This is a genomic window from Hymenobacter radiodurans (assembly GCF_004355185.1).
Lineage (GTDB): Bacteria > Bacteroidota > Bacteroidia > Cytophagales > Hymenobacteraceae > Hymenobacter > Hymenobacter radiodurans.
Genome location: NZ_CP037922.1, coordinates 514,421 through 745,106 on the forward strand (window position 1 = coordinate 514,421; position 230,686 = coordinate 745,106).

A 230,686-nucleotide genomic window follows, 5' to 3' on the forward strand; every position below is an offset into this window, starting at 1 on the left:
CCTTCGATACGGTATGCAGCGCCGCGGCGCGGCGCACAACGACCCGCGTAAGCTGCCGGCGAAGCCAGCCGATAGAATGAGCCCGAAATGGCAAATACAGCGTCCAATGTTCCGTAATGATGTAAGGAATTCCGTAGCGCCACCGCCACCAAATGGCTGCTAATCCCGTGCGCAGAAGTACATGCACGTGCACTAAGTCAGGATTTGCCCCCCAGCGCTTCACCACATGTTGGTAGCCTTGCGCCACGCACCAGTAGTAGAGCAGCAGCTTCAATAGCTTATCTACGATAGGCAACCCACTGGGCCGCGCCCGGTAATAGTAGCGTAGCACCGGCACAGCCGCGTTTAGTTCTTCCTCGCGCTCAATCCAGGCTGTTAACGGACCGCTGGCTACCGTTGCGAATATGACCACTACGTTCGCGTGGGGCGCAATAGCTGCTACGTGGCGCGCTACGAAGTCACCATCTTGGTCATCGTAGCGGTTGGGGTACCACTTAGGCAGCATGAGTACGCGCGGCTTCATGGTGACTAAGCTAAGGACTATTTATCGGCCTACTAATGCATAAAAAAAGAAGCTCCTACCGGAGCTTCTTTTTCACGGATAATTTACCAAATAATGATAAAGGATAAGCTTAGTAATCGGTATTCTGAGGATCAAAATTTGTCCAGCCAGCTAGCCAGTTATCAGATGAGGCACCGGAGCCCGAGAACGCGCCGATGTAATCCACTTTGGTGAAAAAAGCATCCGAAACCTTAGCATCCGTAAAGTTGGCAGGGGCAGCTGGTGCCGTGGCCGGGCTCACCGTCACGATTGGGGAGGCGGTGCGGGGCAGGAAGCTAGGCGCAGTCAGATTGAAAGGATTCAACAGCTGCACATTGTCGGCGGTGGTGTAGCGCCGGTTGCCGTTAGCTTTCAACCACGTAAGCGGACCAACAGCTGAACCCCAGGCGGCTGAGTCGGAGCTCATGGCATTGTTGGGCGTCAGATTGCTCGGGCCACCCGCTGGGCCAACATAAATAATGTCGCGCTGTCCCCGCACGGAGTTGGAGTTGGTAAGCGAACCAGCTACCAAGTTGTTCTTGAACACTAGCTCATTAGCCGCGATGCGGGCCGCCGTTACACCATTGTCAATCAGCACCCCGGTTGGATAACCGATAATAACCGAATTTAGAATACTGGTAGAAGTGTTGCGGCGTAAATGGGCACCAGCTGTGTATTGGTTGCTGATGTTCCCTATTCCGTTAGGGTTTAGGAGAGGACCAACGGCCGTAATGTTAGAGAAGACTGGTGCAGTCCGGGGCAGGTTATTGGAAGAATTTCCGTCGTTATCCGACTCGAAGGCTTTTGAACCCGATTGGTCGGCCTGCAGTGGGTCGCGCAGGGATACCCCAAACTGCACTTTGCCTGAGTAGCCAAAGTCGGTATCGAAGTCGTCATCAAAGGCGCGGTGCGACACCAGATACTTCGCGTTCACGGTGCCCCCAAACCATTCAAAGGAGTCATCGCCATTGTAGCTGATTTGGATATGGTCGATGGTGGTGCCACTACCCACGCCGGCCAAAGTAAGACCGTTCACTTCGTTATTGGGCGAGAAGGCGATGCCGCTGAACTCGATGCGCACATACTGTAGCGTACCGGAGTTGTCGGCAGCATTGGTACCGCCGTAACGGGTAGTAGGGCCGCCTTCAATAATAGGGCGGTCAACGGGGTTTACGGGCGCGTTGCCAGCAATGATAAGTCCACCCCAGTCGCCGTAGTTACGGGAGCCTTTGGGTTGGTTTGAGGTAAAGACGATTGGCTTAGCGGCTGTTCCTTTCGCTTCAATTTTGGCCCCCGGCTCAATTATTAAAGCGCCTTTGGTGTCCTTGTCGCCTTTGATGATGGTGCCAGGCTCAATGGTAAGAGTGGCGCCGCTACGCACATATACGAATCCTTTGAGTAGATATTTATTCGTCGCTGTCCAGGTGGTGTTGGTAGTGATTTCGCCCTGCACATCCACCGATTGGCCAGTGGGCGGGGTGACGGGAGGCGTGGTGCCGCCGGTGCCGCCCGTGGGGGCGGATTTGGAGCTGGTGTTGTGTTTTCCTTCTCGCAGGCTGCCAGAGTCAGCATCAGTGCTGCCGAGCAGGCCAGCGGGGTGATGCGTAATAGCTTTTTCTTACTCATACAAAAGGTGAATTGTTGGCTGATGGGAGTTAGATAAAGCGTTTTGGAGACTAGGGGAGGGGTGTGCGGGGCGCTTTGCCATCGAGGTTGAAGCGCAGGCCAACGGTATAGTAAGTGCCGCGGCGGTAGCTGCTCAGGGAAGGATCGGCGTCTACCTCATACTTCTTGTCGCGGTTGAAATCCTGGAGCAGGTTCACGCGCTGATTGAACACGTCCTGAATACCAGCGTTAAGAGACCAGTTTTTGGAGATGGCTTTCGTGAGCGTGAGGTCCACGGTGTGGCGCGGCATCTCCACAACATCGGGGTACTGGTCGCTGCCAGCAAACAGGATGCGGGGGCCAAATACGTTATAGAGGGCGGCTAGCTGCCAGGTATTATCCGTGGTTTGGTAATACAGACCCGTATTCACTACATAAGGCGACTGGCCTTGCAACGCCCGTTTGCGGTCCCAGGCAACTACGTCGGGGCCTAGTTTTACTTCGCTTTTGATTAGCGACGCATTGAATACGGCCGTCAGATTGGTGAAGGCATTAGTGCTGAAAGCCTCATCCAAGAAGTTCAGGTTCTTCTTGATGTCTAGTTCCAAGCCGTAGGCATAAGCACTTGGCGCATTAGCGAAGGAGTAGGCTAGGTTGGACGTAGCAACTACAATGTTCTCAATCGGATTGCGGAAGTTCTTATAAAAGGCCCCCACGTGAATCAGCTCCCCATCGGAAGGGTAAAATTCATAGCGCAGGTCCACGTTGTCGATGGTGGCAACTTTCAGGGGGCTTTCTGGGCTCAAATACAGCGACCCGTAGTTGAGGACGTTGAAATCGAAATCGTAGTAGAAAAACGGTGCCGACTCGCGAAACTCCGGCCGGTTCAGGCTACGACCGTAAGAAGTGCGCACCAGGCTGGTTTCTGAGAAATTATAGCTCAGATTGGCCGAAGGCAGCAGGAAATTGGTGGTGTAGTTCTGATTAACTGGTTGCCCATTCAAACCAGTCTGAATTTTCTGCACGTTGCGTTCAAACCGTGCTCCGGTCAGCAACTTAATCTTTGGCGTCACCGGCACATTCACCGATAAGTAGCCGGCCTCCAGCTCATTGCTGGCTCCGTACTGATAGGTAGAGTTGATGTCTTCATCCAAACGGAAACCGCCTGATGCGATGTTCTGGGGGGCAAATATGTTACCGATGTGCTGGTTGCGGATTGTCTGATCGGTGGCGGTGCTGTTGAGCGAATAGCCAAAAGCCCGCGCCTCAAAGTTCCGGTCGCGATATTCCAGATACGTACCTGCGCCTATCTCCACTTCCCGCTCACCCAGCAGTAGCTTGTGCTTGCCGTTGACGTTAATGGTATAGATGTCCTCGTTCAGCTTCTGGAACAGACGACCTGCATTGTTCACGTCTACCTGACCAGCGGCCGGCGTCAGCACCGTTTCGGTGGGCGTTTTTGACTCTGTGTTTCCCGCCGGCTGGACAGAGTAAGCTACCCGACGCAAATCGGGCTCGTTGCGGCTGGAGTAACCGTAGCCACCTACCCATTCGAGGCTGGTCTTTTCGTCGTTGAAGCTATGCGTGCCTGCCAGTTGGCCCGTGTAAGTGGTGCGGCCCTGATAGCCCATCGCGTAGCTTTTGCGTACCTGCGTGCCCTCGTTATCGTAGCCGTCGCGGGTAGTGAGCTGGTTGCGACCAAACTGATTGAAGAGGTTGCGAAACTCCAGCTTGTCCCCATTCTCGAGCATGAGGCTGAAGTTCTGCACTGCTCCCAAGCGGACGTTATTGGTCGATTGATCATCGCGCAAACGGTCCGTGCGTTCACCGCTGGCATCATACACATTGCGGTCGATGCTGTAGTTCGTGAACGTATTAGAGTAGTTGAGCGAGGAAATGCTACCGATTTCTAAGCCACCTATATTAATCTGATCCAGGTAGGAGGCGTTGAAGCGCACATCCGGCATCGCCCGGGTTTTGAAGATCGGGAAGGTGTTGTCCAGTTGCTTCGCGTAGAAATCACGCTCGTACTGCTGGTAGGCCGAACCAAGTACCGGAAAGCCCCCCGGTAGCTCTCGCTGCCAAGCACCAAAGCCTAGCCAGTCGGTATTGCTGCCCTTGTCGGTATAAAAGGTGTTACCAGTGGTGCCATTGCGGTAGCCGCCGGAGTAGTTCACCGTCAGCAGACGCTCATTAAGTACCGGCTTGCGCAAGTATACTTTCACCAAGCCGCCCGCGAAATCACCGGGTAACTCCGGCGACGGGTCTTTAAATACTAGCACCCGGTCGAGCAACGCACTCGGTACAATGTCGAAGGAAAATGATTTCTTGTCCGTTTCGGAGCTGGGGGCGGTTACATCATTCAGCCAAACTGAGTTATATCGCTCACTCAGACCTCGTACCTGAATAAAACGATTATCTACGATGGTCACGCCCGGAATTCGGCGCACCACCTCAGCGGCGTCACGGTCTTGGGTTTTTACAATTTGCTCCGAGGATATGCCGCTTACTACCTGCGTGGCCTCTCGGATTTCAGATATAACGGATACCTCTGTATTGGTGCGCCGCACGCCCCGCACAACTACTTCTCCGAGCTGTTTGGTGTCCTCTTCTAAGGTCGAGTTTACCGTCGCTGTTTCACCCGCTTTCACTACCACCTGCGGTATTTCGCGGTTTTTGTAGGAAACAGAAGTAATAATGACTGTGTAGGTGCCAGCGGGCACGTTCGAGAGAATGAAGCTGCCGTCTACATTCGTTTGCTCGGCTAGCGTCGTGCCTGCCAGCCGGACTGTTCCGCCGATAACTCCTTCCTGGGTTGTGGCGTCCTTTATGGTGCCTTTAAGGATACCGTTTTGGGCAAACCCTACTGTTAGGGTAAAAACGGTGAAGAACAGGGCTATAAAAGCCTTTTTTGAGCAGATGTTTCCCATATCGGCCACAAAAGTACCGGGGGGCTATTAGCTCAATATTTCCTGCATGTTATATAATCGTTAACCACGTCTGCTACTAGCCACTGGGTCGTTCCCATATCTCATCATCATCCTTAATCTGAAGCAAGTCTCTGAGATAAGGTTTCTGAACTAGATGGTACCAGATAGAAAATCAGGAAGTTAGTAACGGGTTGGTGCTGCCAATAGCTAGCTGGGCATCAATAGTGCGTTCTTTACATTTGTGCTCATTCATTCTTTTCTCCCGATTCTCCATCTATGCTTCAATCCATGACTGGTTACGGTATCGCGCGCCGCGAAACTGACCACTACTCGGCTACCGTTGAAATCAAATCGCTCAACTCTAAAACCCTGGACCTGAGCCTTCGTCTGCCGCGCTTTCTGCAGGACCGAGAATTAGAGATTCGCAATCTGGTGACCAAAAGTCTGGTGCGGGGAAAGGTGAATCTGAACTTTGACTTTGCGCGCCCTACCGCTGTGCGTAGCACTTCAATGGTTAGTCGACCGGCCTTGATGGCGGCATTTGAAGAGTTGAAAGCTGCGGCGCAGGACTTAGGCGTTCATGCTGGTGAGGAGACGTTTTTGGCCGCTTTGCGTTTCCCCGGAGTAATATTGTCGGCTAGTGAAATGCAGGCTGAGCCGGAAGAGGAAGTCGCTTGGGAAGAGTTATTGCCCTTAGTGCACGAGGCATTGGAGCATCTCAACCAGTTTCGCCACAATGAGGGACAAGCGCTGACTATCGAAATTGTTAGTTACGTCGATCGTATCCGTATCCTGCTCGCCGACATAGACCGGCACGATCCTACACGCATCGAAAACGTGCGTCAGCGCTTACAAGCGCATCTTGGTGAGCTAACCAAGCATGAGCAGTTCAATGCCATCCGCTTCGAGCAGGAGATACTCCATTATATAGAGAAGCTTGATATTGCCGAGGAGAAAGTCCGCCTCATTAGTCACTTACATTACTTTACTGAAACCGTCTACTTGCCCGAGCATAGCGGCAAAAAGTTGGCATTCATTGCCCAGGAAATGGGCCGCGAGATAAATACCATCGGCTCCAAAGCAAATGACTCAACCGTCCAGCATTTGGTGGTTAGTATGAAGGAAGAGCTTGAAAAGATTAAGGAACAGATCAACAATATTCTTTAAGAGATTTAGAGCTATTAAGAAGTTTGAATGCAAGTAATTGTATTTTTACGATATTTATTAGTATATAAATTTATTAATAATTAAATGAATCGTAATAGATGATTTGTGACGAAGTTAAAAAAGTTGTTAATGGTCAAATCTTTGTTTAAAGCGCAATTTCGAAGATTATCTACTTGAATAAGTTCTAATAACAGGGCTTTAATAATTATTTTTCCATGATTGGCTTGCTTCTTCATAAATGGTTCGTAAATTGTGTTATCCAAACAGAGTTACTTCTGATTTCACGGATAAGTGCTCTATTTTGAGTTTCACATTTTTTCGGTTCAAGGCTATGAAAAAAGTCTTACTATTACCTGTTCTGTGCCTCTTCCTGCTTCTGACGGCAGCACGGCCAGCCGCTGAAGTTGAGCTAATCAAGAAGCGTGTATTAAGTGAGCGAGTTGAGATCCTTATTCCAAAAGGATTTGAGGTAATGAGCGAGCAGCAGATGGAGTTCAACTACGCAAAGTCGCAGAGCCGGCCGAGCATGATCTTCACTAACAGCAAGGAAGCTAGCCTAGCCTTCAACTACACCGATAATGCCGCCGATCAGGATATGATCGAGATGTATGCGGCTACATTCTATAAAACCTATACGAAGCAGTTCAAGGACGCTAAGTGGTTTGAGAATGGCGTAAAGGAAATCAACGGCCGTAAGGTTGGCTACATGGAGCTGATGAAGCCCGAGCTAGGCCATGAGGTTTACACCCTGATTTTCTTCACTGACGTGGAAGACAAACTGCTCATGTGCACTTTCACCTGCGCCGACCGTCAGAAGCCAGAGTGGGAAGCAGTGGCCAAGCAAATCATGGCTTCTGTAAAAACCAACTAGTACGCCTTTCGGCTTACGTATAAAGAACGCCGCCGCTCGGCTGGACTTGCACAATGTGAGTCTAGTCGAGCGGCTGCGTTCTTTGTTTTAACAATAGCTAGATAGATCGTTCGGCTTCGAATGGAGCATCAGCTCTAGCAGCATGAGCATAATACCAAGCTGCTGAAGCTTTCATTGGTTGTTCTTGAGTATACTTTGCGTTATTCCGCAGTAGCACCCAGGCTATTCAAGAACGCGCTTACTAAACCAAAAACCCCAGTAAAAGCAGAGAGGGGCAGCGTCTCAGCACGATCTTCCACATCATGGTACGCTTTAATCCCGCCTCGGGTGTACAGAAAGAAGGCAGGTACACCACGCTCTGAAAAAGGGAAATGATCGGAGTTGGCTGCGCGGCCTCGGGCAGCAATGTCCGAAATGAAATGATGCTTTTCGTTGAGGCGCGTTAATGATTGGTAAGCAACAGGCAGCAGACGGCCATTCACTACAGTTAGGCCCTCATCACCAGTGCCCAGTAAGTCCAGGTTGACCAGAAATTTGATATGCGGGAGTGGCACCAAAGGATGCTCTACAAAGTAGCGCGAGCCAACAAGTCCGGCTTCTTCTGCCCCAAACGCAATAAATACGACGGAATATGCGGGCCGATTAGCCGATTGCGTGTAATATGCGGCTAGTTCCAACAGCATAGCTGTACCACTAGCATTGTCATTCGCACCCGGAAAGTAGGCCTGCTTACCCATACGCCCCAGATGGTCGTAGTGAGCAGTAACAACGAGAAACGAGTCGGGCTGGACGCGCCCAGGTATATAGCCCACAAGGTTTTGACTACGGTAGTCGCGCTGAAGGTGAGCATCTACCTGAATCGTAGCCTGGGGGGCTTTTTTGGGCCAACGGTCAGCCAGAACAAGCAGGCGAGGCTGTGGTTCCTGTGATGCGGCCAGGGAGGCCGTAAGCTTGGAAATCAATGTCACGCGGGCAGCGGCTTGGTTTAGGTGTTGGGTGAAAGCGTCAGGGAGAGTACGCAGGCGGTCTGCATCGCGCTGGCGCAGAACTACAATTTTGCCCCCCAGATTCTGTTCCAACCAACGTTGCCCGGCGGTTTCATGGGTGAAGATAAGTGTATCTAAAATCAGAATAGGCCCCGAAATGCGGCCTCCACCGGAGGTAGGCTCAGCAATAAAGTCGACACCGGGGCGTAGATTTTGCCCCCCAGCCTGAAGCCGTAATGCTCCGGGAAAGGTATTGACATCAAGAGGGAATTGTTGGGTAAAATCAGGCGCTAATGGCTGAAGCTTGAGCTGCCGGAAACGCTGGCGCAGGTAGTGGGCCGCTTTCTGATCTCCTTGCCGCACGTACCCTCTACCCTGCATATCCGGCCCCGTAAGACTGCGGATAGTCTGGCGGACACGTTCCATGTCCTGTGCCAAACCCGAGGCAGAATCATACAACCAGAGAAACGCTAGAAGTCCTATGTGCCGCGCACGCACCATAAACAGAGAGGTATTTCGTCGTCGGTTAGCCAACATAAGGAGCGTTTAAATACTGCTGAGTTAGCGCTGATGCCCCGTATCCTGTCTAATGTAAAGGAAAGTAGCAGGGCATTTATTTCATCCAACGGCCAGCAAAGTGCGCGAAAAAGCCCCCCAGTAGGGCCCCGATACTGTCGCTGAGCAAATCTGACCATTCACCGTGCCGACCAAGGTTCATGCTGGACTGCAGAATCTCAATCAGACCGCCAAAGAGCGTGCTTCCCATAATAACTATGGGCATAGCCATAGACTGTAGCTTTGGAAAGCGACTCTGCCGCCGGATGGAGAAAAAGCTGAGCAACGCCAACACCGCAAATACAAAAGCATGGGCAGCCGTGTCGAAAGAGAGTAGCTCCCAACGTGGCGTGACCGGCATATCCTTGCTCGGAGTGAGAGTCAGAAGTAAAATGAACGCCGCCCACGTCCCCGGTAAGGCCACATAGGCCCGGCGCGGAGATGCAGGCGGCGCTGAAGTAGACACTGCCAATGCAATAATAAATTAAGCGCCTACAAGCTCGCCGTATGCTTCAGATGTCAGCAACGCTTCTACTTCGGCGGGGTTAGCAACGGAGATCTTGATAATCCAGCCTTCACCGTAAGGGTCAGAATTAACGGTTTCGGGACTGCCGTCGAGCTGGCTGTTTACTTCCAGTACGGTACCCGAAATAGGGCTAAACAGGTCAGAAACGGTTTTTACGGCCTCTACTGTTCCAAATACTTCATTCTGCGCTACCTCTTTATCAAGGGTGTCTATGTCCACGTACACAATGTCGCCAAGCTCTTTTTGGGCGTGGTCGGTAATGCCGATATAGGCTACGTCGCCTTCTATACGCACCCACTCGTGCTCTTTGGTGTACTTCAGATTTTCGGGAAGATTCATAAGGAACAAAATTGAAGAGGTGGAGACGGCAAAAGTAAGAGTTAAATGGTCAAATGACCAGAATGGTTTTAGTGCTAATCTGCTCTATCCATTCAGGCCGTTCAAAATCCAACTCTCGGTAGACTATTGACCCAGGCTGTAGCGCAATTGTATGCCACCCTCGGTAGACGACGTTTTGAAGGCATTCTCCACGCGTGGATCGGAGATGTTGCGCGTAAAAAAGAATTGCAGATTCAGGCGCTGATTGAGCACATAGTCGATAGTTGGGCGTAGCTGGACCTGCCGGTTGCCATTTGTAGTCAAGCTAACGGGCCGTCCTAAGCTGGCCGTTTGAGTAGGATTGCCGGGGTCAACGACATCTAGAATAGTGCGCTGAATGGTTGTGTTTTCACGAATGGAAAGATCGAGGCGCGCGGTCAACTCATTGTTGAGTACGCGCTGATTGTTGCCCGAGCCGAAGGGAAGCTTAAGCCCATTCGTAACGTAGCCAAAACCGATTACCAGCTCCTGCGTGTGCAGTTCCGTGATTTGCGCGTTGGTGGTATTTAAGCCAATGTCACGCTCGGTACGGTATTCTACCCGGCCCGTAACCTTCTCCAGCGTCTGGAAATCAACACCAATCAGGGGGCTTAAGCGCTCGGCAATAGTTACCTGCCCAATGACGTAATACGGAATAAACTGCCCCAGCCTGTTGATTTCCGTTGATAAATCTTCAGGGTCAAGCCTGTTTTCGTATTGGCTGGCAGTACCGTAGCTACCTACGCTATAAATGGAGCTATACGCGTGCCGCAGAGTGATGGAGCGGAAATAACGCTTCACGAAAGCCAGCTCAGCCAGACCATTATAGTCGATACGCCAGTTAGGAATCGGTATTTTGAGGAAAGGAGTGAACTTTCCGTCGTTCGTATTGCTCGATGACTTACCCCGATACGCATCCAGGAAAGCGGGTAAAAGCACATCTTGTGAATTATAGCCGTACGTGCCAACGTTAGTGTTAGCCGCTGTTAGCCGCTCCTGGATTGGCCCCCGGTTTTGTACAAAGCGGTTAAAGGCTTTAGAAATGGTGCCATTAGCCGTCCGGTCGCCGAAGAAGGTTTGAATCGAAACAATGGATGTGCTGAAAGAGCCCGTACCCAAGCGCCGCAGACGCGCCAAATCGCCTGTGAAGTTGCCGTTAGTGTCCTGAATGGGCAGAAGCGACACTGAATCGACAGCTAAGCGATAGAATACATCTTCATTTCGCACTCTCTGCCAACGGGCATCCAAGCGAATATTGAAATCGCGGAAAGGCTCCAGCGCAGTCTGTACGGTAATGTTATCAGTTCGTAGCGAGCTGAGCGGCGTATTCAACAAGTCGCTACGCTGAGTATACCAGCCACGACTAGCAGCACGATCATACAACTCGTCTAGGTCGTACTGGCGACCAAGCAGAAACGGTACACCGGGCGCATCGAAGTCACTGTTCAACCCGAAAAACTTGGTTCGGGGCAGGTAGCCGGGCAGTAAGGTTCCGTTGCTGAGCGTATACGTGAAGTTGATAGAGCGAGCAGTCATCAGGGAGCGCAACACTGCTTTCAGGAAGCGCAGCTCAGGCCCTTTGGCCGAATCTGCGGGAGCAGGAACGGCTCCATTGGCGGGCTGGGGGGCTTTTTGGGTAGCGGCGCGGGCCGTTGGTGGCTGCGCGTTATTAATAATATTGAGGAAGCGCACTTTGTTGTAGAGCTTCACCAAATCGATGCGGCCGTTGGCGCTAAAGGCACCATTATTTTGAATGGTATTGCCCAGGTTAAGCGGTATGGTTGTGGTATCGGCGAAGTTGGATGGATTTACCGGAGCCCGCAAAGCAGTAGAGGCTGCCTGCCATGTATAGTTGGCTTCATAGCGCGTATCGGCGGTCAGCCAGTCGGTGAGCGGGAACTTGTCCAGCGGCAGCCGATAGGTAAGGGCTATGGTTTGGTTGAAGTTGGTGGTACGGCCTCCTCTCTCAAATAAGTTGCGGCGCAGCAGTTCCCGGTTACGCTCAGCTTCGGGACTGTCGCCGAGCGTTTGGCCAGGTCCTTCGTCAATCACGCCACGGTTGGTGGCGGTGTAGTCTAGAATGAGGCTTTTGGTCAAGTCCCACTTCAAATCATAGATTCTATTGAAGAAGAAGCTCTTCAGGAATACACCCGGAATCCCCTCCGTTGTCGGCACCTGCCCAGGGATAAGCGTACGTTGGAGGAAACGCTCATTATACCGCCTGTCCAGGTCGGCGCGGAAGGCAAAACGGCTAGGAGTTGGCGTGAAGTTCAACTCCTGGAAAATCTTCAGATACGGTGAATCCAGCGCTTTTACATTAGCCAGCGGCGTGTAGCTGCGGGGTGTTGTCTGATAGATGTAGGCCAGAGCCCCATTATACGTGCGCGTGAAGTCGCGGTCCGTTACGATGTCGGTGTGGCGGCGCTCCGTAAGCGAATAGCTCAGGGCTAGGTTCTCGATATCGTAGGGACGCACCTTGCGCTCCGTGTTGGTTCGCTCTTTCCGCACGTTCAGCACGCTGATGCTGCGGCTACTGGTTTGGTCTACTACTTCTTTTCGGTATGCCGAGCGTTCCGTCTCGTTATCAAACTTTTGCAACGACTGGGTTAGCTCCGTGTCTGGGTCGAGCGGGTCGTACTTCGGTACGCGGCTTTCCGTGCCAGCCTGAAGCAATACCGGTACGCGCAGGGCAAGCTTTTCGGGGAAGAACTTCTCCGCTGCTATTGTCGCGTTCAAATCGCCACGGCTGATGTTGTCCAAAGAGCGTTGGCTGGGCCGGTCTTGCAGGCCGCCAAAGCCCACCGAGGTGAAGCTGCCCGTAGCTGTAATATTAGCTAGGTCGGCCAACTTGGTATTGAAGCGCGCCGTGGCGGCGTAGCCTGATTCGCGGTCGAAGTCAAACACTCGGAATTCATCGGCCCACAAGCACAGCGACTTCGGAGCGTTGTCGTCGGTAGGGTTAAGAAGACCAATCATTGCTCCCTGCACCGCGCTGAAATCGGGGTTACCTACAATCGTAATCTGAGCCTCAACCCCATTTTGGCCAATGACCGTCTTCACGAACGGCACATTAAACGCCACGCCGGCCGCATTACGCTCCGCTTTGGCATCGATGAACTGTTGCAAAGAAATCTGCACCTCATTTTCTAAAGGCCAGATATCACGCTGACCTGTAAGACCGGGGCGCGATAATTTCAACGGTACCGAATACTCGTAATAGTTCTGAGTGTAGTCGGTGCCGATGCGAATGAATCCGCGGACCTGACCATCCTGAATGCTCTGGTCTTGGCTTTCAGCGTGCAGAAACAAGCGCAACTGCTTATAGCGCAGCATGTTGATGCTGATGTTCTTATAGGCAGCTTTGCCGTAGCCATCGCGCAGACCTTCCACGCACAGGCGCAATGACTGCTCGTTCTGCTGACGATTCACGGTGCTGGAGCCGTATTCGCGGTCGCGCTCAATGCCGGGGGGCAAAACATAAGGAATCTGGTCGGCACCCGCGGCCAGGCCGTTCTCTTCTAAGCTTACCGTGGAAATATCGAAGGCATCAGCGTCGGTATCGGTGTTGATATTTGGGCGGCCAGGCTCAGCAATCGTCGTCAGGAAACGGCGCCACTGGTTTGCTACAAATTGGAGCTGCACTAAGCGCAGCACGGCCGGCTGCTGCCACTGGGTCATATACATCCGCACGAAGCGGATGGATTTGAACCCGAAAGGCTGCCCATTCTGCGTGCCTCGTACCGCCGAATACTGACGCACCGGCACCCGAAACTGGTACCACGATACATCGTTCCCATTCACCTGCTTGGTGATTTTGTCGATGATATAGTTCTGGCCTACTGCCAACTGGCCCGGCTGCAGTCGAATACGATACTCGTAGTAGCGTTCCTGATCTGAAATAGCATTGTCGCGGTTGAGGTCTTCTTTGTCGGGAAAGGCAGTCGAACTTTGCTGCGCGTCGCCGTTCGAGTTACCTTCCATGCCATTGAAATTCTTGTAGCGACCCAGAATCTTCACGTCGCGACCCTCCGAATTGTAATAGCCATCGAGATGGTGACGGAACCGGTCGGCGGAAGGGTCAGCGAACTGAGAATACACCCCCTGAAAGAAGGCTTTCTCGTCCGTATCATTCAAGCCATCAAGCCCAACATCTTGGAGCTCACGCCCGCCTGGAGCCGAGCTGAACGCGTCGGTGATAAACTGCTGGCGTGTTACGCGGCCCCAAGTGCCCTGCTGCGCATCGGCATTCGTAATGCTGGCGCCATCAGGCAGGCCGTTCTCAAACTCGTGCCGCCCATCCTTGAGCACGTCTTCCGACACCGAACCCAGGTTCAGGTACAGATCACCACCTGTAGTATTGTTCTGGGGGCATTTTCGGAGTCATTAATTTGTCCGTTGGGCCCGGCAATGAATGGGTCCATCAGCCAAAACTCCAGATACTCTACGTTAGCATTATCGAAGTCCGTATCGAAGGTGATTTCGCGGCTGATACCACCATACCGCGCAGCATTAGCCGTTGGGGCTTGGTTGGCAAACTTGCGCTCATCCGTCGTTGATACTTCCGGTGTGTAGTTGTACTGGCCCCGCTCGCCCGGATAATACGCCATATCAAAGCTAAACTCGAAGCTGTTGCCGGTGGCACCTAAGTCGCGGTTGGGGAAAATCTCGCTACGCTCAATACCACGCGTATAGTGGTTGCTCAGGCTTGGGTCGTTGCTGGAAATGTTCTGCGGCTTGCTTTGCCCACTCGTGTAGTAGGTCTGATCGATGGTATACCAAGCCAGCTTTGCCCGGCGATAAGCCGACGAAAGACCGTCCGGATTTGCCCCCTGCAAGGGTAAAGGGGTAGATGCCAGGCGCCAGGCTGTAGTACCATTCAGGCCCCCAGCGAATAGGGTGTACGCGCCGTTTCGAAGTCATCGATGTAGGAAACGCCGTTCTCACCGCGGCCCAGCTGCGAGCGGCCTGGTACCAAGCGGGCAAACTCCCCACTAAAGGCTACCGACGAAGGCTCCTTCGTAGCAATCAGCGGCAGCATATCCAAGTACTTGGTCAGTACCCGGGAATCACGGCGAATGTTCACGTCGAGGCCGTAAATAGTGTTGTTGCCTGGCTCGTCGCCAATGCTAACGCGGTTGATGCCAGGTGCTTGGTTCTCGCGCAAGTGCAGTACCGTGGCGCCAAAATTTATGTCTTGGTTCAGCCGGTAATCAAAGCGCGCTCCTACCAACCGGCGCGGCTGAATCTGCACGACGGCGTCTTTTTCAAATTCTACCCGCAATTCGTTGGCGGAGTTGAGGTAGCTAGGATTGAGAATTTTAACCTTCGCCTGATCGTAGAAAACCTGATAGTCGCGCCCTTCTTCCAGCAACGTGCTACCCGAGCGCACCCGCACCGAACCCGGCGCCACCCGAATACCAGGCAACGCAATTTCGTCGGTGGCCGTGGCTTGGAAGCGTCCTTTAAGGAAGAATTTATCCTTCACCTGTACCTGTTGGGCATCACTCTGCGTCTGCGTATACAGCTCACTGTACACGTACTTGTCAACTAAAGCAGTTTCGGTAGCTGTGAACTGGGTTTGTAAATAACTGCCGAAGGGCTCTACTACCGGGAAGATTATCTTGCCTTGTTCCGGGTCGATGGTAATGCCAGGAAAAAAGTCAAAGTTGCCGTCAGGGTTGCGGTCGTTGTTTGGGTTTACGTTATCCAAGTTCAACACCTCAATCAGGGGCCGATTGGCAATCCGCTCGCCTTCCTTTAGCGAAATCAAGTCGACACCCGTTTGGTCATCCTTATAGACAACCTGAAGCTGAAAGTTGTCGCGGTTGAGCTGGCTAGCGTTAAGAGGATAGATGTTTTTCATCATCAAATCCCAGGTAGGCAGGTTGCCGCTGGCCAAGTTTGGGTTACTCGGATTCGCTGCCGGATCGGCCAGGCCCACGCCGGGATTGGTGGCCTTCAGCATTTTCAGGAAGATAACCTCGTCCTGGCGTACGTTGGCGTAGTCTTCTACGAGCTCGCCTACTTTGTACACCTCGCCGTTGTAGAGGTATTCATACGACACCCCCAGCACCTGCTCAGGCAACAAGGCAGTATTCAGGCTTAAATAACCAAGCTGAGCATTGAACGTGTACTCGCGTGGGTCCAGCTTACGAGCCCGCACCCGCTCAAAGTCCACGGTTTTCACCAGGTTCTGGCCAACCAGGAAATTATCAACGGTTAGCTCACCGCGGGCTTGGGCTCCGCCATCCGCTAGCGTGTTAAACTCAGTGTTAGCGTTATTAGTAGCTACTACGCGCGGGCTAGGATTTTGGAACTGTCTGCGATATACGCGCGTCGGCTCTGCCAAGTCCATTAGCGTCACCACGTTGCGCAGGTTATCCGTCGTGCGGTTATCGTTGGTCACGTACACCTCCAGGCGTCGGATTTCTATACCTGACTGTACCGTAGGTAGGTTGCGCAGGGCTGCATCGTAGCGTTCACGAAAGAAATGCGACAGAAAAAAGTGCCGGTCGCGCTCGTATTGGCTGGCCTTGAGCTCGAATAGGCGGCTCTGGGCGCCATTTTGAACCCGTACCTCATCGGCAGTGCCGCGCAGAGTACTCGCTACCGCCGTTATGCCTAGCTTACCAAACTGTAGCTGGGTTTTGATACCGAACAAATTTTGCCCCCCTTGCACTAGGGAGTTGTTTAAGGGCAAGCTTACGTTGCCCAACTCCACCTTGCGAATGATATCGGTTTCATAGCCCGTATAGTCGAGCTTCATGTTATTCTCGAAGTCGAAGGCCGCTTTGGTGTCGTAGTTGAAGGTGAGGCGCAGCTTCTCTCCGATCTGACCCGTCACATTGAGGTTCAGGTTCTGATCGTACTCGAAGTCACCCACACGCTGCTGGCGCAGAGTAAGCAAGGGGTTACGGTTGCGATTGAAGCGCGCGCCTGCCCGCAAAGTCACTGCACCTTGAGGCTTGATATCCACGTAGCTACCACCAAAAATGCGGTCAGCAATGGGGCCCAAATAAATGCGCGGAATAAGGCGGCGCGAGCCCGTTACGCTTTCGCCATCCAAGCCCGCCGAGCGCGTGCGGAAATAGTCGCGCACCACACGCTGCTGCTGATAGCGCGAGTATTCCTCAAAACTCACTCGTGTTGGGTCGCGAAAATCAATATCTGACCCAATGCTCTCCCGAATATCATAGTTCTGGAGGCTGTCATCGGGCGTCACCTCCACATTCACGTTCGAAGGCAAATCCAGCAGCAGCGGCGACCGGCGGCGCTGGGGCGAAAGAGGGGAGCCAATCCGATCCTGGGGGGCAATTTTGGGCCGTCGGCTAGAGCGGTATATACTCGTATCGGGTAGAACGGTGCGAGGAGTATCGGGCACTATGGCCAAAGCCGACGGACTAGCCGCTGGTAGCCAATTCCAAAGCTGGCGCAGGGCAAACGGGTGGGCTCCGGTAGGTTCAGCCTGCGATAACCAAGTCAGCAATGAAGCGACAACGACTATAGAGGCGGCGAGGGACTTCTTACCGTGGGTCAAGGGAGACTAAAAAAGACGGGCGGGCGAGCAGCCGGAGAGTAAACTTAATTCGACTTCAAGGCAAATTTAATCAATTCCTCCACGCTCAGGTCATTACCGTGACGGTGCTGGATGGTCTCCAGCGTTTTTTCCGCCGCCGACCGGGCAAATCCCAACGTGACTAGAGCGGCTAACGCTTCGCTACGATTGGTATTGTGTGCTCGTGCCAGGGGTACCGTATCGATGCCCGCTTTAGCCAATAATTCGTCCTTGCGGAGTTTGTCTTTCAGCTCCAGCACCACTCGCTGGGCCGTTTTTGGCCCTACTCCCTTGATACTTTGAATAGACCGTACATCCTCCTGAATGATGGCCTGCCGAATAGCACCCACGCCCATACTCGACACCATCACGATACCTGTGCCCGGCCCAATACCCGACACCGAAATCAAGAGCATAAACAGCACTTTTTCGTTTGGGTCGAGGAAGCCATATAGGGCTTGTATATCCTCCTTAATGTGCTGGTAGGTATAAATTTTCGCTTTCTCTCCTTCAGCTGGCAGCTTAGAATAAGTGGCTAGTGAAATCCTGACTTCATAGCCCACGCCGCTAACATCCATAATGGCCAGAGCGGGGTCTTTATAGGCAAGGGTACCGTCAAGGTATGCAATCATAAAAAAGGATTGAAGTTAGAACCTGTGTGTGCAACAATGCATTGCCACAACACACAGACGCTGGATTTACGTCCCCTAAAAAGCAAAATATTTTAGCTATAACCCAACGCCATTAGTAACGCATGGGTGGGATAGTTGACTAATATATCTGAATCGGGGCGATATACCTTATAGAGGCTTATTATATGTCTGGGCGTCCACTACGGCTATAGCAGTCATGTTCACAATTTCGCGAACCGAGGCGCCTAACTGTAGCACGTGCACTGGCTTGCGCATGCCCATCAGTACTGGCCCTATCACTTCAGCACCACCAATTTCCTGTAGTACTTTGTAGGCAATGTTACCCGACACTACGTTGGGGAAAATGAGGGTATTAGCCCCTTGCTCTGCCAATTCTGAAAAAGGGTAATGCTCACGCAACAGTTGGGGGTTCAACGCTGTGTTTGCCTGCATTTCCCCATCCAGAATCAGGTCAGGGTAGCGCTTTTTAGCGAGTTCGGTGGCCAAGCGAGCCTTATCGGGCAAAGTGCCGCGATTAGAGCCGAAGTTGGAGTAGCTGAGCACCGCAATGCGCGGCTCAGTATCGAAAAAGCGTACACCCCGCGCCGTCAGGCCAATGATATCGACCATCTCTTCAGCCGTGGGGTCGATGTTTACGGTGGTATCAGCGAAGAAGAACGGGCCTTTGCGGTGCTGGATAATGTACATACCCGCCACACGCTGCACGCCATCTTCTACCCCAATCACCTGCAAAGCTGGGGTAATAGACTGACCATAATCTTTAGTTAAACCAGTGATAAAGGCGTCAGCCTGCCCGGTTTCGAGCATCATGGCACCGTAATAATTTCGCTCACGCAGCAAGCGGCGCCCTTCGTAGAGCGTAATGCCGCGCCGCTTTCGCTTCTGAAAAAGCAGCTCAGCAAACTCAGCCCTTTGATCATTCTCTTCCAGAATATCAATAATCTGGCAACCTTCCAGATCGAGGCTATTCGCGCGGGCTATTTCGTCAATTTTTTTGCGATTGCCGAGCAGAATAGGGAAAGCGATACCCTCATCGTGCAAAATCTGAGCGGCTTTGAGCACTTTGTATGTGTCGGCCTCCGCAAATACTACGCGCTTCGGGTTGGAGCGGGCGGCACTAGTGATGCGGTTCATGAGCTTCTGGTTCACGCCCAAACGAGCGCGCAGATCATCCTCATAGGCATGCCAGTCGGTAATAGACTGGCGCGCCGAGCCGCTTTCCATGGCAGCCCGCGCCACAGCCGGCGAGATGGTCGTAATCAGACGAGGATCAAGGGGTTTTGGAATCAGATAAGTTCGCCCAAAAGCCAGCGTATTGTCACCATAGGCTTTGTTTACCATGTCGGGTACAGGCTCCTTAGCAAGGTGCGCCAGTGCCTGAACGGCCGCCAGCTTCATGGCTTCGTTTATCTCGGTAGCGCGCACGTCCAGCGCCCCCCGGAAGATGTAGGGGAAGCCTAGCACATTGTTCACCTGATTTGGATGGTCGGAGCGACCGGTGGCCATAATCAGATCGGGCCGGGTGGCCATGGCTACTTCGTACTCAATCTCAGGGTTTGGGTTAGCCAACGCAAACACAATGGGATTATCGGCCATGCGTAGCAGCAGTTCGGGCGGCAGCACATTAGCCGCCGACAAACCCAGAAAGACATCGGCGCCTTCCAAGGCTTCGGCCAGCGAAGTAATGGCACGCTGGGTAGCAAACTGCATCTGCAGGTCGGCCAGATCAGTGCGCTCTGCGTTGATAACGCCTTTGATATCAAATACAACTACGTTCTCGACCTTGAGCCCGAGCGCTAAATATAAACGCAGACACGAGATAGCCGCTGCCCCAGCACCACTGACAACCAGCTTAATCTTCTCAATTTTTTTGTCCACGACTTCCAGCGCATTGAGCAGCGCTGCCGACGAAATAATGGCTGTGCCATGTTGGTCGTCGTGCATGAGCGGGATGTTCATCTTCTCCCGCAACTCTGTCTCAATTCGGAAGCACTCCGGCGCCTTTATATCCTCCAGATTGATGCCGCCGAATGTGGGCTCCAAGGATTTTACGATGCGAATAAACTCGTCAGGGTCGGTAGCGTCAATCTCAATATCGAAGCAGTCGATGCCCGCAAATTTTTTAAACAGTACGCCTTTTCCTTCCATCACAGGCTTGGATGCGTCGGGCCCAATGTTACCCAAACCTAGCACCGCCGTACCATTGGAAATTACGCCTACCAAGTTGCCTTTGGCAGTGTATTTATAAACCTCCTCTTTGTTGGCGGCAATGGCTAAGCAAGGCTCCGCTACGCCGGGCGAATAGGCTAAAGCCAGATCAAGCTGTGTACTGAGGGGCTTGGTGGGCACCACTTCAATCTTGCCCGCTGGGGTACGGGAATGGTAGTCGAGGGCTTCCTGTTTGTTGATTTTCAGCATTACCAAAGAGGGTCGGGTGAGAGGTGCCGGGCGGGGCAACGAATAAGCAAGTTGGGGCGAATTTGCCCCGAATCAAAGTTGAGGCAAGACAACTATATTCAAAAAAGCCCCCAGCGCTAAGTCTGGGGGGCTTTTTTGAATAGTATAATAGGCGCTTACCGGGCTACAATCAGTTGTTGGCCGGGCTTCACCGCGTCTGACTTCAGGTTGTTGAGCTTACGCAACTGGTCTACCGTTACGCCTTCGTAACGACGCGAGATGTTGTAGAGCGTATCGCCGGGCTGCACCAGGTGCACCTTCTTGATGGCGGCGCGCGTGGGCGACGCTTTGGGGCTGGGCTTAGCTGAAGCGACGCGCGGAGCTTTCTCATCGGCGGGCTGGGGGGCTTTTTGGGCTAGGGCTTCCGTGTTGGCTGGCATATAGAAAACCAACTTCTGGCCCGGTGATAAGCCTACTGACTTCAATTGATTCCAAGCCATGAGCTGCGCCACGCTTACTCCTTTGGTACGAGCCAGCTTCTCCAGAAAGTCACCTTTGCGCACGATGTACTCGGTGGGCAGGCTATCCTGCGCTGCTTCGGTAGTGGCAGCAAATGTGGTGCCGCTGGCTACTACACCCGAATCAACTTTAGCTGTAGTCGCTACCGGCTTCAACGCAACAGCCTTGCTGGTGGGAGTAGCTACATTCTGCTCCACTATAGCTATAATAGCTGGTTCCTCTTCTTCCTCAACTGCTTCAGCTATTGAAGCTTGAGCAGGCTTCGCTGACGCGGTTTTAGCTACTGTGGGGGGCGTTTTTACACCTATTAACGGCAGCTTTTCGGGCAACATCAACCGATTAGCTGCTACCATCTTTTTGCTTGGCGCGCCCTTTTCGGCAGTTGGTACAAGAACAACTAATTGTTGCTTTGGCACCAGCGCTTTACCCCGCTGTAAGCTGTTCCAGCGAGCTAGTTGAGCAGTCGTCACATCATAACGGGCTGCTATGGCTCGTACCGTCTCGCCGCGCTTTACCGTATGACGCACTTTGCGGTGACTTGGCTCGGCTGGTGCCGGTTTGTTGATTGCTGCTACAGCAGTAGAGCTGAATCCAAATCCCTGGAAGTCAGGCAAGCGGGGCGCCAGGGGGGAGGGGGGAGGTACCGATACTTTGCAAAAATCCAGGAATAGGTTTCGGTCCTGCGCAGCCAATTCCTGCCGCACCCGCACGGGTACTTTTAGGGAATAGTTGCGAAGCGTTTCGGGGATGTAGGGTTTGCGTAACTCAGGGTTGTAGCGCGAAACAGCTGCCGAATCAAGCCCGAACTGAGCCGAAAACTTGCGCAAATCCAGCGAACGGCCAGAAATGAGCAACGTATCCATTGGCTCAGGATACTGATACCGCAATGAGTCCGAGTGCAACCTATGCTCCCGTGCGTATTGCAGGGTATAGAAGGTAGCCGTAAACGTCGGTACGTAGTTGCGGGTCTCTTTAGGCAGATACGAGTAGATAGCCCAGAAATCGCGCTTGCCCCCCGACTTAGCAATAGCCCGGCGGATGTTGCCAGAGCCATAATTGTAGGCGGCTAATACAAGCTCCCAGTCGCCAAACATACGGTATAAGTCGCGCAGGTATTTGCAGGCCGCTTCCGTCGATTTTTCGGGGTCCATGCGCTCATCCACGTACTCATTGCGGGCAAGCCGAAGGTCGCTGGCCGTAGGACCCATGAATTGCCACAAACCTAGAGCTCCTACCCGCGACTTAGCTTGCGGCAGCAACGCTGACTCTACCACGGCCAGATATTTCAGATCCTGCGGCAGGTTGTACTTCGCTAGATACTTCTCAAACAGTGGGAAATACAGGTTCTGACGCTCCAGAATGCGCTGGGTATACGTCCGGTTGCGCACCGTAAAATAGTCTACAAAACTCATGACTGAGTTGTTGAACGTATGCGGCACGTCAGTTTCCAGACAGGCAATACGGTCCGCAACGAGGTCACGAACAGCGGGGGGCTTTTGTAGCCAGCGAAGCCGAGCTGTATCGGGTAATATGGGTTCGATGAGCACTAGCGTGTCGGGCAGCAGCTCAATAGACACGCGAGTCGTATCATCATTGGTGCGCTGAACGTCCGGTTTCGGATTAGCGAGCTTTTGGGCCGCCGCTGGGCGGGCAACAGCTAGGGTCAGCAGAAATAGAACGGTAGTGCGCAGCAACGATTTTTTCATCAGGGCAAAACAGGCGTAAGCGATTCCGTTACAGATTTGGCGAAGGCCAGTAGATGTTCCTCGCGGAAAGCTCCGCTCAGAATTTGCAGCCCAATGGGCAACCCCGCCGCGTCGTGTCCGGCTGGTACCGATACGGCTGGCACGCCGGCCAGCGAAGCCTGTACCGTGAAAATGTCAGCTAGGTACATAGCTAGCGTATCCTGCTCGTTCTCCCCAATCCGGAACGCCGTGGTCGGCGTAGTCGGAAGCACCAGAAAATCATACTGGCGTAACAGTTCGTCCGTTTTCTCTTTGATCAAACGTCGAACCCGTTGCGCTTTCGTATAATAGGCATCATAATAATCAGCCGATAATACGAAGGTGCCCAGCAAGATACGGCGTTGTACCTCAGGGCCAAAGCCTTGCGACCTGGTTTTTTTATACAACGACTCCAAATCCGTTGCATCAGAAGCCCGATATCCAAATTTTACACCATCGTAGCGGCTCAGGTTGGAGCTGGCTTCGGCAGTAGTTAGGATGTAGTAAGACGGAACGATATAGTCGAGGTAAGGAAAGTCTACCGCTTCCACTACATGTCCTTGGCCACGCAATACATCTAAAGCAGCTTCCGTAGCCGCCTTTATCTCTGGATTTAATCCAGGGCTTTCCAAGCAATCACGAATGTAGCCAATACGTACGTGAGGGGCCGCTTCCAGCAATTCACTGTACACTGGTACAGGCTTCTGACTGACGGTGCTATCGAAGTTATCGGGGCCTGCCATTACTTCCAGCAGCAAAGCCGCGTCGTCGACGGAGTGCGTTAGCGTGCCAATTTGATCAAATGAAGATGCGTAAGCAACTAGCCCGTAGCGGGAAATGCGAGAGTAAGTGGGTTTAAACCCTACTATTCCGCAGAAAGCAGCGGGCTGCCGTACGGAGCCACCAGTATCGGAACCAATGGAAGCTAAGCACATATCGGCTTGCACAGCCACGGCGGAGCCACCAGAAGAGCCGCCAGGCACCCGATCCGGATCAATAGCGTTGCGAGCGGGGCCGAAATAAGATGACTCGTTGGAGGCGCCCATGGCAAACTCATCGCAGTTTTGCCGACCAATAATGATGGCATCTGCGTCTAGCAGCCGCTGCACGGCCGTACCCGTGTAAAGCGACTTGAATCCGTCGAGGATATGGCTGCTAGATTGAAGCGCGTGGTCTTTGTAGGCCAGCACGTCTTTCAAGCCGATAACCATACCCGCCAGTTTTCCGGCAGTACCGGCGGCCAGCTTGGCATCTACAGCGTCGGCCTGAGCCAGCGCCTCATCCGTGAACACTTCTAAGAAAGCATTCAAGTGGCTTTCTTTCTGAATGTTATCCAGATAATACTCCACGAGCTGACGACAGGTGGTAGTGCCTGCCGTCAGCTCGTCGCGAACTTCGGTAAGTGAATGAAAACGTCTCAAGGGATACGGGCAATCAATTGGTTGACTGGTCGAGGCGAGGCCGCTCGGGAGCAGGCTGGGGGGCAATTCCGCCGTCCATAGGCGGTGCTACACTGGTTTCGGAAACAGGCTCCGTCGATGACATTGACGTAATCGTAGGGTGCTCAGTAGTAGGCTGTTGAGGTGCTACGTCGTAGCTAGGAGCAGTATAGGCTGTAGACTGCTGATATGGCTGTGGTTGATTCTGCTTTGGCAGACCCGCATTTTCAATCTCGCTGCGGATTTCGCTAGACGCGTCCTTAAACTCACGAATGCCTTTGCCCAGGCCACGCGCCAGCTCCGGAATCTTATTCGCTCCGAAGAAGATCAGGATAACAACCAGGATCAGCATGATCTCGCCGCCGCCGAGGTCGCCTAAGAAGAGGAAAAGAGGAGTACTCATGGCTACAGCTTATAGTCGTGGGTTGGTAGGATCATTCGGATTCACCGGCCGGTCCCGAAACTCAGGCTTATCTTCTTTTGTGGCATCCTTAAACTCGCGGATACCTTTGCCTAGACCTTTGGCCAACTCCGGAATCTTGCGGGCACCAAAGAGTAAAATGATAGCGAATAAAATCAGCAATATCTCGGTCGTACCGAAGTTGCCAATCAAAAAAAGTGAACCAAATGTCATAATGGAGAGGCGCTCAGGCCGTTTGAAGGAACAAACCAAGTATACGCAAGTCGATATGCGACAGGATTGGTAAAGGTACCGGTTAATTTTAAAAATCGCAGCCGATAGGCGCTTTAGCTGAGTGCGAGGTGGGGGGCTTTTTTAGTAAACCTAAATCCAATACCTGTGTTTCTGCCGTAGTAAAACGTTAACTGCCGTAAGCATTAAAATTGTTTAACGTGCAAAAGTCTGATTTCATCGGTTCAAATCTAAGTTTCATAGCCTAACTATGATTACTTTGTAATAGCTAAACGCCTTTGAAATCAGAGTAGTAGTGTCATTTTTCCCTATGCCCATTCTGTATGTCTGCTAAGCCAGCCTCACCCATCAGAGCTTCTTCTCTTCCCTTTGCCGCCTTGGGTAAAGAAAGTGAGGCCGTGCGGCTGGAAGTACTGCGCAATTATCAGATTCTGGATACGCCCCCCGAACAGGTCTTCGATGATCTGGCTCAATTGGCGGGCTTCATCTGCGGAACACCTATTTCATTAGTCTCACTAATAGATGCTGATCGTCAGTGGTTTAAGGCTCGAGTGGGTTGGAGTGAAAGTGAAAGCACAAAGCGGGAAATAGCGTTTTGTCAGCACACGATATTGGGAGAAGACGTATTTGAAATTGAGGATACCACTAAGGACCCTATGTTCTGCGATAATCCTCTGGTAACGGCTTCTCCCAGTATTCGTTTCTACGCGGGTGCTCCGCTAATTACGCCCGAAGGGGTTCCCCTAGGTACTATTTGCGCCCTCGATACCGTACCCCATCGCCTCACCGATGCCCAGCGCAATGCCTTGCGCATTGTGGCCCGTGAAGTCGTATCGCACCTAGAACTGCGTCGGGCGCGCCAGCAGCTAGAGCAGGAGCAACGCAAACTGGATGGCCTTCTGCGCATGGCCAACGATGCAGCGGAGTCCTTGTATATGGGTAGCAAGGCCGAGATTTTTATTAAGCAGGATAATAAGCTCCTGCGGGTAGAAACAGCCGATATCCGCTATGTAGAAGCCCTTGGCGACTACGTAAATATCTATGTGGCCAAGGAGCGCTATACCGTATACAGCACGATGAAGGAGCTGGAAGCAAAGCTGCCGTCCCGCGATTTCGTGCGCGTACATCGCAAATATATTGTTCGCCTTGACTGCATTGTGGCTATTGAAGCTGATTCTGCCCTCATTGCTGGCGCCCGCAACTGGCACTCTGATAGCGGAAGCAATACCTTGGCAATTCCCATCGGCAACTCTTATAAGCCAATTCTGATGAGCCGGCTTAATCTGGTGTAGCCTGAAAATAGAAGAGTATACCTGCTGCTTGCCTAACAGTTATACCTTAAAACATAATATTCACCGAGCAAATAGGGAGGTTCGGCGAATAGAATTTTTATACAATTGAAAAGGGCTTACCTTTCGCCTTGTTATCGGAGTGTTTGACTTGAATATAGGGCTGGAAGAGATTTCTTGACTTACTATTAAGGTCCGATTTTTCGATAGCTAAGTTTGTTTTCATAGCTCAGAAAGGCACCGTGCACTGCACGGTGTTTTTTTATGCCTGGTTAGTTGCTGAATTAGAGGTGGGCTTGGCTTCTAAGTAATACCATGGGTGTTTCTTTCCTAAATCCAAAACGCGGCTAGTATAAGCAGTAGTCAATGCATTAGAAGGAATAGGTAAAGCTGATTCTGGTAAACGCGGGATTGTCCGTAGGTTTGCGACCGGTCAAATTTGCCCCCAGCTATGCCTACTACATCACCTGCCCTGCGTCCCGGCGACCGCGTCGCTATTGTGTGCCCTGCCCGTAAAGTTACCCATCAGGAGTTGGAAGCAGCTATCGCCATTCTGACTGCGTGGGGGCTGGAAGTGATACTAGGAGCTAGCGTAACTGCGCAGCACCATCAGTTTGCCGGCTCCGACGAAGTACGTCGCCAGGATATGCAGCAGCAACTCGACGACCCAAGCATTCGTGCCATTTTATGCGCCCGTGGTGGCTACGGTACTACGCGCATCATCGATCAACTCGATTTTTCGCGCTTCACGGATAACCCCAAATGGATTGCGGGCTTCAGCGACATCACAACACTGAACTGCCACTTGCTGGCGCTGGGCCACGAGAGTATTCACGGCGTAATGCCGTTGCTCTTTGATCAGGCCGGTGGCGAAGAGGCACTGGAAAGTCTGCGGCGCGCCTTATTTGGTGAGCCCATTAGCTATTTTGCCCCCCAACATCCTTTTAATCGTTTAGGCAGTGCTAGGGGCGAGTTGATTGGCGGCAATCTGAGCTTGCTCCAAACCATCACTGGCACTGCTTCCGACTGCTCGTTGGCCGGCCGGATTCTGTTTATTGAAGACATCGATGAGTATCTGTATAACATCGACCGTATGATGGTGCACCTCGACCGGACCGGCAAATTGGCTGGCTTAGCAGGCTTGCTCGTAGGGCATTTCACCGATTCAAACGACAACATTATTCCCTTTGGCCAAACACCCTACGAAATCATCCAAACCTATGCGGCTAAGTATGATTTTCCGGTCGCTTATGGTTTTCCGGTAGGTCATGAGCCCCTGAACATGGCCTTGATTTGTGGCCGCAACTCGCACATGGTAGTAGATGCGGCCGGCGTGCGCTTAAACTATGTATATATGCCGCAGTTATAAGTAGTTAGAGGCGCAAATACCTTAGCTTCAGTGCCACTCGGCTGTAGCTAAAGCAGTCGCCTAGCTGTTCATTAGGCTGCGTTATTGTACCTGCAATTGCAATAAAACCCATGCATCGTTTTCTAAACTTTGCTCCCTCGCGGCCGGTAGTACTGCAGCCTTTTCAAGCGGGATGGGCGCATGAGTTTGCTGCGCTAGCCCAACGTCTCCGTACCGCGGTAGGGCCGGGCCTAGTGAAGATTAATCATATTGGTTCTACCGCTGTGCCTGGCCTATGCGCCAAAGATGTGCTCGATGTGCAACTCCAGGTATCTAGCATAGCAGATGCGGTCAGCCTTACACAACAACTTCGCGCTGTGGGGTTTCAGAAAGGGGAGAGCCTGATTTATGACATGTTTCATGGATTGCCGGCACATTCCCCCGAACTCCACAAATTCTATATGCGCGAACCTTTGGGTGAGCGGCGCATGCACCTGCATATTCGGGAGGCGGGACGGTTTAACGCGCGCTACGCGCTTCTCTTTCGTGACTATCTGCGGGCCCAATCCTCAGCTCGGGACGAATACGGTGAATTTAAACTTCGGGCGGCAGCGTTATTTCCTCATAGTATCGAGGGATACCTGTTCTTGAAAGAGCCGGTTTTCCATCTCCTCTACTATGCGGCCGAATTATGGGCTGAAAACGTCCGGTGGAAGCCTGCGGACGAAGACAACTAGGTGGCCAACTACAAATAGTTGATCTGCAGCATATTGATTGACAGTATGTAAAAAGCCCCATCTGTAAGTGGGGCTTTTTCTTTTTTAGCTTTCTACGACCGCTATTCAGCGTATATCGTCTGCAACACTGTTTGTCCTACGGCCTTAAGCGTCCGCCGGTCGATGATGCTCATGTTATCCTGCGTGGTGTGATGGTAGGCCGGGAAATAATCGTCGCCAATGGGCAAATGGTCGATAATATCGATGGTGCGTACGCCCGCCTGATTGGTGTACACATGGTCGTCGGTGATACCGGGGCTATCCTGAAAAAGGAAAAAATCGGAGTAGCCGAGGCGAGCGGCTGTATTCCATACCTTATCTACCACGTCGCGGGCTGCCTCACGGGAGAGTTGTTCACGACTAAACTTGGCGTTTTGAGCCCCTACCATATCCAGCAGAACGCCATAATTTGGCTTGTAGCCAGTTGGCAATAGGTTTTTTGACCAATACTGCGAGCCTAAGCACCACGTATCGGTGCCTTGAGCGGCCAGCTTGTTCTGGAGCTTACTCTGCGTAGCGGTGTCGTAGCCATAGTCCTCAGCATCGAAGAGAATAAAATCGACTCCGACAGCCGGAGCCGTGCTATCTGACTGCTGACTCAGCACGCGGGCCATTTCCAGGGCTACCGCCACGCCGCTGGCTCCGTCACTGGCTCCATCCAGCGGGGCATTCGGATTTTTTTTGTCTTTATCAGCAAAGGGGCGCGTATCCCAGTGGGCGAAAACTGCGACGCGGCGGGCAGCCTGGGGGGCAAATTGGGCAACGATATTGCGGGCGCGCAACATGGTGCCATCCCAGGCCATTGCCTCAAATGGCTGCTCACGTACTGTCAACCCCATTTGCTTGAACTCCGCCACCAACCAATCGCCACAAGCCACGTGGGCTGGCGAATTGGGTACTCGGGGGCCAAAAGCTACCTGCTTGGCCGTAAAAGCAAAAGCCGAATCGGCATTGAAGGCGGGGGCGGCGCGCATAGCGGGCTCTTCTGGAGTGGTGGCAGTTTCCTGTCGGGTTCTGTCGGGGCAGCCGGTGAGCACCAACAGCGCAACTACAGCAACAGGAGCAAGGCGAAAGAGCTTCATAAGGGGCACAATATCAGCAAGATTAGCTTGGCGCGCAGTCTATTAGTCGAGAGGCAGACAGTAGGCAGCGCTGACCTCTGTTTACTGGTAAATAATAATTAAAGAAACGTTGGGGGCTTTTTATTGCCTTCCAACGTTTCCAGTAGCAGCATCAGGTATACCGTTAGTCTTCGCTGTAGGCCCAGTCGACACCAGTTTTCATGTCTTTAATGACAATGCCTTGCTGCTTAAGTGCCGCCCGAATCTGGTCTATCTTATCGTAGGCTTTGGTGGCTTTGGCTTCTTGGTAAAAATCCAGAGTCAAGTTTAGAAGCTGTTCGGCATTGGCGCGCGGCTCATCCTGCAGGCCCAAAATCTCGCTTACCAAAGTGCGGTAAGCAGTAGTTGCTTCTTCCAGCGCCGCTTCGCTTACCGTAGCTAATGTTGGCAGATTAGCAAAGAACCCATTGAGCTTGCGCAGCAGATTGAACAAGCTGGCGATAGCGCGCGCCGTATTCAAATCATCATTGAGCCCCACGAAGCAATCGGCGACGAGCTTACGCAGTTCGGCGTCGGCTTTCTCGGTGTCTTGTTGGCGCTCCGTTCCTTCGGGCAGGTTCAGCTTTTCCAGAAGGCGCAGCCCATTCATGAGCTTGCGGTAGCCTTTGCGAGCCGCCTGCATTGCCTCGTCCGATACATCGACGGGGCTACGGTAGTGTGCCTGCAACAGGAAGAAGCGAACCACCATAGGCGAGTAGGCCTGCGTAAGCGTAGCCGTGGGCCCCTTGAACATGCTGCCGAGCAGCACGAAGTTGCCTAGGCTTTTGCTCATCTTGGTACCGTTCACGGTTATCAGATTGTGATGTACCCAAAAGCGCGACTCGTCGGTGTGCGTGTGGCTGCCCTGGCTCTGCGCTATCTCGCACTCGTGGTGCGGGAACATCAGATCCAGACCGCCACCGTGAATGTCAGAAAGCTGGCCGAGGTACTTGCGGCTCATCGCCGAGCATTCGAGGTGCCAGCCGGGAAATCCTTCGCCCCAGGGTGAAGGCCAGCGCATAATGTGCTCAGGCGACGCTTTTTTCCAGAGCGCAAAATCTAGAGGGCTCCGCTTCTCGTCCTGCCCGGCCAGCGTGTCGCGGGTACCGGCCAGCTGGTCGTCGATGCTACGATTGGAGAGCTTGCCGTAGCGGTCCTGCTCAGCATTATAGCGGGGCACATCGAAGTACACACTGCCGTTCACTTCATAGGCGAAACCATTGGCAATAATTTCCTCTACCATGCTGATCTGCTCCGTGATGTGGCCGCTGGCTTGGGGCTCAATATCGGGTGGTAAGCAACCCAGCGCTAGCATATTTTGGCGGTAGAGATTCACGAAGTGCTGGGCAATCTGCATGGGCTCTTGCCGCTGAGCGCGGGCGGCCTTTTCCATCTTGTCCTCGCCCTCATCGGCGTCACTTTCGAGGTGGCCTACATCGGTGATGTTGCGCACGTAGCGCACAGTGTAGCCAAGGTGGCGGAGGTAACGCGTGAGCACATCAAAAACTACGGGGCCGCGGGCGTTGCCCAAATGGGCCTCACTATATACGGTAGGACCGCATAAGTACACGCCAACGAAAGGCGACCGTACAGGTTCGAATGCCTCTTTGCGGCGGCTGAGGGTGTTGTAGAGGGAAAGCGGGTGGTGCATGCGGTAAAAGTAAGTACTTACAGCGTGGTAAGCTTAAGGGATAGCAACTGGTACGTGGTTTAATGGTTATCGATCAACCAGAAACAAAAGCTGCATTTCTAGCCTTAGAGACTACTTTATTGGTACAAAATTCTTCCAGCTAGTATATAAAGTTCAATAGGTAGTTTAAACCTGAAGCAGATAGTAATAAAATAATGGCCTGTGATTGGTTCTTGTTAAGCCTAAAAAAAGCCCCCCACACCATTATAGACATCATAAAGACCATTCTGCCTGGACGCAAAACAATCTTCTCCGAGCCATCGGTCGCTTTACTTCAGCCGGTATGTGCCCGAGGTAGGAAAGTGGTCGGAGTATGGAATTTCGTAATGCACCTGAAATTCTTCTACTAGCCAGCGCGGGCCAGCAAACTGGTGGTCGATGCGCACGAAGGGCAGGCGGCCATTATAAGTAGAGCCCACGCCCGTACCGACGGTAGTCCAAGCGTTTTGAAAATGGTCGGCGAGTTGATCGTAGGTGTAACTGTATGGAAGATCGTTCAAGTCGGCGCAGAGCAGAATAGGGTAGCGGCACCGTTCAAAACGTCGCATGAGTGTATCGATCTGCACACTGCGCGCAATGAGACCACGCTTGTAGCGGCGCAGCAGTCCGCGGCCTTCCCGCTTCAGGCCTTCTCGGCTCGAATAGCTATCGACAATGGCTTTTTCCTCCATGCTCATGCTCTGGAGATGAAAGTTGTACACCCGAATCGTGTCGCCAGCGGGCAGCCGGACGTCGGCAAACATGGCGTGATTCTGCGTGAGCTTGCCGAAGGAAATGGTGCCTCGCTTTACAATCGGAAAGCGCGAAAAGATGGCCAGACCAAACTCCGCCCCAATGCTATTGGTCAATGTTTTGGATACAAAAGCCCCCCGGCCGGCTTGCTGCCCAATTTTATCTACCGAACGGAATACCTGGCCGTCCTCCCGCGAACCGCGGGGCTCGTTGTAAAACTCCTGCAGACACAGCACATCGGCGGAGTTATCGGCCAGCCACTGAATCATCTTTTTAGAAGAGGCCAGATCAGGGTCGCGGAGCTGCGGGTATACGTTGAAGATGCGCACGTTAGCACTCAGCAGCCGCAACTGCCGATCAGCTTTGCCGGTAGGTGCTTGGGCCGTATGCAGCGGATGCAGCGCCATGCCTCGTTGAAAATGCGGCCAGGTTAGCAAGGCGGCCAGCAGGGGCAGCGCCGCCACGCGCCAGTCGCGCAGAAACCAGTAAACGACAGCAAGCAGATTTAGCGCCAGCGCCACGGGTAAGGTAAGAGCTCCAAACGACGCTGGCCAGAACGTATGAGCCGGAATCTGCACGCACCCAATAGCTACCAAAAGCCATAGCAATACCAGCAGAGTGCACTTGAAAGCGAAGGAGCGACGCACGAATAGTTAACCCTTAATGACGGAGCCCCCAAAGGTAGCGCATGCACCGGGAAAGCCGCTGACACGCTTCCGATATTAAGCGACGCACCGGGGGGCAAATTTCCGCTTCTGACCAGACTTGAACTAGCTGAACCAGCCTCAATAAATCGTAGCTTGCGCTATCCTTATTTAGCTGACAATATGCTGTATTCTACTGTTCGCTTACTTCTATCTACCGTTCTGCTTGCAGCTTCTGTCGTAGTGCCAGTGCAGGCCAAGCCTGCCGCATCGGCCCCAACTACCAAATCATTAGAGTTTGTGGAAAATCGGGGTCAGTGGGATGCCCGCGCGCACTATATGGCCGAGCTCCCTGGCGGGCGACTGTTCCTCGAAAAAACAGGTTTCACCTACGCCTTCGCTGATCCTCAGGCCTTACGCCACCACCAGGAGCACACAACCTCTGGCAGCGGACCCGTCTCGGAAAAACTGCGGGCCCACGCCTACCGCGTCACCTTTGAAGGCGGCAGTTCAGGCACCGTTCTTACTCCCGATGAGCCAACGGCAGGGTTTCGAAATTACTTTCTGGGTAATGATGCCAAGCATTGGGCCGCCAAGGTGCGGGGGTTTCGGCAGGTTAACTATGCCAATGTGTATCCGCGCATCAGCGCCAAAGTGTACGAGAATGCGGGGGGCAATTTGGAGTACGATTTTACCGTGCAGCCAGGCGGCAAGCCATCCAACATTCGCCTGCGCTATACTGGCGCCGAGCGTCTGAGCCTGGAGAACGGTCAGCTAGTAGTGCAAACTAGTGTGGGCATCGTTACGGAGCAAATGCCGAAAGCTTGGCAGGAAATAAATGGGCAGCGGGTACCGGTGACGTGTGCCTTTGTGCTGGAGAAAAACGTAGTCAGCTTCCGATTGGGCACTTATGACTCCCGCCAACCTCTCATCATCGACCCCACGGTCATTTTTTCCTCCTTCACCGGCTCCACTGCTGATAACTGGGGCTACACAGCTACTTATGACGCGCAAGGCAACATGTACTCCGGCGGTATCGTGTTCGGGCTGGGCTATCCGGCGTCTCCGGGAGCCTTTAGCCAAAGCTTTGGGGGCGGAGTTGATGTCGCTATTATCAAATACAACACAAGTGCGCGCGGCAGTGCCGCCCGCTTGTATGCCACGTACCTGGGGGGCAATTTGATTGACGCTCCGCATAGCCTGGTGGTGAACAGTCAGAACGAGCTGATTATTCTGGGCTCCACGGGTTCCAGCAACTTCCCCGTTTCCCGTACCACGTTCGACGATTCCTTCAACGGCGGGCCCCGGGTTGATCCACAGGCCGGCGGACCAGGAATGAATTATGATGCGGGAGCCGACATATTTTTGGCCAAGCTCAATAGCACCGGCAGCACGCTGGTAGCTTCCACTTTTATCGGCGGAAGCGGCACAGACGGTATTATTCAAGGTAATACAGGACTGACCCAAAACTATGGCGACGAATTTCGGGGTGATGTAATTACCGATACGGAAGGAAACGTGTACATCGCCTCTACCACTACGAGCACGAACTTTCCCGCCCGCAATAGTTTTCGCAATGCTCCCTTGGGGGCAATTCTGATGCGGTTGTCTTGAAGCTGTCCGCCGATTTTCGCACGGTGGTTTGGGCAAGCTACTTGGGAGGTTCCGGAGCCGATGGCGCCTATTCTATCCAGATAGACGACGACCGTAACGTATATGTAAGCGGCGGCACCACCAGTACAAACTTAGCGGGTACTAGCGGTCGATATCAGCCCCAGCTGCGCGGTGGTGTCGATGGGTTTGTGGCGCGCATCAGCAGCGATGGCTTGGCTTTAACGCACGCTACCTACGTGGGCACTCCCGAAACGGACCAAACGTACTTCCTGCAATTAGACGCTGTTGCCAACATCTATATATTAGGTCAGACGCGGGGTAGTTTTCCCCGCACGCCTGGTTTGTACGGTGTCGATAACGGCCGTCAGTTTGTGCAGAAGCTTGACAATACGCTCACCACGAGTTTGTATTCGACCACCTTTGGCAGCGGTCGTGCCGCCCCCGACTTATCGCTGACAGCTTTCTTGGTTGATGATTGCGAGCGTATCTACGTGAGTGGTTGGGGAGGTAGTACTAATTCCAACGGCGGTAATACGCAAGGCTTGCCTACTACCGCCGATGCCTCGCAGCGCACCACCGACGGCTCCGACTTCTACATCGTCCAGTTTACGCCCGGTATGAAGGCCATAGAATACGCCACTTTTTTTGGTCAGAATGGCGGCCGGGGCGAACACGTCGACGGCGGCACTTCTCGCTTTGATAAGCGTGGCGCCATCTACCAAGCCGTCTGCGGGGGCTGCGGAGGCAGTTCTGGCTTTCCCGTGCCACCGGGGGCCAATTATTATAGCACCACCAATAATGCAGGCAACTGCAATAACGCCGCGTTCAAAATTGACTTTGCGGCCCAGGTTGTAAATCCGGGGCCCAATCGTACGGTGTGCTACAACGCCGGGCCGCAACGCTTGGGCGGCACTCCAACTGGTGGCATCTGGAGCGGCCCCGGCGTAACAGCCATTGCTGGCGGAGGCTATCAGTTTACTCCCAGTGCTTCCTTAGTGGGCCGCAATACACTAACTTATACCGTGAACACAACGGGGGTATGCTTAAGCACTAAGCTGCTGCGCATGACGGTAACCCCCGAAGCGGTTATCACATTTGCCCCCCCGGCCATCGTGTGTAGCAATACTACTGCTGTGCCGCTCACCGCTACACCCGCCGGTGGCACCTTCAGCGGGCGCGGCGTCACGGGCAGTACGTTCAACCCAAGCGCGGCCGGTGTAGGCACCCATGTTCTAACTTACACGCTGGCCGATACGCTCGGCTGCGGCACCCTATCCCGCACCATTGTAGTGGATGCCCAGCCCACCGTATCTGCTGGCCGTGATACCACGCTTTGCTCTGATCAGACAAGGGCGTTCCGTCTTTTGCGCGCCTCACCAGCCGGGGGCGTCTGGAGTGGTACCGGGGTGACGGCCGATGGAATGTTCACCCCACCTAACACTAATAATCTGGGGGGCATTTTTAGCATCGACTATACTGTAACTGTAGGGGTTTGCAAAATCGTCTCTACTCGTAAAGTAATCATCGCGCCCACTTCATCCACCAACGTAAGTCTGAATACGCCTGAGTGCCAGGCGGCCCCCGAGTACACAGGCTTAGCACCCTTCACAATGCAATTTTCGCCCATATTGGCCGGTGGTAGCTTCAGCTGGGATTTCGGCGACGGTACGACTTCTAATGAGGAATCGCCTAGCCATGTATATGAAAACCCCGGTACGTACCCCGTTCAGCTTACGGCCCGGTACGCGGGGTGCACTGTCGTCACGCAGTTTGCGGCCGTACGAGTAGGGAAGGTGCAAATGCCGAATATTTTTACGCCCAACAACGACAACCTAAACGATACATTTGCCCCCCGCATTAGCTGCAAGAACGCCCACCTGACGGTATTTACCCGCTGGGGTAGCAAAGTGTACGAAGCGGACAATTATCAGAATGACTGGGGCGGCGACAAGCTACCTGATGGTGTGTACTATTATCTGCTGCGCGACACGGAAGGCAAATCAGCGAAAGGCTGGGTAGAGATAAAACGCTAGGCTACTACCGCTCAAATCATGTCATCGACGCAGCCTTGCATTCAGCCGAATATTGTACTATCTTTGCACCAGCAATGAAGTTAAAAAGAGGGGACGAGTCGTCCCCTCTTTCTTTTGTCACCTAGTTCAGTCTTTATGCACTTTGACCGTACCCAACTGCTCGAAATGCTCCAGGAAAGCTTATCTGGCCCGGAGTTATTCGTAGTGGGCCTTACTGTGTCCGACTCTGCCGTTCGCCCCAAGATTACGGCTATCCTAGACAGTGAGCAGGGTATGGGTATTGAAGAATACGCTCGTGTAAGTCGCCGCTTGGCTCACCGTATCGACGAGGCATATGGCGAAGAAGCCAGTTATACTCTGGAAGTTACCTCCCCCGGGGCCGACCAGCCGCTAGCTGATTCTCGCCAGTACACCCGCCACGTGGGCCGCAAGTTGCAGCTAAAACTCACGGATGGCACTGAGAAGATCGGTGCTCTCGAAGCGACTGAGACAGAAGGCATCCAACTGGCTGAGGAAATAAAAGAAAAGAGTAAAACGAAGACGCTGCCCACCGCATTTATCCCCTTCTCAACTATCGCGGAGGCTAGGGTCGTGATTTCATTTAAATAGGAATGCAGGTTTTCTTGAATGAAGCCTCTCACCCGGCTTTATTCAACTTCTGGGGGGCAAATTTCCAGCCCTAGCAACTGCTGCTTAACCGGTAATATCTGCTTAAATTGTAACTGCTGCTTGCTTTTCGCATCTGCGCAATCTCTTTAAATCTGCAAAATCTGTGATTTATGAACAGCAACGTGCTAATTGAATCGTTCGCCGAGTTCGCCCGCTCCAAGAACATCGACCGTCCCACAATGATGAGCATTCTGGAGGACGTGTTTCGCACGATGATCCGGAAAAAGTACACGACTGACGAGAACTTCGACGTAATTTTAAACGTGGACCAAGGTGACTTGGAAATTTGGCGTAACCGCGAAATCGTGGACGACAATTCTGAGGATATCTGGGATTTCGATAAAATTCCGTTGACCGAAGCCCAGAAAATCGAAGCCGACTTTGAAGTAGGCGAGCAAGTAGCCGAAGAGGTAAAGCTCGAGGACTTTGGTCGCCGTGCGGTGCTCATGGCGCGTCAAACGTTGATTCAACGAGTGAAAGATTTAGAGCGCGACCATCTCTACCAGCAATACAAAGACCAGGTAGGCGAAATCGTGACCGGCGAAGTATATCAGGTTTGGAGCCGTGAGGCGCTTATCTTAGATAAAGAAGAAAACGAACTGGTACTGCCCAAGTCGGAGCAAATCCCGAAAGACCGTTACCGCAAGGGTGACAACGTACGTGCTGTAGTGCACCGCGTTGAAATTATTAATGGTACACCCAAAATCATCTTGTCGCGGGCTGCACCAGCCTTTTTGGAGCGTTTGTTTGAGCAGGAAGTGCCCGAGATTTATGATGGTCTAATCACCATCAAGAATATTGTGCGCGAACCCGGTGAGCGGGCGAAAGTTGCTGTAGAAAGCTACGACGACCGTATTGACCCGGTAGGTGCTTGCGTAGGTATGAAAGGTGCTCGTATTCATGCTGTTGTGCGTGAGTTAGAGAACGAGAATATTGACGTTATCAACTACACAGATAACTTAGAGCTATATATTCAGCGGGCATTATCGCCTGCTAAGATTGGCTCGATGAAAATCAATGAACAAACTGGTAGGGTTTCCGTGTTCTTAAAGCCCGACCAAGTGAGTTTGGCCATTGGCCGCGGCGGTGCCAACATCAAATTGGCCAGCCGTTTGGTAGGAATGGAAATTGATGTGTTCCGCGAAGCCGGTGACTACGACGAGGATATCGCCCTCGACGAGTTCCAGGACGAAGTAGAGCCTTGGATACTGGCTGAATTGAAAAAAATCGGCCTTGACACGGGCCGCGCCGTACTAGCCGTCAGCAAGGAAGATATCGTGCGCCGCACGGAACTGGAAGAGGAAACTGTCGAAGACCTCTTCCGCATCATCAAGCAAGAATTCGACGACAACGAAGAACAGGAAGAACAAGCAAATTCCGGCGACGCGCAATGAGTGCGCGGCGGCCGGTCCGGCAAGGGCGTTGAATTGTGCCAAGCGGCGCTATTCAACGCCGTTCGGCAAGATTTAATGTAGTACCTTTGCACCTCAATACGAGTATCGTTCGCGAGCACAGAATGGCGGAAGTAGCAACTAAACGGCTGAATCAGGCGGCCAAAGACCTGAACGTTGGATTGTCCACTATCGTGGATTTTCTGGCGGGGAAAGGGCACCAGATCGAGAATAAGCCAACGACCAAGCTAACGGCCGAGCAGGTTTCCCTGCTCGACAAGGCTTTTGAGTCGTCGGCTCAGGATAAGATCGAAGCGGCCAAGCTCAGCCAGGCCAAGCGCCAGAGCGAGATGGAGGCTTCTGCCCATGCCCGCCCCGAACCCGTGGCTCCTAAGGCCAATGGTACCTCTGCTGCGCCCGCCCCAGTCGAGGCACCTGTAAAGCCAGCCGAAGAAACCCGGCCAACCGCGCCGGCTCCTGCACCTGTGGTTGCAGAAGCCGCGCCTGCCCCGACTCCGGTTGCGACTCCCGCTCCAGCGCCGTTAGTCGACGCCCCAAAGGTGCCTGGCTTGAAGGTGTTAGGAAAAATAGAGCTAGATGCCAAAGGACGGCCTGTGCCTCCGCGGCCAGCCGATGCTCCTACGCCTCCAACTCCTGCTCCTGCTGAGGCAGTAGTTGCGCCGGCCCCGGCTGTAGTTGCTACACCGGTTCCAACTCCAGCGCCAGAACCAACGCCCGCACCTGCGGCACCAAAAGAAGTTGTTGCGCCTGCACCTGAACCAGTTCCTGTAGCCGAAGTAAAACCTGCGCCATCTCCAGCACCAGCTACGCCAGTCGAAGCTCCAGTTGCTGCAGTACCAATGGCTGCGACTCCGGTACCTGTTACTCCAGATGAGCCAGTGGTACCCACTGTTGAAGACAGTACAATCGTAGCTAAAGCCGATCAGCTGAAAGGTCTGACAGTTCTAGGCAAGATTGAATTGCCTATGGATGCTTCACGCCGTGGTGGTCGGGGCGCCCGTCCTGTTGCGTCGTCAGATGTCCGCAAGAGTGGTATAAATCAAGATAATAAGAAAAAGCGCCAGCGCATTGCTATGCCCGGCTCACCTGCTACTCCTGGCCAAGGAGGTCAGGGCGGTCAAGGTGGACAGCAAGGCGGTGGTTACCAAGGTACCCGTCCGAATACGCCAGGCCAGCCGCGCCCAGCTGGTGGCCAAGGACAGGGTGGTCCTCGTCCCGGTGGTCCCGGTCCGCGTCCAGGTCAGCCAGGACAAAATCAAAATGCCCCCCGGCCTGCTCCCGTTGCTAATAACCCTGAGCAGAACGACAAGCAGATTCAGGAGCAGATCAAGGCTACGCTGGCGAAGCTCAGCGGTGGCCGTGGTGGCAACCAGAATAACCGCGCGAAGTATCGCCGTGATAAGCGTGCAGGGGTTGCGGAAGACCGCGAAGCCCAACGCGCTCAGAACGAGCTGGATGCTAAAACGCTGAAAGTAACCGAGTTTATTTCGGCTAATGACCTTGCGTCCCTCATGGACGTGTCGGTAAACGAAGTAATCAAAGTATGCCTGAGCATGGGCATGTTCGTTTCCATTAACCAGCGTCTCGACGCGGAAGCCATTACCGTCATTGCTGATGAGTTCGGCTATGATGTGGAATTCCTGTCGGCTGAGGAAGAGGAAACGGATGTTACCGTTGAAGACAACGAAGAGGACTTAGTACCTCGTGCGCCGATTGTTACCATCATGGGTCACGTTGACCACGGTAAGACGTCGCTGCTGGACTATATCCGAAATGCAACTGTAGCCAAAGGCGAAGCAGGTGGTATTACTCAGCACATTGGTGCTTATGATGTAATGACTGCCTCTAATAAGCGTGTTACCTTCTTGGATACACCGGGTCACGAAGCCTTTACGGCCATGCGTGCCCGTGGCGCCAAGATCACGGACATTGCCATTATCGTAATTGCGGCCGACGATTCCGTGATGCCACAAACACGAGAGGCTATCAACCACGCGCAAGCTGCTGGGGTGCCGATCGTTATTGCAATGAACAAGATTGACAAGCCAGGCGCTAACTCCGAGAAAATTCGGGAGGAGCTATCGGCCATGAATATCTTGGTGGAAGAGTGGGGTGGAAAATACCAGTCACAGGAAGTATCAGCTAAGTCGGGTCTCGGCGTAGAAGATTTGCTGGAGAAGGTATTGCTGGAAGCCGAACTATTGGAGCTGAAAGCCAATCCTGACCGCAATGCAGTTGGTACTGTGATTGAAGCTATGCTGGACAAAGGCCGTGGCTACGTAACCACAGTGCTGGTGCAAACTGGTACGCTGCACGTAGGCGACGTTGTGTTGGCTGGCCCGCACTACGGGCGCGTAAAGGCTATGACCGATCACCGCGGTAAGAAAATGAAGTCGGCTGGTCCGGCCACGCCGGTGCAGGTACTCGGTCTGACCGGTGCTCCGCAGGCTGGTGATAAGATTCAGGTGATGGAGACCGAGCGCGAAGCTCGTGAACTTGCTACCCAGCGTCAGCAGCTCTCGCGTGAGCAGAGCATGCGCACCAAGAAGCACATTACCCTCGACGAGATTGGTCGCCGTTTGGCTATCGGTTCGTTTAAGGAGCTGAACGTAATTGTAAAAGGTGACGTGGACGGTTCGGTAGAAGCACTGTCGGATTCGCTGTTGAAGCTCTCTACTCCTGAGGTGAAGGTGAATATCCTTGCTAAAGGTGTGGGAGCCATTTCCGAATCGGATGTACTATTGGCTTCAGCCTCCGACGCCATCATCATTGGCTTCCAGGTTCGTCCTTCGCAAAGTGCCCGCAAATTGGCCGAGCAAGAGCAGATCGATATCCGTCTCTACTCGATTATCTACAATGCTATCAATGAGGTGAAAGATGCCATGGAAGGCATGTTGGCCCCATCGGTGCAGGAGATAGTGGTAGCCAACGCCGAGGTTCGTCAGGTATTCAACATTACCAAAGTCGGCTCTATTGCCGGCTGTATGGTGACGGAGGGTACCTTCACTCGCAGAACCCGAGTACGCGTCGTACGCGACGGTATCGTGGTATATGCAGGTGAAATTCAGGACCTCAAGCGTTACAAAGACGATGTGTCGGAAGTGCGCCAAGGTTATGAGTGCGGTATTTCGGTGAAGAACTTCAATGATCTGCGTGAAGGCGACAACATCGAAGGATTTGAGGAAAAAGAAGTAAAGCGGACGCTGTAAAAAATAGCGGACAGAATATAGGTCAACAAAAAGCCCCCCAACATACCGTTGGGGGCTTTTTGCGTTTAGCCAAAAGCCTCAACGCTCGTCGCAGAATCACGTAGCTTTGCGGCAGATTACTTTACTTATCGGCTGGCGCCACTCTGCCAACTGCCCTTCCTACTCTATGAGAGCTTTTTCGCTTCTACTGTGCCTTATGCTCTGGCTGAGCTTGACATCCCTAACCTTTGCCCAAACCGCTAGGCGGCCCTCAACTAAGCCAGCAACCAATAAACCGGCTTCAAAGCCAGTGCCATCAACTGCGGAAACCTCCGCTGATGACGAAATTCCGCCCCTTGATACTCGCTTCCCGGAGTTATTTACCCCCGAGAGTACGCCCACCTTTCGCAAAGGCTATTCTATTGTAAACTTGGGACTTGGGCTGCTGAGTCCGAATAATGGCTATGATTTATTTGGTAGCCTAAAGAGTTCACCGGCAATCACGCTGTCTTATGAGCGGGGAGTGGTAGAGGGCATCGGGCCGGGCACTATTGGTCTGGGGGGCATTATTGGCTACAAAGGCTACCGCTACGACTTTCCCAACACCGACGCAGACGCCACCTGGACCGACATCGTCTTAATGGGGCGTGGTACTTATCACTACAATTTCACCACCAACCCTCAACTTGATACGTATGGCGGGATTAGCTTAGGCGTACGAGCTAACTTCTATAAAAACGAGGTTTCCCCTGATCGTGACCGGTACACTGGCGACGGCTTGCACTTGGCATATGGACTATTTGCTGGAGCGCGCTACTATCTTACCGAGCGGTTTGGGGCTTTTGGAGAAGTAGGCTACGATATGTCTTACCTGAAGCTGGGGCTCACTTATCGATTTCAGTAAGTCAATATCAATAAGTCGATAAAAAAGCCCCCCAGATTTACTCTGGGGGGCTTTTTTATATTAGATCAAAGCTAAAAAGGCTAGAAAAACAGGAATCCCTTGCGCTTCTTATGTTTTAGCGGCTTGCCTTTGGGGTCGATACCGGGCGCGGCCCGCGACAGGCCGCGCTTTTGCTTGGCCGTTCCAATGCGCTTGTCTTTGAATTTCTTGACCGTGAAGCCACCCGTACCTTTGTCATACTGACGAGCCGGACCAGTGCCGCGGCCGAAGCTGGTGTTAGCTGTGCTGCCTCCGGAGCGGGCCTCCAAAATCTCCAGTTGCTGATCACGCTTCGCGTCATCGGGATTCATATTCATGCGGCGCTGCATGCGCGCTACGTCAGCTGACTCGTCCTTCGATTTCTGCTTACGAGGCTTTGCTCCGGCCTCCTGATCGGGTGCCGGGGGAGTAACCTGAGCGTAAGCAGGCGCAATGAGCAGACCGGAAAGTGCCAGCACTGCGCCAGCCAGGAAGTTTTTCATGCAAAAAGGTAAGAGAAGAATAGCTACTAAACGACCGATGGGCAACTTTCGTACCCGACCCGGCAACGGGGGCTGTGTAAAGTTAGTTTCAAACGCCAGAAACTTGTAAGCGAAGCTACTAACCTGATTTTCTTTGCATTAGTTGAGTTTCTCCAAGCAGCAAAAGTTGCCGTACAAAACTGTGGTACGAAAAAGCCCCCAGCATAAGATTGTCTCTGCACTGGGGGGCTTTTTCGTACCACGATGAGTAGTCTGGATTAGGAACGACGCAAGGAGTCGCGAATTTCCATGAGCAGCGCTTGATCTTTTGTTGGGCCAGGTTCTACGGCTACCACCTCCGTGGGCTGACGGAACCGATTCGCAACGCGCACAATCAAGAAAACGCAGAAGGCAATAATGAAGAAGTAAATGACTGCGTTCAAAAACAATCCAAAGTTCAGCGTCGCGGCACCTGCTTCCTTCGCGGCTTCAATGGTAGCGTACGACTTGCCATCAAGCGCTACAAACCAGTTTTTGAAGTCGACGCCGCCCGTAGCCAACCCCAGTATAGGCATGAGAATGTCTTCCGTTAAAGAAGTGACAATTTTGCCGAAAGCCGCGCCGATAATGACGCCTACAGCCAGGTCGAGTACATTTCCTTTGGCTATAAATTCCTTGAATTCAGAAATTACGCTCATAGATGAATAGTTAAGTGAGAAAAATTTGAATAAATATATAAGTATTTACTTAAATCAGCTCGACAGTTCCTGTCAGCAGACATAATAGTGTCCGATACCAGAAAATAGGCCCCCAGCGGTTTTGCTTTATCTTTGCGGCCTTTCCGTTTTGCCCCGCTTCACCACCATGACTACTTTCGACAACCTACTTCTCGACCTCGATGTCGCCTCGGGTATTCTGACCATTACCCTAAACAGGCCCACCAAACTCAACGCTTTGAATAGTGCCACCATCAGCGATATTCATGGCGCGATGCAGCAGGCTCTTGATGATGAGCAGGTGCGCGGAATCATTCTGACGGGTAGTGGCGAAAAGGCATTTGTGGCAGGCGCTGATATTGCTGAGTTGGCGGGGCTAAATGAGATTAGTGGTCGTCGCTTCGCTGAGCAGGGGCAAGATGCTTTTGCTCTGATTGAGGACAGTACGAAGCCCGTTATTGCCGCCGTCAATGGCTTTGCTTTGGGTGGCGGTGCTGAGCTAGCTATGGCCTGCCACCTGCGGGTTGCGAGCGAGAATGCTCGTTTTGGCCAGCCTGAGGTGAACCTAGGCTTAATTCCGGGCTACGGCGGCACGCAACGCCTTGCCCAGTTGGTAGGTAAAGGAAAGGCCCTGGAAATGATGCTCACCGGCGACCCTATTAAAGCTGATGAAGCCCTGCGCTTTGGTTTGGTAAATCATGTGGTGCCGCAGGCCGAGCTATTGACTTTTTGCCAGCAACTACTCACGCGTATCCTCAGCAAAGCTCCTTTAGCGGTAGGCTTGGTCATCGACTGCGTGAATGCTTTTTACGACTCCGAGCGCCACGGCTATCAGACAGAGGCCAACTCCTTCAGCCGGTGCTGCGGCTCCGACGACTTCCGTGAGGGCACTAGCGCTTTCCTCGATAAGCGCCCAGCCGCTTTTACGGGAAATTAAGTTAAGCTAGCATGAGCGTCGCCAAAAAGCTGGCCAGCCAAACGGCTGTGTACGGCCTGAGCAGCATATTGGGGCGGGCGCTTACGTTCGCTCTGGTGCCGCTGTACACCGCTCGATTTGTACCCGGTGAGTACGGTATTGTTACGGATCTGTATGCCTATGTGGCTTTCCTGAATATCGTATTCACCTACGGTATGGAAACGGCGTATTTCCGTTTCGCCAATCGTCCGGGCACCGACCGCCGCCACTTGTATAGCCAAGTGATGAGCATGCTACTTGTTAGTAGCCTGTTGCTCAGCGGATTTCTGGTGCTACTATCAGGGCCGTTAGCCGACGCGCTCCGCTACCCCGACCGCGCCACTTATATCGTGTGGCTTGCCTTGGTGCTGGGCCTCGATGCAATTGTGGCTGTGCCATTTGCCCGTCTGCGGCTGGAAAACAAAGCCAAAAAATTTGCTGCCATTCGCTTCACTAATACCTTGGTGAATGTGGGCTTGTCGCTGTTTTTTATCGTTCTCTGCCGCGATGTGTACGAAGGGCGCATGCTTCCTGAGCTACGACCTTTGGTGGAGCGCATTTACAATCCTGAGCTGGGAGTAGGGTATATCTTTTTAATCAACTTGATAGCCAACGCCTTGTACGTTCCCCTGCTCTGGCGTGAGCTGCTAGACTTCCGCTTCCGCCTGAATCTGGCGCCGTTGCGGCCCATGCTGCAATATGCCTACCCGCTTATGCTGATGGGTTTGGCTGGTATGGTAAACGAGGTAATTGACCGAATTCTGCTCAAATACTGGCTCCCCGAAGGCTTTTATCCTGGCCAAAGCAACCTGACCGCCGTGGGGATTTATGGCGCTTGCTATAAGCTGGCCATCTTTATGTCATTGGTTATTCAAGCTTTCCGATACGCAGCCGAGCCTTTCTTTTTTTCTCAGGCTGCGGATAAGAATTCACCGGCTACGTTTGCTGTTGTTCTAAAGTGGTTTACGCTCTGCTGCGCCGTTATTTTCGTGGTTATCAGCGTCTTTATCGAAGACTTTGGCTTATTACTGCGCAGTCCTGAGTACCGAACGGGCTTAGCAGTAGTGCCAGTTTTGCTGCTGGCGAACTTGTTTCTGGGAGTGTATTATAACTTATCCGTCTGGTTTAAGCTCACCGATAGAACCTACTTCGGTACCTATATCAGCGTTGGTGGGGCCATACTCACTGTTGTGCTCAACCTGCTCCTCATTCCGATACTGGGTTATATGGGCAGTGCCCTTGCCACGCTGGCTTGCTACTTTATGATGGCCGCTATCTGCTGGTGGCTGGGCAACCGCTACTTTCCGATTCCTTATCCGGTGCTCCGTATCAGCGTGTGGCTACTAGTGGCTGTTGGGTTGGTTGCCGCTACGTGGTTTATCAACATTGAAAACTACTGGCTACGACACGCTTTTCATTTGTTGGTGTGCCTAAGCTTTGTGGGGGGCATTTTCTTAGTAGAGCGCGCCGACCTGACGCGTAGTAAGCCCCGACCCCAGGTTAAGCAGGCGTAGCGCAACATCCAGAAATCAGAAAAAGCCCCCCAGGCGCAACCCTGACTCTCAGACTTCACTTTTAATAGCGAGCACCTTATATTCGTTTGCCTGTCACTTATTCCCTAGTAATCATTCAATCTGCCGTTCGGTCTATATTTGTCGCATGCTGATTCCTGTTATTAATCGCTCTACGCACCCGCTACCAGCCTATCAGACTGCTCATGCTGCGGGTATGGACGTGCGCGCTTATCTCTCAGAACCCATTACCCTGCGCCCCTTGCAGCGTGCGCTCATTCCAACGGGGCTTTTCATGGAAATTCCGGTGGGCTACGAGGTGCAGGTGCGGCCCCGCAGTGGCCTGGCGTTCAAACACGGTATTGGCATCGTCAATAGTCCAGGTACCATCGATGCTGACTACCGCGGTGAGCTGAAAGTGTTGCTGGTTAACCTCTCAGATGAGGAGTTTGTGGTACAAGACGGCGAACGCATTGCGCAATTAGTGGTAGCCCGCCACGAAACTGCCATTTGGCAGGAAGCCGATACGCTAAGCGAAACCACGCGCGGAACAGGTGGCTACGGTAGCACTGGCGTCCATTAGAACGAACGGCACGAACGTTAACAACCTATAGAAGCAACCCAACTACAGTATTTCAGTTAGTATACATTCCGATCAACTCAAACCAGCAACCACAAACTCCCTACTTCATGAAAATCATCGTCCCGATGGCCGGCATGGGCAAGCGCATGCGCCCCCACACTCTCACCGTTCCGAAGCCTCTCATTCCGATTGCAGGCAAGCCCATCGTACAGCGCCTCGTGGAGGACATAGCGAAAGTGTGTGGGGAGCAAGTTGACGAGGTGGCATTTATCATCGGGCGCTTTGGTGAGACGGTTGAGAAAAGTCTGGTTAAAATCGCTGAGTCAGTGGGGGCCAAAGGGTCTATTTATTATCAGGATGAGCCGCTGGGCACCGCTCACGCCATTCTGTGCGCCAAAGATTCACTCAGCGGACCATTGGTGGTGGCTTTTGCCGACACGCTATTTAAGGCTGACTTTACCCTCGATAGCTCCGCTGCGGGCACCATCTGGGTGCAGCGCGTCGATGATCCCAAGCCTTTCGGCGTGGTAAAACTGGACGATCAGGGGCAGATCACGGACTTCGTAGAAAAGCCCACTGAGTTTGTATCAGACCTAGCCATTATTGGCATCTACTACTTCCAAGACGGCGACTATCTGCGCGATGAGCTACAGTATTTGCTCGACAATGATATCAAGGACAAAGGGGAATATCAATTAACCAATGCCCTCGAAAATATGAAGAACAAGGGCACCACGTTTGTGCCTGGCCGCGTAACTGAGTGGCTCGATTGCGGCAATAAGGACGCCACGGTGTTTACCAACCAGCGCTATCTGGAGTATCTGCAGGAGCGCGGCGAAAACTTAGTATCTGCATCAGCTACACTCACCAATTCTATTGTCATTCCGCCAGTGTATATTGGTGAGAATGTGAAAATTACTGATTCAGTGGTTGGCCCGCATGTATCGTTGGGCAACAATTCGAATGTGCGTCAGGCCGTTGTTTCTAACTCAATAGTGCAGGAATCGGCCACAGTATTGAACACCAATGTGACCAATTCTATGATTGGTAATCACGCTACCGTCACCGGTGTACCCCATGATTTGAGCCTTGGCGACTATAACACACTGCGTGTGTGACATTTTTCGCCTCTCGGACGTTAGCAGTAGCGCGGACTCATATTCCGCTGATTTGTTTAGTGCGAAGCCTGCTTCGTTTTAGTACCTTCTGAACAGCGGATTGTCAGTCCGCGCTCCTGCGTCCATGAGTCGTATTTCTGCCTTTGTTTTTCTGCTGATCAGCCTACTGTTTGCCGTTCCGGCGTGGGCGCAGCAATCTGCGCCTGCCAAAGCGGATGCGCCTAGTAAAAAGTCTGAAAAACCGGATAAGCCACGCAAGCTTAGTCGGCGAGAGAAAAAAGAGCTTAGCCGCCGTGCCGAAGTAGAGGCCGCCCAGCTCCGGGTAGGCGCTAACTTGTCGGACCGCGACCGGGATATGAGTGAGTCTTACTTCGTGGACGGAGTGAAGTATGTGCTGCTGGAAGACTACAACAAAGCGCTGGAGCGCCTGCTGAAAGCGTATGCGCTCAACCCCACCAACGCGGCTATTAATTATAAAATAGCCGAAACCAACCTGCTGAGCGGGAACCTGAAAGACGCGACCAACTTTGCGCAGGCCGCCGTCAAATATGCCCCCAGAATGCCTATTACTACTTGTTGCTGGCGCAGGTTTATACTTCGCAGAAGCAGTTCGACAAGGCTACACAGGTTTATACCAGCCTAATTAAGGAAGTACCAGATTCCGACTACTACCTGTTCAATCTGGCTGACTTGTATATGGCGCAGGGCAAGTTGAATGAGGCGCTGGCTACCTTTGAGCAAGCGGAGAAGAAATTTGGCCCCCTGGACGAGGTTTCTTTCAAAAAGCAGCAGATTTATCTCAAGCAGAACAATCTGGAAAAAGCTCTCCAGGAAGGGGAGGCTCTGATAAAAGCCAACCCGGAGGAAGTGCGCTACGTGTTAGCACAGGCGGAGATGTATGCTTCCAATAACCGGATGCCCGATGCCATTCGGTTAAGTGAGCAGGCTCTGAGGCAGGACCCCGATAATCCGCAGGCCCGCATGATTCTGGCCGATATATACCGCATACAAGGCAACGCAGTGGAATCGGCCAAGCAGATCAAATTGGCCTTTGCCAGTCCAGCGCTGGACATTGATGATAAGGTGCGCATCCTGGTCGATTATATCAAGCAGCTACCCAACCCAGCAATTGAACAAACAGCCCTTGATTTGGCGGTTATTACTACCAAAGTTCACCCCAAGGAGGCCAAAGCGTTTTCAGTAGCTGGCGATTTACAGACCATTACGGGCCATAAGGCCGCTGGGCGGGAGGCTTATTTGCAGGCCATCCAACTCGATGATTCCAAGTTTCTGCTCTGGCAGCAAGTCGTGCTGATTGATGCAGAGCTAAACCAAACGGATTCATTGTTGCGTCACACCGAGCGTGCCCTAGAATTGTTTCCCAACCAAGCCGCTATGTGGTTTTACAATGGGGTAGCTCATATTTTGGACAAGAAGCCCGTAAAAGGCGTGAAGTCGCTGGAATACGGCCGGAAACTAGCTACCGACAACCCTGAGCTGCTGTCGCAATTTGACACGCAGCTGGGCGATGCTTACCACGAGCTGAAGGAATACGCCAAGTCGGATGCCGCGTATGAGGCAGCATTGAGCTTTGATGCTAACAATGCGCAGGCGCTGAACAATTACAGCTATTATTTATCGTTGAGAGGCGAAAAGCTGGACAAGGCGAAGGAAATGTCAGGCAAACTAGTCAAGCAGTTTCCCGATAACGACACCTATCTGGATACCTACGCCTGGGTATTATACAAACTCAAAGACTATCAAGGGGCCAAGCAAGCGCTAGAAAAAGCCCTAAAATCGACCACCGATGCCACTGTGATCGAGCATTATGGTGATGTGTTATTTCAACTGGGCGAAAAAGACAAGGCCGTGACTCAGTGGCAACGTGCCCAGAAGGCCGGCGGCGCATCAGCGTTCATCGTCCGCAAGATCAAAGACCAAAAATTGTATGAGTAACCGCTTTTTGCTGCTTTTTCTAGTCGCTACTATTACGCTGGGAAGCTGCGCCCGCAAGGCAGTTCCCACCAAAACCGTCATACCACCGACTAGCAATGCAGTTCGGGCCAATAACGTAGAGTTTCGATATCTCTCGGCCAAAGGCAAAGCGCAGATTGAGCAGAATGGTAATAAGCTCCCCAATGCGAACCTGACGCTACGGATCCGTCGCGACAGTGTTATTTGGATATCAGTATCGGTAGCAGGCTTTGAGGGCGTGCGCGCTTCCATTACTCAAGACTCAGTGCGGGTACTTAATAAATTGCAGCGAGAATATTACGTCGGTGATTTTGCCTACTTGAGTCGTCAGCTTAATGTACCGGTTTCCTTTGCACAGGTGCAGGCTTTGCTGCTTGGCAACTACCTTCCTGCCACCAATGGAACTGAGCCCACAATAACGACGGAGGGAGCTATGCAGCGCATACAATACAACCAAGCCAGCTTATTTATTGAGCAGCTTATTGGAATGAGCTTGGGTAAACTCCAAAAGCTTAGCGTGCGTGATGAAGCCAGCAAAAATAATCTGTTGGTTGACTACTCTGACTTTCGTGCGCTAACCCCTACTAATCAGAGTTTTGCTCATAGTACGGTGCTTCAGGTGCAGCAGGCCAACGGTCAGAACAAGTCATCGGCTGCTATTAATTACCGCAACGTGGACGTGGACACCGAGCGGCTAGATTTCCCGTTCTCGGTACCTTCGGGCTATGTACGCAAAAAGTAAGCGCTGGCTATGCTGGTGGCTGATCGTATTAATGGTAGCGCAAGTAGCTCCATCAGTGGCTCAGCAGCGCAGTAAAAGCACGGCTACGCGCAAAGCCCCTGCCCGGAAAAGCACCACCAAGTCGAAAGCACAGCTGGAGCGCGAGCGCCTAGCTAACCTGCGCCGGATTCGGGAAGCCAGCCGCATTCTGAGTCAGACCCAGAAGCAGAAGGAAGCTTCTCTGGGCCAGCTGAACGCACTCAAAGAAAAGCTGGACGTACAGAAGGGCGTTATCCGCAATATTTCCTCGGAGCTGAAATACATTGAGTCGGATGTGCGGCAGACGGAAACCCAGGTGCAGCAAACGCAGCAAAGCCTGGAGCAGCTGAAGAGCGAATATGCTCGGCTAATTTATGCGTCTTCCAAAACGGCGAATAGCTATAACCGCCTGATGTTTTTGTTTGCGGCCGAGTCGTTCAATCAGCTCATGCTGCGCATGCGCTATGTTCGGCAATACTCGGAGGTGCGGAAGACCCAAGCGGCTCAGATTACGAGCGTGCAGCAGCGCCTCAATCGCCAACTGACGGGCCTGACGGAGAAGAAGCAGGAAAAGAGCAGCTTACTTACTACGCAGTTGGCGGAGAATCGTAACCTCAGTACTCTGAAGGTGCAACAGGACCAAGTGGTTACGAAGCTAAGTCGCCAAGAGGAAAACCTGCGCCAAGAGCTAGCCAATCGTCAGGAAGCCGTTAGAAAGCTTGATAACCTGATTGCGCAACGCGTGCGCGAAGAAATAGCCCGCGCCGCCCGGGTAGCGGCGGCCAAAGCAGCCGCCAAAGCGGCAGCCGAGCGTGCCGCCGCCGGTAGCAGCAGCCCTGGTAGCACAGCTCGTACGAGCCCGGCAGCCGAAGCCGCCGCTACCCGTGTCGACCGCATTACGCTCACGCCTGAGATTGCCAGCATTTCCTCTTCATTTGCCGAGAACAGGGGGCGCATGCTGTGGCCTGTAGCACGCGGATTTATCTCTCAACACTTCGGGCGCCACGCGCATCCAGTGCTCAAAAACGTAATTGTGGAGAACCGTGGCGTCGATATTCAGACGAGCGCCGGAGAAGCAGTGCGCGCTGTTTCGGCCGGTAAAGTGCTTACTGTTACTAGTATAGCAGGGATGAATAACATCGTAATGGTGCAGCACGGCGAATACTTCACGGTGTATGCCAAGCTACGCAGCGTAACGGTAAGTGAGGGTGACCAAGTGCAGGCCAAGCAGTCAATTGGTACCGTGTACACCAATTCGGAGGGCACATCAGAACTACAGTTTCAGGTGTGGCGCAACAGCTCCAACCTGAACCCCGAAAGCTGGCTGGGACAAAAGTAGAACCGGAAAGCGGGTGGTTAGCTGCTGGCTCAGTCGCCGTGTGTTGGTGTTTTTGCCCCCAGTAGCTAGTAAATGCCCCAGGCGCATTACTGCACAACCGTCTGCACGTAGAAGCGTTCGAGTAAGTGAGTGATTTGGGCGGTTTCGATCAGAAAGCCATCGTGGCCGTAACCAGAATCCATTTCGGCATAAACAGCACCAGGTATGTAGCGGGCTAGAAGCTGCTGCTCCGTGAGCGGAAATAACACATCCGATGTAATGCCGATGACCAGCGTACGAGCCCGTATTCGGCCCAGCGCGGCAGCCACCCCTCCGCGACTGCGGCCCACATTGTGCGAGTCCATGGCTCTGGACAGCGCCACGTAGGTATAGGCATTGAAGCGCGCCACCAGCTTGTCGCCTTGATACTGTTGATAGGAACTGGCCCGAAAATCAGTAATTTTATCTTCTTCGGGCTCGTGCTGCGTATTACCGTAGGCCTCGTAGCTGCGGTAGCTAAGAAGGGCCACAGCACGAGCCGCTTTTAAGCCAAACTGCCCCCCAGTCGGTGTAGCCGAGTGATAGGTAGGGTCGGCGAAGATGGCCAGGCGCTGCGCCTCATTGAAAGCAATACCCCAGGGCGAGTGCTGCGCATTGGTAGCCAGCACAACCAAATGCTCAAACACGGTGGGTTGCTGAATAGCCCACTCCAAGGCCTGCTGCCCACCCAATGAACCGCCAATCAGCGTGTGAATCTGACCTATGCCCAGATGCTGGCGCAACGCTTCGTGCCCCGCTACCATATCACGCACTGTAAGCAGTGGAAAAGTATGGTATGGTGGTTCCCCCGACTCGGTTGGCGTAAGCGGGCCGGTGGATCCGTAACAAGAGCCCACGATGTTAGCGCATACAATGAAGTGATTTGCCGGATCGAAGTGGCAATTATGACCAAATAAACCCGGCCACCAGCTAAGCACATCGGCGTTGGCCGTAAGCGCATGACACGCCCATACCACATTGTCGCGGGCGGCATTGAGCGTACCGTAGGTCTGGTAGGCTATCTGCACCCGAAGCAAAGTCGCACCACTTTCGAGCTGAAGCGGCGCTGGAAGAATAAAGGTCTGATAATCAGTCATGCGAGGCTAGCGAATTCAGAGCCTGGAGGGAATCATTGAGGCTGCCACTACAGCAGTTAGACTCGTGACAAATAGTAAAGCGGATTTTCAATAGCTCCCAAACCGAGTGAGGCTGCCCAATAAGTAAGCTGATTCGGGAGCTATTGAAGGATGGGCAAGGCGGTATCTTTCTTCCATTTCTGCCTTGTCACCCCGCCAAACCGTAGGACTTGTAAACGGAGCACTAGCCGCTGCAACGGCCTTGCTCAATATCTTCTGCTTGCAACAGCTAGACTTCCAGTACTACGGGATGCTCGATGGCTGGCTCCGGGATTGTATCACCTTCGGTTTGCTGACGCTGGGGGGCTTTTTCCGCTACCGCGTCGAAGGCATTTTGCAAGTCAGCTTTGATGTCTTCTATATGCTCCAGTCCAAGCGAAATGCGCAGCAAGGTGGGCGTCACGCCGGCTGCTATTTGCTCCTGATCAGAAAGCTGCTGGTGCGTAGTGGCGGCGGGCTGAATAATCAACGTTTTCGCATCGCCCACATTAGCCAAATGGCTCACCAGCTTTAGGTTGTCGATGAAGTGCGTGGCCGTATCCTTGGTGCCTTTAATGCTGAAAGTCAGAACGCCACCCGCGCCGCGCTTCAGATATTTCTGGGCTAGAGCGTTATAGCGGCTGCTTTTCAAACCCGGATAGTTTACGGCTTCTACCTGCTGATGCTGCTCTAGCCATTCGGCCAGCTTTTGCGCATTTTCCACCGTCCGATCTACGCGCAACGACAGAGTTTCAAGACCTTGCAGCAGCAGGAAAGAGTTGAAAGGACTGATGGCCGGACCAAAATCGCGCAGGCCTTCTACCCGCGCCCGAATGATAAAGGCGATGTTGCCAAATGGGCCGCCTTTGCCGAACACATCATTGAAAACCAGGCCGTGATAGCCTTCCGAGGGCTCCGTAAACTGCGGAAACTTGCCATTGCCGAAGTCATACTTACCGCCGTCGACAATCACGCCGCCTATGCTGGTGCCGTGGCCGCCAATCCATTTCGTGGCCGATTCTACTACGATGTGCGCGCCGTGCTCTAGGGGGCGAAACAGGTAGCCGCCCGCGCCAAACGTGTTATCGACAATAAGCGGCAGATCGTGTTTGTCAGCAATGGCCGCAATACGCTCAAAATCGGGAATACTGAAGCTGGGGTTGCCAATCGTTTCGAGATACAGCGCCTTAGTCTTGTCGTCGATCAGGGCCTCGAAGCTTTCAGGCGTGTCGCCATCGGCAAAGCGGGCTTCGATACCTAAGCGCTTGAAAGCGACCTTAAATTGGTTGTAAGTGCCACCGTAGAGGTGCTGGGTACTTACAAAGTTGTCGCCGGCCTGCAAAATGTTGTTCAGGGCCAGAAATTGGGCTGCTTGCCCCGAGCTGGTTGCCAATGCGGCCACACCACCTTCCAGCGCCGCTACGCGTTGCTCAAATACATCGGTGGTAGGGTTCATGAGGCGCGTATAAATGTTGCCGAACTCCTTGAGGGCAAACAAATTGGCACCATGCTCCGCGTTCTTAAACACGTAAGAAGTAGTCTGATGGATAGGAACGGCGCGCGAACCAGTAGTAGGATCGGGTTGCTGACCAGCGTGCAATTGCAGGGTTTCGAAGTGCAGGTTTTGTGTGGACATCTTAGTGCTGATTAGAGTTAGAGTGAAGTAGAAAGAGATGACAGAGCGCAGATAATCAGGCATATGGAACCGCAGGAAGGTGGAGCGCTGAACGTGATCCACAGCCGAAGCAGACGAAGCCAGACTAAGACCTAACGTGGTGGGGTAGAATGCCCACGGCGCAACACGGCCTTTAGGAATGATGGAAAGGGGAGGGGGCTAAACCGGAAACTGGATTAGCAGCAGCACGCGCAACAACAGCACATTCGCGTAGCCTCACAACTGCTAATGGCAGGGGCCAAAACGCGGAAACCCGCCAACCAACCAATGCGCAACGATGCGACCGGGGCAGACGGGTGAAGCAAAATGGAAAAAGCAGTGTTTTTCATGGCACTCAGCTTATATCTCCCGCGGGCAACATAGCCGAACGGGCAGGAATTGGCACCTTTCAAAACAATGAAGGTTGCCAGCGGGTCAGGGAGCCTGTTCTCTCGCCGCTTCTGTATAAAATCTGAAAAACTGTCTCGTCGATAACGAGAAGTACCGGACTGGTAACTGCAAATGTACAGTTCGAAATGAGAACGCCAAATGCACAGCAATATTTTTTACTCCGTGCTAACTCGCTGGCTAACAAATAAAAAAGCCCCCAGCAACTTGCTGGGGGCTTTTTTATTTGTTAGCTTTAGCTCAGGGTGTGCTTACGCTTGGGGTAAGGTCAATACCTGACCTACTTCGATATGATCGGGGTTTGAACCGATGGTTGACTTGTTGGCGTCATAAATCTGATGCCACTTGGCGGCATCACCGTAGTGCTTCTTCGCAATTTTAGAAAGTGAATCGCCGCTAACTACAGTGTATTGCGTGCCTTGGGCAGCAGTAGGAGCAGCGGGCTGGTTGGCGTTGCCAAAGAAGTCTGTATTAGCCTTCTGGTTGGGATTGGCAGCCGGCTGAGCAGGCTTTTCGTCGCCTTTATTGGTTAAGAAATCGAACATTCCCATAGTCGTGGTTGATTAAGGAGAAAGGAAGGCGCATGTGCTTGATAGCTATGCTGTCACGTCGTCTTACGCCCCTAGTGCAAATAAGTTGCAGCCGTCAAAAAAGCTCCACTGTTGCTAACTCTTTCCGGCGCGGCGCGTAAGAAGCGCAACATTGCTTTGCTGGAATATTGTACCAGATAAAGCCGCTCCTTTCCATTTTTAGTTAACCCTAAGGTCACTCCCTATGAAAACCATTGCACTTCCTTTCCGCTACTTGGCCAGCCTCATTATGCTGTTGACGCTGTTCACGGCTGCTTGTAGCCAGAAAGACAAAGTTGGCGAAACCAACATGCTGTATGGCACGGAAAGCAAAGTCTGGAAAACGGACAAAGAAACCACTGCCAGCGGCGACAAGGTGGCCCAAACTGATGCTGATAAGGATACCGAACTACGTTTCTACGCCAACGGTAACTTTAACATGACGTCGCCCCAGCAATCGTTGCAAGGCAAGTACACCTTCGACCAGCCCGGCAAAAAAATCACTCTTACCCCCGACGGTGGCACCACATCCATGACTTTCGACGTGGTGAACTTGACGGATGACAAAATCACGTTGCGCGGCGTAAACGGCGAGCAAATGATGCTTGAGTCTGAATAATTGAATTCGCTTTATTACAAAAAAGCCCCCAGCAATGCACTGGGGGCTTTTTTGTGTTCTATGAGTTCATGATTTCCTTCACCCGGTTTCGGCCGAAAACCCGCGCTATCCAGCGGGGCAGGAAAATGGCCCCCAGCACCAGATAGAGATAATAGGTAACAATACGATACAGCAGGACCACAAAATTGGTCATCGTAGGTGTACCGATAAACTTGCCGAAAAAAGTAGGGAAAGCACCTTCCGCAATACCTGCTCCGCCCGGTGTAATGGCTACCAGCAGCACCACCTTATAGATGAGGTTGCGGCTGAAAATCAGCCCAAATTCTCCCCAGCTTAAGTCAACAAAGGCGGCAATAATACAGCCGATTACCAAGTAGCGAGCCGTCCAGACGAAGGCAGTGGAAAGGGCTGCTTCTACCCAGTACCGGATGGCGTTGCCGCGGAGCTGCGCTGAGGCCCATACCATCTCGTTGCCATGTTGATACGCTTTGGCCCGCCAGCGCCGCAAGCCTTTCAGGGAGAATAAACGTACCAATAACCGTTTCACTGACTGCGGATTAATGAAAAGTGCATACAGCATGACCGCCGAGTACAGCGTAACCAGCAGATAGCTAAGTACAAAGGCTATTTGCAGCGTAGTTACAAATCCTCCTTGAAGCGCCTCGTGTGGGTACAAAGCATCGCCTGCTAGCCACACTACTAGCGGCACCGTTACAACATAATACACGTTGTCGAGCAGCGCCGTAACCATTACGTACGCAAGCGATTTGCCCAGCGAAATACCTTCTTTGTTCAGCAGAAACGGCGCTACGGAAGTGCCTCCTACGGCAGAGGGGAGCACGCAAGAGGCAAATTCCCAGATCATAATCACATCTAGGCTCTGGCGCCAACTTAGTACCTTCTCCGAGATATGCCGAATGCGGTAAATGTAGCCCCAGTCGCGGGCCACCAGCACGGCCACCATCACCAATAGCCAGTGTAGCTTGGCATTCGCTAAGGGCGCCAAATCGCCAGGCTGGTAACTGCGCCAGAACATGAAGCCCACGACGCTCAAGCCAATAAGGACCGGCAGAACGATGCGAGAAGGCTTTAGCTTATCAAGAAGTTGCTTTTCCTGACTGTCCTGGGTGAGCGGCATGGGCAAAAGACGGGTGGTGGGGTAAAAGTAGGCAATAATGAGAGTGACCCCTACCAAATACGAGTTAAGTATTGCCTCGAACGATGGGAACTCGTCTATGTCGGAATAGGTGGAAGCCAGGGGACCTTCTTGCAACCTATATCAACAACCGACCCTAACGAAAAGTCGTACCTTTGTCTGATAACTTCGGCAGGAAACGTGGACGGTTCCAACCTTTTATATTGCTAGTAGGTTATTGCGCTATATTTTACTTCTTCCCCTCCAAAAAATGATTGTTGAACCCGGTGAACTGCTGGCGGCCATTGACTCGCCTGATGACCTTAAGAAGCTCAGCGAGGACCAACTAGTCCAAGTAAGCCAGGAACTGCGCCAGTTCATTATTGACTCGGTTTCGATCTATGGGGGGCATTTTGGTGCCTCGTTGGGCGTTGTTGAGCTAACAGTAGCTCTGCATTACGTCTTCAATACCCCCTACGACCAGCTAGTGTGGGATGTGGGCCACCAGGCATACGGCCACAAAATTTTGACTGGCCGGCGGAATCAGTTCCCTACCAATCGTCGCTACGGCGGCATGTCGGGTTTCCCTAAGCGGAAGGAAAGCGAGTATGATGCTTTTGGCGTAGGCCATAGCAGCACCAGCATCGGTGCTGCTTTGGGTATGGCAGTGGCTTCTGAATACAAGAATGAAAAGGATCGTCAGCACATTGCCGTCATCGGTGATGGTGCTATGACGGCCGGTATGGCGTTTGAAGCCCTCAATCATGCCGGCGTAGCCAAGTCCAACCTGTTGGTTATTCTTAATGATAACTGCATGAGCATCGACCCTAATGTGGGCGCGCTCAAAGAGTATCTGACCGATATCACCACTTCCCGCACATATAACAAAGTACGCGACGAACTTTGGAACGTGCTTGGTAAGCTCAGCAAGTTTGGTCCCAATCCTCAACAAATTGCCCGCAAAGTAGAGCAGGCTATGAAGGCAACGCTGCTTAAGCAAAGTAATTTGTTTGAGGCGCTTAACTTCCGCTACTTTGGCCCCGTCGATGGTCATGATGTGCAGCATTTGACCACTATTCTGCGCGACCTGAAAAGCATTCCAGGTCCCAAAATTCTGCATTGTGTAACGGTTAAAGGTAAAGGCTACGCACTGGCTGAAAAAGACCAGACGCTGTGGCATGCTCCCGGCCTGTTTGATAAAATCACGGGTGAAATTCATAAGAAAACCTACGATACCCCTCAGCCGCCCAAATACCAGGATGTATTCGGCCACACTATCGTAGAGTTGGCTGAGCAGAATGATAAAGTGATGGGCGTAACGCCCGCCATGCCTTCTGGCTGCTCTCTGAATATTATGATGAAGGCCATGCCTGACCGTGCCTTCGACGTAGGTATAGCTGAGCAGCACGCCGTCACATTTTCTGCGGGCCTCGCCACACAGGGGTTGGTACCCTTCTGTAATATCTACTCGTCTTTCATGCAGCGGGCCTACGATCAGGTAGTACACGACGTGGCTTTGCAGAATCTAAACGTGGTGTTTTGCCTCGACCGCGCTGGCTTTGCTGGTGCTGATGGCCCTACGCACCACGGGTGCTACGATATTGCTTATATGCGTTGCGTTCCTAACATGGTAGTTTCAGCACCCATGAACGAGCAGGAGCTGCGGAACCTGATGTATACCGCCCAGCAACCTGATATGGGGCCCTTTAGCATTCGCTACCCTCGGGGTGAGGGTGTGATGCCTAATTGGCGTACACCATTCAAGAAGATCACCGTTGGGACAGGTCGTGTAGTGCGCGAAGGACAGGGAGTTGCTATTCTCAGCTTCGGCCACATCGGCAACTACGCAGTGAAAGCCACTACCGCTCTGGCCGCTGAGGGCATCTCCGCTGGCCACTATGATATGCGCTTTGCTAAACCATTAGACGAAGAAATGCTTGCCGACATATTCAGCCGCTACCAAGCTATTGTGACGGTAGAGGATGGCTGTCTGCAAGGTGGCTTCGGGGCTGCTGTACTAGAGTTTATGGCTGATCATGGTCACAGTGTTCCCGTGAAGCGCCTTGGTATTCCTGACCGCGTGGTAGAACATGGGTCGCAGGACGAGTTGTATAAAGAGTGCGGATTCGACGCGGTGGGTATCGCTGATGCTGTGCGGGAGTTAACTAGTAAGGCAATGGCTAAAGCTTCTGCTGAACGATTAGCTGTTTAAATTAAGAATAGCAGAGAAGTCCCAATTTTTGATAAAAGGACGCCATAGAGGCAGTAGCATGCTAGCTGCTGCCTCTATGGCGTCCTTTGTTGGTATTAGGTATATTATACTTATTCCATTCGTCAAAGTAGTATATTATTTTTTGTTTTATATATTAATAATTTCTAATATATTTGATTTTATTGCACATAAACAACTTATAGTGAGTGATATACTATTGTTGCATATACGGTGAACCAAGATGTTTTGCAAAAGGTCGCAATCAAGCTATGTTAACAATACAACCTTTGAATTATAATAAAATAATACATAGTAGTATATTGTTTTTATCCCTATTAATTATAAATTTGCCAAGGTGAAATATTGTTTGGTTTGCTGCCCTACGGTTCTTCACTTTTTAATTTCCTTTATTCTGTTCTCTCTTACCTAACCCTTTTGCATTTTGAAACATTATCTACTCCTCTTTCTCAGCTTGTTATTGACTGCCTTTGCCAGTGGTAACAGTTTTGCTCAATGTACTTACACTAGCCTTGCTGATGGAAACTTCTTTCTGCAAGACGGCACAACTTTCAATGCAGCCCTTTTTTCCCGAACTGGGAACTGCAACGCACAAGATAATATCAGCAACAGTATAATTTTAATCAATCATAATATAACTCTTAACGGTAATCTTTCTATCACCGGTGCTATCACAATTGCTACTACGGGATCATTGAGACAGGATAATACCAGCAGAATATTGACAATTAGGGGAAATGGAAATGGCAGCGATATTAAGCTTACTTTGTTAGCCCCTGCTGCGCCACTCCGTACATCACCCCAACTTACCGTGGGAGTATTAGACTTAAGAGCTGCGACAGTTAATGTCGGCGTAAATTCAACATTGCGCGTAAACTGTACCTTATATACTGGAAATCAGGTAACTATCAATTTGGGAAATAACTCTCTACTTAATGTGCTTGGTGACATTGATGTAGCGACTGGCAACCCTGGTATTGTGGGGCCAGTATCTGGCACTCCTGCTGGTCTACGGGTGGCAGGCAAACTCAAAAACAATAATGGTGGAGCATCTTCTCTCTTTAGCACTACGGATAATATAACTACCTGTGTTCAACGGGTAACAGTGCCATGCTCAACTTCCAGCGCACCCGACCAAACACCGCAGGATGATGCTGCAATTTCTAATGATCCATCATGTATCTCAGTACTTCCAGTCACGCTTACTCGCTTTGTAGGGCAGTGGGCGGCGGGTGGCGCTGCTGTGAATTTGAAATGGACGACGGCCACGGAAATTGATAACGATTTCTTCTCGGTAGAGCGCTCGGCTGATGGTATTACATTTGAGAAAATAGATCAGGTGAAGGGTGCAGGCAATTCTTCTATGCTTCGAAATTATGCTTATACCGATGCAAGTCCTTTAATGGCCTCCTCTTATTATCGTCTCCGGCAGGTAGACTACGATGGCAAAGCCACTTATTCACCTATCATTTCCCTTGGTACTCCTCAGCGCTCAACTGATTGGCTGGTCACTACTTCTTCACCTCGCCGCTTTATCATCCAGAGTCAGTTGGACGCAAATAGCCGCTTTTCTGTGCTGGATGTGACTGGTAAGCCTATGTTTTCGCAGGCTATTTCCTCAGACAATGCCAATGTTGTAATTCCTTCCCTACCGACTGGCGTTTACCTTTTCCGTCTCACAACGCAACAAGGGCGGTTCACAATTCGGCAGGTAGTTACTGCTGGTAACTAATAGGATAGCCAATTTCGTAAATAGCTGCCTCTGGTAAGCTTTATAGCGAAACAATGAAATACCAGCAAAAAGGCCAGGACCGTATACGGTCCTGGCCTTTTTGCTGGTATTTCATTGTTCATCAACTTGATAGTCTTTTACGTCTCATTTAATTGATCAGTAACTATGAATACGTCAGATAAAAAGCTCGTTCTTATCTACCTACACGGTTTTGCCGAAAACCATACCATCTGGACTGAATTCATTCAAAATTGCCCCCCAGAATACAAAGTAATTACCCCTGACTTCCCCGGCTACGGTACCGCCGATTCGTCTCGGACTACTGACTACTCCATGGAGGCGCTGGCGGAGTTTGTGAAAGGTGAACTGGATGAAGCTGATGCACAACGAGCCATTTTAATTGGGCACTCGATGGGTGGGTACGTGGCGCTGGCGTTTGCCGAGAAGTACCCAGCGCGGGTCGCGGGCCTATGTCTGTTTCATTCCTCCGCGCAGGCCGATACGGACGAAAAAAAGGCTAACCGCGACAAAAATATCAGTTTTGTAGAGCGCCACGGCGTAGTCAAATTTATGGAAACATTCATCCGGCCGCTCTTTGCCGATGCCAATGAGGAAACGATGATGCCCTACCGGCGCCAGCTGGAAGAAATAGGTGCTGCCACCTCACAGGCTAGTATAATTGGGGGTATGCGAGCCATACGCGACCGACCCGACCGTACGGAGGTGTTGCGCAAAGCCACATTTCCAGTGCTATTTATAGTTGGTAAGGAAGATGCGGCCGTGCCGTTAGCTACGTCTTTGGAGCAGGTAGCACTGCCGCCTGAGAGTACAGCCCTATTTCTAGAGCGAGTAGGTCACGTTGGGTTCTTTGAGCGGCCACAATCGACCCGACGGGCAGTGCTAGACTTCGTAGGGGGCATTTTTGGAACGTATTAGGATCAATCAGCAAACTAGCAGGGCTTTTTTCTAGGCAAAGAAATGCCTATTAATCAGGTATCATTTTATCACGCAGGCTACTTGGTGCTTCCTCTAGCCACATGATGTGCAAATTAGCTTTGTCGGTAGGGTTGTAGCCTTGTGTACTAGGGACTAGTACGCCTTGCATATCTTTTCAGAAATGCGGCACATAGCATAAAAAAGCATTAACTGCTTAATAATCCCATTTTCATCATTGCCTCCGCAATCTGGACCGCATTGGTAGCAGCGCCTTTACGCAGGTTATCTGCTACCACCCACATATTAAGCGTGCGCGGCTGCGACTCATCGCGGCGCAGGCGGCCAACTAGTACGGCATCCTTACCATGAGCGTCTTTTGGCATTGGATATTGGTTTTGAGCTACGTCGTCAACCACTTCCACGCCATCTGTTTCGCGCAGGATGCGATACACGTCGGAAAGGTCAAATTCCCGCTCAAACTCTACGTTTACTGCCTCTGAGTGGCCACCCATCACCGGAATGCGTACGGCAGTAGCGGTTACCTGAATAGTATCGTCGCCGAGAATCTTCTTGGTTTCGCGTACCATTTTCATCTCCTCTTTGGTGTAGCCGTTGTCCTCAAACACATCGATGTGAGGTAGCACATTCAGATCGATGGGGTGGGGGTAGGCAGGATTGGAAGCGGCCTGGCCGGCGCGCTCTTCCATGAGCTGATCCACGGCTTTTTTGCCGGTGCCGGTTACGCTTTGGTAGGTGCTTACCACAATGCGCTTGATCTGGAAAGCTTCGTGCAATTGGTGCAGAGCCAACACCATCTGAATAGTAGAGCAGTTGGGATTAGCGATAATTTTATCGGCTGAAGTAAGCTCTTTGGCGTTAATTTCGGGGACGACCAACTTCTTGGTAAGGTCCATGCGCCAGGCGGAAGAGTTGTCAATAACGACAGTGCCCACTTCGGCAAAGCGTGGAGCTTGCTCCTTGGAAACGCCACCGCCAGCCGAAAAAATAGCCACTGCGGGACGGGCGGCAATGGCCGCATCCATACTCACTACCTTATATCTTTTGCCCTGAAACTCGATCTCCTGGCCTACCGACTTTTCGGAAGCTACGGGGAGTAACTCAGTGACGGGGAAGTTGCGCTCGGCCAGCACTTTCAACATTTCGCCTCCGACTAAGCCGGTGGCACCAACTACGGCGATTTTCATAAAAAATGGGTTTCTACATCTTGGCCGTACCTACGGCTTTTACACAAATATAAGCCCTTGGCAATTTGGACATCACGGTATCTTTCTTGCATAGGCGCCGCGCACCACAGGGCAAACTATAGACGGCTTATCAGACCATTGCCTAACCAGCGCCCCACTTATTTATTAGGCACCTATACCGCCGACCATAGTAAGCATGAAAGCATTCCTACTCAGTTTATTCCTTTTTATCCTAACAAACTCCGCCAACGCTCAGCTTACCGAGTCATTCACTGATGGCGATTTTGCCCAAAATCCTACTTGGACCGGCGACGAAGGTAGCTTTCAGGTAAATGCTCAACAGCTGCAAAGCAACGGCCCGGCCACTACTGGCACCACGCTTCAGCTCGCAACGGCCAGCACAGCGGCTAGAGGGGTTACGTGGGAATTCTATGCGAATCTGCGTCTAGCTACTTCGGGGGGCAATTTGGCCGATGTATGGCTCATGGCTGATCAGGCAAATTTGAAAACGACTGGTACCAAAGGGTATTTCGTGCGGCTGGGCGGCACACCGGATGAGATTAGCCTGTTTCGGCAGGACGCGACGGGTAGCCCAGTGTATGTTATCAATGGGCAGGATGGTACGCTTAAGTCCAGCACAAACAACACAGCACGCGTGCGTGTGACGCGCTCCCCACAAAACCTGTGGACATTGGAATACGACCTGACTGGGGGGCAAAATTTTACCTTAAGCGGCACGGCAACCGATGCTACCCACCAACGGAGCGCATATTTTGGTCTGCGAATTACCTACTCCTCCGCAAACAGCCGCAACTTCTACTTCGACGATTTTCGCGTCACCGATACAGTGCCACCAGCCCTGCTCAGTGCTGCGCCCACTAGCCCCAACCAGCTTGATGCGTTATTTAGCGAGGCTTTAAATGCCAGTCCCAGTGCAGCCAGCTACCGCCTTTTTACCGGACCTGCCGTGCTTGCGGCTCAGCTTGATGGAGCCAATCCGGCGCTCGTACACTTGACGCTGGGGGGCAATTTACCGTTGGGCACTAACACGCTGGAGGCCCGCAATGTGACCGATGCCAACGGTATAGTGGCCGCCGGGCCACTCACGGCTACTTTCGTAAATCAGGGGTTTGCGGTGCTTCCTGTGCCCAATCAGGTACTCATCACCGAAATAATGGCCGATGAAACACCCGTTGTAGGCCTGCCAGCGTCGGAGTACGTAGAAATTCATAACCCCACGACGGGCACGGTGCTGGACCTGGCGGGTTTGCGGCTGCTGAAGCCGGGCAGCACTACGGCCGCCGTCTTTCCAACCGGGGCCGTGCTGCTGCCGGGCGAGTACGCCGTCGTATGCGGCAGCACGCGTACTAGTCAGTTTACTGCTTTCGGTAAAGTGTTCGGGCTGACAAATTTTCCCAGCCTTTCGAATGCGGGCGACCAGCTTGTGCTGCGTGCCCGCAATGGCCAAACCTTATTTGAAATTACGTATTCGGATACTTGGTATAAGGATCTGCGCAAAAAAGAAGGCGGCTGGTCCCTGGAAATGGTAGATCCGGCAAACCCCTGTGCTGGCGGCGGTAACTGGACTGCCAGCACCGATGATAAGGGTGGCACGCCGGGCCGCGCCAATGCTGTGCAGGCAACTAACCCCGACCGCACGCCGCCCACCTTATTGCGGTCTGTGGCTCTGAATTCTACGACAGTACGCCTGTTTTTCGGGGAGAAGCTAGATAGTCTCACTAGCACGAACGTCGGGCGCTATGCCATAACACCGGCTGTGCCTATCGTGCGGGCAACGCCGCAGGGGCCCGAATTTCGGACCGTTGATTTGCTGCTTGCTACCAATTTGCCCCCCAATCAACCTTTGACCGTAGCCGTTCAGCAAGCTACTGATTGCGCTGGCAACAGCTCAGGACCCATCACCTCTGCTACTTTTGCCTTGCCGGTTACAGCCCAGGTGGGTGAGGTGGTGATTAATGAAATCCTCTTTAATCCGCGCACTGGCGGGGTCGATTTTGTGGAGCTGCTGAATCGTTCAGCCAATTATCTGGACGTGCAGGGCTGGCAGTTGGGCGTGGAGCAGCCAACGGGAAGTAGCGCAAACCCCATCAGTGCAGGACCTTATGGCTTGGCTCCTGGCCAGCTCGTGGTGCTTACTACTCGCCCCGATATTGTGCAGAACGATTATCCAACCCACGACCCAGCTGCATTCCTGGCGATGCCTAATTTTCCCAGCCTGCCCGACGACGCGGCAACTGTAATTGTGTTGGACGCGAAAGGCCAGACGATAGAGCGCTTCAGCTACAGCGAAACCCAGCATTTGCCCTTGCTCAGCGACCGTAACGGCGTATCACTGGAGCGCGTTCGGGTGGCGGAAACCAGCGTGGGGGGAAATTTTCATTCGGCGGCCAGCGCTGTTGGATACGCCACGCCCGGTCGGCCCAACTCGCAATATCAGGCCGATCCTACCGGGGCGAAGCTGTTCCAGATTGCGCCCGAAATCTTTACGCCTGACGAAGATGGCCAGCAGGACTTTACGACGCTCACCTACCGCTTCGAGTACCCCGGCTATGCTGCTTCCATCACCGTCTATGATGCCCAAGGCCGCCTGACGCGTCGGCTAGCGCGCAACGAAACGCTGCCTACCAGTGGGTATCTGCAGTGGGACGGCCTCACCGATCAGGGCCGGAAAGCTGCTATCGGACCGTATGTGCTGCTGATCGAGTTATATCGGGTGGCTGGCGGGGAAACGCATGTTTATAAGCGCAACGTGGTGTTGGGTGGCCGGCTCTAGCTAAGCGGAGTTTACCCTGTAAACAGCCTTTGTGGTCATTACTACTGCTGCGAGAGAGCGGCAGAATCCGATAAGCTTGGTGCCGTGTTTTTGCTGTAAGGCGTGGCCTTTGGTTTATATTCTGACCGTAATACCCACGAAAAATTCGTGGTCCGTGTTATGGGTGAGAGGTAATAGGGCACCCATATCAAGCTGGAGATTTTCTCCGATTTTCAGTTCTGGGCCCAAGTTGAAGGTGGCTTGCCACTCGTTTTTACGGGTATTCCAGCGGCCTACTACTTCGCCATATGCCCCCAAGGCATCACTAAAGCTGTGCTCCGTGGTGATGCTGGGCACGAACTGAAAATAATGCTGCTTGTCTTCACGGTCGTAAGCGCGGTCACCTTCCAGTTGAGTAGTGAGCTCCCAATTTTCGGCCAAATGGTAGTTGACTGGCACCACAATGCCCATTTCTGAGCCGCCAGCGCCTTCACTTCCCCCCGTAGGCAGGCGTACAAACCCCGTAACGGCCATCGCAACACGAGTTTCATCATCGTCGCCGATGAGGTTTCGCTTCAGTCGTAAGGTTACGTCACCGAACCCGCTGCGGCGTTGCTGCGGCTCATTGTGAGGCCATTCCTTTTCTATCGTATACGACTCTAGGGCAACTTGAAAATCGGTTTGGTCAGTGATACCAAGCTTGAATACGAGCGGCGCTATCTGCCACGTCCGATGGCGCTCTCCCTGCGTGCGGCCATTGAGAAGTCTCAAAAAGTCGCCTTCCACCTGAAAATGACCAGGATCGATGGTGAAAGGGCTTTCCGTAATGCCCGGCCGATCGGGGTGGAGCTCGCGCATAGAGTCGCGGGGCACGGGCCGAAATAGGGAGTAGCCATCCATCTTAGTGCCTTTCTCGGGCTTTTGGGCAAAGGCCGAAGTCAGGGGCAATAAGGCTAGCACTAGCCAGTAGAGTTTAATCATCAGTAGTAGATTAAGGCTCCAACCTGGAGCCGGCCTCATTACGCAGAAGTGGATCAGAAGATATTGTGCAGCTAATTTTTACTGCCGAATCAGCTTGGCTGGCTCTTATCTGCAGCTCATTTTGGGCGGCCGAACACGGTGTATCGCAGCCCCAGAAAGCCCCTGATGCCTTGGTTGGAGGCGTACACATAGCTCGGGTCAAACGTCAGCGCGTTCGGATTGTCGGCGGTAGCTATAGGCTGGCCCGCGGCGTCGAACTGTACTTGCTTGTCGAAAGGGTCAAAGGCGCGGGCAATAGCTGCGGAAGTAGGGCGGAAGTTGAGCAGGTTTTTTACGCCCCCATATATTTCCAGCTTGTCGCCCAGCCGCTTGGTTACCTGTATGTTCTGAATGCTGAACGTAGGCGACGAGGCCGGCCGCGGATCCTGAGATCCCAGCAAAGGCAAACGCATAGGCCCGTACACATTGCCAGTGTAATCTACACTCAGGCCAGCTTCCACGAAGCGGTAGCTCAGCGCAAACGTACCTGATATCCGCTCCGTAAGTAGCTGTCGTTGCTTCTGTTTCGTGCCTTCACCGCTCACCTGATAGACATCTAGTGCCGTGACTCCTAGAATAGCCGTCAGCGGAAAGCCAAACGTCAGATCAGCGTTCAGCGTGAGCCCCCGCGACACGGCGTGCCCGCGCAGGTTATCATAAATCAGCAGCGTCGGGTCAGAAGTATAATCGGGCGTAATCTTATTGGTGAAATAGGTGTAGAAAGCGCTGGCATCGAAGCTCAACAAGCTTTGCCCGATCGGCAGTAGACGCTGGTAGTTCAGATTGGCGTTGTAGCTGCGCTCGGGCCGCAAAGAATTGCGAATGATAACAGTGCGGGCGCCGGTGAGAGCAGCGTGGTCTTCCGTAAACACGTTCACCACCCGGTAGCCATTGCCCATACTTAGGCGAAACGTCTGGTGATCATCGGGCGAAAACTTGTAGTTGAGGCGGGGGGTGAAAATGCTGCCGTGATACGAGTTGTAATCATAGCGCAGACCCAGCAGCAAGGAGTGCTTGGAATTGAAGCGCACCTCATCCTGCACAAAGACCCCCGGCAACCAGGTGCGTTGGGGGGCATTTTTGGGTGCCAGCGAGTCGCCGGTGGCCGTGGCGGGCGTATTGTCGTCGAAGTGCGTGAGGCGCAGCGCCGAGCCCAGCAGCAATTGATGCCGACCAGCCGTATGGGCGGCGGTAAGTTGGCCAAAGGCAATATTCTGCTGCGCCTTATACACCGTAGTACCATACACCGAGTTCTGATTATGCGTATTCAGCGACGTGCTCAGCATCACCTGCGGCCCCCGAATGGGTAGCTGATACGCACTGATTACCTCCGCCCGACTCGTATAAATAGACTCGGCGTACAGACTGTCGCCACCCCGGAACTCCGGCGACCATTGCATTTGTCCGCCCCAGCGGTCCTCATATAAATAGCGCGCTGCCAGCGAAGCCACGCGCTTTTCGGGGCGAGCCAGTGTGAGCTTATCGAATACCGAGATGCGCTTGGCTAAGGCAATGTCGGTGAAGCCGTCGCCATTGGCGTCGCGGGGTGAGTCATACACAAAGCCATTGGCGCCCAGCAATGAAGTCACTTTACCTACCCGCGTCTTCAAGGCCAGATCGACATTATGCTCACCCCAACCCGTGCTAAAGGCATCGGCCGATACCTGGGGGGCTTTTTCCGGGTCGCGGGTGATGATATTGATGATGCCGCCCACCGCTTCGGAACCGTAGAGGGTTGAGGCTGGTCCTTTTACTACTTCAATGCGTTCCACGAGGCTGTTCGGAATGCCAGTTAGGCCATACACCGTACTTAGGCCGCTCACGATGGGCATGCCGTCCAGAAGCACCATGGTGTAGGGGCCTTCCAAACCATTGATATGAATATCGCCGGTGTTGCAGATGTTGCAGTTGAGCTGGGGCCGCACCCCATTTACCGTTTGCAAAGCCTCAAACACCGATGGCGTAGGGTTCTTCTTGAAGTAAGTAGGGTTGTAGACCTCCACCGGCACTGCCGATTCCAGCCGCGTTACGGGATGCAGCGTGCCCGACACAACTACCTCGCCCAACTCCTGCCCACCGCTGACTTGCAAAGTCACGTTAAGATGAGCGGTCTGGCCAGTTGTGACAGTTACGGCCCGCTCAGTGGCCTTGTAACCGATGGCACTAATCGCTAGGCGGTGGCTGCCGGGGGGCAAATTGTCGAGAGCAAAAACCCCATCCTCCATCGCCGTCGCACCCTGGGTAGTGCCCTTCACACCAATGCTGGCAAAGGGCACTGGCTTACCTTCTGCCTGTATGCGGCCGTGCACCTTGCCCGACTGCGCTACTACTTCAAGAGAAAGTAGGCAACTGAAAATCAGTAGGGAGAAGTGTTTCATGACTAAAGCGAAAAAGGAATTTAGATGGACTATTTATTTTTATTTAGATTAGTCTAAATCTGTAAACCGAAAAAAGCGCAGTTGCTTCTAGAGCAACTGCGCTTAAGGTTAACCCACAAACATCTCGAACAGTAGGTAAGCGTTCAGCGTGATGATAATAGCCGAAACCGTCCAGGCGAGGATTTTAATCAATGGGGAGTTCGTAAATACGCCCATCTTGAGCTTACTGCCCGTAAACAGTACCAAGGGCACTACTGCGAAGCTAAGTTGCAGTGAAAGAATAACTTGGCTAAGAACCAGCAGCTCGCCCGTGCCTTTCTCTCCATAAAGCACCGTAACGATAAAGGCAGGAATTACGGCAATGGCGCGGGTGATGAGACGACGCAACCAAGGCTTCAAACGGATGTGCAGAAAGCCTTCCATCACGATTTGCCCCGCCAGCGTACCCGTCAGGGTTGAGTTTTGCCCGGATGCTAGCAACGCTACAGCAAACAACACACTGGCCGCGCCCGCGCCCAGCACCGGCGCCAACAGCTTATGCGCATCGTTGATATCGGCCACGTTGAAATAGCCATTGCGATGGAACGCGGCCGCCGCCGTTACCAGAATAGCCGCATTTACGAAAAACGCGAGAAAGAGAGCCACCGTAGAGTCGATAGTGGCGAATTTAATGGCCATGCGCTTGCCCTGCTCCGTCTGCTCGATGGCACGGGTTTGCACAATGCTGGAGTGCAAATACAGGTTGTGAGGCATTACCGTAGCCCCCAGAATACCAATGGCGATGTAGAGCATGCCAGGGTCCGTCACGACTTTCGTCTGGGGTACCAAGCCAGCAGCAATACCCAGCCAATCGGGGTTAGAAGCAATAATTTCGTACAGAAAGCAGCCAAAAATCACCACGATGAGGCCCGCTACGATGCTCTCGATGATGCGGAAGCCTTTATTCTGGAAATAAAGCACCACCAACACATCCAGAATAGTAAGCACCACGCCCCACGGCAGCGGTAAGCCAAACAGCAGATTCAACGCAATGGCTGATCCGATGACCTCCGCTAAGTCGCAGGCGGCGATGGCAACTTCGCAGAGCACCCACAGCACCATCGCTACAGGCTTGGAGTAGTGGTCGCGGCAGGCCTGCGCCAGGTCGCGGCCCGTCACGATGCCCAGCTTAGCCGCCAAGTGCTGGAGCAGCATGGCAAACAGGTTGGAAATCAGGATAACCGATAGCAGCGTGTAGCCATAGCGGGCGCCGCCGGCAATATCGGTGGCCCAGTTGCCGGGGTCCATGTAGCCCACTGCCACCATGAGGCCGGGCCCCCAGAAGGCAAACAGCTTACGCCAGAAAGACGCATCGTGCGCGGGTACTTTAATGCTCGCATACACCTCCTGCAAAGAAGGGGCATGACGCGCCTGCCGCCAGCCCGGATGCTCGGAAACAGGCGGCGTGGGGGCTTTTCTATAAAATCCTTAACCGGTTGAGACACTGTATTGGTAGAAGAGTTATGCACAAAGTACGGTATTTTTAGACTAATCTAAATTTATTTTTCAATTTACCTTAACTACTGATTTTCTGTTAAAATGTTTCGTACACCGGCGAAGTAGATTTTTTAATGGATTTTTGCCCCCCGCTTTTGTGTTCAACCCCCTATGACGCTTTCTGAATCTAAGCTACGCCTTGGCATCCTGTCCCTTGTGGTAAGTGCCGTGCTGGTAGCTGTGAAGTTCTACGCCTATATGCTCACGGCCTCACAGGCCGTACTCACTGACGCCCTGGAATCCATTATCAATGTGTTTACTAGTGGGTTTGCGCTGTATAGTCTGTATTTATCAGGCTTGCCCAAAGATGAAAATCACCCTTATGGCCACGGCAAAGTAGAGTACCTATCAGTAGGGTTTGAGGGTGCTCTTATCTTGATTGCGGGCGTTTATATTTTCTACAGCGCCACGCTGGCCTTCCTAGAGCCCCATGCTATTGCCCGGCCCGACTTAGGTATGGCTTTGCTAGGCATTACGGCGCTGATAAATCTGGCCGTAGGCTTTCTGCTGATTCGGTCTGGCCGTAAGCTGAAATCGGTGGCCTTGGTGGGCGATGGGCAGCACCTGTACCTCGATGCGGTGAGTACGCTTGTCTCCTGCGTAGCCTTGCTGCTGGTGGCTGCTACGGGCAACGTATTGTTTGATGCGGGCGCGGCGCTGCTGCTGGGGGCTTTATTGTGGTAAATGGCCTGCGCATGGTGCGCCGCTCGGTGGGCGGCCTCATGGATGAGTCGGATGTGGTAATCGTGCGGGAAGTAATTGGCGAGCTACAGCAGTTTCGCCGCCCCGCCTGGATTGATGTGCACAACCTGCGCGTGTTGCGCTACGGCGCCAACCTCCACATCGACTGCCACATGACGATGCCGTATTACTTCAGCCTCGATGAAATTCATAACGAGCTAAACGATATCGAAGCCCTCATTCGCCAGCGCTTCGATGTAGATGTGGAGATGTTCGTACACGCCGACCCCTGCACCGCTACGGCGTGCGCTCACTGCCATATGTCGGAGTGCCCAGTGCGCCAGCACCCATTTAGCCAGGAAATCGGCTGGACGCTAACCAACGCCGTGAAGAACGAGCGGCACCAATTGGTAGTAGAGCAATAGCGCTACTCAATTACCAAGCGCCGCGCGTATTGCTCTGTTGCGTTACGCACCTGCACCACATACACGCCCGCTCGTAAGCCGGCCAGATTCAAACTTAACTCAGCTTGCTGGGGGGCAAATTTGGCCGTGCGCACCACGCGCCCCAGCGCATCATGAATGGTGGCGGAAGTAGCTGATGTGGGCGTAGCTGGCAGGCGCACCGCTACCGTCTGACGCGCCGGATTCGGCCAAAGGCCCAGCGCCGCGTTGCGCGCTTCAGACTTGGTACTGAGCACAAATCCCCGGTTTTCCAGGGTCACAATCTGATCGTTGCCGCTGCCGTTGCTGGTCGCCACATACACGCGGCCCGCTGGCGAGACGCACAACGCCCGCAGACGCCCATATCTATTAGCCAGAAAGTCTGGCGGCGTACTGGTCGCTATAGCGTCGCCAGTAGCGGTGAGCGGAAGCTGAACCAGCTTAGAAGCCTTCAGGGTAGCCATGAGCAGGCTTCCGCGCCACTCCGGAATGGCGGGCGAATCATAATAAGCCAACCCAGCCACAGCTAGAGTAGGGGTCCAAGTAAAAAGGGGCTCACGAACATTATTGGCGGCGCAAAAGGTAGTTTCGCTGCCGTCACATTTGCCCGGTACGTTGGGCCAGCCATAATTGCGGCCCGGCTCTATCAGGTTGATTTCATCATCAGAGTTTTCTCCATGCTCCGAGCTGTAGACACGTCCTGATGGCAAACGCACCAAGCCCTGCGCGTTGCGGTGGCCTAACGAATACACCCGGCTGCCTGGCGTAGGATTATCGGCGGGAATGCTGCCGTCTAGGTTCATGCGCAGAATCTTGCCGTTGAGTGAAGCCGGGTTCTGCGAGTCAGAGCGAAGCTGGGCATCGCCAGTGGTCATGAGCAACGTGCGGTCGGGGAGAATGAGCAGACGCGAGCCGCTGTGAGTAGTAGTGGAAGTGATGTTGCCTAGGAGCACCAGTGGGGCACTGAGCGAAGTGGTAGCCGCGTTGTAGGTATAGCGCACTACCTTTTCCTTTAGCCCATTATCATTGTAGTTATAGACGATATAGAGGTAAGGCGAAGTAGTAGCAAAATCGGGGTGAAGCACCATACCCAGCAGGCCGCTTTCGCCGGTGGGCGCCACATCTGGCACGCTCAGTAAGGGTGAAATCTGCCCTGTAGTTGGGTTTACGCGACTGATGCGTCCGCCTCGCTCCGTCATCCAGATGAAGTCATCCGGTCCCCAAATTATCTCCCACGGGATATCAAGGCCAGTCGCCAATGGAGTAGCCGAAACAGTAGTATTGCCGACAGTAAAGGTGGTGGTCTGGGCAGATACAGCAGTAGGTAGCAGACTGCTGACCAGCAACAATGAAGCGGCGAGGGTTTTCATAATATGAATAAATAAACAGCTGAAGCTGAAGGCAGTAGAGAAACTAACGAATGAATAACACATTCGGATTAGCTTCATCCTCATCGGTGAGTAATTATTTTTATTCTCCCGTACTTTCCAGTCTGCTTTTCCGCCTATCTACTCTTCTTTCACATGACGAAAAAACTACTGCCGCTGTTGGCGATTGGTGCCATCAGCTTCGGCGCGGGCGCTATGTTGCCCCGCCCCGCCGCCGATTTGCCCCCCATCACGGTACCCATGCTGCAGGCGGCGCAGGGCTTGTTAGGCCTAAATTTCACCGCTGCCCAACTCGACTCCACCCGCCGCGACCTCGAAGACAACCGCAAAGATTACGAGCAGATTCGCCAGGTGAAGCTGCCCAATAGCGTGGCGCCCACGCTCGTCTTCGACCCCGTGCCGCTTCGCCTGCGCCAAGCCATGCTACCCAAAGCCAGCAACGACTTTGGAAAATTGCCCCCCACAGCCAAAGTAAAGCTGCCCGCCAACCGCGACGATCTGGCTTTCTACACCGTGCGCCAGCTCAGTGAGCTAGTACGCACCAAACAAATTTCCTCCGAGGAGCTAACCCGGTTTTTCTTAGCCCGCCTCAAAAAATACGACCCCAAGCTGCTCTGCGTCACCACCCTGACCGAGGAACTCGCTCTACAGCAAGCCCGGGAGGCTGACAAAGAGATCAAGGCTGGCAAATACCGTGGCCCGCTGCATGGTATCCCGTTCGGTGTCAAAGATTTATTCAGCACCAAAACCTACAAAACTACTTGGGGCTCTGTGCCTTACAAAGACCAAATGCTGGACGAAGACGCGGCCGTCGTAACCCGTTTGCGCGAGGCGGGGGGCGTTTTGGTCGCCAAATTTACCCTCGGTGAATTGGCCATGGGCGACGTGTGGTACGGGGGCAAAACCCGCTCGCCCTGGAATATTACGCAGGGCAGCAGTGGCTCCTCAGCTGGCTCGGCTTCGGCAGTAGCCGCCGGGTTAGTGCCCTACGCTATTGGCACCGAAACCTTGGGCTCCATCGTAAGCCCCAGCACGGCCTGCGGGGTTACGGGTTTGCGACCCTCTTACGGGCGCATAAGTAGGGCTGGAGCCATGGCTTTGAGCTGGAGCATGGATAAAGTAGGCCCGTTGGCGCGATCGGCCGAAGATTGTGCGCTGGTGTTTGCTGCCCTGGTCGGCGCTGATGCCCGCGACCCCGCTACCACAACCATCCCGGCCGGCTTCAAGTACGCGTTCGATACCGACATCAAAAAGCTGCGGGTTGGCTATCTGAAAGCCGATTTCGACCGTGATTATCCCACGAAAGCAAACGACCAAGCTTCCCTGGAGGTAATGCGAAAACTGGGCGTGCAGCTTGTTCCGCTCGATTTGCATGACCTGCCTGATGGAGAGCTGACATTTGTGCTCGGGGCGGAGGGCGCCGCCGCCTTCGACGAGCTCACCCGCTCGGGCCGCGATGCAATGATGGTGAATCAGGGCCGGAATGCTTGGCCAAATTCGTTTCGCACCGCGCGCTTTATTCCGGCTGTAGAATACATTCAGGCTCAGCGGGTTCGGCGCCAGCTGATTGAGGAAGTAGATAAGCGCATGCAGGGGTTTGATGCGTATCTTGCACCTTCATTTGGTGGTCCTAATTTGGTTATTACCAACCTCACAGGCCATCCGGCGGTAGTAGTGCCTAATGGCTTTCGCGCCAATGGCTTGCCCAGCACCATCACGTTTGGCGGGCAGCTTTTTGAAGAAGGTAAGCTGCTAGCGTTGGTAAAAGCTTATCAAGACGCGACGGATTTTGATGAAAAACACCCCCCGCTTAACTTTTAGTAGTATTTCTTAAGGCGGTCATGCCGAGCGGCGCGAAGCATCTCGCGTGTTAACGAATCGAGTGAGTTGCGCCGCTCGGCATGACCGCCTAATAATTAACCTTACCATTTAGAGAAAATGCCTTCCAGCCTTCACCAACGCGCCGACGGCTACCTTATCTCCACCGACCCTGCCCGCTTGGACTTGGACGTTATCCACGATTTCCTAGCTAATGACTCGTACTGGGCTCGTAAAATGCCCCGCGAATTACTGGATCGGGCCATCCGAAACTCGCTCAACTTCGGCCTGTATGCTCCTGATGGTCGCCAAGCTGGCTTCGCCCGCGTTGTTACCGACCGCGCTACGTTCACTTGGCTCTGCGACGTGTTTGTGCTGCCCGAGTTTAGAGGCAAGGGCTTATCGAAATGGCTGATGGAATGCGTGTGGGCGCACCCTGATTTGCAAGGACAACGCCGTCATCTGCTGGCTACACTGGATGCGCACACGCTCTATACCCAGTTCGGATTTAGCCCTTTAGCCGAGCCAGAGCGCTTTTTGGAGATACGCTTCTCGAATCCGTACGGCGTACCCACCAGTCACTAGGTAAGGTGATGACCACCGACTTAACAGCTCATTGGCACCAGCTAACAACGCCTTTCACCCCAGATGCGGCTGTACGCACAGCTACTTTTCAGCAACTCGCCGCAGCTTATGAAGCCTCTGGGCGGCACTACCACACACTCACGCATATTCGGGCTTTGCTGCGGGCGGTAGAAGAATTTTCGCTTCCACTCAATGATATAGAGGCTGTGCAACTGGCTATCTGGTTTCATGATGCGGTGTATAACCCAATGCGAACCGATAATGAAGCCCGTAGCGCTGAGCTGGCGCGGCAATTCTTGGCGCAGACTACGTTTGATTCTGACCGAACCAACCGCGTTGCTTTTCTCATTGAGCAAACCAAGGATCACACCCAGCTTCAACCCAACGACGTGGATTTGCATTTCTTTCTGGATGCTGACTTACAGATTTTAGGCGCTCCGGAGCCAGATTACCAGCAATATGCCCAGCAAATACGGCAAGAATACTGGTTGGTGCCGGGGCCGCTCTACCGCCGAGGGCGGCGGGCGGTGCTGCAGAAAATGCTGGACACAGTAATGCTCTACCGTACCGAGTTTTTTCGCGAAAAGTTAGAAACCCGTGCCCGCCACAATTTGCGATCAGAGTTAGAAAGCTTGTAGAGGAAAGCAGATTTGCTCGCAAAAAGCCCCCGGAAGTTGAATCGGAGCTGACTTAAAGGGTAATTATCCTGTCGTTGTCTGCAACGCACGCCGCGCATGCCTGTCCTTGCCGCGGGCTTGTGTATTTTGCGGTAAGCTTTCATGTTTCATCTTTCTTACCTACCTGATGCGCGTTTCGTTCGTCGTGCGGGCGCTGGCTTTGTTGGGGCCGGTTTCTGCTGCTTTTGCTCAAACTCCTGTCGCTGCGCCGGCGGCTTCGCTCGGCCCGCTTACGGTCGAGAAAATCATGCGCGACCCGGCGCAGTGGATTGGTACGGCTCCTTCTAACATTTACTGGGGTGAGGATGGTAAGCGCATCTACTTTAACTGGAACCCCGACAAGAACCGGCGCGATTCGCTGTATGCCGTAGCGCCCAGCGGTGGCGCACCCCGCAAAATCAGCTTTCGCGACCAGCTAAATTTGCCCCCCAACACGGGTGTCTACGACCAAAAGTTTGCTCGCAAGGTGTATGAGAAGGAGGGCGACATTTATTTGCTCGACCTGAAAACCAATAAGGTGCGGCGCGTGACCAATACGGCCGAGCGCGAATCGGATGCGGCTTTTGCACTGCAAGGCCAGCTCGTGAGCTATACGCGGGGGGCAATTTGTTTACCTGGAACCCCGTCAATGGCGAAACCGTGCAGCGCACCGATTTTCGCAAGGGTAACAACCCCGCGAAGGGCTCGCCAACGGATCAGTCGGAGAAGTATCTGAAGGCGCAGCAGTTAGCGTTATTCCAGGTGATTAAGCAGCGCGACCAAGACCAGCAGGATCGGCAGCGCGTGCAGAAAGCGTTGAATAAGCTGCGGCCAAAGGCTATTTATCTGGGTCTGAAAACGGTACGTAACCTCCAACTCAGCCCTGATGGTCGCTTCGTAACCTACTCGATGGTGCAGGAGCCGGGCAGCGAAAAAGTGGCTATCGTGCCCAGTTTCGTAACGGCTTCGGGCTTTACCGAGGACTTGTCCACGCGTACCAAAGTAGGCGCGCCTCAAACCGCTATGGAGTTGGGTATCTATGACATAGGCCGCGACACGACCTTCGTGCTGGGCTACCGCGACCTGAAGGGCTTGGACGAAATGCCTGCGTATCGCAAAGAGTATCAGCTGAAAGCCAAAGCTCCAACAACGGCTACTGATTCAACAAAAGCCTCGGCGAAGAAAAGCGAAAAGCCCGCTACGGAGCTGCGCCGCGTAGCCCCTTTTGGGCCGTTTTGGTCTGACAACGGCGAGCGGGCCTTTTTAGTAATGCGCTCATCCGATAACAAGGACCGTTGGATTGTAGCTCTTGATCCAACCACGCAGAAAATCACGTTGCTGGACCGGCAGCGCGACGAGGCCTGGATCAGCGGCCCTGGCATCGGCAATGGAGCTGGTAATGTGGGCTGGCTACCGGATAACAAGCGCGTGTGGTTCCAGAGCGAGGAGAGTGGCTACTCGCACCTGTATACCGTGGACGTAACCAATCAGCAGCGTAAGGCCTTGACCAGCGGCAAGTTCGAGATTCAGAAAGCCGAACTTTCTAAGGATAAAAAGACGTGGTATCTCTCGGCCAACAAAACGCACCCTGGCGAGCAGCACTTCTACCGTATGCCAGTATCTGGGGGGCAAATGACGCAGATTACAACCCTGCCCGGCGCGCATGAGGTCACCGTTTCACCCGACGAGAAGACACTGGCCGTGCGCTATAGCTACTCAAATAAACCTTGGGAGCTGTTTGTGATGGACAATAAGCCGGGCGCCAAAATGCGTCAGCTTACCAACTCACTTACTTCTGAGTTCAAAAGCTACGCCTGGCGCGATCCGGAAGTCATCACCATCAAAGCCCGCGACGGGGCCGACGTGTATGCGCGCCTCTATCGTCCGGCCAATGCCGTAGCCCAAGGCCCGGCCGTGATTTTTGTGCACGGGGCCGGCTATTTGCAAAACGCGCACAAGTGGTGGAGTCAGTACTCACGCGAGTACATGTTCCATAACCTGCTGGCCGACCAAGGCTACACGGTGCTCGATATTGACTACCGCGGCTCCAGTGGCTACGGCCGCGACGTGCGGACGGGTATCTACCGCTTTATGGGTGGCAAAGACCTCACCGACCACGTGGATGGCGCGAAGCTGCTGACGGAGAAATATGGCGTTAGTCCGCAGCGTATTGGCATTTACGGTGGTTCGTACGGCGGCTTCATCACCCTCATGGCCATGTTCACGGAGCCGGAGGTGTTCAAAGCCGGTGCTGCCCTCCGCTCCGTTACCGATTGGGCCCACTACAATCACGGCTACACCGACAACATCCTCAACGAACCCTACAACGACTCTATCGCCTACGCTCGGTCTTCGCCCATCTACCACGCTGAAGGTTTAAAAGGAGCTTTGCTAATGTGTCACGGCATGGTTGATACGAATGTGCATTTCCAGGACATTGTGCGTCTCACCCAGCGCCTCATCGAGTTGAAGAAAGAGAATTGGGAACTCGCCGTATATCCCGTAGAGGACCACGGTTTCGTAGAGCCCAGCTCCTGGACCGATGAGTATAAGCGGATTCTGAAGCTTTTTAATACCAATCTGAAGCCAACCGCGCCGGCAAGCAGTAGCAGTGGTGGAGAATAATTTACCATAAAAAAGCCCCCAGACACAATCTGGGGGGCTTTTTTAGGACACTACAACTGCCGTGTTAGTGAGAAGCCGCTATAGGAGTATCCATTTGGGGTGAAACCCTGCAATGGCACCAGTGAAAATCCTTTGCCATTGCGTTTTACCTTGTGTAAGTGTGGCACCAAGATGCCCGCCCCGGCACCTACTGCATAGCCCAGTAAGTTATCAGAAAGGAAGTGTTTACCCGCCCGTAACCGCAGGTAGCCTACCGTGGCAGGTACTGCCGCCGCTGCCGCCCACACATAAGGACGGGCCGCAGAGTTTGGGTGAAAATCATTGAATACTTTGGCCGCAAAGAAAGTAGCCGTAGCCGTAGCAGCCGTGTGGCCAGCAAAAAAGGAGTTGGTAGAGTTGCGGTTGCTGCGCTGGTTTAGGTCGAGAGCAGTATTGTAAGCCAAGGGCCGACTGCGCTCTACCAACGCCACAGTCGACGTGAATAGCGTACCCGTTACTGCCAACGTCTGGATGTAAAGCGCTCCTATTTGGCCGAATTTCTTATTCATATCCCTGTCCAGAAGGAGGAGGGCTACGGGGGCAGCTAGCGAACCATAGAAAGGGTAGTCGCTGACACGCTTGGCGTTCTCACTATAATAGCCGGCCGAAAAACGGTCGAAGCGATTCACATTTTCTTGGCGCAGCGCGTAGGCTTCACCTTCTGTAAGCCCATCTTTTTTCTGCATACCGTTTAGCCCGATGGCTGTTCCGAGGAGCAGGGCGCCGGTGATAGGGGCATCAATGCCAACGTCGGTGCGGTAGGGTGAGCGTTGCTGACCAAAGCCAGAAGATGCGCTAAAAAGCGTAAGCAAGACAAAAAGTGAACGGATGCTATTTCTCATGTGGGAAGGCATAAAAGGCTGAATTGGCTACCCAAACGCAGAGTTTAAGTAAAAGTTGGCTGTCTGATTTTGGTGAATAACGCTTGGGGGCATTTTATAGTAATTATTTCCTTCATCATTTTCCGTTAGCTTTGCCGCTGCTGCGCCATAGCGCACTGCTACATTTATTTTTCACCGACGACGTTCTATTCCGACGCTGATGTCCTACTTGTTCACTTCCGAGTCTGTTTCGGAGGGCCACCCAGATAAAGTTGCCGATCAAATTTCTGATGCCATTCTCGACGAGTTTCTTCGTCAGGACCCCGATTCTAAGGTTGCTTGCGAAACGCTGGTAACCACTGGCTTAGTGGTAGTAGCCGGCGAAGTGAAATCCAAGGCTTACGTAGATGTGCAATCAGTTGCCCGCAACGTAATTCGGCGCATTGGTTACACCAAGGCTGAGTATAAGTTCGAAGCTGAGAGCTGCGGCATTTTATCGGCCCTGCACGAGCAATCTCCCGACATCAACCAAGGCGTGGAGCGTCAAAGCCCCGAGGAGCAGGGTGCCGGCGACCAGGGAATGATGTTTGGCTACGCTACCCGCGAAACCGACAATTATATGCCGCTGGCGCTGGATCTGTCGCACCGTCTGCTGCGTGAGTTGGCTGCTATCCGCAAGGGTGGTAAAGAAATGACCTATCTGCGCCCCGATGCTAAGTCGCAGGTAACCATTCGCTACGCCGACGACAACACTCCCGAGGCCATCGATACCATCGTAGTCAGCACCCAGCACGATGACTTCGATGAGTCGGAAGCAGGCATGCTAAAGTGCATTTCGGAGGATATCCGCAATATTCTGATTCCGCGTGTGAAAGCTGGCCTGAGCGCCGATGTGCAGCGGCTCTTCACCGATCAGATCACTTATCACATTAATCCTACTGGCAAATTCGTTATCGGCGGTCCCCACGGCGATTCCGGCCTGACGGGTCGCAAGATCATTGTAGATACCTACGGTGGCAAAGGTGCTCACGGCGGGGGGCTTTTTCGGGCAAAGACTCCTCGAAAGTTGACCGCTCAGCAGCGTATGCGGCGCGCCATATCGCCAAAAACCTAGTGGCTGCTGGCGTTGCCGACCAAGTGCTTGTGCAGGTAGCGTACGCTATCGGTGTAGCCCAGCCAGTTGGCCTCTACGTGACTACGTACGGTACTACTAAAGTGAACGGCAGCAACGGCTTGCTTACGGATGGTGAAATTGCTGATAAGGTGAACAAGCTGTTCGACATGCGTCCGTTTGCTATCGTACAGCGCTTCGGCCTCCAGAATCCTATCTTTGGCGAAACTGCTGCATACGGCCATATGGGCCGTGAAGCTGGCACTACTGAAGTGAAGCTTGGCAACGGCGAAACCCGTACGTTTGAAACCTTCACTTGGGAAAAACTAGATTACGTAGAGAAAATTAAAGCCGAATTTGGTCTGTAAGCCAAACAACCACCCGCGTTAAATAATAAGGGCGCCCTTCCTCAGTGGAAGGGCGCCCTTATGTTTGTATTTCAATCAGCTCTAATGGCTGGTTAGCTTCTCTTTATGCTTTTTTATCTGACGACGTAAACCCTCAGCCGCCTCGTCGGTAGCTGCCTCGAAGGTAGCCGCATCCGCTTGGCTGAACAGCGTACTGCCTGGCACTAGTACTTTGAGTTCAACGGTCTTGTTGTCAATACCGTCCTTATTGTTCAGCTTCATGATAACCTCGCCTTCGGTTACACGATCGTAGAAGGTTTCGAGCTTATCGAGACGCTTCTGGATGAAATCAAGTAGGCTCTGGTCGGCGGTGAAATGCACCGAATGCATCTGTACTTTCATCGGAAATAGGGGTTTGGTAAATAGAAAGGAAAACACTCAACTAGTTACTTAAGCCTTCGGATGGGCTTTGTCAAAGACGGATTTGAGCTTGTCGATAGACAAGTGGGTATACACCTGCGTAGCTGCCAGATTTGCATGACCTAATAACTCTTTAATAGCGTTCAGGTCAGCGCCTTTACTGAGTAGATGCGTAGCAAATGAGTGCCGCAGCACGTGTGGGTGCTGTTGTGATGAGGCGGTGGTAATCTGACTTAAATACTGCTTCACGGTGCGATACACGAGTTTTTCGTACAGAGGCTCTAGCTTATCTGTAACGAGGAGAAAACCGCGGGCGTTGTCGGGAGAAGCAAATTCAGCTTGCTTGCGCGCTATATAGCTTTCCAGCGCTATATGAAGCGTCGGGTTTAGAGGCACTACCCGCTGTTTGTTGCCTTTGCCCGTTACCCGCACTGTACGGCTTGCTAAGCTAAGGTCGTCATGACGAATCCCAATGAGTTCCGAAAGGCGAATGCCGGTGCCGTAGAGCAACTCCAGAATAAGTTGATCACGAGAGCCAACAAATGAATCAGCAAACTTAAAGCTGTTTAGTAGGCCGTTTAGGGCGTCTTCTGGTACAAAGTCAGGAAGCTTCTTAGCCGTTTTGGGCGAAGTAATGCGTAGCATCGGATTACGCTGAATAGCGCCCGTACGCAACAAGTACTTGTAATAGGAGCGAAGGCAGGCGATTTTACGGTTTACCGTACGTGGATCACGCTGCTGCTGCATCAACTCCACTATCCAGGAGCGGATGAGGGTATGATCAGCCTGCGCCGGTTCCGACATTTCATAGGTAGCCAGTAAATACTCAGCGAACTGTCGAAGATCGGTTTGGTAAGAAAGAACCGTGTGTGGACTGAAGCGCCGCTCAAACCGCAGATAGTCAAAAAATAAATTCATATACAGAGGTTTAGCCGCTGGGGGCAATTATCCAATGTAAGAATTTAAATCGGAACTTTTGGACGCGAAAAAACCGGCTGATTCGCTTGTGTAAGCAAATCAGCCGGTTATCACGAAAAGCTTAATAAGCTAAACGTTAGTAATTCTCAGTAGCGTACATGGTCTGCTTGTACACAGCTTTCTCTCTCTGCTTACGCTTCGTGATGGAAGGCTTTTGGAAGAACGTACGACGACGCAATTCCTTTAGCACACCCGTGCGCTCGAATTTTTTCTTGAAACGCTTCAGAGCCCGGTCAACCGACTCGTTGTCTTTGATTTGAACGATGATCATATATGCAGTGGAGTTGAAAACTTTCTATTAAGGGGGGCAAAGATAACCACAGATTTTGAAGATTTAAAAATGCTTACGCAGATTCCTAATCAACAGCTATGAGAGCCCTGAAAGAATAGAACCAATAAAGTCTATTTCAGAAGTGTGCGAGCAATAACCAGTTTTTGAATTTCGGAAGTGCCTTCACCTATAGTGCATAGCTTGGAATCGCGATAATACTTCTCTGCTGGGTAATCCTTGGTGTAGCCATAGCCGCCAAAAATCTGCACGCCTTCATTAGCAGCCCGTACGCATACCTCTGAGGCATAAAGCTTAGCCATAGCCGATTCCTGCGTTACATTCAAACCACGGTCCTTCATATCAGCAGCGCGGTAGGTAAGCAAGGCAGCAGCCTCAATTTCAGTAGCCATATCAGCTAACTTGAACGCAATGCCCTGAAAGTTGGAAATAGGCTGGTTGAATTGGTGGCGTTCCTTAGAATACTGAGTAGCTGCCTCAAAAGCCCCCTGCGCAATACCTAAGCTTAGTGCTGCAATAGAAATTCGCCCCCCATCAAGCACTTTCATCGACTGAATAAAGCCTTCACCTACTTCGCCCAAGATATTCTCTTTCGGTACGCGACAGTCGGTAAAGATTAGCTCAGTAGTCTCGGAAGCGCGCATACCTAGCTTATCCTCCTTACGCCCGTGCGTGAAGCCCTCGGTAGGCTTCTCAATTACAAATGCTGTCATACCATGCGAATCACCCACCTCGCCGGTGCGGGCAATAACAACGGCGATATTGCTACTCTTACCATGGGTAATGAAGTTTTTTGCTCCATTTAGGACGTAGTAATCACCATCCTCAACGGCTACTGTGCGCATATTGCCAGCGTCAGAGCCCGTATTAGGCTCCGTTAAGCCCCAAGCGCCAATCCATTCAGCCGAAGCTAACCTAGGAAGCCACTTGCGCTTTTGCTCTTCTGATCCGAATTGAAGAATATGACCGGTGCAAAGAGAGTTATGAGCTGCCATCGATAGGCCAATGCTACCATCAATCTTGGCCAGTTCGGCTATCGCAGTCACATACTCAACGTAGCCAAAGCCAGAACCACCATACTCCTGCGGTACTAGTACGCCCATCAGGCCTAAATCACCTAGTTGCTTAAATACGTCGATGGGAAATTCTTGGCTTTCGTCCCATTTCATCATGTGAGGCTTGATGTGGGTCGCGCCAAAGTCGCGCACCATCTGGGCAATCATTGTCTGGTTCTCGGTAGCTACTAATTCCATGGGTGGGGATGGGATTTGGGTGGGTGGTAATGGCATAACCAGCAAGAGCCGGTTTTGGGTTCGCAAAAGTAGTGCTTTGCTTTAAGAGAAGGTGCTTTATAAAGTATCGTATACAGCCCCGATTTTGAAAGGGTGTGCTTATTCGGTTACTTTGAAGGTTTATCGGGAAAAATTAAGCTTGTATTCGGCTGTTTTCCCGGCACTATTTCATCTGTCTCTGGCTTTTTTGGCCCGCATGCTACATCCCATCTTTCGCCGCCTGCTATCTATTGGGTTGCTAGGCTTATCGGTTCTGTTGTCGTTTTCCTGCACGACTTCTAAGATATACCGCCAAAATGTACTATTTCGTTTAGAAGGTACAACAATCGATACTGCCAGATTACGCACGACCATAAATAGGACCGAACGTAACTACATCATTCAGTCCAATGATTATCTGGATGTGCGAGTATATACCAACAAAGGTGAGCGAATACTCGATCCCAACGGGGAATTACCATTCGGCAATCCTGGCGGACTAAGAGGTGCTACAACCCGGCCGGGAGCCGGTACACGCACCACGACAGCCCAACAAGGTTCTGGCGGTACCACAAGTGGCGGTTCTGAGTTCCTTGTGCAAGACGATGGCATCGTGAAGCTGCCGATGGTAGAGAATGTGAAGCTAAGTGGCTACACGCTCTTAGAGGCTGATAGTGTATTGCAGGTAGCTTATAGTCAATACTATGAGCAGCCTTTCGTCGTGACACGGGTTACTAATAACCGTATCATTGTACTTGGTGCTGTTGGCGGTACAGGTGGTCAGGTCATTCCGATGACCAATGACAATATGAACTTGATTGAGGTGTTGGCTATAGCCGGGGGCATTGATGGGGGGCAATAGGAACGGGTGGAAATCGGGTAGGACGTACAACTAACATCCGTCTCATTCGAGGAGATTTGAAGAACCCGCAGATACAAGTCATTGACTTGTCTACGTTTGAGGGAATGCGCCGTGCAAATCTGCAGGTGGAACCCAATGATATAGTTTATGTTGAGCCTGTACGACGACCATTCTATGAGGCCTTAACAGATGCTGGTCCAGTATTTGGGCTTGTAACCAGTCTCATAAGTGTTTTAAGCACACTGTATATCATAACAAGAGTCTATAACAATTAAGCTTGTTTTTTTGCTGACAATAAGCTTGTTCCCTTCAACCAATAGAATGCCCTGATGGCAGCGAAAGAAGAAACTGAGCTGGAAGAAATGATCCGCAATGCGGGTGGTATGGAAGCGGAAGAAAAAGAGGATGCTGGTGATGGGTTAGACTTCACCACCCTTCTTCAGGTAGCCCGCAAAAGCTTGCCCTGGATTGCCTTACTAATTGCTTTAGGCCTGACGGGCGCATGGCTGTTTTTGCGTTATACAAAGCCTGTGTATCAGTCTTCATCTGTAATAAAGATCGATGAAAGAACAGAGGCCGGATTATTGGGTATGGGTCCTGTTGGTGGCGCGGTGGAGAAGCGTCAGGAGCTGGCTAATCTTTCAGGTGAGGTAGAATTAATCAAATCCAATTTGATCTATCGCCGCTTAAAAGACTCCTTAGCCCTCGACGTCAATTACTATGTGGAAGGCACTGTGCTGGAGTCAGAACTGTATAAAAGGTCTCCCTTCAAAGTTGCGTATGCTATTAAAGACCCCGCGTTTTATAACCGGAAGCTGAATGTTAGTTTCATTAGTCCTACTCAATTTCGATTGAGTTACTTGGAGGATAAAGAAGAAGTAAGTGGTGACTATGCTGTAGGTCAACCTATTAACCTTCCTGGTATCAGCTTAAAGCTGACTACTGATTCCGCCTTCTTCGACGCGAGTGCATTAGAAGCACAGTTTTACTTTATCATTCTCGATGATGGATCGGTGAATGGCTACTTGAATAAGAATATCTCAGTTGAGATTGTTAATCCTGAAGCTCATACTGTTGAGATATCGTTTGCTGATTTCAATCCTTTAAAAGCGCAGGATATTGTCAATAAAATTGACACAGTTTACTTACAGGAAAAGCTAGCGCAGAAGAAGGAAGCATCCGAGAAAAGCTTGCGCTTTTTGGGCGAGCAGACGGATGTGACGAACAACAAATTGCAGCAGGCAGAAGATAATTTGCAGTCTTTCGCGCGCGAAAACAAAACGTACGATGTACGGGGCGATGCTACTACGGTAATTGCTAAGATAGCAGACCAAGAAGAGAAAAGGCAAGAACTACTACAAAGGCAAGGGTTGTTAGAAGATCTGGCGCGCCTAGTAGAGCAGGATCAGATAACTAGTAATGAGGATTCCACAGTTGCTCAAAGTATACCAGGGCTGGCTGAATTAGAAGATAATCGCTTGATGCAGGAAATTGAAGCCCTAAACGATCAGCAATGGGACCTTCGTCGAGTATTGCGCTCCTATAAAGAAACGACAGAAGCTGTAAAGCAAAGGCGTGTTCAGTTAGATTTTACGAAGAACACTATTCGTCGCCTATTAGAGCAAAATAAACAACTCCTGCAGGAGCAGATAAATAAAATGAACCGTCAGCGTGATGAGCTTAGTGATAAGCTTGAAAGACTGCCGGAGAAGGCAACACAACAAGCACGCCTGCAACGTCCGTTCGAACTCTACGAAAAGACATATGTGAGTTTGATAAACCGGGAGCTAGAATTCCGGATTGGTCAGGCTGGTACGACGGCTGATTTTCAGATTCTATCACCTGCTAGCTTACCAAGTCAACCTATTTCGCCCGTGCGAGCCATGGTGTATGCTATTGGTCTGGCGGGGGGCATTGTGCTAGGGCTTGGATTAATTGCAGTACGATACTTTCTGCACGATACTGTAACAAATACGCGTGAGTTGGAGCGTATGACCTCAGCAGCAGTGCTCGGCGTAATTCCAACATACGATAAGGAAAAGATGACAGTGTCAAAGCTGGTGGTGGACAAAAACCCTAAATCCGCCATTTCGGAGTCTATTCGCTCTATTCGTACTAATCTGGATTTTATAGGATCATCGCGAAAGAAGCGCATTATATCGGTTACATCAACCGTATCTGGTGAGGGTAAAACCTTTGTTACAGTGAATCTGGCCGGGATTATTGCTTTGTCGGAACAGCGGGTTGTAATTCTTGACCTCGATATGCGAAAGCCAAAAGTTAACCTAGCTTTTGGTACCGAGAATGTACGGGGCATCAGTACTATTCTGATTGAGAAGCATACTGTAGAAGAGTGTATCCAGCATACTGATATTCCTACACTGGACTTCATCTCAGCTGGCCCTACACCACCAAACCCATCTGAGCTCATTCTAAACCCCAAGTTTGATGAGCTATTAGCCGAATTACATCAGCACTACGACGTAATTCTGATTGATACGCCGCCCGTTGGCCTGGTAACTGATGGTATCCTCATTATGCGAAAGGCTGATATTCCGCTTTATATCGTGCGAGCAGGCTATTCCAAGAAAGCCTTCCTGAAGAATATCAATAAGCTAATGCGGACGAATAACTTCACTCGCCTCAGCACTATTCTAAACGACGCCAGCACTACTGGTCTTGCTGGTTATGGCTACGGGTATGGCTATGGGTATGGCCATGGCTATTACGACGAGCCGACGCCACCCAAAGGAATAATTAGCCGCCTCAAGCAACGTATTTCCTAGAAATCTGCTTTCTCTTCACTTAAAATATGGCTTCATTCCTGCGCAAGCTTTTCGGCCAAGCGGCTTCTGCGCCGCTGGTTAACGAAAACTTGCTGGCCGAGCTTGGAGTTGATATGCATTCGCACTTGCTGCCCGGCCTAGATGATGGAGCCGAAACCATCGAGCAATCATTGAGCTTGCTGGAAGCGATGCAGGCATTAGGATACCGTAAGCTGATCATGACGCCCCACATTATGGGCGATTTCTACAAGAATACCCCTGCCACTGTTCATGCGGCATTAGCTCGAATGCGGGATGCTGCCACGGCTGCCGGCTTTACTGATATACAGTTGGAATGTGCCGCTGAGTACTACCTAGATGAATGGCTGGGGGGCAAATTGGATAGTGGAGAAGACCTCCTGAGCTTTGGCGGTGCCAAAAAATACCTGCTGCTGGAAACGTCTTACATGAATGAGCCCTTCAACATGCAGGATATCATCTTCCGGCTCAAAGCGCTGGGATATCAGCCGGTATTAGCGCACCCTGAGCGCTATACTTATTTCTATGGTCGCTTTTCGGATTTGGAAAAGATTCACGACAACGGCGTATTGTTTCAGGTTAACCTTAATTCGTTGGCTGGCTATTATTCCTCCGGCGCCCAGCGTGTAGCCGAAAAGCTGATTGATGCAGGCTTGGTGGATTTTGTCGGTACTGATGCCCACAATCTCAAGCATACCGAAACCCTGCGTAGTAAAGTGTTGCCTTCTGCCTACTTAAAAAAAGTACTGGCTTTGCCTCTCTTAAATAATACGCTACTAACTAATTAGCTTACTGCCACTCGACTTTCTAACCCCTGATATATATGGTTTTTGTCACCGGTGGTAGCGGATTGTTAGGTAGTTTTCTGATTCCAGCCTTGGTGGCACGCGGCTATGCAGTGCGGGCTCTTTATCGGCAGCAAGTACCACCCGTTTCGAATGCCGATAAGGTGGAGTGGATAGAAGGTGATTTGCGTGATACTACACTACTAAGCACTGCCTTGACAGGAGTTACCCATGTACTTCACTGCGCCGGCTTGGTTTCGTATGCTCCGCAGGATGCGGCGAAGCTACAGCAGATTAATGTCGAAGGCACAGCGGCCGTAGTCGATGCCTGCTTAGAACAAGGACTGCATCTTCGCTTATGCCATGTATCATCAGTAGCAGCATTGGGTGGTCCCTCCGCCGCCAAACAGGATATCTGGGGGGCAAATAATGTAGTGGATGAGACGGCTAAATGGGATTTAGGGGCGGAGCATAATGCGTACGCTACCTCCAAGTATTTAGGTGAACTGGAAGTATGGCGTGGGATTTCAGAAGGGCTGTCGGCCGTTATTGTAAATCCCTCGGTAATACTCGGTCCCGCCAATTGGCAACGCAGTAGTACCCGTCTTTTCCGGTACGCGCACCGAGAGCACTCCTTTTACACCCCAAGTAGCCTGAATTATGTAGATGTGCGTAATGTCGTGGAGGCGATGCTTCGCCTGACCTTTCAAAGTGAAGTAGCCGGGGAGCGTTTTATTCTGAGTGGTGGTACAGTGCCATTGCGCGATTTCCTGATTCAAGCGGCAGAGTGCTTCGGCAAAAAGCCCCCCACAGTGGCCGTACCTACCTGGGCGGCCGAAACGATCTGGCGTCTAGAGCATTTGCGCTCCGTGCTGACGGGTGCACGGCCGCTCATCACCAAAGATACTGCCCGTGCGGGCAGGCGCTCAGTGATTTACAGCGCAGCCAAAGTAGAGGCGGCCACGGGCTTACAATTCCGTCCGTTGGCTGAAACAGTGCAGTGGTGTTGCGCGGGCCTGACATCAGCGAACCAGCCTTCGCCCGGTGTGGTTATTGCATCATAAGCCAGCAGCGTTATCTTCAGTGATTCCGCCGCCCGACGCCGGCAAAGTCTGCCGTTTTGGCGACCTTTGAGTCTTGCATACGAATGAGAATGAACGAAAACTTTGAGGAAAGGCAGCAAGTGCTGGATACAGTGCGTCGGTTTGAACGCATGGTAGCCCAGAACGAGTCTGTCTTTTTTGATCTGGCCGATTTTGAGAATATCATCGACCATTATACGACCAACACGCAATACGATAAGGCGTTACATGCCTGTGAGACTGCTATAGCCCAATATCCCTTTTCCACCGAACTGCTCATCGACCGCTCGCAGGTACTAGCCATGAAGGGCGAATACTCCGCTGCGGCCCAGCAGATTGAAGACGTCGCCCAACTCGATCCTACCAACCCCGACGTGGCCGTTACCCGGGGCATTATCGCCACGCAGAAAGGCGAGTTTGCTGAGGCGGTAGCTTTTTTTCATGATGCCGCTGAGCACTCACCGGAGCGTGAGGATATATACTTTAACCTCGGTTTGGCTTACCAGAGCTGGCAGAAATTTAAAAGTGCGGCCAAGTACTACAAGATGAGCCTGCGCCTGAACTCCGACAATGACATAGCAGTGCAGGAACTGCTCTATTGTTTGGAGGTGAGCGAGCGGCTGGAGAAGAATCTGGAGTTTTTCCGTCGCTTTACCGATGAAGATCCTTATTCGGCTCCGGCGTGGTATAATCTGGGTCAGGCTTACTATCGACTAGGGCAGTACGATCAGGCAGTTGCGGCTTTTGAGTACGCCATTCTAATTGATGCTACCTATTATGAGGCGCACGCTTTTCTGGCCAGCACCTATGTAAGCCAGGAAAAGTATCGGGAAGCTATAGATGAGTTCAACCTGAGCTACTCTGCTGGTGAGCCTACGGCCGAAGCCCTGTGCAATATTGGTGAGTGCTATGAGAAAATGGCTGAATGGGACCAAGCGCGGCGCAATTACCAGCGGGCCATCGACCTCGATCCGGAAATGGACGAGGCATGGTTTGGAATGGGCGTAGTGCTGAATGCCCAGGAACGCTGGTTTGAGGCCGCTCACTTCTTCCGCAAGGCCACCACCCTCTACGATGAAAGCGTGGAATATTGGCTGGCTCTAGCCGCCGCTGAATATCAGGTTGGCAACGTTGTGAGTGCCGTGGAGTGCTACGACCGCGCTACGCAGGTAGGCCCCGACAACAAAGATGCGTGGCTGAACTGGAGCATTATCCTCTACGAGCAGGGCAACTACGACGGCGCCATTGATCTTATGCGGAATGCTGTGGAGATACAACCTGCTGAGGCTGAGCTGCAATACCGCCTGTGCGCCTACCTGCTAGCGGCTGGCCGCTACCGGGAAGCTTACGAGAATCTGGAAAATGCGCTAGTTTTGGACTTCGACAAGCACCGTTTGCTTTTCGAATACTTCCCGGAGCTGGAATCGCAACGAGCTTTGGCTCGACTGATTGATCAGTACCGGAAGTAGATAACTCAAATTTTGACCTTTGAAACCAACTGTCATCCTGAACTCTACCTCGTTCAGGATGATAGTTGGTTTTATGGCTTACCTCCATCTGAACCAAAGCGCATGAATTATCACCTCGATCAACTCCCCGAGCGTACCGCCAAACCCCGCGAACAAGGCTACACCATGGTCATGGATAAAGGTCTGAGTATCCGCGAAGTAGAAGACTTCCTGGAAGTAGGCGGCGAGTATACCGACATCGTAAAGTTGGGCTGGGCTACCTCGTACGTAGTGCCTAACCTGAAGCGTAAGTTGGAAGTGTATAAAGAGGCCGGCGTACCAGTTTACTTCGGCGGAACCCTGTTCGAGGCCTTTATCATTCGTAATCAGTTCGATGATTACCGTCGGTTGCTGTCGGAGTTTGGAATGGAGTACGCTGAGGTTTCGGACGGCTCCTTAGAATTGCCCCACGACAAAAAATGCGAGTATATCCGCACGCTGGCCAAAGATCTGAACGTGTTGTCGGAGGTGGGTTCGAAGGATGCGGAGAAAATCATTCCTCCTTACAAGTGGATTGCTCAGATGCAGACGGAGCTGGACGCTGGCTCCATCAAGGTAATTGGGGAAGCGCGTGAGGCGGGCAATGTGGGCCTGTTTCGGAGCACCGGCGAAGTGCGGTCGGGTCTGGTAGAGGAAATTCTGACCAAAATTCCTTTTGAGAAAATCTTGTGGGAAGCTCCTCAGAAGGCTCAGCAAGTGTGGTTTATTAAGCTACTCGGTAGCAACGTGAACCTGGGAAATATCGCGCCTAATGAAGTAGTGAGCCTGGAAACCATTCGGTTGGGCTTGCGCGGTGATACGTTTACCCACTTCCTTGATATGGACGGCGTAGACCCCATGTTCAAGCCGGAAGTAAAGACCGGCCGCCCCGGAACCTCCATGCCGCGCGGATAGACTACTTAGCTTCATTGGAGTTCAAAAAAGCCCCCAGACTGCCGTGTGCAGCGACTGGGGGCTTTTTAGCTACAGTTTCTCAGGCAAAGCCTGAAAGTTAGTGGAGGAGGTGTTAACTCAGCAGGCACACGTGCGTAAGCTGTTGTTGCACATAAGCAACCACTGCTCACTTGGTTATCATGAAAAATTACCTGCTTTATTTACCGTTGGCGGCCTTATTCGCCTGCAATCAATCGTCGCCCAAAACGGAAGAAACGACTGCCGCTACCGCCTCTGCATCTACTGATTCGGTGGCCGCGCCTGCGCTGCCCGAACCATATGCTACGCCGTCAGCAAAGAACTTCAGTAAGGTAATTGGCTGGCCTGAAGGCAAAATGCCAACGGTACCAGCCGGATTTACGGTGACGGAATTCGCGGCCGACTTGCAGAATCCGCGCTGGATTTATGTGGCCCCAAACGGCGATATTTTTATTGCCGAATCTAATTCCATTGAAAAAACCTCCACGGCGAAGGGCGAAAAGGCGAAAGGCCTGAAGCAGTCGGGGTCGATGAAGGAAACCAGCGCCAACCGCATTACGCTCTTGCGTGACGCCAACAAAGACGGCAAGCCCGAACTTCGTGAAACCTTCCTGACGGGCCTGAATCAGCCTTTCGGAATGCTGGTTGTCGGCGACAACTTCTATGTGGGCAACACCGACGCCGTATTGCGCTTTCCTTACAAAGCCGATCAAACTAAAATCACCGCTGGGGGGCAAAAAATCCTGGATTTGCCCGTTGGCGGCTACAACAACCACTGGACCCGCAACCTGTTGGCCAACGCCGACGGCTCTAAGATTTACGTGTCGGTAGGGTCGGGCAGTAACGTGATGGAGAAGGGTGAGAAAAACGATGAGGGCCGGGCGCTGATTTTGGAGATTAATCCCGATGGTTCCGGCAAGCGCGTGTATGCCAGTGGTCTGCGCAACCCGGTTGGTATGGATTGGCAGCCCGGCACCCAAGTCCTCTGGACGGCCGTGAATGAGCGCGACGAGCTGGGCGACGAGCTCGTGCCCGATTATATGACCAGCGTGAAGGAGGGGGGCTTTTATGGCTGGCCCTACTCATATTACGGCCAAAACGAGGACCCCCGCCGCAAAGGTGAGCGGCCCGATTTGGTAGCTAAATCAATTGTGCCCGATGTGGCTTTGGGCCCGCACACGGCCTCATTAGGCTTGGCCTTTTACGACGCTAACGGATTCCCAGCCAAGTACCAGAATGGCGCTTTCGTGGGGCAGCACGGCTCTTGGAATAGCTCGAAGTTTACGGGATATAAAGTAGTGTTTGTGCCGTTTCAGAATGGCAAACCTGCCGGTCAGCCCGAAGATTTTATGACGGGTTTCGTGGCCAACGAAAGCACCAAGGAAGTGTACGGCCGTCCGGTCGGCGTAACAGTGCTGCCCGATGGCTCTATGCTGGTTGCGGATGACGCGGGGGGCAAAATATGGCGCGTAACTGCCATTCAAGGCACAAAGTCTTAGTTACCGGTGCTTTTCTAGCAAGAGGGTCACTCACTAAGGCTGCTCAAAAGTATTTACGCAACAAAATCTCATGTCGCCATCCGCTCCGACCGCTAAAATGCCCCCCAGCAGTCCAGTGCAACGCCTGCGGGAGCTAGCACAGCGGGCGGGGCTCGATGGGTTTCTGCTTGGTCTGCTGGGAGTCATTGGATTGGCGTATCTGTGGCCAGCGTTTGGGGCAGAAGATGGGCCGCTCCCGCTTGGGCGCATTGCACATTATGGCGTATCTGTCATTTTCTTTTTCTACGGCTTACGCCTGAGTCGTGAGAAGCTGAAGGCTGGCCTGAGCAATTGGCGCTTACACTTAGTTGTGCAGGGCACCACTTTCCTGCTTTTTCCGCTGCTCTTATTAGCCATAAAGCCGTTTTTTGATTCTGAGAAAAGTCAGCTGCTGTGGTTGGGGGCTTTTATTTGGCCGCGTTGCCTTCCACGGTTTCTTCCTCCGTCGTGATGGTCTCGATTGCTAAAGGCAATTTGCCGGCGGCCATTTTCAATGCCAGTATTTCCAGCTTGCTGGGCGTGTTTATTACGCCCGTTTGGATGGCTCTTTTTCTAACGGCTGGTACTTCCGGTGGCTTGGGCTCCACTATCTTGGATCTGGCGTTGCAGGTGCTGTTGCCCGTGGCGGTGGGCATTTTGCTGCATTCGCGCCTGCATGAGTTTGCGCAGCGCTTCGCTGGGCCGTTGCGCATGCTCGATCAGGCTATTATTCTGCTGATCGTGTACACCTCGTTTTGTGAGTCGTTTGCGCAGGGCATATTCCGGGGGTACTCGGCCGGCGACTTGTTTGGACTGGGCGCGGCTATGCTGGTACTGTTCTTTTTGGTGTACGGCTGTGTACTGCTGCTGGGCCGGCTGGTAAAGTTTAACCGCGAAGACACTATCACAGCACTGTTTTGCGGTTCCAAGAAGTCCTTGGTGCAGGGTACCGTAATGTCGAAAGTGCTGTTTCCGGATGCGCGCACAGCCGGCCTGATCCTGTTACCCCTGATGATTTATCACGCCCTTCAAATTCTGGTGGCCAGTATTGTGGCCCAAGCCCTAAGCCGGCGCGCCGACAAGCAGGCCACGGCAACCACAGCTATGCCCTAAAGCTGGCCGAAAAAGCCCCCCAGTCAGAAACTTTGCTGGCCGCCTGCTTTCTTTGCAGTAAAATACCTTCGTCTTCTATTCCTGTTTCATGGAAATCCTCAAGGACATCATTGATTTCATTCTGCATCTCGATAAGCATCTCGGGGCTATTATCCAAGATTACGGAACGTGGACCTATGCCATTCTCTTCCTGATTATTTTCGTGGAAACGGGCGTAGTAGTGCTGCCTTTTCTGCCCGGCGACTCGCTGCTGTTTGCGGCTGGCTCGCTGGCCGCTCTACCCGGCTCGCCCCTGAATGTGTGGCTGATGATGGGCCTGCTGATCGTGGCAGCGGTGCTTGGCGATACGCTCAACTATCATATCGGCGACTATCTGGGGCCGCGGGTGTTTCGCGAGAATTCTCGCTTTCTGAAGCGGGAGCATCTTATCCGTACCCAGGAATTCTATGAGAAGCACGGTGCCAAAACTATTATTCTGGCGCGCTTCATTCCAATCATTCGCACGTTTGCGCCCTTCGTGGCGGGCGTGGGCACGATGAGCTACACCAAGTTCTTGTCGTACAATGTGGTGGGGGGCGTTTTGTGGGTGGCCTCGCTAACCAGCGCTGGCTATTTCTTCGGCACCATCCCAATTGTGCAGAAAAACTTTTCACTAGTGGTATTAGCTATCATCGGCCTGTCGATACTGCCTGTGATATTCGAGTTTGTAAAGTCGCGCCAAAACAGCCGTCGGCCAGTAGCTTAGTTTCAGGTATTTATTTTTCAAATAAACCGCCCCAATGGTAATCCGTTGGGGCGGTTTTCTATTATTGCATCCGGTAAGCGGTAGTGGTCAGTTTAGCTAGTGAGAAGTTATAATATGAAGGAATTTGGCCTCATTGGCAAGTCGCTTGTCCACTCGTTCTCCCAAACCTATTTCACTCAGAAGTTCGAGAATCTAGGTCTCGACGATCACCGCTACGAGCTCTTTGAGCTACCCACAATTTCGGCCTTGCCAGATCTGCTGGCCCAGCACCCCAACTTGCGGGGGCTCAATGTAACCATCCCGTACAAAGAGCAGATATGGCCCTATCTGACTGAAATATCATCGGCGGCGGCTCGCATTGGCGCCATTAACGTTATCGACTGCACGCCCGATGGCCGCTACATCGGGCATAACACAGACTATATCGGCTTCCGGGAGTCGTTGCGTACGTTCTATCCATTGCGCGGCCCCGAGGCACGGGCGCTGGTACTTGGCACAGGTGGCTCATCCAAGGCAATAGAGGCAGCTTTGCGGGAGCTGGAGATTCCGTATTGGCTGGTGTCGCGCAACCCGCTCGGAACTGGCCTTACCTACAATGACCTCACGCCCGATGTACTCGCGGGCCATTCGCTGATTATCAATGCAACGCCGCTGGGCACTTTTCCGCAGGTAGATGCGTGTGCTCCCATCCCGTACGAGGCCCTCACGCCTGCCCACTATCTCTACGATCTGATTTATAACCCGAGCGAAACACTGTTCCTGCAAAAAGGTCGCGAAGCCGGTGCTCAAACCAAGAATGGCTTTGAGATGCTTTGTCTGCAGGCGGAAGCTGCTTGGGAAATTTGGACCAAATAGCTTAAAACACAACAAGCCACCCAAATGGGTGGCTTGCTGGTTGTTGCAATATGTGCGTTCAGGATATAAGTCGCAAGTAACGTTTATTTTCTGGAAAGCTTGCTAGCAATTTCGGCGGTATACTTTCCTTGATAACGGGCGCCTTCCAGTTCGTTCTCGCTGGGCTGACGCTCGCCTTGGCCACCGGCTACGGTGCTAGCGCCATAAGGAGTGCCGCCAGTCACTACATCATGGCCCATCTGGCCCTGCCAAGCATAGGGCAAGCCCACGATGACCATGCCATGGTGCAGCAATGCCGTGTGCAGCGCGCGCAGTGTTGTTTCTTGGCCGCCGTGTTGGGTAGCGGTGCTCACGAATGCGCCACCTGCTTTGCCCACGAGGGCACCACGGGCCCACAAGCCACCGGTTGAGTCGAGGTATGCCTGAATTTGGCCGCAAGCGTTGCCGTAGCGGGTGGGCGTACCAATAATGATAGCATCGTACTGTTCCAGTTCCTCGGGGGTAGCTACGGGTACGTGGCTGAAAGCTTGCTGTGCCTGCGAGGCGCCAGTTTTGTCGAGAATATCTTTCGACAGCGTTTCGGGTACGCGCTTTACGACTACATCATTGCCTTCTACTTGGCGGGCACCTTCGGCCACAGCCTCGGCCAATTTCCACACGTGGCCATAGGTGGAGTAAAACAGAACGATAGTTTTCATTTGGAACGGGTGAAAAGTGAAAATGGATAAGTATGAACGGGCAACCTCTTAGTTGCAAGTTATTGATTTACGGAAGGCAGCTAAATGAGGTGATCTGCAAATATATGTATGTACATTAAATGTATTGACATTGTTTCAGGATATTATTTTTTACTATCAAAAAAGCCCCCCAAGAGCCATTAGGCAGCTTTAAAAAATATTCGGGCACATGCATGCAACCATCAGGGCAGGTAGTAGCCTCTACTCACCGAAGCCCGCTAGTATATTGCGGATTACTCTATCGATACGTTATTACGAAACGCCGCGTATGCAGCCACTTTATCCTGGCCCAATCGACTATATGAGAAGCCACAATGGCCTAGGCGGCCACCCCAATCGATGAGCGCCTTATCGTTTGCGATGGGTGGCGGCGGGCTGCGCAACCTGCTGGCGGGAGGCAATTCTTCGGCTTCGGTGGCGGCTTCGCCTCCGCCGGCTCCTGTCCGTTCGCTCGTGCCGCCTTCTCAGCTCACCGAGGCTGAAATCATTGATGGCTGCCTGGCTGGAAGCCGATTAATGCAGAAGCACTTGTACGACCGGTTTGCGGCCCGCATGATGGCCGTGTGCCTGCGCTACGCCCAAACCACCTTCGAGGCGGAGGATGTATTGCAGGAGGGCTTCGTGACGGTATTTACCAACCTCAGCAAGTTTCGCCGCGAATGCCCCCTAGAGTTCTGGATTCGGCGCATCATGATAAATGCGGCTCTGCGTCAACACCGGCGCAACAGTGGCTTGGTAGCCATGAGCGAGGGCGAATATCCCGAGGATCTGGCCGGGGAGGAGTTTACGCTCTCCAACTACGCTTTTGAAGAGCTCCTGACACTGGTGCAGGAACTGGCACCGCGCTACCGCATGGTGTTCAACCTGTTCGCCATCGAAGGCTACGGGCACAAGGAAATTGGCGAGTTACTGGGAATTTCTGAAGGCACCAGCAAATCGCAGTACTCCCGGGCCCGGGTCATCTTGAAAACTAAATTAGAGCGCCTCGACGCGCATCGCAGCAATGGCACTTTCCGCAAATAATCATACACCCCACGAGCCCCGGCCTACCGGCGACTTGGAGCACTTGTTCCGACAGAAGCTCGGCGAGGCAGAAGTAGCGCCTCGTCAGCACGTCTGGGAGCAACTAGACCACGAACTATTGGTTCGGCAGAACGACTCGTACCGGCGGCGCCTGCTGCTGCACCGGTGGGTAGCCGCCGCTTGCGCCCTGCTGGTGCTCGGCTGCGGTAGCTGGCTGTTGCTTCACAATGCGACACATTTGCCCCCCGGCACCGAAATAGCAGCTACTACTCGCTCCGAGGGTACTGCCGATACGCCGCTGATCACCCCACGTAGCAGCGCGCCCAATAGCCAGTCGCGCGGCGGCGCTATCACCTCCTCCCGTTTGGCAGCGGCTAGTCGGCAGTCAAATTCAACTGCAACGGCTTCGGTAACCCCGGCTGCACGGCCGCAATCAGCAGCGAATGATGTAGCGAGCACCCTGTTGCGGGCGGCTAAATCAGCGGTGGGAATTAGGTCATCTGAATCAGGCAGTAGCGTGGCTGGAACCAGCAGCGTAGTAGGCTCCGGTAGCACTGTTGGCAGTTCTCTGACGGGTACTGAGCGCCCCGCCGGAAATGGAGTGTTTGGTTCTGCTTTTGTGCCATCATTACTAAACATTGGAAGCTCCCAAAATGAGCGGGGGGCAAATTGGCTAACTACCCGGCCAGCGCCTGCTACCACCACTGAGCAAAACACAATGGCCGCCGCCTTTCGTCGCCCTGAAACGCTCCAAACCGAGGCGCTTCCGGCGTCAGCTACTATGCTAGCCCAAGCGACAAAAAATGCCCCCAGGAAGCTCCCGAAGAGGAAAAGCCAGAGCGTAAGCGGAGCAAATGGCGCCTCAGCGGTGCATTTGCGGCCAGCTCGTACAACCCGAATATCGACTTTGCCAGCGTAAGCAGCGGGAGCCTCAGAAATTCATTCAATAATTCCTCAGGCAATAACATTCCTTCCTCCGCCGATTTCCAGTTCCAAAACTCTTATCAGAATGGGGCGGCTGAATATCGCGACAATCTCCAGGCTGGTCCGGCCCAACGCATTGCTTTAGCGGCTGCCTATCCTTTGACCGAGCGTTTGACGCTGGTTACCGGTATAGAAACTGCGCAGCAACGGGCTTCCTCCAAAACTTCTTATGCTTTTAACAATAGCAATTCAGCTTTCGCCGCACGTTCTAGTTCAGTGCAATCGTACATAGGTCAGCGCAAGACGGAGTTTAACTACCGCACGGTGGGTGTGCCAGTGGCTATTCGGTACGGCTCGGCTAAGTCGGGCTGGTCGGTGTATGCGAAAGTGGGTGCAGCCGTAAACCTGCTCCTTAAGAGCCGCACGGAAGTAGCCGATAGTGCTGGCTCGGCTCGTAGCTATACACTCTCATCCCCCGACTCGCCCTACCGCAAGGTGCTAGCGTCGGTGCGCGGCGGCGGCGGCGTGCGCTACCAGCCCACTGAAGCTACTTGGAGCCTCGCCCTTGGGCCCGTAGCTGAAGCCGGCCTGAATACGCTCAACCAAAACCCTGGCGGTTCGTTTTTCAAGCGCTCCCGGCCGTATTCTGTCGGTCTGGAAGCCAGTGTAGAGTTTGGGGGGCAAAAAGCGCCAACGGTAGTCCGCTAATTTTGCCGTAAATTGAAGTCTAAATTCACTTAGCAATGAGACGCTTACTTACGCTATTCCTTCTAACAAGCCTGCTCAGCGCCTTTCAGTGCGGCGACGAAAATAAGTCGATATGTCCCAGCTTTGTTGATGCCAAAATAGCGGAGCTACAAGCCAAGCCCAAGCAGAACCCTGCGGCTGAAATAACGGAGTATATATGGAAAGGCGAGAAGGTTTACCTGGTTTCCAGCGACTGCTGCGACCAGTTTAACTATCTCTACAATGAGTGCGGCGATGTTATTTGTGCACCCAGCGGCGGCATTACGGGGAAGGGCGATGGGCAATGCCCTGACTTTTCTACGCAGGCCACCGATGCCCGCGTGGTATGGCGCGACCCTCGTTAAGTTTCGTTTAGGGGCAAGCAAGAGTGCTGTGCCTGCATACGTCAGAATTTGCCCCCCAGTGCCAGCAAAAAGCCCGACTGAATTAGTTGGGCTTTTTTTGTTTACCGGAAACCTACCTTGGCGCTCCGGAGTTATCATAGGCTATCATTTCTGGCTACTTTCCCTGCATGGAATATCAACTTACTTCCGAGTTCAAGCCTACCGGCGACCAGCCCAAAGCCATTGCCCAACTCGTGGCTGGCGTAGAAAGCGGAGAGCCAGCGCAGGTGCTGCTCGGAGCCACTGGTACTGGCAAAACGTTTACGGTGGCCAACGTGGTGGCCCAAACCGGCAAGCCCACGCTGGTACTGTGCCACAACAAAACCCTGGCGGCCCAGCTCTACGGTGAGTTCAAGGCGTTTTTCCCCAATAATGCCGTCGAGTACTACATCAGCTATTACGACTACTACCAGCCGGAGGCCTACATAGCCAGCACCGACGTATTCATTGAGAAAGACCTCGCTATTAATGAGGAAATCGAGAAGCTGCGGCTACACTGTACTTCTACGCTGCTGAGCGGGCGGCGCGACGTGATTGTGGTGGCGTCCGTATCGTGCATTTACGGTATCGGCAACCCGGAAGAGTTCAGCAAAAACGTCATTTACATGGCGCCCGGCCTGCGTTACTCGCGCAATAATCTTTTGTATCAGTTCGTGCAGATTCTTTATTCCCGGACGGAAGTGGATTTTACACGCGGCACGTTTCGGGTGAAGGGTGATACGGTGGACATCTTCCCCGCCTATGCCGATTTTGCCTACCGCCTGTTCTTTTTCGGTGACGAAATCGAAGCCATTCACCGCATCGACCCAGACAGCGGCAAGAAACTCGCCGACGAGCAAAGCGTGACGCTGTATCCGGCCAACCTTTTCGTGACTGGCAAAGATACCTTGCACCAGGCCATCAAAGAGATTCAGTTCGATATGATGGCCCAGCAGAGCTACTTCGTGAAGGAGGGCCGCGACCAAGAGGCTAAGCGGATTACGGAGCGCACCGAGTTTGATCTGGAGATGATTCGGGAGTTGGGCTACTGCTCCGGTATCGAGAACTACTCGCGCTACTTTGATGGTCGTACGCCCGGCTCACGTCCCTTCTGCCTACTCGACTATTTCCCCCAGGATTATCTGATGGTTATCGACGAAAGCCACGCCACCATTCCCCAGATTCGGGCGATGTGGGGCGGCGACCGGAGCCGCAAAACGGCCTTGGTGGAGTATGGCTTCCGTCTGCCTTCGGCCATGGACAACCGGCCTTTGACTTTCAACGAGTTCGAGAGCATGTACCGGCAGGCCATTTTCGTGTCGGCCACGCCGTCCGATTATGAGCTGGAAACCAGCGGCGGGGTTATCATCGAGCAGATTATTCGCCCTACCGGCCTGCTCGACCCCGAAATCGATATTCGTCCCAGCGCCAACCAGATTGACGACCTGCTAGACGAAGTGGATAACCGCGTGAAGATGGGTGACCGTATCCTCGTGACGACGCTCACCAAGCGCATGGCTGAGGAATTGCAGAAGTACATGGAGCGCCTGGGCATCAAGTCGAGCTACGTGCACTCCGATGTAAAAACTTTGGACCGCGTAGAGATTCTGCGCCAACTGCGACTGGGCGTTATCGACGTGCTGATTGGGGTAAACCTGTTGCGCGAGGGCTTGGACTTGCCCGAAGTGAGCTTGGTGGCCATTCTGGACGCCGACAAAGAGGGCTTCCTGCGCGACCAGCGCAGCCTGATTCAGACCATGGGCCGCGCTGCCCGAAATGATAAAGGCAAGGTTATCATGTACGCCGACCGCATTACCGGCTCCATGCAGCGCGCCATCGACGAAACGAACCGGCGCCGCGCTGTGCAGTTGGCGTACAATGAGGAGCACGGCATCACGCCGCGGACAGTACGCAAATCGCACGATGAAATCATGGGCCAAACGTCGCTGTCGGATATGCGCCGCATTGAGCCGGCTGCTTACGCTGGCCCCGATACGGATACGCTGACGTTGGCGGCCGAGCCTGTCATTGCGCTTATGAAGCGCGACGAACTGGAAAAAGTCATCAAGAAGACGGAGAAGCAGATGGAAGGCGCGGCCAAAGACCTCGACTTCCTGCAAGCCGCTAAGTATCGCGATGAATTGGCCCAGCTTCGCCAAATGCTAAAGACGAAGAGAGATTAGGAAAATTATATATAGTATTCGGAATAGCTGATTTTTTCTGAAAAAGCCCCCCAATAACGCATTTGGGGGCTTTTTTGTGATTTATGCAGCCTGTAGTATCGAATCAGGCCAGAAAATTGATGTTCTCAAAGCAAGTAATCAGCCCGGCTGATCACCTTTCAGTTCAAACGTGCGTTGTTTTCTATGCTTATCGCTACTCCAGCATTTCGCGTCTATTTCGAAAATCCGGTTGGTCGGGTTATGGAGCACCCCAATGGCTATGCTTACGTCATTTATAATGCGGGCCCGCGCAAGCTCGATCATCTGAAGGCCTTCCTGACCCATACCAGCCAGTTGTTGCTACGAAACGGGTGGTACAAGCTCCTCGGCGACCAGCGCCTGATGGCCCCCTTCACCGAAGAAGAACGCCTCTGGATTGTTGACTATTGGATGAACCGCGCCGCCGGGGGAAACCAAATGTACGGGGCTGTGCTGATACCACACGACGTGTTTGCCCGCTTGTCGGTGAGTCAGATGATGAGCGAAGCCCGTGAGGCCGCCCTGACGTATCGATTGTTTGAAGACGAAGCAACTGCCGCGGCTTGGCTTCGTACGCTGCCGGATAAAGGAAACCCTACTTTCAAGAGCCTTGCTTAGCTAGTAGAAAGCCTGCTGAAATTAGCAGCATATAAAAAGCCCCCAGCCATATAGCCGGGGGCTTTTTGCTTTATAGACGTCCAAAATAATAATGTTATAATACAAAAATATGGTTTGTAACTGTATTCTGTTTTTTGCCTCTTTTAAGAGTGTGTTTATGAAATTATTTATGGATAGTGATCTGTAATGCCGGAAAAAGTGGTAATAATATAACTATTAGAATTTTGCAATGTATAAAATTCGGGCAAGTTAAATATTTTATAAAAATGAGTATATAAAAACCCATACTTTGATACCACTTTCAACTACCAACCTATACCTAATGAATAAACTTATACCCGCTTTAGCGCGGCCCCTATTGGTGGCCGCGTTATTATCCGGAGGCCATGCCTCCTACAGCCAAAACCAGCTGAGTGCTGAGCAGCAGCTAGTGCCTCAGGCAGCCCTACAACACCTGAAGAAAAACAAGCAGGCGCTGCAGCTGACCGATGAAGACATTGCGGACGTGAAGCTCAGCAGTGAGTCGGTCTCCCCAAAGACTGGTATTAAGCATGTTTATTTGCAGCAGCTGTATCAGGGCATTGAGATTCACAGTGCTATTGCCAACATGAGCCTAAATAAGGACGAGAAAATCGTCAATTTGGGCAACAACTTCGTGAAAGGCATTGGGGGAAAATTAAAGACAGGGAAGTCTAGAATGACGGCTGTAGCGGCCGTAAACGCGGCGGCCCGGCACCTGAACCTGACCGTTAGCCAGTCGCTGTCGGTATTGCAGAAGGGCAGCGGCAAAAACGAAGCAGTGCTGCTCTCAGCGGGGGGCATTTCCTTGGAGTCGATTCCGGCAAAGCTGGTGTATCAGCCGATGGAAGATGGCACTCTGCGGTTGGCGTGGGAAGTGTCTATCTACGAGTTGGACGCGCAGAACTGGTGGAACGTGCGGGTAGACGCTGCCACCGGGGAACTGCTGGACAAGGACAATATGGTGCATCAGTGTGAGTTCGACAACGACGGACCTGGCGGGATGCCATTGAGCGAAACGACGGCTTACGGCCAGGCAGCTCAATCGAAGTCGTTTACTTCCACGACGTCTTTAACAGCTGCTAACGCTTATAACGTTTTCCCCATTCCGGTTGAGAGCCCCAATCATGGCCCTCGCGTATTGGTAAGCACTTCCGCTGCTGACCCAAAGGCTTCGCCAGAGGGCTGGCATCATACGCCTGCTGGTAAGCTCACTACTACCCGTGGCAACAATGCCTATGCGTACGAAGACCCCAATAACAACAACAGCTTAAATAATTACAGCCCTAACGGCGGTGCTGAGCTGAGCTTCGACTATCCAGTTGATTTTACGAAAGAGCCCGTAGAGTACCGCGACGCGGCTATCACCAACTTGTTTTACTGGAACAACGTCACCCACGACGTATGGTACCAGTACGGCTTCGATGAGGCCAGCGGTAACTTCCAAGCCGACAACTTCGGCCGCGGAGGTGCCCAAGGCGACTATGTAAGAGCCGAGGCTCAAGACAGCCGCAACAACCCGAATCCTCCTGCGGGCGTAACTACCCGCAATAATGCCAATTTCTCGACTCCAGTAGATAACGGCACTAGTGCGCCGCGCATGCAGATGTATCTGTGGGCTGGCCGTGCCGATGCAAATGCGTTTAGAATAACGGCGCCATCCAGCATCGCTAACAGCTATCCAGCTGTGCAAGCTGCGTTTGGCCCGCGGCTTAATGCCACGCCAGTTACGGGCAAGCTTGTACTTGCTAGCGGTGTGGGGGGGACTTCTACGAATCCTAATGAGGCCTGCGGAGCTTTGACGAACGCTGCAGAGATTGCGGGTAATATTGCCGTATTATATCGCGGCAACTGCGACTTTATCCTGAAAGTATACAATGCTCAGGTTGCTGGCGCCATTGGCGTCGTAGTGATTAACAATCAGCCGGGTGCTCCCATCTCAATGGGCGCTGGCGCGGGTGCTCCCGCTCCTATCACTATTCCCTCCATCATGACTACGGACGTGGCGGGCGGCCTGATTCGGGAGCGGTTAGCCGCTGGCGAAGAAGTACGGGTGAGCTTGAAAAACGAGCCGGGCGTAGAAGTTGACGGTGATTTTGACAATGGCATCATCGTGCACGAGTACGGCCATGGTATCTCAACCCGCCTGACGGGTGGTCGTTTGGTGAACTGCCTGGGCAGCCAGGCTGAACAGGCCGGTGAGGGCTGGAGCGACTGGTTTGCTTTGATGATGACCATGAAGCCCGGTGATACCCGCACCAAAATCAGAGGTATCGGTACGTACGCCTCGAACCAGCCCACCACGGGCAACGGTATCCGGCCTGCTCCCTACACCACCGACTTTGCCGTAAACAATTACACCTACGGCCGAACCAACAATACGGCGCTTTCCCAGCCGCACGGAATCGGGTTTGTGTGGGCTACCACGTTGTGGGATATGACCTGGGATCTGATCGATCTGTACGGCTACGACCCAGACCTATACAATGGCAAGGGCGGTAACAACATGGCCATGCAGCTAGTGATCGATGGCTTGAAAATGCAGCCCTGCGCTCCCGGTTTCGTGGATGCCCGAAATGCTATTCTGGCCGCCGATGTAGCGAACTATGGCGGTGCCAACCAAGAGTTGATCTGGAGAGCATTTGCCAAGAGAGGCGTAGGCTTTGGTGCTAGCCAAGGTGCTGCCAACAGCCGCCTGGATCAGGTAGAATCCTTCGATTTGCCCCCCGTGTATGCTTGCTCGGCTCCTACCATCACGGCCACGGCGCTCGGCGGTACCTTTGTAGAGGAAGGCCAGAGCACGATTTACCTAGGTTATGGCCCGCAGAGCATTCAGTTGCAAGCTAGTGGTGATCCTACATTCGTGTACACCTGGGCATTCGTTCCTGGGCTGAGCAATACTGGCATTGCCAATCCGGTGTTCACTCCCAGAACTGCTGGTACCTACGAACTCACCGTAACCGGTGTGAATGCGGCAGGATGTACCCGGACGGTTACCAAACGAATAGCAGTTGTTGACGTACGCTGTGGCTTTGTTTTCCTGCGGAATAACAAAGTGTTGGTATGCCATAATGGTAAGCCAGTGTGCGTGAGCGAATCGGCGGTAGCAGCGCATTTGAACCACGGCGACTCGCTGGGCGAATGCCAGGGCTCAGCAACAGCCGGCTTCGCAGCCGAGGAACAAGTGGAAGCCGAGGAAGCGCTGACGCTCACGGCAACGCCTAACCCCACCAGCTCGCAAACCTACCTGGACTTCACCCTCACCGAGACGGGCAACTACCGCTTGGAGGTGATGAACATGCAGGGAACCGTAGTGAGTGTAGTAGCTGAAGGAACCGGTCGTGCTGGCGAAAACTTCTCCTTCAAGTTTACGAAAGGGCGCTTGGCCTCGGGCATTTATATGGTTCGCTTGACTTCAGGTAAGCAGAACAAGTTTACCCGAGTAGTATTGCAGGACTAGCACGTGCCTTACTTAATAGCCTAGAAAGACAAGCCGTGGACATTTACGGCTTGTCACTTGGAATGTGAGGATCAAAAAAGCCCCCGGATAGCTGTCTGGGGGGCTTTTTTTATTCTGCCGAACCACACGCACGTTACGGTGTCTACCTTTGACGCGTTTTCAAACCAACAGGTCTTCGTGACCTGGTTTTACCAGCGCTTGGCCGCTGTTCTTCCCTTCTGCATGAACAAACGGTACGTCGTGTGGCTCTGCGCCCTGTTCGTTTTATTTGATTTAGGGTACTCCTATATTCAAAACTATCAGATACCGCTGGAAGGTGACCTGGCCCCCATCGTGCTGCCTAGCTACTGGTACACCCAAGTGCTGCAAGACCCGTTCGGCTGGGCCGTAGTAGCCAAAAACGAGGTGTATGCGGGTCCTAACAGATATTTTGCGCACGCAGCCATGGTTGCTTACTTTAAGTCGGTTCCGTTGTGGCTTCAGCGCTTCACCGACCCCATCAGTAGCATCTATGTGGCTTGCGCGCTGTTCAAAACGGCTGTACAAGCGCTATTGCTCTACTTGCTGGCCGTGTACAGCACCGGCGCGCAGCTCCTCACCGACCGCCGCTTGTGGCTGCCCGCGGCGCTGCTAGTGCCGCTGTTTCAAACGGCCGGCTACAATGGGCAAATGGGAGTCATCGACCATTCGGTTACGTACACTTTTTTCTACGCTTTCCCTTTAGCCCTGCTGCTCTTGCTGCTGTTGCCTTTTTATCGGGCTGCCTTCCATCAGCAACGCTTGCAGTTACCGGGGTTCATGATTCCTGCCTGCGCCGCCCTCATGGTGGTGCTGGCTTTCAACGGGCCTATCGTGACGGGCGCGGTGCTGGTGCTATTTGTGTGCTTCGGGCTTTACTGGACAAAAAGGCATTGGCCAGCAATTCGGGTACGGTCGTATGCAGGGTGGTGGGTGCAGCGGGCGAAACGGGTGCCACTCGTTGCGGTGCTGCTATTGGGGGTCTTTGGGTTGCTGTGCCTGTATTCGTTGTACATCGGCCGCAACAACTCCGAAAATCTGACGGCTACGCTGCCTGTGTGGGAGCGGTATAAGTTGGTGCCGCAGGGCGTATTCCGCCAACTCACGGGCAAGCTCGGCTTCCCATTGCTGGTGCTGATCGGTCTGGTCAATGCGCAGCTTATTCGTCGATTTTTGCCCCCCAGTGCCGCCAGCCAGCGGTGGCTGCGCATTTTTCAACTGTTAGGCCTTTTTACGCTACTCTATATTCTATTGCTGCCGCTGGGGGGCTACCGCAATTACCGGCCCCTCATTCTGCGCCGCGATTCTATTCTGCCTATCATTCTGGGCCTGATGTATTTCTACAGCGCTTCTACCTATTATCTGCTGCTACATTTGGAAGGGCGGCCCCGCCGCTGGTATATCGGAGGCGTGGTACTGTTTGCGGCCATCTTTATGAATGCCGATAAGCTCAGGATGACCAACAATAACCAATGTGAGCGAGCTGGATTGCAGCAACTGGCCCAGTCGACCGAGCCAATTGTACATCTCGACAGCGACTGCACCGTGATGGCCTGGGAAAAGATAACCGATCCGCTACAGTCAGATAATAACGCGCAGTTGCTGGAGTTTTGGGGCGTAACCAAAGGCAAAAAGCTCTACTATCAATGAGCCTTCCGAGAGCATGCAAAAAAGAGTAGCAATGCTTCAGCTTGCGCACGAATTTTTTCGCGCGCGACCCTTTTACTTATAGCTGCAATTCGGTACATTGAATGTATATAAGAGATTGATACACGCAGTGTTAAGCTGAACCGTGGTGAGGCTGATTTCTGAGCGACTCTATTAATTGATAATGCAAATGGTCGCGTTCATGTAGCTAAAAGCGGCGTTGAAAGAAAATGTCGGCATGGGGAATGCCATTGTGGTAGCTTTGGTCAGAATCATATTTAATAGTTAAATATTGATAATACTATTTACCCTTCCCAGTCATGTTTGCTCGCCTTCGCTTCACGTATGCTGTTGCCTTGCTACTGCTGTTTAAAAGCATTGCTGTAGAGGCCCGGATCGGCAGCGACGCTGATGCTACCGAGCCGATAGTAGGAGGGGGGCAAACAACCACGGATGTTGCCGTTCAGCTCCGTCAGCTGTATGCTACCAAATCATCGTCTGTCGAAGCCAGTACTCAGGAGCAGGTCCAGCTGTTTTACACGCTTGTGGATTTCATGCCTGTATGGACCACCGACGCTGGGCCAACTGAGAGTGCGCAAGCGGCGCTAGGTCTACTATTGAAGGCGCCACGGTACGGGCTCAAAGCCACTGACTATGAGGTTGCTGACCTGCGTCTGCTGCTCGATTCATTACAGGCAGCACCATCGAAACTCCAGCAGCGCCTGAAGGTCGAAACCCGCCTCACGACGGCGCTCATCCGGTTTTCTCAGCATCTAAGCCACGGGAGGATAGAGGATAGCACGATTCGGCCCTCGCAGGTGACAGAGAGCGACATCATCAACGTCGCTATTCACCTCCAACAGGCACTCCAAAGCAATAATTTTGAGCAACATATGCTCATGGCGCAGCCCAACAGTCGGAGCTATGTGCGGCTGCTTTGGTCGTGGCAGCGCCTGTTAGAGTCGGACACGGTAGCGGCCCGTAAAATGGCCCTTACTGTAGCGCTCAACCTGGAGCGCCTACGTTGGGAGCCGCGCGCCGATTCTATCTATCTGGTCGTCAATATTCCGGCCTACAGCCTACAGGTGGTACGCGGCCCGCAGGTAGTGCGTAGCCATCGAGTGGTAGTAGGGAAGGCCGCTACTCCCACGCCGGAGCTCTACAGCGCGGTCAAATTTTTTCAGACGGCGCCCGAGTGGCGTATGCCGCATAGTATAGCCACCAAAGAGGTTTTGCCACGATTGAAGCGTGATCCGCGCTACCTCAGCTCCCGTAACCTGCGGCTATATAATCAGGTTGGGGAACCGGTAAATGCTTCCCGGGTGAACTGGAAAGCTGTGACGCCTGCCGAATTTCCGTATCAGATTAGACAGGCGCCCTCTTCGCGCAATGCCTTGGGCAACGTAGTCTTTCGCTTTCCAAATCCCTACGAAGTGTTCTTGCACGACACTCCTGATCGGGAACTGTTTGAGGCTAATAGCCGCGCGCTCAGCCATGGCTGTATCCGGGTGCAGCACGCGTGGGCGCTGGCCCGCTTTCTAGTGGAGCGTGACGCTGGCAAGGCCAGCACCAATCGGGTAGAGAAAATGAGTGAGAGCCTCAACGAGGGCGAAACTATGTATTTCGGACTCTACGCTTCCGTGCCCCTTACAATACGCTACCAAACTTGCGAGGCCGAGGGAAGTCAGCTCCGGCAGCTACCCGATATCTATGGTCTCGACAAAGTGTTGGCAGAAGCATGGGAGAGGGTGGCCAGTCACACAGCAGACGTAGCAAGTAGCCGTTAGCAAGCACGGTATTCACACTTTTTGTAATGTGTCTAAAAACAAAAAGCCCCCACCTATATGATGGGGGGCTTTTTATGCATGAGCGAGAAACGAGGTTCGAACTCGCGACCCTCAGCTTGGGAAGCTGATGCTCTACCAACTGAGCTACTCTCGCGGGAGTTGAGTAGAACAAAAATACGTTGCAGAAATCAATTTGCAATCACCATGCGTATCGGGTAGGGAAAGCGTTGCATTTGGGCAGCGCTTATGTTCCAGAGTTGCGCTCGGGGGCTTTCGTTCGACGCTTATATTTGACCGTATCTGCTATGGCTGACTTGCCGGCTAACCGTTCGCGTAGCTATTTGTATCTAATAGCGGGAGTCACGCTGTTTGTGCTTCAGCTTATCCGCCTGCCAGGCCATTACGCTGCGTGGCAGAGTGGCACCGTAGATACATTTCGCCTCACTATGAGCGTGATTGCTCTGATAGTGGCAGTGCTTATGATTCGATTTGGCTGGCGAATGCGTCGTGATGGCAAAGCCTCTGACGAGCCCGGCGACCATTCCATCTCCTGATTTAGCGGCTGTCGACTGCTCACGGTGTAGCTTTGCACCGTCTTTACCAATGGCTTACTATGTCTTCTCCGCTCCGTATCACCGTAGCCAAGCGTACCGCTTCGGTGGCTGCTCAACTAACCGAATTAGGGCGTCAAACCTTCCAAGCAACCTTCGCCGCCGATAATCGGCCGGAGGATATGGCCACCTACTTGGCCCAAAACTTCAGTTTGGAAAAGCAGCTGGCTGAACTGCAAGACCCGCAGACCACCTTTTTGCTGGCGCATATGCAGCAGGAATTGGTGGGTTATGCCAAATTATCGCTCAACTCCGCTTTGGGCCTGGAAGAAGGAAAGCCAGCAACCGGTCGCCTAGAAATCGAGCGTTTGTATGTACGCGAAGATTGGCTGGGCACTGGCTTGGGCGCTACACTTATGCGCCGGGCTATTGAGGAAGCACGTACGCATAGCTGTCGCACTATCGTTCTGGGCGTGTGGGAGCATAATCGGCGAGCCGTAGAATTCTACAAGCGATTCGGATTCAAGGAGATAGGTCGGCATGCGTTCCAGCTGGGTGACGATGTTCAGAACGATTTGATCCTGCGCAAAGGGTTATAAAAGCCCCCAAGCTGGCTAGGCTCTTGCCCTCAGTTGGCATTTTATTCATAGCTCAGCAGTTCGATAAGGCAGGAACGGAAGTATAAGCACAGCTTCCGCGCTTACTGCGTTACTTTGTCGTATTGCTCACCAACCCTCCTGCTGTGCGAAAAGACCGGCGCGCTACCTTTTTGTATTCTGTTCCATCGGTGCGCCTACTCTGCTGGTGGCTGCCGTTTCTGCTGGTTACTTTGCTCAGTAGCTGCTCTACTGATGGTGGTAAAGCAGCCGATTTGCCGCCGCCTACTGGGCATTTTGAGGGGCCGATTTCCTACCAAGGCACAGAACTGCGCGCTACGTTGGATTTGCGTGAAGTAAAGCCGGGCCAATTGCAAGGCGAGGTGCGCCTAGCCGATCGTCAGAATCTAAGCCTGCCGGCCCAGCAGATAACGTATCAGCACCCGCGCCTCACCGTGCGCTGGGCTACGGGCGTGAGCTCTGATTTTACAATCAATCTGACGCGCGAGGGTGATTTTCTGAAAGGGAAATTTTCTGCCGATAGTACGGCGGCCGAAATCCTGATGGTGCGTCGTGGAGATGCTGAGCCCTTGCCTTACTTTCAAAAGCCGGTGCGCGTGAATAGTGGCAGCAAGATGTTGCCGGCCACTGTTTTAATTCCCGATGATACACTACAGGTGCATCCGGCGGTAGTGCTACTGCAAAATGCCCCCCAGCACACGCCGCTGGCTATGCACATGCTCACGGACCTGCTGGCGCGGCGCGGCGTGGTCGTTATGCTGATAACCGGGCGCTCTGCTGCTGCAACCGATAGTAGCCCCGATTCATTAGCGGCTGATGTAGTGGCAGCGGCTCGGACACTCAAGCGTGTTGCGGGCGTCGATACCACTCAGATTGGCTTAGTGGGGAGCGGCGCCGGGGCAACGGCGCTGGCTATGGCTGCCCGCCAAGATGAGAAGGAGAACAGTCTAATAAAATACGTGGTGGCTTTGGGCACACCCGGAACTTCCAAGGCGGCTCGCGATGCCGAAGCTATTGACCGCCAGTTACGGCGACAGGATGCAAGTGCAGCCGATCGGCGACTCGTAGCGCTTACCCGCACGCAACTAGAGCAGTACATACGGCGCGAGGGACGAGGTGATACAACAAAGTTGCACCGCAATTTGCAGAAAATTGCCCCCAGCCGTGGGCCGCAACTACTGGTTTGCCCACTCGGGTGCCGAGCAAAGCTGACTTGGAGCAGCCTAAGTGGCGGGAATTGGTTTTTGACCCCCAAGAGGTTTGGGAGCAAGTGCGCGTGCCCGTCCTGCTACTGTATGGCGGGGCCGACACAACTCTGAATGTACAAGCCAGCGCCAACCGCCTACGGGGAAATGCTGGTCGCCGGCGGGGATCAGTGGTGCGGATATACGCTGGTGCCGACCAACAACTCTTGTTGCCCGCCGGAACCCAGAATGGTAAATGGCAATGGCCACGCCCGGTCCCCGGCTACGTGGACGACCTCACCGCTTGGCTACGCGAGCGACTGGAAAGGTAAGAAGTGGTGGGGGGCAAATTCACCCTTGTAAGCTCTTAAAAGAGCAACAAACCCTTCTCTCGCAACTTTAGCCAAGCGGCCGAACTCAAGAAACGCTCAAAGGAAAGACCAGCTTCGGCCGTTGGAAAGCTGCTAGCGGCCTCTTTCAACAGCACTTTCGTGTCGTAGTTGGTGGTGAGCTGAGTAAGAAGGGTATTTAGCCATTGGCCAATGGCGGGCGTTGTCTTTACCTCGAAGTCTTCGGCCTGCTCGTAGAAAGTTAGTGCGGCCTGGGGGGCTTTTTTGCCTGATTCTAAACGAAGTTCCGGTGCGTTGCCGAGCCAGAAGAGACGCAGATTCTGCTTCGCAAAGTCCGGCTTGGGTGCTTCCTGTACGGCCTGTTGAATCAGGTGCCGCGGTAACGTAGGGCGCGGCACTTTGAAGTCGAACCAGAAGGAAAGCGGCTCGGCCAAATTCACGCCGTGCAGATAATTATAAAGCGCTTTCGCCAGGCCGGGCCCGAACTGCTCGTGGTCGGCGCCGGTAGGGTCATCGTGCCAAAGGTCATTCCAGGCAAAGTCGCCGGGCTCCGGGCCGATGGGCACCACTTGGTACTTCGCCGGATTCTTTCCCACAGGGCTATGCGCCGTCATGGAAAAGCGGTGCCAGTAGCCCGACTGAATGACACCCGCTGCAAATAGCTGGCGTACTACTTCCAACGAATCAATTGTTTCTTGGGCCGTTTGGGTCGGGAAGCCATACATCAGATAGGCGTGCACCATGATGCCCGCCTGGGTAAAGCCATCGGTTACGCGGGCAACTTGGGCAATGGTTACGCCTTTTTCCATCAGCGCCAGCAGCCTGTCAGAGGCTACTTCCAAGCCGCCCGATACGGCAATACAGCCCGAAGCTGCCAGCAAGCGGCACAAATCGGGAGTGAAGGTTTTCTCGAATCGAATATTGCCCCACCAGGTAATATTGGTACGGCGTTTCAGCAACTCCACGGCCAAATCGCGCAGGGCTAGAGGCGGGGCGGCTTCGTCTACGAAGTGAAAGCCCGTTTGGCCGGTTTGCTGCACAATCTGCTCGATGCGGTCGGCGAGTAGGGCTGCTGGGGCTGTTTCGTAACGGGAAATATAGTCGAGGGTAACGTCGCAGAAGGAGCAGCGCTTCCAGTAGCAGCCGTGGGCTACGGTAAGCTTGTTCCAGCGCCCGTCGCTCCACAGCCGGTGCATCGGGTTCAGTACTTCTATCACCGACAAATACTCGCTCAAAGGCAGGTCGCTGTAGTCGGGCGTACCTACCTCGTGGTGCGGAATGTTCGGTGCTTCGGTGTTATTCAGATACTCTACCTCACCAGCTTCATTGCGCAGAAAGGTTCGTTGGAGAAAACTTTTGCCCCCCAACCCGTTAAGCTGCGTGCTATCATCCTCGCGTTGAAGCGTTTCTAAGGCAAGCTCACTATCAAACAGAGGCGCTGCCAAGCTTTCCCGCTCGTTGCCAAAGGCAACTTTCGTGTTGTTTAGCAACGACTGGGTATGAGTTACCTCGGCGCTTTGTGCCTTTATATTCTTCTCAGCTTGGAGATATTCTAGCAGTCGTAGCCAAGGCCCTTCACCGTCGTCTAGCGTCAGATAATCGATATAATCGAAGAAGCGAGGCTCCTTTATCTGGCGTAGCTCAGTATTGGGATAGCCGCCGCCCATGAGGGTTTTGGCTTCCGGCCGTAGCTCTTTCACCCGCCCGGCGAGGCGTAGCGCACCATACAGATTGCCCGGAAACGGCACCGTGAATCCAACAACGTCAGGCGCCGTGCGGGCTACCAGCTCATCAAACGATTCCAGCAGCAGCTGATCCAATAAGTTGGGTGGCGCTTGTAGCGCCTCATACAGCGGCTCGAAGCTGGTAGCAGATAAAGCCAGTTTTTCGGCGTAGCGCGAAAAGCCAAACTGCGGCCCTACCGTTTCCTTTATTAAGTCGGCGAGGTCTTCGAGGTAGAGCGTAGCTAAGTGACGGGCCTGATCGGTGAGGCCCATGGTGCCAAAAGCCGTATCAAGGTCGGCTACGTTATCGAAGCGGGAAGCTTCGGGTAGATAGCGGCCATGACAAATACGGGGAGCCAACGTATTGTCTTTGTTCTGCAAAAACCGGATGACCGGCTCAACAGTAGCCAAGTAGCTGTGTTGCAGCCGCACTATTCGCCGGGCGTTATCCGACAGCTTAAAGCTGCCAGCCTCTATAGCTGCAAATACCCGTCGAAGCCCGGCCTTCGAAAAAAGCTTCAGTACCAGTTCCAAGCCAAGGTCGGCCTGTGTGCTGGCATAACCGCGCGCACTTAGAAAGCCTTTTAGGTAAGCAGTAGCCGGGTACGGCGTGTTAAGCTGGGTAAGCGGCGGGGTTACAAGAAGAATGCGAAGACTGGTCACAACGGCACAACAACGGGAGAGGGCACAAAGATACCGAACCGTGACGGTGCACGATTCCGTTCCGCCACGTTGCCAGTGTTTTGCCTACGAGGTGTAGTTTTCCCGAACACTAGGGAAAAAGCCCCCAGCTATCCTATAATTCGTCCAGCGACATCCGCTTCGGCATTAGGTCGCGGCGGAATTCGCTTACGGAGCGACCCGTTACCTGCCGAAACTGATTGCTCAGATGCTGACCGCTGCTGTAGCGCATATGATCAGCTATTTCGCTGAGCGTCAACTCACCATAGCTCAACATTTCCTTGACGCGCTCAATCTTAAGGCGAATCAGGTATTTCTCGATGGTGAGGTTGGCAGTACGCGAAAAGACTTTGCTTAAGTGCGAATAGGTAGCCGAGAACCGGTCGGTGAGGAACGCCGACGTGGTGAGGGGCATGCGCGCGGTGCGCAGGTGCTCTAAATATTCGGCGAGGGAGGTTTTTATTTGCTCAGTAAGCTGCTCCGCACGCCCAGTCAGGACATCGAAACCAGCTTCGCGCAGCAAAGGCGCTACCGTGGCAGGGTCGACGGGCGTGGTGTGCTTTAGTTGGGCATGGCCCAATTTAACTTCTGTAGGTTGATACCCAGCCTGTTCGAGCACGTGGTGCACGGCTTCAATGCAACGTGGGCAAACCATGTTTTTAATGTAGAGCAGCGTAGTTTTCACGGGCGAGGTTTTGGTTTTTGGTCTGAACGCGGAGCCGAACGAGTCGACTTCCGCGAAGGTGAGTTAGGAACTGCAACAGAACGCGCACGCTGATCGGATTTAGGCTGATTTACTGCCCAACCCGGACCGAACCAATTAGCTGCTGCCCAATTAATGAAGGGGACAACACCTAAAAAGGTAACGGCTAAGAGCCAGAAAAATAAAAAAAACGCGCCAAACACACGGACCAACAATTCATTTTGCACACCGAATACATATACTACCAGCATCACTGCGAGTAATAGACTTATGCCGGCTATTAGGCCTGTACGGCGCCATAACGGACGATAAGTGACTAGTACAGAGCGACTGGCAGGCATTGCTAAAGTGTAAGCAGAACGACAAAGATATTGTTTCTAGAACTTTTGAGCTTTCTGAGCGACTACCAGGTCTGGTAGCTCCTGTTGCAGTGACTGTCCTTGGTCGTCGGACCAAGGATTCATTTGGTTACTAAGCTGCGAGCCATGCAAGCCGATGTCGGCAGGCAAACGGTAAAATGATGCCTGGCAGATGTGGGACGCGGGCTCCAGGTACGCAATTTGGTAAGCGTAGCAGCAGCCGAATAGGTAATATTGGATCGGCTGTTTTTGCCATTGAACTGATCGGCAGCCATCAAGATAGGATATTCCGAACGAAAAAGGACGAATGAGCCGGTGTGGCCGTCGGATTCCTCAGCGAAATGAGCCGCCTTAGGCAGCTGGCCAAGCCCGGCTATGCGGTGCCCATTGGCCAGTTGCCCCACTAAAGCCCGAACGCAGAGTAGCTAAGCACAGCGTTGGATGGGGCTGAAGAAATGAGCATAAGCGAAGGGTTGAGGTTCGGTTTGCGAATTCTAATGTACATACATTCAATTAATTTTTCTAGTTCGAACTGCTATAGTCGGTAGCTAAAATCAACTACCGCTTCAATCTGCCGTATCATAGGTTAACCCGTTTACTTGCCTTGTATATACTTGTACCCAACTCATGAAAACTTCCTTTTTGCCTCGAATTCTGCTCCTGGGGGGCATTTTTGCTATTTCGCTCACTAGCTGCAGCACCGGTACTGACCCAGGCGAAACCAATGTGGAAAGTGGCTCCGCGAAAGAGCAGGTAAATGAAAATAAATCGGACGCCAACGACCCCGACGATAAACTTTACACGACTTCTGATGCTGCCACCAACGGAGCTACGGCCGATACCTCTACCGTAAAAACCGGTAAGCAAGTGTATGATGAAGCCGATGACCGGCGCGACGAAAATGTGGATGGCAAGGCCGGCCCACAATAATCAGGACTGCACAAAAAAAGCCCCCCAGACAAGTCCGGGGGGCTTTTTTTGTGCGGTAAAACCTAGGTTTTAGTAAAACACAAAGCTGTTCGGGCCGATATTCACGCCAAATGAATCGATAGCCATGCCCGTGGGTTGGTAGCGGATAACCTTGCCCGTGGTGGTAAATGGGGCAATCGATCCGTAAATCGTGTTGTCCTGCGGATCGATGCCTAAGCCGTAGAAGTTACGACGCACAAGAGGCGTAGCCGGTAGCGTTGAGGAAGTTGCGCTAAGCTGATATACGGCGCTCCGATAGCTATAATATAGCTGGTCCTTGGCCGCATTAATCACCAGATTGCTGGGGCCGCCGCTAGGGAAAGGCAGTACTGTTTGGTTGGTTGGGCTGCCCGGCGCAAAGCGTATCAAACTGCCGTTAGTAGAAGAAACTACGGCAAACGTAGGTGCCGGACCATAGCGCGTAATACCAGCGCAGGCCACCCAGAGGTTACCACTTTTGTCCTGCACTATACTGGTAGGGCCATCCTGTACCTGAATGGTGGTTTCTACCACGTCAGAAGTGGGGTTGATAACGCTGACGGTGTTTTCATCTGAGTTGGCGACGTACAAGCGGCCATTAGCCAAAAGCAGCTGCTCGGGCTGCCGGCCTACCGGAATAGACTTGGTTACGGTATTCGTGCGCAGATCTATAACGGCTACTCGGCCCGGCTTGCCGCGCTCAATCCACTCGGTGAGGTAAGCCTTCGATGAGCTTACCGCTACGAGGTAGCGTGGCTGCTGCAATCGGTCGATGGTGGCTACCTGCTTAAAGTCGGCCATAGTCACTACTTCTACCTTGCCAGTGGCATTTACCACAATGTAGCCTTGGTCGCCAACTACCGTCATCGACTGCACCACATCGCCCAGAATGCGGCCATTGACTTTGGTAAACAAGTTATTATCAACAACTGTCTTAGACGTTTTGCTGAATAAGCTGATGGCACCGTTGGGCGTATTAAACTGGCCCTCGTTAACGACATATACGTTGGATCCGTTGCCAGCAGGCGCAGGCGGACCGGTAAGCGGACCATCACTCTCAGGGTCGCAGCCAATGAGGGTAAGCGCGCCGACGCCCGTGAGCAGGGTGCGCGTGAAGAAAGAGGAAAGGCGGAGTTGGAACATATAATAAAAGAGTAAAAAGAAAGGAATCTTGATTAGCGCCAAGTGAGGCGGAGGCTGAGCGCGACGTTGCGCGGCGGCATGGCCCGGTAGGCATATACCTGGTAGTTCCGGTTGGTTAGATTGAAGCCTTGCGCCAGCACCGTCACGGCCCAGGTAGGCGTAATAGCCAGCGTTCGGCCCAGGCTGGCGTTAAGCAGGGTATAAGACGGCAGGAAATCGACGGCGGAAGCATCGGTGTAGCGGTAGCCGGTGAAGGTGAGGCCAGTGGTAAGCTGCCATTTGTGCCAGCTCTGATCCGTGGTGAAGGCAAACGAATGCAGCGGCACGTAAGGCAACTGCCGGCCCACCGGGTCAGGATCTTCAGCGCGGCCTTTCACCTTTTCCGACTGCGTAAAACCGTAAGCCGCCCGAGCCGTGAGCGAATAAGCCCCCCAATGACCAGTCAGCTGCGAACTGGCTTCTACACCCCGGGCACGCACTTGGCGCAGGTTGCGCGGCGTGTAGTCGCCTTGGGTATTCGGCAACCATTGCACCCAGTCGTCTACTACTTGGTGATAAGCCGTGAGTTCTGTTTGGAGGTTCCAGGGGGCATTTTTGGTGAACTGATGCCGCAGGCCAGCCTCATAGCCAAGGCCGTTTTCGGGGCGAAGATTCGGGTCGCCGGTACGCCAGAAACGCTCGTTCAGGGTAGGGGCACGGTAGCTGCGCGAGGCGCTTACTTTCAGGGATACTTGTTGAGCAGAAGTTTGCCAGAACTGCCATTCGGCCCCTACGGTAGGGGCAAGCGGCGGTCGGCGGCCAGATATAAATGCCTGCCTTAGGTTAGCTGTGAGCTGCAAGCGAGGGACAGGATCGTAGCGTAGCAGCCCAAAGCCCGAAAACCGGTTTTCGGACACTGAACGGCCGTAGCCATCTACTTCAGCCGCAAAGTGCTGGGCTTCACCACCAAGTCGCAGGCTCGCTTTGAGTTGAAAGTGACTGTGTGCTCGGCCTGTGCCTGCGTGGTGCGAACCCGCGAATTGCTTGTCAGGTCGTCGTTTCGGTAATCAATAACGTCCTCAAACCACGCCACCCGCACCACCGACTCATGACGCCCGGAGGCTACGTGGCGGTAGCCGGCCAGCAGGCGGCGGCTTTGGTCTCGCTCACGAGCGTGGTTGTTGCCTGAACCAATGGCCGGCTGAAGCTGCCGGTCGGCATCCGTGAGCCAGATAGCCGCCATTAGCTCGCCCCGCTCACCCAGACGAAGAGTGGCGTCCTGGCTTAGGCTCCATTGGCGCACTGCCGCATTCTGCTGGTGCCGGCGTACCAAACCCGTTATTTCGGGTGAGTTGTAAGGGAAATCATTTCGGGCTTCGCGGTAGGAGGCTGCTGTACGTACAGCTACCCTTTGATTGCTGAAGCGCCCTTCCACGCTGCCCGCGCCCAAGCCATACTGACCCGCATCCAGCTGGGCACTTACCTGTGGGCCTGCCCCCAGCGAATAGGCGAGGAAAGTAGTACGGTGCCGCCCACGGCGCCGGTGCCATACGTAGCGCCGGCCGGCCCATGCTGCACATCGATGCGAGTGCTGGCCCCAGCAGGTAAAAGGGCAAAATCAGCCTCTCCCAGCGAAGGTAAGTTGATGTTGAAGCCATTCCACAGCACGGCCGTGTGCCTAGCCGATGTGCCCCGAATCGTAATAGAAGACAGTTGCCCAGGCCCGTAATTCTTGATAAACAGAGGCGTGCGCGCCGCCAATACATCGGTAAGTGTGCCCGTGCGGTACTGACTCAAGGCCAGCGAGTCGATAGAGGTAAGGCGGCTGCCCACAGCAAACCGGCCGGGGCGTGCGGCTTGTACCCGCACATCAGGAAGCAGTTGGACGGTGGAAAGCCGGCTGGAATCAGAAGGTAAGCTACCGGTGGGAGTGGCTTGCTGGGCCTGACTAGGAAAGGCGCTGAAAAAGGCCCCCACTAGTCCCAAAGCCGATAGTGGCTTAAGCAGCAAGCGCCGCCAAGATATAGATGTACGCATAATCCGAACTAAATTTTCGGTTTAGGAAAATTCAGTTCAAAACCTCGCATAAGTCCTCCTAAAGCAGGAAAACTACCGCGAAGCCGAGGCCGAAAACAGGAAAACCGGCCGCCCAAAGCGGCCACTGCATTCGTTCTCCGCCCTTCCTCCGAAAGCGCTGAACATTAAACTTGTACAGGCAGGTCTCCTGGCTTGCTTCGAGTGGCGCCGCCTTCCCATTTCTCGAACTTCTGCTAGAGCAGAAGCTTTCAGCGAAACAGTGGCAGGGGGATTGGCCCACCCTCCTTTGAAGCGTACAGTTGCGGGGACAGCTCCCGATTTGAACGGGATTCCCTTTTCAGCCTCGCCCCACAATCGGGGTCTGGCCACCTATAACAGCACAAAGATAGCGGCATTCGGTCGAATACAACGCGTATCATGTCAGGCGGAAGGTAATGAAGGCGAGTACAAACTCGTCGGTAGTCGTATAGAAGCTTAAATGACCCTTCAGTTTAGATAATGGCCACCAAATTGCCCCCCAGCTTCTACCGTCGTCCCGACCCGGTCCAGATTGCCCACGAACTGCTCGGTAAGCATGTATTTTCAAACCTTAATGGCGAGCTAACCGGTGGCCGCATCGTGGAGGCTGAAGCATATTCCCACGTCGGTGACCAGTCACTCACCATGCACATCAAGCGTCGCGGAGCCCACTCGCAAGCTTTATTGGAGCCAGGTGGACGTGCTTACCTCTACCAAGTATATCAGCGGCATACCTTATTCAACATCAGCACCAATGAGGCAGAAAAGCCTGATACAGTGCTTATTCGGGCTATTGAGCCGTTGCAGGGAATAGAAATCATGCTACAGCGACGAGGGCAAACGACAGTCTCACCGAAGCTTACTGCTGGTCCGGGCTTGCTGACGCAGGCGCTTGGTATCACGCCTGCCCTTACCGGTGCGGATTTGCAAGGCGATGTGCTATGGTTAGAAGATCATGGCGAAATAGTGCCTGAAGAACAGGTAAAAAGAAGCGCCCGCGTCGGGCTGGCCTATGCTGGCGACGAAGCCGCTAACCTGCCCTGGCGCTTTCGCATCATTGGCAACCCGTGGACCAGCAAAGCCTCATAGTCATGTACACTAGCGCAGTAATATTTCTTAGAACCCAAAAAAGCCCCCCAGACTAGTTCTGGGGGCTTTTTTGGGTGATTATATCGGCCAATTTGTTTCCGTCAACTCAACCAATCAGAAAAGTCTGCGGTTTGGCTTTTCTCGCAGACTAGCACCATCAGACGGCCGCGCAGATCGGTAGTAGCAAACAGGTAAGTGTCGCCGCCTTCCCGAATACCCGTACGCAGGCGAAACTCGGCTACTGAGTCAGGGAAGTTGCGTGTTGTGACGTGGGCCCGCGCCTCAAAGCCAAGGTGGGGGAGAAGGGCGTCACGGTCGTAGCGCTCGGTGGCTCGAATGCGGAAAATACGGCCTGGAAAGTCGGGTCGAAGCGTATCGGCCGTATATAAGTGGCTATGCTGGTGAAGCTTTAGTAGCTCAAAAGCCGTTCCTATACTTTTGAAGCCTCCCGCCTTCAAAACCGCTACGTTGGGCTCGTATAAGTACTGTTGAGGCTCAGCGTAGCGTGGTATCGCACGCGCCTCCCGGGCCTTGTTTAGTCGGAATTCCTGCTGCTCCCCATTTCGCAATAGATTGACGGTAAACCGCTCCGGGTCTATTGCTGCCTCTGGGCCAAGCTCGTACAACACCTCTTTGCACTCGTTATCAACAGCTACTACCCACAGGCGGCGCACTTGTCTGAGTTCGCTCAGTGCCTGCTCAATATCAAGCATGGGCGAGGTTTTGAGCAGTACCCGCCGGCTTTTATGAAGCAGCAAAGGCAACAGACGCAACACATCCGGCTCGCAGTCCTGGAGGCGGAATATCTTGCGGGCTGCTGTATCGCGCCGGGCCGGATCGAGGTAAATCCAGTCGAACGTATCGGGCGTGTTTTTAAGGAAATTTATGGCTTCGCTGGCATGGCATTGCACATTGCGAATACCCAATTGTGCCAGATTATACTCTACTACGCCTACTAGTTTTGCGTCGCGCTCAACATAATGCACCTCCGGTATCCGGGTAGCAAAATACGTGGCATCAACTCCAAAGCCACCAGTTAAGTCGGCTAAGCGTTGGCCACTTACAAGGCTGGCTTTAAAGGCTGCGGCTCGAGCTGAGGAGGCTTGCTCGACGGAAACTGCGCTCGGAAAAATCAGGTCAGGATTATCAGCCCAAGCGGGGATTTTGGTGCGGGCTTTCTGGCGCGCCTGAATCTGGCGTACCAAGTCGGGCACAGGCAGGCCCGGAAAGCGTCGGGCCTGAAGGGCAAGTTGGGCGGGGTCGTGGTGCAGGTGGTCGGCAACGTACTGCCGAGCCGCGTCGGGCAGCGGAAAGTCCATAGCTATGCTTACGCAAAAACTGGCTCTTTAGCGCAATCTAGCGCAAATTCCAGCGCAATGCGAGCTGAGGTTGGCCAGTAGGAGCCGCCGTAAGACCCACAGCCGTGGGCGATACACGCTGGAAAAGGCTCCCCCGCGCTGCTGGCCAGCCAGCATTATGAGCTTCTACTGCGCGCTGAAAATGGGTATTAGTGTTACGGCTAATGAATACGTTTGCCAGCAAACTGGCAGCGGCCACCCCAATAGCCACCTTCTGCGGATTGCTAAAATAGCGCTGCTCGCCTTCGCCAGCCAGCACCTGCTGACCATAGAATCCTAAGGCACCCACAAAGGTCAGACGCTCCGCCAAAAACAGCCATTTCTGCTGCCGGTAGCTATTTAGGTGCTCCAGAGCCTGGGTGTTACCGGCCAAATAAGGACGCAAGCGCTGCCCAAAAAAGCCAGCATTCTGGTACTCATTTGTGCCCTGGGGGCAAAATAGAAGTTCTTTTGAGAGCCGTTCAGGCCACGGCCTTGGTCCTCGGGGCTGAGGCGTAAAATGGTAGGCGTTTGCTGGGCTTGTGCAACACTAAATACCAGCAAGAAGCTGAGCAATAAGGCAAAAGAACGAAAAGGGTGCATATTCATAGGAGCAGTAAGCAGCAATAGGTAGGGAAAGGTAATTGACTACAGGGCGGCGGAATTAGTTCAGTGAGAGCAAAATCTTTCAACCGCTAACTCAACAAAAGGGCCAAGCTCTACGTTCTGAGGCCAGTTTACTTAGGTTCCACATTTAATTTGCTTATGACAACTCTCGCAACTGCTTTTCGCCGCTACCTCCTGCTGGCTGCAATGCCTGCCGCCGCGCTAGCCTTCTCCGGCTGCGGCGACGATGATGACAATGGTCCGGGTAATGGCCGAGTAATGGCTGTACACGCTGCTGCCTCCGCCAACGTGCGCGTAAAAGTGCTGATCAATAATTCGGAAGTAGGTCAGCTTAACTATGGCCAGAATTCGAGCTACCTGAATGCTCCAGCTGGCGCACAGGAAGTAAAGATTAACGTTGCTGCTTCCGACCAGAACGCTGCAACGCAGACCGTTACTATTGAGCGCGACAAGAATCAGTCACTGTTCGCCTACGCTCCCAGCACGACTGCGAATGCAGTTGCTCTGCTCGCGGTATCCGATGATTTGACTGCTCCAACAGCAGGAAAGGCCAAAATCCGGTTGGTTCATCTGGGCCAGGGTGCTCCTAGCCCCGTAAACTTGGCGCAGGCTTCGGCATCGGGCGCTCCGGTGAACGTTATTCCTACGGTAGCATTTCCGACGGCTTCAGCTTTTGTAGAGATAACGCCCGGTGATTACAACTTTGTAGTGACGAACAGCACCAATGCCACGGTAACCTCAGTTGGCAACGGCACGGGCGCAGGTACCGGCACCCGGAACTATGCGGTCGGCAAAATTTACACCGTGCTTGTACGCGGCGTAGCCAGCAGCCTCGATCAAACCTTGCAGCCGAGAGCAACGGTAATTGAGAATAACTAGCTCAGCAGCAGCTACTAATTAGCTCTAAAAGAACCTGTTCCTTATCGGAGCAGGTTCTTTGTTTTTCATCTCCAACTAACAATTTGATTACCTTTGCAGTTGAATAGCAAAAAAACACTATATCATGGTTGATACGACCTACGTTCCTTACAAAGTAAAAGACATGTCGCTGGCCGAATGGGGCCGCAAGGAAATCCGTTTGGCGGAGGCTGAAATGCCGGGCCTGATGGCTTTGCGCGAAGAGTTTGGTGCTTCGCAGCCGCTGAAGGGTGCCCGCATTGCTGGCTGCCTGCACATGACTATCCAGACCGCCGTACTCATCGAGACGCTTATCGCGCTGGGTGCTGACGTAACTTGGTCATCGTGCAATATCTTCTCTACTCAGGACCATGCTGCCGCTGCTATTGCTGCTGCGGGCATCCCGGTCTATGCTTGGAAGGGCATGAATGAGGAGGAGTTCAACTGGTGCATCGAGCAGACCCTGTATTTCGGTGCAGATCGTCAGCCCCTGAACATGATTCTGGATGATGGCGGCGATCTGACTAATATGGTCCTCAACAACTTCCCTGAGTTGGCTGCTGGCATCAAAGGCATTTCTGAGGAAACCACTACCGGCGTATTGCGTCTGTTAGATCGGGTAAAGAATGGCAGCCTGCTCATGCCTGCCTTCAACATCAATGACTCTGTGACCAAGTCGAAGTTCGACAACAAGTATGGTTGCAAAGAGTCGGCAGTAGACGCTATCCGCCGGGCAACTGACGTAATGATGGCTGGCAAAATTGCCGTTGTAGCTGGTTACGGCGACGTAGGAAAAGGTACGGCTGCTTCGCTGCGCGGTGCTGGTGCTCGCGTTATCGTTACCGAGATTGACCCAATTTGCGCACTGCAGGCTGCTATGGACGGCTACGCGGTGAAGAAGATGGCGAACGCCATCAAAGAGGCCGACATCGTGGTAACGGCTACCGGCAACTGCGATATCATCACCGAAGAGCACTTCCGCGCGCTGAAGGACAAGGCTATCGTTTGCAACATCGGTCACTTCGACGATGAAATCGATATGGCTTGGCTCAATGGCAACTATGGCCACACCAAAGACACAGTGAAGCCCCAAGTTGATTTGTACAACATCGACGGCAAAGAGGTCATCATCTTGGCCGAAGGCCGCTTGGTGAACTTGGGCTGTGCTACAGGCCACCCTTCATTCGTGATGTCAAACTCGTTCACCAACCAGGTATTGGCGCAGCTAGAGTTGTGGCAGAACGCTGACCAGTACGAGAACAAAGTATACACGCTGCCTAAGCACCTCGACGAGAAAGTAGCTTATCTGCACTTGGCCAAGATCGGTGTAGAATTAGATGAGTTACGGCCGAAGCAGGCTCAGTACATCGGTGTAGATGTACAAGGCCCGTTCAAGTCGGACTTGTACCGCTACTAGGATTCGGTTTAATTAATAAAAAAGCCCCCAGATGATATCTGGGGGCTTTTTGTTGTTTTAATACATTCTGCCAAAACCCTTATACCTGCTTTGCCTTCTTATTCGAGCATTATAGATTTAACAGAAAAGGCCAGCGCTATGCAATCATTACAGATATTTGCCCCCCATGTCCCTTTCTCTCTCCGTCGTCATTATTACGTTCAATGAAGAGCGCAACATCGGCCGATGCCTGGATGCACTTGGCGACATTGCCGATGAAGTAGTAGTAGTTGATTCCTTCTCGACTGATGAGACGGTAAGTATCTGTGAGAGTCGGCAGGCCCGGGTTGTTCAGCAGGCTTTTGCCGGCTACGTGGAGCAGAAGAATTTTGCCACGGCCCAAGCTCGCTTTGATTATGTGCTCCAACTCGATGCCGATGAGGTGCTGACGGAGGAACTGCGCCAAAGCATTCGGGAAGCGAAACAGAATTGGCAGGGTGCGGGCTACACCTTAGCTCGGCTCACCAACTATTGTGGTACCTGGGTGCGCCACGGTGGCTGGTACCCCGATCGCAAGCTACGCCTCTACGACCGGCGCTTGGGGCGCTGGACTGGCTTGCTTTTGCACGAGCGCTACGAAGTGACTGTGGGGCAACATGTCGGTGCATTATCGGGCGACTTACTCCATTACTCTTACGATTCGGTAGCACAACACGTCACACAACTCAACCGTTTTACCAGCATCGCAGCTGAGGAGCTGGCGCTACGCGGAAAGCAAAACGCCACGCTTTTTCATCTTCTGCTCAAGCCTATCTGGAAGTTCGTGCACGGTTATTTTCTGCGTTTGGGCTTTCTCGATGGGTTTGCTGGCCTGTGCATTGCGAGCATTTCTGCGGGGGGCGTTTTTTTAAAATACGCCAAGCTGCGTACTCAGTCTACACCTTCCGCTAAATGAAAACCTTTCTGGTAAGCCGGACAGATGCCATTGGCGACGTGGTACTGACCTTGCCCGTTTGCGGGCAGTTGAAGCGCTTATTTCCGGCGTGCCGGGTCGTGCTAATAGGCCGCACGTACACACAGGCCGTAGCCGAATCCTGTCCGCAGGTGGATGGGTTTATCAACGTAGATGAACTACTAGAAAAGCCCCCCAGCGCACAAGTTGAGTTGCTTAAAGCAGAAGGGGCTACCGCCATTCTTCACGTTTCCCCCAACAAAGCTGTAGCCCGGTTGGCGCAGCAAGCCGATATTCCTGTGCGTATTGGCACGCGCAACCGCTGGTTTCATTGGCTGACTTGCAACCGATTGGTGGCTCTGAGTCGTCGCCATTCTCCTTTGCATGAAGCTCAACTGAATCTTCGTTTGCTGGGTCCGCTTGCTGCTTCAACTGATGGTTTGCCTTTGGCCGAGGTAGCGACTTTAAGTAAGCTGCAGCCAGTTGAAGCGCTGGGGGCTTTTTTCAACAGCTGCTTCGAAATCGTAAAGCGGGCCAGCTCAATATTATTTTGCATCCTAGTTCCCGAGGTAGTGCGCGCGAATGGGGCCTCGATCATTTTGGCACCTTAGCACAGCTACTACATGAGGCTGGGCATCGCGTGTTTATTACGGGCACCGCTGCCGACGGTGAAATGCTGCGTCCGTGGCTAACGGCCCATGCTGCCGCACTTACCGCCGACTTAACTGGACAACTCTCTCTGCCCCAACTTCTGGCATTCATTCACGCGGCCGATGGATTAGTAGCGGCCAGTACGGGGCCTCTACATCTGGCCGCTGCGCTGGGCCGACAAGCACTAGGAATTTATCCACCCCTGCGACCTACGGACCCGGGTCGGTGGGCGCCGCTTGGGCCTCATGCCGAGTACCTCGTGTTCGACCGTCCCAACTGTACCGATTGCCGAGCTCAGCCCGCAGCGTGCACTTGCATACGTGCTATTCAGCCAGCGCAAGTGTTGGCACGTATTTCGGGGTGGCAACCGTTAGCTAGTCCCGCATCCTGATATTTTGGCGCTAATATCTAATTCTGCTCCTCCTACTTCCTCGTTGTCACGCTTGCGGCAAGCATGGCAACAAGGCCGCGTATCGCAATACTTGCTGCTGCTAGCTTGTGTGGCTGGGGTAGCTGGGCTTTTTGCTTCGCGGGCACTAGTCGCCCTGAGCCCGCTGGTAGGTGTGGCAGCTGCCTTAGCGAACCCCAAGGCACGCTTAGCCTTAGTGCCATGGCTGCGCAATAGATCAGCTTGGGGCTTAGCACTGCTGTATCTATTGTTAGTAGTAAGTGGCTTGTATACCGAGGATTGGCCGGTTTGGAAGCACCAGATATATCGGCAGCTTCCCTTGATAGGAGTACCGCTGGCTTTTGCTTTAGCTGTACCACTGAGCGCCCAGCAGCGCTACGCCGTCGGTTGTTTGTTTGTAGCTGGAGCGTCACTAGTAGGTGGTGCTACGGTTATTCGTTATTTGCTCAACCCGCTGGCCAACAATGAGTTGATTATGATGGGTCAAAACACTGCTTCCGTAACGGGTATTTTTCACATTCATTTTGGCCTGATGCTGGCCTTGGCTGCTTACTTCGGTCCATTATTAAGCAGTAGCAGATATGCGGGAAGAGTAGCGCAGGGGCTATTAATTCTGGGGGGCATTTCGGCGGCCGTAGCGCTACACGTTCTAGCTTATCGGACGGGGTTGCTAGTGCTCTACGCCGCTTTATTGGTAAATGGGGTCTTTCTTATTGTAAAGCAGCGGCGTTACCTGTTGGGGGGCATTTTGTTGGCTTTTCTGCTCATTGCGCCTTTCCTAACCTATAACCTCCTAACTTCTTTCCGCTACCGGGTGCTAGGTACAGCCTATGATATAGCGCAGTTTTCGGCGGACCGGGATATCAACGATTTTTCCGTGTCGCAGCGCTTTGCAGCCTGGGAAACGGCCCGCGTCATCACCACTTTCCGGCCGTGGGTGGGCGTAGGCATAGCCGATGTGCGGGCTGAGATGATGCGCCAATACGAGTGGCGTGACTATGGCCTATCACCCGCCAACCGCGTCATGATCCATAATCAGTACCTGCACTACTTGGTAGGCGGTGGCGTAATCGGATTATTTCTTTGGCTACTGGTTCTGCTTGGACCGCTAGCGCAACCTAGTTTACGTAGAAACCCGTACGTGATACATTTCCTGGTTGTAATGGGCACCGGAATGCTGGTTGATTCACTGCTGGAGCTCCAAATCGGCTTCAACTTGTTCGTGTTTCTTTACAGCTTTCTAGTGGTAGCTGGCGAGCGACGCGGCCAAATGGCTGCCGCAAACCTTCCCTAAGCGAACGGGTATAGTAGTATACGTTTCTTGGCTGATTGTCCTTTTTTGGTGATATTCGGCCGTAATTTTAGCCTCCATGAGCGATTCTCCCGAACGGGTACCCAAGCTGAGCAAGGAAGAAAAAGACCGGCGGTTTCAGGCCGAACTGATGCCGGTGCTCGACCCGCTCTACAACTTTGCCTACCGCCTTACTCTCGACGAAGACGACGCCAACGACCTCGTGCAGGAGACCTATTTAAAGGCCTATCGTTTCTTTGAGTACTTCGAACAGGGAACCAACGCGAAAGCGTGGCTGTTTCGCATCCTGAAAAACTCGTTCATAAACGACTTCCGAAAAAGAGTAAGCAACCCGCCAAAGTCGACTACAGCGAAATTGAGGGTTACTACAACACGGAAGATGTGGAGGCCGAGGGCGATGTGGGAAGCACTTCGTCGGATATGCGGCAGCAGTCTGTGCGCGACCTCATCGGCGACGAGGTAGCCAGCGCGCTCAACTCGCTGCCCGTAGATTTCCGCACCGTCATTATTCTCTGTGATCTGGAAGGATTCACTTATGAAGAAATGGCTAAGGTGCTGGATATTCCCATCGGTACGGTGCGTTCCCGTTTGCATCGGGCTCGCAACTTCCTGAAAGAAAAATTAGAGAAATACGCTAAATCAATGGGCTATGGCAACGACGACGAAAACGAAGCTGACGCTCCCAATACAGACGAAGATTAACAATAATACTTCTGGCTCCCTTATGGAAACTACCTCTACCACAGCCCCCAACCAGCAAGCCGCCGCTCCTGGACCTGATTGTGAACGTGTAAACACAATTCTCGACCAAATTATTGTGGGGCAGGATCCTAACGAGGAGGATGAAGAATATTTCATCAATCACGCCGAAGACTGCTCTCCTTGCTTCGATAGCATTGATAAACAGCAGGTTTTCGTTGATTTTATCAATGAGAAAGTAGGTCGTAAGGGTGCTCCTTCTTCCCTTCCCCACACCATCATGGCGAGAGTTCAGGCAGAAATGGCCTAATTTCGCCTCATGCAGGGTAAAATCATCGTGTTTTCGGCCCCTTCCGGAGCCGGCAAAACTACTATAGTCCATCGGCTGCTGGAGCGGATTCCAGAGCTAAGCTTTTCGATTTCAGCCTGTACCCGCGATAGGCGTGGCCGCACGGAGGCGAATGGCAAAGACTATTACTTTATCTCCGTTCAGGAATTTCAGGAGAAAATCCGCCACGATGAGTTTGTCGAGTGGGAAGAGGTATATGAGGGGGCTTTTTACGGCACTCTCAAATCTGAGATTGAACGCATCTGGGAGAGCGGTAAACACGCTGTCTTGGATGTTGATGTCAAAGGAGGGTTGAGTATCAAAGAGTTTTACAAAGACCGCGCATTAGCGGTTTTCGTAAAACCACCTTCGCTGGAAGTGTTAGAAGAGCGACTAAAATCGCGTGCTACCGACTCCGCGGCCAGTATATCGGCTCGATTGTATAAGGCAAACTTCGAACTTACATTCGAGGATCGCTTTGACGTAACCATAGTCAATGATGACCTTGATGAGGCAATGGCGCAAGCTCAAAAGCTGGTGCGTGAGTTTATAACCGCCGAACCTGCTATTCTGTGAGCTTAGCAGCAGAGCAAGAGCATAAAAAGGTAGGATTGCTTTTTGGCTCATTCAATCCTGTTCATACCGGCCACCTCATTTTAGCGCATTTTATGGCCACCCACACCGATTTAGACGCGGTGTGGCTGGTGGTATCGCCCCAGAGCCCCTTCAAAGTTGGTCAGGAAATGTTGCCCGAAGAGGAACGACTAGCGCTAGTCGAGTTGGCTATTGCTGGCAACGACCGACTGCGGGCATTAGATATTGAGGCGCACATGCCGAAGCCCAGCTATACGATTGATACGCTCGATGAGTTAGTTCGGCGTTATCCGCAACATCGCTTTGTGTTATTAATGGGCGAAGATAATCTACCCGATTTACCGCGCTGGAAGCAAGCAGACCGCATTCTGGCCGAACATGAGGTATATGTGTATCCGCGGCCCGATGTGGATTCCACAGAACTGAAAGTGCACCCCAGCGTGCGCGTAGTAGAGGCGCCTCTACTTGACATCTCCGCCACGTTTATCCGTGATTGTGTGCGGGGGGGAAATCTATTCGCTATCTGGTCCCTGAAGCAGTAGAAGATAGAATAATGGCAGCTGGTTATTGGCAGCAATAATAAAAAAGCCCCCCAGATTAGTCTGGGGGGCTTTTTTTATTAAAAGCGACAGAAATCAAACCGTCATAATTTCGGCTTCCTTCTTACTCATCAAATCATCAATTTTGGTGATGTAGCTGTCGGTAGCTTTCTGAACTTTAGCTTCAGCGTCCTTCACTGCGTCTTCCGCAGCGCCCTCTTTCAGCAGCTTGCGCAACGACTCGTTCACGTCTTTGCGAATACCACGAATGCGTACTTTACCACCTTCCGACTCGTTTTTCACCTGTTTCACTAGGTCGCGGCGGCGCTCCTCCGTCATTGGCGGAATGTTCAGGCGAACACCTTCCGCATCCGACTGTGGATTAAGACCTAAGTCACTGTTCTTAATAGCCTTTACGATCTCACCAACGATATTTTTTTCCCACGCTTTGATATAGAGTGAACGAGCATCGGGAGCGGAAATATTTGCTACTTGGCTAATGGGAGTAGGCGTACCATAATAGTCAACCCGGATGCCTTCAAGCATAGCCGGTGAGGCCTTGCCAGCCCGTATGCGACTCAGCTCCAAGTTGGTGTGCTGCAGAGCCTTACCCATTGATTCCTCTGCCTCGCTCAGATAAAACTGAATTTCTTCGTCCATTGTGAAAATATGTAAATGTTAAAAGTTGAGTTCTGAAGAACTGCGAATTAATTTGGCAGTTATTATTCGGCACTCATGATGTCAGGTGTGCGAATTGTTACGCTGGTAAATTCAGGTTAGGTTGTAGGCTGCTGTGCTTGGCATCCAAAATTTGCCCCCCAGCGCCTTCCATCGACACGCGCGTACCGATGTTCTCGCCATCGATTAGCCGTTGCAAGTTGCCGGTTTTGTTCATGTCGAATACAACGATGGGCAGGTTGTTTTCCTTGCAGAGCGTGAACGCAGTCATATCCATCACGTTCAGGTTCTTCTCTATCACCTCATCAAATGAGATTTCGGGGAAGCGCACAGCGGAAGGGTCTTTCTCTGGATCGGCCGAGTAAATGCCGTCTACGCGAGTCCCTTTTAGTACCACGTCGGCCTCAATCTCGATGGCTCGCAACGAAGCTGCCGAGTCGGTTGTGAAGTATGGTGAGCCGATACCAGCTCCAAAAATAACGACGCGGCCTTTTTCTAAATGCCGCAGAGCACGCCGCCGGATGTACGGCTCGCATACCTGCTGAATAGTAAGACCAGAAAGCAGGCGAGTATTCACCTCAAGCTTTTCGAGGGCGCTCTGCAAGGCCATGGAATTGATAACCGTGGCTAGCATGCCCATATAGTCACCCTGAACGCGGTCGAGACCAAAGGTTTCGGCCTGCACGCCCCGGAAGATATTGCCGCCACCAATTACTACCGCTAACTGAGTGCCTGTAGCCGCCACAGCCTTTATTTCTTCAGCGTACTGCATCAGTCGAGTGGCGTCGATACCGTATTGCTGTTGGCCCATCAGCGCCTCACCGCTTAGCTTGAGCAGAATTCGTTTGTACTTCAAAGTGGTGGAAGTTGGTGAATAAGATGCTTACAAAAATGGGTAGCTTCTAATACCCATTCCAAACGCATTTATGTGAACTGTACGAGCACTTGGCCCTTCTGCACGTTATCGCGCAAATTTATTTTAATGGCCCCAATCGTAACGTCGCTTGGGGCTTTTAGGATGTTCTCCATTTTCATCGCTTCTAATACCAGAAGCGGCTCACCCTTTTGTACCGTTTGGCCGGGCTCTACCCGAATATCCACGATCAGACCGGGCATTGGGGCTTTTAACTCGTGCACTTTGTTGGCCGCGGCATTGCTCATGCCCAGCTTATCAAGTAGCAGGTCGAAGCGGTCTTTGGCCTGCACCTCTACGAGCCGATTGTTCAGCTTTAGTTGGATGGTTTTGGCTGCATAATCACTAGTGATTAGCTCAGCAGAATAGGAGCGCCCTTCATAAAGTATGTGATAGCGACCAGAACCTAACGGTACGATATCCCAACTAAATGGCTCGTTATCTACGCTAATAGAGCCGTTGGCTTGGTACTCAATGTCCCATACTTGATTGGGGCCGGTGCGTACTTGCAGCATAGGGGAGGGGCGGTAAAAGACGGAAAGGGGCTTAAAGATAGGCCAAATCTGAAATAATTTCGGAACTTTAGCCATCCTTTCCTTATTGCCACCCAGCATGAAATACTCGGTCCTCGGCGCTCTTAGCCTGGTCCTTACGTGTCACTTCGGGGCTCCGGCTCAGGCGGTGAAATCCAATAAGCCGGCGGCGAATAAGGCTGCTGTAAACAAAAAAGCTTCTTCTTCTGCTTCCTCGCCAGCCGCTCAGACGGCTCCAGTTGCCCCATTGGTAGTACCTTCTTGGCTACCTCCTACCAATCCTGTCCAGCCATCAGCTACTATCATCACCAACGTACTTGATACGAAGCTCGATGTGCGGTTTGATTGGGCCAAACAACAGTTGCTTGGCACTGCTTTGCTCACGCTCCGTCCGCACTTCTATCCCCAGAACCAAGTTGTCCTCGACGCCAAAGGCTTTGATATCAAAAATGTGCGTTTGGTTACGGGCAATAAAGACAAGACGCTTACCTACGGCTACGACAAGCGCAAACTGACGATCAATCTCGACCGGCAGTACACGCGCTCCGAGACATATCAAGTCCGTATCAACTACGTCGCAAAGCCTAATGAACTACCTGCGAATGGTAGCGCCGCTATTACTTCAGATAAGGGTTTATATTTCGTAAACCCGCTCGGCACTGAGAAAAATAAGCCTAAGCAAATCTGGACGCAGGGGGAGACTGAGGCTAACTCGTGTTGGTTTCCGACTATTGATAAGCCAAATCAGCGGATGACCCAGGAAATTGCCATGACAGTGGAGGCGCAGTACAAAACGCTTTCGAATGGTCTGCTGATTTCCTCCAAGAAGAACTCCGATGGTACCCGCACCGATGTCTGGAAACAGTCATTACCCGCTGCGCCTTATTTGACCATGATGGCCGTCGGTAATTTTGCTGTGGTAAGCGACACTTGGAGAGGCAAAGCAGTAGATTATTACGTCGATCCACAGTATCAAAGCACGGCTAAGGCAGTATTTGGGAATACGCCCGAAATGATGGAGTTCTACTCCCAGAAACTTGGTGTTGACTTTCCGTGGGAGAAGTACTCTCAAATCGCTGTGCATGATTTCGTGTCAGGAGCGATGGAAAATACGACTGCTGTTACGTTCGAACAGTCCATCGTACAACGGTCGGCCCGTGATATTCAGGACATGAACTACGATGCCGAGTCGACTATCACCCACGAGCTATTCCACCATTGGTTTGGTGACTACGTTACGAGCGAGTCATGGTCCAATTTGCCCCTCAATGAGTCGTTCGCCGATTACTCGGAGTTTTTGTGGGCTGAACACAAATATGGCGCTGATGCTGCTGCCTTGGTACAGCAGAAAAGCCTAGGTCAATATTTAGACGAAGCAAGAAGTAAGCGCGAACCACTTGTGCGCTATCAATATGCTAGCCAAGAAGATATGTTTGATCGTCATTCCTATAACAAGGGAGGGCGCGTACTACATATGCTTCGTAAACATGTTGGCGACGAAGCTTTTTTTGCTTCTCTGAATCGCTATCTCACCCAGCACAAATACACAGCTGTTGAGCTATCCGAGTTGCGCACGGCATTCGAGGACGTGACCGGCGAGGACTTAATGTGGTTCTTCGATCAGTGGTTTCTACAACGAGGCCATCCCGAGTTGCGTGTTACGCATAGTTACGCTGGGGGGCAAATTGCGCTACGCGTTCAGCAGCTCCAAGACTCTACCTTCTCACCTATATATCGGCTACCCATCACTGTCACAACGTGGGTAAATAATCAGGCTACCGATCATCGGATCGTTATTACGAAAGCCAATCAAACATTTCAACTACCCGCAAGTCAGCGCCCTACTTTAGTTAAGTTTGATTCTGGGGGGCAATTATTAGCGGACATTGATGAAGAGCTAACCCAGGAGGAATTAGTTTATCAATACTATCACGCTCGTAATTATTTGCAGAAATACGAAGCCATCGAAAAGCTGCGCCCCAAGCTAGCAGACTTAGCCGTGAGCGGTATGATGCGCAACGCCCTCAACGATAATTTCTGGGCCGTGCGCCAAGCTGCTGCAGAAGCGTTACGCCGCTATAAAGGAGCGGAAGGCAACGCTGTACGAACTGAACTGCAACGGGTGGCCACTAAGGATAAGAAAAGCCAAGTTCGTGCTGCTGCAATAGCAAGCCTATCTTCCTTTCAAAACGAAGATTTTGGATCTGTATACACAATCGCTCTAGCGGACAGCTCTAATCTTGTAGTTAGTGCTGCCATCAACGCCCTTGCTAAGGCACCTACTATTGAATCGAGGGCACAAATAAATAAGATACAGGAAAAAGCTAGTCCCAGCCTATTAAGTGCCTTGTCGAATTACTATGCTCTTAACGGCAGCGTAGATCAATATCAATGGTATTTAGGCCGTATGAGTGAAGTAAGCGACGAGGATCTGTATGAATCCTACTTGCAGAACTTCGCCACCTTTATGTTACGAATGCCCCCTGTGGAGCGTGACAAAGGAGTACAGCGCTTAGAAAGCTATGCCCGGTCTCACTCACGCGACATCGTTCGGCTCGGCGCATATAAGGCCTTAAGCGCAATGGCTCCTAGCATGCCGACCATAAAAACGCTATTGCAAGACATTCGCACAAAAGAAAAAGACCCCAACTTGAAGACCATGTATACTTTGCTTCAATGATGTGAAGGCAGACCTTTATAGCTCTTACGCAGATAATTGGCTTCGTAAATCAGTAGCTCAAATTCTAGCCGTGGGGGGCAATTTCGAAAGATCGCTCCCCATTGCTAGAAAAAATATTGAAAGCTTTTCGGCTGTGAGCTTGACTTACATCAGAAAGCCGTTAATTTTGCAACTCCTTTTGCCACCCTACCACTTTCAGGTCAGGGTTTTTAAAGGAAAATATTCTCTGCGAATGGTGGAGGAAATATACTTGGGGAGGTTCCAGAGCGGCCAAATGGGACAGACTGTAACTCTGTTAGCGTAAGCTTTCGAAGGTTCGAATCCTTCTCTCCCCACAGAGTAAGTTGAAAAATTCAAGAATTGAGTCTCTAACATGTAGCTATCATGCTGCTTTTGAGGAATCAATTCTTGAGATTTTAAACTTTATATCGCGGGAGTAGCTCAGTTGGTAGAGCGACAGCCTTCCAAGCTGTAGGTCGCGAGTTCGAACCTCGTCTCCCGCTCTTTATCATCTTCTATCAATAACGGTTGGTTGATTAAAGATGATAAGAGGACGATAATGTTTTACATCAAGCCGTTTTAGCTCAGTGGTAGAGCACTTCCTTGGTAAGGAAGAGGTCATGGGTTCAAATCCCATAAATGGCTCTTAATATCTAGTACTAATACCGGCGGAGCAGCGCGACTGCACCGTTTGGATCTTTCAGCAAGGCAAAGCGACATGCAGAAGCTTTTCAAATAGCGCTGCGTTTCGCTTTCTTGTAGGTTAGCTCAGTCGCGTTTTCCTCTTATTACCACTACATTTCTCTAATCTCTTTACAATGGCTAAAGAAAATTTTGATCGTTCCAAACCGCACGTGAACATCGGTACCATCGGGCACGTGGACCACGGCAAAACGACCCTGACCGCTGCTATCACCTCGGTACTGGCGAACAAAGGTTTGGCCGCTAAGCGTGACTTCTCCTCGATCGACAATGCTCCTGAGGAGAAAGAGCGTGGTATCACTATCAACACGGCTCACGTTGAGTACGCTACTGAAAACCGTCACTATGCTCACGTTGACTGCCCTGGTCACGCTGACTATGTGAAGAACATGGTTACTGGTGCCGCTCAAATGGACGGTGCTATCCTTGTAGTAGCTGCTACTGACGGCCCAATGCCTCAGACCCGTGAGCACATCTTGTTGGCTCGCCAAGTAGGTGTACCTCAGTTGGTAGTGTTCATGAACAAAGTCGACATGGTCGACGACCCTGAATTGCTCGAACTCGTTGAGATGGAAATCCGCGAGTTGCTCTCTTTCTATGACTTCGACGGCGACAATATTCCAGTTATTCAGGGCTCTGCTCTGGGTGGCCTGAATGGTGATGCTAACTGGGTTCCTAAGATTGAGGAACTGATGGCAGCTGTTGACAGTTTTATTCCAATTCCAGCTCGTTTAACTGACCTGCCCTTCCTGATGCCAGTAGAGGACGTGTTCTCTATCACAGGTCGTGGTACTGTAGCAACTGGTCGTATCGAGCGTGGTATCATCAACTCTGGTGAGCAAGTTGATATCCTTGGTATGGGCGCTGCTCCTGGTTTGAAGTCGACGGTTACAGGCGTGGAAATGTTCCGCAAAATCCTTGACCGTGGCGAAGCTGGTGACAACGTTGGTCTGTTGCTGCGTGGTATTGAAAAAGAAGCCATCCGTCGCGGCATGGTTATTTGCAAGCCAGGTTCAGTAACTCCTCACCAAAAATTCAAGGCTGAGGTATACGTGTTGTCGAAAGAGGAAGGTGGCCGTCACACTCCTTTCTTCAACAACTATCGTCCTCAGTTCTATCTGCGTACCACTGACGTAACGGGTATCATCACTCTGCCAGAAGGCGTAGAAATGGTAATGCCTGGTGACAACATCACTATCCAAGTGGAATTGATCAGCAAAGTGGCTATGGAGAAAGGTCTACGTTTCGCTATTCGCGAAGGTGGCCGTACTGTAGGTGCTGGTCAGGTGACCGAAATCCTCGACTAATTATTAACAGTCAAGACGATCCGCCTCCGATTTTTCGGGGGCGGATTTGTTTTGAACCTATATTACCTTACATTTGCACTCCCAATTGAGACATTTGTTTCGTGGGGTGCATTTTTTACGGGCGTAGTTCAAGGGTAGAATAGAGGTCTCCAAAACCTTTGATGGGAGTTCGAATCTCTCCGCCCGTGCAAAAAGGTCGTTTGTGCGGCCAATCTTTAAAGCCTAACCTGGCTCCAGACATGAGTAAGCTGACAAATTACATCCGCGAGACTACTGAGGAGATGCGCTACAAAGTAACGTGGCCTTCTTTTGAGGAACTGCAGAAAAGTGCCGGTTTGGTACTACTTGGCTCACTCATCTTTGCTGCTGTTGTTGGTCTGATGGACTTAGTGTTCAACACAGGCTTGGAAGCTTTCTACAATTCATTCCGTTAATCGGCTGATCAATGGGAGAATTGAAGTGGTATGTAGTTCGCTCTGTGAGCGGACAAGAAAAGAAAGCTAAGCAATATCTGGAAACGGAGCTTGGCCGACACAATCTGACGGAAATGGTACCACAAGTGCTAATTCCTATTGAGAAAGTGTTCGAAATGCGTAATGGTAAGAAGCGTGTTCGGGAGCGTAACCTGTACCCAGGTTATATTATTATCCATGCCGATCTGACCCACGGTGAGGTTGATCATATCATCACTAGCACTCCAGGAGTCATTGGTTGGGTAGGCGATAAGGACAGTAAGACTGCTTCCAGCAAACCCGCCCCGCTACACATCTCAGAAGTTAACCGCATTCTGGGCATTGTAGATGAACAGGAGGAGCAAACCGCATCCCTAGAGACTCCTTTCATTACTGGTGAGCTAGTAAAAGTGATTGACGGCGCATTCAGTGGTTTCTCGGGTACAGTTTCCGAGGTATTTGAAGAGCGTAAGAAGCTTAACGTAATCGTTAAAATCTTCGGTCGTAGCACTCCAATGGAGTTAAGTTACACTCAAGTAGAAAAAGAATCATAGTATATAAGATCTTATCGTCGCTGGCTAGTCGCTTCGAGCCAGTGATGCTTCCACATAGTAACTCGAAGCAAATTTTAAACTGAGGGCCCATGGTGTTACGACCTGCAAGCCCGAAGCCTTTTAACACCAATGGCCAAAGAAATTAGAGGTTATCTGCGATTGCAGATAAAGGGAGGCGCCGCGAATCCTTCGCCGCCGGTTGGACCTGCACTTGGTAGCAAAGGCCTTAACATCATGGAGTTTTGCAAGCAGTTCAATGCTCGCACCCAGGATAAGGCCGGCCAAGTATGTCCCGTTTTGATCACCATGTACACCGACAAGTCATTTGACTTCGTGGTGAAAACGCCCCCCGCGCCGGTATTGCTGCTCGAAGCTGCAAAAATCCAAAGTGGGTCGAAGGAGCCTAACCGTAATAAGGTAGGCTCGGTTACTTGGGATCAGGTGCGCCAGATTGCTGAAACCAAAATGACTGACCTCAACGCATTTAAAATTGAGTCAGCTATGAAGCTTGTGGCTGGTACAGCCCGTAGCATGGGTATCACTGTCAAGGGCGATTCTCCCTTTGCAAACTAACTTTTAAACCTAGAAAATCTCATGGCAAAAGTTAGCAAAAAACGCAAGGAAGCCCTTGCCAAGCACGACCTGACGCAAGTACGTTCACTGGTTGAGGCAGCGAAAATAGTAAAGGACATCACCTATACTAAGTTCGACTCATCCGTTGACATCGACGTGCGTCTGGGCGTTGACCCCCGTAAAGCTGACCAAATGGTGCGTGGCGTAGCCACATTGCCCCACGGTACCGGCAAAACCGTTCGTGTACTAGCTCTAGTAACGCCCGATAAAGAAGCCGAAGCAACTGCTGCTGGTGCTGACTTTGTTGGTCTTGATGACTATATCTCGAAAATCGAGAAAGGCTGGACTGACATCGACGTGATTATCACGATGCCCTCAGTAATGGCTAAAGTAGGTCGTCTGGGTCGTGTGCTCGGTCCTCGTGGCTTAATGCCCAACCCTAAGTCGGGTACTGTTACCACTGACGTAGCTAAGGCTGTTCAGGAAGTGAAAGCTGGTAAAATCGACTTCAAAGTTGATAAAACTGGCATCATTCACTGCAGCGTAGGCAAAGTATCTTTCGACGACAACAAACTCGCCGAAAATGCTTTCGAGGTAATTCAAACGCTAACGCGTCTGAAGCCTTCATCGGCTAAAGGTACTTACATCAAGAGTATTACGCTTTCGAGCACGATGAGCCCGGCTGTTCCGGTAGACACGACGGTAACTTCCGCCTAACTAACTGACGACGAACTATGACTCGGGAAGAAAAACAAGACCTCGTCAACGAGTTGAGCGAAAAGTTTCAATCGCACAACGCGTTCTATATCACGGACGCTTCTACAATGTCCGTAGCGAAGATCAACGATTTCCGTCGCCTGTGCTTCAACCGCGGGATGGAGTACAAAGTGTACAAGAACACGTTGATCCGCAAAGCTCTCGATACCCTCGGTGGCGATACCACCGAGATGGATGAGGCTTTGAAAGGCCAATCAGGCATCCTGTTCTCGAAAGAGTCAGGCAATGCACCAGCCAAATTGCTGAAGGATTTCTACAAGCAGCAGAACTACAGCAAAACTGCAGTTCCTAAGCCAGCCCTCAAGGGGGCATATATTGACAGCGGCGTTTATGTCGGTGTTAATCAGCTAGAAATGCTTAGCACTATCAAAGGCAAGCAGGAACTTCTCGGTGAAATCATTGGGTTGCTGCAATCGCCTGCTAAGAATGTTATATCTGCTCTATCGAGTGGCGGCAGCAAACTGGCTGGTATCCTCAAAACACTTTCCGAAAAAGAAGAGGTTGCAGGCTAACCGCTGCTCATCTTTTTCACTTTCAATTTCCAAACGATTCAATAACCTTTTTTTAACAATCTACAGAAATGGCAGATTTGAAAGCATTCGCTGAGCAGCTCGTTAGCCTGACGGTGAAAGAAGTAAACGAACTGGCTACTATCCTGAAGGACGAGTACGGCATTGAGCCTGCTGCGGCTGCTCCAGTAATGATGGCTGGCGGTGGCGGTGGTGCTGCTGCTGAAGCTCCCGAGGAGAAAACCTCGTTCGACGTAATTTTGAAGGCTGCTGGCGGCGCTAAGCTGGCTGTAGTTAAATTGGTAAAAGACCTGACTGGTCTTGGCTTGAAAGAAGCTAAAGAACTAGTTGATGGTGCTCCTAAGCCTTTGAAAGAAGGTGTTACCAAAGACGAAGCCGACACGCTGAAGAAGCAACTGGAAGAAGCCGGCGCTGAAGTAGAAGTTAAGTAAGCTGCGGCCCGCTTTTTCTCCTATAAACTTGGATAGGCCTGGCAACTAAGCCAGGTCTTTTCCTGTTTGTAGGCTATAAGTTTTAATAAATTGCCCCCCAGCGCCGCATTGCGGCTTTTCGTGCCTACGGGTACGTAGGTGGGAATGGTCAGGTTGACCAGAGTTAGTAAGCTTCAGTGTCCATTTCTTAAGACCCAAACGCATTGGCTACACCGAAAGCAGAGGCTTTGCAGAAAGCCGTTGAGCGAATCAATTTCGCCAAGATTAAAAAAGTTATCGAGTATCCGGATTTCTTGGACGTGCAGTTGCAGTCGTTCCAAGATTTCTTCCAGTTGGAGACTGCGGCCGAAAGCCGTGCCGATGAAGGCCTGTTCAAGGTGTTTGCGGAGAACTTCCCAATCTCGGACTCGCGCGAGAATTTTGTGCTACAGTTTATGGATTACCACGTCGACCCGCCGAAATATTCGGTCGACGAGTGTATTGACCGTGGCTTGACTTACTCCGTACCGTTGAAAGCTAAGCTCCGTCTTATTTGCAACGATACGGATAACGAAGATTTTGAGACGATTGAGCAGGAAGTGTTTTTGGGAAATATCCCTTACATGACCGAAAAGGGCTCTTTTGTGATCAACGGTGCCGAGCGTGTTATAGTATCACAATTGCATCGTTCACCAGGTGTGTTCTTTGCGCAGAGCAAGCACACCAACGGTACTAAGCTGTATTCAGCGCGTATCATCCCGTTCAAAGGTTCGTGGATTGAGTTTGCCACAGACGTGAACAACGTGATGTACGCCTACATCGACCGTAAGAAGAAATTTCCGGTAACAACTCTGCTCCGTGCTATCGGCTACGGAACTGACAAAGACATTCTCGACCTGTTTGGTTTGTCGGAGGAGGTAAAGGCAGAGAAGAAAAGCTTGAAGAAGGCAGTAGGCCGTAAGTTGGCTGCTCGGGTTCTACGCACCTGGACTGAAGACTTCGTAGACGAGGATACTGGTGAAGTAGTGTCGATCGATCGTAACGAAGTTCTGTTGGAGCGTGACTCCACTATTCAAGAAGAGGACATCGATGTAATCCTCAACGCGGGCCCCAAGTCCATCATTCTTCATAAGGAGAATGTGAATATTGCGGACTTCGCTATTATTTATAACACCCTACAGAAAGACAACTCCAACTCGGAGAAGGAAGCTGTGGAGCAAATCTATCGTCAGCTCCGTAATACAGAAGCTCCTGACGAAGAAACTGCTCGTGACATCATCCAGAAACTGTTCTTCTCTGATAAGCGCTACGACCTCGGCGACGTTGGTCGTTACCGCATCAATAAGAAACTAGGTCTTGATAAGAACTGGGAAGCCCGGGTATTGACTAACGAGGACATTGTTCTCATTGTCAAGTACCTGATCGGTCTTATTAACTCGAAGGCAGTAGTCGATGATATTGACCACTTGTCTAACCGCCGGGTACGTACGGTAGGGGAGCAGCTTTATGCCCAGTTCGGCGTGGGTTTGGCCCGTATGGCGCGTACTATTAAGGAGCGTATGAACGTGCGCGACAACGAGGACTTTAAGCCAGTTGATCTAATCAACGCTCGTACGTTGTCGTCGGTTATTAACTCCTTCTTCGGTACGAACCAGCTTTCCCAGTTCATGGACCAGACTAACCCATTGGCTGAGGTGACGCACAAGCGTCGCGTATCGGCACTGGGGCCAGGAGGTCTGTCGCGTGAGCGTGCTGGTTTCGAAGTACGTGACGTACACTATACCCACTACGGGCGTCTGTGCACGATCGAAACTCCTGAAGGACCAAACATCGGTCTGATATCTTCACTCTGCGTTCACGCTCGCGTGAATGGTATGGGCTTTATCGAAACTCCTTACCGTGCTGTAAAAGAAGGTAAGGTAGACGTAAGTCATGAGGTGAAGTACCTGACCGCTGAAGAAGAAGACACTCACCACATCGCGCAAGCTAATGCCCGTATTGATGATAAGGGCAACTTCTTGTCAGAATTGGTAAAAGGCCGCTTCGAAGGCGACTTCCCGGTGGTAGAGCCGGCGGAGTACTCTTACATGGACGTTGCGCCAAACCAAATTGTATCGGTAGCTGCCTCGCTGATTCCCTTCTTGGAGCATGATGATGCCAACCGCGCACTGATGGGCTCGAACATGCAACGTCAGGCTGTGCCGCTGCTCCGTCCTGAGGCTCCTATTGTGGGCACAGGCTTGGAAGGTCGTACTGCTATTGACTCACGCACGCTGGTTGTCGCTGAAGGTGATGGTGAAATTGATTATGTAGATGCTAATAAGATCATCGTTCGCTATGATCTGACTGCTGAAGATGTGCTTGTAAGCTTCGATGCCGAGCGAGTGTCATATGATCTGATCAAATTCCGTCGTACTAACCAGGACACTTGCATCAACCTCACGCCGCTGGTGAAGAAAGGTCAGCGCGTAACGAAGGGCGAGCCGCTATGTGAGGGTTATGGCACGAACAAGGGTGAGCTAGCTCTCGGTCGTAACATGCAGGTGGCCTTTATGCCATGGCAAGGCTATAACTTCGAGGATGCCATTGTAATCTCGGAGCGTGTTGTTCGCGACGACATCTTCACTTCTATCCACATTGAGGAATTCGAACTGGAGGTTCGGGAGACGAAGCGTGGTGAGGAAGAGTTGACTTCGGAAATCCCGAACGTGAGCGAAGAAGCTGTTCGTAACCTCGACGACAACGGTATCATCCGTCTGGGCGCAGAGGTGAAGGAAGGCGACATCCTCATCGGTAAGATTACTCCCAAGGGTGAAACTGATCCAACGCCTGAAGAGAAGCTCCTCCGCGCCATCTTTGGTGACAAAGCTGGTGATGTGAAAGACGCTTCGCTTAAGGCGCCGCCATCCTTGAATGGTGTGGTTATCGGTACAAAGCTGTTCTCGCGTCCCAAGAAAGACAAGAATTTACGCGCGAAGTCGAAGAAGGAAGTAGAAGAGTTGAAAGACCGCTATGCCCAAGAGCTTCGTAGTGTGAAGGCAGTAATGGTTGACAAACTGGTGCAGCTTCTAGAGGGTAAAACCTCTCAGGGTGTAAAGCACAAATTTGGCGATGAGATCTTGTCCAAAGGTGTGAAATTCGGTAAGAAGAACGTCACCGAAGCGCTCTTCCCCGAGAAGAACCCTTATAAGGATGAGAGCAACTATGCTGTACCGGAAGAGGTAAACATGTTCAAGGATCTAATCCTAGAGAACTGGACTGCCGATGAGAAAGTGAATAGCATGCTGCTTCAATTGGTGAAAAACTACGCCAAGCGTCGCAACACTATCACGGCTCGTTTCAAGCGCGACCGGTTTACCCTGGAGGTAGGTGATGAACTTCCCGCAGGTATCGTACAGCTGGCCAAAGTATACATTGCCAAGAAGCGCAAGCTGAAGGTGGGGGACAAAATGGCTGGTCGTCACGGTAACAAAGGGGTTGTAGCCCGCATCGTGCGCGATGAGGACATGCCTTTCTTGGCTGATGGTACGCCAATGGATATTGTGCTCAACCCGCTCGGCGTACCAAGCCGGATGAACATCGGTCAGATCTATGAGACTGTACTTGGTTGGGCTGGCTTGAAGCTAGGCCGTACCTACGCTACCCCAATTTTCGATGGTGCTACCGAAGAGGAAGTATCACGTGAGTTGGCAGAAGCTGGACTGCCGCACTTCGGTCGCTCCTACCTACACGATGGTTTAACTGGTCAGCAGTTCGACCAGCCGGTGACCGTGGGCGTTATCTATATGCTGAAACTGGGTCACCTAGTTGATGATAAGATGCACGCTCGTTCTATCGGACCATACTCGCTTATTACCCAGCAGCCGCTAGGTGGTAAAGCACAGTTTGGTGGACAGCGCTTCGGCGAGATGGAAGTGTGGGCGTTGGAGGCCTTCGGTGCGTCGAACGTGCTACAGGAAATCCTGACGGTGAAGTCGGACGACGTTGTCGGCCGGGCCAAAGCGTACGAAGCCATCGTGAAGGGCGACGTGCTACCCAAGCCAAATATCCCTGAGTCATTCAACGTACTTATTCATGAGTTGCGTGGTCTGGCGCTGGAAATCACGCTTGACTAATTAGAAAAGGCGCGGTTTGCTTCCAAGCAATTGGAACGGGCCGCGCCAGCTCTAGTGTTACGATAGGCTGCAAAGCACATTTTACTTCTGACATAGTTTTTAGAAAAACGACAGTATGGCGTTTGCAAAGAATAAAAAACTGGTGCAGGACTTCTCGAAAGTCACTATCTCGCTGGCCTCGCCCGAATCCATTCTGGAGCGGTCGAATGGGGAAGTAGTGAAGCCCGAGACGATCAACTACCGGACGTATAAACCCGAGATGGGGGGCTTTTTTGCGAGCGGATTTTCGGTCCTGTGAAGGATTGGGAGTGCCACTGCGGCAAATACAAGCGCATCCGTTACAAGGGCATTATCTGCGACCGTTGCGGCGTAGAGGTAACTGAGAAGAAGGTGCGTCGGGAGCGTATGGGCCACATCGAACTGGTGGTGCCTGTTGCTCACATCTGGTATTTCAAGTCCTTGCCCAATAAAATTGGTTACTTGCTGGGCTTGCCTACTAAGAAGCTCGACCAGATTATCTACTACGAGCGCTATGTGGTAGTTCAGCCTGGCGTATTAGCCGAAGAAGGCGTACAGCAGCTCGACTTCCTCACCGAAGACGAGTACCTGGACATCATTGATAAACTCCCCCGCGAGAATCAGATGCTGCCCAACGAAGACCCGAACAAATTCATTGCCCGTATGGGTGCGGATGCGCTGCAACTTCTATTGGAGCGTACCAACCTCGACGAGCTTTCTTATAGCCTCCGCGACTCTGCCGCGCACGAGACTTCGCAGCAGCGTAAAGCTGATGCGTTAAAGCGTTTGCGTGTAGTAGAAGCTTTCCGCGACGCGGCTACTCGTATCGAGAACAAGCCTGAGTGGATGGTGATTCGTATGGTGCCGGTAATTCCACCGGAACTTCGTCCACTTGTTCCATTGGATGGGGGGCGTTTTGCTACTTCCGACCTGAATGATCTGTATCGTCGTGTTATTATTCGTAACAACCGCCTCAAGCGCCTAATAGAAATTAAGGCTCCTGAAGTGATTCTGCGGAACGAGAAGCGCATGCTGCAGGAAGCTGTAGACTCGCTCTTCGACAACTCGCGTAAGGTGAACGCCGTGCGCGCTGAAGGTAACCGTGCGCTGAAGTCATTGTCTGATATGCTGAAAGGCAAGCAGGGCCGCTTCCGTCAGAACTTGCTCGGTAAGCGTGTTGACTACTCTGGCCGTTCGGTTATTGTGGTTGGTCCTGAGCTGAAGCTGCACGAGTGCGGTCTGCCCAAGAACATGGCAGCTGAGCTGTTTAAGCCCTTCATTATCCGCAAGCTCATTGAGCGCGGTATCGTGAAAACGGTGAAATCAGCGAAGAAGATTGTTGATCGTAAGGACGCTGTAGTGTGGGATATCTTGGAGAACGTGCTGAAAGGCCATCCAGTTCTGCTCAACCGTGCTCCTACCTTGCACCGCTTAGGTATTCAGGCATTCCAGCCTCGTTTGATCGAGGGTAAAGCTATCCAGTTACACCCGCTTGTTTGTACGGCATTTAACGCTGACTTTGACGGTGACCAGATGGCTGTGCACGTTCCGCTTGGACCGGCCGCTATTCTGGAGGCTTCAACGTTGATGTTGGCTTCGCACAACATTCTGAATCCAGCCAACGGCGCACCCATCGCGGTACCGTCGCAGGACATGGTACTCGGTCTGTATTATGTGACCAAAGGCAAGCGCAGCACTAATGACGAGAAAGTACAGGGCGAAGGTCGTGTATTCTACTCGGATGAGGAAGTTGTTATTGCTATCAACGAAGGTCAGCTTTCGAAGCACGCCTTTATCAAGGTGCGTACGAAAGTGCGGAACGAGAACGATGAGCTTGTTACCAAGATCATCGAGACCGTAGCTGGCCGCGTTCTGTTCAACCAGCTAGTTCCTGAGGAAGTAGGTTTCGTTGACGAACTATTGACTAAGAAGAAGCTGCAGCAGATCATCTCGCTCGTGTTTAAGCGTACGGGCATGGCTCGCACGGCCCAGTTCCTCGACGACATCAAGACGCTGGGTTTCCAGTCGGCTTACAAAGGTGGTTTGTCGATGGGTCTGGGTGATATTCAGATTCCAAAGGAGAAGGATGCTCTTATCGCGCAGGCTCAGGCCGACGTGGTAGCAGTAACCCAGAACTACCAGATGGGTCTGATTACCGATAACGAGCGTTACAACCAGGTTATTGACATTTGGACGCGTATCAACAATCAGATCACAGAGACACTCATGGGCCGCCTCGAAAAGGAGAACCAGGGGTTCAACTCGATCTACATGATGATGCACTCCGGTGCTCGTGGCTCGCGTGAGCAGATTCGTCAGCTCGGCGGTATGCGGGGTCTGATGGCTAAGCCACAGAAGTCGCTGCAAGGCTCGGTTGGTGAGATCATCGAAAACCCGATTCTGTCCAACTTCAAAGAAGGTCTGGACGTTATTGAGTACTTCATCTCGACTCACGGTGCTCGTAAAGGTCTGGCAGATACTGCACTGAAAACGGCTGACGCCGGCTACCTGACTCGTCGTCTGGTAGACGTATCCCAGGACGTTATTGTAAACGAGGTGGATTGCGGTACTCTCCGTGGTCTAGAGGTTTCGGCCTTGAAGGACAATGAGGACATCGTTGAATCTTTGGCTGAGCGCATCCTCGGTCGTGTGGCAGTTCACAACGTTGTGAATCCGCTGAATGACGAGATAATCTTGGCTGCTGGCGAAGAAATCACCGAAGAAATCACTCGCTTAATTGACAACACCGCTATTGAAACGGTGGAAATCCGTTCGGTACTGACCTGTGAGTCGAAGCGTGGTATTTGCGCCAAGTGTTACGGTCGTAACCTGTCTTCTGGCCGCATGGTACAGAAAGGTGAGGCTGTTGGTGTAATTGCTGCTCAGTCTATTGGTGAGCCTGGTACTCAGCTTACCCTGCGTACCTTCCACGTAGGTGGTACGGCTTCGAATATTGCCGTTGAAGCTAGCATCCGTGCTAAGTTCGCTGGTACTGTCGAGTTCGAAGATATTCGTACAGTAGCTACTACCACCGACGAAGGTGTGAAGGGAAAAGTAGTAATGGGTCGCTCAGGCGAAGTTCGGATTGTAGATTCTGCTACGGGCAAAGTCTTTATCTCGAACCACGTTCCTTATGGCTCTTTCCTGATTGTTGATGAAGGTCAGCAAGTAGAGAAGGGCGATGAGCTTTGCAACTGGGACCCTTACAACGCTGTTATTCTTTCGGAGTTTGATGGTACTGTTCAATACGACGCTATCACGGAAGGTATCACCTACCGTGAGGAGTCGGATGAGCAGACGGGTCACCGCGAGAAGGTTATCATCGAGTCGAAAGCCAAGGATCAAAACCCATCGATCATCGTTAGAGCCGGTAAGAAAGGCGATACCGAAGGTCAGAAGGGCTACAGCATCCCGGTAGGCTCTCACCTTAACGTGGAGAATGGCGACAAGATCAAGGCTGGTCACATTCTAGCTAAGATTCCTCGCGCTATTGGCAAGACCCGCGACATCACGGGTGGTCTGCCCCGCGTGACGGAACTGTTCGAAGCTCGCAACCCCTCGAACCCGGCTGTTGTGTCGGAAATCGACGGTGTGGTAACGTACGGTACGGTGAAGCGTGGTAACCGTGAAATCTTCATTGAGTCGAAAGACGGCGTGAAGAAGAAGTACATGGTGCCGCTGTCCAAGCACATTCTGGTGCAGGATAACGACTTCATCCGGGCTGGCATGCCGCTCTCCGATGGTGCCATCACACCATCCGACATCCTGAGTATTCAGGGTCCGGGCGCGGTGCAGGAGTACCTCGTGAATGAGATTCAGGAAGTATACCGCTTGCAGGGGGTAAAAATCAACGATAAGCACATCGAGGTGGTAGTTCGCCAGATGATGCAGAAAGTGGTTATCCTCGACGCTGGCGACACTACTTTCCTCGAAAATCAGGTGATCGATAAGATCGTCTTCATGGAGGAGAACGATACTATCATCGACATGAAGGTAGTTACCGACGCCGGCGACTCTACGGAGTTGAAGCCTGGTCAGATTGTGAGTGCCCGCCGCCTGCGCGACGAGAACTCTAGCCTGAAGCGCCGCGACCTGAAACTGGTGGAAGTGCGCGACGCGCAGCCTTCCGTTTCGCGTCCGACTCTGCAAGGCATCACTCAAGCTTCGTTGGGTACGCAGAGCTTCATCTCAGCCGCTTCCTTCCAGGAGACGACTAAGGTGCTTAGCGAAGCGGCCATCCGTGGTAAAGCTGATGAACTGCTCGGCCTGAAAGAGAACGTAATTGTTGGTCACCTCATCCCGGCTGGTACCGGCCTGCGCGAGTACACGCGTCAGGTTGTGGGCTCGAAGGAAGAGATGGAAGCCGCCGCCGCTGCTCCCAAGGCTGACACTGAAACGAAGCGCCCTGCTCGCGCAAGCAAGCGTGAAGCTTCTATTCAGGAGTAGTATTTGATACGTGAGTAAAGAGAAAAGCCGACTGGATACTTTCCGGTCGGCTTTTCTCTTTTCACTAATTTTGACCTCATTCTATTATTTGCCCCCCAACCTTATCCTATGAATCTGCCTCCTGACCAAAATGCCCCCCAGGACCCGAACGCAATCAATATTGAATTGTCAGAACAAATTGCTGAGGGTGAATACGCCAATCTGGCTATGATAGCGCATAGCAGCGGGGAGTTTGTTATTGACTTCATCCGCCTAATGCCGGGATTGCCGAAAGCGAAGGTTAAAGCTCGTATTATCATAACGCCAGAGCATGCTAAGCGTCTGCTAGCCGCGCTGGCCGATAACGTAGACCGCTTTGAGCAGACTTTTGGATCAATAAAAACGCAGCCTGACATGCCAAACTTCCCAATGAATTTTGGCGGTACGATGGGAGAGGCGTAAACATTGTATGTAAGCTGAACACTATCAGAGGCTATGCAACTTAATTATAAGTAACTCGAAAAAGCTCCCAGTTACTATTTGAGGCTTCTGGGGGCTAATTTGATAGTGTTATATAAGGTTAAGTGTAGTAATAGATAAGTCACTTGTAGTAAAGTACTTTCCCTAAAACAAACTATTTCAACCTGTTTGCTATTGTAAAGCAACTTCTATACCTTTGCAAGCCTAATTTTTTGGGAGAGAACCCTCCTTGACAAACCATTCCGTAGATGCCTACCATCAATCAGTTAGTACGAAAGGGAAGAGAAAAGCTGACGACTAAGTCAAAGTCGCCGGCACTCGATTCCTGCCCGCAGCGCCGTGGCGTTTGCACCCGTGTATATACCACTACGCCCAAGAAGCCAAACTCGGCGATGCGTAAAGTCGCTCGTGTGCGTCTCACCAACGGCAAAGAAGTCAACGCCTACATTCCAGGCGAAGGCCACAACCTGCAGGAGCACAGCATCGTGCTGATTCGCGGTGGCCGCGTGAAGGACCTTCCCGGCGTACGTTACCACATCATCCGCGGTGCTCTTGATACTGCTGGCGTAGGTGGTCGTACCCAGCGTCGTTCCAAATATGGTGCTAAGCGTCCGAAGCCAGGACAGCCCGCTGCAACCGGCAAAGGTGGCAAGCCAGCACCCGGCAAGAAAAAGTAATTAAATAAGAGATGAGTAGTAAGAAGTGAGAGGTGAGACACAGTTCTTATCTCACTTCTCACTTCTCGGTACTCACTTCTGATAAAATGAGAAAGTCAAAACCAAAGAAGCGCATTCTCCTGCCCGACCCTAAGTACAAGGAGACGCTGGTAACCCGTTTCGTCAACTACATGATGTATGACGGAAAGAAGAACCTAGCCTACACCATTTTCTATGATGCGTGCGAACTAGTAGAGCAGCGCACCAAAGAGAATGGCCTCGAAATGTGGCGCAAGGCTCTGAATAACGTGATGCCGACTGTAGAAGTAAAGAGCCGCCGTGTAGGTGGTGCTACCTTCCAAGTGCCGATCGAAGTTCGTCCTGACCGTCGTATTTCAGTAGGTGCCAAGTGGATGATTCAGTACGCTCGTCGTCGTGGTGAGAAGACCATGAAAGATAAGCTGGCTGGCGAAATTATCGCCGCTGCTAAAGGCGAAGGCGCTTCAGTGAAAAAGAAAGACGATACGCACCGGATGGCGGAAGCCAACAAGGCTTTCTCGCACTTCCGTTTCTAAAGGAGAAAATTAGGGACTTGGGGACTAAGGAGCTTCAGGAGATGTTGTATCATTTCTACGCTCTTTGGTCCCCAAGCTCTTAAGACCCTACAAATAAAATGGCTAAACAAGACCTCAAGTACCTCCGCAACATTGGGATTATGGCGCACATCGACGCCGGTAAGACCACGACTTCGGAGCGCATTCTGTATTACACAGGCAAAACCCACAAGATCGGGGAAGTGCACGAAGGTGCCGCCACGATGGACTGGATGGAGCAAGAGCAGGAGCGGGGCATCACGATTACGTCGGCTGCTACTACTACCTTCTGGAACTACCCAACGGACGCAAGTGGTGAACCTACTAGCGAAACCAAGCAGTACAAGATTAACCTGATTGATACTCCCGGCCACGTAGACTTTACTGTAGAGGTAGAGCGCTCATTGCGTGTATTGGATGGTGCTGTCGCGTTATTCTGCGCAGTATCAGGCGTGGAGCCTCAGTCAGAGACTGTATGGCGTCAAGCTGATAAGTACAAAGTGCCACGTATCTGCTTCGTCAACAAGATGGACCGTGCTGGCGCTGACTTCTTCAAGGCTGTAGCTGAGATTAAGGATAAGCTAGGAGCTAATCCAGTTCCATTGCAAATTCCGATTGGCGCTGAAGACACCTTCAAAGGTGTTGTTGATCTGCTGACCGGTAAAGCAATCGTATGGGACGATGCCACTCAAGGTAAAGCCTATCACGAGATTCCCGTACCTGAGGATTTGGTGGAGACGGTAGCTGAATGGCGTCAGAAGTTGGTAGAAAGCGTCGCTGAGTATGACGATGCTCTGCTGGAGAAGTTTTTCGAAGATCCAGAAAGCATCACGCGTGAGGAAATGATGGTTGTTATCCGCCAAGCGGTTATCGACATGAAGTTTTCGCCTGTAATGTGCGGCTCGGCTTTCAAAAACAAAGGTGTACAGTCCATGCTAGATGGCGTTATGGCTTACTTGCCTTCGCCGTTGGATATGCCCCCCATCATTGGTACCAACCCGGATACCAACGAGGAAGAGGTTCGTCTACCTACCACTGATGCACCGTTTGCTGCATTGGCCTTTAAGATTGCAACTGACCCTTTCGTAGGTCGCTTGTGCTTCTTCCGTTGCTACAGCGGTACGCTGGAAGCTGGTTCGTATGTGTTTAATAACCGCACAGAAAAGAAAGAGCGTATCTCGCGTTTGATGCAGATGCACTCTAACAAACAGAACCCTATCGACCGCCTTGAGGCTGGTGATATCGGCGCTGGTGTTGGTTTCAAAGACATCAAAACGGGTGATACCCTCACCGATGAGAAGCACCGTCTGGTATTGGAGTCGATGAGCTTCCCTGAGCCCGTAATCGGCTATGCTATTGAGCCCAAAACTCAGGCTGACGTTGATAAGATGGGTATGGCAATCGCCAAACTTGTAGAAGAAGATCCAACCTTGACCGTAAATACTGACCCAGAAACGGGCCAGACTGTACTACGTGGCATGGGTGAGCTTCACTTGGAGATCATCATCGACCGTATGCGTCGTGAGTTCAAAGTGGAAATCAACCAAGGTGCTCCTCAGGTTGCCTACAAAGAGATTCTGACTAAGAAGGTAGAGCACCGCGAAACATACAAGAAGCAGACTGGTGGTCGTGGTAAATTCGGTGATATTGTCTTCGAAATTGGTCCGAAAGAGACTGAGCCAGAAAAGGCAGGCTTTGAATTCGAAAATGCTATCGTTGGTGGTGTAATTCCCCGTGAATTCATCGCTCCGATTCAGAAAGGCTTTGAGGAAGCTATGAAAAATGGTCCTCTGGCCGGCTTCCCCTTGGATTCAATGAAAGTGCGCTTGTTTCACGGCTCCTTCCATGACGTTGACTCGGACGCCCTATCGTTCGAACTTGCAGCTCGTGGTGGTTTCCGTGAGGCAGCCCGCCAGGCTGGTCCCAAATTGCTTGAGCCTATTATGGCTGTAGAAGTAGTTTGCCCAGATGAGTATACTGGTCCTGTAACTGGTGACTTGAACCGTCGTCGCGGTATTATGAAGGGTATGGACACCAAAGCTGGTGCTCAGCTCATCAAGGCCGACGTGCCACTGTCGGAGTTGTTTGGTTATGTAACGGACTTGCGTACCATTTCTTCGGGTCGCGCTTCTGCTTCGCTAACCTTCTCTCACTATGAGCAGGTACCATCAAACTTGGCTGAAGGCATTGTTGCCAAGACTAAAGGTCACGCCGTTCGCTAATTCGCTTTCAAGACTTAAGACATGAACCAGAAAATTCGCATTAAACTCAAGTCCTACGATCACAACCTCGTAGACAAGTCGTCCGAGAAGATCGTGAAAGCGGTGAAGGCTACGGGCGCTATCGTTAGCGGTCCTATCCCGTTGCCTACAAAGAAGGAAAAGTTTACGGTTCTTCGTTCGCCCCACGTGAACAAGAAGTCGCGTGAGCAATTCCAGCTTTGCACATACAAGCGTCTAGTAGACATCTATTCTACTTCGTCGAAGACAGTAGATGCGCTGATGAAGCTTGAACTGCCCAGCGGTGTAGACGTAGAAATCAAAGTCTGAGGCCTGATTTCTCTGAATGCTAAAAAAGCCCCCGGATTATTTCTGGGGGCTTTTTTTGCTTATTAAGTTTGCCGCATTCTTATATAAATACCGTTCACCTCCTATCACATTTCACCAAGGTGTTTGTAGCTACTCCTCTTAATGCCGACCGAACTGAGTTGGCGACTACAGCGAGTATTGCGCTGATACTTGTTGGTCTCTTTAGTACTAATCTCCTGCCACATGTTTCTAGTATAGGTGTGCTCTGCTTATTACTAACAGCTTTGCTACATCTTATCCTACATCAACAGATCGTACAGAAGAAGCATTGGCGAGTATATGGTGCACTAACAGGCATCTTCTTTTTACACCTTTTTTCCGGGTTGAATACGAGTGAAGTAAATAGAGACGCTTTCTGGATAGATCTCTTTCAACAAATACCATCTCTATTAATGCCTGTATCATTCTGGCTTCTGCCACCATTATCGCTGCAAGCTTTACGGAGAATCTACTTACTGTTTTTTTACCTGGTGGTAATATCGGCAATTGGAAGTACCTGCTACTATCTAATGCATAGAGAGGAAATAAATCAACTCTACTATCAATCGCAGATTATGCCGACCGTCCCAGACTACATCAGATTCAGTCTTATGGTCACTTTAGCTGTTGTCATAGGATTATTGCTGGTAGTAAAGAACTTAGTTCAGGGACGGCATCGGGTACTAGTATTGCTAGCTATAGCGTACTTGATTCCATACTTATACTTGCTGTCAGTACGAAGTGGGTTAGTAGCTTTCAACGTGCTAGGTATCGCAACACTACTTTGGCTTCTCTTTAAACATAAGTACAAACAAGCCCTAAGGGTGGGGGCTCTGCTATTAGCACTACCATGGTTAAGCTTTCTATGCTTCCCTACGTTTCATAATAAATACTACAATACTAAGGATGATGTGAGCAGAGTAAAAAAAATAAGTTCAGCTAACAATTTTTCTTTGGTAGGTAGGGTGTATTCTTATAGAGTTGGGCTTCAGGTTGCGCAGACCCATCCTTTCATAGGAGTAGGGAAAGCGGATATCGAGGATGAGGTAGCAGCTTATTATAAAGCTGATTTCCCTGATATTAAGCCAGCCGCTTACCTATTACCACACAATCAGTTTATCTATTACTTGGTAGCCTTTGGCGGTATAGGCCTACTACTCTTCATTGTGTTCTTTTATTACCCATTTTATTGGGCATGGGCCAGAGTGGGGCCTTTAATGATAGCTCAATACGTAATTATTTCGCTTTCTTTTTTAGTAGAATATACGCTTGATCAAAAAAATCAAGTAGGCCTATTATTCACTTTACTATTTCTATTACTACCAATAAATGGCTTAATGCGGCCTGCTCGTCCAGAAGTAGGTTGGAGGCCTAGCTAGCTTAGTAGCTTGTAATCGGAAATGATTGATAGAGAGCTTCTAGCTTTAGACGCTTACATAGGTCTACCTTGAAAATATTTTAGGGCTGGTTTGAATAAAGCATTAAAATTCCCTAGCTTTGCACTCCCATTACGAAAACGTCATGCGGGCGTTTTCTCTGTGTCTTTTAATTAATCTAAAAACGAATGCCTGGCATCATCGGTAAAAAAATCGGTATGACAAGCCTCTTCACTCCGGACGGGAAGAACATTCCCTGCACGCTCATCGAAGCGGGTCCGTGCGTAGTGACGCAGGTTAAGACTATCGAAAAGGACGGCTATACAGCTGTTCAACTCGGTTACGGCGAGAAAAAAGCCAAGAATACTACCAAAGCACTGGCTGGTCACTTCGCCAAAGCTGGTACTACTCCTAAGAAAAAACTTGTTGAGTTTCGTCTCGATGCAGAGTCTACGTACGCTGCCGGTGCCGAAATCAAGGCTGACCTTTTTGAGGAAGGCGAGTTTGTTGATGTAGTAGGAACCTCAAAAGGTAAGGGTTTCCAGGGTGTTGTGAAGCGTTACAACTTTGCTGGTGTAGGTGGTCAAACCCACGGTCAGCATAACCGTCTTCGTCACCCTGGTTCTATCGGTGCCTGCTCCTGGCCTTCACGCGTATTCAAAGGAATGCGCATGGGTGGTCGTATGGGTGGTGATCGTGTGAAGATCCAGAACTTGAAGGTGATGCGCATTGTAGCCGACAAAAACCTGATTCTGGTTAGCGGCTCGGTTCCCGGCGCCAAGAATTCTTACGTGGTCCTGGAAAAATAACGCGAGATGGAACTGTCAGTATATAACATCAAAGGCGAAGACACAGGCCGCAAGGTTACGTTGTCTGACGCTATCTTCGGTTTAGAGCCGAATGAGCACGTGATGTACCTCGACGTGAAGCAGTACTTGGCCAATCAGCGCCAGGGCACGCACAAGTCGAAGCAGCGTCATGAAGTGCAAGGCACTACCAAGAAGCTTAAGAAGCAAAAAGGTACGGGTGGTGCCCGTGCTGGTAGCATGAAGTCGCCAGTATTCATCGGTGGTGGTCGCGTATTTGGCCCCCAGCCCCGTGACTATGGCTTCAAGCTGAACAAAAAGACGAAGCGGGTTGCTCGTTTGTCGGCTCTGAGCACGTTGGCTCAAGAAGGCAAAGTAGCGTTGGTAGAAACCATCACGTTAGATGCCCCCCGTACGAAAGATTTCCTTTCGATTCTGACTGGCCTGAAGCTGAACAACGGCAAGAAAACCTTGCTAGTGACTGGCGAAGCCAACAAGAACGTGCTGCTATCGGCGCGCAACATTCAGAAAGTGACCGTGGCTACGCCTGTCGCTCTGAACACGCACGACCTGCTTAACACGGACACTTTGTTATTGTCAGAGGACGGGCTGAAGTCGTTGGAACAACTTTATACCCCTGCTGAGTAATGAGCACGTTGAAGAAACCTATCGTGACCGAGAAGGCCACGGCTCTGAACGAAAAAGGTCAGTATGCTTTCGAAGTAGAGCGCACGGCTAATAAGGTTCAGATCAAAAAAGAGATCGAGCAGCTGTATGGTGTAACGGTAACGGGCATTAGCACGATCCGCACTAATGGCAAGATCAAGTCTAAATTCCAGAAAGGTGGTGCTGTTACAGGTCGTCGTTCCCATGGAAAGAAGGCTATCGTAACTGTGAAAGAAGGCGATATTATCGACTTCTATAGCGGGATATAAGGAGAGCTTACTAGAAAGCGCATTTTAAGATAAAATGGCACTCAAAAAACTAAGACCAACATCACCGGGTCAACGATTTCGCATCGCCCCGGCCTTCGACGAGATAACCACGTCGACGCCGGAGAAATCGTTGTTGGCACCCATGGAAAAATCCGGTGGCCGAAACAATTCGGGTAAAATGTCTAACCGCTACATCGGTGGTGGACATAAGCAGAAGTATCGTATCATCGACTTCAAGCGTGATAAAGCTGGTGTTCCAGCCACGGTGAAGACGATTGAGTATGATCCTAACCGCACGGCGCGAATCGCATTGCTTAACTACGCAGATGGTGAGAAGCGTTACATTATAGCTCCCGCTGGTTTAGAAGTAGGAACAACAGTAGTTGCCGGCCCTGGTGTCGCTCCTGAAGTTGGGAACGCTTTGACATTGCGTGAAATGCCGCTTGGTACCATTGTTCATAATATCGAACTGATGCCCGGTGGTGGTGCTGCTATCGCTCGTTCTGCTGGCACGTATGCTCAACTAGTTGCACGTGAAGACAAGTACGCTACGCTGAAATTGCCTTCGGGTGAGATGCGCATGGTACTAGTTACCTGCATGGCTACGGTTGGTACCGTTTCAAATGGCGACCACATGAATGTGCGTCTTGGCAAAGCCGGTCGCAATCGTTGGATGGGTCGTCGTCCACGTGTTCGCGGTGTTGCAATGAACCCAGTCGATCACCCAATGGGTGGTGGCGAAGGCAAATCGTCAGGTGGTCACCCACGTAGCCGTAATGGTATTATTGCCAAGGGTCAAAAGACTCGCAATAAGAATAAGTACTCCGAGCAACTCATCGTAAACCGTAAAGGCAAAAAGTAAGCAATGGCACGTTCGCTAAAAAAAGGGCCGTACATTGACTTCCGGCTCGAGAAGAAAGTAACGGCAATGGAAGATTCTGGTAAGAAATCAGTGGTGAAGACTTGGTCGCGCCGTTCGATGATTTCGCCAGACTTCGTAGGCCACACCTTCGCAGTACACAACGGGAATAAGTTCATCCCAGTGTACGTGACTGAAAATATGGTTGGACACAAGCTCGGCGAGTTCGCACCTACACGCAACTTCCGTGGCCACGTAGCCAAAAAAGATAAAGGCAAGCGCTAAGATGGAAGCAACAGCTAAACTCCGCAATGTGCCTACCTCGCCTCGCAAGATGCGCATGGTAGCCAATCTGGTCCGCGGTCAGAAAGTGACCCGTGCCTTGGGCTTGCTAAAGTTTGAAGCCAATTCAGGTGCTGAGCGTATCGAGAAACTACTTCTCTCCGCTTTGTCGAACTGGCAGCAGAAGAACGAAGACGAGCGTATCGAAGATGCTAATCTCTATATCAAAGAGATATTCGTTGATGAAGGTCGTCAGTTGAAGCGTTTGCGCCCGGCACCTCAGGGTCGCGGTCACCGTATCCGCAAGCGTAGCAATCACGTGACACTGACAATTGACTCGAAAGTTGAGCCGCTAGGCAGCAAAGCTGCTGTGAAGCAAGCTTCAGAGCAAAAGCCAGTAGAAGCGAAAGCTGGAGCTACTCGTACCCGTCGTAGCTCGACCAAGAAAACCACTACTGAAAATAAGGCAGAAGCCACCGTATAAGCACTATGGGACAGAAAGTAAATCCGGTTGGCTTCCGCTTAGGTGTCATCAAAGGATGGGACTCGAACTGGTACGGCGGTAAAGACTTCGCCGATAAACTGGTAGAGGACGAAAAAATCCGTAAGTACATTCTCGCGCGTATTCCGAAAGGCGGTATCTCACGCATCGTAATCGAGCGTACTCTGAAGCGTATAACTATTACTATCAACACGGCTCGTCCAGGTGTAGTAATTGGTAAAGGCGGTCAGGAAGTTGATAAGATTAAAGACGAGCTAAAGCAGATCACCAGCAAAGACGTTCAGATCAATATCTTCGAAATCAAGCGTCCAGAACTTGATGCAAAGCTAGTAGGTGAGAGCATTGCTCAGCAGCTACAGGCTCGTATTTCGTTCCGCCGTGCGATGAAGCAAGCTATTCAGGCTGCTATGCGCGTTGGTGCTGAAGGTATCAAAGTGCAGTGTGGTGGTCGTCTTGGCGGCGCTGAAATTGCTCGCTCGGAGCAATACAAAGAGGGTCGCACTCCACTGCACACTTTGCGTGCTGACATAGATTATGCTTTGTCAGAAGCTCAAACTGTGTACGGTAAGATCGGTATCAAAGTGTGGATCATGCGTGGTGAGGTATTTGGCAAGCCTGACTTGTCGCCTAACCAGCAGCCTACCAACCAAGGCGCCGACACCCGTGGTGGCGGTAACGATCGTGGCCCACGTGGTGAGCGTGGCGACCGTGGTGGTGATCGTGGCCCACGTCGTGATCGTAATGATCGTGGCGGTGAAGGCCGTGGTGATCGTGGCGGTGACAACCGTGGTGGTCAAGGCCAAGGTGGTGGCCCACGTCGCAATAGTGGCACTGGAGCTGCTGGGGGGCAAAACCGCGGTGGCGGTGCTCCTCGTCGCTAACCCTTTCTCATTTTTCGAATCTATATTTTCGATAATCATGTTACAACCGAAAAGGACCAAGTATCGCAAGATGCAAAAGGGTCGCGTAACAGGCTTAGCCTACCGCGGCAGCTCCATTGACTTCGGTTCATTCGCTATCAAGTCGCTGGAAACTGCGTGGATTACGGCTCGCCAAATTGAGGCGGCTCGGATCGCTATGACCCGTGCTATGAAGCGTGAAGGTCAAGTTTGGATCCGCATTTTCCCTGACAAGCCTATTACCAAGAAGCCTGCTGAAGTGCGGATGGGTAAAGGCAAAGGCTCGCCCGAGTATTGGGTAGCTATTGTACACCCTGGCACTATTATGTTCGAATCGGATGGTGTCCCGCTCGAGGTAGCCCAGGAGTCACTGCGTCTTGCGGCGCAAAAGTTGCCCGTGAAGACCAAGTTTGTTGTTCGTCGCGACTACGTAGAAAACTAGTAAGATGAAAAACGCTGATATCCGTGCTCTCTCAGTAGAAGAGCTGAAGAACCAGATTAAAACCGAACAGACTAGCGGTCAGTCGCTGCGTTTCGCGCACGCTATCTCTCCCCTAGAGAATCCGATTCGCCTGAAGCATAGCCGCAAGAACGTAGCTCGTCTGAAGACCGAGTTGACCCGTCGCGAGAACGAGCAGGCAAACCAAACTGCTAAATAACGATGGCAAGCAACACAGATCAGCAGACTACCGCTACCGTTGAGCGGAACATGCGCAAAGAGATTACTGGGCGTGTCTCTAGCTCCAAAATGGATAAATCTATCACTGTTGTGGTAGAGGAAAAGCAAAAGCACCCCATCTATGGCAAGTTTGTGAGCAAGACTACTAAGTTTATGGCTCATGATGAAAACAACGAATGTGGCGAAGGTGATACCGTACGGATTATGTCCACTCGGCCGCTAAGCAAAAACAAGCGTTGGAGATTAGTAGAAATCGTAGAGCGCGCCAAGTAAGATGATACAACAAGAATCCCGTCTGACCGTCGCTGATAATAGCGGCGCTAAAGAAGTGCTCTGCATCCGTGTCCTTGGCGGCACTGGTAAGAAATATGCTAGTGTAGGTGATAAAATCGTTGTTTCGATTAAATCAGCTATACCTTCTGGCAACGCTAAAAAAGGCACTGTATCTAGAGCAGTAGTTGTTCGCACGAAGAAAGAAGTGCGTCGTAAAGACGGCTCTTACATTCGTTTCGATGATAATGCTGCGGTACTGCTCAATAACAACGATGAACCCCGTGGCACCCGCATCTTCGGACCTGTTGCTCGTGAGTTACGTGAGCGTCAGTTTATGAAGATTGTTTCACTGGCCCCTGAGGTTCTATAAGCATAGTAGCAAATGGCAACGAAAGCAAAAGACCAAAAGCCAGTGAAATTGCACGTAAAAACTGGCGATACCGTTAAGGTGATTGCTGGTGATGAGCGTGGCAAGACTGGTACCATCAAATCGGTTAATCGCACTTCACAGCGCGTTATCATCGAGGGTTTGAACCTAGTAACGAAGCACAACAAGCCGAGCGCTAAAAACCCTCAGGGTGGTATTACTAAGATCGAGGCTCCCATTCATGTGAGCAACGTGCAGCCCATTGACCCCAAGACGGGTGAGCGGGTACGCAAAAATGCCCCCCAGCAAAACGCCTAACCCGGCTTTACGACAATGGCTCGACTCAGAGAAATATATCAGAAAGACGTGGTGCCTGCGCTCCAGGAGAAATTCCAGTTCAAGAGCGTAATGCAGGTGCCACGCATCACTAAGATCTGTATTAACCGCGGTATCGGTGCAGCAGTAGCTGACAAGAAACTGGTTGATAATGGTGTAGATGAGCTGACGACCATCACTGGTCAGAAAGCTGTTCCTACTATCGCTAAGCGTTCGGTATCTAACTTTAAGCTTCGTGAGGGCATGCCCATCGGTGCTAAAGTTACCTTGCGGGGCGAGCGCATGTATGAGTTCATGGACCGTCTTTTGACGGTTGCTTTACCTCGTGTACGCGACTTCAAAGGCATTAACGATAAGGGCTTCGATGGCCGGGGTAACTATACCCTCGGTATAAAGGAGCAGATTATTTTCCCAGAAATTTCTATTGACAAGATCAAGTCGATTTCTGGTATGGATATCACCTTCGTTACAACCGCCGAGAACGACGAGCAGAGCTATGAGCTGCTTAAGGCTTTCGGAATGCCCTTCACTAACGCCAAGAAAGAAAACAATGGCTAAGGAATCCGTTAAAGCAAGAGAAAGAAAGCGTATCGCTACAGTTGCTCGTTATGCTGAGAAGCGTAAGGCACTTAAAGCTGCTGGTGATTACGAAGGTCTGGATAAGTTGCCACGCAACGCTTCCCCAGTACGTGTTCACAACCGCGACAAGATTAATGGTCGTCCCCGTGGTTACATGCGTAAGTTCGGCATCAGCCGTGTTACGTTCCGTGAAATGGCACTAGCTGGTAAGATTCCCGGAGTAACTAAGTCGAGCTGGTAGTAAAAATAGCCAGTATGCCTTATCAAACGGTGTGCTGGCTATTTTTTAATCCACCTACGAAGTAGACTCAAGAAACCATTGGCCGCGCCCCGATAACCGAGCCAAGTAGTCTTAACTGAAAATTTCGCTGTTGCTTTCTGCAGCTGCGAAATTTTCTTATCTTTGCGCTCCCTAAAAAGGAGTGTAGCTTTTCTATATCAAATGAATACAGATCCAATTGCCGATTATTTAACTCGCGTGCGTAATGCCATCAAGGCAAATCACCGGGTAGTAGAAATACCGGCCAGCAACATCAAAAAGGAAATCACGAAAGTGCTCTACCATAAGGGTTACATTCAGAGCTACCGCTTTGATGACTCGTCGGTACAAGGCACGATCAAGATTGCGCTTAAGTACAATCCTGCTACCAAGCAGCCAGCTATCACGAAGCTAGAGCGTGTGAGCACGCCTGGTCTGCGTAAGTATGCTCACGTGGAGAATCTGCCACGCGTATTAAGCGGCCTTGGAGTAGCTATCCTGTCTACGTCGAAGGGCGTGATGACGGAGAAAGAAGCCAAAAACGAAAACGTGGGCGGCGAGGTGCTGTGCTACGTTTACTAAGCGAGAGGAAATAGAACTATGTCACGCATTGGTAAACTGCCGATCAGCCTGCCCGCTAACGTGCAGATTGATATCAGCAAAGAAAACGAAGTAACCGTTAAGGGCCCGAAAGGAAGCTTGACAACTCCCGTAGACCGCGACATCACCGTTTCTACTGCCGATGGTCAACTCGTAGTAGAACGTCCTACTGAGCAGAAGCGTCACAAGGCTATGCACGGTTTGTATCGCTCGCTTATCAACAACATGGTTGTTGGTGTGAGTGATGGCTACACGGAGCGCTTGGAGTTAGTAGGTGTAGGTTACAAAGCTGCAATGGCTGGTACTACCCTCGAACTTTCTTTAGGTTACTCGCACAATATTTTCTTGGCCCTGCCTAAGGAAGTAACTGCTACTGCTCTTACAGAGAAGGGTAAAAACCCTATCGTTACTCTGACTAGCATCGATAAGCAATTGTTAGGTCAAGTAGCTGCAAAAATTCGTTCGTTGCGTAAAGTCGAGCCCTATAAAGGGAAAGGGGTACGCTTCGTGGGTGAGCAGATTCGTCGCAAGGCTGGTAAAACGGCTTCGAAATAATTTCGCATTATGGCTTTTGATAAAGCAACAAGAAGAAAGCGGATCCAGCGCATCATCCGTACGCGGGTGGCTGGCACGTCCGATCGGCCGCGTTTGTCGGTGTTTCGCAGCAATAAGGGCATTTACGCCCAAATTATTGACGACACCATTGGCCAAACGCTGGTATCTGTATCATCTAAGCACGTAACAACGGCTGATGATGCTACCCCAGTAGCTTCTGCTGCTGCAGTAGGCAAAGAAATTGCCTCCCGCGCTCAGGAGAAGGGTATCACCAAAGTAGTGTTTGACCGCTCAGGTTATCTCTACCACGGCCGCGTAAAATCATTGGCAGAAGGAGCCCGCGAAGGCGGCCTCAATTTCTAAATCATCATGGCAGAATTTAATAACAGCAACCGTGGTGGTGGCAATGACCGTGGCGGCAACGATCGTCGCGGTGGTGGCAATGATCGTGGTGGTAACCGGGATCAGACTCCCCGTGCTGGCGACACGGACTTAAAAGAAAAAGTAGTAGCCATCAACCGAGTAGCCAAAGTGGTTAAAGGTGGTCGTCGTTTCAGCTTCTCTGCAATTGTAGTAGTAGGTGACGGCAACGGTACTGTAGGTTTCGGCCTAGGTAAGGCTAACGAGGTAACTGATGCAATTGCAAAGGGTATCGATGATGCTAAGAAGAACCTAGTAAAAGTTCCTCTTTATAAGCATACGGTTCCTCACGTGATGGAAGGTAAGTATTCGGGTGGCTTCGTATTGGTACAGCCAGCAGCAGCTGGTACCGGTGTAATTGCTGGTGGTGCTATGCGTGCCGTTTTCGAAAGTGCTGGTATCAAAGATGTACTGGCTAAATCTAAAGGCTCGTCTAACCCGCACAACGTGGTAAAGGCTACCTTCGATGCTCTTTTGAAGATGCGCGACCCCATGCAGATCGCACAGCAGCGCGGCATTACTCTCCAACAAGTTTTTAACGGCTAGACGAGATGGCGCAGATCAAAATCAAATTGGTAAAAAGCGTGATTGACCGCCCTGAGCGTCAAAAACGTACGGTTCAGGCCTTGGGGCTGGGTAAAATCGGTAGCACCTCGGAAAAAGAAAACACCCCCCAGATTGCTGGTATGGTGGCCGCAGTGCAGCATTTGATCGAAGTAACCGAACTTTAAGAAGTAACTCAACATGAATCTCAGCAATCTAAAACCTGCCGTCGGCGCTACGCGCAATGAGAAGCGCATCGGTCGCGGTACGGGTTCGGGCCGTGGTGGTACATCTACCCGTGGTCACAAAGGGCAGAAGTCACGTTCGGGCTATTCTAAGAAGTCAGGCTTCGAAGGTGGTCAGATGCCTCTGCAGCGTCGTGTGCCTAAGTTTGGTTTCACGAACATTAATCGTGTGGAGTATAAAGGTATAAACCTTGATGCTCTTCAGAGCCTAACAGACAAAGACAGCACAACCACTATGGATGTTGCTTACTTCGTGTCTAATGGACTTGTTTCTAAGAACGCTAAAATTAAAATTCTTGGCCGCGGTGAAATCACTCAAGCTGTAGAAGTGCATGCACATGCTTTTTCTAAATCTGCTGTTGAGGCGATTGAAAAGGCGGGTGGCAAAGCAGTGACTTTATAAAGCCTGATTGGCAATGAAGAAGTTTATCGAGACGATAAAGAATATTTTTGCGATTGAGGATCTGCGTATGCGGATTCTCAATACGCTTTTTTTCATTGCTATCTACCGGCTCGGTTCCTTTGTTGTGCTGCCTGGGGTAGATGCTACTAAATTAAAGCAGGGAGCTGAAGGCCTTTTTGGAATCCTTGATACCTTACTAGGTGGAGCATTTAGTAATGCTTCTATCTTCGCACTAGGTATAATGCCTTACATCTCAGCTTCTATCGTACTGCAACTGTTGACAATAGCAGTTCCTTACTTTCAGAAGCTACAAAAGGAAGGGGAATCTGGGCGTAAGAAGATCAATCAATACACCCGTATTCTGACCATCCCGATTGTAATGGCTCAGTCGATTGGCTTCATTGCGACTATCACTCCTGAGGCTATCATTTCTCCCGGCACATTCTTTACAATTTCCACCATGATAATTATCACGGCTGGAACATTGTTCTGCATGTGGCTCGGTGAAAAGATTACTGATAAAGGCATTGGTAATGGTATTTCCATGATCATTATGATTGGAATCGTCTCCCGATTCCCAGGAGCCATTATTGGTGAAGCAGCTGCTAAAGGGATGCGTGGATCATTGATCTTTTTGATAGAGATGGTAGTGCTTTTCCTAGTCGTAATGGCTGTGATTGTACTAACACAAGCGGTTCGTCGTATTCCAGTACAGTATGCGAAGCAAGTAGGTGGAACTACACAACTCAACGCTCAGCGCCAATTCATTCCATTGAAAGTGAACGCGGCTGGTGTAATGCCAATCATTTTTGCTCAGTCATTGATGTTTGTGCCCGCTATTGTGGCTTCAATATGGCAGAATGATAGTGAAACGGCTAGCTACATTGGTGTTAAGTTTTCAGACTACACCTCTTGGCAGTACAACCTTGTGTTCGCTACTCTTATCATTGTCTTTACTTATTTCTACACCGCTATTAGCGTCAATCCTAATCAGATTGCTGATGACTTAAAACGTAGTGGTGGCTTTGTCCCTGGAGTAAAGCCGGGTCGTGATACATCCGAGCATATGGATGAGATTCTGACTCGTATTACTTTACCTGGCGCAATTGCTTTGGCTCTAATTGCAATCTTTCCTGCCTTAGCATTGTTGGCTGGCGTAACTCGTCCTTTCTCTGCTTTCTATGGTGGTACCTCACTGATTATCATGGTAGGAGTTGTATTAGACACACTCAATCAGGTAGAAAGTTATCTACTCATGCGTCACTATGATGGCATGATGAAAACAGGTAAGCTGAGGGGAAGATCGCAAAACGTGGCGATGGCTTCTTAGTCATGATCTTTTATAAGACCGAAGAAGAAATAGAACTCATTCGGGCTAGTGCGAAAGTTCTAGCCCAGGCTCACGGAGAAGTTGCGAGTCTTATTAAGGAGGGAGTAACCACCCGTGAGCTTGATAAGCGTGCGGAGGAGTTTATTCGAGATAGTGGGGGGCAACCTTCATTCAAAGGCTATAATGACTTTCCTTATAGCCTTTGTATCTCACCAAATTCAGTTGTAGTACACGGATTTCCTAGTGACTATACTTTGAAAGGTGGAGATATAGTTTCGATTGATTGTGGTGTATTCCTCAATGGTTATCACAGTGACAGCGCTTATACTTACCCAATTGGGGAGGTAGATACTGAGGTGCTAGACTTATTGGCTCATACTAAGCAGTCTTTGTATCTCGGTATAGAGCAGGCAGTGGCCGGCAACCGGATGGGTGACATTGGCTATGCAATTCAGAGCTTTGTTGAAAAGCAAGGTTATGGAGTTGTAAGAGAGTTGGTTGGCCATGGCTTAGGCAAAAAGCTACACGAGCGACCTGAAGTACCTAATTACGGTAAACGTGGTTCAGGACTTAAGTTGCAAACGGGGTTAGTAATTGCAATTGAGCCAATGGTTAATTTGGGTGTCAAGAATATTGTCCAAGAGAAAGATGGATGGACCATCCGTACCAAGGATAAGAAACCTTCAGCTCATTTTGAGCACACTGTTGTAGTTAGAAAAGACAAGGCGGAAATTTTAACCTCCTTCGATTACATAGAAAAAGCCTTACAGTAGCCTTATGGCCAAACAATCCTCCATTGAGCAGGACGGAGTAATTCTAGAAGCACTCTCTAATGCGATGTTTCGTGTAGAGTTGGAAAACGGTCACCAACTGGTGGCTCATATTTCTGGGAAGATGCGTATGCACTACATCAAAATTCTGCCTGGAGATAAGGTGAAGCTGGAAATGTCACCCTACGACTTGTCAAAGGGACGCATTGTTTACCGTTACAAATAATTTACTAACGACGACATGAAAGTCAAAGCATCGGTCAAAAAGCGCAGCGTTGACTGTAAGGTAATTCGCCGCAAAGGCAAACTTTACGTCATTAACAAAAAGAACCCTCGCTATAAGCAGCGTCAAGGTTAAACCATTCGTTTTATAAAAGCATATGGCTCGTATTGCAGGGGTTGATATCCCGGACAACAAGCGCGGCGAAATCGCCCTCACGTACATTTTCGGCATTGGCCGTTCTTTAGCTCAGAAGATTCTTGGCCAAGCCGGCATCTCTGTGGACAAGAAGGTTAAAGACTGGACGGAGGCTGAAGCCAGCGAAATCCGTGCTATCATAGCCGCCCAGCACAAGACTGAGGGTGTACTGCGCTCAGAAGTGCAGCTCAACATCAAGCGCCTGATGGACATTGGTAGCTACCGTGGATTGCGTCACCGTAAGGGACTGCCAGTTCGTGGTCAGCGCACCAAGAACAACTCACGCACTCGTAAGGGTAAGCGTAAGACTGTTGCCAACAAAAAGAAGGCTACTAAATAAACAGTAGCGGAAATCGGTGCTTGCTTATACGAAGTGAGCATCAACACCTTCCGCATTTTTTGCGATAACTAAATGGCACAAAAGAGAAAAGACAAAGCCAAGAAGCGCGTTGTCGTTGTAGAGCAAGTAGGTCAGATTCACATCAAGGCCTCCTTCAACAACATCATCATCTCCATCACCAACAACAACGGCCAGGTTATTTCTTGGGCTTCTGCTGGTAAGATGGGCTTCCGTGGCTCAAAGAAGAATACTCCATACGCTGCTCAGATGGCAGCCACGGATTGCGGTAAAGTTGCCCATGATCTGGGTATGCGCAAAGCCGAAGTATTTGTAAAAGGACCAGGCTCAGGTCGTGAGTCGGCTATCCGTACCCTCCAGAATGTGGGCATTGAGGTAACTACCATCCGCGACGTAACACCGCTGCCCCACAACGGCTGCCGTCCGCCTAAGCGTCGTCGCGTCTGATATACTGAACAGGCAAAGCGCAGGCTAAATGTCTGCGAATTTGCCCCCTGGTGTCGGGTTTCCGATGCGTATGCACCCGTTGCAACGCGTCTGCGAGGCTCGACATTCGTGGTTCAACCCCTGCAAAACTCAACATCCTCGAAATGGCACGTTATACCGGTCCTAAAACCAAGATTGCCCGTCGCTTTGCTGAGCCGATTTTCGGTCCGAGCAAGGCACTCAACAAAAAGAATTATCCCCAGGCCAGCATGGTCGTGGCCGTCGCAAGAAGCAGTCGGAATATGCTATCCAACTGATGGAGAAGCAAAAGGTGAAGTACATGTACGGTGTACTAGAGAAGCAATTTGAAAACCTATTCCATAAGGCTGCTGCACTTCCCGGCATTACTGGTGACAACCTGTTGGCTCTGCTAGAGTCACGCCTAGACAACACAGTATACCGCTTAGGAGTAGCTCCTACCCGTCGTGCTGCTCGCCAATTGGTGTTGCACAAGCACATAACGGTAAACGGTGAAGTGGTTAACATCGCTTCGTACAAGCTGCGTCCTGGCGACATCATTGGCGTTCGTGAGAAGTCAAAGTCGCTGGAAACTATCACTACTAGCTTGAGCGCCCGCAACGCCCGCGCTTTCTCGTGGTTGGAGTGGGACGGCAAGGAAATGGTGGGCAAGTTCACCAACGCCCCCTCACGTGAGTTGATCCCGGAAAAAATCCAGGAGCAACTGATCGTCGAGCTTTACTCGAAGTAATTGCCTTTTGGCATTCTTCGTTTTTCCCTTGTTGTATTTTTAAAGCCCCACTTATGTCAATCTTAGCTTTTCAAATGCCGGAGAAAGTTGTGATGGAGAAATCCGATGACTTTTACGGAACGTTTGAATTCAAACCGCTGGAGAAAGGCTACGGCGTCACGATCGGCAACGCTTTGCGCCGTATCCTGCTGTCGTCGCTGGAGGGCTATGCCGTTACATCGGTTCGCACGCCCAGCGTGCTGCACGAGTTCATGACCATTGAAGGTGTGATTGAGGACATGTCCGAAATCATTCTGAACCTGAAGATGGTCCGCTTCAAGAAGGTAAGCGACGCTATTGAGGACAAGATTACCGTCCGCATCAAAGGTCAGGAGACATTCACGGCCGGCGACATCAATAAGTTTACCAACGGCTTCCAGGTGTTGAACCCAGATTTGGTTATCTGCCATGTAGATGCCAACACTGAGCTGGAGTTTGAACTGGCTGTGCAGAAAGGTCGGGGCTATGTACCCGCCGAAGAAAATAAGCCTACCGATCAGGTATTCGGGCAAATCGCTATTGATGCCATCTTCACACCTATCAAGAATGTGAAATATAGCATCGAGAATACCCGCGTAGAGCAGAAGACTGACTATGAGAAGCTTCTCATCGAAATTCAGACGGATGGCTCTATTCACCCCGAAGAAGCGCTAAAAGGTGCTGCTAACATCCTGATTCAGCATTTCATGCTGTTCTCGGACAATACAATGACCTTCGAAACGGCTAAGGCTGAAGAGGAGGAAACTGTAGATGAAGAGACGCTGCACATGCGCAAGGTTCTAAAGACGCCATTGGCGGATATGGACCTGTCGGTGCGTGCTTATAACTGCCTCAAGGCTGCCGACATCAAAACGCTTGGTGACTTGGTACAGTTGGATATGAGCGACATGATGAAGTTCCGCAACTTCGGTAAGAAGTCGTTAACTGAGTTGGAGAACCTCGTAGAAGAGAAAGGTCTGAACTTCGGTATGGACCTGAGCAAGTACAAGCTCGACGAAGATTAGTATTTCAGAGTAATGGCTGAATTGCGGATGGCTTAACGCCTAAGCAGTTCAGCCATTGTTTTTAATTTTATTTCAGTGTGCCCGAGGTTAGGCGGTTCTAATGAGGTAGCTGCCACAAGCAAGTTGCCCGCCGTGGTCGCCCAACGCAAGCACATACACCCCGCATTCGCATAACAATACAATGAGACACGGTAAAACAATTAACCACTTAGGCCGCACTGCTGCACATCGCAATTCGATGCTGTCTAACATGGCTTCTTCGCTGATCATGCACAAGCGTGTGTCAACGACTGTAGCCAAGGCCAAAGCTCTACGCAAGTTCATAGAGCCACTTTTGACCAAAGCAAAGAGCGACACTACGCACGCTCGCCGTACTGTATTCTCGACTCTTCAGAATAAAGAGTCGATGAAGGAACTGTTTGGTGATGTAGCTTCTAAAATCGCTACTCGTCCTGGTGGCTATACTCGTATCATCAAGTTGAGTGATGCTCGTCTGGGCGACAACGCTGAGATGTGCATTATTGAGCTTGTCGATTACAACGAGACACTGCTTGAAGCAAAGAACGTTGGCGAAGCTAAGTCAACGACCCGTCGCTCACGTGGCCGCAAGAAGGCTACGACGGCAGGTGAGGGCAAGTCTTCGGCTGAAGTTGTTTCCGAGTCAAAGGCAGAAGCTCCAGTAGTTGCTACTGCTGCTCCTGAGGATACGCCTACAGCGACCGTTAAAGGTGATGACACTCGCGACGAGGCTAAAGCAAAAGACGAAGAAGCTGCTTCATAAGCTTAGCTAACACTTAAAAAGGGGATGTACCGCAAGGTGCATCCCCTTTTTGTTTCTGATCGTTCTGGGGGGCAAAATACGGCTCTTCCTCGGAAATCAGATTTCCTGTAGAACGAATTCCTTACCTTGCTACCCTCATTCGAGACGCATCAAATCTAGCTTAGCCTTTACAAAGCAGCATACTGATTCATTTTTCACTCCTTACCTCTTAACCATGAGTATTATCTCTTCCATTCACGCCCGGCAAATATTTGATTCGAGAGGCAATCCAACTGTAGAAGTAGATGTGACTACTGACAATGGTGTAGTAGGCCGTGCCGCTGTACCATCTGGGGCCTCTACGGGTAAACATGAAGCAGTGGAGTTGCGCGACGACGATAAGTCGAAGTATATGGGGAAAGGAGTGTTGAAGGCTGTAGAGAACGTGAACAGCACAATTGCTGAAGAACTGATTGGCTTTTCGGTGTATGAACAAAGCTTGCTCGACCGCATCATGATAGAGCTGGATGGAACACCGAACAAAGCCAACTTAGGAGCTAATGCCATTCTTGGTGTGTCGCTGGCTATTGCACGTGCTGCCGCTCAAGAGGCTGGTATGCCGCTGTATCGCTATGTAGGTGGGGTAGGGGCGTCTACACTGCCCGTGCCTATGATGAACATCCTTAACGGTGGTTCACATGCCGACAACTCCATTGATTTCCAAGAGTTCATGATTATGCCCGTGGGAGCTGAGTCATTCTCTGAGGGGTTGCGTTGGGGAACTGAGATTTTTCATCATCTGAAGAACGTGCTGAAAAAGCAGGGCTTAAGCACGAACGTAGGTGATGAAGGTGGTTTTGCTCCGAATATTAAATCGAACGAAGATGCTATCAAGGTGGTACTGCAAGCTATTGAGACAGCTGGCTACCGCCCGGGTGAGGATGTGATGATTGCGATGGACGCCGCTACTTCGGAATTTTATGAGAATGGTGTTTACCATTTCAAGAAGAGCACGGGCGATAAGCTGACTTCTTCAGAGATGGCTAACTATTGGGCTGACTGGGTTAACAAGTACCCCATCCTAAGTATCGAAGACGGAATGGACGAGGACGACTGGGCCGGCTGGAAACAGCATACAGAAAGTCTGGGGGGCAAAATTCAGCTCGTGGGCGACGATCTGTTTGTGACCAATGTGGATCGTTTGCAGCGTGGTATTGACGAGAAAATAGCCAACGCAATTCTGATTAAGGTAAACCAGATTGGTACGCTAACCGAGACAATTGCTGCTATCAACCTTGGCCGTCGTAATGGCTACAAGAGCGTTATGTCGCACCGTTCCGGCGAAACTGAAGACAATACTATTGCTGACTTGGCAGTAGCTCTGAACACAGGCCAGATCAAAACGGGATCAGCTTCGCGCTCTGACCGGATGGCGAAATACAACCAATTGCTCCGTATTGAGGAGGAGTTGGGCGAGATAGCCTACTATCCTGGGCGCAAAATGTAGCTTGCTCAGCTGGGCTAATTCTTTCCTAATTCTCTCAGTTTAACAAAACGGCACCATAGCCCAATAGGCTGTGGTGCCGTTTTTAGTATATTTGAGCCTATGAGCTTTTCCGTTATCCTTGCTTCTGCAGCGCGCATTGTACGCAGCTTTTACTTTCTGACTGGGGTAAGCTTCATGGTGTGGATGTTCGTGTTCGACGCCAACGACTTGCTGAAGCAGTACGATATGTACAAAAAGTGGCGCGAACTACAAACGGAGAAGGAGTACTACCTGACCAACATTGAGACGGTGAAGAAGGAGCGAGCCGAGCTGCTCAGCAGTCCGGAGCTATTAGAGAAGTTTGCCCGTGAACGCTACATTATGAAACGCCCTGGTGAGGATGTGTTCATCCTGGTGCCGCAGGAAGAGGAGTAATGCTGCCCCTACTAACTGACACCCGCCAGCAAATGCGCCCTTGCCGCGCGGGGGGCAAATTGGTTGTCTTCCTACTACTTCTCCTGCTGAGCCTGCCAGCCGCTGCCCAGTCGTCTCAAATTCAGGTAGCCCGACAGTTCTTAATCGCGGTGCTTAGTGGCGACAACTCCGCGGCGTATAAGCTGTTGGCGCCAGAGGTGAGTAGTACTGTCTCAAAGAAGCAATTTCGCGCAGCAGTGAGGCCTATGTATGAGCAGGGGAGAGAGCTAGGCCGCCCCATTGCACTATATAAGCTGGGCTTGCGACTAGGTGATGAAGCACAGCCTCGCTACTTCTATGCTTTCTCGTTCAAAAGTGACACGCTGCAGGCTAAGCCGCGCGTTATGCTCGACGTTACGTTTCGAGACACTACGGCAACGCGTATCCTGAGCTTTGGTATGATTCCGGCCCCTCAAAGCAAGCGCAAGTAGGAGCTACTCTATCTTCTTGCCTGTCATCGCCTGCTTGATGGAGATGTTCATGACCCGCTCCGCGAAAGGGCTAGTCAAGCTTTCTAACTCGTCTACGGCTTTCAGAATAGTATCCTTATCTTGGGTAGTAAGGGCGTCTTTTAAGTTCTGAACCGAGGCGGCAGTCTGCGTGATTTCGTCTTCGGTTAGATACTGGGAGTTCTTGTCAACGAAGCGTTCCACCTGATAAATCATCTGCTCGGCTACGGTGCGGGCTTCGATGACCATACGCGCCGTCACGTCCTCACGAGCGTGGGTGATGGAATCCATAAGCATCTTCTCTACCTGCTCATCGGTAAGGCCGTACTGAGGCTTTATTTCGACAGCCTGATGGGTATTCGAGCGAAGCTCAAGCGCCTCTACTTTCAAAATACCGTCGGCATTTAGAATAAAATTGACATCAACCTTTGGTAAACCTGCGGGCATGGCGGGTATACCGCGAAGATCAAACTCGGCTAGCTTACGGTTTTCCTTCACCAAGTCCCGCTCACCTTGGTACACGGAAATCTTGAGGTTTACCTGTCCATCAACGCTAGTCGTGTACTGACGTCCGGCTTTGGTCGGAATCTTCGAATTGCGCGGGATGATAGGGTCCATGAGCCCGCCCAAGGTTTCAATGCCGAGGGTGAGCGGCGTCACATCCAGCAGAAGCACATCACGACGGTTGCCGCCTAAGATGTCAGCTTGGATAGCAGCTCCTAGGGCCACAACTTCGTCGGGGTTAAGAGAGCTGTTGGCGGGTTGCTGGAAAAACTCAGACACCGTATCGTACACCAAGGGCACGCGCGTAGAGCCGCCCACTAATAGTACCGCGTCGAGGGCACTGGGAGGCAATTTGGCATCCGTTAAGGCTTGCTGACAAGCAGTAATGGTGCGAACAACCAGAGGACGGATTAGATCATTAAACTCCGCTTTGGTAAGCTGCACTTGGCCAGCGCCGGGCAGGTCGGCGGTAAATTCGTCGTGCTGGCTTAGGTGCTTTTTAGCTTGCTCAGCGGTTAGGCGGAGCTGTTGCTTGAGCTGCCCATCTGTAGCGGCAGCCAGTCGACCGGTTAGGTTGTACTGCTGAATCCAATGCTCACTCACTAAGCGGTCGAAATCGTCGCCGCCCAAGTAGGTATCGCCATTGGTGCTGAGCACCTCGAATATTCCTTGGTGAATATGCAGAATGCTGATGTCGAAGGTGCCACCGCCGAGGTCATATACGGCTACGGTTTTCTCTTCGTCGGGCGATAGGCCAATACCATAAGCCAGCGCGGCAGCGGTAGGCTCATTCACGATGCGCAATACTTCCAACCCAGCCAAGCGCCCCGCGTCCCGAGTGGCTTGGCGCTGCGAGTCGTTGAAATACGCGGGCACCGTGATGACTGCCTTGTTCACCGGCGTTTTAAGGGCGTGCTCAGCGCGGGCCCGTAGCTCCTTCAAAATCTCGGCGGAAAGCTCGATAGGAGAGTAGAAATGCCCCCCAACGCGGATTTTTACTAAGCCTTCTGAGTTATCATCGATAATTTTATAGCCTAACTGTCCGGCGTGCTCACCCAGGTCACGGTACGATTTGCCTAGTAGGCGCTTCACAGAATAAATCGTGTTCTGCGGATCGGTGAGAAGGTATTGCTTGGCTTCGGTGCCAACGATAGGAGCATCATCACCAGGGAAGTGCACGACACTAGGCACGATAGTGCCGCGGCCCTGATCGTTGATGGCCACCGGTTGCTGGCCTTCGGGATGAATGTAGGCTACCAAACTGTTTGTAGTGCCCAGATCAATGCCAACGATGATTTCTTCCTGCTGAATACTCCCTGTGGAGAGGTTTATTGCGACTTTAGCCATGAATGCGAAGGACGACGCGCCGAAGCGGTAGATGAGCAAAGCGAATTTGCAGATAGCAAATAATCAGAACCGCTTTGGAGCAACAAAAGTAGATAAGAAATGTGGGCAGCCTTTGTTTACGCCTTCGTAAAGAAGAGGTGCAGGATCGAAAAGGAAATAATTATCTTCCAGGGATAACAGCCACGTAGGACTATGTACTTGGAATACGCACTTTAAATCATCTGAACATTGTTTTTTAGCGCAGGCCAGTTAACTTGTATAAGTGTATAGAATTACGATTGATACACGAAAGTAGCCTACCTGTTGGTAGCATCTAGACCCGGAAAAACGGCTGATAAGCGGTTAAGCAGATATCAGCGGAAAACCTTAAAGGAATCAAAAAGGCCTTCAGGATGTTAAAACAACTCTAGTACTGAAATAGATAGCTATATCGTTTTGTAAGGCTTTGCGTATAAGAGCCTTTGTGTGAAGAAGGTAAGCTCTGCTTAGCTAAGCTACTCATCCTAAAGAATCAAGCAGATGGAAAAGACCAGTGTAGTACATCGTCAGCGTGTGAAGCGTCGTGCCCGTCGGGTAGTTCGGCGTATGCTGCCCTTTATGGCTTCGCTGTTTATGGCCACGCCTCTGGCCACGCCCATCAAAAGCTCCATGGCTAATGCAAAAGGAGTAGAGACGAAAATGCCAACGGAAAAGGAAATGGAAGCAGCCTTTTTCGATCAGCGCATGCACGATCTATACCGCGACCTAAATGTGGAGCAGCAGGGCTTGCGCTTTGAAGTATTTGAGAAAGCCATGACGGGCTACCTCAATCTGCGGAACGAAAACAAGCTCGGCGACAAGCAGCTTTTGACGGTTGTTGACTTTGAAAAGCCTTCCACCGAGAAGCGTTTGTGGGTATTAGACCTCGAAAAGAAAGAAGTCAAATTTCACACGCTTGTGGCTCATGGCCGTAACTCGGGCGAAAACCTGACTAGTACCTTCTCCAACGAAAATGAGTCGAATATGAGCAGCCTGGGCTTTTATGTAACCCAGGATGAATATATCGGCAAACACGGCCGCTCGCTTAAGCTGGACGGTGTGGATGAGGGATACAACACGAATGCTTTAGCTCGCTCAGTGGTCATGCACGGTGCCGACTATGTGAGTGAGGAGTTTGTGCGTCAGTATGGCCGCTTGGGCCGTAGTCTCGGTTGCCCAGCCCTACCTATGGACCAATACGCCCAGATTATTGATGAAGTAGGCGGCAAAACCTGCTTGTTTCTGAATGGTCCGGATGAAAATTATTCCTCTAAGTACCTAAATCATGATGTCGCCTTATCTACTTTGGCGAGTGCGAATCAAATGATTTAAGTGTAAGTTGAATAGATAGAAAAGCCCCCAGAAATATATCTGGGGGCTTTTCTGTGTTAAATATTACGCTAACACTAAAGCTGCACGCCAAACTTACGGCCGACTGTCTCCAAATCTTGCACTACGGTTTCGAGCAGCGGAATGCCCCCCAATAGGCGCTCAGCAGCCATTTCACGTTCTGGGTCACCAGGGATGAGGACTTGCTGGCCATCTACGGCGCGGGCTTGCCGAAACGTGGAAATCCAGTTATCCATGTGCGCCTTGAACTCAGCAGCGGGGCGGAAGGCATCGACGCGCATAGCGCCAAAGAAGTGACCAATACCCTGGCCTACTGGGTCGGCGGGGGCTGGAGGAAAGCAACGAAAGGCGGTACCCAAGGTCCATAGTTGGCGCCTGATAATACCGCCGAAAAAATATCGACTATGCTACCCAGGCAATACCCTTTATGCGACCCTGTTTCGCCCCCCAATGGCAATAAAGCGCCGCCGTCTTTCAATTCATTGGGGTTGGTGGAGGACTGTCCCTGCGCATCCTGAATCCAGCCAGCGGGCGCAGGCTGCTGCTTGCGCTGCAAAATCTCGAGCTTACCGTTGGCGGCCGTCGTAGTAGCAAAGTCGGCCACAAAATCGGGCTGCTCACCAGCCGGGATAGCCACGGCAATCGGGTTCGTACCCAGCAAACGATCAAGCGAGTGGGTTGGCGCTACTAGGGGGCTAGCGTTAGTCATGGCAATCCCGATCATATCGTGGGCCAGCGCCTTCATCGCATGGTAGCCCGCAATGCCGAAGTGGTTGGAATTTTTTACCGAAACCCAGCCTGTACCGGCGATACGCGCTTTTTCTAAAGCTACCTGCATCGCCTTGGGCGCCACCACCAAGCCCAGTCCACCGTCGCCATCCACTACAGCGGTGCTGGGCGTTTCGTACACTACTCCCACCCGCGGCGTCGGATTGATGCGGCCAGCTTCCCAAAGACGCACATAGCCGATGAGCCGCGCCACGCCATGCGAGTCGATGCCGCGCAGGTCGGCGGCCAGCAGTGCTTCCGTAGCCGTAGTGGCGTCGGCCTCAGGGCAGCCGATACTACGAAACACAGCCTCGGTAAATGTGAACAGATGATTGTAGGAAAAGGTCATAGCAGGAAATATGCAGCAAGCTCGGCCGCGTAGTCGTGGATTAAAGAAAAGTGCGAAGAATGGAAGTGAAAGCGCTGGGGGGCAAATACTACCTAATCAGCCAGCTGTCTGGATTCAGGCCTTCAGAATCTCCGCCAGTAGCCCCTCCTTCAACGCATATGACGAAGCCCTTATATTGGAATTGGTAAGGTGGTAAGTCGTCAGGATGAAATCAATCAGGATACAGGCTACCACAATCATATCGGCGCGCATGGGCGTCATGCCGGGCATGGCTAGGCGTTGCGAGTGAGTAGTGGTGAGCAGTAGTTCGTAGCTCTGATAAAAGCTCTGGAGCGTAATTTCGGTAACGGGCGGCGGCATTTCGGGGCGAAACTCATTGCGCTGAGCTGCCTGCAAATCTCCGAGTGTATCAAATGTGCCGGAAGCCCCAACGAGGCCAACAGGCTTGAACTGCTGCACGGCCGCTGTCAGGGGCGCAAGTTGTGCAGCCAGATACGCCTGCTCCTCGCGTACATCGTCAGCGGTAAGCGGATCATGCTTGAAAAACAAGTCCAGTAGACGCTGAGCCCCAATCTCGAAGCTTTGTTTCCAGAAAATGGTGTCCTCATTAGCAATGATGAACTCCACGCTGCCCCCGCCAATATCCACCAGCAAGTGTGGCGATTGACCTAGTGCCACGGCCTGCCGCATGCCTTTACAGATTAGCTCAGCTTCCCGATCGCCCGGAATAATATCGACTTTAATACCTGTCTGCTCGAATATTTCTTCTGCCAACTCCGCGCCATTGCGGGCGCTGCGTACGGCGCTGGTAGCTGTAGCGCGTACATCTGTCACTTGGTGCAGCTCTATTTCTTCCTGAAAGGCCGCCAGGGTGTGTAAAGCCCGCGCATAGGCCTCAGGCGCAATTTCGCCGTTGCTAATGCCACCCTCGCCCAGCTTCACGCCCACTTTGGTACGCAGCAATACGGTGGGCTCGGCGTCGGAGCTCGTGGGGGGCATTTCCACGATGAGCAGGTGGAACGTGTTGGTGCCCATGTCAATCAGGGCCAGACGCGGCGTTTTGGTCATTGTCATGGGTATGAATGCAGGGAAAGGCTCCCTTTGGCAAGGTGTGACTTTAGGAGCTAAAGCGGCAAAAAGTACCTAGCGGCAGCTTGCGCTGGCCTTGGTCGTGCAAATAAATCTCGCCGATTTCGCGAGTGCCTCGGATGGCCGGAAAAATATTAGCGACCAGATTATCCAGGATAAGCGCCGAGAAGCCCAGCGAATACAAGTTGATCAGAAAAAAATGATCCTGCGGGTCCAGCAATTCTTTGCACAGCTTCAGCAGTTCGTTCAGTTCATCTTCCAGTTGCCATTTCTCCCCATTCGGGCCACGGCCGTAGGCGGGCGGATCGAGGATGAGGCCTTGGTATTTGCTGCCACGCTTCACCTCGCGCCGCACGTATTTCATGGCGTCTTCTACCAGCCAACGCACCCCATCGAGCTGGCTGGCTTCCATGTTGTCGCGGGCCCAGAAGTTGACCTGCTTCACAGAGTCGAGGTGCGTAACATCGGCGCCGGCGGCCCGCGCGGCCAGGGTAGCGGCGCCGGTGTAGGCAAAGAGGTTGAGGACTCGCGGCTGGGGGGCTTTTCTCTTTTTGGTTTGCTCAAAAATGAAGCGCCAGTTGGGGTCTTGCTCCGGGAACAGCCCGACATGCTTAAATGCCGACAAGCCCAAGCGGAAGCGCAAATGCAAGTCGCCTTGGTCGTAGTTAATTACCCATTGCTCGGGCATTCCTGCCTTCAGTTGCCACTGTCCGCGCTCCTGGCTGCCTTTTTCGCGGCGAAAGGTGGCGTGGGCGCGTTCCCATTCGCTGGGGGGCAAATGTTGGTCCCAGATAGCTTGGGGCTCGGGCCGGGCCAGCACGTAGCGCCCAAAGCGTTCGAGCTTTTCAAAGTTGCCCGCGTCGAGCAATTCATAATCGGGCCAGGTGCCGGTAGTGAGGAAGGAATACATAAGGCGTCGTAAAGCTGCCGCTGAGCAGGCAGCCAAAGGTAAGGTAGTCGCGTAAGCTTTGTGTTTGATGGTGTTATTTTAGGAGCTGCAACTATCGTATAGCGTTTCACTCAAGCCTCTACTATTATTCACCATGACTACTTCGCAAGCTAGCATGAATGAAACCTCGCGCATTGTTGACCAGCTTCAGCGTGCCTTCGATGGCGATGCGTGGTCGGGCCCGTCGTTGCTGACTACACTGCAGGGCCTCAACGCTACGCAAGCAGCAACCCGGGTACTACCAACGGCGCACAGTATTTGGGAAATTGTGCTGCACCTAACAGCCTGGATAGAAACGGTGCAGCAGCGTATACAGCAAGATAAGCTGATTGAAATATCAGCCGCTGCCGACTGGCCATCTGTCCCATCCGGGGCCGATGAGGCCGCGTGGCAACAAGCCCTAGCCGATTTGCGCCACGCCCATACTCATCTGATTGATGCGGTAAATCAATTGACTGATTCTGATCTTGACCGGCAACTAGGCGGGCCCCGCGACCATGAGCAAGGTGGTGGAGTAAGCTACTATATCATGCTCCACGGGCTGGTGCAGCATAATCTCTATCATGCCGGCCAAATTGCTTTACTGCATAAATCCGTTTAGAACATCAACGTGCAGTTTACCGCCCATAAATGCGACCTTTGCTCTATGACACTTCGTTTCTATAAATACCAAGGCACCGGCAACGATTTTGTGATGGTGGACGATCGTGCGCATGCGTTTGATGCTACCAATCATCAGCTGGTGCGCCGCCTCTGCGACCGCCGACTAGGAATAGGCGCCGATGGCCTGATCCTGCTACGTCTGCACGCCGACTACGACTTTGAGATGGTGTATTTCAATGCCGACGGGTATCTGGGCTCCATGTGTGGCAATGGTGGGCGCTGTACCGTGGCCTTCGCGCATCACTTGGGAGTTATTGAAAACGAAGCCCGTTTTATTGCCGCCGATGGTGAACACGAAGCGCATATCGAGGCCGATGGAACCGTAAACTTGCGTATGCAGGATGTGCTGGGCCAGCAGGAGGTAAGCGAAGACGGCGTATTCCTGAATACAGGTTCGCCCCACATCGTACGGTTTCTGGATGCCAGCCGACTGGCCGAGCTGAATGTGGTTAGTGAAGGACGAGCCATTCGCTACAACGAGCGGTTTCGGGAGCGCGGTACGAACGTAAACTTTGCCGAAATGCCCCCCACGCCCGATTTGCCTTGGCAAGTGCGCACCTACGAGCGGGGCGTAGAGGATGAAACCCTTTCCTGTGGCACTGGCGTGACGGCCGTGGCACTGGCCGCTTCCCGGCGCGGAGCTGTTAGTCCGGTGCAACTACGTACACCGGGTGGCGATCTACGGGTTGCTTTTGAAGCGCTGCCTGATGGCTCCTTTACCAATATTTATCTCAGCGGCCCGGCTTTGCGCGTATTTGAGGGCAGCATAGACGTATAGCCAGCTGCCATTTTGCCCCCCAACTGGCTCGTGTTGGGTGCCCACTCGTATTTCAGGTCAAATGGTAGCTTCTCCGGTTTTTCTGCGCGCTCTGGAAGACTCCGATCTGGATTTCCTTTACGCACTGGAAAATGACCCCGAAATATGGGGCGTATCAGATACCATAGCACCGGTGTCGCGCTACGCCTTGCGTGAGTACTTAGCTCACGCAAACGCCGATTTTTATGAAGTGCGCCAGCTACGACTCGTTATCTGCGCTCAAACGGATCAGCGACCCGTGGGCATTCTCGATATATTCGATTTTCAGCCTCTACATCTGCGGGCCGGGCTGGGCATCACCATCCTGAGCGCTGAGCGTCGGCGTGGCTATGCGGTGGCTGCCTTGGCGGTAGGGGTAGAGTATGCCCGCCTCACGCTACGCCTCCATCAACTGTATTGTACTGTTGCGGCCACCAACCAAGCTAGTTTGCGCTTGTTCCGTAAGGCAAGTTTCCGGCGGATTGGGGTACGACAAGACTGGCTGCGGACGGCCGTTGGGTGGGACGATGCGGTTGAGCTTCAAAAAATTTTATAAGCAGTACTGTGTAAGGCAATTAGCGTCAGGCTAAATACTTACAACTTTTAGCGACAAGCCAAGCGACACCTAGTGTTGAGGTTGGCCTGTGCTAATTAAAGTAGCATTAAAAAGGTAGCATCCTTTTTAGCAAATGCCCGTATAGATTAAGCGTTGTAGCACCGGAGAATTATACTGTTGAGTTAGCGCATCCGGTTTACCACGATACTTCCTAGCCATTTGTCTATGCCGATTTCTACCTCGGCTGAAACGCCTACGCGCGCTTCAGTCTCCGTATCAACCCAAAATACTGCTTCTTCCCAAACGATTAACCATACACTCTCCTCTTACTCACTCCCGGATTTAGTTTGCTTTGCGCACCTACACTGGGATTTTGTATGGCAGCGTCCTCAGCACTTATTGTCGCGTTTTGCGCAGTATGGGCGGGTTTTTTACGTAGAAGAGCCTTTTGTGCATGGCGATGATCCGGCGCTTGAAGCACACTTTGAAATAAAAGAGCGTCAGAATGGATTGAAAGTGCTGGTGGCTCATCTGCCGGCCGGCCTTAGCGAGGAAGCTACTAATCAGGCACAGGCGAAGCTACTGACGCAGTACTTTGCTGAAAATAGGATCAACCAGTTCGTAGCGTGGTACTATACCCCGATGGCGCTCAGCAAATCGCGCCATTTGCAGGCGGCGCTTACCGTGTACGACTGTATGGACGAGCTAGCAAATTTCAAATTTGCCCCCCGCAGTTACGTGAGTTAGAACAAGAACTTTTTAAGCGCGCCGATCTGGTATTCACGGGAGGGCAAAGCTTGTACGAGGCCAAAAGCCTGCAGCATGCAGATGCGCACGCCTTCCCCAGCAGCATCGACAAAGCCCATTTCGGGCAGGCCCGTGAAGCAGGAGTTGATCCGGCTGATCAGGCCAAAATCGCACATCCTCGCGTTGGGTTTTTTGGCGTGGTAGATGAGCGCCTGGATATTGAACTACTCGGTCAGTTGGCGAAAGCGCATCCAGAATGGCAGTTTGTCATCATCGGGCCAGTGGTAAAGATTGAAGAAACCGCTTTGCCGCGCACTTCTAATATTCATTACCTGGGGGGCAAAGATTACAAGGAACTCCCTGCCTATCTGCGGGGTTGGGATGTAGCTACGTTGCTTTTCGCTGATAACGAGAGTACTAAGTTTATTTCGCCCACCAAAACGCCCGAGTATTTAGCTGCGGGCAAACCTGTAGTCAGCACACCAATCCGGGATGTAGTGCGGCCTTACGGTGAGTTGAACTTAGTACAGATTGCCGCCAAGGCCGAAGAATTTGGGCAAGCCATCGGGCGAGCGTTGCAGCAAAAAGACGATGCTGAGTGGTTAGAGCGCACGGATGCTTATCTGGCCACCATTTCCTGGGACCTTACCTGGCAAGATATGGTCAGCTTGATGCAACAACGCTTAGCCGACAAGAGATAATTGGATAATACCGAATCGTAGGTAGTCCTCGTAATTACTGACACTTTAAGAAGCCTTTCCGCCCCTTTATATCTCACCAAAACACAAACTTAGCTATGTTCGATTATCTGATCGTTGGGGCCGGCTTCGCTGGCAGCGTACTAGCCGAACGGCTCGCTACCCGCTCAAACAAAAAAGTTTTGATTATTGATAAGCGCAACCACATTGCTGGTAACGCCTACGATCATTACAACGAAGACGGGGTGCTGGTACACAAATATGGTCCCCACATTTTCCACACTAACTCGAAAGACGTATTCGAATACCTTTCCAATTTTACTGATTGGCGACCTTACGAGCACCGCGTATTAGCCTCCGTTGATGGACAGTTGGTGCCTATGCCTATCAATCTGGACACCATTAATAAGCTCTATGGCTTAAGCCTGAACAGCTTTGAGGTAGAGCAGTTTCTGGAGTCGCTGGCCGAAACCATTCCGGTTATTAAGACCTCGGAAGATGTGGTCGTCAGCAAAGTAGGCCGCGAGTTGTACGAGAAGTTCTTTAAGAACTACACGCGGAAGCAGTGGGGCATGGATCCTTCGGAGTTGGATAAGTCGGTGACCTCGCGTGTGCCTACTCGCACCAATCGCGACGACCGCTACTTCACCGATACTTATCAAGCCATGCCGTTGCACGGCTACACCCGCATGTTTGATAAGATGCTCGACCATCCAAACATCAAGGTGATGCTCAACACAGACTATCACGAAATAATCGACTTCGTCCCGTTCAAGGAAATCATCTTTACGGGACCTGTTGATGAGTACTTCGACTTTAAGTTCGGTAAGCTCCCGTACCGCTCGCTAGAGTTCAAGCACGAAACACTGAATGTGGAGAAATTCTTGGCCGCACCGGTTGTGAATTATCCCAACGAGCACTTGTACACGCGCATCACCGAGTTTAAGGCGCTTACTGGTCAGCAGCATCCCAAAACTAGTGTAGTGTATGAATATCCCAAAGCGGAAGGAGACCCATACTACCCCATTCCACGCCTCGAAAATGCTGAACTGTACAACAAGTACAAGAAGTTGGCTGATGAGACACCGAACGTACACTTTGTAGGCCGCTTGGCTACCTACAAGTACTACAACATGGACCAAGTAGTAGCGCAAGCTCTCACCTTATACAAGAAGCTAACAGAGAAAACAGAGGAAGCTCAAAAAGCCAAAAAGCCAGCTATTTCCGGCTCTACCTCACTCGTAGAAAAACTTGTTTCCCGCGCCCCTGCTAAGGAGTAGTAGATAATATAACACTTGTGAGGCCTCTGGCCCTTTGCGACAGAAGGAAACGAAAGTCAAAAAAGCCCCCGGAACCTGACAACCTTTCCTTATTGGAAACCCCGCACACTCTTTGAGGTGGCGGGGTTTCGTCGTTTTAGAGGCTGGGGGGCATTTTGGCCGGTACTTTCCCAAAAACGCCGTAAATTTGGAGTGCGCCCCGGCGTTTTAAGCTAAATACTATCAGCATGTTTGATTTTCTAGGGAAAACTGTCGCCAAGATTTTCGGCTCTAAATCGGAGCGGGACTTGAAAGAGATTATCCCATACGTGGCGCTCATTAACGCCGAATATGCCAAATTGGCATCGCTCTCCGACGACCAACTGCGTCAGCAGACCCAGGAAGTCCGCGCTCGTATCGATGCTCACCTCAAGGCCACCGACGACCAGATAGCCAGCCTACACCAGCGCATCACCGACCAGCCTAACCTCGATATCACGCAAAAAGAGCAGCTTTTCGACCAGATCGATGCGCTCGAAAAACAGCGTAACAAAGAGCTGGAAGTAGTGTTGCTACAAGTGCTGCCTGCCTCTTTTGCTATCGTGAAAGAAACGGCGCGCCGCTACAAAGAAAACGGCCAGCTGACCGTTACGGCCACCGACTACGACCGCGAATACGCTGCCCGCAAGCAGAACGTCACCATCCAGGGCGACCAGGCGGTGTGGGCCAACAAGTGGATTGCCGGCGGAGCCGAAATCACTTGGGACATGGTGCACTATGATGTGCAGCTAATTGGCGGCGTAGTACTGCACCAGGGTAAGATTGCCGAAATGGCCACTGGTGAAGGCAAAACCCTGGTTTCAACCCTCCCTGCTTTCCTTAATGCGCTGGCGAAGCGTGGTGTACACCTCGTAACGGTGAACGACTATCTGGCCAAGCGTGACTCGGAGTGGAATGCGCCCCTGTTCGAGTTCCACGGCATTACTGTGGACTGCATCGACAAGCATCAGCCAAATACCGATGCTCGTCGCCGCGCCTACGCTGCCGACATCACCTACGGTACCAACAACGAATTTGGCTTCGACTACCTGCGCGACAACATGGCGCGCGAGACCGAGGAGCTAGTGCAGCGCAAGCATCACTACGCCATGGTCGACGAAGTTGACTCCGTACTGATCGACGATGCCCGGACGCCGCTGATTATCTCCGGTCCAGTGCCTCGTGGCGACGTGCATGAGTTTTATCAGCTGAAGCCCCGCATTCAAATGCTGGTGGATGCTCAGAAAAAGATCGTGCAGGATTACTTGGTGCAGGCTCGTAAGCTCATCAAAGAAGGTAAAGACGGTGCGGAAGCTGGTGGGAAGGATGGCGAAGGTGGGTTGATGCTGTTCCGTGCTTACCGTGGCCTGCCCAAGAGCAAGCCGCTCATCAAGTTCTTGTCTGAGACGGGTATGCGTGCCATTCTGCAGAAGACAGAGAACTTCTACTTGGCGGACAACTCGCGGCAGATGCCAAAGGCCGATGAGCCGTTGTACTTCACGATCGACGAGAAAAATAACCAGATTGAGCTGACTGAAAAGGGCATCGACCTGATTACGGCTCAAGGTGAAGATCCGCAGCTATTCATCATGCCCGACATCGGGATGGAAATAGCCAAAATCGAGAACAGCAAAGCCATTGGCGACGAGGATAAGCTGCACCAGAAAGAAAAGCTGATGCAGGATTATCAGGAGAAGTCGGAGCGGGTACACACTGTGAACCAGTTGCTGAAAGCCTACACGCTGTTTGAGCGCGACGACCAGTACATCCTGACCGACGACGGGAAGGTGAAAATCGTGGATGAGCAGACCGGCCGTGTAATGGAAGGTCGTCGTTACTCCGACGGCTTGCACCAAGCTATTGAAGCGAAGGAAAACGTGCGCGTTGAAGACGCTACCCAGACCTACGCTACGGTTACGCTCCAGAACTATTTCCGCATGTACCACAAACTGGCCGGTATGACCGGTACGGCCGAAACGGAAGCGGGCGAATTCTGGCAGATCTACAAACTCGACGTAGTCGTGATTCCGACCAATCGTCAGATTTCACGCAAAGACGAGCACGACAAGGTTTACAAGACAGTTAGGGAGAAGTATAATGCCGTAGCCGAGGAGATTCAGACGTTGGTACAAGCTGGTCGGCCCGTGCTGGTAGGTACTACTTCCGTGGAAATCTCGGAGCTGGTAAGCCGTATGTTGAAGCTACGCGGTATTCAGCACCAGGTGTTGAACGCGAAGCAAAACCAACGCGAAGCTGAGATTGTAGCCGGTGCTGGTTTCCCCGGCACCGTGACCATTGCCACCAACATGGCCGGTCGTGGTACCGACATTAAGCTAAAAGAAACTTCCCGTGAATCAGGTGGTCTGGCCATTATAGGTACGGAACGCCACGAAAGCCGCCGCGTAGACCGGCAGCTACGCGGTCGTGCTGGTCGTCAGGGTGACCCAGGTTCTTCGCAGTTCTTTGTATCGCTGGAAGACAACTTGATGCGTTTGTTCGGCTCGGACCGCATTGCCAAACTCATGGACCGGATGGGCCTGGAGGAAGGCGAGGTAATTCAGCACTCCATGATTACGAGCAGCATCGAACGTGCTCAGAAGAAAGTGGAGGAGAACAACTTTGGTACTCGGAAGCGCCTACTAGAGTACGACGACGTGATGAACGCTCAGCGCGAAGTGGTGTACAAGCGCCGCCGCAACGCCTTATTTGGTGAGCGTCTGGAGCTAGATATCTGGAACATGATCTATGATGTCTGCGACGACATCGTGAACGTGCACAAAGTCAGCAACGACTTCGAAGACTTCAAACTGGCCGTTATTCGGGTGTTTGGCTACGATACGCATCTTACCGCCCAAGACCTAAACAGCCAGCAAGCGCCTGCTTTAGCTCAGAAACTGTATGATGAGGCGTTAGGCTATTATCAGAGCAAAAATGACCATATCGCGGCCAATACGCTGCCGCTGGTGAATGACCTGATCAATCAGAACGCGCCCTTCGAGAATATCGCCATTCCGTTCACCGATGGCCGCAAGCAAATTACAGTCGTTACCAACCTGCGTCGCAACCAAGCAACCGGAGGCCACGAAACGATTCGGGGCATGGAGAAAATCGTGGTGCTTTCCACCATCGACACGGCTTGGACGCAGCATCTGCGTCAGATGGACGACTTAAAGCAAGTAGTGCAGAACGCGGTGTACGAGCAGAAGGACCCGCTATTGGTGTACAAGTTTGAGTCGTTTGAACTGTTCAAGCAGATGATCGGCAAGGTGAACGAGGAAACTGTATCCTTCCTTTTCCGCGCCGACATCCCAATGCAACAGGAAGCTGGTCACACCCAAGAGCCGGAGTTCTTTGTGGAGGCCGATTTGCCCCCCGCCCCGAAAGCTCCCAAGCTGAAGGCACAGAAGGAAGTATCCTCAGTTTCGCTGGGTGCCGGCCCGAGGATTTGGCCCCCGAGCCAGCGCACGTGCTGGAGAAGCAGCAACCGGTGCGGGCGCATAAAGTGGCTAACCGCAACGAAAAAGTAAGCGTGCAGTACATGGACGGCCGCATCGTGCGCGATGTGAAGTACAAAACCGTAGAGGACGATATACTGAATAACCGCTGCGTTTTGGTTGACTAACAACTGGCCCCGCATTTAGCAAGTGAAGTAAGTGGCAGGTGGCTTTCTAGGAAGCTGTCTGCCACTTGTTATTTGGCAATGTTTCTGTGTAGGCTAGGTATCGGAAGCACTGATCATTAGCTAGCTAGAGCCTGCAATGGTGGCTGTGCGGATCCGATTTAGCGCTACCTTACCTTTGCCTACTTGTTCGTTCGGTTTATGAGCCTTCCTATTACCCAGCTTGCCGCTTCCATCGATCATACCTTATTGCGCCCCGATGCCACGCCAGATGAAATAGCCCAATTATGTGCCGAAGCAGTACAGTTCAAATTTGCGACAGTGTGTGTACCACCGTGCTACGTGCGTTTTGCCTCCGAGCAGTTGCGGGGGGCAATTCCGGTGTGTACTGTGGTTGGTTTTCCGTTGGGGTATCAAATCACCAAAGTCAAGTTTTTTGAAGCTCATCAAGCGCTCAATGACGGAGCTACAGAAATTGATATGGTTATCAATATCGGCGCCTTTAAGTCGGGGAGGGTGGAAGAAGTAGAAGACGAAATCGGCCAGTTGGTAGAGCTTTGTCACTTCAAAAACGCAATTTTGAAGGTGATTATCGAAACGGCCCTGCTTACGGAAGAAGAAATAATAACCGCCTGCCGGATCTGCGCCGCTGTAGGAGCCGATTTTGTAAAGACATCCACTGGGTTTGCGGCCCGCGGGGCCTCAGTGGCCGACATTACTCTAATGCGTGATCATTTGCCCCCAGAGTCCGCATAAAAGCTGCGGGCGGCATTCGGACCCGGGTGGCAGCGCTGGCTTTGCTAGCTGCTGGCGCTCATCGGATAGGGTCCTCCAATAGTTTGGTTCTGTTGAAAGAAGATGAAATTCCTGCTACGTAACGTGATTTTATTCTCCGCCTTACTTTCCCTGGCGTCGTGCGCGGCCTCAGGAACAGTAGGTAAGGCCATTACCCCTGATACTACCCGGCGGTCGGTGCCGGCCGAAGATCTGAGCCGTTACCGGCCGGTATTCACGTCGCCGGCAGCTACTGCGCAGCCAGTTGGTCCGAAGCCCGCCGTAATGCCGACAAATCACGTGAACAGCCAGATTGACCAGCGCCTTCGCGACCAGGCTGTCACGAACCAGAACGTGAAGTATGCCCAAGGCTACCGCATTCTGGCGTACGTAGGATTGGAGCGCGACCAGGCAATGGCTATCCGCCGCGCTGTTATCAGTCGTTACCCCGAGGAAACGGACTACATAACCTTTAAACAGCCGACCTATCGCTTGCTTATTGGTGATTACTTAACTCGTTTGGAAGCCGAGCAAGCTATGCTGCGCATTAAGCCCTTGGCTCCGAAAGCTCAATTGCAGCCGACACAAGTAGTGCTGAACAAAACCCGGTTTTAGTCTGCCGGGGCTACACAGCGGGGGCACTGTTACTTTTAGGTTCCCAGTCACTTTATGAAGCCGAATTAGCTGCTATCAAAGCCTTTAACTTCTTGCCCATGAGCCAGAGCCTTCTTTCCCGTATTCAACAGCTAGCGGCCGCTACTGCTGCCGAGACTGTTGCTTTGCGCGAGCATCTGCATGCGCATCCTGAGCTTTCCTTTCAGGAGGTAAATACGGCAGCTTTTGTAACGGCGGAGCTGAAAAAACTTGGTTTGGCTCCGCAGCCGCTGGCTACTACCGGTGTGGTAGCTCTTATCGAAGGCAAAAACCCTAATAGCCGCACCGTAGCCTTGCGTGCCGATATGGACGCACTGCCCATTCAGGAGACTAACGATGTGCCATATCGTTCCACCAAGCCGGGCGTGATGCATGCCTGCGGCCATGATGTGCACACTTCGTCCCTGCTGGGAACCGCCCGTATTCTGACCCAATTGCGCACTGAGTTTGAAGGCACTGTAAAGCTGATTTTCCAGCCCGGTGAGGAAATACTACCCGGTGGCGCATCGCTCATGATAAAAGAAGGCGTTCTGGAAAACCCAGTTCCGGCCAGCGTATTTGGTCAGCACGTATTTCCGATGCTGCCAGCTGGTAAGGTGGGGCTGCGGCCCGGTCGCTACATGGCTAGCACCGACGAGCTGTACATGACTGTTCGGGGTAAGGGCGGCCACGGCGCCATGCCCGAGCAAAACATTGATCCGGTGCTGATTACGGCCCATATTATCGTTGCTGCCCAACAAATAGTGAGTCGCCGCGCCAATCCTAAGCTGCCCTCGGTGCTATCATTCGGTAAAGTGATTGCGAATGGTGCTACCAACGTGATTCCCAATGAAGTGTACGTGGAAGGCACTTTCCGTACCCTTAATGAAGAATGGCGCAACGAGGCTCACATACATCTGCGTAAGCTGGTGGAAGGCATAGCCGAATCGATGGGAGCTACCTGCGAGCTAGAGATTCGCCGGGGATATCCTTACCTCGAAAATGAGCCGCAACTGACGGCGCGCACGCGCGCCGCGGCTGAGGAATATTTGGGCGCAGAAAACGTGGTTGAGCTGGATCAGTGGATGGCCGCTGAGGATTTTGCCTACTTTTCTCAGCAAGCTGATGCCTGTTTCTACCGCCTCGGCACTTGCGCCCCCGACGGCCGCCACAAGTCCTCCGTACATACGCCCACCTTCGACATCGACCCTAAGGCCCTCGAAACGGGCCCTGGACTTATGGCCTGGCTTACCTTGCGTGAGCTAGGTGCCACCACTCCATCTCTTGCTGCCGATGCATCGGCTCCTATCAATGTATAAAGTATTTCTCAAAAAATGCCCCCAGACGCTGGGGGCATTTTTAGTTATCCTACTCTTTGCACTGCTAAACGGAGCGCTAGTAAAAGGCCAGAGTCGCAGGGTTGTGAATGGGCTGGAAGTATCTCCGGTACTGCAAGCTGAATATGCATTGTCCGGCGATGATTATCTGTTTTTAGGAACCAATACGCCTTTCTCCACCGGCGGCTTCGACGGCTTCAATCTTGATCGGGCGGGGTTGAATATGGGCTATGAGCGATTTTGGAATACTCGCTGGAGCGGTGGCGCAACTCTTGGGCTAAGTAGCTATTCTACTACTGGTGGTGGAGATGTATCCTCGCTTTACGTTGATGTAGCTCCTGAGCTGTTTTTGCGGCATTGGAATACGCTGGGAAGCTTTAATTTTCGTCAGCGGTTGGGTGTCGAATACCTTATTCCGGGCGGTGTGGGTAATGAAAGCCGCGCCCGCACAAGGCTTCGCTTTGACCTTGATCGACTAATTCCGGTAGGGGGGCAGGTAGTGCTGCGGCCACGCCTGTCGTATGAAGCATTTGCTTACCTGCGCTTTCAGCGAGATGAAGATGAGCCGAAAGAACGCACGATTGACTTCACGGCTCTACGAGGAGAAGTCGGCTTTCGGTTATCCGACCACTTCGACTTTACCCCCTGGTTTGCTTATCAAAGCGCCTATAGTAACGTGCTTCAACAGACTGACATAGATGGTAAAGTCGTTATTCCAGGGGGGCGTCGCAACTTTGTGACTCCCGTGCTCGGCTTAGATCTGCGCTATACCATTTTCAAGGGTAAGCAGGCATTTGAGCGTCGTCAGTTACCGACGCAGCACTAGTGTTGCTCGTGCATAAAAAGTAACACGGGGGCTTTTTAACCGTGTGAGTCAAAGCTGTTGTATACAATACATCAAAATACTGACTTAATGGCATTAAAGGTTGTGAGGAAAATATAGTTCTGACACTCTTGAAAGGGACAATTTTTCAATAATTACTAATTCTTATTGTTGCCTTCCAAGCAGTCATAAGACTTTTTGGCAGTTGAAAGTACTCGTCTGTGGCTTGGTACAGATTTTATTGAATAAGAGTGAAGGCCGCTTCAAAACGGCCTTCACTCTGACTCCTTAAAACATCTTTACCCATGGCTACTATTCTGTATAATAACCGTCCTGCTACTCGCTCAACCCGCGCTTTCAATTCTGTATTGAATGAGCTTTTGCGTGATACCCTGCCTACCACCACTGAGCCTGCTAAATCCTTCACTCCACAAGCCGATATCCTCGAATCGGAGGCTGGCTTCGAACTGCACCTAGCGCTGCCTGGCGTAGCGAAGGAAGCCGTTAAAATTGATTTTCAAGAAGGCAAGCTCGTTATCAGCGGTGAGCGCAAAGCGCCTGAAGTTGCTGAGGCTAAAGAAGGTGAGACGCAAAATGCCCCCCACTTCCGCCGCGTTGAAACTAATTACGGCAGCTTCACCCGCACCTTCCGCCTACCTGATACAGTAGATGTGACAGCAATTGAAGCCGAAATGACGGACGGAATTCTGCGTGTTCGCTTACCTTTCGACGGTAAAAAAGTGACCAAGTACCACATTGAAGTGCGTTAAGTATATGATTTAAAAAAAGGCTCCGGATTTGGAGCCTTTTTTTAAATCTCTTCTGTTGTACATATAAGCAACCTCGCTGCGTTAGGTTGCATCTTATAGTAGGAGCGAGGTTCATATTTGAACCTTGCCTTTTTTGCTTTAAATTCATCTTCTTCTCATATCCAATCCTCGTTTCTTACCCATGCAAGCAAAACAAATGATGCTCGGCCTGCTCGGTTCTGCCATTCTGGGCGGGGGCGTGGCCGTGGGCGGGTATAAGCTATTAGAGCCTACCAACTCCAATGCACCGCAGGTAGTAGCCGCCGATCCGAATGTGCGCTATACCAGTGAGTTGCGCAACAGTGATTATGTAGTGCCTGAAGGCTTAAACTTTGTGGCGGCCGCCTCATCGGTGACGCCAGCTGTGGTTCACGTAATGACTGAGTACGCTCCCAAAATGCGCAGTAATGCTGGTTCTCAGCGCATGGACCCGCTTTTGCGTCAATTCTTTGGTGAGGACTTTGATCAGTATCATCAGTCGCCCCAAGCTGGTCCTCAGATGGGCTCGGGCTCAGGTGTTATCATCGCGGCTAATGGCTATATCGTCACCAATAATCACGTGATTGATAAGGCTGACAAAATTGAAGTCGTTCTGGACGACAAGCGTAAATACAAGGCTGAGCTGGTGGGCACTGACCCGACCACGGACCTCGCCCTGCTGAAGGTGCAAGCCGACAACCTGCCCTTCGTGCGCTACGGCAACTCCGATAATGTGAAAGTCGGGGAGTGGGTGCTGGCTATCGGTAACCCATTCAACCTTAACTCGACTGTAACGGCTGGTATTATTTCCGCGAAAGGCCGCAATATTGGTATTCTGCAGCGCGAAGACCGCATGGGTCTTGAGTCATTTTTGCAGACTGATGCCGTTGTAAACCGGGGTAACTCGGGTGGCGCACTGGTGAATCTGAATGGTGACCTAGTGGGTATCAACTCAGCTATTGCTTCTCAAAGCGGCAATTTTGAAGGCTACTCTTTCGCCGTGCCCAGCAGCATTGTGAGCAAAGTAGTAGATGACCTGCTGAAATATAAAGTAGTGCAGCGTGCTTTGCTTGGTGTTCAGATCCGGGAAGTAGATGCCCGTTTGGCTTCCGAGAAAAAGCTGAAAAACCTGAACGGCGTATACGTGGAGGAGCTAAGCGAGAATAGCGCCGCCGCGGCTGCCGGCCTAGAAAAAGGCGACGTGATTACTGAAATCAACGGCGCGAAGGTGAACACTTCATCGCAGTTGCAGGAGCAGGTAGCCCGCTACCGCCCCGGCGACAAGATTAAAGTAGCCTTCCTACGTGGCAACAACGAGCGCACCACTACTACTACGCTTCGCAACGCTACCGGCACTACCGATGTAGTACGGGCGGAAGTGGCGAAGGCTGTGAAGTACGAAGGTGCTACGCTGGAGCCTGTTACGAGCCAAGAGCTAAGCAAACTCGGCATCGAAGGTGGCGCCAAAATCAAGGGCATCCGCGACAGCAACTTCCGCCAGACGGGTATTGCTGATGGCTTCATCATCACGCGCATCGACAAGAATAAGGTGTCGAAGCCCCAGGACGTGCAGCGCTATTTGGAAATTGCCAAAAACGGTGATGGGGCCTTAGTTGAAGGTATCTATCCTGATGGCCGCAAAGCCTATTATCCTATTGGTCAGGCCGAATAAACGACTTAGGTAGAGCACAAAAAAAGCCCCCAGAAAACTGGGGGCTTTTTTTGTTAGTTTTGTTACTCGTACCACCCACCCCTCCCCAGCTTTTATTTCCCTTGATTTTATGAAACAAGCACTCGAAGAAGCCACTGCTACGGGCACCGATGTACAAGAGCATGATCCGCACGGTATCAAGGCGGTATTGCGTGAATTAGGCATCGAAGCCCGCAATCCAGCCTTCAGCACCGGTTTGAAATGGGGCGGCGCCAGCAATACCAAGACCCGCGCTATTCATTCGCCCGCCGATGGCCAGCTGATTGGTGAAGTAAGCTTTGCTACCGCCGCCGACTATGAGCAGGTGGTACAAACGGCTCAAGCGGCGTTTCAGACCTGGCGGCTAGTACCAGCTCCCAAGCGTGGTGAGATTGTCCGCCAAATCGGTAATAAGCTGCGCGACTACAAGGAGCCACTCGGCAAATTAGTAAGCTACGAGATGGGTAAAATTCTGCAGGAAGGCTTGGGCGAAGTGCAGGAAATGATTGATATCTGCGACTTCGCGGTGGGCCTTTCGCGCCAGCTGCACGGCTTTACCATGCACTCGGAGCGGCCCGCCCATCGCATGTATGATCAATATCACCCGCTGGGCGTAATAGGCATTATCTCGGCTTTCAACTTCCCGGTGGCGGTATGGAGCTGGAATGCCATGCTGGCCGCCGTCTGTGGTGATGTGAGCATCTGGAAGCCCTCCGAAAAAACGCCCCTTACTGCCGTGGCCGTGCAACATATTCTGCGCGACGTACTGACCGAAAATGAGCTGCCCGAAGGTATTTTTAACCTCATCATTGGCGACGCCGAAATAGGCCAGCTGATGGCCGCCGATGGCCGCGTGCCGCTGGTGTCGGCTACTGGCTCTACTCGCATGGGCAAGAAGGTAGGCGAAGTAGTAGGTGCGCGTCTGGGTCGGGCGCTACTGGAGCTGGGGGCAATAATGCCATTATCCTCACCGAGCACGCCGATCTGGATATCGCCATGCGCGCCGTTGTATTCGGGGCCGTGGGTACGGCCGGCCAGCGCTGCACCACTACGCGCCGCCTCATCATTCACGAATCCATTTTTGAGGACGTAAAGCAGCGTTTGCTCACCATATATCCGAAGCTGCCCATCGGTAATCCGCTGATGGAAGGTACCCTAGTAGGTCCGCTGATTGACGAAGCCGCCGTGCGTGGTTTCAGCGAAGCGCTGGAAGCAGTGCAGCAGGAGGGAGGCAAAGTGCTGACCGGGGGGCAAATTTTGACGGGTGACCAGTATCCGGGGGGCAATTATGTGCAGCCCGCTTTGGTCGAAGCCGAAAATCAGTACCACACGGTGCAGGAGGAAACCTTCGCGCCTATCCTGTATCTGATCAAATACAGCGGTGACGTAGACGCAGCTATTGCCCTGCAAAATGGCGTACGCCAAGGCTTGTCCTCGTCCATCTTCACCCTAAATATGCGCGAGGCCGAAGCATTCCTGTCACAGGCAGGCTCCGACTGTGGGATTGCCAACGTAAATATTGGTACTTCCGGCGCCGAAATAGGCGGTGCATTCGGCGGCGAAAAAGAAACCGGCGGCGGCCGCGAATCGGGCTCTGACGCCTGGAAAATCTACATGCGTCGGCAGACGAACACCATCAACTATTCGCGCGAACTGCCTCTGGCCCAGGGAATCAAGTTTGACATATAATTGACATATAAAAAGTACACTAAGCGGATTGCCCTTTCAATAAAAAGGCTCGTGTGTAAATCACACGGGCCTTTTTTATTCATTTTTGGGGAAAGGATTATTTATCGCAATTTGAGTTATCTATATTCCTGTTGGGTAGAGGATGATAGAGATAACTTCTATGTTAGAAGGCTTATAGCTGCTTGCTAACGAAAACAGGCGTCGCTTTATCAGCGTTTGCCAGCCAACATTGTCTTAGATCAGATGACTAACCCCTGCGCTCCATGTCCATCACATCTCACATAGACTTAATCGGCCTTCAGCGCATTAGCGAAGCCGTTGGCACCACTCTGAAGCAAATGCGCGAATACGCTCAGCCGGGCATGACAACCAAAGAGCTAGACGACTATGGCGGACGTATTTTGGCCGCCTTCGGGGCTAAATCGGCGCCGCGGCTTACCTATGGCTTTCCGGGCTGGACGTGCATTAGCGTGAATAATGAAGTGGCGCACGGTATTCCCTCGGTCCGCAAGGTGCTGCAGCCCGGCGACCTGGTGAACATTGACGTCTCAGCAGAGATGGGCGGCTACTGGGCCGATAACGGCGGCTCCTTCGTGCTCGGGCCCGATATTCACCAGCATCAACCTTTGGTCGATGCCTCCCGCCAGATCCTGCGCATCGCACTCAGCCGCATTCGAGGCGGCGTACGTATTGCCGATATCGGTGGGCTAATTGAAGGTGAAGCGCGCAAAGCGGGTTTTCGGGTGATCAAGAACCTAGTGGGGCACGGAATTGGTCGCAGCCTGCACGAGGAACCCACGGAAATTCCCTGCTTCTATGACCGCTACAACCGCAAGCGCTTCCAGAAGAACTCGGTGGTAGCGATAGAGACGTTTATTTCCACCCGCGCTACACTGGCTCATTCGCTCAGCGACGGTTGGACGATGGCTACCAAAGATGGCAGCTTTGTGGCTCAGCACGAGCACACCATTGTGATTACGGATGGCCAGCCCCTTATTCTCACGGAGGCGAACTGCATTTGGGAGTAAGCAGCACAGATTGGGGAGACGCCCCCAGCCACTAATTTTAAACTACGCCGCGACATGGGTTATTTAGTCTTAAACCCCGTGCAACCCCGCCTTATAGTTCATTGTCTTTCTCTCGCTTACCCATCAGAACGAGGAGTTTAGCGAAGAAATCCGGATATTCACGGGCTACTATTTCTGAGCATGCACAACCCAAATACCGCACATGGAGGCTTTTGCGTATACTGATATCAACGCCCCATTGGTGGAGCGTTGCCGTTTGGGCGACCGCCGTGCCCAAGCTGAAATCTATAAGCGCTACGCGAAGGCGATGTTCAATGCCTCCCTGCGCATCACCGGCGACTTTGCCGAGGCGGAGGACGTGTTGCAGGAGTCGTTTCTGAGCGCGTTTCGTGAACTGCATAGCTACAAAGGCGACTCGTCGTTCGGGAGCTGGCTCAAGCGCATCGTCATTAATAAAAGTATTAACTGCCTGCGCAATCGGCGCTTGCAGTTAGTTCCTCTGGCCGAACAGCACGATTCGGTTGGCTCCGAGCAGGACGACGATACCGACTTTACGGAAGTAAGTTGGCGAGCCGACCGCTTGCGGCGCTGCATTCAGGAACTACCCGATGGCTACCGCGTAGTACTCTCATTGTATCTGCTTGAAGGCTATGACCACGCCGAAATAGCAGGCATTTTGAATATAACTGAATCAACCTCTAAATCACAGTATAGCAGAGCCCGAAAAAAATTGTTGGAACTAGGGCGCCAGCACGGATTGTAAAGCACCTAATAAACGTAGATGAACCGGCCGGGCTGACGCTCCACCCACATGATAGCGGGCCACGGTCGGAAGGGGAGAAACGTGCGAATAACCACCTGTATGAACGAGAATAAGAAATCACTGGAAACTTTCGTAGAGCAGCACCGCGCCGATTTTGACGCGTTCGAGCCGCGCCCCGATTTGTGGGACAGCATCGAAGAAGAGCTGACAACGTCCACCGTGGCGTTCGACGAAACGGAAGAGGAAGTGCCCTTGCGCGTGATAAAGCTGGCCCCCGAGCCAGTGGTTCCATCCAAAAAAGCCCTCTGGAGTGGCCGTTTTGGTATTGCTGCCGCTGTTGCCCTTACGGTAGTAGCCGGTGGGGGGCTTTTCTGGAAAAATTCCGCCTCGCCACAACCTGCTTCTGCCTGGACGAGCATTAGTCCTTCACCTTACCTTACTACGGCACCTACTGAGGAAGAAACCAACGATTCCTTCTACTTTGGAACTAACCCTGTAGCTACGGCCGCCGCCAATGCCCCCACGCAGCGTTTGAATACGGCTGTGAAGCAGATGGAAGCCTACTTCGCCTCGCAGATTAAAGAACGGGCCGGCGAGTTGCGCCAGCTGGAAGAAGAGAGCTCCAACGCGCCAGCTGCCGATTGGCAACGCGAACTGGCTGTGCTCGACTCGACCTACGCACAACTCAAAACCGAGCTTTACCGCAACCCGGAGCCAGATATGGTGCTCGATGCAATGAATCGTAACCTGCAAATCAGGGTTGATATCTTAAACCAGCAGCTACGTACTCGCGAACGAATTCTAGAGTACCACGCTGAGGAGCCAGAAGTGGCCAAAAATAGTCGCAAGCGATGAAAACGGTCTGGATGGGTTTTAACTATCTTCTGTTGTCATTGGCCGCAAGTCTAATGATGATTCAGCCCCTAAAAGCTGAGCAGATCTCTCCTATGGAGCCGGTGACAGTTGTTATTGATCACTACCACCAAGGGGCGAGCAACACACAGCCGAGCGTGGAGCAGCAAGGTAGCACTCAGCCTTCTACTTCGCCTGTGCAGCAGGGCAGCCAAGGCCAGCAGGAAATGAGCGCCGTGCCAGCCGTAGAAAAAAGCCGCAAGCTGAGCCGCACTTTTGCAGCTCGCGTCGATAAGCCATATTCCCTGCAAACCCGCTACGGTCGTGTTCAGATTAATACCTGGAATCGGGCCGAGATCCGCACTGATGTTGACATCATTACCCGCGCCGATTCGGATGAGAAAGCGCAGGAATTGATGAACATGATACAGGTGCGAATGCAAGAAAATGACCCCGCTACGGGCGGCATTGCCGTGCAATCGAAGTTTGGGGCGATGCCTAACGGCTGCGCCAGCCGCCAGCGTCTATACGAAGTGAACTACACCGTATGGCTACCCAAAAATACTTCTTTGCGAGTGTACAATACTTTCGGCGATGTCAGCATCAACAATGATCTGACGGGCACCACGGAGCTGGCGGTAGAATATGGTAGCCTGCGCACAAGCCGCCTTGATGGCCCGCAGAACCTGCTACGCATAGGTAATGGTCAAAGCACAATTGCTTTTGCCAGCAAAGCCAGCATCGATGCTTCCTACTCCAAGCTTCGGCTAGATGCCGGAGAGGTAGTGGACCTGCGCAACAATTACTCCGATATCGACATCGGTACCGTGCGCGATCTGACGGTGCACAGCAAATACGGCGATGTGGCCCTAGGCACTGTTCGGAACCTGCGCGGCTCGTCGGGCTTCTCTAAATTCAGCATTGATCAGCTGAATGATCAGCTGGATATGAAAGTGCAGTACTGCCCCGTTTTTGAGGTTCGCAATACAGGCAAAAACTTCCGCCAGATTAATCTGGATGGTGGCTACAGTACTTTTCTACTGAATTTTTCGGAAGGTGCCGGTTTTGACTTTGATGTGAATACCCTGCACGGTAAACTTCTGGTTGATAAAGACTTAGTGCGCGTAAGATCAGAGGAAAGAAGCTCTACCGCCAGCGATACACAAGGCAAGTTTGGGGGAGCCAGCGCCAAGAATTCGGGTAACGTAAACATCAAAGTTCGCTACGGCAACGTAAGCTTTAATAAATAGGGCGCTGCAACGCCCTCATCACTATCGTTCTGGTGGTGAGTGCAGAAGGGTAGTGAAAAGAGGAGAAAAGTCAGCCGGAGCTGGTTTTTCTCTTCTTTACTTTTAGCTATATTCCACACTGGGGGCAAAATACAGGCCGCCATTGAGCAGCGGTTACCTTTGTGGCTAGCAATCTGCCCCTATGCGTTTTCTATTTACTTTGCTTTTGCTGGGACTGGCTGTCTCTGAGGCTTTTGCCCAAACTAAAACCGCTATGCCTTCGACTGCTGCGCCCGTCGTTTCTGCCCTGTCATCGCCCATGCGTACGTATGCGCTCCGCCTGGCGCCCGGCCAAGATTTACGGCAGCAGCTACAGGCTTTCGCACAAGCCCAGCAGATAAAAGCCGCCACTATAGTTACCGGCGTGGGCAGCCTGACGTCTGTTCGTCTACGTCTTGCCAATCAGCCGGGGCCTACCGAATACAAAGGACATTTTGAAGTAGTGTCGCTGGTGGGTACGCTTTCCATAAATGGCAGCCATCTGCATCTGGCCGTTGCCGATTCTACGGGTCGGACTATTGGGGGGCATTTATTAGACGGTAACCTCGTTTACACCACCATGGAATTGGTAGTAGGCGTGCTGGAAGAGCTGGACTTTCGGCGCGAAACAGATCCTGTTTCTACCTATCAGGAGTTGGTAGTTTATCCGGCTGAGCGTAAGACTAAAAAAGCACGGCCAGCGAAGGCGCCAGAGCTATAAAGTAGCACCGTTCGATCTTACTTACTATGATGTCTTCCTCGCCCGTTGCCCCTCCCGATACGCCTCAAGCCGCTGATTTCCGGCGCACCATTCAGAATCCGTTGAAGTTGCGCCTGTTTATGTTGCGCAGCTTACCTATGGCTTACTTGGCAGGGTTGCGCGTGCGCGACGTAACGCCGGAGCAGGCTACCGTGACAGTTCCCTATAAATATTTGACCAAGAATCCCTTTCGCAGCATCTACTTTGCCTGCCTGAGCATGGCCGCCGAAATGGCCAGTGGCGTACTGGCGCTCATGCATATCAGCAGCGGCTCACCCGTGTCGATGCTCGTAACGGGGCTGGAGGCGGAGTTCACCAAAAAAGCCGTGGGCCTGATTCGCTTCACTAGCACCGATGGGGGGCAAATTGGTAAGGCCATTGCCGAAAGTCGTATTACTGGCGAGGGCCGCACCGTGGTATGCACCAGCATCGGAACCGATGAGGCTGGCGATGTGGTAGCTGTTTTCCGGATTAGGTGGTCGTTTCGAGCGAAGCGTTAAAGTAAAACGAGCTATAAGTTGTCAGCTAGAATGCTGTCTGCAGAATTGTCAGGGAGCTTTTTGCTGAAAAAACTGCGTATTTTTGACTTGGAATCCTCGGATTCAGCTTGCAAGAACGCTTGTTACGAATGTCAGTATAGTACAGAGGCCCAGCGCAAATCCTAATTTGCAGCAACTAGGTTATGAAGGCTTCGTATCTTGTAAGCTCGTCCGTAGGGCTGCTTGCCACTTAGCAGATTCTAGGGCTTTTCGACTGGTGCGTGGTGGCCCATGTTTTTTTTGTATGAACCATATTGCTTACATGAGCCGGGCTGTTCGGCCTCTATCTGATCAGGACTTGCAGGAATTGCTGGCGCAATGCCGCCGCGACAATGAGCGTAATAATGTCACTGGCATCCTGTTTTATAGCCACGGCAACATCGCCCAACTGATTGAGGGCGATTCAGAGGTTACTAGGCCCCTTTTCGAAAAGATTGCTCTCGATGGGCGCCATTCCAACGTTGTAAAGCTAACGGATAAGCCCATCACTGCGCGTAGCTTTCCCGATTGGTCAATGGCATTTCATCCGATTAATCCTGAAGGCTTTGGTGCACTCACTGGCTTTTTTCTGCCCCATCATATGCCCGCTACCCCCGATACGCTCAGTATTGCTGATGCGCTTCTGGTTGACCTGGTGCGCCAAGCTGTATTTGGTGCCAATACTACCGCCGCTGAATCGGCTGGCGTAGGCAGTTAGCACTGCTCCTTTGTGCTTACGCTAGGGCTGGCGGGTATTCATCGCGAGGCTCGAGATAGGAAGGCGCGTAGTAAAAAATGAGGTTCTTTAGCTGCAGATAGGTTGCGGTTTCTTTGGTTCGTGGCTGTGTTAGCGCCGCATTTTAGTTTGTTGCTGCTTTTGAATTATCTACATGCGTGACCAAGAGCTTCAGCGTATTCTGCGGCATATGCCGGCTGGTATTGCTACCCTTTTGGGCTCGGAACTGCGGTATGGCTTTGTAAATGAAGCGATGCAAGCCTTATTAGGCGGAAATACTCCTGAAGGTCAGCCTCTGGCCGATGGAATATTACCCGCCGACTTGCGTGAAGTGATGCAACAGGTATATGACTCGGGGAGACCTTTTGTTGCTAAAGCCTACGGATTGCCACTTCCCACAGATAACGGCGAGCCACCCATTCCGCGCTACTTTGATATTGCTCTCGAACCACTGCAGGATGATGAAGATCAGGTACACGGGCTGTTACTATTTGCGGTCGATGTAACAGGGCAGGAAGAGGCGCGCCAACGTGCCCACGAACTGGCTTTGGAAACGCGCCGACTCGATACGCGCTTACGGGTACTAACCGAAACAGCCCCCCAGATTACGTTTACCGTTGATGTAGCTGGCAAGTATGAGTATGTAAGCCCCCAATGGTATTACTTTACTGGGCAGCCTCCTACCGCCGACCTAGATGCTATATGGCCATTGCTCGTTCATCCTGAGGATCGATTGCGGGTAATATATCAGTCGGAAGCTGCTCGAAAGGCGGGTATAGGATGGAGTTATGAGTACCGGTTGCGGCGCCATGATGGACAATACCGCTGGATGCTCAGCCGGGCAGTGCCCGAACTGCACGCACCGGATCAGGCTGCTCACTGGCATGGTGCGGTTACGGAGGTGCATGATCAGCGCGAGCTAGCCGATGCCCTACGCCGGGGTGAGGCCGAGTTACGGTTTTTGGCCGATAGTATTCCCCAGTTGATCTGGACGGCCACCGCAGAGGGATTTATCGATTATTACAATCAGCATACGGCCGAATATACTGGCTCTTCGGCTGAGGAACTGGGCCCCACGGGCTGGGTTTCTCTGATTCATCCTTCTGAGCAGACCAGTGCTGCCCGCCGTTGGGTACACTGCGTGGCGACGGGTGAAAGCTACGATGGGCTTTTTCAGATGCGCCGCCACGATGGCCAATATCGCTGGCACATCATCCGGGCCCGGCAGCTGAGCGACGTACGGGGGCCGCGCTGGTTTGGAGCCTGTACGGATGTAGACGATCAGCATCGTCTGCGGGAAGTATTGCAGCATCAATATGACGAGCTGGCGCGCACCAACCGCGACCTGGATACCTTCGTTTATACCGCCTCCCACGACCTCAAGCAGCCTCTATTTAATCTTAGGGGGCTTTTTGATGAGCTGCGCCGCACGGCCACCTTCGACGACGATGAGCATGAGGTGTTGTTGCGCATGGTCGATGGGGCTTTAGGGCAGCTTGATACTACCCTACACGATCTGGCCGCCACGGTACAGGAACAGCGGCAATTAACAGCTCCCACGGAGGCAATCGACCTGCGGAGTGTGGCTGAGGAAGTGCTGTTGGGATTGCGCGTACTCGTGCAGGATACGGAAGCAACCGTAACTCTCAATTTTGAGGCGGCTCCTACCTTGGTATACGGCCGCGCTAACTTGCGTAGCGTACTACACAATCTGCTCAGCAACGCCCTCAAATATGCCTGCCCCGAGCGCCCGCCGTGCATAAGCATAACGAGTGGTATGACCGACACTAGTCAACCCTGGCTGAAAGTGCAAGACAATGGCCTGGGTATGGAAGTAAACAAAGAGGCCGACCCAATATTTCAGCTCTTCGACCGCCAGCATCCACATATTAGTGGCACGGGCGTAGGCCTATACCTGGTGCAGCGCATTGTTACGAGCCGTGGGGGGCATTTAGACGTAGCCAGTGCTGTGGGGGAAGGCACAACCTTTACGATATATTGGTTTAGCTAAGCTCAACGCCAGTACATTTTCCATGACTGTATAAAGCTGGAAACCAAGTGCGATTTGCCCCCCAGCGTCTAATCTTCTTCCGCTAGGCTCTCCTTCGTAATCACATCCACCATTCCGTCTTCGCTTACGACGATAGCCATACACGGATACGGGCTGCTCTCAACGTAGCGAATGGCAGAGTTGTAGCGAGCGCCGCGCGTGCTAGTGCCCCGGCCCGAAGCCTTGCCATCGAGAATAACCCCAATCGAATAGCAGTATGACTCAGGGTCAACGAGCACGGCGCCATCAATAGACGTAACCAAGCGGGTAATAAGCGGCGTGAGCGGTACGGGCTCGATAAGCGTGCATTGGAGCTTAAGCCGGTCGGCTTCGGCCAGCGCCTCCGTCGTAACAACTACCAGGGTACCGTGCTTCTGCTTGCTGGCTTCTAGTACTACGTCCCAAAGCCGTTCTACTTTTTCAGGGGCGGTCAGCTCGAAAGTCCGGCGCAGGTCTTTGCGGAAGCGACTGCGGTTAAGGCGCGCGCGCGGCAAGCTTGGGTTGCCATAAGTAGTACGCATGAGCACTTTGCCGTCGTGCTGAAACTCCCAGGCATAATGCGTCACAAAGTTGATAACGAACAAATCTTCCCGGCTAGGGTCGTAATGACCGATGGGCCGGCCCAGAGCATACACGTTTTCGCCGTCGGCCAGCAGGCTCACATCGCCAGTCGTCATTTCTAGCAACTTGCGCACGGCTCGGTAGTCGGTGAGCGGGGTAGGGCAGGTGAGGGCGAAAACTTCCTCCAGATTAGGATGCCGCCGCTTAGCCAGATACATCTTGCCCACGCCTTCAGCACCTTCGTAGCGCAGCGATGAAATGGTGTTGTAGGTAGCAAATAGCTTGGCAGTGGCGGGACTGATGCCTAGAGCTTGCGCGGGAGTATCCATTAGCAGCTTGCCGGCAGCGCGTAGTAGCTCGTCGGTTTCGCGGTGGCGCAGTAGCATACCGGAGCCGGGTTCGGGCTCCGTCAACGATTTTACGCATTCTTCATGAAAGCGCAGCACAGCCGCCAGTCCCAGCGACGAGGCCAGCAGGCGGCCATCGGTATAATAGCGGTTGGGGGTGAGAGCGGGGTGGGTACGCAGCACTTTTCGGTTCAGGCGCAGTACCGTCAGCACGTAGAACCCACCAATCTGAATGGGGATTCCCGCGAACGATTGCCGCTTTTTGTCTTCCGAATCTATCCTGTCGAGCACTTCCTGCACAGCCAGCCGCAAGCCAATAGCGTGCTGCTTACGCTTAATCATTTCTTCGGTCATCACCTGCTCGCGGTCAAAATAAGCCCCCCAGGGCTCCCGAAGCTGAAACTCTTCACCTCGTGCCAATACCTGCCCAAAATGGGCGAAGTCAAGCCCGCAGTCAGCGGGCTCCAGACACACGGCGGACAGCACATCTTCGTCTTGTTGGTTAGGCCCCGCGACCGGAATGCCGAGGATGAGCACTTCGGGGGCCAAATCATCATCAAGCGTATCAAAAATGCCGTTGGCAATAGCTTGAGCCGCCTGCTGAAAACGTGATTGGTACGCCCATATTACTTGCGCGCTCGGCGTGGCTATGTGCATAGTGGGCGCTACGGGAGGAGCCGAAACGAGGGGGAGCGGAGAAAGCATAGTGTAGACAGTAAGAAAGCGGAGCGGAATAAATAAATATAAGTAGCTGATTTATAGTTACCTGTATAATATATGGCTGGCCAAGTTTAATTGGCGGTGCATCGTAGCTTCTACAGTTGAAACACAACCGGCAACACCATCTTTTGCTTCATCGGCTGCCCTTTGTAGCGGGCAGGCGTCCACTTAGGAGCCGCTTTGATCAAGCGCAAGGCTTCTTCATCGAGGCCAGAGCCGAGGCGTTTGATGACTTTCGGCTCAACGAGCGAACCGTCTTTTTCCACAATAAACTCCATCATCACCCGACCTTCTACCTTGCGCTGACGAGCCAGGGCTGGATATTTCTGGTTTTCCTGAATCCACGTGAAAAAGGCCTCGGTGCCGCCTACAGGGCGGGCCGGCTCATCCGGTTTTACCATTGTTGGGCCCGATGAGGCACTGGCTCCAGCCGGAGCCGTGGCCGCCGTAGCGCCAGACTCATCCGCCGGAATAGCAAACGATACGGGTACCGTGACGCGCTGCCGAACTTTTGCCCCCCGGTGCTGCGCCGGAGTCCATTTTGGGCCACCTTTAATCAGGCGAATGGCTTCCTTATCCAGTTCTGGGTCGAGGGGCTGCGTAACGGCTACGTTGGAAATAACGCCTGATTTCTCCACCACAAACGTAACGGGTGCTGTGCCCTGTACGCCGCGCTGCAAGGCGCCCGTAGGGTATTGCTGATTGTCGGCAAGATACTGCGCATACGCTTCCACGCCGCCCACAGGCACGGCGGGCTGGGCTACACTATCATAAATCTCGTCGGCGTCGGGCTTGGGAGCTTTCAGCTTTTGTTGGGCATGAGCACTAGAAAAGCCAGCGGTGCTTACCAACAGGAACAAGCTCAGACGGCGAACGGAACGCAATAGCGACATAAAGCGGAGTATAAGAGTGGATAGTATGGCCGTGCCACAACAACCACACCAGCGGCCCACTGGGTTCAGATGACACCTGATGTGGCGTAAGCCGCCGGCTTCAATGGCTTGCCACCTGACAAATAGTAATACCTGTTTCTAGTAGGAGACATTACATAGGGTATCGATAGAGTAGACGGATAAACCCGGAAAATGCTTTAGGCTTTGGTACTTTTAGGCTCAACTGTCGCTTGCCTGTGCCCCAACCTACTGCCTTTCGCCCGCTTTCCGTCGCGCCCGCCGACGTATTCACTGACAATTTAGCTGCCCATACCAAGCAGGAGCAGTACTATGGTCGGCGCCATCAAGCCGTAGCTTGGATTCGGGTAGTAGTGTTTGCGGCGGGTGCGCTGGGGGGCTATTATTTATTCAGCAATGGCAGCAACCTCGCTGGACTGGCTTATGTGGTGGCCCTGTACGTGGTGTTTGTGCTGGTCATGCGCTGGCACAGCCGCCTTGGGTATCACTACAACCACTATCGGTTGTTAGGCATTATCAATCAAGAGGAGTTGGCGCGCTTGGGGGGCAAATTGACGCAGTTTGACGCTGGCGCACGCTACCTGGATGCCAGCCACGCCTACGCCGCGGACCTTGATGTGTTCGGTCCGCATTCTTTGTTCCAACTGCTTAGCCGGACTACCTCTCGCTTGGGCCAAGACCGACTAGCTGATTGGCTACGGCAAGCGGCTTCGCCAGCCGTTGTGCGCGCCCGTCAGGCTGCCGTGGCCGAGCTAACTCCGGATGCTAGCTGGCAGCAGGAGTGGCAGGCCCGAGCCCGACACTTCCCGCGCCAAGCCGACGATCCGCGCCGCTTTGCTGCCTGGCTACAGCAGCCCGATTTCTTTGCCGACAAGGCCTGGCTGAAAGCTGCCCTGTTCATCTTGCCGCCGCTGGCTCTTACCAGCGCGGGGCTGTGGCTGTCGGGCTATTCATTTGGCGTCGTTGTGCCGTTTTTGCTGTTGCTGGGGGGTATTAATCACTACTATCGCGTGGCCCGCGACGACTACTTTGAACACAGCGACAGCATGTATGACGTGCTGCGAGCCTACCGCGACCAACTGGCATTGCTCGAAACGCAGACCTTTACATCACCTCAATTAATTGAATTGCAAGCCGTAGTGAGCGCGCCGGGCACCGTGCCGGCCTCGCAGCTAATTGGGCAACTAGCTAGCATTGTGGCTTACTTCTCCATGCGGCAGAGCACCCTGGCCGCCTTTTTCGCGAATAACATACTGTTCTGGGATTTCTTCTGGATGTGGCGCCTCGAAGGCTGGAAGCGGCGACTGGGGGGCAAATTGACCAGTATGCTCGATGTCGTGGCAGAGGTAGAAGGGCTGGTAAGTCTGGCGGCGTATCAGTTTGCCAACCCTACGTACACGGTGCCCGAGCTGAGCAGTGAAGCGCTAGAGTTTACAGCTCAAGGGTTGGGGCATCCGCTTATCTTCACTACCGAGCGCATCACCAACGATTTCAGCACTATAGGCGCAGGATGTACGGGTGTAGTGACGGGCTCCAATATGTCGGGCAAAACCACTTTTTTGCGGACTGTGGGCGTGAATATGGTGCTGGCGCTGGCCGGCGGTGCCGTTTGTGCCCGCCACTTGCGTGTGAGCCCGGCCCAAGTGTACACCGCGATGCGCACTCAGGATAATCTGGCCGAAAGCACCTCCTCGTTTTACGCGGAATTGAAGCGCCTGCGCTTGCTGCTGGAGCTTACTGCCTCCGGCACGCCTGTATTCTACCTGCTCGACGAAATTCTAAAAGGCACGAACTCCCGCGACCGACACCGTGGGGCGCGTGCCCTTATTCACCAACTCCACCAGCGCCCCGCCAGCGGCCTTATCAGCACCCACGATCTGGAACTGGGCGCTCTGGCCGATGAACTGCCCGGCGCTGTTACCAATTACAGCTTCAACAGCACTATCGAAGGCGACGAAATCCGGTTTGATTACCGCCTTACACCGGGCCTATGCCGGAGCTTCAACGCTAGCAAGCTGATGCAGCTGATAGGTATCGCTATCGATATTTCGGCCGATTAATGCAGACAAATGCTGGCTTCAACGGTTACGGACAGCCTGATTGTTGAGCTTTTGCGTAAAGAGCATATCGGCTTCCGCATATCGGCCGCCTCTCCCCATTTGTAAGCTTTTCATCTCATTGAAGCGTGTACGTTCGTAATAATATTCGCTGGCGCGTCGTCTGGAAGTACTCCCGGCGTAGCGTATGCATCTTTTTGCTTCACGCCTTTTTGGTGTGTGTCGTGTATGGTCCGCTAAATTTCAAGTCAATTGCTATTCCGTGGCAGCCCGTGGCCACGTTGGGTATTGCGGTTTCCTTTTATATCGGCTTTAAGAATAACGGCTCTTACGACCGTTTCTGGGAAGGCCGGCAACTGTGGGGAGGTATCGTTAACTATAGCCGCCTGTGGGCTGTGCAGGCGCTGGAGTTTATTACCTCCCGTGTCGATGCCCCCGACGTAAATGCTCCCGAAGCCACCGCCGAAGAACTCACTGGTCGGCACCAGCGGCTTGTGCACCGCCAGATAGCCTGGTGCAACTCCGTACGCCTACAATTGCGCCGCCAGGTAGCCGACTATTGGGATACCGATGTGGCTCCTTTTCTGAGCCAGAAGGAAAGTGACGACATCCGTAATTTGCAAAACCCAGCGGCCCATATTATTCGTCTTCAGGCCGCTGAGCTACGCATTTTGCGAGAGGATCGGGGTCTGCTCAACGACTTTCAGCACATGCGCCTCATGCAGACGCTGGAGGAACTTTATAACCTGCAAGGGGGCTGCGAGCGAATCAAGAATACGCCCTTTCCGCGCCAATATGCCTACTACAGCTTCGTATTTGTGTGGCTGTTTTCCACTTTGTTACCCTTGGGTCTGATCAGCGAGTTTGCCCAAATGGGCCCCGATCATATCTGGCTTACCATTCCATTCTCGGTGCTTATATCGTGGGTGTTCAACACGATTGAAGTGGTAGGGCATACCAGCGAAAACCCGTTCGAAAACCAAATGAACGACGTGCCCATGACCAGCATCTGCCGCACCATTGAAATTGACCTGCGCGAAATGCTAGGCGAAACGAATGTGCCGAAAAAACTGGAGCCCATCGACGATATTCTCTATTAATGATCCTTGGTTCACGGCCTATTGGAGTATTAGCTGGTGAAGCGATAGTTGCTTAGTTAAGTCAAATTCTGGCGCTAATCGTAGCTTGCAGCATGCCTGATTTTCGTCTGCGTGTTTTTCAAGCGGTGGCGCGCCATCTTAGCTTTACCAAGGCCGCGCAGGAGCTGTTCATTACTCAGCCCGCCGTCACCAAGCATATTCGGGAACTGGAAACGAGCTACGGTCAGCGCCTCTTTGAGCGGCGCGGCAACCGGGTGAGCCTGACCACTGCTGGCACGTTGTTGCTCACCCACGCCGATGAGGTAGAGCTATTGCATGAGCGCCTGCAAAACCAGCTCCACGCCTTACACGATGAGGCAGCCGGCCGCCTACGCTTGGGTGCCAGCACCACGCTGGCCCAGTATGTGTTGCCACCCATTTTGCCCGGTTTTCAGGCCCAGTACCCCCTTGTGGAGCTAACCCTACTCAACGGCAACTCTGAGCAGATTGCCGAAGCGTTACTCAGGGGGCAAATTGATCTGGGCTTTGTGGAAGGCCAGGTCAAAAACCGCGACCTCCACTACGAGCTTCTCCTGGATGATGAGCTGGTGGCCGTTCGTTGCGCTCATCCTGAAAAAAAGCCCCCCGAGAGTATGACTTTGGCAGATGCACTGCGGCATCCGCTCGTTTTGCGTGAGCGTGGCTCCGGTACGCTTGAAGTGCTAGAATATGCCTTACGTGCGCACAAAATCAAGCTGTCAGACCTCAACGTTGCGCTCTATCTGGATAATACGGAGGGAATTAAGTCTTACTTAGAGGCGGCGCCTCATTGCCTAGGATTTGTATCACGGCGCGCCTTACTGAAGGAAGTAGCGGCTGGGTGGCTAGAAATCGTGCCTGTACAGGAACTGCACCTTTCTCGACGTTTCGAGGTCGTGTGGATTCAGGGCCAACCTTTATCCGCTCAGGCCCAGCGTTTTTTGACGTACACACAGCGACTTAGGAAGCTTTCTCGATAACCACAGGTTATTGCTGATAATCAATTTTGATTATCCAATGCGGCTGAAAAGCGTTATTCTGGAATAGAGCTTGTAGCACTTTCTTTCATGAAAATTGCCCGTCCTTTCGCTTCCAATTCAGCCCGCCTGGTTTCAGTACACCATCATGCAGCTTCGTTTCTAAACCATTCATTTACAGTATTCGGCTATCCACTAACACCCCAACAGGTCCTTTTCTGGATCGGACTTATCTTCTGCCTGACACCTTGGGCCTCGCCACCAGTAGCTTTGGGCTTGGGCTTGTTGGTGGCCTTAGTAATGGGCAATCCATTTGCTACTCAAACACATAAATACACGAGTAAGCTATTACAGTATTCGGTAATAGGTTTGGGTTTCGGCATCAATGCCAGCGCTGCTGCACAGGCTGGGCGTCAAGGGTTTATATTTACTATTGCTACTATTTTCGGTACCCTAGTACTAGGGTATGGCTTGGGTCGCTGGCTGGGCATCGAGCGCAAAACGGCTCACCTTATTTCCTGCGGAACCGCTATTTGCGGTGGCAGTGCCATTGCCGCCGTAGGGCCCGTATTACAGGCTGAAAAGTCGCAGTTTTCGGTGGCGCTGGGTACCGTGTTCGTGCTCAATTCGGTGGCGTTGCTGGCTTTTCCAGCGCTGGGCCACGCCTTACAGATGACGCAAAACCAATTCGGATTGTGGTGCGCTATTGCTATTCATGATACCAGCTCGGTGGTAGGTGCTGCCAGTCATTACGGCGACCAAGCCCTGCAAGTGGCTACTACCGTGAAGCTTTCCCGCGCCCTGTGGATAATACCCGTGGCGCTTGGTACAGCCTTTTTATTCAAAACGCCGGGCACCAAGGTAAAGCTGCCTTACTTCATTCTGGGCTTTATCGGAGCGATGCTGCTCACTACCTATGTGCCGGCCTTGCGCGGCGCGGGTGCAGTAGCGGCGCAGATAGCGAAAATAGGCCTGACGCTGACCTTGTTTCTGATTGGAACTGGCCTCTCGATGGAGATGATACGCAAAGTGGGCGTGCGGCCTTTTGGCTTAGGCATCATACTGTGGGTCCTGATTTCGGCGACCTCGCTGTGGGTGATTCTGCACACCGTCGCTTAGATTTATTTTGCGATTATTACAAAAAAGCCCCCCGGCATTGCGCTGGGGGGCTTTTTTCGTTGAGTTGTGTCAAGAGTTATTCTTTTGTGGGCTTCTTGCGGCCTGAACCGCTTTTCTTGCCGCCCCCATCTTGCTTATTGACGGTGGCCCACGCCCGACGCTCCGCCTCGGCTTCCGACAGGCCTTGCTTTTCGTAGGTTTCTTCGATGTGTTCGGCCTTGCGCTTCTCTTTGTCGGTGTAAGCCGATTTATCTCCTTGTGGCATGATAAAAAAGGTTAGCGGGGAAAAGAAGGGGCGGCACAGCCGTATACGCGACTTGCAGACAGCGTGGTTTCATGGCAACACAAGCCGTTGTTGAACGTGAGCTGCCTATCTTCGCCTATTCATCAGAAAAAGCCCCCCAGCCATGCGCCACGTAGCCGATATCCCGCACCCGGATGCCAAAATCACGCTTTTCTCTTGGAATGGTAAGTACCTGATCAAGCTGGAAAAAGGCCCTTTGGAGCAAACGTATAAGGTAAGCGAAATGGACCTGACCGGTGGCGATGCCGAAGTACGCACCCTGCTCGACGACGAGTTTCTGCAAGCCGCCGTGCAGCGCTTCGAGCACATGCGCCAAGACCTGCACGCCACCTTTGAGCGCCACGATATTTAAGCCCGCATGACATGAAAAAAATATACACATTATTGCTCCTGGGGGCTTTTTAACGCTGCTGGCTCAGCCCACCGCGGCGCAGCTGTATGATGTGCGCGATGGCACTGTCAGTTTTGAGCGCAAAGAGCGCGAAGCCCTGAAAGTGCAGGTTGATGGCACTGCGCAGTGGCTGCGCGACTACTGGCAGGCTTGGCTGAAAGACACTTACAACATCCGCCTGAAAGGTGACGGCACCTTTGGCGTGGGTAAAAAGGACCTGTTAGTAGCTAAGCAGACACCCGTCTCCAGCGTGTCGGGCAAGCTAATCGACCTGTACGCCAGTGTTGTTTCCCCAGCCGATACTGTAGCCGAACTGGCTGTATGGGCCACGCTGGGGGGCAATTCTTTTATGTCGGCTACCCAAACGCCTTCGGAATATGCGGCTATGCGCACGATGGTTCAAAGTTTTGCCGCCGCCGCCCGCATCAAAGCTTACAGAGACCAAATTGCGGAGGCAGAGAAGCAAGTGAAGGATGTGGAAAAGGAGCGGGAGAAGCTGGAAAAGAACATCCAGAACCTGCAAGCCAACACTACCAGTAACCTGGCCCGCATCGAAACCCTGCAAAAGCAGAATGTAGAAAATACGCTCAAAGCCCGTCAGGATTCGGTCAAATTGATAACCAACGCCCAACAACTGGAACTGCGCAAACTTCGCTTAGAACGTCGACGTGATCGTCTGACCACTCTTGAACGTAAGTAGGTAGCAAATGCGTTTTGCCGTTGCTTTTGCTTCGGTTTATTTGCCGCCTTTGCCCTATGGAAAACGAGCCTTCTGCCCTTGCTACCTTACGCCAGCTGAAAGAATGGCTGGATGCGGGCGCCATCACGCCCGCCGAATTCGAGGTACTCAAACGCAAGCTGCTCTTCAGTGATAGTGAGTCTGCTGCCTCCGCGGCGCCGTCTGCATCGTCGGCTACGCCGCCGGTGCCATTGGCCCCCGTCTCTGCACCTCCCACCGCGGTGCCTACATCCACGCCACTGCCGCCACCTCCTCCTTCCTGGGACTTTAAGCATGACCCAACGGTCACGGTCCGGCCGGCAGAAGATCTAGTAACTCCCCCTCCCGCGACTACCGCCCAACCACGCACAGAACCCACACCGCGCCCAGCTACTCCGGTTCCACCTGCGTTTACACCGCCAGCGGTACCACCAGTGCCACCCGTGGTGCCCCCACGCGAGCAAAGTCAGGCTTCATCCAAAAAGCCAGCTCCGCCAATTGATACTTTTACGCGCCCCGTTGAGATGGTGAAAGTGGGTTCATCATCGTATCGCGATGCCGATTCACTTACGCCTACGGAGTCACAGCTTTCGGATAGCCGTCGTTCCCGTCCGGCTATCCCACCGCCCTCTGGTCGAAGCCCTCTGGCCACTGCCCTTATTGTAGGGGGATTTTGGCTTTGCTCGCCCTGATTGCCTACTTAGTGATGGATGACCGGAAGTCCGAACGCCTCACCAGCCTTTTGCGCTCCGGTGCCGATACCACTAGTGTTGCACCGGAAGTTGGCCCCCAGGTAGAGCAGCTTGAGCTTCCGCCCGTAACTGATACCGATTCGGATTCCGATACCGCACGCGTGACCCCAGCCCTACCCGCCACGCCTCCCGTAGCTACCGCCGATTCTGCTCGAAGCGCACCAACGCCGACCACGCCAGCGCCAGTGATAACGGCTCCCTCCCCTTCGTCGTCCGAAACGCCCCCTGCTACCACGCCGTCTCCATCAACTGCCCCAGAGGATAGCCAAGCCGCACCATCAGAGCAGACGCCAGTCAATACTCCAGCGCCCAGCGCAAAAGTGGGGGAGGTAGAAGCCAAAGTTCGTAGCGCGCTAAGCTCGTACTATGATGACCTGAAAGCACCACCCTTCAATGCTGCCCAGCATTTCGCTCCTGTCGTTGAGCGGTTTTATACCTTACAGAATACCACACCGGCCGCGATTAGCGCTGAGCTAGATAGATCACACTTTCCAGAGTTTTTAGAAGGAGAAACTCAAGGGGTACCCGGCAGCCTTACCATCAGTGAGCCAGTGCGCGATGGCTCGCGGGTGGTCACGTATGTTGAGAAAAGCCGGGCTTTTCGCAAATCCCGCCAACAGTACCAGAATACGACTGCCCAGGTGCGCATTCGCTTCAACCGTGATTTCAAAATAACTTATCTGCGCCAAGAGCGGCTGCTGGAAAACACGTTTTCGGAGTAAATTTGTGCTTGTTAACTAAGCACTTGTGGCCTGCACCCTTGTGCAGGCCTTTTTTGCCTTATAAGTAATGTCGCTTTCCTCTTTTCCTCACCGCTTCCCCTCATCGGGCTGGCTATTGTTGCTGCTCGTACTCTCTTCTTGCCTGGGCGTTATCAAACCAGTTCGAAATTTCACGGCTTATAAGCCAGCCGCTGCACCCAACTATGCAGAGGAAACCAGTTGGGCCGCGCTTCCCACTCGCCGCGACTCCGCCGATGCCGTACCTAAAAACGCCGGCCTGCATGACCAACAGGCTACTGCATCCGCCGATGTGTTTTTTATTCATCTCACGACGCTCATTCGCCCGCAAGGCTGGAATGGCTCTACCACCGATCATGCGCTAAATGTTTTCACCGATCAGTTCAGTATTCGGCGCCAAGCATCGGTGTTCAATGCGGCGGGCCGGGTATATGCCCCCCGCTACCGTCAGGCTGCTCTGTATAGCTTCTTTGATAGTAATAGTAGTGCCAATGCCAGCGCAGCGCTGAACTTGGCATACCAAGACGTAAAAACAGCTTTTCAGTATTATCTAGACAATTACAACCAAGGCCGCCCAATTATCCTAGCTGGTCATAGCCAGGGGGCTTTTCATGCCCAGCGCCTCCTTCACGATTTCTTCGACCAAGATCCAAAGCGGCGTAGCCAATTAGTAGCTGCGTATCTGGTAGGCTTTAAAGTGCAGCCTGATGCCTATCAGAACCTGCGTCCCTGCGAAGATTCAACTCAGACCAACTGCTTTATAAGCTGGAATACCGGCGAGTGGGGCTACAGCTACGAGCCCTATCGTGATGCTCTGGCCATTAATCCTCTCACTTGGACCCGCGACACTGCTGCAGCGCCCGCATCTCTGAACAGGGGTAGCGTCCCACAGTCCTTCAACCGTATCGACAAAGCAGTTGCTGATGCCAAAGTGCACGACGGCGTACTTTGGGTGCATCCGCCTACTGCCTCAGGTTACCCACGTTTCTTGGTTCCAGGCCGCCCCGAGTTACGCCATTCTTTCCACATCGCCGACTACGGACTATACTATATGAATGTGCGGGAGAATGCTGTGGCGCGGGTAAAAGCGTGGCAAGCACAGCAACAAGCTGTCAAATAATAGGACGTATAATTAGAGAGCACAGGAGGCCCTTGATTTCGTTTGCACAAAAAAGCCCCCAGCAATTCGCTGGGGGCTTTTTTATTGTCGGAGCTAAAAAAGCTTAGCCGCCAATGACTACGCGCTTGAAGTCAGTTACTGTCATACCTTTCTGCTTCTTATCGAGCAGCTGAGCGATGGTCAGCGAGTTGTCTTTCACAAACTCCTGATTTAGCAGGGTGTTATCCTTGTAGAACTTGTTCAGCTTGCCTTGCGCAATCTTCTCCAGCATAGCTTCGGGCTTGCCTTCAGCACGCGCCTGCTCCTTGCCAATTTCGATTTCGCGCTCAACAGTAGCAGAGTCAACGCCCTCTTTGTCGACGGCTACAGGCTTCATCGCTACGATCTGCATCGCTACGTCGCGGCCTACCTCAGTAACATCGGCACCGGCTACATTCTTCAGACCTACAAGTACGCCTTTCTTGTTGTCGGAGTGAATGTACGAAGCTACTTTCTCAGCAGTTAGCGTAGCGTATGTTACGTCCAGCTTCTCACCGATTTTACCCATCAAATCAGTGATGTGGTCTTGCAGAGTCAAGCCGTCCGCTTCTTTGGTTGCCAACAGGTCTTCCTTGGTGCCAGCGTTAGTACGCACGGCCGCGTCCAGAATCTGCTGAGTCAACTCACGGAAGTTAGCCACTTTCGCTACTGATTCAGTTTCGCAGGCCAAAGCGACCAGTTTACCGCTAGTGCCATCCTCGCTAACCTGTACTAATACCAGGCCTTCAGAAGTAGCATTATCGGCACGCTTATCAGCGATTTTCTGGCCTTGCTTGCGCAGAATGTCACGAGCGGCTTCGAAGTCGCCATTAGCCTCGGTCAGAGCCTTCTTGCAATCCATCATGCCCGCGCCAGTCATAGCGCGCAGCTTGTTCACGTCTTGGGCGGTAATTGCTGCCATTTCTTAAAAAGTTAGTAGCTAGCTAAACGCTAGAAATTAGAATGTTATGTAGGGGTGTTTATACAAGAAGCTAGGAGTTAAGAGGAAGAAACAGAATCCGAAAGCTGGTTCAACCCACCGGATTCTGTCTTCTATCTCTTAACTCCTAGCTTCTTCTAAACGCTTATTCGTCGGCGGCTTGCTTTTCCTTGATGCCTTCCTCTTCGGACTGCTTCTTGTCAGCTTCTTCCTTATCGACTTTGCGCTCCGACAGACCTTCTTCGATGGCCTTGCTCATAGCACTTACAATCAGAGAGATAGACTTTGAGGCGTCGTCGTTAGCAGGAATTGGGAAGTCAACTAGCTCGGGATTAGAGTTGGTATCGCACATCGCGAATACCGGTATGCCTAGCTTTTTGGCCTCTTTTACAGCAATGTGCTCACGCTTCACGTCGATTACGAACAGAGCAGCGGGCAGACGGCTTAGGTCGGCTACGCCACCTAGTACGCGCTCCAGCTTTTCACGCTCACGCGACATCATCAGACGCTCGCGCTTTGCCATTGCAGCATAAGCAGTGTTCTCTTTTACCATCTTGTCGATGGTGCTCATCTTCTTCAGCGACTTACGAACTGTAGCGAAGTTAGTGAGCATGCCACCCAACCACCGGTCGGTTACGAAGGGCATTTTAAGGCGCTTAGCCTCTTCCGTTACAATCTCCTGAGCCTGCTTCTTGGTAGCAACAAACATTACCTTCCGACCGCTCTTGGCGATATTACGGATAGCGTTAGTAGCCTGATCCAGCGAAGCAAGAGTCTTGTTCAGGTCAATAATATGGATACCGTTCTTCTCCATGAAGATGTACGGCGCCATTTTTGGATCCCACTTGCGCGTAAGGTGACCAAAGTGGGCACCCGCGTCGAGCAGGTCTTTATAAGTGGTGGACTGAGCCATGATGTATTTCCTCTGGTTTTAGCGTTTCGAGAACTGGAACGAGCGGCGGGCCTTACGCTTACCGAACTTCTTGCGCTCCACCATGCGGGGGTCGCGCGTCATGAAGCCTTCTTTCTTAAGAGCCGGCCGTGATTCGGCGTCCTCGCCTACCAGCGCTTTCGAGATGGCTAAGCGAATAGCTTCGGCTTGAGCCGAAATGCCGCCACCGCGCACATTTACTTTTACGTCGTACTGCCCGAGTTTCTCGAGTGTAGCGAAGGGCTGGTTCACGATGTTTTCCAGGAGTTCGTTGCCAAAATAGGCCTTCATTTCCCGGTTGTTGATAGTGATATTCCCTTGCCCGGCCTGCATATAGATGCGGGCCACCGAGGTTTTTCTTCTACCAGAGGTGTTGGAGATGTCCATTAAAGAAAAGTTAGAAAAAATACGAAAGCCGTCGTGGCTTACAGTTTGTTCAGATTAGCTTCCACGGGCTGCTGGGCAGCGTGGGGGTGCTCAGCGCCCTCATATACGAACAGGCTGCGGAATTGCTCGCGGCCCAAACGGTTGTGAGGCAACATGCCGCGAACGGCGTGCTCAATCACGCGAGTCGATGACTTCTCCATCACCTCACGCATAGTTTTGCGCTTTTGACCGCCGGGATAACCCGAGTGCGAGATGTAGATTTTTTCAGTCATTTTCTTGCCCGTCACACGCAGCTTGTCAGCATTGATGACGATAACCGAGTCGCCGCAATCGGAGTTGGGCGTGAACGAGGGCTTGTGCTTGCCGCGCAGGATGTTGGCAATCTGGCTGGCAACGCGACCCAGCGGGGCCACGCTGGCGTCAACGACAACCCAGCCCTTGTTGGCGTTGGCTTTGTTGACGGATTGCGTCTTGAAGCTCAGATGATCCATTGGGAAGAAGGTAAGCGGTTGGAAATGAGAATAGAACGGACCAGGGTCCGGGAAAAACGGACACAAAGTTACCGCCTTTCGATTGATATGCAAGGGTGCCTGTGATATTTGTGCCTGAGTAGCACGTACTTTCAAGAGCCGTGATAATTTATGGGGGGCAATTTTGGGTTTACCCAACTCGCTAATTAGACCAGCACATCGGGCATTCGGACCAAATATTCAGTCTATTTGAGTTGCCGCATATTTTCCACCAATACCCGAAAATCCTTTGGGTATGGTGCTTCCACGGTCACCTCTTCTCCATTGAGGCGAGCAAACGTGAGTTTGGCTGCATGCAAGGCGAATCGCTTGATGAAAGGCTGTTCCTCTTCGCCAGTCTTCATATTAAACTTCTTTTTCAGCGAAGACAAAAAGAATTCTTCTCCTCCGTACAGCGTGTCGTTTACAATGGGCGCCTGCAGGTACATCAGGTGCAAACGTATTTGGTGCATACGGCCAGTGATAGGCACGCACTGGACTAGCGTATGCTTAGCAAACGTTTCGAGCGTAGTGAAGTAGGTTTCGGCGGCCTTGCCTTTGTAAGCCAGGCGAGCCTTGCCCTTCGTGGTCGTTTCGATGCTGCGGTCTACCAGCTTATTGTCAAAATGATGAACGCCCCATGCTACGGCATGGTAATTCTTTTTTACCTCCCGATTCTCAAACTGCATAGAGAGGTGACGGTAGGCCTCCGGGTTCTTGGCTAAGGCCAAGGCACCAGACGTTTCCTTATCTAAGCGGTGGCAGGCCTGCATATCGGAATGGTACTGGCGGGCCATGCGCAAAATGTTGGGCGCACCGCCCACGCGCTCATCGAGCGTAGCCAGGAAAGGCGGCTTGTTGATGACGATGTAGTCGTCGTCTTCAAACAGGATAAGATCTTGAAAATCGGGTTGCTTCATAACGGGCCGCAAAGGTACGAAGCAAAACACGCTTTACAGCCTATGCGATAGATGACCTTATGGGCTACGCCTGGGGCGTTGCTGTAGCCTTTGCCGGCTTGCGCGGCTTCGCAAGCTTAAACTCCAACGAGGTGCCTTGGCCGATCTCACTGCGCACTCGAATCGTTGATTTGTGCGCCTCCACGATATGCTTGCTGATGGCGAGACCTAGTCCTGAGCCGCCAGAGTCGCGGGAGCGGCTTTTATCGATGCGGTAGAACCGCTCAAAAATGCGATTATGGTGTTGCTTGGCAATGCCCTCACCATCGTCGCGGACGGAGATGCGGACGAATTTGGCTGTTTCAGTTAGTGTGACGGTAACATGGCCGGCCTCACGACCATATTTTATGGCGTTATCAATCAGGTTGACTAGTACTTGCCGAATGCGGTTGCGGTCGGCAAGCACCAAAATGCCCCCCGCCGATTCATTCGACCGTATCAATTCGAGCGTAACCTGGCGCTGGGTGGCTTTGGACTCCAATTGCTCGAATATCTCACGGACAAGCTCGCCCAAATCGAATGCTTGCCGTCGCATCCGAACTACTCCTTTTTCCAGCTGAGAGATGGTCACTAAATCCTGTACCAACTCATCGAGCGTATCAAGGCTGGTAGCGGCTTTCTTGAGAAACTTCTGGCGCAGAAACTCATCGTCCATATCGCCATCCAAAACAGTATGGAGAAAACCCTGAGCAGCGAAAATTGGCGTTTTCAACTCGTGTGATACGTCGGCCAGAAACTCACGGCGAAGTGTTTGCAGACGTTTTAGCTCGTCTATTTCCCGTTGTTTGCGCTCCGCCATTTGCAGAATCTCATCGCGCATGCGCTTCAAAGGCTCGGGCCGAAACAAAAACTTATTCGAAAGCTTCCGAAACTCCTTGCGCTTGACGTTTTCTAGGCCCGCGTAGATGTTATTAATTTCACGAAAGATCAACGCCTCAAACGCCAAATAAACAAGTAGGAAGCAAGCCGCTACGGTAATACCCGCAGCCAAAAAAGCTTGCTGAAATGGAAGCGTCGGCACCGTCCAGGCGAACGTAACGAGCACCGCTGCCACGAGCAAGGCAATTAGAATGGCAATCGAGCGCGAAGAGAAATCCATGAGCTGAAGCGAGGTGTTGTGTGCGGCTACTACTAGCTGCCGCATGCCCAAATATAAAGCCGGCCCTGTAGCAGGGCCGGCTTTTTACCGGTGCAGATAAATCAAATTCTGACTCCGCAAATCATTCATCGATGTTAAACTTATAGCCCACACCCTTAATGGTTTGGATATGATGGTCGCCGACTTTTTCGCGCACTTTGCGCACGTGCACATCTACCGTTCGAGCCAGTACAAACACATCATTGCCCCAAATATTCTGCAGCAACTCTTCGCGGCCAAATACCTTATGAGGCGAAGCAGCCAGGAAAGCCAATAGCTCGAACTCCTTTTTGGGCAATGATATTTTGCGCCCTTCCTGATACACCGCAAAGCCCGTCCGGTCGATGCGCAGACCGTTGATTTCGATGGTGTCCAGCACCACTTGCGGGTCTTTGTCGCGGCGTACGAAGGCGGCCAGGCGGCCCATCAGAGCCCGAGGCTTGATAGGCTTGGCAATAAAGTCATCAGCGCCGGCCTCAAAGGCGGCTACTTCCGAAAACTCTTCGGCGCGGGCCGTCAGGAAGATGATGTACGTGTCCTTGAACTTAGGCAAGGTCCGCAGATGTCGGCAGGTGTCGATACCATCCAGGTGGGGCATCATCACATCGAGCAATACAATGTCGGGGGCAAACTGGGGGGCAATTTCTAGTGCTTTGCGACCATCAGAGGCGGTTGCCACGTCGTAGCCTTCCTTGCGCAGGTTGTATTCCAGCAGTTCTACAATGTCTGGATCATCATCGACTACCAGAATTTTGTAGGCATTGGGGGAGCGGTTGGTTGCACGGGGCAGAGGTTTGAGTCAGAAAGAATAATCGACTACAAAATTACCGTTTGCTGAGACCAACCTAATGTTACCTTATTGTGAACTGCTTCGGCGAGTAGTCTACTCAAGGATTGGCACCAGCGCGAGCGACCACATTCAAACGGTGCTTCAGGCCTTGGTATTTATACATATCCACCTTCACAGCGCCCACAAACATCTCAGCCTGAATGAGTACCGGAATCTTGTTGCGGTCATCGGAAAGGTAAACAGAAACGCCATCCTCTCCGCGAAAAAGCTTGTTGGGGGGCATTTTGGGCACCAAGCGGATGGCTCTGATAATCCCAGCTTTGGTTTCCACGGTTTCGCGTCCCTTGTACACCACGTCCATGTTGTACACCTCATTGCTGAAAAAGCCCTGCACCCGAATCACTTCGCCTACCCGCCGTTTGTCGTAGTCGAGGGTACGCAGGAAGTAGAAACCGCTCACTAGATCCTGCACATTCTCCGGTATTTTGTAGGTGCCACGCTTCACAGGATCCTTTTCCTTCTTGCGTGATTCTACGCTGGCCATATTTTTATAATGGTCAAAGTCAACAGTTTCACGCTTGCGGTAGGTGTTCTCTTCAATATTGCGGTAAAAGCGTTGGGGCAAAATGCTGGTTGTGTCAATGAAGGTGCGCCACGTGTCACGAACGCGCAGAAAAAAGTCGAAGGAGCCCAATGTGCGACCCGTTACGGTCGCTTGGTAGCAAGGCCGGTCGTTGATGCGCTGCAAAGAACTGGAGACCTCAATGGTTGCTTCAGCCGCGTTTATCAGGCCGTAATGCACTTTATAATGCATTTTCTCGCCCTTGGTAAAGCTAGTGTTCTTAACAGTGCGCGACCCGTCAGCCGGCTGCCAGGCCAGCAGCGCCAGCAAAGGCAGCAAAAGCGTAAGGAGCAAAGACCAGCGGCGAGTCATGAAGGGTAAACCAAAAAGTGATTCAGCTGACACTAAGTCAAATGAAATGCCAGCAAATATATCCCTAACCCTGCGAACGACCGGCAAGACAGGACTAAGCGAAACGTCAACGCTTAAAAACGAGTTGCACGTCGGGACGGATTGCAGGTAGCACTCAACGGCTCAAGAACGCAGCTTATTGCTGAATAAAAAAGCCCCCAGAAATCATCTGGGGGGCTTTTTCGGATTACAAAAACTCAGAAAGATTAATCGTCGTCTTCGTCAATCGACTCATCGGTAGGAATGGCGGCCAGCGCAACAGCGGGCTCACCTTTCACCATGGCCCGAATCTTAGCTTCGATCTCATCAGCCAGCTCAGGGTTGTCGTGCAGAATGGTTTTTACACCCTCACGGCCCTGGCCCAAACGGTCGCCGTTGTAGCTGAACCAAGAGCCCGACTTCGCGATGATGTTCATATCAACACCCAAATCGAGAATCTCGCCCACTTTGGAAATACCCTCGCCGTAGATGATATCAAATTCAACTACTTTGAACGGTGGCGCTACTTTGTTTTTCACCACCTTCACTTTCGTACGGTTACCAGTCACGTTGTCCTTGTCTTCCTTGATCTGGCCAATACGGCGAATATCAAGACGCACGGAGGCGTAGAACTTCAGGGCGTTACCACCGGTGGTCGTTTCGGGCGAACCGAACATAACCCCGATTTTCTCACGAAGCTGGTTGATGAAAATGCAGCAGCAGCCGGTTTTGTTGATCGTACCGGTGAGCTTACGTAGGGCCTGGCTCATCAAACGGGCGTGTAAGCCTACTTTTGAATCACCCATGTCGCCTTCCAGTTCGCCTTTCGGCACCAGCGCAGCTACGGAGTCAATAACGATGATATCGATGGCACCACTGGAAATCAACTGGTCAGCAATTTCAAGGGCTTGCTCACCGTTGTCGGGCTGCGAAATCAGAAGGTTTTCGGTGTCAATGCCTAGTTTCTCGGCGTAGCTACGGTCGAAAGCGTGCTCGGCGTCGATGAAAGCAGCCATGCCGCCTTTCTTCTGAGCTTCGGCAATGCAGTGCAGCGTAAGCGTAGTTTTACCGCTCGACTCAGGACCGTAGATCTCTACGACCCGGCCCCGGGGCAGACCACCGATGCCGAGGGCAATGTCCAGCCCGAGCGAGCCGGTGCTGATAGCAGGAATATCAACGACTTTATTGTCGCTCAATTTCATGACAGTGCCTTTGCCGTAGTTCTTGTCGAGCTTGTCCAGCGTAAGCTGAAGAGCTTTCATTTTCTCGGCGTTGGCGTTGACAACTTTGTCAGTGGATGCAGCCATTAGAATGGGGTTGGGGTATAAATGCTTAGGTTTGGTGAAATTAGGCTTTTTAGGCCGTTTTTACAAGTGGAAAACCGCTTTCTACGTGTCGAATACGGCTGTTGTAGGTCGGCAGTGGGTAACATAGGGATGCTATATTTTGTGCCCGCAATGCTAAAAATATTTGCTGATTCTGGGAGAAATAGATAATGCTAAAATTTTTGTCAAAGGTAGTCATTGATACCCAGTCTAAACCAGTTTTTTGGTGTGCATTCGGTCTGTTTCTTAGTTTGTTGCTAAGTAGCTTTCCAGTCGCTGCCCAACTCGATAATCATGCTTTCAACTACTCATTGCCCATTAAGCCGGAGTACGAAGGTCAGCTTCGAGTGGCTGTGCAGGGCTTCTTGTTTACGAAGGATAACGAGTATTTCAACAAAATAGACGAGGGCCGAACGTATTATGGGACGCAGTTAGCCCCACGGCTCGTGTATTTTCCTAGCGCTAACATCCGCTTGGAGGCCGGCATCTTTCTATATAAAGACTACGGCACGTCGCGCCTGCGGCAAGTGCGGCCCGTGTTTACGGCTAAGTACCAAAATGGCCCCCACAGCTTTCTATTCGGGAATATCGAAGGACACTTGCAGCACGATTACATTGAGCCGCTGTTTGATTTTGAGCGCGTGATGACCAACCGGTTGGAAGAAGGCATGCAGTATAAGCTCCAAACCAACCGTGTGAAGCTCGACGCTTGGGTTGACTGGCAGCGGCAGCAGTACCGATTCAGCAACTTTCAGGAGCAGGTAGCCGGCGGCCTTACCTCTGAAGTCACGGCGTATCAGGACTCGGCGGGCTGGCGGCTGGGCGTGGTGCCGCTACAGTTTCTGGCAATGCACCGTGGGGGGCAAATAGACACGATTGCGACGCCGTTACAAACCCTGTTCAACTTCGCTACCGGCCTGCGGGTGCGGCGTAAGCTGTCCGCCACTGGCTTTGTGCGGGCGCTGCATTTCGATGGCTACGTTACGCGCTTCACCGATTACTCCTTTACGGAAGTCTTGCCTTACAACAAGGGCAACGGCCTGTATTTAAACGCCGGCGTAAATACGCGTCTCTCCAACATTATGCTGAGCTATTGGTCGGGGAATGGCTTTGTCTCGCCTCAAGGCGGGCGGCTGTACCAATCCATTTCCAGCACCGTCAACAACGCTGACTTTACCCAACGCCGCCGCGAATTGCTTATTCTGCGCATGTTCAGCGATTTTTACCTGCCCGGCAACATCCTGCTGACAACCCGCTTCGAGCCTTTTTATGACCTCAACCGTCGGCAGATAGAATTTTCCTTCGGCACGTATCTGAACTTCAATCAGGAGTTCTTTCTAACCATGCTGCGGCGGGCAGACTAACGTAAGAGCTAGCGTTCGTAACCCTGAATAGGTGTGTCAGGACCGGTCAAGGGCAAAATGAAGAATTTGAGATTCTTTCTCATTGCCTTGTAATGGCCACAAACGCGGCTTAGGAGGTACGGAGCGAAACCCAGCCGCTACGGCCACAGCACAGCTCTTAGGATTATTAACCCTACAACGAATAACTAGGCGGTCAGCGTTGATAATGGGGCTAAAACCGAGCTGAACGGCCGCCGTTAGCGCCTCTCGAGCGTACCCATGTCCTTCGGCTTCTGAGGCGAGGTAGTAGCCGATTTCGGCCGTAACAGTTCGTGCCCAGGTAGGCTTCAGACTGATGTCGCCCAAATATTGCCCCCCAACCGTGTGCCAGATGCCCAGCACAAACATCCGCTTGGTGTGCCAATCCAGATCAAACGATTCTAGAATGCGGCCCGCATCAGCGGGGGTTTGAACGGCGGCAAGGCGGGCCGGAAAGGCTTCCTGGAGTCGAGCACGATCTTTTTCAAGAACAGCGAAAAATGCCGCTTCGTCCGAAGGCACATAGGGCCGCAGCGTGAGGCGAGGCGTGAGCAAAGGCAAGCGGGCCGGAGAAGGTGGCGGATCGGCGGCGTACATAATTCGGCGAAAGCGACAAGCTAACAACCTACGCGCAAACTAAGCTCCGAGATGATCAAAGACAGGGAATAGTAACTCTGGGGGGCAAATCTCGTTTGGTTTGAATAGCTATCATACGAATAGAAAGGAGTTTTTTCCTTGCTACAGAAGCTATTCTCAACCTCACTCTAACTGCTATGAAAAGAAGACTTGAAGGCAAAGTTGCCATTGTAACCGGTGGCGGCACTGGCATTGGCGAAGCTATTTGCAAACGATTTGTGCAAGAAGGCGCGGCCGTGGTGGTCGTGGGTCTCGATACTGACCCCGTGCGCGAAGTAGTAGACGAAATTCAAGCCCGCGGCGGCAGCGCCATTGGCTTCCTTGGCGATATCTCTAGGAAAGAAGCGGCCGAAGAATGCGTAAAGCTAGCTATTCACGACTTCGGCAAGCTGGATATTCTGATCAATAATGCCGGCGTATTTCCCGCTACTTCTACTATCGATAAATACCCGATAGACGCGTTTGAGTACATGATTAAGCACAACGTGTACTCCAACTTCATGATGACGCGCGCGGCCATTCCTTACTTGCAGAAAACACGCGGCAATATTGTGTCGGCTGGTTCGGAGGCGGGGCATATGGGTATTCCACAGAACGCACCATACGGCGGTACAAAGGGCTTCGTGCACGCTTTTCAGCGTGGCGTAGCCGTAGAGCAGGCGAAGTTCGGGGTGCGGTCCAATATCGTGGGCCCTGGCCCTATCGATACTGCCTGGACGCACAAGGAAACCGGCCCGATGACGGCTAAAATGGAAAAGCAAACCGTGCAAGGCGTACCAATGGGCCGCCGCGGCATGCCGGAAGAAGTGGCCAACGTCTACTTGTTTCTGGCCTCTGATGAAGCCAGCTACGTAACCGGCGCGACGTATTTCGTGGATGGTGGCGTAACACTTTCCAAAGGTCCGCATGGCGACGAGGTGCCTAGCAAACTCAAGCGGGAGCCCGCCGATGACCTAGACCTACAGCACGAAAGAGACGGCCATACCAAAATCAAGTCAGAGTATAAGGCTAAGATGAGCTAAGCTTGAATCTGAATTCATAAAAAAGCCCCCAGAATAATTCTGGGGGCTTTTTTATGAATGTATTGTATAGCGTGCTTATGGGTGTTTATACTGCAAAGGACTTCCCAAGGCTTGCTGAATGCGCATGACATTTACTTGCCGAGCAGCTTCGTTGAAAAACTCAAGCCGACGGATAAGCATTTCTTTCACCAGCATACGTCCTTCTGGGGTGCGCATGACAGCTTTTTTATCATCCAGAATGCGCTGCATGATAGCTTCAGTTTCGGCTTCGCGCTGCACGTACTGGTCACGAAACTCGGCCAGACGTGCCAAACCGTCGGTAGTCAAGCGGAACTGAGCGCCGCCTTGGTTCAGCACCTCGCAGAGTACATATACTTCCAGCGGCAGAGAAGTAGCCAGCGTGGTAGTGCGCAAATCGAGGCCGGCCTGCAAGGCATCCAGAATAATAGCAATGTTGCGCTCGAATTGCTGGTAATAACCGGAAGCTTCCATCCTTGAAATATTGGGCGTTAAATGTTGAATGCGAAAGGGGAATAGAAAGCACAAAGCTAGGCTCTATTCAAGCTTTCAGCGCACTACAGTAATTCTTTTACTATCTGCTCTACCGAAATTCCTTCGGCTTCCGCTTTAAAATTGCGCACCAAGCGATGACGTAAAATGGGTAGCGCCACGGCTTTCACATCTTCAATGTCGGGCGAATACTTGCCGTTGAGCAAGGCGTTGCACTTAGCCCCCACAATGAGGTGTTGCGAGGCCCGCGGCCCGGCACCCCACTCCAGCAACTGCGTAGCCCGCGCTGCCCCCCGATCCGTGTTTGGACGGGTTTTGTGCACCAGATTAACGGCATACTCTACTACGTTATCGGCCACGGGTACGCGGCGCACCAAGTGCTGAAATGCCTGAATGTCATCGCCGTGCAATATTTTGCTCACCGTGGGGCGATGATCGGAAGTTGTGTTCTTCACGATTTGCAACTCAGCATCATAGCTCGGATAGCCTAACTGAATATTAAACATGAAGCGGTCGAGCTGGGCTTCAGGTAGGGGATAGGTGCCTTCCTGCTCAATTGGGTTTTGGGTCGCGAGCACGAAGAAAGGCCGCTCCAACGGGTAGCGCTGCCCAGCCACCGTTACCGAATACTCCTGCATGCTTTCCAGCAAGGCTGCCTGCGTCTTGGGCGGCGTCCGGTTGATTTCGTCGGCCAGCACGATGTTGGCAAACACAGGTCCTTTCACAAAGTGAAAATCGCGCTGCTGATTCATCGTTTCCGAACCTACAATGTCGGAAGGCATCAAGTCAGGCGTAAACTGAATACGGTTGAACGACAGATCTAGGGAGTCGGCAATCGTCTGGATAAGCAGCGTTTTGGCTAAGCCTGGAACTCCGACCAACAAGCAATGACCCTGCGAAAATACGGCTGTAAGCACCAGGCGAACCACCTCATCTTGCCCAATAATTATTTTACCGATTTCCTGCCGTAGGGCTTGATATGACTGAGCCAACGCGTCGGCGGCTTCTTTATCGGAAGAGAAATTTCGCATGTAAGGGTAGGAGCTAGAAGCCGAAAGCTAGGAGTAAGAAGCCAAGAACACACTTTTAGGTGTTCCTCTCCTCTCACTCCTAGCTCCTAAAAGTTAATTAACCGCATTAAGTAGCTTACAGTCAGCATACTGCGGGTCTACTTCAATATAGACGTCGCCACGGTTCTTCTTAAACCACTCATCCAGGGCCTTGTTTTTCTTCTCGTTGAGAGCTGCAGCCGCGATTTTCTGGTAGTCGTCTTGCAGGTTAGCCTGGTGGGGCGGGTTGTTCGATTTCAGCCACAGAATACGCATAGCGTCCTTGCCGTCATCGGTGCGGTAGGGCATGGGAGGCGTGATGCTACCCACTTTCATGGTATCGATGGTGAAGAAAATAGCCGGATCGATCTTATCCAATGGTAGGTAGTTGCTCCGGTCCTGAGGGTTCTGAATCAGGCCGCCGTTGCCGCTGGTGTTTTTATCGTCGGAGAAATCCTTGGCCGCTTTGGCAAACGTGATGCTGTCGGCCAGAATGCGCTTACGAATTTTACTGAGCTGCACGGCCGCCTCACTTACGTCGGAAGTACCAGTGGCTGGCTTAAGCAGAATGTGACGGGTGCTGAAAGTCTCACCTTTGCGCTCGATGAGCTGGATAAGGTGGAAGCCAAACTGCGACTCTACGATGGGTGACAACTGGCCAGGCTCCAAGCGTAAAGCAGCAGCCTCGTACTCGGGCACCAACTCACGGCGCTTAAAAAAGCCTAAGTAGCCACCTTGGGCCGCGGAGCCAGGATCTTGGGAGAATTCCTTAGCCAGTTTCTCGAAGTCTTCGCCCGCTATGATGCGCGCCCTGAGCTCGTTGAGTTTCGCCTGTGTTTCCTGCTTGGCCTTTTGGTTGACTTGGGCAAACTTAATAATCTGGCCGACCTCCACTTCGGTGGAATAGTAAGGCAAGCTGTCCTTTGGAATGCGGTTAAAAAACTGCTTCACCTCCCGGGGTGTTACGGTTACTTTGCCGGCAATTTCTTCCTGCATTTTCTGCTGGATGAGCTGCTCCTTTACCTGGGGCCGCAAGTCGTCCTTGAGCTGCTTAATGGGCTTTTTGTAGTATTCTTCCAGCTTCTGCTCCGAGCCAATCTGCTGCACGAAATACGCCATACGCCGATCCAGCTCGCTCCTTACCTGGTCGTCTTCCACCACTACAGAGTCAACCTCGGCTTTTGCCAGCATGAGCTTGTTCAGCACGATGCTCTCCAAAATCTGACACTTAACATTTGGAGGCAGGGGTTTGCCCTCCGCACGAGCCAGCTCCTGCTGATAAATATTTTCGAGGTCGGAGCGCAACACAATCTGGTTGTCCAGCTTCACGATGATGGCATCTACAGTTTGGCGACCTACAGGCCGGGCCAAACCTAGCTGAGCGAAACCAGTGCTCATCGCACCTACGAGTAAGCCACCGCTCAACAGCGCTACACGAGCCGCCGTACGAAATAATTGAGTCATGTAATTCAGAAAATAAGAGGCTGAACAGCAAAGAATATCCAGCCCAACGGCTATCGAAACGCGAAAAGCCGCCGGTAAATTTCAACATAAATCCCTTCTCTGGCAAAAAGCTGACTTTGAGGCCGGAAAAGAGCGTTTCGGAGTAAAGAGACCTTATTGCCGGCTAACGTTGCGCGGCCCAGCAACTTTTGCTCAGGTGGAGCGAACACGTCCCGTGCTCATGTTTATACAATGAAAAAGCCCCCAGAAACCGGCTGCCTTTGCTGGGCTCTCTGGGGGGCTTTTTCGGCAGTTTCGCCTGCTTATTTGGTTATCAGCTTATCCACTTCCGTTTGATTGACCTGCACGGGATTCTTGGTGCGAAGCTCGGCCAGCCACTGCTTCTCCAGATAGTTCTGATAGTCAGAGGTAGCCTGGCCTCGGGTTTCGAATAAAGTCTTTGGCCCGGCTGGCAGCGCTTGCTCAATAGTAACAGCGTAGAAACGGCCATCTTTCTGCACCTGATAAGTGCCTGGGCCACGGTCTATTACGTCGTCAACTACTTTACTGTCGCCCTTTTGAAAATTCTGCTTCAGAATCTGCACAGCCAGCGGATTTTTCGCATTTAAGTTTTCTTCCAATACGGCCGTGCTGGTGCTGGTTAGCGTGAACAGGGCCGAAGCATCAGAGGCAGGTGTAGGCGTCGTCTTGGTGATGATGCGGCTGGCAGCTACGCCCTTGCCAGTCAGGTAGGCAGCTACTGCAGCCGCGCGGCGCTGAGCTAAAGCAGCGGTTTCACCGCGCTTTACTCGGCCCGTAACCGTCAGATTCAGGGTTGGGTCGGCTGCTAGGCTAGTAGCCAGACGGTCGAGACTTGCCTGGCTGGGGGGCAAAATGGTGGCCTGACCAGCGCGGAACGATACTGGCGATGGCGTATCGCGGGTTACTTCATAGCGACCCGTAGCCAGTTGCTTTTGTGCCTGCGTCAGGATAGCTGGCGAGGCTGCACTGATCATGGTGGCCTGCACACGAGGCCCCCACTGATAATTGGCTTGGTTAGCTGTGAAAAACTGCTGCAAGCCCACTGTATCCGTCAGCGCCTTCGACCATACTTTCTCATCCATCAGCTGGAAAAGCAGGATACCGTCGCGGTACTCTTTTACCAGCATGCGGTAATCCTCGTACTTGGTATCGAGGTTTGTCTTTTCAAATTCCGTCAGGCTTTGATCCACGTATTGATCGTAGAGCTGCTGCA

209 protein-coding genes, 5 tRNA genes, 8 pseudogenes and 2 riboswitches (2 of these 224 cut by a window edge) are annotated in these 230,686 nt (G+C 52.2%); of the genes and pseudogenes, 154 read left to right on the forward strand and 68 right to left on the reverse strand.

The annotated features are described in order from the left end of the window. From EPD59_RS03315 to EPD59_RS03325, 3 genes are all read right to left on the reverse strand, one after another. A protein-coding gene (locus EPD59_RS03315) for a glycosyltransferase (RefSeq protein ID WP_133271548.1) crosses the window boundary here: on the reverse strand, positions 1-523 show its start. The gene continues 713 nt to the left of window position 1, outside the view; only the first 523 of its 1,236 coding nucleotides appear in the window; its start codon is at positions 521-523; its stop codon lies beyond the left edge, outside the window. Between the two features lie 109 nt (positions 524-632). Further along, positions 633-1,994, reverse strand: coding sequence for a T9SS C-terminal target domain-containing protein (locus EPD59_RS03320; protein WP_205703479.1), 1,362 nt, complete (start codon positions 1,992-1,994; stop codon positions 633-635). A 223-nt stretch (positions 1,995-2,217) separates the two neighbouring features. Further along, positions 2,218-5,076, reverse strand: a complete 2,859-nt coding sequence (locus tag EPD59_RS03325; RefSeq protein ID WP_133271549.1) for a TonB-dependent receptor — start codon at positions 5,074-5,076, stop codon at positions 2,218-2,220. 276 nt (positions 5,077-5,352) lie between these two features. On the opposite strand from EPD59_RS03325, the gene EPD59_RS03330 reads away from it, so the two are divergent. Together EPD59_RS03330 and EPD59_RS03335 are read left to right on the forward strand one after the other, a co-directional pair. Then, positions 5,353-6,243, forward strand: a complete 891-nt coding sequence (locus tag EPD59_RS03330) for a YicC/YloC family endoribonuclease (RefSeq protein WP_133271550.1) — start codon at positions 5,353-5,355, stop codon at positions 6,241-6,243. 331 nt (positions 6,244-6,574) lie between these two features. Next, positions 6,575-7,114, forward strand: coding sequence for a hypothetical protein (locus EPD59_RS03335; protein ID WP_133271551.1), 540 nt, complete (start codon positions 6,575-6,577; stop codon positions 7,112-7,114). 200 nt (positions 7,115-7,314) lie between these two features. Here EPD59_RS03335 and EPD59_RS03340 read toward each other — a convergent pair whose 3' ends face one another. The 12 genes from EPD59_RS03340 to tatA (EPD59_RS03395) form a co-directional block, all read right to left on the reverse strand. Then, complete coding sequence (locus EPD59_RS03340; protein ID WP_165963462.1) at positions 7,315-8,526, reverse strand: M28 family metallopeptidase; 1,212 nt, start codon at positions 8,524-8,526, stop codon at positions 7,315-7,317. Positions 8,527-8,713: 187 nt separating this feature from the next. Beyond that, a complete protein-coding gene (locus EPD59_RS03345; protein WP_165963463.1) occupies positions 8,714-9,121 on the reverse strand; it encodes a VanZ family protein in 408 nt (135 codons plus the stop codon). An 18-nt stretch (positions 9,122-9,139) separates the two neighbouring features. Next, positions 9,140-9,520 (reverse strand): glycine cleavage system protein GcvH, encoded by a 381-nt coding sequence (gcvH, locus tag EPD59_RS03350; protein WP_133271554.1) that lies wholly within the window; start codon positions 9,518-9,520, stop codon positions 9,140-9,142. A 123-nt stretch (positions 9,521-9,643) separates the two neighbouring features. Beyond that, complete coding sequence (sov, locus tag EPD59_RS03355; protein ID WP_240731600.1) at positions 9,644-13,858, reverse strand: T9SS outer membrane translocon Sov/SprA; 4,215 nt, start codon at positions 13,856-13,858, stop codon at positions 9,644-9,646. Positions 13,859-13,869: 11 nt separating this feature from the next. Beyond that, the gene (locus EPD59_RS03360) at positions 13,870-14,373 is read right to left on the reverse strand and encodes a hypothetical protein (RefSeq protein WP_133271556.1); all 504 of its coding nucleotides are present in this window, start codon (positions 14,371-14,373) and stop codon (positions 13,870-13,872) included. 41 nt (positions 14,374-14,414) lie between these two features. Then, positions 14,415-17,075, reverse strand: a complete 2,661-nt coding sequence (gene sov, locus EPD59_RS03365) for a T9SS outer membrane translocon Sov/SprA (protein ID WP_133271557.1) — start codon at positions 17,073-17,075, stop codon at positions 14,415-14,417. Between the two features lie 44 nt (positions 17,076-17,119). Next, positions 17,120-17,725, reverse strand: coding sequence for a Holliday junction branch migration protein RuvA (gene ruvA, locus EPD59_RS03370; RefSeq protein WP_133271558.1), 606 nt, complete (start codon positions 17,723-17,725; stop codon positions 17,120-17,122). Between the two features lie 168 nt (positions 17,726-17,893). Then, entirely contained in the window at positions 17,894-20,164 is a 2,271-nt protein-coding gene (locus EPD59_RS03375; protein ID WP_205703480.1) for an NADP-dependent malic enzyme, read from the reverse strand. Between the two features lie 155 nt (positions 20,165-20,319). Then, on the reverse strand, positions 20,320-22,368 hold the full coding sequence (locus tag EPD59_RS03380) for a LysM peptidoglycan-binding domain-containing protein (RefSeq protein WP_133271559.1): 2,049 nt from the start codon (positions 22,366-22,368) through the stop codon (positions 20,320-20,322). Further along, positions 22,368-23,807: an Asp-tRNA(Asn)/Glu-tRNA(Gln) amidotransferase subunit GatA gene (gene gatA, locus EPD59_RS03385; protein ID WP_133271560.1), complete on the reverse strand. Its 1,440-nt coding sequence runs from the start codon at positions 23,805-23,807 to the stop codon at positions 22,368-22,370. Before gatA ends, EPD59_RS03380 begins: the two co-directional genes overlap by 1 nt. 13 nt (positions 23,808-23,820) lie before the next feature. Continuing rightward, positions 23,821-24,228, reverse strand: coding sequence for a twin-arginine translocase TatA/TatE family subunit (gene tatA / locus EPD59_RS23460; RefSeq protein ID WP_133271561.1), 408 nt, complete (start codon positions 24,226-24,228; stop codon positions 23,821-23,823). Between the two features lie 9 nt (positions 24,229-24,237). Then, positions 24,238-24,438 carry a twin-arginine translocase TatA/TatE family subunit gene (gene tatA, locus EPD59_RS03395; RefSeq protein WP_394347215.1) on the reverse strand — a complete coding sequence of 67 codons (201 nt, stop codon included), beginning with the start codon at positions 24,436-24,438 and terminating at the stop codon, positions 24,238-24,240. 362 nt (positions 24,439-24,800) lie between these two features. On the opposite strand from tatA (EPD59_RS03395), the gene EPD59_RS03400 reads away from it, so the two are divergent. The 3 genes from EPD59_RS03400 to EPD59_RS03410 all read left to right on the forward strand — a co-directional run bounded on the left by EPD59_RS03400 (position 24,801) and on the right by EPD59_RS03410 (position 27,851). Beyond that, entirely contained in the window at positions 24,801-25,769 is a 969-nt protein-coding gene (locus tag EPD59_RS03400; RefSeq protein WP_133271563.1) for a GAF domain-containing DNA-binding protein, read from the forward strand. Positions 25,770-26,217: 448 nt separating this feature from the next. Beyond that, a complete protein-coding gene (locus tag EPD59_RS03405) occupies positions 26,218-27,135 on the forward strand; it encodes a S66 peptidase family protein (protein ID WP_133271564.1) in 918 nt (305 codons plus the stop codon). A 110-nt stretch (positions 27,136-27,245) separates the two neighbouring features. Beyond that, a complete protein-coding gene (locus EPD59_RS03410; RefSeq protein WP_133271565.1) occupies positions 27,246-27,851 on the forward strand; it encodes a GrpB family protein in 606 nt (201 codons plus the stop codon). A gap of 101 nt (positions 27,852-27,952) precedes the next feature. Here EPD59_RS03410 and EPD59_RS03415 read toward each other — a convergent pair whose 3' ends face one another. The 3 genes from EPD59_RS03415 to EPD59_RS03425 form a co-directional block, all read right to left on the reverse strand. Further along, positions 27,953-28,972, reverse strand: a complete 1,020-nt coding sequence (locus tag EPD59_RS03415; RefSeq protein ID WP_133271566.1) for a M28 family peptidase — start codon at positions 28,970-28,972, stop codon at positions 27,953-27,955. A gap of 163 nt (positions 28,973-29,135) precedes the next feature. Beyond that, a complete protein-coding gene (gene cysS, locus EPD59_RS03420) occupies positions 29,136-30,641 on the reverse strand; it encodes a cysteine--tRNA ligase (RefSeq protein ID WP_133271567.1) in 1,506 nt (501 codons plus the stop codon). A gap of 308 nt (positions 30,642-30,949) precedes the next feature. Continuing rightward, complete coding sequence (locus EPD59_RS03425) at positions 30,950-32,059, reverse strand: endonuclease/exonuclease/phosphatase family protein (RefSeq protein ID WP_133271568.1); 1,110 nt, start codon at positions 32,057-32,059, stop codon at positions 30,950-30,952. A gap of 180 nt (positions 32,060-32,239) precedes the next feature. Between EPD59_RS03425 and EPD59_RS03430 the strand changes: the two genes are divergently transcribed. From EPD59_RS03430 to EPD59_RS03455, 6 genes are all read left to right on the forward strand, one after another. Then, entirely contained in the window at positions 32,240-33,670 is a 1,431-nt protein-coding gene (locus EPD59_RS03430) for a DUF7948 domain-containing protein (RefSeq protein WP_133271569.1), read from the forward strand. Further along, positions 33,667-35,703 (forward strand): T9SS type B sorting domain-containing protein, encoded by a 2,037-nt coding sequence (locus tag EPD59_RS03435; protein ID WP_133271570.1) that lies wholly within the window; start codon positions 33,667-33,669, stop codon positions 35,701-35,703. Before EPD59_RS03430 ends, EPD59_RS03435 begins: the two co-directional genes overlap by 4 nt. Positions 35,704-35,838: 135 nt before the next feature. After that, positions 35,839-36,312, forward strand: coding sequence for a ribosome maturation factor RimP (locus EPD59_RS03440; RefSeq protein WP_240731601.1), 474 nt, complete (start codon positions 35,839-35,841; stop codon positions 36,310-36,312). A 170-nt stretch (positions 36,313-36,482) separates the two neighbouring features. Then, a complete protein-coding gene (gene nusA, locus EPD59_RS03445; RefSeq protein WP_133271571.1) occupies positions 36,483-37,766 on the forward strand; it encodes a transcription termination factor NusA in 1,284 nt (427 codons plus the stop codon). A 122-nt stretch (positions 37,767-37,888) separates the two neighbouring features. Beyond that, positions 37,889-40,993: a translation initiation factor IF-2 gene (gene infB, locus EPD59_RS03450; protein ID WP_133271572.1), complete on the forward strand. Its 3,105-nt coding sequence runs from the start codon at positions 37,889-37,891 to the stop codon at positions 40,991-40,993. Positions 40,994-41,282: 289 nt separating this feature from the next. Continuing rightward, positions 41,283-41,876, forward strand: coding sequence for a hypothetical protein (locus EPD59_RS03455; RefSeq protein WP_133271573.1), 594 nt, complete (start codon positions 41,283-41,285; stop codon positions 41,874-41,876). A gap of 80 nt (positions 41,877-41,956) precedes the next feature. On the opposite strand, the gene EPD59_RS03460 is transcribed toward EPD59_RS03455, so the two are convergent. After that, the gene (locus tag EPD59_RS03460) at positions 41,957-42,397 is read right to left on the reverse strand and encodes a hypothetical protein (RefSeq protein WP_133271574.1); all 441 of its coding nucleotides are present in this window, start codon (positions 42,395-42,397) and stop codon (positions 41,957-41,959) included. A 257-nt stretch (positions 42,398-42,654) separates the two neighbouring features. Then, positions 42,655-43,074 carry a large conductance mechanosensitive channel protein MscL gene (mscL, locus tag EPD59_RS03465; RefSeq protein ID WP_133271575.1) on the reverse strand — a complete coding sequence of 140 codons (420 nt, stop codon included), beginning with the start codon at positions 43,072-43,074 and terminating at the stop codon, positions 42,655-42,657. 166 nt (positions 43,075-43,240) lie between these two features. On the opposite strand from mscL, the gene EPD59_RS03470 reads away from it, so the two are divergent. From EPD59_RS03470 to EPD59_RS03505, 8 genes are all read left to right on the forward strand, one after another. Next, positions 43,241-44,029 carry an enoyl-CoA hydratase/isomerase family protein gene (locus tag EPD59_RS03470; RefSeq protein ID WP_133271576.1) on the forward strand — a complete coding sequence of 263 codons (789 nt, stop codon included), beginning with the start codon at positions 43,241-43,243 and terminating at the stop codon, positions 44,027-44,029. 11 nt (positions 44,030-44,040) lie between these two features. Beyond that, positions 44,041-45,561 (forward strand): lipopolysaccharide biosynthesis protein, encoded by a 1,521-nt coding sequence (locus tag EPD59_RS03475; RefSeq protein WP_133271577.1) that lies wholly within the window; start codon positions 44,041-44,043, stop codon positions 45,559-45,561. A 145-nt stretch (positions 45,562-45,706) separates the two neighbouring features. Continuing rightward, entirely contained in the window at positions 45,707-46,141 is a 435-nt protein-coding gene (gene dut / locus EPD59_RS03480) for a dUTP diphosphatase (RefSeq protein ID WP_133271578.1), read from the forward strand. A gap of 107 nt (positions 46,142-46,248) precedes the next feature. Continuing rightward, positions 46,249-47,259, forward strand: coding sequence for a sugar phosphate nucleotidyltransferase (locus tag EPD59_RS03485; protein ID WP_133271579.1), 1,011 nt, complete (start codon positions 46,249-46,251; stop codon positions 47,257-47,259). Between the two features lie 124 nt (positions 47,260-47,383). Beyond that, positions 47,384-47,902, forward strand: a complete 519-nt coding sequence (locus tag EPD59_RS03490) for a tetratricopeptide repeat protein (RefSeq protein WP_133271580.1) — start codon at positions 47,384-47,386, stop codon at positions 47,900-47,902. After that, positions 47,833-49,215 carry a tetratricopeptide repeat protein gene (locus tag EPD59_RS03495; protein ID WP_133271581.1) on the forward strand — a complete coding sequence of 461 codons (1,383 nt, stop codon included), beginning with the start codon at positions 47,833-47,835 and terminating at the stop codon, positions 49,213-49,215. The genes EPD59_RS03490 and EPD59_RS03495 overlap by 70 nt, the downstream gene beginning before the upstream one ends. After that, a complete protein-coding gene (locus EPD59_RS03500) occupies positions 49,208-49,975 on the forward strand; it encodes a DUF4292 domain-containing protein (RefSeq protein WP_133271582.1) in 768 nt (255 codons plus the stop codon). The genes EPD59_RS03495 and EPD59_RS03500 overlap by 8 nt, the downstream gene beginning before the upstream one ends. Then, positions 49,959-51,332, forward strand: a complete 1,374-nt coding sequence (locus EPD59_RS03505; RefSeq protein WP_240731602.1) for a murein hydrolase activator EnvC family protein — start codon at positions 49,959-49,961, stop codon at positions 51,330-51,332. The genes EPD59_RS03500 and EPD59_RS03505 overlap by 17 nt, the downstream gene beginning before the upstream one ends. A gap of 86 nt (positions 51,333-51,418) precedes the next feature. On the opposite strand, the gene EPD59_RS03510 is transcribed toward EPD59_RS03505, so the two are convergent. The 3 genes from EPD59_RS03510 to EPD59_RS03520 form a co-directional block, all read right to left on the reverse strand. Next, complete coding sequence (locus EPD59_RS03510; protein ID WP_133271583.1) at positions 51,419-52,447, reverse strand: homoserine O-acetyltransferase family protein; 1,029 nt, start codon at positions 52,445-52,447, stop codon at positions 51,419-51,421. Positions 52,448-52,715: 268 nt separating this feature from the next. Continuing rightward, entirely contained in the window at positions 52,716-54,101 is a 1,386-nt protein-coding gene (locus EPD59_RS03515) for an O-acetylhomoserine aminocarboxypropyltransferase/cysteine synthase family protein (RefSeq protein WP_133274585.1), read from the reverse strand. Positions 54,102-54,476: 375 nt separating this feature from the next. Then, a riboswitch (SAM riboswitch) is annotated at positions 54,477-54,591 on the reverse strand. 187 nt (positions 54,592-54,778) lie between these two features. Continuing rightward, the gene (locus EPD59_RS03520; protein ID WP_240731603.1) at positions 54,779-55,072 is read right to left on the reverse strand and encodes a LysM peptidoglycan-binding domain-containing protein; all 294 of its coding nucleotides are present in this window, start codon (positions 55,070-55,072) and stop codon (positions 54,779-54,781) included. Between the two features lie 229 nt (positions 55,073-55,301). Here EPD59_RS03520 and EPD59_RS03525 point away from each other — a divergent pair, with 229 nt between their 5' ends. Further along, positions 55,302-55,715, forward strand: a complete 414-nt coding sequence (locus EPD59_RS03525; RefSeq protein WP_133271585.1) for a hypothetical protein — start codon at positions 55,302-55,304, stop codon at positions 55,713-55,715. A 58-nt stretch (positions 55,716-55,773) separates the two neighbouring features. Here the strand turns inward: EPD59_RS03525 and EPD59_RS03530 are convergent, their stop codons facing one another. Further along, entirely contained in the window at positions 55,774-56,988 is a 1,215-nt protein-coding gene (locus EPD59_RS03530; RefSeq protein WP_240731604.1) for a lysylphosphatidylglycerol synthase transmembrane domain-containing protein, read from the reverse strand. 133 nt (positions 56,989-57,121) lie between these two features. On the opposite strand from EPD59_RS03530, the gene dxs reads away from it, so the two are divergent. The 3 genes from dxs (at position 57,122) to EPD59_RS03545 (ending at position 61,748) form a co-directional block, all read left to right on the forward strand. Continuing rightward, positions 57,122-59,062, forward strand: coding sequence for a 1-deoxy-D-xylulose-5-phosphate synthase (dxs, locus tag EPD59_RS03535; protein WP_133271586.1), 1,941 nt, complete (start codon positions 57,122-57,124; stop codon positions 59,060-59,062). Between the two features lie 442 nt (positions 59,063-59,504). Further along, positions 59,505-60,812: a T9SS type A sorting domain-containing protein gene (locus tag EPD59_RS03540; protein ID WP_133271587.1), complete on the forward strand. Its 1,308-nt coding sequence runs from the start codon at positions 59,505-59,507 to the stop codon at positions 60,810-60,812. 165 nt (positions 60,813-60,977) lie between these two features. Next, entirely contained in the window at positions 60,978-61,748 is a 771-nt protein-coding gene (locus EPD59_RS03545; protein ID WP_133271588.1) for an alpha/beta fold hydrolase, read from the forward strand. 206 nt (positions 61,749-61,954) lie between these two features. On the opposite strand, the gene EPD59_RS03550 is transcribed toward EPD59_RS03545, so the two are convergent. Then, entirely contained in the window at positions 61,955-62,953 is a 999-nt protein-coding gene (locus EPD59_RS03550; RefSeq protein ID WP_133271589.1) for an aspartate-semialdehyde dehydrogenase, read from the reverse strand. Positions 62,954-63,149: 196 nt separating this feature from the next. Here EPD59_RS03550 and EPD59_RS03555 point away from each other — a divergent pair, with 196 nt between their 5' ends. Then, a complete protein-coding gene (locus EPD59_RS03555) occupies positions 63,150-65,747 on the forward strand; it encodes a lamin tail domain-containing protein (RefSeq protein WP_133271590.1) in 2,598 nt (865 codons plus the stop codon). A 114-nt stretch (positions 65,748-65,861) separates the two neighbouring features. Here EPD59_RS03555 and EPD59_RS03560 read toward each other — a convergent pair whose 3' ends face one another. From EPD59_RS03560 to EPD59_RS03570, 3 genes are all read right to left on the reverse strand, one after another. Then, on the reverse strand, positions 65,862-66,707 hold the full coding sequence (locus EPD59_RS03560) for a transporter (protein WP_165963464.1): 846 nt from the start codon (positions 66,705-66,707) through the stop codon (positions 65,862-65,864). A gap of 116 nt (positions 66,708-66,823) precedes the next feature. Further along, on the reverse strand, positions 66,824-69,124 hold the full coding sequence (locus EPD59_RS03565; RefSeq protein ID WP_133271592.1) for a TonB-dependent receptor: 2,301 nt from the start codon (positions 69,122-69,124) through the stop codon (positions 66,824-66,826). A gap of 108 nt (positions 69,125-69,232) precedes the next feature. Continuing rightward, a complete protein-coding gene (locus tag EPD59_RS03570) occupies positions 69,233-70,516 on the reverse strand; it encodes an Nramp family divalent metal transporter (protein WP_133271593.1) in 1,284 nt (427 codons plus the stop codon). 255 nt (positions 70,517-70,771) lie between these two features. Between EPD59_RS03570 and EPD59_RS22190 the strand changes: the two genes are divergently transcribed. Both EPD59_RS22190 and EPD59_RS22195 read left to right on the forward strand, forming a co-directional pair. After that, positions 70,772-71,344, forward strand: coding sequence for a cation diffusion facilitator family transporter (locus EPD59_RS22190; protein ID WP_240731605.1), 573 nt, complete (start codon positions 70,772-70,774; stop codon positions 71,342-71,344). Further along, on the forward strand, positions 71,338-71,766 hold the full coding sequence (locus tag EPD59_RS22195; RefSeq protein WP_240731606.1) for a cation diffusion facilitator family transporter: 429 nt from the start codon (positions 71,338-71,340) through the stop codon (positions 71,764-71,766). The genes EPD59_RS22190 and EPD59_RS22195 overlap by 7 nt, the downstream gene beginning before the upstream one ends. Positions 71,767-71,768: 2 nt before the next feature. Here the strand turns inward: EPD59_RS22195 and EPD59_RS03580 are convergent, their stop codons facing one another. After that, the gene (locus EPD59_RS03580; RefSeq protein WP_165963465.1) at positions 71,769-73,154 is read right to left on the reverse strand and encodes a PQQ-dependent sugar dehydrogenase; all 1,386 of its coding nucleotides are present in this window, start codon (positions 73,152-73,154) and stop codon (positions 71,769-71,771) included. A 153-nt stretch (positions 73,155-73,307) separates the two neighbouring features. On the opposite strand from EPD59_RS03580, the gene EPD59_RS03585 reads away from it, so the two are divergent. The 5 genes from EPD59_RS03585 (at position 73,308) to EPD59_RS03600 (ending at position 78,856) form a co-directional block, all read left to right on the forward strand. Next, positions 73,308-74,993, forward strand: a complete 1,686-nt coding sequence (locus tag EPD59_RS03585) for an amidase (RefSeq protein WP_133271595.1) — start codon at positions 73,308-73,310, stop codon at positions 74,991-74,993. Between the two features lie 117 nt (positions 74,994-75,110). After that, positions 75,111-75,575 (forward strand): GNAT family N-acetyltransferase, encoded by a 465-nt coding sequence (locus tag EPD59_RS03590; protein ID WP_133271596.1) that lies wholly within the window; start codon positions 75,111-75,113, stop codon positions 75,573-75,575. 8 nt (positions 75,576-75,583) lie between these two features. Next, the gene (locus tag EPD59_RS03595; RefSeq protein WP_133271597.1) at positions 75,584-76,213 is read left to right on the forward strand and encodes an HD domain-containing protein; all 630 of its coding nucleotides are present in this window, start codon (positions 75,584-75,586) and stop codon (positions 76,211-76,213) included. Positions 76,214-76,379: 166 nt separating this feature from the next. Beyond that, entirely contained in the window at positions 76,380-76,967 is a 588-nt protein-coding gene (locus tag EPD59_RS22200; RefSeq protein WP_240731607.1) for a hypothetical protein, read from the forward strand. Continuing rightward, entirely contained in the window at positions 76,859-78,856 is a 1,998-nt protein-coding gene (locus EPD59_RS03600) for a S9 family peptidase (RefSeq protein WP_240731608.1), read from the forward strand. The genes EPD59_RS22200 and EPD59_RS03600 overlap by 109 nt, the downstream gene beginning before the upstream one ends. 50 nt (positions 78,857-78,906) lie before the next feature. Here the strand turns inward: EPD59_RS03600 and EPD59_RS03605 are convergent, their stop codons facing one another. Then, positions 78,907-79,707 (reverse strand): phosphatase PAP2 family protein, encoded by an 801-nt coding sequence (locus EPD59_RS03605; protein WP_240731609.1) that lies wholly within the window; start codon positions 79,705-79,707, stop codon positions 78,907-78,909. Between the two features lie 229 nt (positions 79,708-79,936). Between EPD59_RS03605 and metK the strand changes: the two are divergent. Further along, positions 79,937-81,195: pseudogene (metK, locus tag EPD59_RS03610) on the forward strand (methionine adenosyltransferase). A gap of 81 nt (positions 81,196-81,276) precedes the next feature. On the opposite strand, the gene hpf reads toward metK, so the two are convergent. The 4 genes from hpf to EPD59_RS03630 form a co-directional block, all read right to left on the reverse strand. Next, on the reverse strand, positions 81,277-81,576 hold the full coding sequence (hpf, locus tag EPD59_RS03615) for a ribosome hibernation-promoting factor, HPF/YfiA family (RefSeq protein ID WP_084445783.1): 300 nt from the start codon (positions 81,574-81,576) through the stop codon (positions 81,277-81,279). 48 nt (positions 81,577-81,624) lie between these two features. Then, the gene (locus EPD59_RS03620; protein ID WP_133271599.1) at positions 81,625-82,512 is read right to left on the reverse strand and encodes a tyrosine-type recombinase/integrase; all 888 of its coding nucleotides are present in this window, start codon (positions 82,510-82,512) and stop codon (positions 81,625-81,627) included. Positions 82,513-82,648: 136 nt separating this feature from the next. Then, positions 82,649-82,843, reverse strand: coding sequence for a 30S ribosomal protein S21 (gene rpsU / locus EPD59_RS03625; RefSeq protein WP_084445790.1), 195 nt, complete (start codon positions 82,841-82,843; stop codon positions 82,649-82,651). A gap of 131 nt (positions 82,844-82,974) precedes the next feature. After that, positions 82,975-84,114, reverse strand: coding sequence for an acyl-CoA dehydrogenase (locus EPD59_RS03630; protein WP_133271600.1), 1,140 nt, complete (start codon positions 84,112-84,114; stop codon positions 82,975-82,977). 235 nt (positions 84,115-84,349) lie between these two features. Here EPD59_RS03630 and EPD59_RS03635 point away from each other — a divergent pair, with 235 nt between their 5' ends. From EPD59_RS03635 to EPD59_RS03680, 10 genes and pseudogenes are all read left to right on the forward strand, one after another. Beyond that, positions 84,350-84,994 (forward strand): polysaccharide biosynthesis/export family protein, encoded by a 645-nt coding sequence (locus tag EPD59_RS03635; RefSeq protein ID WP_240731610.1) that lies wholly within the window; start codon positions 84,350-84,352, stop codon positions 84,992-84,994. A 329-nt stretch (positions 84,995-85,323) separates the two neighbouring features. Beyond that, positions 85,324-87,780 carry a GumC family protein gene (locus tag EPD59_RS03640; protein ID WP_133271601.1) on the forward strand — a complete coding sequence of 819 codons (2,457 nt, stop codon included), beginning with the start codon at positions 85,324-85,326 and terminating at the stop codon, positions 87,778-87,780. Positions 87,781-87,806: 26 nt separating this feature from the next. Continuing rightward, entirely contained in the window at positions 87,807-88,586 is a 780-nt protein-coding gene (locus EPD59_RS03645; protein WP_133271602.1) for a tyrosine-protein phosphatase, read from the forward strand. Between the two features lie 35 nt (positions 88,587-88,621). Continuing rightward, complete coding sequence (locus EPD59_RS03650) at positions 88,622-89,647, forward strand: NAD-dependent epimerase/dehydratase family protein (protein WP_133271603.1); 1,026 nt, start codon at positions 88,622-88,624, stop codon at positions 89,645-89,647. Between the two features lie 89 nt (positions 89,648-89,736). Next, the gene (locus EPD59_RS03655) at positions 89,737-91,134 is read left to right on the forward strand and encodes a tetratricopeptide repeat protein (RefSeq protein WP_133271604.1); all 1,398 of its coding nucleotides are present in this window, start codon (positions 89,737-89,739) and stop codon (positions 91,132-91,134) included. Between the two features lie 102 nt (positions 91,135-91,236). Further along, on the forward strand, positions 91,237-92,067 hold the full coding sequence (locus tag EPD59_RS03660; RefSeq protein ID WP_133274587.1) for a phosphosulfolactate synthase: 831 nt from the start codon (positions 91,237-91,239) through the stop codon (positions 92,065-92,067). 179 nt (positions 92,068-92,246) lie between these two features. Then, positions 92,247-93,584: a PQQ-dependent sugar dehydrogenase gene (locus tag EPD59_RS03665; protein WP_133271605.1), complete on the forward strand. Its 1,338-nt coding sequence runs from the start codon at positions 92,247-92,249 to the stop codon at positions 93,582-93,584. Between the two features lie 97 nt (positions 93,585-93,681). Next, a pseudogene (locus tag EPD59_RS03670) lies at positions 93,682-94,715 on the forward strand (bile acid:sodium symporter family protein). A gap of 88 nt (positions 94,716-94,803) precedes the next feature. Next, entirely contained in the window at positions 94,804-95,460 is a 657-nt protein-coding gene (locus tag EPD59_RS03675; RefSeq protein ID WP_133271606.1) for a DedA family protein, read from the forward strand. A gap of 114 nt (positions 95,461-95,574) precedes the next feature. Continuing rightward, complete coding sequence (locus tag EPD59_RS03680) at positions 95,575-96,315, forward strand: shikimate dehydrogenase family protein (protein WP_133271607.1); 741 nt, start codon at positions 95,575-95,577, stop codon at positions 96,313-96,315. Positions 96,316-96,398: 83 nt separating this feature from the next. On the opposite strand, the gene wrbA is transcribed toward EPD59_RS03680, so the two are convergent. Continuing rightward, positions 96,399-97,013 carry an NAD(P)H:quinone oxidoreductase gene (gene wrbA / locus EPD59_RS03685; RefSeq protein WP_133271608.1) on the reverse strand — a complete coding sequence of 205 codons (615 nt, stop codon included), beginning with the start codon at positions 97,011-97,013 and terminating at the stop codon, positions 96,399-96,401. Between the two features lie 378 nt (positions 97,014-97,391). On the opposite strand from wrbA, the gene EPD59_RS03690 reads away from it, so the two are divergent. The 9 genes from EPD59_RS03690 to EPD59_RS03730 all read left to right on the forward strand — a co-directional run bounded on the left by EPD59_RS03690 (position 97,392) and on the right by EPD59_RS03730 (position 109,857). Continuing rightward, positions 97,392-98,075 carry an RNA polymerase sigma factor gene (locus tag EPD59_RS03690; protein ID WP_133271609.1) on the forward strand — a complete coding sequence of 228 codons (684 nt, stop codon included), beginning with the start codon at positions 97,392-97,394 and terminating at the stop codon, positions 98,073-98,075. After that, positions 98,056-98,994 carry a hypothetical protein gene (locus tag EPD59_RS03695; protein ID WP_133271610.1) on the forward strand — a complete coding sequence of 313 codons (939 nt, stop codon included), beginning with the start codon at positions 98,056-98,058 and terminating at the stop codon, positions 98,992-98,994. The genes EPD59_RS03690 and EPD59_RS03695 overlap by 20 nt, the downstream gene beginning before the upstream one ends. A 281-nt stretch (positions 98,995-99,275) precedes the next feature. Further along, positions 99,276-99,707, forward strand: coding sequence for a hypothetical protein (locus tag EPD59_RS22205; RefSeq protein ID WP_133271611.1), 432 nt, complete (start codon positions 99,276-99,278; stop codon positions 99,705-99,707). A gap of 35 nt (positions 99,708-99,742) precedes the next feature. Beyond that, positions 99,743-100,090 (forward strand): DUF6970 domain-containing protein, encoded by a 348-nt coding sequence (locus EPD59_RS03705; RefSeq protein WP_133271612.1) that lies wholly within the window; start codon positions 99,743-99,745, stop codon positions 100,088-100,090. A 167-nt stretch (positions 100,091-100,257) separates the two neighbouring features. Beyond that, positions 100,258-102,291: an excinuclease ABC subunit UvrB gene (gene uvrB / locus EPD59_RS03710; protein ID WP_133271613.1), complete on the forward strand. Its 2,034-nt coding sequence runs from the start codon at positions 100,258-100,260 to the stop codon at positions 102,289-102,291. Between the two features lie 183 nt (positions 102,292-102,474). Beyond that, positions 102,475-102,927, forward strand: coding sequence for a hypothetical protein (locus EPD59_RS03715; RefSeq protein ID WP_133271614.1), 453 nt, complete (start codon positions 102,475-102,477; stop codon positions 102,925-102,927). 322 nt (positions 102,928-103,249) lie between these two features. Beyond that, complete coding sequence (locus EPD59_RS03720; protein WP_133271615.1) at positions 103,250-106,405, forward strand: T9SS-dependent M36 family metallopeptidase; 3,156 nt, start codon at positions 103,250-103,252, stop codon at positions 106,403-106,405. A gap of 222 nt (positions 106,406-106,627) precedes the next feature. Then, positions 106,628-108,073 (forward strand): hypothetical protein, encoded by a 1,446-nt coding sequence (locus EPD59_RS03725; protein WP_133271616.1) that lies wholly within the window; start codon positions 106,628-106,630, stop codon positions 108,071-108,073. A gap of 317 nt (positions 108,074-108,390) precedes the next feature. After that, on the forward strand, positions 108,391-109,857 hold the full coding sequence (locus EPD59_RS03730; protein WP_133271617.1) for a L,D-transpeptidase family protein: 1,467 nt from the start codon (positions 108,391-108,393) through the stop codon (positions 109,855-109,857). An 81-nt stretch (positions 109,858-109,938) separates the two neighbouring features. On the opposite strand, the gene EPD59_RS03735 is transcribed toward EPD59_RS03730, so the two are convergent. Further along, positions 109,939-110,011, reverse strand: a tRNA-Gly gene (locus EPD59_RS03735). Between the two features lie 151 nt (positions 110,012-110,162). Here EPD59_RS03735 and EPD59_RS03740 point away from each other — a divergent pair. From EPD59_RS03740 to EPD59_RS03755, 4 genes are all read left to right on the forward strand, one after another. Further along, positions 110,163-110,411, forward strand: a complete 249-nt coding sequence (locus EPD59_RS03740) for a hypothetical protein (protein WP_133271618.1) — start codon at positions 110,163-110,165, stop codon at positions 110,409-110,411. A 59-nt stretch (positions 110,412-110,470) separates the two neighbouring features. Continuing rightward, a complete protein-coding gene (locus EPD59_RS03745; protein WP_133271619.1) occupies positions 110,471-111,007 on the forward strand; it encodes a GNAT family N-acetyltransferase in 537 nt (178 codons plus the stop codon). Between the two features lie 122 nt (positions 111,008-111,129). After that, positions 111,130-112,344: an alpha/beta hydrolase family protein gene (locus EPD59_RS03750; protein WP_133271620.1), complete on the forward strand. Its 1,215-nt coding sequence runs from the start codon at positions 111,130-111,132 to the stop codon at positions 112,342-112,344. Continuing rightward, positions 112,302-112,541 (forward strand): hypothetical protein, encoded by a 240-nt coding sequence (locus tag EPD59_RS03755; RefSeq protein WP_133271621.1) that lies wholly within the window; start codon positions 112,302-112,304, stop codon positions 112,539-112,541. Before EPD59_RS03750 ends, EPD59_RS03755 begins: the two co-directional genes overlap by 43 nt. A gap of 35 nt (positions 112,542-112,576) precedes the next feature. Here the strand turns inward: EPD59_RS03755 and EPD59_RS03760 are convergent, their stop codons facing one another. Together EPD59_RS03760 and EPD59_RS03765 are read right to left on the reverse strand one after the other, a co-directional pair. Next, positions 112,577-114,946: a B12-binding domain-containing radical SAM protein gene (locus EPD59_RS03760; protein WP_133271622.1), complete on the reverse strand. Its 2,370-nt coding sequence runs from the start codon at positions 114,944-114,946 to the stop codon at positions 112,577-112,579. A gap of 133 nt (positions 114,947-115,079) precedes the next feature. Continuing rightward, positions 115,080-115,649: a helix-turn-helix domain-containing protein gene (locus EPD59_RS03765; protein WP_133271623.1), complete on the reverse strand. Its 570-nt coding sequence runs from the start codon at positions 115,647-115,649 to the stop codon at positions 115,080-115,082. Between the two features lie 1,004 nt (positions 115,650-116,653). Here EPD59_RS03765 and EPD59_RS03770 point away from each other — a divergent pair. Next, the gene (locus EPD59_RS03770; RefSeq protein WP_133271624.1) at positions 116,654-116,956 is read left to right on the forward strand and encodes a hypothetical protein; all 303 of its coding nucleotides are present in this window, start codon (positions 116,654-116,656) and stop codon (positions 116,954-116,956) included. 69 nt (positions 116,957-117,025) lie between these two features. Here the strand turns inward: EPD59_RS03770 and EPD59_RS03775 are convergent, their stop codons facing one another. The 4 genes from EPD59_RS03775 to EPD59_RS03790 are packed head-to-tail and all read right to left on the reverse strand — an operon-like array spanning position 117,026 to position 120,133. Continuing rightward, positions 117,026-118,117, reverse strand: coding sequence for a DUF5074 domain-containing protein (locus tag EPD59_RS03775; protein ID WP_133271625.1), 1,092 nt, complete (start codon positions 118,115-118,117; stop codon positions 117,026-117,028). A gap of 32 nt (positions 118,118-118,149) precedes the next feature. Beyond that, on the reverse strand, positions 118,150-119,013 hold the full coding sequence (locus EPD59_RS03780) for a TonB-dependent receptor domain-containing protein (RefSeq protein ID WP_165963466.1): 864 nt from the start codon (positions 119,011-119,013) through the stop codon (positions 118,150-118,152). Between the two features lie 17 nt (positions 119,014-119,030). After that, positions 119,031-119,531 (reverse strand): hypothetical protein, encoded by a 501-nt coding sequence (locus EPD59_RS03785; RefSeq protein WP_133271627.1) that lies wholly within the window; start codon positions 119,529-119,531, stop codon positions 119,031-119,033. A gap of 44 nt (positions 119,532-119,575) precedes the next feature. Further along, positions 119,576-120,133, reverse strand: coding sequence for a TonB-dependent receptor (locus EPD59_RS03790; protein WP_133271628.1), 558 nt, complete (start codon positions 120,131-120,133; stop codon positions 119,576-119,578). Between the two features lie 160 nt (positions 120,134-120,293). Further along, a riboswitch (cobalamin riboswitch) is annotated at positions 120,294-120,521 on the reverse strand. Positions 120,522-120,631: 110 nt separating this feature from the next. Here EPD59_RS03790 and EPD59_RS03795 point away from each other — a divergent pair. After that, the gene (locus EPD59_RS03795; protein ID WP_133271629.1) at positions 120,632-121,240 is read left to right on the forward strand and encodes a DNA-3-methyladenine glycosylase; all 609 of its coding nucleotides are present in this window, start codon (positions 120,632-120,634) and stop codon (positions 121,238-121,240) included. A 101-nt stretch (positions 121,241-121,341) separates the two neighbouring features. Here the strand turns inward: EPD59_RS03795 and EPD59_RS03800 are convergent, their stop codons facing one another. Beyond that, the gene (locus tag EPD59_RS03800; RefSeq protein ID WP_133271630.1) at positions 121,342-122,559 is read right to left on the reverse strand and encodes a class I SAM-dependent methyltransferase; all 1,218 of its coding nucleotides are present in this window, start codon (positions 122,557-122,559) and stop codon (positions 121,342-121,344) included. A 37-nt stretch (positions 122,560-122,596) separates the two neighbouring features. Next, positions 122,597-122,983 (reverse strand): hypothetical protein, encoded by a 387-nt coding sequence (locus EPD59_RS03805; protein WP_133271631.1) that lies wholly within the window; start codon positions 122,981-122,983, stop codon positions 122,597-122,599. 359 nt (positions 122,984-123,342) lie between these two features. On the opposite strand from EPD59_RS03805, the gene EPD59_RS03810 reads away from it, so the two are divergent. From EPD59_RS03810 to nadD, 10 genes and pseudogenes are all read left to right on the forward strand, one after another. Continuing rightward, positions 123,343-124,083 carry a DUF4397 domain-containing protein gene (locus EPD59_RS03810; protein ID WP_133271632.1) on the forward strand — a complete coding sequence of 247 codons (741 nt, stop codon included), beginning with the start codon at positions 123,343-123,345 and terminating at the stop codon, positions 124,081-124,083. Positions 124,084-124,207: 124 nt separating this feature from the next. Beyond that, complete coding sequence (gene ahcY, locus EPD59_RS03815; protein WP_133271633.1) at positions 124,208-125,518, forward strand: adenosylhomocysteinase; 1,311 nt, start codon at positions 124,208-124,210, stop codon at positions 125,516-125,518. 166 nt (positions 125,519-125,684) lie between these two features. Continuing rightward, positions 125,685-126,452: a glycosyltransferase family 2 protein gene (locus EPD59_RS03820; RefSeq protein ID WP_133271634.1), complete on the forward strand. Its 768-nt coding sequence runs from the start codon at positions 125,685-125,687 to the stop codon at positions 126,450-126,452. Beyond that, positions 126,449-127,060: a glycosyltransferase family 9 protein gene (locus tag EPD59_RS03825; protein ID WP_133271635.1), complete on the forward strand. Its 612-nt coding sequence runs from the start codon at positions 126,449-126,451 to the stop codon at positions 127,058-127,060. The genes EPD59_RS03820 and EPD59_RS03825 overlap by 4 nt, the downstream gene beginning before the upstream one ends. Further along, positions 127,000-127,491 (forward strand): glycosyltransferase family 9 protein, encoded by a 492-nt coding sequence (locus EPD59_RS03830; RefSeq protein WP_165963467.1) that lies wholly within the window; start codon positions 127,000-127,002, stop codon positions 127,489-127,491. The genes EPD59_RS03825 and EPD59_RS03830 overlap by 61 nt, the downstream gene beginning before the upstream one ends. Before the next feature lie 4 nt (positions 127,492-127,495). After that, positions 127,496-128,803 carry an O-antigen ligase family protein gene (locus EPD59_RS03835; RefSeq protein WP_133271637.1) on the forward strand — a complete coding sequence of 436 codons (1,308 nt, stop codon included), beginning with the start codon at positions 127,496-127,498 and terminating at the stop codon, positions 128,801-128,803. Between the two features lie 76 nt (positions 128,804-128,879). Then, positions 128,880-129,523, forward strand: a pseudogene (locus EPD59_RS03840) (sigma-70 family RNA polymerase sigma factor). A 22-nt stretch (positions 129,524-129,545) separates the two neighbouring features. Next, entirely contained in the window at positions 129,546-129,830 is a 285-nt protein-coding gene (locus tag EPD59_RS03845) for a hypothetical protein (RefSeq protein WP_133271638.1), read from the forward strand. Positions 129,831-129,839: 9 nt separating this feature from the next. Continuing rightward, positions 129,840-130,424 carry a guanylate kinase gene (gene gmk / locus EPD59_RS03850; RefSeq protein ID WP_133271639.1) on the forward strand — a complete coding sequence of 195 codons (585 nt, stop codon included), beginning with the start codon at positions 129,840-129,842 and terminating at the stop codon, positions 130,422-130,424. Then, entirely contained in the window at positions 130,421-130,984 is a 564-nt protein-coding gene (gene nadD / locus EPD59_RS03855; protein WP_317128447.1) for a nicotinate (nicotinamide) nucleotide adenylyltransferase, read from the forward strand. The genes gmk and nadD overlap by 4 nt, the downstream gene beginning before the upstream one ends. A gap of 93 nt (positions 130,985-131,077) precedes the next feature. Here nadD and frr read toward each other — a convergent pair whose 3' ends face one another. The 3 genes from frr to EPD59_RS03870 all read right to left on the reverse strand — a co-directional run bounded on the left by frr (position 131,078) and on the right by EPD59_RS03870 (position 133,087). Further along, positions 131,078-131,641 carry a ribosome recycling factor gene (gene frr, locus EPD59_RS03860; protein WP_133271640.1) on the reverse strand — a complete coding sequence of 188 codons (564 nt, stop codon included), beginning with the start codon at positions 131,639-131,641 and terminating at the stop codon, positions 131,078-131,080. A 97-nt stretch (positions 131,642-131,738) separates the two neighbouring features. Beyond that, positions 131,739-132,515 (reverse strand): UMP kinase, encoded by a 777-nt coding sequence (gene pyrH / locus EPD59_RS03865; protein WP_133271641.1) that lies wholly within the window; start codon positions 132,513-132,515, stop codon positions 131,739-131,741. Between the two features lie 68 nt (positions 132,516-132,583). Continuing rightward, positions 132,584-133,087: a biotin/lipoyl-containing protein gene (locus EPD59_RS03870; protein ID WP_133271642.1), complete on the reverse strand. Its 504-nt coding sequence runs from the start codon at positions 133,085-133,087 to the stop codon at positions 132,584-132,586. Positions 133,088-133,184: 97 nt separating this feature from the next. Between EPD59_RS03870 and EPD59_RS03875 the strand changes: the two genes are divergently transcribed. The 53 genes and pseudogenes from EPD59_RS03875 (at position 133,185) to EPD59_RS04130 (ending at position 173,127) form a co-directional block, all read left to right on the forward strand. After that, the gene (locus EPD59_RS03875) at positions 133,185-135,785 is read left to right on the forward strand and encodes a M1 family metallopeptidase (RefSeq protein WP_133271643.1); all 2,601 of its coding nucleotides are present in this window, start codon (positions 133,185-133,187) and stop codon (positions 135,783-135,785) included. Between the two features lie 252 nt (positions 135,786-136,037). Further along, positions 136,038-136,120 (forward strand) — tRNA-Tyr (locus EPD59_RS03880). A 95-nt stretch (positions 136,121-136,215) separates the two neighbouring features. Then, positions 136,216-136,288, forward strand: a tRNA-Gly gene (locus EPD59_RS03885). 70 nt (positions 136,289-136,358) lie between these two features. Then, positions 136,359-136,430, forward strand: a tRNA-Thr gene (locus EPD59_RS03890). Between the two features lie 173 nt (positions 136,431-136,603). Next, positions 136,604-137,794 (forward strand): elongation factor Tu, encoded by a 1,191-nt coding sequence (gene tuf, locus EPD59_RS03895; protein ID WP_133271644.1) that lies wholly within the window; start codon positions 136,604-136,606, stop codon positions 137,792-137,794. 117 nt (positions 137,795-137,911) lie between these two features. Then, positions 137,912-137,982, forward strand: a tRNA-Trp gene (locus EPD59_RS03900). 51 nt (positions 137,983-138,033) lie between these two features. Next, a complete protein-coding gene (gene secE / locus EPD59_RS03905) occupies positions 138,034-138,228 on the forward strand; it encodes a preprotein translocase subunit SecE (RefSeq protein ID WP_133271645.1) in 195 nt (64 codons plus the stop codon). 11 nt (positions 138,229-138,239) lie between these two features. Continuing rightward, the gene (gene nusG, locus EPD59_RS03910; protein ID WP_133271646.1) at positions 138,240-138,800 is read left to right on the forward strand and encodes a transcription termination/antitermination protein NusG; all 561 of its coding nucleotides are present in this window, start codon (positions 138,240-138,242) and stop codon (positions 138,798-138,800) included. Positions 138,801-138,929: 129 nt separating this feature from the next. Then, positions 138,930-139,373: a 50S ribosomal protein L11 gene (rplK, locus tag EPD59_RS03915; protein WP_133271647.1), complete on the forward strand. Its 444-nt coding sequence runs from the start codon at positions 138,930-138,932 to the stop codon at positions 139,371-139,373. A gap of 21 nt (positions 139,374-139,394) precedes the next feature. Beyond that, positions 139,395-140,090 (forward strand): 50S ribosomal protein L1, encoded by a 696-nt coding sequence (gene rplA / locus EPD59_RS03920; RefSeq protein WP_133271648.1) that lies wholly within the window; start codon positions 139,395-139,397, stop codon positions 140,088-140,090. 17 nt (positions 140,091-140,107) lie between these two features. Then, positions 140,108-140,662, forward strand: a complete 555-nt coding sequence (gene rplJ, locus EPD59_RS03925) for a 50S ribosomal protein L10 (protein ID WP_133271649.1) — start codon at positions 140,108-140,110, stop codon at positions 140,660-140,662. Between the two features lie 68 nt (positions 140,663-140,730). Further along, positions 140,731-141,111, forward strand: a complete 381-nt coding sequence (gene rplL / locus EPD59_RS03930; RefSeq protein WP_084445969.1) for a 50S ribosomal protein L7/L12 — start codon at positions 140,731-140,733, stop codon at positions 141,109-141,111. 203 nt (positions 141,112-141,314) lie between these two features. Next, complete coding sequence (gene rpoB, locus EPD59_RS03935; protein ID WP_373285324.1) at positions 141,315-145,205, forward strand: DNA-directed RNA polymerase subunit beta; 3,891 nt, start codon at positions 141,315-141,317, stop codon at positions 145,203-145,205. Positions 145,206-145,320: 115 nt separating this feature from the next. Further along, positions 145,321-145,503, forward strand: a complete 183-nt coding sequence (locus tag EPD59_RS24275; protein ID WP_449404374.1) for a hypothetical protein — start codon at positions 145,321-145,323, stop codon at positions 145,501-145,503. Then, positions 145,500-149,669 (forward strand): DNA-directed RNA polymerase subunit beta', encoded by a 4,170-nt coding sequence (rpoC, locus tag EPD59_RS03940; protein WP_449404375.1) that lies wholly within the window; start codon positions 145,500-145,502, stop codon positions 149,667-149,669. The genes EPD59_RS24275 and rpoC overlap by 4 nt, the downstream gene beginning before the upstream one ends. Positions 149,670-149,777: 108 nt before the next feature. Beyond that, the gene (locus tag EPD59_RS03945) at positions 149,778-150,110 is read left to right on the forward strand and encodes a DUF3467 domain-containing protein (protein ID WP_133271651.1); all 333 of its coding nucleotides are present in this window, start codon (positions 149,778-149,780) and stop codon (positions 150,108-150,110) included. A 266-nt stretch (positions 150,111-150,376) separates the two neighbouring features. Beyond that, positions 150,377-150,805, forward strand: coding sequence for a 30S ribosomal protein S12 (gene rpsL, locus EPD59_RS03950; RefSeq protein ID WP_084445982.1), 429 nt, complete (start codon positions 150,377-150,379; stop codon positions 150,803-150,805). 86 nt (positions 150,806-150,891) lie between these two features. After that, the gene (rpsG, locus tag EPD59_RS03955; RefSeq protein ID WP_100337277.1) at positions 150,892-151,359 is read left to right on the forward strand and encodes a 30S ribosomal protein S7; all 468 of its coding nucleotides are present in this window, start codon (positions 150,892-150,894) and stop codon (positions 151,357-151,359) included. Positions 151,360-151,457: 98 nt separating this feature from the next. Further along, positions 151,458-153,599, forward strand: coding sequence for an elongation factor G (gene fusA / locus EPD59_RS03960; protein ID WP_133271652.1), 2,142 nt, complete (start codon positions 151,458-151,460; stop codon positions 153,597-153,599). 21 nt (positions 153,600-153,620) lie between these two features. Continuing rightward, positions 153,621-153,926 (forward strand): 30S ribosomal protein S10, encoded by a 306-nt coding sequence (rpsJ, locus tag EPD59_RS03965; RefSeq protein WP_084445992.1) that lies wholly within the window; start codon positions 153,621-153,623, stop codon positions 153,924-153,926. A gap of 629 nt (positions 153,927-154,555) precedes the next feature. Beyond that, positions 154,556-155,323 (forward strand): O-antigen ligase family protein, encoded by a 768-nt coding sequence (locus EPD59_RS21500; RefSeq protein ID WP_240731611.1) that lies wholly within the window; start codon positions 154,556-154,558, stop codon positions 155,321-155,323. Between the two features lie 185 nt (positions 155,324-155,508). Continuing rightward, entirely contained in the window at positions 155,509-156,129 is a 621-nt protein-coding gene (gene rplC / locus EPD59_RS03975) for a 50S ribosomal protein L3 (RefSeq protein WP_133271654.1), read from the forward strand. Positions 156,130-156,135: 6 nt separating this feature from the next. Continuing rightward, positions 156,136-156,774 carry a 50S ribosomal protein L4 gene (gene rplD / locus EPD59_RS03980; RefSeq protein WP_133271655.1) on the forward strand — a complete coding sequence of 213 codons (639 nt, stop codon included), beginning with the start codon at positions 156,136-156,138 and terminating at the stop codon, positions 156,772-156,774. Continuing rightward, positions 156,774-157,061 (forward strand): 50S ribosomal protein L23, encoded by a 288-nt coding sequence (rplW, locus tag EPD59_RS03985; RefSeq protein WP_133271656.1) that lies wholly within the window; start codon positions 156,774-156,776, stop codon positions 157,059-157,061. The genes rplD and rplW overlap by 1 nt, the downstream gene beginning before the upstream one ends. Positions 157,062-157,095: 34 nt before the next feature. Then, positions 157,096-157,923, forward strand: a complete 828-nt coding sequence (rplB, locus tag EPD59_RS03990; protein WP_133271657.1) for a 50S ribosomal protein L2 — start codon at positions 157,096-157,098, stop codon at positions 157,921-157,923. A 3-nt stretch (positions 157,924-157,926) separates the two neighbouring features. Next, a complete protein-coding gene (gene rpsS / locus EPD59_RS03995; RefSeq protein ID WP_133271658.1) occupies positions 157,927-158,205 on the forward strand; it encodes a 30S ribosomal protein S19 in 279 nt (92 codons plus the stop codon). 1 nt (position 158,206) lies between these two features. Next, a pseudogene (gene rplV, locus EPD59_RS04000) lies at positions 158,207-158,557 on the forward strand (50S ribosomal protein L22); the annotation flags it as partial. A 134-nt stretch (positions 158,558-158,691) separates the two neighbouring features. Next, entirely contained in the window at positions 158,692-159,585 is an 894-nt protein-coding gene (rpsC, locus tag EPD59_RS04005; RefSeq protein ID WP_133271660.1) for a 30S ribosomal protein S3, read from the forward strand. A 37-nt stretch (positions 159,586-159,622) separates the two neighbouring features. After that, entirely contained in the window at positions 159,623-160,045 is a 423-nt protein-coding gene (gene rplP / locus EPD59_RS04010; protein WP_084446017.1) for a 50S ribosomal protein L16, read from the forward strand. Positions 160,046-160,049: 4 nt separating this feature from the next. Beyond that, positions 160,050-160,262, forward strand: a complete 213-nt coding sequence (rpmC, locus tag EPD59_RS04015) for a 50S ribosomal protein L29 (RefSeq protein ID WP_084446020.1) — start codon at positions 160,050-160,052, stop codon at positions 160,260-160,262. Between the two features lie 2 nt (positions 160,263-160,264). Next, positions 160,265-160,555: a 30S ribosomal protein S17 gene (rpsQ, locus tag EPD59_RS04020; protein WP_133271661.1), complete on the forward strand. Its 291-nt coding sequence runs from the start codon at positions 160,265-160,267 to the stop codon at positions 160,553-160,555. A gap of 1 nt (position 160,556) precedes the next feature. Then, positions 160,557-160,925: a 50S ribosomal protein L14 gene (rplN, locus tag EPD59_RS04025; RefSeq protein WP_084446026.1), complete on the forward strand. Its 369-nt coding sequence runs from the start codon at positions 160,557-160,559 to the stop codon at positions 160,923-160,925. A gap of 12 nt (positions 160,926-160,937) precedes the next feature. Continuing rightward, complete coding sequence (gene rplX, locus EPD59_RS04030) at positions 160,938-161,240, forward strand: 50S ribosomal protein L24 (RefSeq protein WP_084446029.1); 303 nt, start codon at positions 160,938-160,940, stop codon at positions 161,238-161,240. Between the two features lie 15 nt (positions 161,241-161,255). Continuing rightward, entirely contained in the window at positions 161,256-161,816 is a 561-nt protein-coding gene (gene rplE / locus EPD59_RS04035) for a 50S ribosomal protein L5 (RefSeq protein ID WP_133271662.1), read from the forward strand. After that, entirely contained in the window at positions 161,809-162,078 is a 270-nt protein-coding gene (gene rpsN, locus EPD59_RS04040) for a 30S ribosomal protein S14 (RefSeq protein ID WP_084446035.1), read from the forward strand. The genes rplE and rpsN overlap by 8 nt, the downstream gene beginning before the upstream one ends. Positions 162,079-162,279: 201 nt before the next feature. Further along, positions 162,280-162,678 carry a 30S ribosomal protein S8 gene (rpsH, locus tag EPD59_RS04045; protein ID WP_133271663.1) on the forward strand — a complete coding sequence of 133 codons (399 nt, stop codon included), beginning with the start codon at positions 162,280-162,282 and terminating at the stop codon, positions 162,676-162,678. A gap of 18 nt (positions 162,679-162,696) precedes the next feature. Then, the gene (rplF, locus tag EPD59_RS04050; protein WP_133271664.1) at positions 162,697-163,251 is read left to right on the forward strand and encodes a 50S ribosomal protein L6; all 555 of its coding nucleotides are present in this window, start codon (positions 162,697-162,699) and stop codon (positions 163,249-163,251) included. Between the two features lie 9 nt (positions 163,252-163,260). After that, positions 163,261-163,614 (forward strand): 50S ribosomal protein L18, encoded by a 354-nt coding sequence (gene rplR, locus EPD59_RS04055; RefSeq protein ID WP_133271665.1) that lies wholly within the window; start codon positions 163,261-163,263, stop codon positions 163,612-163,614. A 6-nt stretch (positions 163,615-163,620) separates the two neighbouring features. Continuing rightward, positions 163,621-164,217: a 30S ribosomal protein S5 gene (gene rpsE / locus EPD59_RS04060; protein WP_133271666.1), complete on the forward strand. Its 597-nt coding sequence runs from the start codon at positions 163,621-163,623 to the stop codon at positions 164,215-164,217. A 5-nt stretch (positions 164,218-164,222) separates the two neighbouring features. After that, on the forward strand, positions 164,223-164,402 hold the full coding sequence (rpmD, locus tag EPD59_RS04065; protein ID WP_133271667.1) for a 50S ribosomal protein L30: 180 nt from the start codon (positions 164,223-164,225) through the stop codon (positions 164,400-164,402). Between the two features lie 13 nt (positions 164,403-164,415). Further along, on the forward strand, positions 164,416-164,862 hold the full coding sequence (rplO, locus tag EPD59_RS04070; protein ID WP_133271668.1) for a 50S ribosomal protein L15: 447 nt from the start codon (positions 164,416-164,418) through the stop codon (positions 164,860-164,862). 13 nt (positions 164,863-164,875) lie between these two features. Next, positions 164,876-166,192 (forward strand): preprotein translocase subunit SecY, encoded by a 1,317-nt coding sequence (secY, locus tag EPD59_RS04075; RefSeq protein WP_133271669.1) that lies wholly within the window; start codon positions 164,876-164,878, stop codon positions 166,190-166,192. A 2-nt stretch (positions 166,193-166,194) separates the two neighbouring features. Next, entirely contained in the window at positions 166,195-166,965 is a 771-nt protein-coding gene (map, locus tag EPD59_RS04080) for a type I methionyl aminopeptidase (RefSeq protein WP_133271670.1), read from the forward strand. Positions 166,966-166,969: 4 nt separating this feature from the next. Then, entirely contained in the window at positions 166,970-167,188 is a 219-nt protein-coding gene (gene infA, locus EPD59_RS04085; protein WP_086592757.1) for a translation initiation factor IF-1, read from the forward strand. Between the two features lie 15 nt (positions 167,189-167,203). After that, positions 167,204-167,320, forward strand: a complete 117-nt coding sequence (gene rpmJ, locus EPD59_RS04090; RefSeq protein ID WP_071890035.1) for a 50S ribosomal protein L36 — start codon at positions 167,204-167,206, stop codon at positions 167,318-167,320. Positions 167,321-167,342: 22 nt separating this feature from the next. After that, positions 167,343-167,720, forward strand: coding sequence for a 30S ribosomal protein S13 (rpsM, locus tag EPD59_RS04095; RefSeq protein ID WP_084446066.1), 378 nt, complete (start codon positions 167,343-167,345; stop codon positions 167,718-167,720). 72 nt (positions 167,721-167,792) lie between these two features. Beyond that, on the forward strand, positions 167,793-168,185 hold the full coding sequence (gene rpsK, locus EPD59_RS04100) for a 30S ribosomal protein S11 (RefSeq protein WP_084446069.1): 393 nt from the start codon (positions 167,793-167,795) through the stop codon (positions 168,183-168,185). 143 nt (positions 168,186-168,328) lie between these two features. Then, positions 168,329-168,933, forward strand: a pseudogene (gene rpsD, locus EPD59_RS04105) (30S ribosomal protein S4). Between the two features lie 53 nt (positions 168,934-168,986). Next, positions 168,987-169,976 (forward strand): DNA-directed RNA polymerase subunit alpha, encoded by a 990-nt coding sequence (locus tag EPD59_RS04110; RefSeq protein WP_133271671.1) that lies wholly within the window; start codon positions 168,987-168,989, stop codon positions 169,974-169,976. A 238-nt stretch (positions 169,977-170,214) separates the two neighbouring features. Continuing rightward, entirely contained in the window at positions 170,215-170,757 is a 543-nt protein-coding gene (gene rplQ / locus EPD59_RS04115; protein ID WP_394347222.1) for a 50S ribosomal protein L17, read from the forward strand. 214 nt (positions 170,758-170,971) lie between these two features. Beyond that, positions 170,972-172,243, forward strand: a complete 1,272-nt coding sequence (gene eno, locus EPD59_RS04120; protein WP_133271673.1) for a phosphopyruvate hydratase — start codon at positions 170,972-170,974, stop codon at positions 172,241-172,243. 99 nt (positions 172,244-172,342) lie between these two features. Beyond that, complete coding sequence (locus tag EPD59_RS04125) at positions 172,343-172,657, forward strand: FtsB family cell division protein (protein WP_133271674.1); 315 nt, start codon at positions 172,343-172,345, stop codon at positions 172,655-172,657. Between the two features lie 32 nt (positions 172,658-172,689). Further along, positions 172,690-173,127: a hypothetical protein gene (locus EPD59_RS04130; RefSeq protein WP_165963469.1), complete on the forward strand. Its 438-nt coding sequence runs from the start codon at positions 172,690-172,692 to the stop codon at positions 173,125-173,127. Positions 173,128-173,130: 3 nt separating this feature from the next. Here EPD59_RS04130 and hscA read toward each other — a convergent pair whose 3' ends face one another. Continuing rightward, a complete protein-coding gene (gene hscA, locus EPD59_RS04135; RefSeq protein ID WP_133271676.1) occupies positions 173,131-174,996 on the reverse strand; it encodes a Fe-S protein assembly chaperone HscA in 1,866 nt (621 codons plus the stop codon). 519 nt (positions 174,997-175,515) lie between these two features. Here hscA and EPD59_RS04140 point away from each other — a divergent pair. After that, entirely contained in the window at positions 175,516-176,346 is an 831-nt protein-coding gene (locus tag EPD59_RS04140; protein WP_133271677.1) for a murein L,D-transpeptidase catalytic domain family protein, read from the forward strand. Positions 176,347-176,420: 74 nt separating this feature from the next. On the opposite strand, the pseudogene EPD59_RS04145 reads toward EPD59_RS04140, so the two are convergent. The 3 genes and pseudogenes from EPD59_RS04145 to EPD59_RS04155 all read right to left on the reverse strand — a co-directional run bounded on the left by EPD59_RS04145 (position 176,421) and on the right by EPD59_RS04155 (position 179,480). Further along, positions 176,421-177,481, reverse strand: a pseudogene (locus EPD59_RS04145) (Ldh family oxidoreductase). Between the two features lie 114 nt (positions 177,482-177,595). Further along, positions 177,596-178,549, reverse strand: a complete 954-nt coding sequence (locus EPD59_RS04150) for a Ppx/GppA phosphatase family protein (RefSeq protein WP_240731612.1) — start codon at positions 178,547-178,549, stop codon at positions 177,596-177,598. 49 nt (positions 178,550-178,598) lie between these two features. Next, a complete protein-coding gene (locus EPD59_RS04155; protein ID WP_133271679.1) occupies positions 178,599-179,480 on the reverse strand; it encodes a class I SAM-dependent methyltransferase in 882 nt (293 codons plus the stop codon). A gap of 133 nt (positions 179,481-179,613) precedes the next feature. Here EPD59_RS04155 and EPD59_RS04160 point away from each other — a divergent pair, with 133 nt between their 5' ends. From EPD59_RS04160 to EPD59_RS04260, 22 genes and pseudogenes are all read left to right on the forward strand, one after another. Then, positions 179,614-180,120 (forward strand): DinB family protein, encoded by a 507-nt coding sequence (locus tag EPD59_RS04160; RefSeq protein WP_133271680.1) that lies wholly within the window; start codon positions 179,614-179,616, stop codon positions 180,118-180,120. Between the two features lie 45 nt (positions 180,121-180,165). Continuing rightward, entirely contained in the window at positions 180,166-180,960 is a 795-nt protein-coding gene (gene dapF, locus EPD59_RS04165; protein ID WP_133271681.1) for a diaminopimelate epimerase, read from the forward strand. Positions 180,961-180,997: 37 nt separating this feature from the next. Continuing rightward, entirely contained in the window at positions 180,998-181,534 is a 537-nt protein-coding gene (locus EPD59_RS04170) for a GNAT family N-acetyltransferase (RefSeq protein ID WP_240731613.1), read from the forward strand. A gap of 225 nt (positions 181,535-181,759) precedes the next feature. Next, the gene (locus EPD59_RS23465) at positions 181,760-182,281 is read left to right on the forward strand and encodes a glycosyltransferase family protein (protein ID WP_317128448.1); all 522 of its coding nucleotides are present in this window, start codon (positions 181,760-181,762) and stop codon (positions 182,279-182,281) included. Between the two features lie 50 nt (positions 182,282-182,331). Continuing rightward, the gene (locus EPD59_RS23470; protein ID WP_317128449.1) at positions 182,332-182,982 is read left to right on the forward strand and encodes a glycosyltransferase; all 651 of its coding nucleotides are present in this window, start codon (positions 182,332-182,334) and stop codon (positions 182,980-182,982) included. Between the two features lie 95 nt (positions 182,983-183,077). After that, positions 183,078-184,259: a UDP-galactopyranose mutase gene (gene glf / locus EPD59_RS04180; RefSeq protein WP_133271683.1), complete on the forward strand. Its 1,182-nt coding sequence runs from the start codon at positions 183,078-183,080 to the stop codon at positions 184,257-184,259. A 227-nt stretch (positions 184,260-184,486) separates the two neighbouring features. Then, positions 184,487-187,899, forward strand: a pseudogene (gene secA, locus EPD59_RS04185) (preprotein translocase subunit SecA). 198 nt (positions 187,900-188,097) lie between these two features. Further along, on the forward strand, positions 188,098-188,652 hold the full coding sequence (deoC, locus tag EPD59_RS04190) for a deoxyribose-phosphate aldolase (protein WP_240731614.1): 555 nt from the start codon (positions 188,098-188,100) through the stop codon (positions 188,650-188,652). Between the two features lie 102 nt (positions 188,653-188,754). Further along, entirely contained in the window at positions 188,755-189,285 is a 531-nt protein-coding gene (locus tag EPD59_RS04195) for a sporulation protein (RefSeq protein WP_133271685.1), read from the forward strand. Positions 189,286-189,383: 98 nt separating this feature from the next. Beyond that, positions 189,384-190,622 carry a M20 metallopeptidase family protein gene (locus EPD59_RS04200; protein WP_133271686.1) on the forward strand — a complete coding sequence of 413 codons (1,239 nt, stop codon included), beginning with the start codon at positions 189,384-189,386 and terminating at the stop codon, positions 190,620-190,622. Further along, the gene (locus EPD59_RS04205; protein ID WP_133271687.1) at positions 190,615-191,466 is read left to right on the forward strand and encodes a hypothetical protein; all 852 of its coding nucleotides are present in this window, start codon (positions 190,615-190,617) and stop codon (positions 191,464-191,466) included. Before EPD59_RS04200 ends, EPD59_RS04205 begins: the two co-directional genes overlap by 8 nt. Before the next feature lie 302 nt (positions 191,467-191,768). Further along, positions 191,769-192,233, forward strand: coding sequence for an Hsp20/alpha crystallin family protein (locus EPD59_RS04210; protein ID WP_133271688.1), 465 nt, complete (start codon positions 191,769-191,771; stop codon positions 192,231-192,233). Positions 192,234-192,414: 181 nt separating this feature from the next. After that, the gene (locus tag EPD59_RS04215) at positions 192,415-193,923 is read left to right on the forward strand and encodes a Do family serine endopeptidase (RefSeq protein WP_240731615.1); all 1,509 of its coding nucleotides are present in this window, start codon (positions 192,415-192,417) and stop codon (positions 193,921-193,923) included. A 109-nt stretch (positions 193,924-194,032) separates the two neighbouring features. After that, positions 194,033-195,630: pseudogene (gene amaB, locus EPD59_RS04220) on the forward strand (L-piperidine-6-carboxylate dehydrogenase). A 263-nt stretch (positions 195,631-195,893) separates the two neighbouring features. After that, positions 195,894-196,658, forward strand: coding sequence for a type I methionyl aminopeptidase (gene map / locus EPD59_RS04225; RefSeq protein WP_133271689.1), 765 nt, complete (start codon positions 195,894-195,896; stop codon positions 196,656-196,658). Between the two features lie 202 nt (positions 196,659-196,860). After that, positions 196,861-197,421, forward strand: coding sequence for an RNA polymerase sigma factor (locus EPD59_RS04230; RefSeq protein ID WP_133271690.1), 561 nt, complete (start codon positions 196,861-196,863; stop codon positions 197,419-197,421). A 99-nt stretch (positions 197,422-197,520) separates the two neighbouring features. Further along, a complete protein-coding gene (locus tag EPD59_RS04235; protein WP_133271691.1) occupies positions 197,521-198,276 on the forward strand; it encodes a hypothetical protein in 756 nt (251 codons plus the stop codon). A gap of 32 nt (positions 198,277-198,308) precedes the next feature. After that, positions 198,309-199,523, forward strand: a complete 1,215-nt coding sequence (locus tag EPD59_RS04240) for a hypothetical protein (RefSeq protein WP_165963470.1) — start codon at positions 198,309-198,311, stop codon at positions 199,521-199,523. Positions 199,524-199,776: 253 nt separating this feature from the next. Further along, positions 199,777-200,262 carry a PPC domain-containing DNA-binding protein gene (locus tag EPD59_RS04245; protein ID WP_240731616.1) on the forward strand — a complete coding sequence of 162 codons (486 nt, stop codon included), beginning with the start codon at positions 199,777-199,779 and terminating at the stop codon, positions 200,260-200,262. A 26-nt stretch (positions 200,263-200,288) separates the two neighbouring features. Then, on the forward strand, positions 200,289-200,801 hold the full coding sequence (locus EPD59_RS04250) for a PaaI family thioesterase (protein ID WP_133271694.1): 513 nt from the start codon (positions 200,289-200,291) through the stop codon (positions 200,799-200,801). Between the two features lie 283 nt (positions 200,802-201,084). Beyond that, positions 201,085-201,537: a BLUF domain-containing protein gene (locus EPD59_RS04255; RefSeq protein WP_133271695.1), complete on the forward strand. Its 453-nt coding sequence runs from the start codon at positions 201,085-201,087 to the stop codon at positions 201,535-201,537. A gap of 172 nt (positions 201,538-201,709) precedes the next feature. Continuing rightward, positions 201,710-203,566 carry a PAS domain-containing sensor histidine kinase gene (locus EPD59_RS04260; protein WP_133271696.1) on the forward strand — a complete coding sequence of 619 codons (1,857 nt, stop codon included), beginning with the start codon at positions 201,710-201,712 and terminating at the stop codon, positions 203,564-203,566. Between the two features lie 68 nt (positions 203,567-203,634). Here the strand turns inward: EPD59_RS04260 and EPD59_RS04265 are convergent, their stop codons facing one another. Then, entirely contained in the window at positions 203,635-205,218 is a 1,584-nt protein-coding gene (locus tag EPD59_RS04265; RefSeq protein WP_133271697.1) for a DNA integrity scanning protein DisA nucleotide-binding domain protein, read from the reverse strand. A 110-nt stretch (positions 205,219-205,328) separates the two neighbouring features. Further along, the gene (locus EPD59_RS04270) at positions 205,329-206,126 is read right to left on the reverse strand and encodes an energy transducer TonB (protein ID WP_133271698.1); all 798 of its coding nucleotides are present in this window, start codon (positions 206,124-206,126) and stop codon (positions 205,329-205,331) included. Between the two features lie 236 nt (positions 206,127-206,362). Between EPD59_RS04270 and EPD59_RS04275 the strand changes: the two genes are divergently transcribed. The 4 genes from EPD59_RS04275 to EPD59_RS04290 all read left to right on the forward strand — a co-directional run bounded on the left by EPD59_RS04275 (position 206,363) and on the right by EPD59_RS04290 (position 211,415). Further along, a complete protein-coding gene (locus EPD59_RS04275) occupies positions 206,363-208,204 on the forward strand; it encodes a MutS-related protein (protein WP_133271699.1) in 1,842 nt (613 codons plus the stop codon). Positions 208,205-208,329: 125 nt separating this feature from the next. Further along, on the forward strand, positions 208,330-209,301 hold the full coding sequence (locus EPD59_RS04280; protein WP_133271700.1) for a bestrophin family protein: 972 nt from the start codon (positions 208,330-208,332) through the stop codon (positions 209,299-209,301). Positions 209,302-209,393: 92 nt separating this feature from the next. Next, positions 209,394-210,299, forward strand: a complete 906-nt coding sequence (locus EPD59_RS04285; protein WP_133271701.1) for a LysR family transcriptional regulator — start codon at positions 209,394-209,396, stop codon at positions 210,297-210,299. An 87-nt stretch (positions 210,300-210,386) separates the two neighbouring features. Further along, positions 210,387-211,415, forward strand: a complete 1,029-nt coding sequence (locus tag EPD59_RS04290; RefSeq protein WP_133271702.1) for a YeiH family protein — start codon at positions 210,387-210,389, stop codon at positions 211,413-211,415. Between the two features lie 76 nt (positions 211,416-211,491). Here the strand turns inward: EPD59_RS04290 and EPD59_RS04295 are convergent, their stop codons facing one another. Further along, positions 211,492-211,680: a hypothetical protein gene (locus EPD59_RS04295; protein ID WP_133271703.1), complete on the reverse strand. Its 189-nt coding sequence runs from the start codon at positions 211,678-211,680 to the stop codon at positions 211,492-211,494. A 142-nt stretch (positions 211,681-211,822) separates the two neighbouring features. On the opposite strand from EPD59_RS04295, the gene EPD59_RS04300 reads away from it, so the two are divergent. From EPD59_RS04300 to EPD59_RS04320, 5 genes are all read left to right on the forward strand, one after another. After that, on the forward strand, positions 211,823-212,071 hold the full coding sequence (locus EPD59_RS04300; RefSeq protein ID WP_133271704.1) for a hypothetical protein: 249 nt from the start codon (positions 211,823-211,825) through the stop codon (positions 212,069-212,071). A 91-nt stretch (positions 212,072-212,162) separates the two neighbouring features. Then, positions 212,163-212,810: a hypothetical protein gene (locus EPD59_RS04305; protein ID WP_133271705.1), complete on the forward strand. Its 648-nt coding sequence runs from the start codon at positions 212,163-212,165 to the stop codon at positions 212,808-212,810. A 56-nt stretch (positions 212,811-212,866) separates the two neighbouring features. Beyond that, on the forward strand, positions 212,867-213,520 hold the full coding sequence (locus EPD59_RS04310) for an SHOCT domain-containing protein (RefSeq protein ID WP_133271706.1): 654 nt from the start codon (positions 212,867-212,869) through the stop codon (positions 213,518-213,520). Continuing rightward, the gene (locus EPD59_RS04315) at positions 213,502-214,302 is read left to right on the forward strand and encodes a RodZ family helix-turn-helix domain-containing protein (protein ID WP_133271707.1); all 801 of its coding nucleotides are present in this window, start codon (positions 213,502-213,504) and stop codon (positions 214,300-214,302) included. Before EPD59_RS04310 ends, EPD59_RS04315 begins: the two co-directional genes overlap by 19 nt. A gap of 67 nt (positions 214,303-214,369) precedes the next feature. Continuing rightward, positions 214,370-215,440 (forward strand): DUF3089 domain-containing protein, encoded by a 1,071-nt coding sequence (locus tag EPD59_RS04320; protein ID WP_133271708.1) that lies wholly within the window; start codon positions 214,370-214,372, stop codon positions 215,438-215,440. Between the two features lie 103 nt (positions 215,441-215,543). Here EPD59_RS04320 and tsf read toward each other — a convergent pair whose 3' ends face one another. From tsf to recA, 9 genes are all read right to left on the reverse strand, one after another. Then, a complete protein-coding gene (gene tsf, locus EPD59_RS04325; protein ID WP_133271709.1) occupies positions 215,544-216,380 on the reverse strand; it encodes a translation elongation factor Ts in 837 nt (278 codons plus the stop codon). Between the two features lie 163 nt (positions 216,381-216,543). Beyond that, on the reverse strand, positions 216,544-217,311 hold the full coding sequence (gene rpsB / locus EPD59_RS04330) for a 30S ribosomal protein S2 (protein ID WP_133271710.1): 768 nt from the start codon (positions 217,309-217,311) through the stop codon (positions 216,544-216,546). An 18-nt stretch (positions 217,312-217,329) separates the two neighbouring features. Further along, complete coding sequence (gene rpsI, locus EPD59_RS04335; RefSeq protein WP_133271711.1) at positions 217,330-217,716, reverse strand: 30S ribosomal protein S9; 387 nt, start codon at positions 217,714-217,716, stop codon at positions 217,330-217,332. 38 nt (positions 217,717-217,754) lie between these two features. Beyond that, positions 217,755-218,207, reverse strand: coding sequence for a 50S ribosomal protein L13 (gene rplM / locus EPD59_RS04340; protein WP_133271712.1), 453 nt, complete (start codon positions 218,205-218,207; stop codon positions 217,755-217,757). 224 nt (positions 218,208-218,431) lie between these two features. Continuing rightward, positions 218,432-219,145: an RluA family pseudouridine synthase gene (locus EPD59_RS04345; protein WP_133271713.1), complete on the reverse strand. Its 714-nt coding sequence runs from the start codon at positions 219,143-219,145 to the stop codon at positions 218,432-218,434. Positions 219,146-219,209: 64 nt separating this feature from the next. Next, on the reverse strand, positions 219,210-220,328 hold the full coding sequence (locus EPD59_RS04350; RefSeq protein WP_240731617.1) for a sensor histidine kinase: 1,119 nt from the start codon (positions 220,326-220,328) through the stop codon (positions 219,210-219,212). 76 nt (positions 220,329-220,404) lie between these two features. Further along, positions 220,405-221,112 (reverse strand): response regulator, encoded by a 708-nt coding sequence (locus tag EPD59_RS04355; RefSeq protein ID WP_133271714.1) that lies wholly within the window; start codon positions 221,110-221,112, stop codon positions 220,405-220,407. 97 nt (positions 221,113-221,209) lie between these two features. Continuing rightward, on the reverse strand, positions 221,210-222,046 hold the full coding sequence (locus tag EPD59_RS04360; RefSeq protein ID WP_133271715.1) for a DUF3108 domain-containing protein: 837 nt from the start codon (positions 222,044-222,046) through the stop codon (positions 221,210-221,212). A gap of 245 nt (positions 222,047-222,291) precedes the next feature. Beyond that, entirely contained in the window at positions 222,292-223,371 is a 1,080-nt protein-coding gene (gene recA, locus EPD59_RS04365; RefSeq protein WP_133271716.1) for a recombinase RecA, read from the reverse strand. Positions 223,372-223,640: 269 nt separating this feature from the next. Here recA and EPD59_RS04370 point away from each other — a divergent pair, with 269 nt between their 5' ends. Then, positions 223,641-224,753 (forward strand): hypothetical protein, encoded by a 1,113-nt coding sequence (locus tag EPD59_RS04370; protein ID WP_133271717.1) that lies wholly within the window; start codon positions 223,641-223,643, stop codon positions 224,751-224,753. A gap of 36 nt (positions 224,754-224,789) precedes the next feature. Here the strand turns inward: EPD59_RS04370 and EPD59_RS04375 are convergent, their stop codons facing one another. Further along, on the reverse strand, positions 224,790-225,368 hold the full coding sequence (locus EPD59_RS04375) for a GNAT family N-acetyltransferase (protein ID WP_133271718.1): 579 nt from the start codon (positions 225,366-225,368) through the stop codon (positions 224,790-224,792). 176 nt (positions 225,369-225,544) lie between these two features. Between EPD59_RS04375 and EPD59_RS04380 the strand changes: the two genes are divergently transcribed. Then, positions 225,545-226,429, forward strand: coding sequence for an SDR family NAD(P)-dependent oxidoreductase (locus EPD59_RS04380; RefSeq protein WP_133271719.1), 885 nt, complete (start codon positions 225,545-225,547; stop codon positions 226,427-226,429). A 75-nt stretch (positions 226,430-226,504) separates the two neighbouring features. On the opposite strand, the gene EPD59_RS04385 is transcribed toward EPD59_RS04380, so the two are convergent. The 4 genes from EPD59_RS04385 to EPD59_RS04400 form a co-directional block, all read right to left on the reverse strand. Next, positions 226,505-226,921: a hypothetical protein gene (locus tag EPD59_RS04385; RefSeq protein WP_133271720.1), complete on the reverse strand. Its 417-nt coding sequence runs from the start codon at positions 226,919-226,921 to the stop codon at positions 226,505-226,507. An 83-nt stretch (positions 226,922-227,004) separates the two neighbouring features. Beyond that, positions 227,005-227,970 (reverse strand): AAA family ATPase, encoded by a 966-nt coding sequence (locus EPD59_RS04390; protein WP_133271721.1) that lies wholly within the window; start codon positions 227,968-227,970, stop codon positions 227,005-227,007. Between the two features lie 93 nt (positions 227,971-228,063). Next, complete coding sequence (locus tag EPD59_RS04395) at positions 228,064-229,452, reverse strand: peptidylprolyl isomerase (protein ID WP_133271722.1); 1,389 nt, start codon at positions 229,450-229,452, stop codon at positions 228,064-228,066. A gap of 302 nt (positions 229,453-229,754) precedes the next feature. Next, positions 229,755-230,686, reverse strand: the 3' end of a protein-coding gene (locus tag EPD59_RS04400) for a peptidylprolyl isomerase (protein ID WP_133271723.1). The gene runs 1,390 nt beyond the window's last position; the window shows 932 of its 2,322 coding nt (coding positions 1,391-2,322); its start codon lies beyond the right edge, outside the window — the gene reads right to left on this strand; its stop codon occupies positions 229,755-229,757.

Excerpts from the sequence above, each read along its gene's own strand:
- EPD59_RS03525 (WP_133271585.1), top strand. The coding sequence starts at position 55,302 with ATGAAAACCATTGCACTTCCTTTCCGCTACTTGGCCAGCCTCATTATG.
- rpmD (WP_133271667.1), top strand. The coding sequence starts at position 164,223 with ATGGCGCAGATCAAAATCAAATTGGTAAAAAGCGTGATTGACCGCCCT.
- gmk (WP_133271639.1), top strand. The coding sequence starts at position 129,840 with ATGCAGGGTAAAATCATCGTGTTTTCGGCCCCTTCCGGAGCCGGCAAA.
- EPD59_RS04160 (WP_133271680.1), top strand. The coding sequence starts at position 179,614 with ATGACTACTTCGCAAGCTAGCATGAATGAAACCTCGCGCATTGTTGAC.
- rpsS (WP_133271658.1), top strand. The coding sequence starts at position 157,927 with ATGGCACGTTCGCTAAAAAAAGGGCCGTACATTGACTTCCGGCTCGAG.
- EPD59_RS03945 (WP_133271651.1), top strand. The coding sequence starts at position 149,778 with ATGAATCTGCCTCCTGACCAAAATGCCCCCCAGGACCCGAACGCAATC.
- rplW (WP_133271656.1), top strand. The coding sequence starts at position 156,774 with ATGAGCACGTTGAAGAAACCTATCGTGACCGAGAAGGCCACGGCTCTG.
- EPD59_RS03505 (WP_240731602.1), top strand. The coding sequence starts at position 49,959 with ATGTACGCAAAAAGTAAGCGCTGGCTATGCTGGTGGCTGATCGTATTA.
- gcvH (WP_133271554.1), bottom strand. The coding sequence starts at position 9,520 with ATGAATCTTCCCGAAAATCTGAAGTACACCAAAGAGCACGAGTGGGTG.
- EPD59_RS04285 (WP_133271701.1), top strand. The coding sequence starts at position 209,394 with ATGCCTGATTTTCGTCTGCGTGTTTTTCAAGCGGTGGCGCGCCATCTT.
- rpsM (WP_084446066.1), top strand. The coding sequence starts at position 167,343 with ATGGCTCGTATTGCAGGGGTTGATATCCCGGACAACAAGCGCGGCGAA.
- rpsL (WP_084445982.1), top strand. The coding sequence starts at position 150,377 with ATGCCTACCATCAATCAGTTAGTACGAAAGGGAAGAGAAAAGCTGACG.
- EPD59_RS04235 (WP_133271691.1), top strand. The coding sequence starts at position 197,521 with ATGAACGAGAATAAGAAATCACTGGAAACTTTCGTAGAGCAGCACCGC.
- EPD59_RS03665 (WP_133271605.1), top strand. The coding sequence starts at position 92,247 with ATGAAAAATTACCTGCTTTATTTACCGTTGGCGGCCTTATTCGCCTGC.
- EPD59_RS03585 (WP_133271595.1), top strand. The coding sequence starts at position 73,308 with ATGACGAAAAAACTACTGCCGCTGTTGGCGATTGGTGCCATCAGCTTC.
- EPD59_RS04375 (WP_133271718.1), bottom strand. The coding sequence starts at position 225,368 with ATGTACGCCGCCGATCCGCCACCTTCTCCGGCCCGCTTGCCTTTGCTC.
- glf (WP_133271683.1), top strand. The coding sequence starts at position 183,078 with ATGTTCGATTATCTGATCGTTGGGGCCGGCTTCGCTGGCAGCGTACTA.
- EPD59_RS04295 (WP_133271703.1), bottom strand. The coding sequence starts at position 211,680 with ATGCCACAAGGAGATAAATCGGCTTACACCGACAAAGAGAAGCGCAAG.
- rplN (WP_084446026.1), top strand. The coding sequence starts at position 160,557 with ATGATACAACAAGAATCCCGTCTGACCGTCGCTGATAATAGCGGCGCT.
- cysS (WP_133271567.1), bottom strand. The coding sequence starts at position 30,641 with ATGCACCACCCGCTTTCCCTCTACAACACCCTCAGCCGCCGCAAAGAG.
- EPD59_RS03475 (WP_133271577.1), top strand. The coding sequence starts at position 44,041 with ATGAGCGTCGCCAAAAAGCTGGCCAGCCAAACGGCTGTGTACGGCCTG.
- dut (WP_133271578.1), top strand. The coding sequence starts at position 45,707 with ATGCTGATTCCTGTTATTAATCGCTCTACGCACCCGCTACCAGCCTAT.
- rplC (WP_133271654.1), top strand. The coding sequence starts at position 155,509 with ATGCCTGGCATCATCGGTAAAAAAATCGGTATGACAAGCCTCTTCACT.
- EPD59_RS03635 (WP_240731610.1), top strand. The coding sequence starts at position 84,350 with ATGCTACATCCCATCTTTCGCCGCCTGCTATCTATTGGGTTGCTAGGC.
- dapF (WP_133271681.1), top strand. The coding sequence starts at position 180,166 with ATGACACTTCGTTTCTATAAATACCAAGGCACCGGCAACGATTTTGTG.
- eno (WP_133271673.1), top strand. The coding sequence starts at position 170,972 with ATGAGTATTATCTCTTCCATTCACGCCCGGCAAATATTTGATTCGAGA.
- EPD59_RS03520 (WP_240731603.1), bottom strand. The coding sequence starts at position 55,072 with ATGTTCGATTTCTTAACCAATAAAGGCGACGAAAAGCCTGCTCAGCCG.
- rplR (WP_133271665.1), top strand. The coding sequence starts at position 163,261 with ATGGCTTTTGATAAAGCAACAAGAAGAAAGCGGATCCAGCGCATCATC.
- EPD59_RS04245 (WP_240731616.1), top strand. The coding sequence starts at position 199,777 with ATGCCTTCGACTGCTGCGCCCGTCGTTTCTGCCCTGTCATCGCCCATG.
- EPD59_RS03500 (WP_133271582.1), top strand. The coding sequence starts at position 49,208 with ATGAGTAACCGCTTTTTGCTGCTTTTTCTAGTCGCTACTATTACGCTG.
- EPD59_RS04270 (WP_133271698.1), bottom strand. The coding sequence starts at position 206,126 with ATGTCGCTATTGCGTTCCGTTCGCCGTCTGAGCTTGTTCCTGTTGGTA.
- EPD59_RS03555 (WP_133271590.1), top strand. The coding sequence starts at position 63,150 with ATGAAAGCATTCCTACTCAGTTTATTCCTTTTTATCCTAACAAACTCC.
- EPD59_RS04130 (WP_165963469.1), top strand. The coding sequence starts at position 172,690 with ATGCGCCCTTGCCGCGCGGGGGGCAAATTGGTTGTCTTCCTACTACTT.
- EPD59_RS04385 (WP_133271720.1), bottom strand. The coding sequence starts at position 226,921 with ATGGAAGCTTCCGGTTATTACCAGCAATTCGAGCGCAACATTGCTATT.
- rplX (WP_084446029.1), top strand. The coding sequence starts at position 160,938 with ATGGCAACGAAAGCAAAAGACCAAAAGCCAGTGAAATTGCACGTAAAA.
- EPD59_RS03810 (WP_133271632.1), top strand. The coding sequence starts at position 123,343 with ATGACAACTCTCGCAACTGCTTTTCGCCGCTACCTCCTGCTGGCTGCA.
- EPD59_RS04380 (WP_133271719.1), top strand. The coding sequence starts at position 225,545 with ATGAAAAGAAGACTTGAAGGCAAAGTTGCCATTGTAACCGGTGGCGGC.
- rplM (WP_133271712.1), bottom strand. The coding sequence starts at position 218,207 with ATGGATCATCTGAGCTTCAAGACGCAATCCGTCAACAAAGCCAACGCC.
- EPD59_RS04155 (WP_133271679.1), bottom strand. The coding sequence starts at position 179,480 with ATGTATTCCTTCCTCACTACCGGCACCTGGCCCGATTATGAATTGCTC.
- EPD59_RS04255 (WP_133271695.1), top strand. The coding sequence starts at position 201,085 with ATGAACCATATTGCTTACATGAGCCGGGCTGTTCGGCCTCTATCTGAT.
- rpsU (WP_084445790.1), bottom strand. The coding sequence starts at position 82,843 with ATGATCATCGTTCAAATCAAAGACAACGAGTCGGTTGACCGGGCTCTG.
- rpsI (WP_133271711.1), bottom strand. The coding sequence starts at position 217,716 with ATGGACATCTCCAACACCTCTGGTAGAAGAAAAACCTCGGTGGCCCGC.
- EPD59_RS03565 (WP_133271592.1), bottom strand. The coding sequence starts at position 69,124 with ATGAAACACTTCTCCCTACTGATTTTCAGTTGCCTACTTTCTCTTGAA.
- EPD59_RS03630 (WP_133271600.1), bottom strand. The coding sequence starts at position 84,114 with ATGGAATTAGTAGCTACCGAGAACCAGACAATGATTGCCCAGATGGTG.
- EPD59_RS04125 (WP_133271674.1), top strand. The coding sequence starts at position 172,343 with ATGAGCTTTTCCGTTATCCTTGCTTCTGCAGCGCGCATTGTACGCAGC.
- rpsB (WP_133271710.1), bottom strand. The coding sequence starts at position 217,311 with ATGGCTCAGTCCACCACTTATAAAGACCTGCTCGACGCGGGTGCCCAC.
- EPD59_RS03410 (WP_133271565.1), top strand. The coding sequence starts at position 27,246 with ATGCATCGTTTTCTAAACTTTGCTCCCTCGCGGCCGGTAGTACTGCAG.
- ruvA (WP_133271558.1), bottom strand. The coding sequence starts at position 17,725 with ATGATTGCATACCTTGACGGTACCCTTGCCTATAAAGACCCCGCTCTG.
- rplE (WP_133271662.1), top strand. The coding sequence starts at position 161,256 with ATGGCTCGACTCAGAGAAATATATCAGAAAGACGTGGTGCCTGCGCTC.
- wrbA (WP_133271608.1), bottom strand. The coding sequence starts at position 97,013 with ATGAAAACTATCGTTCTGTTTTACTCCACCTATGGCCACGTGTGGAAA.
- EPD59_RS04310 (WP_133271706.1), top strand. The coding sequence starts at position 212,867 with ATGGAAAACGAGCCTTCTGCCCTTGCTACCTTACGCCAGCTGAAAGAA.
- EPD59_RS03725 (WP_133271616.1), top strand. The coding sequence starts at position 106,628 with ATGAACAAACGGTACGTCGTGTGGCTCTGCGCCCTGTTCGTTTTATTT.
- rpsK (WP_084446069.1), top strand. The coding sequence starts at position 167,793 with ATGGCACAAAAGAGAAAAGACAAAGCCAAGAAGCGCGTTGTCGTTGTA.
- EPD59_RS03340 (WP_165963462.1), bottom strand. The coding sequence starts at position 8,526 with ATGGAACGTGTCCGCCAGACTATCCGCAGTCTTACGGGGCCGGATATG.
- EPD59_RS03675 (WP_133271606.1), top strand. The coding sequence starts at position 94,804 with ATGGAAATCCTCAAGGACATCATTGATTTCATTCTGCATCTCGATAAG.
- map (WP_133271670.1), top strand. The coding sequence starts at position 166,195 with ATGATCTTTTATAAGACCGAAGAAGAAATAGAACTCATTCGGGCTAGT.
- EPD59_RS23465 (WP_317128448.1), top strand. The coding sequence starts at position 181,760 with ATGCCGATTTCTACCTCGGCTGAAACGCCTACGCGCGCTTCAGTCTCC.
- rpmC (WP_084446020.1), top strand. The coding sequence starts at position 160,050 with ATGAAAAACGCTGATATCCGTGCTCTCTCAGTAGAAGAGCTGAAGAAC.
- EPD59_RS03590 (WP_133271596.1), top strand. The coding sequence starts at position 75,111 with ATGCCTTCCAGCCTTCACCAACGCGCCGACGGCTACCTTATCTCCACC.
- frr (WP_133271640.1), bottom strand. The coding sequence starts at position 131,641 with ATGGACGAAGAAATTCAGTTTTATCTGAGCGAGGCAGAGGAATCAATG.
- EPD59_RS03620 (WP_133271599.1), bottom strand. The coding sequence starts at position 82,512 with ATGAATTTATTTTTTGACTATCTGCGGTTTGAGCGGCGCTTCAGTCCA.
- rpsH (WP_133271663.1), top strand. The coding sequence starts at position 162,280 with ATGAATACAGATCCAATTGCCGATTATTTAACTCGCGTGCGTAATGCC.
- EPD59_RS03375 (WP_205703480.1), bottom strand. The coding sequence starts at position 20,164 with ATGCTGAAAATCAACAAACAGGAAGCCCTCGACTACCATTCCCGTACC.
- EPD59_RS03770 (WP_133271624.1), top strand. The coding sequence starts at position 116,654 with ATGAAAACTTCCTTTTTGCCTCGAATTCTGCTCCTGGGGGGCATTTTT.
- EPD59_RS03690 (WP_133271609.1), top strand. The coding sequence starts at position 97,392 with ATGAGCGCCTTATCGTTTGCGATGGGTGGCGGCGGGCTGCGCAACCTG.
- EPD59_RS03775 (WP_133271625.1), bottom strand. The coding sequence starts at position 118,117 with ATGTTCCAACTCCGCCTTTCCTCTTTCTTCACGCGCACCCTGCTCACG.
- rpsQ (WP_133271661.1), top strand. The coding sequence starts at position 160,265 with ATGGCAAGCAACACAGATCAGCAGACTACCGCTACCGTTGAGCGGAAC.
- EPD59_RS04110 (WP_133271671.1), top strand. The coding sequence starts at position 168,987 with ATGTCAATCTTAGCTTTTCAAATGCCGGAGAAAGTTGTGATGGAGAAA.
- rplD (WP_133271655.1), top strand. The coding sequence starts at position 156,136 with ATGGAACTGTCAGTATATAACATCAAAGGCGAAGACACAGGCCGCAAG.
- EPD59_RS03720 (WP_133271615.1), top strand. The coding sequence starts at position 103,250 with ATGAATAAACTTATACCCGCTTTAGCGCGGCCCCTATTGGTGGCCGCG.
- EPD59_RS03825 (WP_133271635.1), top strand. The coding sequence starts at position 126,449 with ATGAAAACCTTTCTGGTAAGCCGGACAGATGCCATTGGCGACGTGGTA.
- EPD59_RS03800 (WP_133271630.1), bottom strand. The coding sequence starts at position 122,559 with ATGGACTTTCCGCTGCCCGACGCGGCTCGGCAGTACGTTGCCGACCAC.
- nusG (WP_133271646.1), top strand. The coding sequence starts at position 138,240 with ATGGGAGAATTGAAGTGGTATGTAGTTCGCTCTGTGAGCGGACAAGAA.
- EPD59_RS03330 (WP_133271550.1), top strand. The coding sequence starts at position 5,353 with ATGCTTCAATCCATGACTGGTTACGGTATCGCGCGCCGCGAAACTGAC.
- EPD59_RS03745 (WP_133271619.1), top strand. The coding sequence starts at position 110,471 with ATGTCTTCTCCGCTCCGTATCACCGTAGCCAAGCGTACCGCTTCGGTG.
- nusA (WP_133271571.1), top strand. The coding sequence starts at position 36,483 with ATGAACAGCAACGTGCTAATTGAATCGTTCGCCGAGTTCGCCCGCTCC.
- EPD59_RS03695 (WP_133271610.1), top strand. The coding sequence starts at position 98,056 with ATGGCACTTTCCGCAAATAATCATACACCCCACGAGCCCCGGCCTACC.
- rpsG (WP_100337277.1), top strand. The coding sequence starts at position 150,892 with ATGAGAAAGTCAAAACCAAAGAAGCGCATTCTCCTGCCCGACCCTAAG.
- EPD59_RS03640 (WP_133271601.1), top strand. The coding sequence starts at position 85,324 with ATGGCAGCGAAAGAAGAAACTGAGCTGGAAGAAATGATCCGCAATGCG.
- EPD59_RS03545 (WP_133271588.1), top strand. The coding sequence starts at position 60,978 with ATGAATACGTCAGATAAAAAGCTCGTTCTTATCTACCTACACGGTTTT.
- EPD59_RS03560 (WP_165963464.1), bottom strand. The coding sequence starts at position 66,707 with ATGATTAAACTCTACTGGCTAGTGCTAGCCTTATTGCCCCTGACTTCG.
- rpmJ (WP_071890035.1), top strand. The coding sequence starts at position 167,204 with ATGAAAGTCAAAGCATCGGTCAAAAAGCGCAGCGTTGACTGTAAGGTA.
- EPD59_RS03740 (WP_133271618.1), top strand. The coding sequence starts at position 110,163 with ATGGCTGACTTGCCGGCTAACCGTTCGCGTAGCTATTTGTATCTAATA.
- EPD59_RS03795 (WP_133271629.1), top strand. The coding sequence starts at position 120,632 with ATGGCCACCAAATTGCCCCCCAGCTTCTACCGTCGTCCCGACCCGGTC.
- rplL (WP_084445969.1), top strand. The coding sequence starts at position 140,731 with ATGGCAGATTTGAAAGCATTCGCTGAGCAGCTCGTTAGCCTGACGGTG.
- EPD59_RS03705 (WP_133271612.1), top strand. The coding sequence starts at position 99,743 with ATGAGACGCTTACTTACGCTATTCCTTCTAACAAGCCTGCTCAGCGCC.
- EPD59_RS03400 (WP_133271563.1), top strand. The coding sequence starts at position 24,801 with ATGTCTGCTAAGCCAGCCTCACCCATCAGAGCTTCTTCTCTTCCCTTT.
- secY (WP_133271669.1), top strand. The coding sequence starts at position 164,876 with ATGAAGAAGTTTATCGAGACGATAAAGAATATTTTTGCGATTGAGGAT.
- fusA (WP_133271652.1), top strand. The coding sequence starts at position 151,458 with ATGGCTAAACAAGACCTCAAGTACCTCCGCAACATTGGGATTATGGCG.
- EPD59_RS04350 (WP_240731617.1), bottom strand. The coding sequence starts at position 220,328 with ATGCGGCAGCTAGTAGTAGCCGCACACAACACCTCGCTTCAGCTCATG.
- EPD59_RS03715 (WP_133271614.1), top strand. The coding sequence starts at position 102,475 with ATGCTTATCGCTACTCCAGCATTTCGCGTCTATTTCGAAAATCCGGTT.
- rpsE (WP_133271666.1), top strand. The coding sequence starts at position 163,621 with ATGGCAGAATTTAATAACAGCAACCGTGGTGGTGGCAATGACCGTGGC.
- EPD59_RS04260 (WP_133271696.1), top strand. The coding sequence starts at position 201,710 with ATGCGTGACCAAGAGCTTCAGCGTATTCTGCGGCATATGCCGGCTGGT.
- EPD59_RS21500 (WP_240731611.1), top strand. The coding sequence starts at position 154,556 with ATGGTCACTTTAGCTGTTGTCATAGGATTATTGCTGGTAGTAAAGAAC.
- EPD59_RS03655 (WP_133271604.1), top strand. The coding sequence starts at position 89,737 with ATGAACGAAAACTTTGAGGAAAGGCAGCAAGTGCTGGATACAGTGCGT.
- EPD59_RS04150 (WP_240731612.1), bottom strand. The coding sequence starts at position 178,549 with ATGACCAAAACGCCGCGTCTGGCCCTGATTGACATGGGCACCAACACG.
- rpsN (WP_084446035.1), top strand. The coding sequence starts at position 161,809 with ATGGCTAAGGAATCCGTTAAAGCAAGAGAAAGAAAGCGTATCGCTACA.
- EPD59_RS04345 (WP_133271713.1), bottom strand. The coding sequence starts at position 219,145 with ATGAAGCAACCCGATTTTCAAGATCTTATCCTGTTTGAAGACGACGAC.
- EPD59_RS03875 (WP_133271643.1), top strand. The coding sequence starts at position 133,185 with ATGAAATACTCGGTCCTCGGCGCTCTTAGCCTGGTCCTTACGTGTCAC.
- EPD59_RS03595 (WP_133271597.1), top strand. The coding sequence starts at position 75,584 with ATGACCACCGACTTAACAGCTCATTGGCACCAGCTAACAACGCCTTTC.
- EPD59_RS03490 (WP_133271580.1), top strand. The coding sequence starts at position 47,384 with ATGAGTCGTATTTCTGCCTTTGTTTTTCTGCTGATCAGCCTACTGTTT.
- rpsC (WP_133271660.1), top strand. The coding sequence starts at position 158,692 with ATGGGACAGAAAGTAAATCCGGTTGGCTTCCGCTTAGGTGTCATCAAA.
- EPD59_RS04320 (WP_133271708.1), top strand. The coding sequence starts at position 214,370 with ATGTCGCTTTCCTCTTTTCCTCACCGCTTCCCCTCATCGGGCTGGCTA.
- EPD59_RS04290 (WP_133271702.1), top strand. The coding sequence starts at position 210,387 with ATGAAAATTGCCCGTCCTTTCGCTTCCAATTCAGCCCGCCTGGTTTCA.
- EPD59_RS03730 (WP_133271617.1), top strand. The coding sequence starts at position 108,391 with ATGTTTGCTCGCCTTCGCTTCACGTATGCTGTTGCCTTGCTACTGCTG.
- EPD59_RS04200 (WP_133271686.1), top strand. The coding sequence starts at position 189,384 with ATGAGCCAGAGCCTTCTTTCCCGTATTCAACAGCTAGCGGCCGCTACT.
- rplA (WP_133271648.1), top strand. The coding sequence starts at position 139,395 with ATGGCAAAAGTTAGCAAAAAACGCAAGGAAGCCCTTGCCAAGCACGAC.
- EPD59_RS03645 (WP_133271602.1), top strand. The coding sequence starts at position 87,807 with ATGGCTTCATTCCTGCGCAAGCTTTTCGGCCAAGCGGCTTCTGCGCCG.
- EPD59_RS03440 (WP_240731601.1), top strand. The coding sequence starts at position 35,839 with ATGCACTTTGACCGTACCCAACTGCTCGAAATGCTCCAGGAAAGCTTA.
- dxs (WP_133271586.1), top strand. The coding sequence starts at position 57,122 with ATGATTGTTGAACCCGGTGAACTGCTGGCGGCCATTGACTCGCCTGAT.
- EPD59_RS04140 (WP_133271677.1), top strand. The coding sequence starts at position 175,516 with ATGGAAAAGACCAGTGTAGTACATCGTCAGCGTGTGAAGCGTCGTGCC.
- EPD59_RS03430 (WP_133271569.1), top strand. The coding sequence starts at position 32,240 with ATGCTGTATTCTACTGTTCGCTTACTTCTATCTACCGTTCTGCTTGCA.
- EPD59_RS04390 (WP_133271721.1), bottom strand. The coding sequence starts at position 227,970 with ATGCGAAATTTCTCTTCCGATAAAGAAGCCGCCGACGCGTTGGCTCAG.
- map (WP_133271689.1), top strand. The coding sequence starts at position 195,894 with ATGTCCATCACATCTCACATAGACTTAATCGGCCTTCAGCGCATTAGC.
- EPD59_RS03845 (WP_133271638.1), top strand. The coding sequence starts at position 129,546 with ATGGAAACTACCTCTACCACAGCCCCCAACCAGCAAGCCGCCGCTCCT.
- EPD59_RS03515 (WP_133274585.1), bottom strand. The coding sequence starts at position 54,101 with ATGTCCACACAAAACCTGCACTTCGAAACCCTGCAATTGCACGCTGGT.
- EPD59_RS04230 (WP_133271690.1), top strand. The coding sequence starts at position 196,861 with ATGGAGGCTTTTGCGTATACTGATATCAACGCCCCATTGGTGGAGCGT.
- EPD59_RS04360 (WP_133271715.1), bottom strand. The coding sequence starts at position 222,046 with ATGACTCGCCGCTGGTCTTTGCTCCTTACGCTTTTGCTGCCTTTGCTG.
- rplQ (WP_394347222.1), top strand. The coding sequence starts at position 170,215 with ATGCTGTCTAACATGGCTTCTTCGCTGATCATGCACAAGCGTGTGTCA.
- EPD59_RS03510 (WP_133271583.1), bottom strand. The coding sequence starts at position 52,447 with ATGACTGATTATCAGACCTTTATTCTTCCAGCGCCGCTTCAGCTCGAA.
- EPD59_RS03470 (WP_133271576.1), top strand. The coding sequence starts at position 43,241 with ATGACTACTTTCGACAACCTACTTCTCGACCTCGATGTCGCCTCGGGT.
- rpsJ (WP_084445992.1), top strand. The coding sequence starts at position 153,621 with ATGAACCAGAAAATTCGCATTAAACTCAAGTCCTACGATCACAACCTC.
- infA (WP_086592757.1), top strand. The coding sequence starts at position 166,970 with ATGGCCAAACAATCCTCCATTGAGCAGGACGGAGTAATTCTAGAAGCA.
- rplO (WP_133271668.1), top strand. The coding sequence starts at position 164,416 with ATGAATCTCAGCAATCTAAAACCTGCCGTCGGCGCTACGCGCAATGAG.
- recA (WP_133271716.1), bottom strand. The coding sequence starts at position 223,371 with ATGGCTGCATCCACTGACAAAGTTGTCAACGCCAACGCCGAGAAAATG.
- EPD59_RS22190 (WP_240731605.1), top strand. The coding sequence starts at position 70,772 with ATGACGCTTTCTGAATCTAAGCTACGCCTTGGCATCCTGTCCCTTGTG.
- EPD59_RS04250 (WP_133271694.1), top strand. The coding sequence starts at position 200,289 with ATGATGTCTTCCTCGCCCGTTGCCCCTCCCGATACGCCTCAAGCCGCT.
- hpf (WP_084445783.1), bottom strand. The coding sequence starts at position 81,576 with ATGAAAGTACAGATGCATTCGGTGCATTTCACCGCCGACCAGAGCCTA.
- EPD59_RS24275 (WP_449404374.1), top strand. The coding sequence starts at position 145,321 with ATGGCGTTTGCAAAGAATAAAAAACTGGTGCAGGACTTCTCGAAAGTC.
- EPD59_RS03660 (WP_133274587.1), top strand. The coding sequence starts at position 91,237 with ATGAATTATCACCTCGATCAACTCCCCGAGCGTACCGCCAAACCCCGC.
- EPD59_RS03550 (WP_133271589.1), bottom strand. The coding sequence starts at position 62,953 with ATGAAAATCGCCGTAGTTGGTGCCACCGGCTTAGTCGGAGGCGAAATG.
- EPD59_RS04265 (WP_133271697.1), bottom strand. The coding sequence starts at position 205,218 with ATGCTTTCTCCGCTCCCCCTCGTTTCGGCTCCTCCCGTAGCGCCCACT.
- EPD59_RS04215 (WP_240731615.1), top strand. The coding sequence starts at position 192,415 with ATGCAAGCAAAACAAATGATGCTCGGCCTGCTCGGTTCTGCCATTCTG.
- EPD59_RS03680 (WP_133271607.1), top strand. The coding sequence starts at position 95,575 with ATGAAGGAATTTGGCCTCATTGGCAAGTCGCTTGTCCACTCGTTCTCC.
- infB (WP_133271572.1), top strand. The coding sequence starts at position 37,889 with ATGGCGGAAGTAGCAACTAAACGGCTGAATCAGGCGGCCAAAGACCTG.
- EPD59_RS03380 (WP_133271559.1), bottom strand. The coding sequence starts at position 22,368 with ATGAAAAAATCGTTGCTGCGCACTACCGTTCTATTTCTGCTGACCCTA.
- EPD59_RS03820 (WP_133271634.1), top strand. The coding sequence starts at position 125,685 with ATGTCCCTTTCTCTCTCCGTCGTCATTATTACGTTCAATGAAGAGCGC.
- EPD59_RS03415 (WP_133271566.1), bottom strand. The coding sequence starts at position 28,972 with ATGAAGCTCTTTCGCCTTGCTCCTGTTGCTGTAGTTGCGCTGTTGGTG.
- ahcY (WP_133271633.1), top strand. The coding sequence starts at position 124,208 with ATGGTTGATACGACCTACGTTCCTTACAAAGTAAAAGACATGTCGCTG.
- tatA (WP_133271561.1), bottom strand. The coding sequence starts at position 24,228 with ATGAGTACTCCTCTTTTCCTCTTCTTAGGCGACCTCGGCGGCGGCGAG.
- uvrB (WP_133271613.1), top strand. The coding sequence starts at position 100,258 with ATGGAATATCAACTTACTTCCGAGTTCAAGCCTACCGGCGACCAGCCC.
- tuf (WP_133271644.1), top strand. The coding sequence starts at position 136,604 with ATGGCTAAAGAAAATTTTGATCGTTCCAAACCGCACGTGAACATCGGT.
- EPD59_RS03405 (WP_133271564.1), top strand. The coding sequence starts at position 26,218 with ATGCCTACTACATCACCTGCCCTGCGTCCCGGCGACCGCGTCGCTATT.
- tsf (WP_133271709.1), bottom strand. The coding sequence starts at position 216,380 with ATGGCAGCAATTACCGCCCAAGACGTGAACAAGCTGCGCGCTATGACT.
- EPD59_RS03650 (WP_133271603.1), top strand. The coding sequence starts at position 88,622 with ATGGTTTTTGTCACCGGTGGTAGCGGATTGTTAGGTAGTTTTCTGATT.
- EPD59_RS03460 (WP_133271574.1), bottom strand. The coding sequence starts at position 42,397 with ATGAAAAACTTCCTGGCTGGCGCAGTGCTGGCACTTTCCGGTCTGCTC.
- EPD59_RS03870 (WP_133271642.1), bottom strand. The coding sequence starts at position 133,087 with ATGCTGCAAGTACGCACCGGCCCCAATCAAGTATGGGACATTGAGTAC.
- rplP (WP_084446017.1), top strand. The coding sequence starts at position 159,623 with ATGTTACAACCGAAAAGGACCAAGTATCGCAAGATGCAAAAGGGTCGC.
- rplB (WP_133271657.1), top strand. The coding sequence starts at position 157,096 with ATGGCACTCAAAAAACTAAGACCAACATCACCGGGTCAACGATTTCGC.
- rplJ (WP_133271649.1), top strand. The coding sequence starts at position 140,108 with ATGACTCGGGAAGAAAAACAAGACCTCGTCAACGAGTTGAGCGAAAAG.
- EPD59_RS04300 (WP_133271704.1), top strand. The coding sequence starts at position 211,823 with ATGCGCCACGTAGCCGATATCCCGCACCCGGATGCCAAAATCACGCTT.
- EPD59_RS03580 (WP_165963465.1), bottom strand. The coding sequence starts at position 73,154 with ATGAAAACCCTCGCCGCTTCATTGTTGCTGGTCAGCAGTCTGCTACCT.
- EPD59_RS03325 (WP_133271549.1), bottom strand. The coding sequence starts at position 5,076 with ATGGGAAACATCTGCTCAAAAAAGGCTTTTATAGCCCTGTTCTTCACC.
- secE (WP_133271645.1), top strand. The coding sequence starts at position 138,034 with ATGAGTAAGCTGACAAATTACATCCGCGAGACTACTGAGGAGATGCGC.
- EPD59_RS22200 (WP_240731607.1), top strand. The coding sequence starts at position 76,380 with ATGCGCGTTTCGTTCGTCGTGCGGGCGCTGGCTTTGTTGGGGCCGGTT.
- EPD59_RS04205 (WP_133271687.1), top strand. The coding sequence starts at position 190,615 with ATGTATAAAGTATTTCTCAAAAAATGCCCCCAGACGCTGGGGGCATTT.
- EPD59_RS03790 (WP_133271628.1), bottom strand. The coding sequence starts at position 120,133 with ATGCGTACATCTATATCTTGGCGGCGCTTGCTGCTTAAGCCACTATCG.
- EPD59_RS03485 (WP_133271579.1), top strand. The coding sequence starts at position 46,249 with ATGAAAATCATCGTCCCGATGGCCGGCATGGGCAAGCGCATGCGCCCC.
- EPD59_RS04395 (WP_133271722.1), bottom strand. The coding sequence starts at position 229,452 with ATGACTCAATTATTTCGTACGGCGGCTCGTGTAGCGCTGTTGAGCGGT.
- EPD59_RS04210 (WP_133271688.1), top strand. The coding sequence starts at position 191,769 with ATGGCTACTATTCTGTATAATAACCGTCCTGCTACTCGCTCAACCCGC.
- EPD59_RS04195 (WP_133271685.1), top strand. The coding sequence starts at position 188,755 with ATGAAATTCCTGCTACGTAACGTGATTTTATTCTCCGCCTTACTTTCC.
- deoC (WP_240731614.1), top strand. The coding sequence starts at position 188,098 with ATGAGCCTTCCTATTACCCAGCTTGCCGCTTCCATCGATCATACCTTA.
- rplF (WP_133271664.1), top strand. The coding sequence starts at position 162,697 with ATGTCACGCATTGGTAAACTGCCGATCAGCCTGCCCGCTAACGTGCAG.
- mscL (WP_133271575.1), bottom strand. The coding sequence starts at position 43,074 with ATGAGCGTAATTTCTGAATTCAAGGAATTTATAGCCAAAGGAAATGTA.
- hscA (WP_133271676.1), bottom strand. The coding sequence starts at position 174,996 with ATGGCTAAAGTCGCAATAAACCTCTCCACAGGGAGTATTCAGCAGGAA.
- rplK (WP_133271647.1), top strand. The coding sequence starts at position 138,930 with ATGGCCAAAGAAATTAGAGGTTATCTGCGATTGCAGATAAAGGGAGGC.
- EPD59_RS03335 (WP_133271551.1), top strand. The coding sequence starts at position 6,575 with ATGAAAAAAGTCTTACTATTACCTGTTCTGTGCCTCTTCCTGCTTCTG.